The organism is Lacicoccus alkaliphilus DSM 16010 (genome assembly GCF_900142805.1).
GTDB lineage: Bacteria > Bacillota > Bacilli > Staphylococcales > Salinicoccaceae > Lacicoccus > Lacicoccus alkaliphilus.
This window is the reverse complement of the sequence record NZ_FRCF01000004.1, coordinates 1-209,292: the sequence shown is the minus strand read 5'-3', so window position 1 is coordinate 209,292 and position 209,292 is coordinate 1. Positions and strand designations below refer to the sequence as shown.

Sequence of the window (209,292 nt, the reverse complement as noted above, 5' to 3'; positions counted from 1 at the left end):
TCCGCGTTTTCGATTTGAACGGCCGTTTCCCTCTCTCCAAATCGATTTCAATCCGCGTTTTCGATTTGAACGGCGTCCCCTCCCTCTACAAATCGAAAAAAACACACTCCCCTCTCCCAATAGCAAAAGACCCCGGGTTCCCCCGGGGTCTGCCTTTTATTTATTCATATTGGCTCTGTATTTTTTGTTTTTCCTTGCTGCAAAGAAGATGAAGAATGCAAATCCACCGAATATGAGGAGGCTTGCAATGATATAGCCATTGTTGAAGCCGCTCTCCTCTATGACCGCATAAAGTTCCGTCTCTTCACGGTCGAGCACCACGATGTACTCGCCAGGCGCTGAAGCTCTGATCATATCGCCGATCAGCATGCCGCTCAGCACCTTCCCTTCCCCGACATCACCGAGGTCAAGGTTCACGCCGTTTGTTTCACTCGTATCATTGATGTTCAAAATGAAGTCCACATCGTTCGTATGGTAACGTGTAATATAATGGCCGTCGCCCTGATGCAGTGTCTCAAGATTTCCGGTGAATGCATTTTTGTGGTCGCTGTAGACCCTGTTGATATGTTCCATGTACTCTACAATTTCCTGATCGGTCCACAGATCCATTTGCGGATGGATCTCCGGAATCGTCTCCGCATTGAATGCCACTTCCGTACCGTACAGCATGCTGATCGGGCCGGTATGGCTGTAGAGGTACGTCATCAACTGTTTGACACGTGTACCGGGGAACATGTTCTCTTCCACTGCATGCGAGGTGAACCGTTCACTGAACCAATGATCCGCGAGCAGCATGTGTTCCGATTCAGGCAGTTCCGGCACCTCCCGGTCCACCGTCGCGTATGATTCAGACAGTGCCTGCCGCATCGTTTCACTCGTCATATGGTCAAAGCCGGTTGCCGAGACCTCTTCCGTGGTCCGGAAGCCGTAGGTCTTGACCCCCACGGGCAATATTTCCTCTGCGTCGATCCCATCCTGGGCGATCATCATGGAAAGCCCGTCTATATTGAATTCATCCACGAATTCCCCGATTGTGTCCCGGTAGTCGCCCTGCACAGCCGGATCAGTCAGATCCAGCATATCCAGGTCCTTATCTTCGATATAATCACTGTATATGCTGTTGACATTCAATTCCGCCACGGTGCCCCCGCCGCCGACTGAGACCGCGGGCACATCCACGATGACTTCAAGATTCATTTCGTGCGCCGCTTCGACGAGACTGCTCAACCCTTCTGCACCACCAAGGCCCGGATCGATCGACTCATAGCTTTCGACATCATAACCGAGGTGGTCATCCTCGGCAAAATCGAACACCGGAGAGAGGTGGATGGCTGTGAATCCCATACTGCTGATGTACTCGAGATTATCTTCGATGCCGGTGAAGTCGCCCCCGAAACGCAGGTCGGAATCCTCGTCTTCGGGTACTCCCTCATCAGTTGAAGCATCGGCATTCAGGAAGCGGTCCACCACGATGCTGTAGATCCGCTCCGTATCATTCGGCGTGTGTGCATTCGCCGATATGTATGTAGATGGTGTATAAATTGACGTGCCGAGAAGCAGCACCGACATCACTAATTTAATTATTTTCATTATCTATGCCTGCCTTTAGTTTCATATCATACCCAGTATACTAGATTAGTAATTCTTTCGGTCGGTTTTCATCAAATGTTCATAAATTCGATAAAAAAACTGCAGATCACAGATGATCTGCAGTTTGATTGGTAAATTAGAACATCGCGCTCAATGGACCAAGCGGAAGATAGATGCCCACGCCGATGGTGACGACGATCAAGGCGACCGCTGCAATGGTCATGCCCTTCGGCGCTGAAGTGCTCTTGTTCGCCCTGATGAGGCTCATCTCCATGAGTCCGACTGCGGCGATGCCGAGCAGTACTTTGATGCCGTACATCATATGCCCGTCGGAAGCGCTGATGCCTTCCATATTTTGAACATATACCAGCAAGCCGCTGAATATCAGGAAGATGTAGTCTGCGCGTAAGATCATGTGGGACATCTTCCCGGCATTGTTCGGGCTGTCTTTCATGTAGAATACCAGTGCAATGACATACAAGATCACTGCGATGACGATGGTGGTCAAATGTAAGTGTATCATCTGTTCTTTCCTTTCATGTTCGATCTTGAATAATCCCTGTCAATTATAACATCGATCACTGGATCATTTTAAGGGCTATTTTTCAATATATGTCGTTAATGTGCCGATTCCGTTGATGGAAACACGGATTTCATCTCCAGGCTGCAGGAACTGCGGCGGATTCATGCCGGCGCCGACACCGCTCGGCGTACCGGTTGCGATCACGTCCCCCGGCTGTAATGTGACATATTTGGAAATTTCTGCGATGAGTTCATCCAGTTTCAATACCATATCGCTCGTCGATCCGTCCTGTCTGATCTCCCCGTTCACTTTGGTCACTATGGAAGTCGCTTCAGGATTCGGAAGCTCATCCTTTGTGACGATGAAAGGACCCATCGGTGCCGAGCCCTTCAGGTTTTTGGCAAGGAACGCCTGTGCATGCTCCCTCTGTATCTCACGTGCAGTGATATCATTCAGGATCGTGTATCCGTAAATATAATCAAGGGCCATGCTGGCGTCTATCTTCCATGCTTCCTTGCCGATGACCACGGCGAGTTCACCTTCATAGTCCAGCTCCTTCGTAATATCCTGATGGTTCGGTATCGTCGCTTCGTCACCTTCCAGGCTTGATGCCGCCTTGGTGAATACATACAGGCTTTCCACTTTGTTGTTCATCTCTTTGGCATGTGCCTTATAGTTGCGGCCCAGTGCGATGACGTTATTCGGCGGCGTGACCGGCGACAGGAACTTTATATCATTGAAAGGTGCCTTATATTTATCAGCATCAGAAGATTTCACCGCTTTTTCAACGAGCTTTCTGACGATTTCCTGGAAATCCAGTGTGTGATAAGTTGAGATCCCTTCGAGTAAAGTTTCAGGATAGTTGGCCTCTTCCCCAAAATCTGCAAACAATTTTGGCAGGATCCATGCACTTTCCTCACGTTTCACTTTCACCCCGTAGTACGTATTACCTTTATACTCAAAAGTCAAAAATTTCATGGAATTCTCTCCTTAAATTTGATTTAAATATATTATACCAAACATCATTCCTTAATTCTTTTATTTCCCAATATTCACAACACTCAATTGTTCCAGGGTCTTGATATCATATCGCTCCAAAACCGCGGCGGTGACGATCAGGGCTGCATACACCACAATGACTGTGAAGACGGTGGTCATGATGGAAACCTCCCCGAACAGGCCGAGTCCCGGCCCGTAGAATAAAAGCATCATCACAAAGTTGAATGCAACATAGACGGTGAGGCCTTTCGTCCCCGCGGCTGTGAGAACCGCACGCACCTTTTCCGGAACATGCATGCTGATCAAGAGCAGCCCCATGAAGTACCCGGCACCAAGCAGCGGACCGCCGAAATATGTGGCGAGGCCGGTTGCTGCGAACGAACCGACTGAAAGGATTTCAATCATTTTTATCATGAGCCCGCCGATAGTGAGCGCCGCTGCCACGGCGATCATCATCCCCGTGTGAGTCCTTGTGAGCCCGCGGATATCGGATTGTTGGAGCACCATGCCGAGAAAAATCCACGGCAGTATGGTCAAAGTCCACCTGAAGCCGCTGCCGAGCTGGTAGGTCATGAACACTTCAAGGTTCAAACCGATGATGGCGAAGTAATCAGAGCCGCCGAAGACACTGCTGAAGCGGTTCACCTGCTGGATGCTCGAGTAGATGATGTCACCCGGCGGCCCGGACCCGCCCCACAGAAAGATGAAGCCGTTAAAAACAAGGTGCAGGGCGAATAAGAATCCGAATGATGCCAGTATGATCTTATTATCCAGCTTCATGAAGAGGGCGGCCGCGAGGAGCATGATGATGATGCCCGGCAGCACGTCAAACCCGAAGAAGAACACCGTTGAAACCATTATGAAAAACAGCATGACGATCAGTGTCAGTATGACATTGACCGGGCGGCTTTCCCTGAACGTCATCAGCAGGGCACCGGCGGCGATGGAAATGAGCGGCACCACCGCCCCGCCGATGAAGATGTTCACGAGCTGAAAATTCGTCCGTTCCGAACCGTGGAAGTACTCATAAGGGTTGACCACGTCAATCGGCATCGCATATCTCAGGCCGTTATACAGCCCGATCAGCAATATCGCCGCTCCAATCACAAAATAAATATGTTGTCTGTTGTCAGTCTTCAATTTTTATCGCTCCATACAAAAAGAAATACAGATATACGCTCACCTTTTTGCCCAGTGCTTTTTCTGCAGAGCGGCGGTAAATTTCCATCTGCGTGTGATAACGTTCCGCGAGGTCACTCTCGTCGGCGCCCGGCGGCACCCAGTCCGTCTTATAGTCGATGATCGTGTAGTGCCCGTCTATCTCGAGCAGGCAGTCCATGATCCCCTGGACGATCTGGGATGCGTGCTCTGAATAGCCGATCGCCCGCTGATTCATGATGAAGGGGATCTCGGTGTGGATCTGCTTCTGTTCAGCAAGCAGGCCCATCATCACCGGATCGTTGAAGAACCTCGAAATGTTATCCTTGATCCTGTAAACATGGACGTCAGTGAGAAATGCCTCACGCTCGCGCAGCATTGCAATCAGCCGGTCGATATATTCTTCTGCAGCCCCTGCATCAAGTGCGGAAAACTTCTGCCAGTCGTTCAACAGATGCATCATCACTTCATGCATGACGGTCCCGAAGATCGGGGCTTCGACGCCCTGGTCGATGAAGTCGGGCTGCCTCAGATTGACTTTCCTCGTATGACGGATGATCTTCGCGTCATCGGGATGGGTGCTGTTCTTACGTTTGATTTCAGTGACGGATTCCTTGTGGACCACATCGGTCAGACCCGGGCTGTGGTAGTTGTAGTTGAACTTTGTGTACAGTGACGGCGACCCGCCCACCTTCATATTTTCGAGCATTTCAGGAGAGACGTGATGGACCGGCGCTTCCGTTTCCGGTGATATGACCGCCACTTCGGTGATTTCCAGAAAATCACACCCTTTGCCGTCCAGATATTTCAGCACCGGAAATATCAGCTCCTGTACGCTGTTGATGTTCAGCCTGTGATCTGCGAGCACCATGCCGCCCCTGTACAGATATTTTTCCTTTTGTCCTTTTTTGAAGACGACGGGGATGATCAGCTGCTCCACCGCACGTGTCATCGCCACATAGATCAGGCGCATCTCCTCTGAGATCGTCTCTTTCCTTATATACTCCTGCATGACGGTCGAGTGGATGCTCGGCAGGATCGTATTGTCCGCACTGTTGAAACGCCTGAAACCGATGCCGTAATCTGCATGCACGATGACCCTTGCCTGCAGATCCCTGAAATTCAGGTTCCGGTGGATGCCGGCATAGATCACATATTCGAACTCGAGCCCCTTCGAGGCATGGATGGTCATCACACGCAGGATGTCATCCTCCGGCGAGACTGTATTCTCCTCGCCGAAATCCTGTCCGTCGGCAATCATCCTCGAAATCGTCGTGATGAACTGATAGAGGGAAATATGCGACATCTCCTCGAATTCCATCGCCTTTTCGACGAGGCCGTTCAGATTCGCACGCCTGTTCTGGCCCCCCGGCAGCCCCGAGAAGTACTCCAGTAGATTGAACTGGTAATATATTTCATCGATCAGTTCAGGCACACTCAAATATCTTGCCTGTGTGCGCAGCTCATCGAGCACGATGAAGAATTCCCCGAGCCTGTTCCGGAGCGCGTCATCTTCTGCGTACCCGAGTGCCGCTTCGTAGAAATAAACGGCATCGGACGAGGAACGGATGCGGGCGATTTCCTCCTCGCTGAAATGGAACTGCGGGAGCCGCATGGTGCCGACGAAATGATCATCCTGCAGCGGATTGTCGATGATGGACAATATGCTGAGCAGGGAGCGCACTTCCAGCGTATCGAGGTAACCTGTCCGGTTGTTGACATAGACCGGCAGGTCCGCTTCACTCAGCATCCTCCGGTAATCTTCATTGTCACGTGTATTGCGCGTCAGTATGACGATGTCCTTGTAACGCACACCCTGCCGGACCTTCTCTTTGATGACATCGATGATATGGCTGATTTCGGCATTGCCCCGGAAATCCTCCGCCTCTTCCAGCACGTGCACTTCCTGTCTGACAGGCGGCGCATCCAGGTAATTACCCTGCACCAGCTTCTGGGTCTCATCATATTCGATCTCCCCGACCGTCTCATCCATCACCCGCTCAAAGACGCTGTTGGTCATCTCGAGCACTTCGCCCTTCGACCTGAAGTTATGGTTCAGGTTGATGATCCTGCCGCTGCCGGGTGAGGCGAAGCGGTTCGCCTTTTCGATGAACAGCGACGGATCGGCCTGCCTGAACTTATAGATGGACTGTTTGACGTCGCCCACCATGAAGAGGTTGCCGTCCGCTTCGCCCCCTGATTTTATGAGTGAAATGATCGCTTCCTGCACCCGGTTGATATCCTGGTACTCATCGATCATGATCTCCTTGAACTGGCTGCGGTAGATTCCGGCCACTTCATTGTCGTCGGCATTCAGTATGGCCAGGGCGTAATGTTCATAATCGGAAAAATCCATCTCGTTCCGGAGCTGTTTCTGATGCCTGAATTTCTCAAGCACGTCCATCACGATGTGGATCAGGACATTGTTCATTTCATTCATCGGCGATAGCTCGCGCACCGCATCATCCAAAGTGTATGCCGGCAGCGCAAGCAGTTCTGTATATGATTTCTTCACCTTGTTCTGCATATCCGTGATATGGGCCTTTTCTTCCGGATCGGCGATTTTTTTGAAGAATGCCGTCCGGCCGTCTTTCAGGCTGAATGGCGGCAGTGATACCGCCCTGCCCTGCAGATTGTCCTCCCGTGCGAATTCCACAGCCCTCATGAGGTCCGTCAGTGCATCGAATGCATCACGCTTCTGCGTCTCCTTGATGTCTTCGTGATGCACAGTCAAGTATTCCTGATGAAGGTCATGGAGTGATGCCTCGATTGCAATCAGTTTATGCCTTACCATTTCATTGAATGCTTCCAAAATCCCTTCAAGATGTGCATCATTTTCATACTGGTCGAGCTGACGCCTCAAGTAATCGAGCGGTTCGGGACTCGCGACGGCGGTGAAATACATGCTTTTGATGATATCCCGCAGGCCGCTGTTGCTTTTATCGGAGGCCGTCATGAAAGTCAGATCCGTAAACGCCCCGGTGCTTTCCTTATAATAGTCTTCAAGCACTCTGTCGATGACGCCGTCCAGCCTGATCTGCCCTTCGATATCCGAGAGGGTCCGCATGTCCGGCGATACGCCTATGACATTATAATGCATCCTGATCAGATAAAGGCAGAAACTGTGCAGGGTGGAAATATGCGCTTCATTCAGCTTCAATATTTCATCACTCAGCCGTGGATCGTTCGTTTCCATATATTTTTTTCGCAGCTCTTTTTCGATCTTCTCCTTCATATCCCGGGCGCTCATGTTCGTGAAAGTGGACACGAGCAGTTCATCGACCGAATACCGGCCGTGGACGATATTCCGGATGATCCGCTCCACGAGCACCGTCGTCTTCCCGCTGCCTGCTGCAGCCGAAATCAATATATCGGAGCCGCTGTAGTGGATCGCTTCATATTGTTCATCCGTCCAGTTCACCATCATCGGCCACCCCGCTTTCAAATTGCTCAATCTCTGTATCTTCCATCTTATTCTCCCTCATATCACGTGCATTCATCAGGTAGTCCACCCGGCATGCGAACTTGAAGTCACAGAAGCTGCACGGCAGCACATCATTCACAGCCATAGGATTCACGGCATCCGCCCCGGCATAGATCTCATCCGTGGCCTTCCTGTAAAGTTCAAGCACATACTCCGCATAACGGCTGAAGAGCATCGGACTGAAGTAACGCCCTTTCGTCCTTGCATTGATCTTGCCCTTCGCACTCACCGTGATCGGGTAGAATTCACTGTACGCGGTATAATCTTCAAGGGTCGACAGGAGGCCGGTCAGACCGATTGATGATTCATCCATATATCCATCATAATCGCGATGCTCATTGACGAATGCGCCGTCGGGCTTGAGCTGTTTATTCTGCTCCTTCAAAACTTCCGCCGGGTCCATCTCCTCCTTCAGGGTCAGGACCGGGTCCTTCACCGGGAAGAACAGCATGCTGTTCGGACGCACTTCACCCTCGAACAGGTGCGCCCCCTTCTTCGTCAGCACATACATGTAGGTGATCATCTGCAGCTCAAGGCCGTTCAGTATGCCGGCTCGTGTAATGCGCCTTGTGCTCGATTTGTAATCGAGCAGATTGACGTAGGAGTTTCCACCGCTTTCATACACGTCGATGCGGTCGATCTTGCCCCTCAGTGAGATCTTTCTGCCTGCATTGCTTTCAAGGACCACTTCACCCAGGCTGTCCCATTCTTTGCCGAAGCCCATTTCTACGGCGGCAATCCTGTAATCCCCGAGCTTCTCGATATCCCGCATGAAATAAAGCAGCCGCGTCAGCGCATCTTTCGCCCGGCGCTTCAAAGAAGCATTGTAGAATGATTCATTGAAGATGCCATGCTGGATCGCCGCAGCTTCCTCATCGATGGCCGTCTCGGTCACCGATTCCATGAAGGCATCATCGTGCTGGAATGTATAGCCGAGCTTCTTCGTCACGTTTTCAAGGACATGGTGGTACAGGTTGCCGAGGTCGAGCGGTGCCACTTTGAAGGGCTGCCTGACATTCAGTTTCAGCCCGTAGTTCGCAAAGTGCTGGAACTGGCACCGGTTGAACGACTCGAACCTGGACACACTCGCCATCATCGACTCTCCATAGAGCGCCTCGGCGGTTGCGGCTGTGATCGGAGCGGCACGGTTATCGTCGGTCAGGCTGCTGTTGAGCCGTTTATACATGCCGGTGGTGTCATGTTTTTTGATCATCTGATAGAGCTGGATCCATGTCCGGTATTCGGGATACTCCGCCAGTTCATCAAGCGGTGCACTCCTGATGCCGAGGAGCGCCCTCAGCTTGAGATGCACCAGTGCCTCCATGCTGCGTGCCGATGACACCAGCTTTTCGGGTTCGAACTTTTCATACAGGGACGTGCGCCGGTACACCATGTCCCGCTGGTAGTCATGCTCCGGGATGATCTCTTCGACGAACGGGCTGATCTTTGCTGCCTCGCCGCCCTGCAGTGTATTCGAGAAACTGATGTGGAGGCCTTCCACTGCATGGGTCACGCCATGGTAGAATACGAACCTTTCATCCTGTGCAAGCGTTTTGGCATCCGGGGAGAGGATGATGTCGTGCGCCTGGAACAGTTCCTTCTCCTCTTCCCTGATGATCGCATTGGTGCGTGTCTCCTTCGGCATGACGTTGCGGTTCATGCCGATGATGAAGACGTGTTTTTTATTCTCCACTTTCGCTAGGTCCAGGTTGCCGACGATGACCTGGTCGATCGTCGAGGGCAGCAGGTTGAACTCCGCGTTCAACAGGCCGTCCTTGAATGTTTCATGGAAGATTTCAAATGTGACCGGCTCATCCCTGAAGACGATATAGGCATCATCAAGCATTTTTATGAATTCATTGAAGGCCTGCTCCGTCTCATCGCGTTTGACGATGTCACCCGCCTCTTCGAGGGCACCGGTTTCTGCTTCGATCTTATCGATGATACCCTCTTCATTGATGAAATCGTAGATGATGGAAATGTATTCCGTCACCTTGTCCGCTTCGTCGAACCGGTTGAACAGGTCCGACAGCCGCGAGAGCAAATCATTTTTGAAATTGAGGAGGCCTTCCACTTCCTCACTCACATCGATCTCGGTGATCTCACCCGCCGCATTCCTGACTTTCCTGACCGAGAACAGTTCATCTTTGAACAGGCCGCTGCCCGTCAGTCCCCGCTCAAGGGCGAAGTTTTCAAACTGGAAGATGAAGTCCCTCTCTTCCGGCCGGGTCAGGTATTCCGTCTTCAGGACATCCATCAGTGCGGTGAAATCGAATTTCCGCACATAGCATTCCAGCACTGCAATGATGAACTGGACGAACGGATGGGAGTACATCGGGACCTTGCGGTCCAGATGGTAGGAGATGCCGAACCTGCGGAATATGGATTCGATATGCTGCAGGTAGCCCTGATCCCGGTAGAGTATACCGATATCGCTGTAGTGCACTGCAGGATCTTCGGTCAGCCGTTCGATTTCCCGTGCGACATTCCTCACTTCGTCGATGATGTTGGGCGACTCGGTGATGCGTATGCCCTCGTACAGCGTCATGGGCTTCCCTTTTGAAAAGTATTCTTCAAGCTGTATCAGCCCCATCTTATCCGACCTGCGGAAAGTGTCTTCGAAATGAATGATTTCTACCGCGCTGCCGAGCAGCTCCTGGAAGCGCGTGATGGTGGCATCCGTCTTCCTGAAAAGGGTTTTATTTTCACCTTTATGGGTGAGGAGCACATTGACCGTCTTCACCCTTCCCGCCAGGGCGGCGATCATCCGGAACTCGCTTTCAGTGAAGTTGTGGAAGCCATCGATATAAATCACCGCGTCTTTCAGCGCTTTGATGTCCGGATTCACATCGAGTGCCTTCATGAATGAATTGATGATGTTCAAGTCCTCAATATTAAGGTGCTCGACCTCTTCGAGCCAGTTTTTATAAATGTGGGTCAGATCATACAGTTTGTCCTGGTAACGCTCTTTCTCGGACCGGACGCTCCCGATATCGTCGACGCTCACCTGATATGTCCTGAACTCCTTCAGCATATCGAGCACCTGCTTCGAGAATTTGATGTACTGTCCTGAATCCTGATAGTATTTGAAGCCGTCCTTCATATCATTCATCATTTTATGCAGCAGCATCACCTGGCCGCTCTCACTCAGCGTTTCACGGCTGCCGCCGCCGATTTCGTTGAATACATGCCATATGAACCTCTGAAAACTGAAGACACCGGTCCTCAGGCTGCCGGTGATGCCTTCGTTCGTCTCCCCGGTGATGATGCGTTCATATTGCAGTGTGTTCTGGGTCGGCGTGATGATGTAGATGTTGGGTCCGAGCGGTGCATCCTGGGTCATCGCCTCGATTTCCCTGAACATCTGCTCCGTCTTACCCGTACCGCTGACACCCGTCCAAATGTTGACGCGCATGGTCTCACTCCTCTATAAGTAAATAAAAGACACCCTGGGAGGTGTCTTCATATGATTTAAAAACTGATTGCGATTTCATTCAACGGCCAGAACCTCAGCTGGACTTCGCCGACGATGCTGTCTTCATGGATCAGTCCGAAGTCGCGCCCGTCCCTCGAGACCGGGCGGTTGTCACCGAGGACCAGATAGTGGTCTTCCGGAATCACGTCCCCTTCCACCCCGAGATCACCCAGTGTGAAATTGTCCATGTACGAATCCTCAGTATGTACGACATATTCCTCCTCGATCGCTTCACCGTTGATATAGACCTGCTTATCATCCATTTCAACATTGTCCCCCGGTGCACCGATCACGCGCTTGACATAGGCGGGGCCCATCTCCGAATCGAAGACGATGACATCTTCGTACTCATAATCGGTGAAGTGGTCCATGAACTTATTGACGACGACACGGTCGCCGTGATCCAGGGTGGGCTCCATGCTGAGACCGTCGACTGTATAAGTGACAAAGAAGAAAGCCCTTATCACCATGATTAATACTATGGCAACAGCAATCGCCATCACCCATTCCAAAATTTCCTTCTTCAATGGGATGCACCTCTATTTTTTCAATTTCTTGTTCAAATATCTCTGATACCATTTGGAGAAAAGATATAATACCACCAGCAGCACACTGGAGAAGATCAGACGCAGCGGCGAATTGAAGAACTCCGTGATGTCATAGCCGACCAGGGCCATCGATCCGATCATGATCACTTTGGCTGCGATCAGTATGAACAGGTACACTTTACTCTTCATATTGGACAGCGCCGCAATCACATTCACGACGGAGGTCGGTGTGAAGGGCAGTGCCAGCAGGACGAAGGCGAAGGTGAATCCACGCTCATCCACAAAACGGAGCATCCGTTCAAGCTTTTCTTTGCTGTGTATATACCTTTGGGCGGTGTCCCTGAATAAAAACCTCACAACAAGGAACACCAGGTAGCTTCCCGTCACCGATGCCGTATAACTGATCAGGAATCCAAGGATGAACCCGTAGGAATTGATGTTCAGGATGACGATCGCAAACAACGGCAGTACAGGGACGAAAGATTCCAGTATGACCAGGAAAAAACCTGCGAATATGCCGAATTGCTCAAACCGCTCAAAGATCGACTGTATGCCTTCCTCAGTTGTGAATAATTGAATGATATCCTCCAATAAAATGACCCCGCAAAAAAGATTGAAGGCTATATTTAAAAAATATAGCCTATTCGAATATTACGTTCAATTATATAATTTTTATGTGAGTCTGTCATTCAATTCCTTCTGCAACGCTTCAAATCCCGGTTTTCCGAGCAGAGCGAACATATTTTCCTTATAAGCCTCCACGCCGGGCTGATCAAAGGGGTTCACCCCAAGTAAATACCCGCTCATCGCACAGGACAGTTCAAAAAAGTATACCAGATGGCCGAATGTCCGGGGCGAGAGGTCCGGGACGGTGATCAGGATGTTCGGCACGCCGCCGTCCACATGGGCTAAGACCGTGCCCTCGACCGCCTTCTTATTGACCGCATCGACCGACATGCCGGCCAGGTAGTTCAGACCGTCCAGGTCATCCGCTTCAGATTCGATCACAATATCACTGAGCGGCGTCTCCACAGCCAGGACCGTTTCGAATAAACCCCGGCGGCCGTCCTGGATATACTGGCCGAGGGAATGCAGGTCCGTCGTGAAGTTCGCACTGTGCGGCATGATGCCCTTGCCATCCTTACCCTCACTTTCACCGAACAGCTGCTTCCACCACTCGGAGAAGTATTTCAGGCGCTCATCATAGTTGGCAAAAAGTTCTGTATGATAGCCTTTCCTATATAATATGTTCCTCATCGCAGCATATCTGTATGCTGGATTTCCAGAGGCATCTTTTCCCGAAAGCGCTTCTTTTGCTTCCCCGGCACCTGCCATCACTGCATCGATATCGATGCCGGAAGCGGCCATCGGGAGAAGCCCGACCGCGGTCAGGACCGAATATCTGCCGCCGATGTCGTCGGGCACCGTGAACGTGGCGTACCCTTCCGTATCCGCGAGTTTTTTGAGTGCACCTTTGCTGCGGTCGGTCGTGATGTAGATCCGGTCCGTGGTGTTTTCATACTTCTCTTCCAGAAGCTGCTTGAAAATGCGGAAGGCGATGGCAGGTTCCGTCGTCGTCCCTGATTTACTGATGACGTTTATGGAGAAATCCTTATCTTTAAGGTGGCCTTTCAGTTCATTCATATAATGGGCCGACAGGTGATGCCCGGCGAAAATCACTTCGGTCCCGACATTTTCAAAAGATGGCTTCAGCATTTCAAGCGCCGCTTTCGCACCGAGGTAAGAGCCGCCGATGCCGATGACGACCAGGACATCCGAATGGGCATTGATGGCCGACGATGCTTCCTTGATGCGTTTGAACTCTTCTTCATCATACGTCTCAGGCAGATCCGCCCATCCGAGGAATTCACTGCCTGCACCCGCCTTATCAGCAATGGCCTCATGCACGGAGTCTATATACGGCTTCAGCATTTCCATTTCATGATCGCCTGTAAACTTCCGGGTATGCTCAAAATTCAGCCGGATATAATTCTCATTCATCAAACCATCCCTTTATCAATGTCTTTTGCTTAATTGTAGAAATGTACAGACAGGAAATCAAATGATACATCTTTGTGGCAGGGCGAAGTCATGTCACACACTACCTGCGATAAACACTCATCGGCACGCCCCTCCCTAAACTCCACCCAAATCAAAACCGACCGGCAGGGATATCCATGCCGGCCGGCCGTGAAGTTTATTTTACAGCGCTGCTCTTTTCAGGAATGAGGTTCTTGATGCCCTCCGCCTCACCCTGATGCAGCATTTCGACGATCTTACTGCCGACGATGACGCCATCACAGTGATCGCCGAGCGCTTCGGCCATCTCCCGGTTGGAGACGCCGAACCCTGCGCACACGGGGACATCGGCGATGCCCTTGATTTTCCTGAGCAGCTCATAAGTATCCTCGCCGAAAGATGTGCGGCCGCCGGTCGTCCCTTTGACCGTGACCGCATACAGGAAGCCCTCCGCCCCTTCGCAGAGTTCGCGGATGCGCCCCTCATCACTGGTCAGCGTCACGAGCCTGACGAGCGCGATGTCATTATCACCGAGATGCGTGCTGATCTCGTCCTCTTCCTCGAACGGCACATCCGGGAGGATCACGCCTGAGACTCCGGAGTTGCGGGCATCTTCTGCGAATGCCTGATAGCCGATGTTCAGAACCGGGTTGATGTAGGTCATCAGCACAATCGGCACGTTGATGTCATCTTTTATCTTCTTCAGCTCATCCAGAATCTTCCGGAGCGAAACCCCCGCATCGAGCGCACGGATTCCCGCCTGCTGGATCACCGGGCCGTCAGCGACCGGGTCCGAGAATGGAATGCCGAGTTCGATGATATCCACCCCGGCTGCTTCAAGCGTCTTGATCTGATGCTTCAGACCATCGAGTCCGCCGTCGCCGGCCATGATGTATGAAATGAACGCCTTGTCCCCGCTCTCTTTCAATTTTTCAAAAACTTGATCGATTTGTGCTTTACTCATTTTCTCCACCCCTCAACAGACGTTTGACTTCGCTGACATCCTTGTCCCCGCGCCCCGAAAGGCAGATGACGACGACCTCATCGGAACGTCTACCTTTGGCGGCTTCAATGGCCTCCGCCACGGCATGGGCACTCTCGAGCGCCGGTATGATGCCCTCTTTACGGCTCAGCAGCTCAAAGGCTGCGAGAGCTTCCATATCATTCCGGGAGACATAGTTCACCCGGCCGGTCGTATGGAGGTGGCTGTGTTCCGGTCCGATGCCCGGATAATCCAGCCCTGCAGACACCGAGTACGCCTCTTGGATCTGGCCGGCATCATCCTGCAGCAGATGCATCTTCGCGCCGTGCAGTACACCCACGCGCCCTTTCGAGATGGATGCTGCATACTCATCGGTGTCGAGCCCCTTGCCTGCGGATTCGACGCCTATCAAATCAACGCCCTCATCCTCGATGAATGGATAGAACATGCCCATCGCGTTGCTGCCGCCGCCGATGCATGCAACGACGCTGTCCGGCAGCCGGCCTTCCTTCTCCATGACCTGTTCCCTCGTCTCGCTTCCGATCACACTCTGGAAGTCACGCACGATCTGCGGGAACGGGTGCGGTCCGAGCACGGAACCGAGGATGTAGTGCGTGTCATCCACATTCGCCACCCAGTGGCGAAGCGTGGCGTTGACCGCATCCTTCAAGGTGCCGCGCCCTGCATCGACGCTGACGACTTCAGCCCCGAGCAGTTCCATCCTGAAGACGTTCAGCTCCTGGCGCCTCACATCCTCCTTACCCATGAAGATGATGCACTCCAGGCCGAGGTTGGCACAGATGGTCGCCGTTGCGACGCCATGCTGTCCGGCACCGGTTTCTGCGATGATCTTCTTTTTGCCCATGCGTTTGGCGAGCAGTCCCTGGCCGACCGTGTTGTTGATCTTATGCGCACCGGTATGGTTCAGATCTTCCCGCTTCAGATAAATCTTCGCCCCGCCGATGTGGTCGCTTAAATTCTTCGCATGATAGAGAGGTGTTTCCCGCCCGACGAATTCCGTCAAATATTCATCGAGTTCTTGCAGAAACCCTTCATCCTGGAGGGCTTTATTGTACTCCGCTTCCAGCTCATTCAATGCACCGATCAACGTTTCGGGCACGTACCTGCCCCCGAATCCGCCGTACTTGCCCTTGCTGTCCGGAAATTCATATGATAATACCATTCATGACACCTCTTTGACATTTTTTATGAATCGGCTGACCTTTTCCGGGTCTTTCTTACCGTCCGATTCGACGCCGCTTGAAACATCCACGAGCGCCGGTTTGAATATAGAGATCGCTTCCCCGATATTTTCCGGCTTCAGTCCGCCTGCAAGCGCAAAGCGTGACGGCTCCAGGCCTTCCTGGTCGAATGCTTCCCAGTCGAACTGTGAACCCGAGCCGCCGTAGTATTCCTTCCTCGGACTGTCGATCAGGATGAAATTCGAAGGATATTCAAATTTCTCTGAATTGCCCAACTCCGAATTGCTCGGAAAGGCCTTGATTGCATGATCTTTGAAATCTTCGACGAATGCCGGGGCTTCATCACCGTGGAACTGTATATAGTCGAGCCCCGTCTCCAATGCTTCTTCCGCTTCTTCCCTGGAAGGGTTGACCATCACTCCGACGGTGCCCGCATTCTTCGTATCAAGCTTTTCCAAAATACCTCTCATCTCATCGATCGTGAGCTGCCTTTTGCTCGGTGCAAGGACGAATCCAATGAAGTCCGCCCCGGCATCGATTGCGTACTGCGCATCTTCAATCGTCTGCATGCCGCAAATCTTCACTTTCGTCATATTCCCACCTTCAATTCCCCGATGACCTCCACCGGATGCTTCGCCCGCATCAGCGTTTCGCCGACCAACAGGCACCGGGCTTTCCCACCAGCCATCTTCTGTGCATCCGCGCGGGTCTCCATGCCGCTTTCGGCGATGAATAAAATAGCTTCATCATAATACTTATCAATCAGCTTCACTGTGTTGTCGAGATCCACGAGGAAAGTCTTCAAGTCCCGGTTGTTGATGCCGATGATTTCAGGGTCAAGCTTCAACGCCCGCTTCATCTCCTCTTCATCATGCACCTCCACGATCACTTCCATTCCGAGGTCGCGCGCCGTATTGTGAAAACGTGCGAGCGTCTCATCATCCAGTATCGTCACGATCAAAAGGATGATGTCCGCACCGTGGTTGTATGCATCCACTATCTGCCGTTCATCGATGATGAAGTCCTTGTTCAGTATCGGCACATCCACCACTCCGCGCACATCGGCGAGATCGGTCATGGAGCCTTTGAAGAAGTCGCTTTCGGTCAGCACGCTGATTGCATTCGTGCCGCCTTCCACATACAACAAAGCCTGATCCGCCGGGGTGAAACCTGTGTTGATATCACCCTTTGAAGGGGATGCCCGTTTGATTTCACTGATGATGCCGAGTGTGTCCCCGGCCTCCACCCGCGCTTTGAAAGGTATGGGCTGCCTGTCGGATGCACGTTCCACGACTTCAGGATATTCTTTCAATGTCTCTTTTTTTTCTGCAACGATCTTGTCCAATATGGTCATTTGACACCCTCATTTGTATATTTGATCAATTCCTGCAGCTTGCCGGCTGCATTGCCCGATTCGATGCTCTCTCTCGCCACTTCGATGCCCGCTTTGATCGACTCTGCTTTCTCAGCCGTGAAAATGCCGATTCCCGCATTCAGCAGCACTGTGTCCCTTTGTGCATCGGTCGCTTCATCCTGAAGGACGTCCGTAAGGATTTCCCTGTTCACATGTCCATCCCCGCCCCTCAGTTCCGTCATCTCATAAGCAGGCAGGCCGACATCCTCCGGTTTCAGTATATGGGTCGTGACTTTGCCGTCCCTCAGAATTGCAATCCTGTTTTCGCCTGAAAGGTTCGCTTCATCCATTGCATGTGCGCCGTTGACGACGACGGCACGTTTCCTGCCGAGTGACTTCAGCACATGTGCCATGGTCTCCACCTGATCCCGCTTATAAATGCCGAGGTACTGGTAATCCAAGTCCACCGGGTTGATGAGCGGCCCGATCATGTTGAAGATCGTCGGTACTTTCAGGTCATTCCTGACTTTCATGATCTGTTTGATCTTTGGATGGACGAACGGGGCGAATAAAAATGCGATCCCCGCATCATCAAGCTGAGCGGCCACTTTTCCCGGGAAATAATCCAGTTTCAGCCCGAGTGCGGATAAAACATCGGAACTGCCTGTCAGGCTCGTGATGCTCTTATTGCCGTGCTTTGCGATTTTGACGCCCGCTCCTGCGATGACGAATGCTGAAGTCGTTGATATGTTGAAACTGTTCGAGCCGTCACCGCCGGTGCCGCAATTGTCGATGACTCCCGGAACATGGCGGGGAAGTTTCGATGCATGATCTTTCAGCACCGTGACCAGGGCGGTGATTTCATCGATCGTTTCACCCTTCTCCTTCAGCGCCATCAGCAGTGACGCGACTTCGCCGTCAGAGGCACTGCCGTTCAAAACAGCATCGAACGCATCATACATTTCATCGAAAGTGAGATCTTCCCTGCGTGATAATTTTAGAATATATGGATAAACCGAAATCGTCGCTTCAGTGATTTGTAAAGCTGAGTGTGTCATGATAAAACCCCTCCAAATGATTATTGTTTGAATGCAAAAAGTCCCCCACCGGTCGTTTGACCAATGGAGGACGGATTACCGCGGTGCCACCTCAGTTAAGCATTTGCTTCTCTCAATGCCTGTAACGCAGACAATGCGTGATATTTTACGATCAGGCCCATTCCACCAATACAGCCGGTTGCCCTCTCACCACCGGGCAGCTCTCTGTCTCAAACCATACTGGTATACTTACTCTGATCAATATCTGATATTCAATTTAAAAAAGGCTCCCCGAATCCTATACATAAAAGGACGGGGAGCCGTGGTGCCACCTTAATTGACTGCTTGACGCAGTCCACTTTATATACAGCATGACGAATCATGCCGAAAGCCCTGATAACGCTGGTTAGACGCCAATACATTAAGGTATTGGTTCATGTTGAAAGTCCATTCACAAAATTGCTGTCCCGGTTTGCACCGACCACCGGTTCTCTGTAACGAGCAAGACTGCTACTCTTCTTTCAAAATCGATTATTTTTACTGTTGAGATTCATCTTAAAACAAATATCTGATAATTGCAAGTATAAAATTGATTTTTATGCCCAGTTGCGGTATCTGACTGCTTCAGCCGTCTTCCTGATGCCCACCACATAAGCAGCGAGGCGCATATCCACCTGTCTGACTTCATGGAACTCATAGATGTCATCAAAGGACTTGCTCATCTTGTCTTCAAGCAGTTCATGTATCTCGTCTTCTTCCCAGTAATAGCCGGTCTTGTTCTGCACCCACTCGAAGTAGGATACCGTCACACCGCCCGCTGATGCCAGCACATCCGGTACGATCAGCTTGCCGCGTTCAGTCAGCATTGCCGTAGCCTCTTCCGTCGTCGGGCCATTTGCCGCCTCCACGATGATATCGGCCTTGATGTTCTCTGCATTATCCACTGTGATCTGGTTTGCTATCGCTGCAGGGATGAGGATATCGCAGTCGACCTCCAGCAATTCATCGTTCGTGAGCACTTGCAAATCCAATTCTTCAGCGATGTTGCCCTTATCCTTATTTTCGATGACATAGTCGATGTCGATGCCTTTTTCATCATAAAGCGCACGTGTCGACCTTGAGATGCCGACGATCTTGGCACCTTCATCATAAAGTATTTTTGATATGAAGCTGCCTGCGTTTCCGAAGCCCTGTACGGCCACACGGGCATCTTCAATCTTGATGCCCCTTTTTTCCAGTCCTTTTTTGACACAGATGACGGCACCCATTGCAGTGGCGGTATTCCTGCCTTTTGAACCGCCGAGCGACAATGGCTTCCCTGTGATGAACTCCAGCGGGTTGTCATTATGCTTCATGCTGTATTCATCAAGCATCCAGGACATCACCTGCGCATTCGTGTACACATCCGGCGCGGGAATATCTTTGAGCGGACCGACAAACTGCGAGATCGCCCTGATGTAACCGCGGGCGATGCCCTCGATTTCCCTTTGGCTCAATTCTTTAGGATTGCAGACCACGCCGCCTTTACCGCCGCCGTACGGCAGATTCACGATACCCGCTTTTATGGTCATCCACATGGAAAGCGCGATCACTTCATCACGGTCGACATCCGGATGGAACCTGATGCCGCCCTTTGTCGGGCCCGCAGCATCATTATGCTGGGCACGGTAGCCTGTGAAGACTTTTACAGAACCGTCATCCATCCGCACCGGAATACGTACGGTCAGCACCCTTGACGGTTCTTTGATCAAATCGTACATGCCTTCATCATATCCGAGCATGTCCAACGCTTTATGTAATACTGTCTGTGTTGATTTTATAAGGTTTGAAGTTTCAGCCATTAAAGAAGTCCCCCTGGTTATAATTGTGAATAAACATACATATTAAAATATAACTCTACTATAAACCGGCTTCTTTTTCAATGCATTTATTATATTTTTCTAATAATTGGAATAATAAAAAGCCGGGGGCTCCGACCCCCGGCTTCCGTAATGATTATGCCCAGCCTCTGTACCTTGCAGCTTCAGCCGTGCGTTTGAGTCCGACGATATATGCAGCAAGGCGCATATCGATCTGGCGCTTCTCATGCAATTCATAAATCGTGTCGAATGACTTTTTAAGTTTGATTTCGAGTTTTTGCTGGACTTCATCTTCATCCCAGTAATAGCCCTGGTTGTTCTGTACCCATTCGAAGTATGACACGGTCACGCCTCCGGCAGATGCCAGAACATCCGGCACTATCAGTTTTCCTGCCCCGTGAAGGATTTTTGTCGCTTCCGACGTCGTCGGCCCGTTTGCAGCTTCACAGATGATATCCGCTTTGACGTTGAGTGCGTTATCTTCAGTGATCTGGTTTGCAATCGCTGCAGGAATAAGTACATCGCAATCGAGTTCAAGCAGTTCTTCATTCGTGAGTACATCATCAAACAAATTCGTCACCATGCCGAAGCTGTCACGGCGGTCCAGCAGATAATCGATATCCAGGCCTTCCGGATCGTGCAGCGCCCCGTTGGCATCTGAAATGCCCACGATTTTTGCCCCGTAATCATACAGTATCTTCGAGAGGAAGCTGCCTGCATTACCGAAGCCCTGAATCGCGATCTTCACGTCTTCAAAAGTCTTGCCGCGTTTTTCAAGTGCATAGCCGAGGCAAAGCACGACGCCCATGGCCGTGGCGCGGTCGCGGCCCTGGGAGCCGCCGAGCACGATCGGTTTACCGGTGATGAATCCGGGTGAATTGAAAGCATCAAGCATACTGTACTCATCCATCATCCATGCCATGATCTGAGAGTTCGTGAATACGTCAGGTGCCGGAATATCCTTGGCAGGCCCGACAAACTGTGAAATCGCACGTACATATCCGCGTGACAGCCGTTCGACCTCTTCTATGCTCATTTCACGAGGGTCGCAGATGATGCCGCCTTTACCGCCGCCATACGGCAGATCCACGATGCCCGCCTTCAAAGTCATCCACATTGACAGAGCGACGACTTCCTCTTCGGTGACATTCGGGTGGAACCTGACGCCGCCTTTGGTCGGCCCGACCGCGTCATTGTGTTGGGCGCGGAATCCCGTGAACACTTTCACCGAACCGTCGTCCATGCGCACAGGTATGCGCACCCTCAAGACTCTCAACGGTTCCTTGATCAAATCATACATGCCTTCATCAAAGCCTAATTTCTCCAGTGCCTCGCCGATGATGGCCTGTGTGGAAGTAACTAAATTCGTATTCTCTGACATTAATTATTCGCCTCTTTTATGAAACTGTTTTCAGTATTATTGTAACACACAAAGCACTTTTTAAAAGTCTATCCGGCCAATACAGCCTTAACTTTTTCGAGTGCAGTATCCAAATCTTTCTGCTCGATGATCAGGGGCGGTGCGAAACGGATGACCGTCTCATGCGTCTCTTTGCACAGGATGCCCTCCTCCTTCAAAGCTTCACAATAGGGACGTGCCGATTCAGTCAGTTCAAGTCCGATGAACAACCCGCGTCCGCGGACATCTTTGATTTTGTCATTATCGATCTTAAGCAGTTCCGCTTTGAAATACTCGCCCAGTTCATGGGATTTTTCAATCAGGTTCTCATCGATCATAACATCCAGCGCCGCTTCCGATACCGCACAAGCAAGAGGGTTCCCTCCGAATGTGGAGCCGTGTGATCCGGCGTTGAATACGCCCAGCACTTCACTGTCGGAAAGTACGCATGAAATCGGGAATACCCCGCCGCCGAGTGCTTTCCCGAGTATATACATATCCGGCACCACATCATCCCAGTCCGTTGCAAAGAGCTTGCCTGAACGGCCGAGGCCCGACTGTATCTCATCGGCGATGAACAATACATTATGCTCATCACATACTTCCCTCACCTGTTTGAGGAAACCTTCCGGAGGTATGTTGATGCCGGCTTCACCCTGGATCGGCTCAAGGATCACCGCAGCCGTGTTTTCAGTGATCGCTTCTTTGATCTGACCGATGTCGCCGAAGTCCACAAGTTTGAACCCTTCGACGAGCGGACCGTATCCGCGTCTGTTATCCGGCTCCGATGACATGGATACAGGCACCAGTGTGCGTCCGTGGAAGCTCTGGTTCATCGCAATGATTTCCGCTTTGTCATCTTCGACGCCTTTGACGTCGTATGCCCAGCGGCGTGCCGCTTTGACTGCCGTTTCCACAGCTTCGGCACCTGTGTTCATAGGCAGTGCCATTTCTTTGTTTGCAAGCTTGCAGATCTTTTCATACCATGGTCCGAGCCTGTCCGAGTGGAAAGCCCTTGAAGTCAGGGTGACTCTGTCCGCCTGATCTTTAAGTGCCTGTATGATTCTAGGGTGTCTGTGCCCCTGGTTGACCGCAGAGTATGCACTGAGCATATCTATATATTCATTGCCTTCGGGATCCTTCACCCATATACCTTCGGCTTCGGATATGACGATCGGAAGCGGGTTGTAGTTTGGTGCACCATACTTGTTCGTAACTTCAATGATTTCGTTTGATTTTGACAATAGACTCATCCCTTCATTTTAAGGCGCAACAGGTGCTGTGCCCTGCTGCCCTTCATTGTATACTTGAAAAACTGTCATGGATCGCCGCCGGACTTTCCCGGCGGGCGGTTCCATCCAAAACTCATATGTTTGAAGTGCCTTTGAAATGCCTCCCTGAAAACAAAACTCCTACCCACTATAATGACAATTCCAGGCGCCTTTTTCAAGTTTAAATATTCAGTCAGAAGGTGCTGTGCTGCTTTTGGTCCATCTTCATCCATCACCGGATGCCTCCCCCCTGATGATCAGCCCCCGTCACACGTGCAATCCATCACATCATATGGAAATCAGATGTGTCATATATGAGATGATCCATCCAAAAAAAATCTACAGCCTGTGCTGTAGATTTTTGATATTAAGATCACTTTCACTTATCCTGCATCCGCATTTTAGCTTCCTGTATCCATTGCGGCATCTTTTGTCGAAGGGACTCGAATCCATATTCCTCTGAAGCTCTGATTTGTTCTATGATAGAACGCTTATCCTTCTTCTTTTCTTCGTTCTTGAAGTATTCGTTCTCTTTCAATGTCAGATTCAATTTTCCGTCCGGGCCGACGCTGATGACTTTCGCTTTGACGACCTGGCCCTTCGATAAATACTGGCTGACATTATGAACGTAATCATTCATCACTTCGGATATATGAATGAGTCCTTCTTGATTATCAGGGGTTCTGACAAAAGCACCGTAAGGCTGGATACCAGTAACTTTCACTTTCACAAACTGGTTTTTGCGGTATTTTTTTGTCACATTCATTACCCCGCTAACATAAGCTCTATCCACTTGTCATTTTACCATATCAGATATATATAATCTAATGGAAAAGGATTTTGTTTTAATATCCGCTCCCGGTGCACGCGCACAGCCCGTTTTACAAATCCGTGCGCTTGATGCCTGCGGCCACATGAAAGAACACCCCGGGGGGCCCGGGGTGTTCCGTTCAGCTTTTGTAAATATCTATGATATGGTGAGCGTTTTCTACCATGGGATGAATATCTTTCAGCGGAACCCGCACCGAGAAAGCAAATTCAAATATACTCTGCACTCCGAGGGCCGCATCCTCTTTGGACGGATGATCATACAATATAGCGATGATATCGTATATTTCAGCATCGTAATCCATATCCTCATCCTCTTTCATAGGATTCCAGTTCTCGATCACTCTGTATAACTCGACATTACCTTCCGGATTCATTCGTTTCCTCTTGTTCCAGCTTCCTCATCACTTCTTCTTCAAAGTGCTTCATCTTTTCTTCCTGGTCTCTGGAATAAGCTTTGATGATCCTGTACACAGCATATGCGACCAGAAAGCAGATCAGCATGGCTATGGCTGCAGGAATATATTCAATCGGATCATCCGGGAAATATAGGAAATCCATCATTTTACATCACTCACCTTTTCCAAGCCATTATAACAAATCCATTTTCACGGTAAACATCTGATAAGTGACCATTTTGTGAGAACTCATCATTTAGGGCCTTCGCCCAAAGTGGAACCGGCCCCTCTCGGGACCGGTTCCGGTAAATATCACAGAAGAAGTGTTACTCCGTGACTTGGATCGTTTCTATTTTCACTTCATCCACCGGACGGTCCTGTGCACCTGTCTTGACTTCGGCTATATTTTCCACGATGTCCATACCGGCGATGACGTGGCCGAATACCGTATGCCTCTGATCAAGCCAAGGTGTGCCGCCGCGGGTTTTATAAGCTTCAATGATTTCTTCCGGGTAGCCCGCACCTTCAAGCTGGGAAAGCATCTGGGAAGGCACTTCCTTCAGCTGGACAATGAAGAACTGGCTGCCGTTCGTGCCCGGTCCGGCATTTGCCATCGACAGTGCCCCGTAAAGGTTGAAGGCTTCCGTGGAGAATTCATCTTCGAATGTTCCGCCCCATATGCTTTCACCGCCCATTCCGGTGCCCGTCGGGTCGCCGCCCTGGACCATGAAGTCCTTGATCACGCGGTGGAAGATCTGACCGTCATAGTATCCGTTTTTAGCATGGGTGGTGAAGTTTTCAACGGTTTTCGGTGCAATTTCCTTAAATAATTTTACAGTCACATCACCGTGATTTGTTTTTATTACCGCCTGTACCTCATTATCCCCCAATGAATCAGTTAACTGTGGGTAAGTCATAAATAGCCTCCTAGGATTTCAAAAATTTCAAATCCACGTTGAGATTCCGTGAATTTTTAAAGACAAAAAGTTAATCTCTCAATATATATTACTACAAAAAGTTCATTTCTTTCAAACTGTATACATTTATTTGGAAGTATCATTAATGTATAATGATTTATAATGCAAAAAAATCGTTAAGGAGGAGAACAAGTGACGCTGATACACTTCGCCATTCTACTGCCTGTCATTGCCGCAGCCGGTATCGGCATCTTATACAGGTATTACAAAAAAATTCATCTTGGCTGGTTTGTACTGCCCATCCCGACCGTAATCACCATTTACTTATTCACTTTGATGCCAGCGGTCAGCAACAATCAGGTGGTGCATGAAACGCTCGATTTCATGCCGAGGGTCGGCATGAATTTCGACGTGTACATAGATGGTTTGAGTTTACTCTTCGCAATATTGATTTCCGGCATCGGGGCGCTGGTCGTCCTCTACTCGATCGGCTACCTCTCACAAAAGGAAAAGCTCGGCAACTTCTACGTATACCTTTTGATCTTCATGACGGCCATGCTTGGTGTGGTCCTTAATGATAATGTCCTCATGCTCTATTTATTCTGGGAGCTCACCTCAATCTCGAGTTTCCTACTCATCGCCTACTGGTTCAACAGGGAGCGTTCCATTTACGGCGCTCAAAAATCACTGCTGATCACGATGTTCGGCGGGTTCCTGATGCTTGGGGGCTTCATCGCCCTTGGTCAGATCACGGATACATACAGTATCAGGGGGATGATGGCGCAGATTCCGGCGGTTCAGGAAAGTGCGCTTGCACCGCTCGCCATCATATTGATCCTTATCGGTGCATTCACCAAATCGGCCCAATTTCCTTTCTACATCTGGCTGCCTGATGCCATGGAAGCACCGACGCCCGTCAGCGCATACCTGCATTCGGCAACGATGGTCAAAGCCGGGCTTTATCTGGTTGCAAGGTTCACCCCGCTGTTTGCATTTGCCGAACTGTGGGTCTGGAGCATCATCGCTGCCGGTCTCGTCACACTCGTATGGGCTGCATTCAATGCGATCAAGCAGGACGACCTGAAAGCCGTGCTCGCCTTTTCAACAGTATCGCAGCTCGGACTGATCATGTCGCTCCTCGGCATCGGTGCACTCGCCGTACAGACCGGCGCGGCGGAGCAGGTCTTCACGATCGCCACCGTCGCAGCCGTCTTCCATCTGATCAATCATGCGACATTCAAAGGCGCGCTGTTCATGATCATCGGCATCGTCGACCATGAAACAGGCACACGGAGTCTGAAGAAGCTCGGCGGTCTGGTCACCATCATGCCGATCTCATTCACCATGACCTTGATCGCTTCGTTGTCCATGGCCGGCATACCACCGTTCAACGGCTTCCTGTCCAAAGAGATGTTCTTGGAAGCGATGTTCGCCATCGGTCAGGCCGATTTCAGCGTACTCGCCGACGCAGCTGTGCTTTTCCCGCTGCTTGCCATAATCGGCAGCATTTTCACATTCATCTATTCGATCATGTTGATCAGAGGCATTTTCCTCGGTAAAAAGATGCCGGCGACGCCTAAAACGCCTAAAGAAGCACCTGCACTCATGTTGATCGCACCTGCGTTTCTGACGCTTCTGGTTGTGGTGTTCGGCCTGTTCCCGAACGTATTATCGGGTTCGATCATCGATCCGGCGGCGATGAGCATATTGAACATATCAGAACCCCTTAACACGGAGATTCACCACTGGCACGGCTGGGACAGTCCTGCGCTGTGGGCGACCGTTGCAATCATAGCCATCGGTACGCTGATGTATATTTTCAGGGATGCCTGGCGGCCGGTCTACCGCCTCGGAAGCGATGCATTCACCCTCAACCATTTATATGATCAGGGACTGATATACAGCCGGCTCGGTGCAGAGAAAATCACCGACGGATACATGTCCGGATATATACGGTCCTATTTGATCTATATATTCGGGGCGTTCGTCATATTTTCACTGATCACCCTGATCAATACTGATATTTCATTCGACTGGGGGACCACTGCGCCGATCGCACTGCCTGACCTGCTGATCGTCCTGATCATCCTTGCAGCCGTGGCGGCAATTTTGATCACCCGTTCAAGGATGGTGTCAATCATCATGTTCAGTACGATCGGGTTTGCATTGTCATTGTTATTCGTGTTCTTCAGGTCGGTGGACCTGGCCCTGACCCAGCTCGCAGTGGAAGCGATCACCACCGCCCTGTTCCTGCTGGCATTCTTCCACCTCCCGAAACGGAGTGGCAACGCTGAGCCCAGGGGTTTCAAACTCAACAATCTGATGATTTCTGCTGCTGTCGGCATCATCGCCACCGTGATTGGTCTCGCAGCGTATTCAAATCGCCTGTTCGATTCAATCAGCCAGTTCTATATTGACAATGTGTATGACCTTGCTGCAGGTGGAAATATGGTCAACGTCATCCTCGTCGACTTCCGCAGCCTTGATACATTGTTTGAAACACTTGTGTTCGCCATCGCAGGCCTCGGCGTTTTCGTATTATTGAAACTCAGAGTCAACAAGGAAGGAGAGAATAAATTTGAAGAGCACCCTTAAAAAACTTGGTTATAACAGAGTCCATAAGCAGATGAATGATGTGTTCCTGAAATATACCGCCAAAGTGGTATTTCTGGTGATCATCACTTTCTCGATCAATTTATTCTTCTCCGGCCACTATACCCCGGGCGGCGGCTTCGTCGGCGGGCTGCTGGCCGCAGGTGCGATCATCCTTCTGCTGCTGGCATATGATTTGAAGACTTTGAACAGGATGATCCGGATCGACAATAAGAGGATGATCACGGCCGGCCTGGCAGCATGTCTGATCGTCCCCATCCTATTGATGTTCTTCGGCAATCCTTTTTTTACGCATCAGCATATGTATCTGCAGCTGCCTGTATTCGGGGAAGTGCCGCTTCATACAGCCGTGCTTTTTGATGTCGGGGTCTACATCATTGTGGCCGCGACCACACTGCTGATCATCACTCTGCTCGCTTCCGAGCAGTTCATGTCCGACAGTGAAGGGGCGGATAGGGAATAATGGAAATCTTAATCATTATAGTCGCCGGCATCATGATCGGCGCCTCCGTCTACCTCATGCTGTCCAAAAGCCTTATACGGATCATCATCGGCACGGGCATCCTGAGCCACGGCATACTTTTGATGCTGCTGACGATGGGCGGCCTTAAGCGCGGCGGCATACCCGTACTGGATGATTCCGTGCAGCAATACAGCGACCCCCTCCCTCAGGCGATGCTCCTTACAGTCATCGTCATCACTTTCGCTTTGACAGCCTACATGCTCGTCATTGCCATACGTGTCTACAGGGAGCTTGGAACCGACAATGTCGAAGAGTTGAAAGGAGTGCCCAGAGAAGATGACTGATATCCTACCTATACTGCCCATGCTGGTCCCTTTCATCGCCGGCATCATTCTGCTTGCGATCGGCAGGACGAACGTATTCCTGCACAGGGTCGTGGCGTCACTGACGGGGCTCCTCCTGATCATCATATCCTTCTTCATCGTGGCCTACGTTGCACGTTACGGCATGGTCGTGACCCATGTCGGTAACTGGGAAGCGCCTTTCGGCATCAGTGTCGTCATCGACATGCTCGCAGCATTGCTCGTGCTCGCGACCGCTATCGTCACTTTAGCCGTCGTCGTTTATTCATTCCAGTCCATCGGGGCCGCAAGGGAGAAATTCTTTTACTATCCCATGATCATGTTCATGATATCGGGGATCAACGGGGCCTTCACCACCGGCGATATATTCAACATGTTCGTATTCTTCGAAGTATTCCTGCTGTCTTCTTATGTGCTGATCACTCTCGGTGGCACAAAGATCCAGCTGCAGGAAGGGTTCAAGTATTTCCTGGTGAACATCATCGCCTCGAACTTCTTCGTCCTGGCAGTCGCTTACTTATATTCCGCTGTCGGTTCATTGAACATGGCGGACATCCACAATAAGCTTGCGGCTTTTGACGGGGATGCTTCCATCATGTCGCTGATTGCCGTGGTCATGCTGTTCGTATTCGCAACCAAAGCCGGATTATTCCCGTTCTACTTCTGGCTGCCCGGTTCATATTTTGCACCGCCCATGCCCATCATGACGATATTCGGCGCATTGCTCACCAAAGTCGGTGTGTATGCCATAGCACGGGTCTACTCGTTGTTCTTCATGGACAATACAGGACTCACGCACCAGATGCTCATGCTGCTTGCGGTATTGACCATCATCATGGGGTCGATCGGGGCGATCGCCTACTCCGATATGAAGAAGATCATCATTTATAACATACTGATCGCCATCGGCATCATCATTGCAGGTATTGCGATGATGGATGAGATGGGCACCATCGGTGCCACCTACTACCTGATACATGATATCTTCATAAAAGCGGGGCTCTTCTTCCTGATTGGTTTCATCATCTACAGGACAGGCGAAAGTGATATCACCAAGCTTGGCGGATTGATCAAAATCCACCCCGTCACCGGATGGATGTTCCTCATTGCGGCGTTCGGCCTTGCGGGCGTGCCCCCGCTTCCCGGTTTTTACGGCAAACTGTTCATCGTGACATCACTGTTTGAAAATGGTCATATGATTTCAGGCATCATCGTACTTCTTTCCAGTCTGGTCGTACTCTACTCGGTCATACGGATATTCATCTCCGTCTTCTGGGGGGAGAGCATGGACTTCACCAAATTGAAGCCGATCAGTTATGACAAGCTCTTATTCTCGTCATTCCTGATGGTGATCATCATGGTCGCTTTCGGTTTCGGGGCTGACTTCCTATATCCGCTTTTCGACAGTGCGGCACAATCGCTGTATGATCCGGCATCCTACTCTGTTTATCTGCTGGGGGTGGAATAATTGGCATTACAGATATTGATTAACATAACACTTGCATTCATATGGGTGCTGATCGTCTCGGACCTGTCCCTCGGCTCTTTATTCGCCGGGTACCTCATCGGCATCATCCCGGTCTTTGTCCTCAGGAGATTTCTGCCGGGCAGGTTCTATATGGTCAGGGTGTATTACTCCATAAAGCTGATTGCAGTATTCACAATTGAGCTGATCAAAGCCAACTATGAACTTTCAAAAATCATCATCAGTCCGAAAATCGACATTCATCCCGGCTTCTTCGCCTATCCGTGCGATCTTGAGGAAGAATGGGAGATCACACTCCTCTCGGGGTTGATCTCCCTGACGCCGGGCACGGTGATCGTGGCGATTTCAGATGACTATTCCACAATCTATATCCACGGGCTGAACGCCCTGGATGTCGATGCCGAGATTTCCCTCATCAAGAACCGTTTTGAGAAACTGATTGCAGAGGTGAGTAAGCCATGACATCATTCCTGGAAGTTGTAATCCTCATCAGCGGCATCATCCTTGCATTATCGCTTGTCGGCATTGCATACCGGATCATCGTCGGTCCGACGCTGCATGACAAGATTGTTGCACTGGATGCATTCGGCGTGATGCTCATGGGGATGATCGCCTTGACTGCAATCACTTTGGGCTCGGTCCATTATGTCCCGATCATATTGCTCATCGGCACACTGGCATTCCTCTCCACCATCACTTTTGCCAAATATCTCGAAAGGAATGTGATTATCGATGATGATAGAGATAATGATGAATAGCCTGATCGCATTCTTCCTGATCGGCGGGACGCTCATGTCAGCCCTTGCAGTTTTAGGGATCATCAGGCTCCCGGATATGTACTCGAGGCTGCATGCGACGACCAAAAGTACGACGCTCGGCGTCATCATGATCATGACCGGTGCTTTCCTTTACTTCTGGTATGTGGACGGCCTGATCGAAACCAATCTCCTGCTCGGTGCCTTCTTCATCCTGCTGACGGCACCGGTCTCCAGCCACCTGCTGTCGAGAAGTGCTTTCCACTCAGATGTCAAACCCTACAAGCTGACGGTCCTGAATGACCTGAAAAGGGATGAATCCCTCCCGGATGACACCGATGAGCCCGACCGTCCATAAATATCGACCCAACAAAAAAACAATTGATGCCCTTGCCGGGCATCAATTGTTTTTTTATTTCTTATTCAGATTTTCCATTGCTTCCTTTTCCCTTTCCATATCCATCGCATCTCCAAGTTCATCGATGGAAGTTTCATCGGTCATCGGTACATTCGTCCTGTATGCTGATCGATTCACGGCAAGGGCGGCAAGAGGTGCTGTCATGAAGACGAATATGATCGTCAGCATCAGATTCAGATTAAAGTTCCCCTCGGTGACCCAGAAGAACAGGACGACACCCGTCATGATGCTCATCACCCCAAGGGTGGAACTCTTACCACCCGCGTGCGTCCTGCTGTATACATCCCTCAGCCTCAATATGCCGATTGAGCTGACGAAGATGAAGAATGATCCCACTATGACAAAAAAGCTTACGATCAACTCAGTCATCGTCAATGACAACACCCCTCTCCAAAAACTTCGCCATCGCTATGGTGCCGACGAACCCGATGATGGCGACGACCAATGCAATATCAGCATAGACGACAGTCTCCTGGAGCATCATCACCAGACCGATGATTCCTATCAGCATCATCCCGAGCGTATCCAATGCCAGTATCCGGTCGCTTGTGGACGGGCCGATGATCGTCCTGATCAAAACAAGGATCAGGGAAAACGAAGTGAGTACCAAAGAAATTTGCAGCACGATATCGAACATTACTTCGTCACCTCCTTGATTGCTTTCTCAAACGAGTTCTTGATTTCTGCAACCATTTGATCTCTGTCATCGACGTTCAATTTATGAACATAGATGGTTTTGCTGTCTGCAGAGAAATCCATCGAAACGGTGCCCGGGGTCAAAGTGATCAGGGCGGCGAGTGTCGCCCTTTCAAAATCAGTTTCAAGACTTGTGTCCACCGCGATGATCCCCGGCTTGTTTTCAAGCTTCGGCCGGAGCACGACCCTCACCACATCGATGTTGGCCTTGACCAGTTCAAATAAGAACAGCAGCACAAGTCTTACAAAGGCAATGACTTTTATGAAATAAAAATCAAACTCCATAAATCTTCTAAGGGTAAATAATATCAACAGACCAATGATGAAGCCGAAAAGAAAAGAGGGCATGCCATAGCTGTCCTGTAAAAACATCCAAACGATTGCTATCAATATATTAATCACAAACTGAATTGCCATATCATCTACTCCTTAAGTACCGCATTCACATAATTTGACGGCTCCAATATCTGCTCTGCAATGTGCAATGAATAGGTGAAGATCGGCTCGGCTGCAAATCCAAGTATTATCGAGAACGCAACCAGTGGTGCTATCGGAATCAAAAGATTGGTCACTGACATGTTGTTTTGCCGCTCTGTGAGTTTGTTCTCCCCCCAGAATACATACCCGAATATCTTCATCATGGATATCAGCGTGAGCAGGCCGACGAGCAGTGCCACTGCTGATATGACCCACTGACCTTCCTGGAAACCGGCCAGGATTATAGGGAATTTACTGAAGAATCCACTGAGCGGTGGAATGCCTGCAAGTGATATTGCGGCGATGAAGAACGACCATGTCAGTACAGGCTGACTTTTTATCAATCCGCCCATCGCTTTAATATCCGTCGTCCCGGTTATCTTCTCGGTGGCGCCGGCAAGCAGGAACAATGCCGTTTTGACGAACATATGGTGGACGATGTAGTATATCGCACCAGCGACAGCCAGTGGTGTGAATATACCCAGCCCCATCACCATGTAACCGACCTGTGAGATGATGTGATACGAAAGTATACGTTTAAAGTCGAACTGTGACACTGCTCCAAGTACTCCGAGGAGCATCGTGAACCCAGCTGCCGTCACGATGATCCCTTTATGTGTGAACAAGGGCTCGTGGTAGAAGACCAGCGTGAACATGCGAATGATCGCATAGATGCCGACCTTGGTCAACAACCCACCGAACAATGCCGCCAGGGCTGCCGGCGGTCCGTAGTATGACTTCGGCAGCCAGAAATATAATGGAAACAGTGCGCCCTTCGCACCGAACACTATGAAGAACATCACTGCTATGACCGTGACGATCCCCGGCTGGTTGATTTCCGCCACCCGTTCGGAAAGGTGCGCCATATTTACAGTACCCGTGACTGAATAAATCCAGGCAATCGCCATGATGAACAAAGCCGATCCGAAAATATTCAGGATGACATACTTGAATGATTCCCTCAGCTGATACTTCGAGCCGCCGTTGACGATCAATACATAGGAAGCCAGGAGCATCACTTCGAAGAATACGAAGAGGTTGAATATGTCTCCTGTCAAAAATGCACCGTTCACTCCGACGATCAGGAAGAAATAGAACGGGTAGAAATAATACTTCTCCCTTTTCTTAGAAATCGTCCCGAATGCAAAGAACAGACATGACGCAGCAAGTATCGATGTGATCAGCACCATCAGTGCTGCAAGGTTATCAAGTACAAGGATAATCCCGTATGGCGCAACCCAGTCACCGGATTCGAGTATTACGGTGTCCTGCTGAAAAGCAAGTACTGCCAGGTAAGCAGAAATGCCGACCATCAACAGTGCACTGATCCCACTTATAATTCTCTGAGCTCTGGAGCTTTTTGAGAAGAATATAAGTACAGCTCCAATGATGAATGGAAATATTATGGGTAAAATAATCAGATTACTCATCTTTAGCTCCTCTCAAATCGTATAAATCCGCAGTCTTATGTTCCTTATATGTGCGGTAAACAAGGACGGACACGAATGCTGTCACACCGAAGTTGATCACAATCGCGGTCAGTATCAATGCCTGGGGCAAAGGATCACTGTATGCCCCGGCTTCCAGGAATAAGAGCGGCGGAGCACCCCGTTGGAGGCCGGACATCGTCAGCAATATCAGGTGGACACTGTGGGAGAGCATCAAAGTCCCGATAAGCACCCTGATGATATTCCTGGACAGCATCAGATATATGGCTACGGCAAAGATTAAACCGATGACTGCCGACATAACTATCTCCATTAAGAATCATCCTCCACTATCGATAATATGAAAGTCATTGCTGAACCGACCACCAGCAGGTAAACACCCAGGTCGAATATCAATGCAGTGGTCAGCTCCACCTCTCCAAATATCGGTATTTGGAAATAATCGAAAAACTGCTTCAAGTAAGGGTAGCCGAATGCCACTGATATTATGCCTGTGCCTGCCGCAACCAATAAACCGATGCTCATCATATAAGGGTAATTGAACGGCAGCGCGGCGTTCATGGTCTTTGTACCGAATACCAGGTACATCACCAATATTGCTATGGCAGTCATCAGACCGCCGATGAAACCACCTCCCGGGGCATTGTGCCCCGAGAAGAACAGATAGATTGAAAAAGTGACGACAATGATGGCAATCAGCCGTATAAACACACGGAACATCATATCATTCGGTTGATTTATCATACGTCATCATCCTCCTTCACTTTCAATTTGATCATTGATATGGCACCCAAAGCCGCAATGCCGAGCACCAGCAATTCAAGCATGGTATCCAGACCACGGAAGTCCACCAGCACGACGTTGACCATGTTGTAGCCGCCGGCGAGTTCTACTGAGTTTTCTATGAAGTATTCCGAAATGGCATCGAACGGTGTCGTCTGTCCGTATGTGAATGCACTCATCGATACCAGCGCGACCATCAATCCCGCCGATCCTGCCACGACAATATTGATCGCTTTCGTCAAAGGCGCGATATTATCTTTAGTCAGATTTGGCAGGTGGTAGAAGACCGCCATGAAGAGTATCACTGATACGGTCTCCACCATCAGCTGTGTCAGTGCCAGATCCGGCGCCCTGAAGACCGTGAAGATGAAGGCCACAAGAAAACCGACGAAACCAGCCAGGATGATTGCAGTCATACGGTTATTCACCCTTGGAAGGAGCATGATCGTGATGACCAGTGCAGCAAGTATGAGATACATGAATATGCCTATTTCGCTTGCATTTTCCATACTGATTTGGAAGCCTTCAAATCGGAACATCGTATAGAACATGATGAGTACTATGAATATCACCATATAAACGATGTAATCCCTGAGCATTCCCGTCATCTGAATGCGTGTAAGCACCTGGGAACCTTTGATGAGTGCATCATAACCATTATCGTAAACCGTGGTCATGATGTCCTGTTCATTCTGGTAGATGCCGAGCTTCGACCATTTGTTCATCGTCACGTAGATGATCGTACCGATGATCACCGCACCGAGCGTCATCATCAGTTCCAGATTGATGCCGTGCCAATGGTAGATATCCACGTAAAAATTGGACCCTTCACCCAATATCCCCGGCAAAATCGACATCATTGCAGGTTCTATTATGCTGTAGGCCAGGATATTCGGGAAAAAGCTGATCATCAACACTGCGGCAACCAGTACGATCGGACTGATCAACAGGCCTGCAGGCGCTTCATGCACCTCTTTGACCGGCAGCATATCCGGCTTGAATTTTCCTCTGAATGTCCTGAAGAAGATGATCGCACTGTAAGCGAAAGTGAAAATGCTTGCGATCCAGGCGATGACCGGCAGCAGCATGCCGATGGTGTCCCCATTCCACATATCATACTGGGCAACGTTCGTGATGCCCGTAAAGAACAGCTCCTTGCTCAGGAAACCGTTGAATGGAGGCAGGCCAGCCATAGCCGCAAGTCCAATGACGGAAATCGTCGCAGTGATCGGCATGATGGTCATCAGGCCGCCAAGCTTCCTGATATCCCTCGTGCCCGTCTCGTGATCGATGATGCCTGCCACCATGAAGAGGCTGCCTTTGAATGTCGCATGGTTGATCAGATGGAAGACGGCTGCAAGTATCGCCGTCGTGTACAGCGCATTATCCCCGTCCATATAGTAGAACGCGGCTGAGCCGGCCCCGAGCAGGCTCATGATCATACCAAGCTGACTGACTGTTGAAAAGGCGAGTATCGCTTTCAGGTCCTTCTGCCTCACAGCTGAGATGGCACCCCACGCCATGGTGAAGATACCGGCAGCTGTAATGATCCAGAACCATTCGGCCCCGCCGGCGAATACCGGCGTCAGGCGCGCGACGAGATAAATGCCCGCTTTGACCATCGTTGCCGAATGGAGGTATGCACTGACAGGGGTCGGTGCCTCCATCGCATCCGGAAGCCATATATGGAACGGGAACTGTGCGGATTTTGTAAATGCACCGAGCAGCACAAGAATCATTGCCGCTAAAAATAAGTCATGATTTAAAATGAGGTCGGCATTGCCGATCATTTCCCTGATGCTGAACGTTTCAGCCATCACGTAGAGCAGCGAGAAGCCCCCGAGCATCGAGAGTCCGCCGAACACTGTGATATACATGGATTTCTGTGCACCATAGACTGATGCTTTCTTTGCATACCAATAACTAATCAACAATGAGGAGGAAATACTTGTGATCTCCCAGAATACATACAGCACGATGATATTATCCGAGAGGACGACACCAAGCATTGCCCCCATGAACAGCATTATGTACACGTAAAAGTGATTCAGCCTCTCTTCTTTACCTGCAAGATAAAAAATGGAGTAAAGTATGACGAGTGTACCGATTCCGGTGATCAGCAGTGCGAATAAAAGGCTCAGCCCATCGACATAGAGATCAAAGTTTATGCCGAGCGACGGCACCCATTCCATCCGCTGCATCACCGCCTGCCCGTCAGATGTCACAGATATGTATGACAGGAAGTAGATAAACAGTATCAGTGGTACAAATAAAACGAACCACCCGGTATGGACCTTTCTAAAGTACTTGAATAAAAACGGCACCAGTATTGCAAATAAGAAGGGTGCAAGTACTGCCAAATGTAAAATAGTCATCTCTGTTCCCCCAACATTTCTGATAATGATAATTTCTTTTGACCTTTATTGACCATTCCAAATAAAAAAGGAGCCCGCGTCAAAAAAGACATAGTTATGCCTTGGTGACAGACTCCTCCGGATTTCACTATAAATTCCCAATATGGATGTCATTACGAATTTTCAGTTATCATCACGAAAAACGCGATGATAAATTTTCTACAAAAACAATCATAACAAAAACAGCTGTGATTTGTACACCGGAAGCTCAAATATTAGTGTATTACCACACTTTGTATGTCCGATTTTCTTTTAATAAGCAGCATGACCCAATCATCTTTTCTTTTTGACGGCCATCGTACACCTTGAAACGCATGTCAGGTTATCATCCTCATCTGTGATATCTATTTCCCAGACCTGCGTACTTTTACCCCTGTGGCGCATCCTCGCCTTCGCATAAATCATGCCGTCACTCACTGTCCTGAGATGATTCGCATTGATTTCCATACCGAAGGTGATTTCATCTTCTCCTATCAGCCTTGACGCGCCGACGGAAGCTGCTGTTTCCGCCAGCACCACATTTGCCCCGCCGTGTATGAAACCTTTCGTCTGGTGGACTTTGGGAGTGATCGGCATGGACATCACCATATGCCCCGGGGACGCCTCAACCACTTCAATGTCCAAGAATTCCAACAGGTTCGAAGGTGCTTTACCGGTCATATCAGATCACGCTCCACAGCTTTGACCACAGATCGGATGAGGACGCCGGTCGCCCCTTTCGGCCCATATTCATTCCCTTTCGAGCGGGTCGCGGTGCCGGCTATATCAAAGTGGATCCATGGGCTGCCATTCGCGAACTGCCTGATGAAGCAGGCCGCAAATGAGGCCCGCCCCGGTTTTTCGACATGGTTGGTCAAGTCTGCAACCGTCGACGATTTCACCTTGCGCTCTTCTATATCATCGAGAGGGAGCCTCCAGAGCCGCTCACCCACTTCTGCCGCCAAGTTTATGATCGGTGCCGTAATATCCTCTTCCTTATTCGTGAACACGCCTGTGCGTTCATCGCCGATCGCTGCAATCACAGCCCCTGTCAGGGTGGCGAAATCCATAATGACACGCGGCGAGTACTGGGAGGCATGAAATACTGCATCACCGAGGACCAGCCTGCCTTCTGCATCAGTGTTCTTCACTTCCACGGTCTGGCCGCTGAGTGAAGTGAAGACATCGTCCGGTTTCATGGCATCGCCATTGATCATATTTTCCGCAAGCGCAATGGTCGCCACGACATGCACAGGCAGTTCAAGTGCCACGATGCCGTGCATCATCCCCGTGACGTTGGCCGCACCGCTCAAATCATATTTCATCCCGGGCATGCCCGTCTTTCCCTTTATGGAATAGCCTCCGGAATCATAAGTGATGCCTTTTCCGACAAGCGCCACAGGCTTGACGTCATAAGCATCCGGATGGCGGTACTCTATCGTGACGAGACGCGGCTTATTGACGGATCCCTTGCCGACGGCGGTGATCAGGCCATAACCTTCATCATCTAAATCAAATTCGTCTTTAATATCGATATTGACATGCTTTTTTCCTTTGAAGGCCGCAGAAATCTCTTCTGTCATGATTTCCGGTGTCATGTAATTCGGAGGCGTCTCCGAAAACCGCCTTGCAAAATTCACGCTTTCCCCAATCCTGCGCCCGTATATGACATGTTCCTCGATCGGTTTTTTGGATATGATGGTCAGGGCAAAGTCTGAGAGAAACGGATTTTCTTCCTGCTGTTTCTTCCCCGTGTATTCAAATACGCTGACATTGGACATGTAGCCGAGCGCTTCGGCTGCCGTCCCGATATCATGATTGAACGTTTCAAACATCAGCGAAGCGGCCGTTGCTTCTTGATCTTTCAAATGCTGGAAGAGACTGCCGAAGGCCTTATGTATCCGGTCGCCCGTGAGCTTCCCGGTGTCTCCGAGACCGATCGCAATCACTTTCTTCACTTCCCTCTGGATCGTCACGCCTGTAGAGGTGATTTCCCCGAACTTTGCAGACAAAACCCTTTCATCAACAAGTTCGAGAAACACGCCGTTCAATAAAGAATCGACTTCATCGAAATTGGGCAGAGCCTCCGGATGTTCCGGCAACCCTATTATGATCGGCTCCTTTGAAGCCTCATACTTTTCCTGAAACCTGATATTCATTACATTTCTCCCCTTAGAACATTTTATAACCGGCATTCCTCAAATAACGTATCGTCACTCCTGCCAGCACCACTCCGGCAAAGCCGCTTCCGAGCATCAGTACATCCGGTAAAGAGAGTCCTGCCAGGCCGTCGTAAGCTGCCTGGAACGATTCGCCCGGCCGGGTGAAATACTGGAAGGTTGATATGCCGTCCATCATCAGGATGATGATCACGGGATATACGAAGACCATCAGCCAGGTCACTTTCAATATCATATTGATTATAAAGCTGATGCCGTAGAACAGCACGAAGAATAAAATCATGGAAATGACCAGTTGTATTATAGTTGCCACTAGTTTTGAACCTCCAAAAAACAGGCATGGGCAAGAAACTCGCCCATGCCTGTTCGTCACTTTTTATAGAAATTTACCTTTAGAGTAAGCTAAGAACGGACCGCCGACTTTGAATACGGCTCTCGTATCGATGACGCGCTTTAGGAATGCCGCCCGTCTGCCTTTGACTTCACGGCCGAATACCACACCGATGCCTTCTTCAGACCCGAGTGAACAAACGGTCCCTTTATCGTCAAAAGTGAATGCACGCATCTTATCGCCATTCAATTTATTCTTGATGCTTTCTGCAACATGATCACCCAGCTGCATGGCAATTTGTGCAGTCGTCGGATAAGGTCTAGCGTCTTCGCCCTCCCCATTCATGACCGCTGCCACATCACCAATGACAAAAATGTTGTCGTAGCCTTCTATGGTCAAATCAGGTTTGGTGATGATGCGACCGCGTTTGACGCCTTCAAACGACTCTTCCATCAGGCTGTTGCCGCGGACGCCCGCAGTCCAGATGACACTGGCCGCTTCAAGCTGGGTTTCCTCATCGTTCTCCTTCACTACAAAACCTTTTTCATTTGCAGCGACAATCGGTGTGCCGATTTTAAACTCGACACCTTTGCTTTCAAGGAAATCAACCGCATACTGGGTCAATTCGTCGCTGAACATCGGCAGCATGGACGGTGCCGCTTCAACACAAGTGATTTTAACATCGTCATAATCAATATTGTACTGTTTTGCGAGATCCGGGATACTTTCGATCAGCTCACCCAGGAACTCGACACCGGTGAACCCGGCACCACCCACCAGGATTGAAATGTCGCGCTGATCGCCGGATGTTTTGTAGTTGGCAAAGTTCCGTTCGATTTCCTGCCTTGCAGCCAGGGAAGTCTGCGGGTCTGTGATTGTGTGGGCATAACGATCCATGCCTTCGATTCCGAAAGATTCACTTTCGAAGCCGAGTGCAACGACAAGAATATCATACTCAAATTCGCCCTGATTCGTTTCAACACGCTGCGCGTCGCGGTGGATTGCCGTCACTTCAGCAGGAACAAACCTGACCTTCTGGGTATTGACCACTTTAGTGATGGGATATGTAGCTTCTTCCCAGTGAATCGTCCCCGCTGCGACCTGATGCAGCCATGTCGATTCGTAATGGTACTCATTCTTATTGATCAGTGTGATGTCTGCATCCTGAAAGCCAAGTTTTTTCTGTAATCCGGTCACAGTCGTCAATCCGGCATACCCGGCGCCGAGCACAAGAATCTTCTTTCTCTCGAAACTCATAATAATAGTCACCTTTTCCTCTTAAATTGAATAACAATGAATTTCCTTTATATAAATAAGACCGCCAATATCAATATCATCATTAATATTAGCGATTCAGTTGAAATATTTCAAGGCTTTTTGATAATTCTTTAACAATCTTCCGGGGCACCCGCATTGGTCTTCGTCCGGAACGAAGCACCACAGCCGCATGACAGGGAGGCATTCGGATTATCTATAGTGAATCCGCCGCCCATGAGGGACTGTTTGAAATCGATGACCGTCCCGTTGATCACCGGTGCATCATACTTGTCCACCAGCACTTTGACGCCGTGGAATTCATATATTTCATCACGGTCCGATTTTTCAAATTCCGCAGCCATACCGTAGGTCAGGCCCGTACAGCCGCCGCCTTCCACTTTGAACCTCAGGTAACCATCAGGCATGTCGTTTTTCTCCAGCATATCCTTGACTTCGTATGCTGCACTTTCCGTAAGTTCGATCTGAGTCATATTATCATCCTCCGTCTTCTCCATTATATAAGAAGATATTTTATACCTCAAACTTTCCGACTTTACAAAATATCCCATTCGTCCTGCACCTGTCCCTGCCGCTCGACCTGCTTATGAATCTTATCCAGAAGTGCCGGAGCAGACTGTGCGCCGACAAGCTGGCCGTTGACGATCGCAAACATGGCCTTTGAGCATATGCCGCAATTATTCGTGCATTCATAATCCAGCACATCGATATCGTTATCTTCATCAAGCTTTTCATAGACTTCCTTTGAGCCTTTTTGCATATTCGCACTGCAAAACTCCACCAGATTCATCGGGTACATCGCTGCTCCCCCTTCCTCCAAAATAAAAAACCGTTGGAACTCCAAGTCCCAACGATCAGTTTAAAATACTTGTTCGACTTCAACAAATCCTGGCACTTCTTCGAGCATCGCTCTTTCAATACCCGCTTTTAGTGTAATTGTTGAACTCGGGCATGTACCGCATGCACCGAGCAGGCGCAGCTTGACGATACCGTCCTCGACATCCACCAATTCACAGTCGCCGCCGTCCCTCAGCAGGAAAGGGCGTAACTTCTCTATAACCACTTCGACTTGTTCATACATCGTATCTTGTGTTGTTGCCATTGGTCATTTCCTCCAATCATCTGATACAGATTTCTTTATACATGTATTATAATAGATTTCACTGTAAAAATCCATCATCTTAAAGGAGGATGTTTGTATGAAATTTGTCATCAATGTCTATGACCATGACACCAGCGGAGTGGACCCGACTGATGCCGGTGACATGTGCCGCCGTCTGCAAAAGTCCCTGAACAGCAGGTTCCCGAACGATGCGTTCCACTTCAACCATATAGATGCCGCATGCTCTGAAAATCTCACCGATCACGATGATAACCTTATAGAACAGCTTGACCAGGGCGATCTGCATTTCCCGCTCATCACGGTGAATGATGAAATCGCGGCTGATGGCACATTGGACCCGGAACGGGTCGTCATATGGCTTGAACAGCGCATGTGACCAGCTCCGTCCGTTCAATGTGCAATCCGCAGGATCCCCCGGTTTTTCAGGACACGCGCAAACATCACGGTCAACGTACCGACGACGAGGTCCTTGATGACAAATGGCACGACAGTCACCATCAGTGCTTCGACGACCCCCACAGGGGTGCCGATGACGACATTCATGATGAAGACGAAGTATAAGATGCCGAAGATGAATGTGACGATCAGGGCCAAATATGTATTGACCAATGACTGATACAAAGGCTGCCCCTCCCTGACCCCGATTCCGGCAACGTATGCAGCAGGTATGAAGCCGAGGACGAAACCGAAGCTCGGTGACAGAAGTGCTCCGATCCCCCCGCTCCCTGCAAATACCGGTACACCGATCAGGCCCACAAGCATGTAGACCAAAGTGGATAGTGCACCGAGCTTTGAGCCCAGCACAAGCGCCGTCAGCAGTACCATGGGCATCTGAAGGGTGAATGGCACAGGACCCACCGGCACACGGATTTGGGCACCGACTGCAATCAGTGCAGCAAACAGGGCGACGAATACAAGATGTTTGGTTTTCAATGAAATTCCTCCTTGATGTTTTTTTATATCATAGCATGAAAAAGCCCCATTGTTAACCCAAAATATATTTAGGTTAACAATGGGGTCTGGAATCTTATCCGTTCAGCCTGTTCATCGTGACATATATGGAAGTCCTGTCATCACCATTCTTGAAGCCGATGGTCTCATCCGCTTCGAGATGAACCACGCCCCCTGCGGAGACTTCAACGATCCTGTCATCAATCGTGAGCGCCCCGTGACCTTCCAAAACATGCAGATACAATTCTTTCCCGGGGTGGCCGTGGGGCTTCATCGCCTGGCCGGGATTGAAATTGAGCATGAACATCGAACTGTTTCTGCTTTTGAAGATATCCATTTTCGTAAATCTTTCTTCGCTGAAAGTCTGTGCCGGTCCGATTGTACTCTTTTCCATGATCATCTCTCCCTCAAAAAATTCATTTCACCTGGGTGAGCGGGGCTTTGCCTTCGAGTACGTGAGTGATGTTGTCCACACACAGCTGCACCATGTCGTCGCGGGTGGCGACGGATGCGCTGCCGATATGCGGGAGGAGCGTCATATTGTCCATGCCGATGAACGGATGGTCTTTTGAAATCGGCTCACCGTCATATACATCGAGGGCAGCGGCGGCGATGTCACCCGTCTCCACCGCTTTTTTCAAATCCGTTTCGACGACGTGTGCCCCACGGCCGATATTGATGAAGTGCGCATGATCCTGCATTTTGCCGAATGCTTCCTGATCGAACTTGTACTTCGTCTCTTCAGTGAGCGGTGCGGCGCACAGGACGAAATCCGACTGTTCCAGCAGTTCGTCGAATGAGACCAGTTTTGCATCCAGGTCGGCTGCATACTTCGATTCACTCCGGTTGTGGTAGATGACGCGGCAGTCAAAACCTTTCAGGCGCCTTGCGAATGCTGCGCCGATTGCGCCCATACCGAAAATCCCGACCGTCTTGCCGTATACATCCGTGCCTGCCATATGGTACGGGCTCCAGCCCGTCCAGTCCCCGCTTTCCAACTCGCGGTTCGCTTCGATGATTCGGCGCGCGGAAGTCAGCATCAGTGTAAAAGCGAGTTCCGCCGTCGTTTCCGTCAGGACGTCCGGGGTGTTTGCGATGATGACGTCATTTTTTTCTGCAGCTTCAAGATCGATATTATCGAAGCCGACGGCAAGGTTTGAGACGACCTTCAGCTCCTTTGCCGCTTCGAATACTTCCGCATCCACTTTTTCACTGAGCATGGTGAGGGCAGCATCGGCATCTTCCATCTCTTCCAGAAACCTCTTCTTCGGCATCGGGTCGCCTGCACTGTCCCACATGAATACTTCATATTTTTCTTTAAGCTGATTTAAATGTTCATCTTTAATCTGTCTTGTGACCACCACTTTTTTTGCCATATCAAACGCTCCATTCTGATAAATTATCTATAGTATGTGTTGGTGAAGCCTCTTTTTTCATCACTTCTTCGACCGGGCTCACGCCGGTATTCACATGAATGGTATCGACGCCGCCATTGATCCCGGTCATTATATCCGTGTCGTAATTGTCACCTATCAGCGCGACTTCGCTCTTTTTGAGGCCCAGCTGCCCCATGGCCCCGTCCAGTATGGACGCATTCGGCTTCCCGATGATGAGGGGCCTCACCCCGGTCGTCTCGATCAGCACCTGCTGAAGTGCGCCGCTGCCGGGGATGATGCCTTCTTCCGTCGGGAATCGTTTATCGGGATTCGTCGCGATGAATCCCGCACCGTTGCCGATCAGCAGCGCTGCACGCTTGAGTTTTCCGTAGTCGACCTCAGGGTCGAGTCCCATGATGACGAGATCTGCATTTTTCTCCGTCAGTGTGATGCCGGCATTTTCCAGGATCTTCTTCAAAGAGGGCGTGCCGATCACATATGCGGATGCGCCCCGGTGGTTTTCCCGGATGTAGGATGCCGTCGCCATTGCAGATGTGTACATATTTTCAAGGGATGTCTTCACGCCCATGTCGAGCAGTTTCTGCACCGCTTCCTCCTGCGACTTCGTGGCATTGTTCGTCAGGAACACATACGGGATGCCCTTTCTTTCCAGTTCCGAGACGAAATCCCGTGCCGTTTCAATCAGTTCACTTCCGTTATACATCGTACCGTCAAGGTCTATCAGATAACCGTTGTACCCCATATCATTCACACTTGAATGCGGTCACTGCCTGACCGTCATTTTCCGCGAAGGCATATATCCTGGACTTATATTGTCTATAGGCGTCCAGATGGTTTTTGAACTCCGCCTTCATACTTCCATGATCAAGATCCGTGTACTCGCGGACCAGTTTGTTCCTCCACCCGAAAGTCACTTTGAAATCATTCTGATCCGCTTCCGGGATCGCCCCTTCAGTCTTGAGTATTTCAATCACATCCAGATAGCTGCCCGGATCCCGTAAAATGAAACCATCGATGATCATATTGCCGACATCCACTGTGGATTCGATCAGCATATGGCAGATGCGCTCCAGTGCAAAACCTTCGGCGCCTTCAAGCTCCGTTGTGAGCTTCTCAATATAATCCAGTCTTTCGTCAAGCAGGTTGCGATCTACAAAATACAAATCCTACACTCCTCTACATTCTTTGTGGTCATGATAATATTATGATAGCATAATTTGCAAAGTACAGTGGAAGCGGAGGAAATAATGATGATCGACTTTTTCTTATATGATGATACCGAGGATACTTATTCCAGGTATGTCGGTTTTGCAGGGGACCACGGGCGTTATGACCTTGCGATCATCCATACGGGCAGGTTTTTCGGAAAAGCACTCGTCCTGAATACCCAGAGCAGCCGTTTCGGCATCATCGGTACGGACGATTTGAACGAAGAAGGTTACGTCGCCCACATTCTCGGACTCACGCCCGAACAGGGCGGAGAAGTCGAGGAGTTTTTGAAGGATGTCATCGTAACGGATATGGGGGATATGGAGTAGGATTCCGGTGACGGCAAAAGAGGAGGACCGCTGCGGCCCTCCTCTTTTTCACCCCTTCTTTTTCAGGGCGGCATATGTTTTATCCTTCGCCCGATTTTCATCTTTTTCCCCGCCGCGAGCTTCCTGAGGGGCTCCGGATTCCGGCTGCAGCGTCGATTCCCCGTCATCTACAGCGTCCTCTTCCTTTTCAATCTCCCGCTCCTTAAGCTCCTCTTTCGTCACTTTACGGAGTACGAAATATGGGCATCCGAAGTTGCAGTATTCACTCAAGTAGTCCTGGATGGCACTGAATTTCTTGTCGCGTTCGACTTTCCTCTTATTATCCCTGTGGAAACCTGTGAGCCTCAATTTTTCATAACCGATGTCCCCGACGATGTAATCATATTTGTTCAATACCTCACTGTACTTCCCCACAAATTGTTCTTCGTCAAAAGCATCCCTGTAATTTTCAATCAGTTCAAAGTTCATATGGTCGATCGTAATCATGATCCTCATTCACCTTCCCATCATTCATCAGCCTTCACCGGTGCCCGCTTCAATAATTTCATATTATCATGAAATTCAGAGCCATGTATATATCGATGCAAAAAGCCCCTTCATGCAGAAGGGGCTTCATGTGATCAGACCGCTTTTTCTATCGGCTTGTAGATCAATTTTGAAAACACTACGACGGCGCCAAGCAGTACCAGGATGACCAGCAGTGACATCCATACACTCGATGTGATGCCCAGGACGACATAACCGGCCAGCGCAATCGCAGCTGAAAGAACGGCATACGGCAGCTGTGTGAGGACGTGTGTGATATGGTTGCTGCCCGCGCCTGTGGACGACAGTATCGTCGAGTCGGAAATCGGTGAACAATGGTCCCCGAAAACAGCGCCTGCAAGGACTGCAGCAAGAGAAGGAAGCAGAAGTTCCGTTTCACCAAGTGAAATCATGATCTCACCGGTCACCGGAATCAAAATGCCGAATGAACCCCAGCTCGTCCCCGTCGCCAGGGCCATGATGCAGGCCACGACGAAGACGACAGCGAGCAGCATGCCCGCCGGCAGGTTCGATTCCTCCACCATTGCACCGAGGACCGCACCTGTGCCCAGTTGACTGATGAGACTTCCGATCATCCATGCGAGTGTCAGCACGATCATTGCCGGAAGCATCGCCTTGAACCCGCTCTTCACGCCGAGCCAGATATGACTTGAGCCGAATCTGTCATTGCCTTTTGTGAAGGTGAAATAGTAATACAGGCTGAGTCCGAGACCCACGATGCCTCCGACGATCAGGCTGTGCGTCACCAGTGTGTTCTCGAGGATGGAGAATAAATCCCATGAGCCCGCTTCAAGCCCGCCCGTGATGAACATCATCACGATGACGGTCACTGCAAGCCCGATCATCGGTACAAGCAGCGCCTGGGCAGAACTGTCATTTGCAGACGGCAGGTCCTCATCGATGTTCCCGGGGACCTCCCTGCCGTGATCGATGACTTCACCGTCGATGATTGCACGTTTCTCCTGTGTCCTCATCGGTCCGATATCAAAACGTGTCAGGATGACGATGAACATCATGGCAAGTGCCGTGATGACATAAAAGTTCATCGGAATCATGTATAGGAACGCCTGGAACGGGGAGATCGACGTCAGGCCCGCTGCAAGCAGCAGTGGCGCGACAAGTCCCATGATCCCCGCGCCCCAGCTTGAAATCGGCGCAATCACGGACACCGGGGAAGCAGTGGTGTCCACATAATATGCGAGCTTCGCACGTGAAATATTGTACTTATCCGTCAGGGGCCTTGACACCTGTCCGGTGATCAGGGCACTGAAATAATCATCTATGAAGATGATGATGCCGAGGAAGCCGGTTGCAATCCCGGCGCTTCTCCTCGTCCTGAATTTTTCAAGCGCCCATCCTGTAAAGGCCTTTGCACCGCCGGACATGTTCATGAAGGCGGTCATGATGCCGAGCATCGTCAAAAAGATGAGGATGAATGCCTCCCATGTATTGATGCTGCCTTCATCTATAAAGATGCCGATGAACGCCTCCCATAGCAGCCCGAGTGTTTCCATGATGCTGCCGCCTGCGACCACGAATGCAGACGTGATGATGCCCGTCCCCAGACTGATGCCGACCCTGCGGGTCAGCACCACGAGGAGCAGCGTCAGCAATGGCGGGATCAGCGGCATATATTCCCATGATAAAAAGCTTTCCATTAATTTTTCCTCCTAAAATATAAAAAAGTCACGTGAGGCCGTAATGCGCCACGTGACAGTATATATTCGTGTGTAGCGCATCATCATAATGACAGTACCGGGCCTCTTAAACCCGGTCCCAGGAAGTCTTCCGCCAAAAACCCCCTTCGGCCACCATTCCTTTCAAAATGACTCGGACGCATGCCTGCTCGTCATCCATACTGATAATGGTCGCAACCTCTACTTTTCTATTCAATTAACATTAATATTATAGCATAAAAAAACTGAACGGCAAGTTACAGATCATCACTGTAGCGCCTGACGATGTCCCTCAGGAAATCGGGCATCATATAAACTTTCCTGGATGATTTGAAATGCGGGAATATACGGCCGAATGTATACATGTCAAGGGTGCCGATCGTATAACTCCCCTCATCCCTGATCAACGCTCCACCGACATAATACTCACGCTTCGAGTGGATGTAGCCGATGTTATCCGTCACGAATCCCCCGAAGATATCACCCCTGAAGCCCATGCCCCTGACCACTTCATCCCTGAACTCATTGCGCATGGACTGCTTGAATATGTCCTTCAATTCACGGCCGGTGACCTTTATCCTGACTGCGTTGATCGGATGGGGCAGCACTTTATGGAGCTCATAATCCGTCAGTGTCCCGCCTTCGAAACTTTTGGCGATCAGACCTGTATGGACGATGCTGACATCGGCATCCGTGAATTTCCTTATCATCCCGGCAAGACGCGAGATGAAGCGGCTCGTATGGAATAAATGCCTCGGGATCGGTCCGGCGTTCCATCTTATGACATTCTGCCTCATCAGTTCCCTGCCGTATTCATAATAGGGGTCGTCTATGTGTGCCAGCATGTCCGTCTCGATCAGGCGCGCGGATTTATGCACCAGTTCCCTCCCTTCGAAAGTGAGGCTGACCTCCCCGATATAATCCCCGAACCTGCCGGCTGCACCGATGAGCACCGGGCCGACCTGTTCGCCCCTCTCAAAATGATGATGGGTGTGGGCCCCGAGGATGACATCAATCTCCGGGAACCGGATCGCGATCGTTTCATCATCGTATTTGCCGAGGTGACTCATCAGCACAATGCAGTCCACCTGCCCGGACAGTTGATCGACACTCTTTTCCACCCATTCGAATGCATCGGAAACCTTCCATCCCAGTGCTTTGTAAAAAGGGGTGAATTCCACAGTCAATCCGATGAATCCGAATTTTACACCGTTCATCTCTTTTATCACATACGGCTTGAAGTAGGGTGCCCGGGCGCCGCTTTCCAGCAGATTTGCACAGACCACCTCAAACTCCGCCCCGTCATACAATGATTTCAGGTCATTGATTTCGAGTGTGATCCCCTCATTATTTCCGAGCGTCGCTATATCGCACCCCGCCTGATTCAAAAGATCCACATTGCCTCTCCCGAGGGTCGCTTCCGTATAGGGATGGGAGCGGTCGACATGATCTCCAAGGTCCACATACAGCATGCTCCCTCCGTACCTTTTTTTCTGATGGAGCAGATAGTTTTTTATTTTTAAGTAATTATAAAGATGACTGTGGATATCATTGGTATGAAAGAGTTTGATTTCCATGGGGTCACTCTCCTATAGAAAAGATTGGATGATCATATATATACCGAGCAGTAACAGCACCGTTCTAAGGACAGCCACCACTGTATCAGAGTCGAATTTCTGATTGAGGAAGACACCGATCTTTGCGCCGACGAATGCAGAGGGCACAAGGAAAAGCGCATGAAGGAAGTTGACATTGTTCTGCAGCAGGTGGCCTGTTGCAGAAGACAGGGCGCCAAAAAAGACAAGCAGCATGCTCGTGCCGATCGCGATGGATGCCGGCATGCGGAACAGTATGAGCATCATCGGTGTCATGATGGCGCCACCGCCGATGCCGAAGAGACCTGCCGTCATACCGGCCACGAAGCTGCCGATGATGGCGATATACGGCGGGAAACCATAATGGTATACATTACCCATATTGTCCACGTGAGGGCGTACATACCGCTCATCCTGAAATAAGCTGAGGGGCTTGATCCGGTCCCTCACGATCAGGATCAGACTCAGCAGTATGAGGAACAGGCCGAAATACAGCTTGAAGCTGTCAGTGGTGAACAGGCTGCTCAAGTATGCACCTGCAAGGGCGCCGGGAATGATGCCCATCATGAATAAAAAGCCGTTCTTGCGGTCCACCTGGTTGCTCCGCCCGTAGGACATCAAAGCGGACAGGCCGATGAATATCAGCACCATGCTGGAAGTCCCGACGGCGGACTGGGGGGTGACATTGGAAATGAAGTCGTTATCTATACCAAAAAATATCAACAGGGGCACTATGATGACGCCTCCGCCGATACCGACCAGTGAACCTAAGGCTGCTGCAAACAGGCCGATCAATATCAATATAAGATACTCCATATGCACCACCCCTTAAAATAATTTCAATTGTTTCGGTGCCAGCCCCGTATACTTAATCCCCATCATCCCGATGAATGACTGGGCGTTGCCGCTTGCGTGGCCTCCGGAGTTGTTATTGAAGACGATGTAGATGTCCTTGGTCTTATGTTTGAGGATTTCGACCTGCCGCTTCAGCCAATCAAGCTCTTCTTTGCTGTAATCATATAAATACCGCACATTCCGCCACTCCTCCTGGGACAGATCCTTCTGCGTCCACCCATGTACGTTGCGGCCGTGAAGACGGATGAAGGCAGTATCATCGGTCACCCGGTTGACGAATGGTATGCTTCCCATGCCTGCCTGCGGTTCATCGCATATGCTGTGTATGATGTCATTATCATATAAGAAGCCCAGGGTCTCTTCCTTGAATTCATCGCTGAACCACGTCTGATTCCTGAACTCGACCGAAACCTTATAAGGCTCGAGCATCGTCTTTGCGTACTTTACATAACGTATGTTTTCACCCGTGCAGTCGAACCATGGCGGAAACTGCAACAGGACGAATCCGAGTTTGTTTTGTTGGGCCATTGGGTGTAACATATCCTTGAATGCCTTGAAAACTTCCTTGATCGAAGAATAATCAGACCTGTAATCACTGTGCCCCGTCATATACTGATGCGCTTTGACGATGAATTTAAACTCTTTCGGCGTCTCGCTGCACCACTTGTTGATGACGGAAGTGTGCTGAATCGCGTAGTAGGTCGCATCAAGCTCCACTATGGGGAAATGACTTGCATATGTAGTCAATTTATCTTTTTTGTTCGTCAGGCTGGTATACAGATCATCATGGTCTCCCCAGCCTGTCAATCCTATATATATCATCGAAATCACCTTACTGGTATATTACCATATATTTAAAGGGGGAAACTCATAATGCCCATTATAGAATTTAAGAATGTGAGTCACAATGGCATACTGCATAATATTTCCGGTTCTTTCCGGGAGAGCAGGATCACCACCTTCGTTGGACCGAGCGGCGCCGGGAAAACGACCTGTCTCAAGATGATCAACGGCCTGCTTTCACCCGATGCCGGGGAAGTGCTGTACAGGGGGAGGGACATTTTCGACTATGATATCGGCAAACTCAGAAAAACCATCAGCATGGCATTCCAGAGTTCACCGATGATACACGGCACCGTTTACGACAATTTGAACCTGCCGTGTGAAGTCCACGGCGAAGTGCTTTCTGAAGAACGTGCTGCAGAGCTTCTCGAAATGGTCGATATGGACGCATCTTTCCTGAAACGTCCTGTCCGTGAGATCTCGGGCGGGGAACGGAGCAGGGTGGCTCTTGCCCGGACATTCGTCCACAGGCCGGAAGTGCTCCTTCTGGATGAGATCACTTCAAGCCTGGACTATGTCCTTGTCAGGGATATTGAAAGGCTTGTGATGCGGCTCCAGTCTGAAAAGAGGGTCACCGTCATCTGGATCACCCATGACCTCGAGCAGGCAAGGCGTGTCAGCCATGACATGTGGTTTTTAAGAAAAGGGGAACTCCTCGAATACGGGCCGGCTGAATTCATAGACCAATCTGATCATCCTGAAATCCGCGCATTTTCAAAGGGGGAACACTGATGTCGTTTCTACAGCTCTCACTGTCATTGATTTTTGTGGCCATTCCTCTGGCGCTGACTTTATTTTTAAAGCTCGGGCTTGAAAAAGACATCATGATCGCTACGGTCAGATCCATCATCCAGCTCCTGATCATCGGGTACATACTGACGTTCGTCTTTGAAAGTGACTCAGTGATCTTCATCATTCTGATGATTCTCCTGATGATCGCTGCAGCAAGCCAGAACATCATCAGGAAAGGGGGCGGCATCCCCGGCATCACGGCAATCATCATTTTCACGCTGTTTGTCGTGGAAGCCGTTTCCATGGGGCTGCTGCTCGGCTTCAGCATCATCCCGGCAGAGCCTGAACAGATCATACCGATCAGCGGCATGGTGATCGGCAACTGTATGGTATTGTCCCTTTTATTCCTGAACAAATTCAAAGATGAGCTGGAAAACAGCGAAGAAGTGATCGAACTGATACTCTCATTCGGCGGCGCGCCCAATGAGGCAATTTCAAGAAGTTTGAAATCCTCAATCAGGACCAGCATGATACCCACCGTCGAATCGATGAAGACGATGGGCCTGGTACAGCTGCCCGGCATGATGAGCGGACTCATCATCGGCGGGGCCGATCCGCTCGAAGCGGTGATGTACCAGCTTCTGATCTTATTCCTCATATTGACCACCGCTGCAATGTCTTCCGTCATGGTCGGCTATCTGTCCTACCCGAAATTATTCAACCAGCGGATGCAGTACATCGGGTTGAGGGACTGAGAGGGCGGATGGACCACTGCTTTTCCCCGGAACATAAAATCGGGGAGTGGGACAGGATTTTATATGAAAAAAATAAATCCGTACGTTTGCTTACCTGGGGCATCGCGCAAGCCTGTAGTCTTGCGCAGATGCTGTTCCCCTGGGAGTCAAACGTACGGATTTTTCGTCTCTTCCATTCAATGAATACTTTTTAAGGACTGATGTCCCAGCCCCGATTTCTTATATGGCCGTCCTGATCGTCTTTTTCATATCCTGATAGATGGATTGCCACAGATCTTCATTGCCTGCAAACGTCTCTGAAAGTTCCCGGACTTTCACTTTGAACATCTCCTCGTATTCGGCAGAACCTTTTTCCGGCATGTCCCTTAAAATCTCATTTTGGATTTCAGTCGTCTCGGGTGCACGCGGTCCCCACTTCGCGACTTCCACCCCATCTTCGTTGATCAGTATGATGATCGGAATGACCCGTTTGCCGTCCGTTTCGTAGGCGTCCATCAGCTCTGGATGAGTGTCCCTCAAGGAGATTCTTGTATCAATCCCACTTTTTTCTGCCAGTTTCCTGAAAATCGGCATGTTCATCATGCAGTGTCCGCACCACGGTTCTGCAATGATGATCGCCCGGAGGCTGCTCCCGGCGGCCTGCCTGAAAAATGCCTCATCAGCCGGCAATGTGAAGTGCTCATCAATCTTTTTATAGTTCCGTTCATGATCAGTCAGTTCTTTTTCGTACTCATCAAAGGTCATACCCTTTTCAAACCACTCGTTCAAATCCACATTCATTCCTCCTCTGCTCATTTCACCTACGATTTTATCATATCACTGTCCGATGCCCAGTCATTTGCCCGCCGCCTCACGGGACAGTGCGCCCATCGCTTCCTCGACCTTCTTCGCCCAGTCTTTCCGGCGATTGACCACGAATTGGTACTCTTCGCCCTGTGCAGTCGTGACCCTGAGGCCGTTCGGGATGGGGATTTTTCCGAACATATTATTGACCGGCCGGACCTTCTCCACATCTTCAAGCATGATTTCCGTCCGTGTTTTCTTGACCTGCATCATCCCCGGTTCATGGATCAGGCGTGTCGCAGTCAAAAATAATTTGCCTTTGACGGAATGGATGCCATACCATAAATTTGCGGTGCCTTTTTTGACAATGGTTTCTGACATAAAGAACCCCTTCCAATAAATGATTATTTAATTGGTATTATAGCATAAGGCAGGTAACATATATTTACATATATCCGGCTCGAACATTACACTGGAATTACAATTGGATTTCATCCTGTAAAATATCCTTGTCTCCAATGATCACTATGTTACGGTGGAAAAGTAACGAAATTGTGAAAGGGGACATTTTTTTGCAACATTCAATCAAGAGGTATTCACAAATTTTAGTCGGTTTCGCACTGCTTGTCACACTGTCTTTTACATACGACGGGGAAGCCGAAGCCGCTGGAACACAAGGTATTTATTACGGATTGCATCCTGATGTCGTGCAAAAAGCAGAGCTCGTCAGACAGATTGCCGCCGAACAGGGCATATTGATCAGATATACCGACGGTTACCGTTCCTTCGAGCAGCAGGATGCCCTCTACAATCAGGGGCGTATAACTGAGGGGCCGGTGGTGACGAATGCCCGCGGAGGCCAGTCATACCACAATTATGGTCTTGCCATCGATTTCGTGCTGACGGATCACTACGGCAACGCGCACTGGGAACTCGATCGTGACATCAACGGCAACGGCGTTTCCGACTGGGTGGACGTCGGTAATATAGCGAAAAGCGTCGGCTTCACATGGGGCGGCGATTGGGCGTCATTCCCCGATTACCCGCACTTGCAGCTTGACTACGGCATGAGCCTTGCGGACCTTCAGTATTGGTACAACCAGGGCTATTACCAATTTGCATATTAATTCAGGGAAGAGGTCTGGACAGTGTGTCCGGACCTCTTTAAATTCCTCATGCTCCGCCGCTCACACTGTCCTGCTTTTCATGCCGTGTGCAAAATGATACACCACGATGCCGAGGAGTATGACGAAAACGAGTGAAAAATACATGCCCCTGTAACCGAGCATCGGCACGATGAAGCCGAGCACGAGCGGACCGAAGCCGAGGCCGAGATCCAATGCAATGAAGTAGGTCGTATTGGCAAGGCCCATGCGGTGCCTCGGCGTCGCTTGTATCGCAAGCGCCTGGGAAATCGACTGGAAATTGCCATACCCCAGTCCGATCAGGAGGGCAGCAAGCAGCAGCATCCATCCGGCATCCGCCTGGCTGATCGTCAGCATGCCGGCCGCAAAAAGGATGAGTGCAGGATAAACGACGATATTGGCCCCTTTCCTGTCCATCAATGGACCGGTCACCGGTCTCGACAGAAGCACCGAAATACCGTATACAAGGAAGAAGAAACTTCCGGCCTCGACCAGGTCGATCTCACCTGAGTAACCTGTCACGAATGAAAGGATGCTTGAATAAGCAAATGCCAGAACGAACATCACTGAGGAAATCGGCAGGGCCCGGGCTTCAAAATAATCCGACAGGCTGAAACGTTTATAGCTGGACACTTCCGGCACTTCCACCTCCGGCGGCCTCACCCTCAGGCTGAGCAGAAGACTGATGACCGCCATGACCAGTGAAAATATGAAGATACTGGTGAATCCATACTGGTTCAGGAGCACAACGCCGATCAGAGGCCCGACTGCTGTCGCCATCACCACACTCATGCTGAAATAACCGATGCCCTCCCCGCTTCTTGAACGCGGGATGATCTGGGCAACGATCGTCCCTGTCGCAGTGGCGGCCAGACCGAGCGCCACTCCGTGCAGAAAGCGCAGACCCATGAGCGGATAAATCCCCATCGGTACAAAATACAGCGCCGTCGAAACCAGTACAGCTGCCGAACCGAACAGCAGCATTTTCCTGTTGCCGATCCGCGCTATATTTTTGCCGCCGTACAGACGACCAAAGAGTGTACCGATGATGAATACGCTGGAGACGAAACCGGCCATGCTGACTGAAGCATCGTATGTTTCAATCGCATACACAGCCATCGTGACAAGCAGAAGATACAGCGACAATGTCAGCATCATATTGACGACGGATGTCAGTATGAAACCTTTCGTCCACAGCTTTTCCTGTTTCCTATCCTCCATTAACAAATCAGCTTCCTTCAAAGTTTTTTAATTGGTGTGAATACTCATTAATTGTACAGATTTTCGACACAACCTGCCACGGTCATGCCTGCTTCAAAGGCGAGGGTGATGCCAAATCCATGGTGTTACTGATATAATGTAATATGGACGATTTCCAATATTATCATTCAATGCTTGAGAGGGAATAAATTTGAATAAAGATCAATCACCATCCGGACGCCACGGATTTCTCACTAATATCAAATACCTTCTGAAGGGTAAAGTGCTTGTGGCCAATGTGCTGCCCGTCTTCACCGCCTTCTGGCTCGCTCTTCACTTCAGCGGGGAGCATTTCAACAATCATATCGGCACTTTTCTTCTGACGATGCTCGGGAGCACACTCGTCATCGCCGGTGCTTTGATGTTCAACAATTGGTATGAGGCGGACCTCGATAAGAAGATGGACAGGACCCGGAACCGCCCGACGGTCACCGGGGCATTCACACTGCGGGCAGTTTTCCGTTCCGCAGTGGTCACTTCCGTCCTGGGCCTCGCCATCATGCTCCTGACAACACCGGAAGCTGCCCTTTATGCTTTCCTCGGCTGGTTTTTCTACGTCGTCCTCTACACTTTCTGGTCCAAACGGAAATATACGATTAACACGATCATCGGCAGCATATCGGGAGCCTTCACACCGTTGATCGGATGGGCCGCCATCGCACCTGCAGGCCACATCGTTCCGATCATGCTGTTCTATCTGTTGTTCATATGGCAGGTGCCCCATACACTCGCCATTGCCATAAAGAGGCTCAGTGATTATACCCGGGCAGGCGTCCCGATGCTGCCCGTCGTCTCAGGTGTTGACATCACCATACGTCAGATGATCATCTATGTCATGGCACTGCTGCCCCTGCCGTTCATACTGCTGCCGGCCATGGGTGGAATATTTTTCATCGTGACGGTCATACTGACGGTCGGCTGGATCATTCTCGCCTTCACCGGACTTAAAAGCACGGAAATCAGAAAATGGGCACAGATCAACCTCAAATACTCCCTGCTTTACTTGATCATCATCCTGGTCATCATGATCATCGTGACCATATAGGAAAAGCCCCTTACCGGATCCGGTAAGGGGCTTTTAAAATTGCATCTGTTAACCGATTGAACCTTCCATCTCAAAGGAGATCAGGCGGTTCATCTCAACCGCATATTCCATCGGAAGTTCTTTTGTGAATGGCTCGATGAAGCCCATGACGATCATTTCCGTCGCTTCGATCTCACCGATTCCACGGCTCATCAGATAGAATAACTGCTCTTCAGACACTTTCGAAACTTTCGCTTCGTGTTCCAGTGAAATGTTATCATTCAGGATTTCATTATAAGGAATCGTATCCGAAGTGGATTCGTTATCCATGATCAGCGTATCACATTCGATATTCGATCTTGCATTCTCAGCTTTTCTGCCGAAGTGGACCTGTCCGCGGTAGGAAACTTTACCGCCGCCTTTGGCGATTGATTTGGAAACGATGGTGGAAGATGTGTTAGGTGCCAGGTGGATCATCTTCGCACCCGCATCCTGCAGCTGTCCTTTACCTGCCAGGGCGATTGACAATGTCATACCACGTGCGCCTTCCCCTTTAAGGAAGATTGAAGGGTATTTCATCGTGATCTTGGAACCTAAGTTACCGTCAACCCATTCCATCGTTCCGTTTTCATCAACGAAAGTACGCTTGGTCACAAGGTTATAGACGTTATTAGCCCAGTTCTGGATCGTCGTGTAACGGCAGTAAGCATCTTTCTTGACCACGATTTCAACCACTGCAGAGTGCAGGGAGTTCGTCGTATAGACAGGTGCTGTACAACCTTCAACATAATGGACGCTTGAACCTTCGTCACAGATGATCAGCGTCCGCTCGAACTGACCCATGTTCTCGGAGTTGATGCGGAAGTAAGCCTGCAGCGGCGAATCGACCGTCACTCCCGGAGGGCAGTAGATGAATGATCCGCCGGACCATACAGCTGAGTTCAATGCCGAAAATTTGTTGTCCGTCGCCGGCACTACAGTGCCAAAGTACTCCTTGAACAGCTCTTCGTTTTCACGAAGCGCAGAATCCGTATCTTTGAAGATTACGCCTTTCTCTTCCAGCGCTTCTTCCATGTTGTGGTAGACCACTTCTGATTCATACTGCGCAGAGACACCTGCAAGGTATTTCTGCTCCGCTTCCGGGATGCCGAGTTTATCAAATGTCAATTTGATTTCTTCCGGCACTTCATCCCACGAACGCTCACTTCTCTCGGACGGTTTGACGTAGTAGGTGATTTCATCAAAGTTCAGCTCTGATAAATCCCCGCCCCACATCGGCATTGGTCTGTCGTAGAAGTGCTGCAGTGACTTCAGACGGTAATCCAGCATCCACTGCGGTTCTTCTTTCATTTTTGAAATCTCTTTTACGATTTCCGGTGTCAGACCGCGGTCCGAACGGAAAATTGATACATCTTCATCATGGAAACCATATTTATAATCTTCGATCTCAGGTACATTTTTAGCCATGACAATCACTCCTTCTATATATTACTGTCCGGATTCTTTAACACCTTTTTCAAGTGCTTTCCAGGTTAGCGTCGCACATTTGATACGTGCAGGGAACTGGCTCACTCCGGACAATGCCTCTATATCCCCATACTCTTCAGGAATCTCATAATCTTCACCAAGCATCATCTTGCTGAATTCTTCGCTCATGCCAAGCGCATGTTCAATGGAGTTGCCCTTGATTGCCTCCGTCATCATAGAAGCGCTTGATAACGAGATGGAACACCCCTCGCCATCGAATTTCGCATCTTTGACGATTCCATCCTGGACGTCCAAAGTCAGACGGATTGCATCACCACATGTAGGGTTGTTCATATCGACGGTCATCGTGCCCTCTTCAATCACACCTTTGTTTCTCGGGTTCTTGTAGTGGTCCATGATGACTGAGCGATACAGCTGATTCAAATTATTAAAATTCATGCGTGAAAAACTCCTTTGTGCGTTCCAAAGAATCGATGAAGTAATCAATTTCATCTTTAGTGTTGTATAGATAAAAGCTCGCTCTGGCTGTGGATGATACTTCAAGGAATTTCATCAATGGCTGGGCACAATGATGCCCCGCCCTGACTGCAACGCCGTCTGTATCCAATGCTGTAGCCAGATCATGCGGGTGCACACCCTCAAGGTTGAAAGTGATCAGACCTGCACGCTCTTCTTTAGGCCCGTACATTTCCATGCCTTCGATCTGTGCCATCTTATCATATGCGTATTTGACCAATTCCTGTTCATAACGGAGAATTTCATCGGCACCGACCTGATTGATATAGTCGATCGCAGCCGACAGCCCAATCGCTTCAGCGATCATCGGCGTGCCCGCTTCGAACTTCACAGGCAGATCAGTCCATGTGGATTCTCTCAAATCCACAAAGTCGATCATATCTCCACCATATTCGATGGGTTCCATTTTATCAAGTAATTCCGCCTTGCCGTATAACACACCTATACCTGTGGGCCCCAGCATCTTATGGCCGCTGAATGCATAGAAGTCGACATCCATTGCCTGGACATCCACACTCATATGGGGCACCGCCTGTGCGCCGTCGACAGCGATATATGCGCCGTGTCTGTGCGCGATTTCCGCGATGCTGCCAATATCGTTGATCGTTCCAAGTACATTGGAAACATGGGTGATTGCGACAATTTTGGTCCTGTCAGTCATGACCGCTTCGACATTTTCCAATTTGATCGTTCCGTCTGCTTCAAGCGGAATGAACACAAGGTTGGCATTTTTGCGCTTCGCAAGTTCCTGCCAGGGTACAATGTTTGCATGATGCTCCATTTCAGTGACGACGATGTCATCGCCTTCCGACACGTTCTCTTCGCCGAAGCTCCGGGCGACCAGGTTGATCGCCGAAGTCGTTCCGCGTGTGAAGACTATTTCTTCATAGCGCTGTGCGTTTATGAAACCTCTGACTTTCATCCGTGCCTGCTCATAAGCATCCGTCGCCTTCGTGCCGAGTGTATGCACGCCTCTATGGACGTTGGAGTTGTAGTCCTTGTAATAATCATTCATAGCGTCGATCACCTGGGATGGTGACTGGCTCGTCGCTGAAGTATCCAGGTAAATCAAAGGGTTACCATTGACTTCTTGATTCAGTATTGGAAAATCTGTGCGGATGGTATTTATATCCATATGGGAAAAACCCCTTTAACGCTTATTTCGATAATACTTTCAACTCTATGATTTCCTTAAGCTGCTTCTTGACCGATTCAATCGGCAGTGCTCTCACCACAGGATCCAGGAAACCGTGGATCACGAGCCTTTCTGCTTCTTTACGGGAGATGCCGCGGCTCATCAGATAGAACAGCTGGAGCGGGTCGACACGGCCGACTGAAGCTGCGTGGCCGGCAGTGACGTCATCTTCATCAATGAGGAGAATCGGGTTCGCATCACCCCGCGCGCGCTCGCTCAGCATCAGGATGCGTGATTCCTGCTGTGCATCACTGCGTGTGCCGCCGTGTTTGATATAGCCGACACCGTTGAAGATCGTCGTCGCCCTGTCTTTCATGACGCCGTGCTTCAGGATATGCCCATTGGAATCTTTACCGTAATGGATGATCTGCGTCGTCACGTTCTGGTTCTGTTCACCGCGTCCGATCGTGACCGTCTTCATATCCGAGTTCGAACGGTCGCCCATCAGATAAGTCGTATTGTCGTTGATGAGGTTCGAATCGCTCATCAGGCCGAGTGCCCAGTCGATTCTTGCATCATTTGCAGCGACACCGCGTCTGTTGATATAACCCGTCATGCCTTCAGCAAGCACATCCACCGCACCGTAAGTGATTTTCGCATTGTCCAGTGCAAGGACTTCCGAGACGATGTTGATCTGTTCGTTGGTCTGTTCAACATTGGACAGGTAGTTTTCCACATAAGTGACTTCCGACCCTTTGTCGGCAACGACGAGGACGTGATTGACGAGGGATGCCTTTTCATCATCGTGAAGTACGACCATCTGTACAGGATCTTCAATCTTCACATCTTCAGGTACATATACGAACAGCCCGCCGTTCAGCATCGCCGTGTGGAAAGCCGTCAGTTTATGCTCATCCACTTTCACACCGTCCGTCATGAAGTATTTTGCAACAAGTTCAGGGTGGTTGTGGGTCGCTTCGACGATGTTCTCTATGACCACACCTTTATCCTGTAACTTTTCATCCACTTGAAGATAAGCAGGTGTATTATTGTGCTGTACATATATATTTTTGGTGTTTTCGATATCGAGAAGCCCTTTGACAGTTTCAGGCAGTTCATCAAGGCTGTTGTAGACACTGCTGTCGACAACCGGTTCAGCCATTGTGAAGAAATCCCATCTTTTGATGTTCGTTTTGTCAGGCTTCGGCATCTCGAGGTTTTCAATGATTTCGAGTGCTTCTTTCTTTTTATTGATAAGGAAGTCGGATTCACCGCGTTCACCTGCGCGCTGAATGACTTCATCTGCATTTATAATATATTCATTGGATACAGTAGCCATTATGATCCTCCTGTCTTATTTAACGTCAGATTCCACAGTTACGTCATCAATGCCCAATTCTTCTTTGATCCAGTCATAACCTTCCGTCTCAAGACGCTCTGAAAGTTCTTTGCCGCCGGATTTTACGATCTTGCCCCTCATCATGACATGTACAAAGTCAGGCTCGATGTAATTGAGAAGTCTTTGGTAGTGAGTGATGATCAGTGAACCGAACTTTTCACCGCGCAGTTTATTGATGCCCTTTGAGACAACTGCAAGTGCGTCGATATCAAGACCGGAGTCGATTTCATCGAGGATGCCGAATTTCGGTTCGAGCATCATCAACTGGAGGATTTCATTCCTCTTCTTCTCACCGCCGGAGAAACCTTCGTTCAGGTAACGTGTAGCCATGTCCTGGTCGATTTCCAGGTGCTCCATGTTCTTATCCAATTTCTTGATGAACTGCATCAGGTTGATTTCGTCGCCTTCCTCGCGGTGCGAGTTGATTGCGGAACGCAGGAAGTCGGACGTCGTCACGCCCGTGATTTCAGATGGATACTGCATACCGAGGAAAAGTCCGGCCTGTGCACGCTCATCCACTTCCATCTCCAATACATCTTCGCCGTCAAGAAGGATTTCACCCTGAGTCACTTCATAACGCGGGTGTCCCATGATCGCCTGAGCCAATGTGGATTTACCGGTGCCGTTCGGGCCCATGACCGCATGAATTTCACCTTGCTTGAGTGTCAGGTCGACACCTTTTAATATTTCTTTACCGTCTATTTCGACATGTAAGTTTTTGATTTCCAGTACAGAAGTCATTTACTTATCCTCCATTTAGATCATATTATTCTCATACCCCACTAGTTTATAATAATTCTAATTTATAGTCAAAGAAATGGGGTATGATTCACACTGTAATATTATACCTTAAAAACCAAACATATTAAAGGGGTGTGCCTCGTCCAAAAGTATGATTCGCGGGGGAAAACGCTTTAAACGCCTTGAGAATGAGGAAACCCAAATGATTCCGGCATCATTCAGGTTTTTGTGTTCTGACATTCAAATGTTGTAATCCTACTTTGGATCCCCCGTCTCCATAGGCAGGGACTCATCAGCCGCCCATTCGGACAATGAACCGTCATAGACAGCCACATCATCCTGACCGAGTTTGTTCAGCAGATACTGCGTCCAAGTTGCCGCAATGGCACTGCCGCAGTATGTGATGACCTTCTTATCCTCATCCAGTGCGCCCACCGCTTCAAATCTCTCTTTCAATTTCTCATCATCGTAGACTTCCCCTGTCTCGGGATCCGCCAGGTCACCGAAGAAGACGTTGACTGCGCCTTTGATGCGGCCCGGGCGGGCATAAGTGTCAGACTCCCCGGCATAATTAGAAGGATCCAGGCTGTCCAGGATGATGACATCATCGTCATCGATCGCTTTTAGAACTTCCTCTTTGCCCGCATAAAGTTCTGGACGGCGTTCGATGTTCAATTCGCCCTTTTCCGGAGCAACCGTCTCACTGGTGACAGGACGCCCTTCACGTTTCCACTTATTATAGCCGCCGTCCAGTATCGCAACATTGTCGAAACCTTCAAACTTCAACTGCCATGCCAGACGTGATGCCCAGTCGGCCGCTTCAAAATCAGCATCCACCATCGCACCTCGGTCGTAAATTACGACAAAGGAGCCATCAGAAATACCGAGGTCGGAAATCTTCTCCACGAATTCATCATGAGGAATGACCGCAAAGTTATACGAAACATCCGGGTCGGAAAAATCATTTTTCAAGTCTGCGAACACCGCGCCGGGTATATGCGCCTCCTCATAGTCTTCCCTGCCGCTCCATACTTTGTAATAGCCGCCGTCTTCCGGTAACTGTAAATATGTCGTCGCATCTATGATCTTCAAATCCTCATCTTCAAGATGGTCTTCAAGCCATTCCGTCGAAACGAACTTTGAATGATTAACTGCCATTTAGTGCACTCTCCCTTAAATCATATTACTTAACTATGATTTAATCATAACATATTTTAATATCCATTTGAAAATAAAACAGCCGGACGATGAAGTTTCAAATCCGGCTGTTGTTTTTCATATTCACTTGATGATATCCAATGTAAACGGCGGTTTGTACGCTTCACCATTCGCAGTTTTGATGATGCCGATGATGATGAAGACGATTGTTGCGACCTGCACGATCGGCCCGAGTACGAAACCGATCAAAACGACGGTCGTCGCCCATGCAATCAGGGCATAGATGGTGTAGGAAATCCCGAAGTTTGCCACGGTCCTCAATGCTTCTGCAGTTGCAGGATCATCATCTTTCTTCAGGGCCCATATGATGAGGGGGCCGATGAGCAGTGTGAATATCGCTAAAATGTAAGAAACGAGGACGAGGGACGAATCATAACCGGCTTGGGTATTCTGTGTCATTCCAATCTCCCCTTTTTATGATGCTTTCATTATTTCAATTTTACCATTAATAAACAAATTACACAATCGGATTCCTCTTTACAGGAAGGAGGGCTGAGGGTATCGATTAAGTTGTTGAAATCATCAAAGTTAATCGAATCCGCTCCGCACACGCCATCGCCGCCCACAAAAAAACCGGGAGATCATCCGATCTCCCGGTTCGTAATAATTTATTCCGCCGGGATGACTGCGCCCCCGTAAGAGTCTTCCATGAACTGTGCAATCTCCTCGCTTTGAAGCACTGCCATCAACGCCTGAACGTCTTCCCTTTCAGCGTCGCCTGAACGCACTGCAACAAGGTTCGCATACGGTGATTCAGAATCCTCCAGGGCAATTGCATCCACAACAGGGTTCAGATCACCCTCGATTGCGAAGTTTGAGTTGATGATCACTGCCGGGGCTTCGTTGTTATTATACATTTCAACGAGCAGTTCCGGTGCCGTCTGGTTATTGAATTCAAAGTCATTCGGGTTTTCAGTGATGTCATCGAACGTCGCATTTTCAATCTCGATGCCGTCTTCAATCTCGATCAATCCGGCGTCCACGAAGAATGACAGGAAGCGTCCTTCTTCAGCCGGGTTGTTGGAAACAAGGATGGTCGAGCCTTCCGGCAAGTCCTCCAGCGAATCATGGTCCTGTGAATAAACGCCCATCGGCTCGATATGCACGTTGCCTGCCGACTCCAGATCATAACCGTGTGATTCCACTTCACCTTCCAGATAAGGCGTATGCTGGAAGAAGTTTGTATCCACTTCTTCATCATCAAGCAGACGGTTAGGCGTAGTATAGTCGTTGACAATGGTTATATCCAGTTCAATGCCTTCCTCGTCCTCCAGAATCACTGCCGCTTCTTCCAAAATTTCAGCGTGTGGTGCCGGGGAGGCTGCAATTGATAATGTACCGCCCGCTTCATCTGAAGATTCTTCGGAGGAACCGTCTCCGTTTTCAGCGGCTTCTTCCGTGCCGGTGCCATCATCCGCACTTTCTTCCGCACCCTCTTCTTCCCCGTTGCCGCATGCTGCCAGTACGGCTGCAAAAACACTTAAGACCATGAATAGAAAAAATTTCTTCATAAATTATCCTGTCCTCTCCAACCTAATATTTTTATAATTGATGATCATCGCTTATCAACCGCTTTAGCAAGGAAGTCCCCTGCAAACTGGATGATGAATACGATGATCAGTATTACTATCGTCGCGACCAGAGTGACATCACTCTGGTTCCGTGTGAACCCGACCATATATGCCAGGTTTCCGAGTCCGCCGGCGCCGATGACCCCCGCAATGGCGGTCGAGCCGACCAGCATGATCGCCGTCACCGTGATGCCGGATATCAAAGCGGGCATCGATTCAGGTATCAGCACTTTCCATATGATGGTCCAGGTGCCCGCCCCCATCGACTGCGCCGCTTCTATCACGCCTTTATCTATTTCCTTAAGGCCGATTTCCACCAGCCGCGCATAGAACGGGGATGCCCCGATGATCAGTGCCGGCAGCGCGCCCTGCACGCCCATGATCGTGCCCATGAGCGCTTTTGTGAAAGGGATGAGCAGGATGATCAGGATGATGAAGGGGATCGCCCTGAACAGGTTGACAAGAAAAGCGGTGGCACCGTATAGCGGCTGGCTCAATGTATTATCGCTCTTATCGGAAAGGAAAAGAATGATTCCGAGAACCAATCCGATGATCAATGTAAAGAAGGTGGCGATGCCCGTCATATAAATGGTGTCGACCGTGGCTTCCCACACGACATCCCAACGGACATTCTCAAAGCTGAACATTTCCCTGAAAGCCTGGAGGAATTCATCCATTATTTCTCCACCTCCACTGTAATATCATCATTGGCCAGTTCATCGATCACTTTTTGCAGTGTGGTGTCATCGATGTCCATCGCCACATACAGATGACCATATGACTCGTTGTTCGTCTGTTTGATATTACCCGACAATATGTTCATATCCAGATCGAATTGTTTGATCACACTGGAAACGACGGGGGTCTTGGATTTGGTGCCGACGAATCCGATCTTGAGTATTCTTGAATCCGGGAACAGTTCCCTCACCTCATCCAGGGCAAGCGCCGTTTCCTCATCGTTGATATCATCCCTGACGAAACGCTTCGTCACACTGTGCACAGGGTTCTGAAACAGCTGCAGGACTTTGCCGGTTTCGACCACCCTGCCCCCCTGCATCACTGCAGCCCGGTCACAAATTTTCCTGATGACATGCATCTCATGGGTGATCAGCACGATCGTCAAATTCATTTCATCCCTGATTTCCTGCAGCAGATCGAGCACCTCATCGGTCGTCTCCGGATCGAGGGCGCTTGTCGCCTCGTCACAGAGCAGGACCGTCGGTTCATTCGATAAGGCCCTCGCAATGCCGACGCGCTGTTTCTGCCCGCCGGACAACTCACTCGGGTAGTTCTTCTCACGCCCTGCAAGACCAACAAGTTCAATCAATTCACGCGACCGCTTTTTACGTTCTTTTTTCGGCACGCCTGCGATTTCAAGCGGGAAGCTGATGTTCTCTTCCACAGTCCTGGACCACAGCAGGTTGAAATGCTGGAAAATCATTGATACTTTCTGCCTTTTTTTCCTCAGCTCTTTTTTGGACAGCGTGTTGATCGTGTCCTCCCCGATGATGATATCACCCGACGTCGGCTCCTCAAGGCCATTCAGAAGGCGGATCAACGTGGATTTTCCGGCTCCGGAGTATCCGATGACACCGAATATCTCCCCACCTTCAATCCTCAGGCTGACATCATCCACCGCTGTGATATCCGCCGACTTGGTACTGTAATTTTTATTGATGTTTAAAATATCTATCATTCATCATCTTCCAAACTATAATAAATTAAAAAACCCACTCATTTGGTATAAAATGAGTAGGCGTCTGTATCATTCAGCCTCTCATCTTCGAATCGATCGATTCAGTGACTTGGCACCTTGTCGTAAGACGGTTGCCGTGGTATCAAAGGGCACTTCCCTCCACCACTCTGGATAAGAGTTGTTATTCGATTGTGAATCATATTATCATCAGTCCCGCATTTCGTCAATGGTGACGCTCCATTATATTCAGTAAATTTGTGACTGATTCAAAACGGTAGACGCTTTCCTGCAGTTCACCGTCTTCGAAGATCAGAAGCGACGGGGCTGAGGTGATTTTATAATCATTGATGATTTCCGTATGGTAATTCAGGTCGATTGCCGTATATTCAAAATCCATGAGTTCCTGCGTCAGCTTGAGCATGCGCTCCGCAATCCGGCAGTTCGCACAGATCGGTGCATAACCGTATAGAATGAATGTTCCTTCAGAGTGAATAAGATTGTATATATCCTGTGTCTCCAACTGCTCTTTCATCATAAAACTTACCTTTCATAATCAAGCTTGTATCAACGTAAAAACCGTGCCGCATCAAAAGATTCGCGAGATAGTCCCTCGGACATCTGCCGACTTCCCCGAATTTTGGGTCGATATATATGTGGGTGCTCTCACTGAGGTGTTTTTTGAACCATTTACGGATTTTCCGGCCTTCCTTATCAGCATCCGACAAAATATAAATCTCAGAACCGTCAAGCTGTTCCAAAATCTCGTCAAGTTTCGAGACCCCCATTGTACCAAATGTGCAGATGATCTGCACAGGTTCTACAAGCACTTCCTCAATACGGCGTTTGTCGGTTTTACCTTCAACAATGAGCACTTTATCAGAAAGATACATTTTCATCACCCTTGGAGTATCATATTTTAAAAAAACTCTAGACAATGTCTAGAGTTGATGAAAAATTATGCGTCGATGACTTTTTGGTATGCGTCTGCATCCAGCAGCTCATCTAATTGTGATGTGTCCGCAACTTCGAGCTTAACCATCCACGCTTCTTCATAAGGGGACTCATTGACGAGCTCAGGGCTGTCTTCCAGCTCCTCATTCACTGCAGTGATGGTGCCGTTCAAAGGTGCATATAATTCAGAAACAGTCTTGACTGATTCAACGCTGCCGAAAGATTCACCTTTCACCATTTCGTCGCCTTCTTCTGGAAGCTCGACGAAAACGATGTCTCCGAGCTCACCTTGTGCGAAATCAGTGATTCCAAGTGTTACTGTATTTCCATCAGCTTTTACCCACTCATGATCTTCTGAATATTTCAAGTCGTTTGGCAATGCCATAATAAAAAACCTCCTCAATGATCTATACATTTATATAATGACATATTTCACAAAGTTTCTCAAGTAAATTCCTCAAAGCAATTTTTCTTTGTACTCGGACTCCTTGAATCCAAGCAGGACATCATCGCCCGCATCAACCAGAGGGCGTTTGATCAGCAGTCCGTCCGTCGCCAGCAGCTCTATCTTTTCATCATCGCTCATCTCCGGCAGCCTGTTCTTCAAATCCAGCTCTTTGTACTTCCTGCCTCTCGAATTGAAGAATTTTCCGATGTCCTGATCAGATTTTTCCACGATTTTTTTAAGCGTCTCCTTTGAGGGCGGCGTCTTCACCATGTCATGTGCCTCAAATTCTATGCCGTGTTCGTCCAGGAACTTTTTTCCTTTCCTGCAGGTGGTACACCTTGTATATTCGTAAAAAGTGATCATGCCGTACCTCCGTGATATTTTTTATTATTATACCCCGTTCATAAAACTTTTACTCATGCTTTCATTTTACAACATTTAAGTGATAAAATGAAAGTGATTAAAAATTGGCGGGGAGTGTACCTGATGAATGCTTTGAGGACTTACGATGATTACAGAAAAGCGTTGAAGGGTGATGATAGGATCATCATCAAATTTTATGCGGACTGGTGCCCGGATTGCAGCATTTTCAATGACTTCATGCCATCCATCCTGGAAGAATACAGGTATGCGGAATGGTTTGAACTGAACCGGGATGAAGTCCCTTCCGCCGCAGAGGAAAATGGTGTCGACGGCATCCCGGACCTTTTGATCTTCAAAAAGGGCAACCCGGTCGCCCGGCTCGGTCCCCACAATGCAGTCTCATATGAGCGTGTCAGGAATTTCTTAAAACAAAACCTCTGATGATGGACAAGGTGCAGTGCCCCGGGGCATTGCACCTTCTTTCATTTTTCGTAAGCTCTCAAGGCATCCTTGATCCTCGAGGCATGCACCTGTCCGGGGGCGGTGTTTTTTGTGATATAGCCGTACGTCAGGCACGAACCGAATTCCCCGCCGGTCAGGCGGGACACTTTGCCGCTCTCGCCCATCGAGATTCCGACGACTTTGTTGCCGATGGCATCTTTGGCCATCTTCACGACCTTGAGCATATTGACCACGTCATCATCACCCTGCGGTGCATAGGCTATCTTCAGTATGTCCCCGCCGGCGCTGTGCATACGGTAAAGCAGCTTCTGCATCTCCTCCACCTTCGGTGTCCCTTTGAAATCATGCTGACTCAGAAGGACCGTCTTCCCGTATCCTTTCGCACATTCCACCATTTCATTCAGGAACTGACCTGCCGTCACGTATTCAATATCGATGATGTCGACGTCGCACTTCACGATGACATCCATCAGGAGATCTTTGTATTCTGCATAAGATCTCGCCCCGCTGCCGCCCTCATGGGACGTTCTGTATGTATAGATGACCGGTGTATCCGTCAGTCCGGCGGCGACTTCATTGACCAGCTGCAAGTGCTCGGACCGGCTCATGTTATCGAACCCGTCACTGCGCAATTCGACGATATCCAGTGCACCCCGGTTCTCTTTGACATGAAGCAGTTCGGACTTCAGTTCCTGCTGTGATGTGCCGTTGATGGATACCACCACTTTCGGCAGTCCTTCATACATTTCAATGTTTTTAATGTTCATGATATCCCTCGTCAATTAATGTTGTGTTTCATTTAATTGTACACATACTTCCGTAAAAATAAAACCACCCAAAATCCCAGGGGAAGGATTTTGGGTAAGGGGACTTGACCAAGGGGAATGGTCAAATTAATGTCTGTAAGTACTGTATACCCATTAAATATCAAGTTAATGTCAAGAAGACATATTTCTTTCAATTGAAATATTACTCTTTACCATAAGCTTTGCTTATGATGGAAACATCAGGATAATGAAAAGCACGGAACCATGATGGCCCGTGCATGGATCGAACTATTCAACTGTCACATTCAATTCCACGTCGATGTTGCCGCGTGTCGCTTTCGAATAAGGGCAGAACTGGTGCGCCTGCTCCAAGTACTTCTCTGCATCTTCCTGTGATATATTCTTTACTTTCGCATTGATTTTGACACCGAGTTTCGGGCCTTCATTTTCTTCATCGTCGAGCAGCTGGACCGTCAAATCCACCACCGGTTCGGCATTTTTCACGCCGCCCTGTTTCAACATCAGATCGAATGCACCATTGAAGCATGATGCGTAGCCTGCTGCAAAGAGCTGTTCAGGATTGTAGCCCTCGCCATCCTGATCCGGCGGCAGCACCGGGGAATCGATCACTTTATCGTCTGTGTGGACATGGCCTTTACGGCCGCCTGTGTTGGTTGCTGTGATTTCATACTTGAGTGACATTAATTACAACCTCCTAAATAGTGATTACATACTTCTTTACCCTTTTTATTATATAATAATCTTTCAGAAAATAAAAACACCGCCCGGCCGGGCGGTGCCTCCTACAGGATCACGGCAGCCATTGTGCCAAATATGATCAGAGGGATATTATAATGTAAAAATGTCGGCACGACCGTATCCCATATATGGTCATGCTGCCCGTCGGCGGCAAGGCCGGCCGTCGGGCCGAGTGTACTGTCGGATGCAGGCGAACCCGCATCGCCCAGCGCCGCTGCCGTACCGATCAGGGAGGCGGTTGCCAGCGGACTGAAGCCGAGCGACATGCACAATGGCACGAAAACGGCCGCGATGATCGGAATCGTCCCGAATGACGTACCGATGCCCATCGTGATGACCAGGCCGACAAGCAGCAGCATGACTGCGGCCACCGCATGGGGTATGCCTTCAAACCAGACTGCAACCGTATTGATCAGATCATCGACCGCATCCGTTTCTGTCAGTACGGATGCGTATCCGGAAGCGATGAGCATGATGAAGGCGATCGCCCCCATCATCAGCACCCCTTCCCTCACTGCCGCCTCGCTCCTGCCGATTTGGATGACCTGGCTGAGGAGCATGATCGCAATGCCCCCGAGCGCGCCGATGATCATCGAGTCGAATGTCAGCTGCAGGACGAACGCGGCGATGATTGCGATGACCGTGATCAGATGATTCACTTTCTCCCGCTTTTCCGTGAGGCCTTCCGTAACGACGCTTTCATCAGAGACGGTTTCGATATCCTCATATTCCCTATGTTTCCTGTAAGTGATGAAAACGGCGGTCAGCAGTCCGACAGTCATCCCGAGGACCGGGATGGCCATTGCCGCAGGGATGTCGGACAGTCCTATATCCAGGCCGTTTTCCTGCATCTCGGTCACGAGGATGCCGTGGAAGATCAGACCATAGCCCACCGGGAGGAGTATGTATGGTGCTTTAAGGCCGTATGTCAATGCACTGGCCACTGCCCGCCTGTCGATCTTCAGCTTGTTGAACAGCATCAGCAGCGGCGGCACCAGTATCGGTATGAAAGCGATATGCACGGGCACGACCGTCTGCGACAGCACACCGATGCCTGCAAAAATGAATATGAGCAGATACTTGCGCTTTCCGATCACTTTCAGCAAATAACTCAGCAGCACCCGGACGATGCCGGACATGGCAATCATCGAGGCGAAGATTCCGAGCAGCAGATAACTGAGCGCCGTCTCGGATTGACCGCCCATACCTTCCACAAGCACGGTCACGGTTTCACCGAGGGGCAGCCCTGCAAGCAGCCCTGCTGAAATCGCAGCAAGCATCAAAGCAAAGATGACATGAATCTTCATCAGACTCAAAATGATCAAGACCAGAACCGAAATGACAACGGGATTGAATAATACGTCCATTCCTAATACTTCCTCTTCTATTTTTTAAATGTGTTTGGAACAATACCCTCATTCTACCAGAGAAATATACACGTGGGTACATGATATTGCCCCTTCACTTTATATGTATGGAGATTTGCATTTGAAATAAAAAAAGGAACGGCCGCAGCCGTTCCTTCAAAGTTTTATATTAATTATAGATTAGACAGCCGTAACGTTAGTCGCCTGTGGACCACGCTGACCTTCTTCTACATCAAAGTTCACTTTTTGACCTTCTTCAAGAGTTTTGTAACCGTCAGCCTGGATTGCTGAGAAATGTACGAATACATCGTCACCCTGCTCCTGTGTGATGAAACCGAATCCTTTTTCGCCGTTAAACCATTTTACTGTTCCTTCATTCATAGAAAAAACCTCCCAGTGCTTTTGCACTCAATATTTGTTCGTTGTAAATTAATTTTTTTAAGAGTTTTTCAGATGAATGAAAAATTTAAAATTTGTTAATTTAAACTACTCTTAGTATATTACACCATGATCTTTAATAAGTCAAGGGGTTGATCAAAACAAATTAAAAAGGACGGCCATGGGCCGTCCCCTAAAGTTTTATTTTAAATGTAGATTAGACAGGTGTAACGTTGGTCGCCTGTGGACCACGCTGACCTTCTTCTACTTCAAATGTCACTTTTTGACCTTCTTCAAGAGTTTTGTAACCGTCAGCCTGGATTGCTGAGAAATGTACGAATACATCGTCACCCTGCTCCTGTGTGATGAAACCGAATCCTTTTTCGCCGTTAAACCATTTTACTGTTCCTTCATTCATAGAAAAAAACCTCCCAGTGCTTTTGCACTCAATATTTGTTCGTGTAAATTAATTTCTTTTAAGAGTTTTTCAGGTGAATGAAAAAATTAAAATTTGTTAATTTAAACTACTCTTAGTATACTACAGCATCATCTTTAAAATGTCAAGCCTGTGCGGGCATGATACAAAATAAAAAAACGGACGCAGCCGATCGCATCCGTTTCATGTATGGAGACGGCGGGAGTTGAACCCGCGTCCAGAGACTTTGACACATTTCTTTCTACGTGTGTAGTTCATTTTTCAATTTCGCATGGATAAAGGTAATGAACAGACCTTGACATCCATGCTAGTCTTATTGGTTTCCGCATTGGGTCTTAAGACGGCAGACCCAGTGCGTATCCCGCTAAGGTTGAATCATCGTCATGGGCCGCAGGAATGCCCATGGGATGATGCAGAGTGCTCTTAGGCAGCTACTGCGAAATTGTTTTGTTTGCCAGTTATTAAACTGAGTATCGTTTATGACGGAGCCGAAACCTCCGACACGCTTAAAATGCTCAAACAGCCCCTGTCGAATCCGGAACGTCCCCGGATTAAAAGGCCCCGATATTTTCGAGTGAAGTACATTATAGCAAAAACTCACCAGGGGTGCAAGTGCGGAGGGTGAGCCCCCGCCGTTACCTCATGCGGTCTTTCATCGCACGGTCAGCTTCCAGCTTCATCTGCCTGCGCTTCGAATCCTCACGTTTGTCATACTTCTTCTTACCTTTCGCCACGCCGAGCAGCACTTTACAGACCCCGTTCTTGATGTAGAGCTTGAGCGGCACGAGTGCGTTGCCCGTCTCCTGTATGTGCCCCATCAGTTTGTCGATCTCTTTTTTATGAAGGAGCAGCTTTCTCGTACGGAGGGGATCATGGTTGAAACGGTTCCCCTCTTCATATGGCGCAATATGCATGTTGTACACATACATCTCGCCCTTGTACGTCTTCGCATAGGCATCGGTCAGGTTGGCAGAGCCCCGCCTGATCGACTTGATCTCCGTGCCTTTCAACGCTATGCCCGCTTCAACGGTCTCTTCGATCGTATAGTCATGTCTTGCCTTCCTGTTCTGTGCCAGTGGTTTCGTATGTTGTTTTTTCATAATGCATTACTTCTTCCTTTGTCCTTTTTTGGCCGGTGCTTTATAGAAAGGTTTCTTACCGCCCCTCTTATCACCCTTCTTCTTATTATCCGAAGGTTTCTGCTTGGCCCGGATCTCCACCGGTCTCGAGCGGCGTTCCGATTTCTGCCTTTCCGGCATGCCGATGACTTTGAAGTCTATCAGCCTTTCCTCGATATTCACATCCAGCACTTCGATTTCCACCGGATCACCGATCCTGAACACTTTGCCTGTCCGGTCACCGATCAACGACATGCTGCGCTCATGGAACTGGTAATGGTCGTCCGTCATATTCGACATATGCACGAGACCTTCTATGGTGTTCGGCAGCCCGACGAACATGCCGAAGTTCATCACACCGGTGATCACACCTTCAAATGTTTCCCCGATATACTGTTTCATGTACTCCGCCTTCTTCAGGTCGTCCGTGTCGCGCTCGGCATCCTGGGCGCGCCGTTCCCTTTCTGAAGTGTGCTCCGCCGCTTCCGGCAGCCATGAATTGACTGTGTTGATCGTCTTATGATCCGTCCTGCCCTCGATCAGGTATTTGCGGATCAGCCTGTGGACGATCAGGTCCGGATAACGGCGGATCGGCGAGGTGAAGTGGGTATAGAACTCCGTCGCCAAACCGAAGTGACCGAGACTTTCAGGCGAATATTTCGCCTGCTGCATGGAACGCAGCATCAGTGTACTGATGACGAGTTCTTCCGGGCGGCCTTCTATTTCCTCCAAGATGTCCTGAAGGGCATTCGGGTGGATTTCATTGCTCTTGCCCCTCACCACGATTCCGAATGTCGAGATGAAGTCGAAGAATTTCTTCAGCTTCTCCTCTTTTGGATCTTCGTGGATACGGTAGAGGAAAGGCACATCCATCCAATGGAAATGTTCCGCCACCGTTTCATTGGCAAGGAGCATGAATTCCTCGATCAGTTTTTCTCCCACGCCGCGCTCACGTATCATTACATCTTCAGGGATGCCTCCCGGTCCGACGAGGACCTGCGCCTCTTTGAAATCGAAATCGATCGCACCGCGACGGTCCCTTTTAACCCTCAGTAGTTCCGCCAGGTCGCCTGCATCCTTGATCATCGGGTAGACATCACTGTACTCACTCATCAATGCCTGATCTTCGTCCTCAAGCATTCCATTCACCGCAGTGTACGTCATACGGCGGTTGGAATGGATCACACTCGGGAAGATTTCATGAGCGACAACATTACCTTCAAGGTTCACTTCCATGCGGCAGCTCATCGTCAGACGGTCCACGTCCGGATTCAATGAACAGATGCCGTTTGAGAGCCTGTGCGGAATCATCGGTATGACGCGGTCGACCAGATATACACTCGTCGCGCGGTCGTAGGCTTCCTTATCCATTTCGGAATTTTCCCGGATGTAGTAGCTCACGTCCGCAATGCTGACCGTGAGTTCATAGTTGCCGTTTGAGAGCCGTTTCACAGCAATCGCATCGTCAAGGTCCTTCGCGTCTGCACCATCTATGGTGATGGTGTTCTCCTCCCTTAAGTCGCGGCGTCCTTCAAGTTCGTCCGGATGGATGCTTTCAGGAACATCTTCAGCCTCACCGAGCACAGCTTCCGGAAATTCGATGTCGATGCCGTGATTATAGATGATGGAAAGTATATCGACGCCAGGGTCATTTTTATGGCCCAGGATCTGGACCACATGTCCTTCCGGACTTTCAAACTTCCCATCCGGATACTTGGTGATTTCAACGAGCACTTTGTGCCCTTCCACCGCGCCGAGGTTCTGGCCTTTAGGTATGAAAAGGTCCGTCTTGAAAGTTTTGGAATCCGGCAGGACGAAGCCGAATGATTTGTTGTCCTTGTATTCACCCACGACCTTTGTGATGCCGCGTGTGAGGATGCTCGTCACATTGCCTTCCATATTGTCCCCGGTCGTCCCGTTCGATGTCTCGACCAGTACGGTGTCGCCGTCAAGCGCACCGTTGACGCCCGTCGGCGGGATGAAGATATCATCCACTTCGGCTTCTTCCGGACGCAGGAAGCCGAATCCCCTCTTATGCATGGACAGATTCCCCTTTACGAGGTTCGTCTCCTCCACCTTCATATACTTGTCTTTCTTCGTGCGGATAATGATGCCTTCTTCCTCAAGAGCAACCATCACTTTGACCACTTCTTTGAAATCCTCTGAATCCCGGGCGTCAAACGCTTCTATAAAGTAGTCGATCGGCATCGGTTTATAATCTTCTTTGTTTATGATGCTCAAAATCTTCTTCCTGTAGTTACTCATTGAGTCATACCTCCATTAATTTATCTCTTCCATAAATTCATATATATCATCGAATAATTCTTTCTTATCTTCATCTATCGTCAGCACATGCCCCGATCTTTCATAAAATTTCAGCCTTTTTTCGGATGCTTCGGTTGCGATCTCGGCATGGATGACATTGGCAGACTCCGGGTCGATGACCTCATCGAGTGCACCCTGTGCTGTGAAGACCGGATCGGATACATATTCCAGTGCATCCTTCGCCCTCTCGATCATCACGTTGACGTCGGCGAGCGTATCCCGGGCGTCGCCTAGACTTGCATCGATCTCGGCATCGATTGATGCCCGGTCTTTATTTTCGAAACGGCTTTTGAAATTTCGTGCATAAGCTTTATAACTTTCTAATAGCTCTTTCACGGATTTTGTAAACATCGGACTGCATATCGTCGCTGCACCCATCGGCTCACGGTCCTGTGTGAGGCGGAGTGCGAAGACGCCGCCGAGCGATACGCCGGCGACGAATATCCTGCTGTAGCCTTCCGCTTTCAGGAAGTCGTATGCCTCGACCGTCTGACGGTACCATGTATGGGGTGAAGATTTCAAAATGTTTTCAGGCTGTTCGGCGTGCCCCTCATAATTGAAGGCATATGATGTGATGCCTTTTTTCTGAAGGTGGCGGCCGAGCTGTCTGACATCCGATGTATTGCCTGTGAATCCGTGCAGTAGCAGGACCGCATAATCGGAGCCTTCATCAAAATAAAATGATCCAGGTAATTTTACATTCATATCCACCATTCCCACTCCAGTGTCATCTCAATTGTACGTTAAAGTTCCTCCAAACAAAAGAAAAAGAAAACCCTGCAGTATGGCGGGTTTTTTTTTGACTTTTTTCATTTGATTAGCTGACGTATGTCAGTAAAAGCATGATTAAGAAAAATAGTACAGATAGAATCACAGTTGCCCTGTGCAGCACGAGATCCATTCCGCGTGCCTTCTGTTTACCGAATAATTGCTCTGCCCCGCCACTGATTGCACCCGAAAGGCCGGCGCTTTTTCCTGACTGAAGCAATACCACTGCAATTAAAGATATACAAACGATTATTAACAATACGATCAAAGCTGTTTGCATGTGGTAGTCCCTCCAATAAATATTAACATTAGGAATCATAACAAAATCGGTGTATAAAAGCAAGTTGGGTGGGTGTTTATTAAATTGCAGATTTTGTATTTTGGAAAGGACTTCCGGCGTTTTGACGAGTTTTGATGACGGATGTCGTATTTCTGTTGAAAAATCAAATCATCGTGATTTGACAATCATTCCATGCGGTCTTAGATTTGATTGGAAAGGAGGGGATTGTCATACAGAGGGAAAAGCCGTTGAAACTCGAGCAGCTGCAAATACTGAAATGCCGTACGGTGGGGGACGGTGCCGATGTGAATGAGCTCGCCAACCTGAAGCTTGGATGGGAGGGGGAAATCCAGATGGATATGATGATCGATTGTGCGATCCGCGGCCGGAACTGCATCCATATGAAGGACTACAGATTTGCGGTCAACGGTGAAGTCCAAATCGATAATGTTTTGATTGCCGGGGACAGGATCTTCACTTTCGAAGTGAAGAAATATAATTTCGATTTGATTTATAGTGATGAGGTGTGGACGTTCACGAATGGCGAGAAGTTCAAAAAATCTGATGCAGCAGGTGTCACGGCAGAATGATACCTTCCGCCATCTGCTGAAAAAGTCGGGGTCCGGGATTGACGTCTACAGCTGCCTGGTGTTCATCAACCCGGCCCAGATGATCTACAGTCTGCCTTACGGGAGGAATATACTGACTGCCAGTTCGCTCGGCAAATTCCTGGATCGTGTTATACGGGACAACCGGCACTCATACGGGGATCTCAAGGCATTCTTGGAGTCGCGCCGGCTGGCGAAGTCGATGTATGACGGCGCAGTCACCGTTGGATTGGATGAGCTGCGGGGCGGGGTGTTTTGTGAAGATTGTTACGGAGAGATGAAGCGTGTCAACAGGAAACAATTCGCCTGCACGGATTGTGACGCAGTGCTCGATTTGCTCGGGGCCGCACAAAGGCTGGTGAATGAACTACGCATGTTGAATGACAGCTGGCCGATTGATTCTGGCGTAATTTCCAACTACAGCGGACGCCAGATTTCAAGCTCTTACATACGCAGACAAAAGCAACTGGGTCACCTCCATTATTGAGGGATGCTTTCTTGATATGATCCGGGCTGCTGTGCCATGGGATAGTCGGAAACCGACAGTTCATGGCGTGAAGCTTATTCTGGTGCCACGAAGCAATTAATATGTAGCAACCCATGGCATGGAATGCGTCTCCGTGCCACGAAATCCATGAAAGTCCTCAGTTCGTGTCACTGACACTTCCTCCGGCTCCCGGCTCCAACAAAAAAACCCCGCTTCATCAGAAGCAGGGGGCTTTATTTTAAACTTCTTCCAGGTTGAAGAAGGAGTCGAGTCCGTCGTATTTGGCTGTTTCGTATAATTCGTCCTCGATGCGGAGCAGCTGGTTGTATTTGGCGACGCGGTCCGTACGGGACGGTGCGCCTGTCTTGATCTGACCGGCGTTCACTGCGACTGCGATGTCTGCAATCGTCGTATCTTCCGTTTCACCTGAGCGGTGGGAGATCACGGATGTATAGCCTGCGCGCTTCGCCATCTCGATGGCTTCAAACGTTTCGGTCAGAGTGCCGATCTGATTCACTTTGATCAGTATGGAGTTGCCCACGCCTTCTTCGATGCCCCGTGCCAGTTTCTCGGTGTTCGTTACAAATAAATCATCCCCGACAAGCTGCACACGGTCTCCGAGGCGGTCTGTCAGCAGCTTATGGCCATCCCAGTCATTCTCATCCAAACCGTCTTCGATGGAAATGATCGGATATTTATCCACCATGTCCGCATACCAGTCGACCATCTCCTGGGAAGTGAAGGTCTTGCCTTCCCCGGACAATACGTAGACACCTTTTTCCGTGTCATAAAACTCGGAGGAGGCGGCATCCATAGCAAGCCGGATTTCCGTACCCGGCTCATACCCTGCTTTTTCGATCGCTTCAATGATCGTGGCCAGCGCCTCTTCATTGGACCCGAGGTCAGGTGCAAACCCGCCTTCGTCGCCGACTGCGGTGTTCAGGCCTTTTTCGCTCAGCACTTTTTTCAGGTTATGGAATATTTCAGCGCCCATGCGGAGGCCTTCTTTAAAGCTTTCCGCACCTACAGGCATGATCATGAATTCCTGGATATCCACGTTGTTGTCCGCATGCTCACCGCCGTTGATGATGTTCATCATCGGGACCGGCAGCTGCACGGCATTGAATCCGCCCAAATATTTATACAATGGCTGTCCAAGGAATTCTGCAGCAGCTTTCGCCACAGCTATGGATACGCCGAGGATTGCATTCGCACCGAGTTTCGCTTTGTTCCCGGTGCCGTCGAGTGCAATCATCATTTTATCGATGGAAACCTGCTCCAGAACGCTGAACTCCCCTTCGATCAGTTCAACGGCAATTACTTCATTGACGTTTTCTACAGCTTTTTCCACGCCTTTGCCCAAAAAGCGTGTATCGTCTGCATCACGCAGTTCAACGGCTTCGTATTCGCCCGTCGAGGCGCCGGATGGCACAAGTGCACGGCCGAATGCACCGCTTTCAGTCAGTACTTCCACTTCAACTGTAGGGTTTCCGCGTGAGTCGATCACTTCGCGGGCATAAACATCTGTAATTATTGGCATATCGATATCTCCTTAAATGTATTTGTTCCCTTCCATTATCTGAGAATGAAAGAATAATTTCAACGATAATAAAAATCCCCGCCTATTCCTGAATCAGGCTGCGGCCGGTCATCTCCCGAGGCTGGCTGATCTCCATGAGATCGAGCAGAGTCGGTGCGAGGTCCGCCAGGATGCCGCCGTCCCTCACTGCCACACCTTCCCTGGTCACGATGACCGGTACAGGGTTGGTCGTATGGGCAGTCATCGGCTTCCCTTCGAGCGTAGTCACTTCATCCGAGTTGCCGTGGTCCGCGGTGATGACGGCATGGCCGCCCTGTGCAAGAACTTCATCCACGATTGGCCCGAGGCATTCATCCACCGCTTCGATCGCCTTCACCGTCGGCTCAAACATGCCGCTGTGCCCGACCATATCCGGATTCGCAAAATTCAGCACCACGAGGTCCAGATTTTTTTCACCCAGTTCTTTCATGCAGGCATCCCGCACTTCATAGGCACTCATCTCGGGCTGCAGGTCGTAAGTCGCGACTTTCGGAGAATCGATGAGCACGCGCCGTTCGCCTTCGAATTCCCGGTGGCGTCCGCCGCTGAAGAAATAAGTGACATGCGGGAATTTTTCAGTTTCCGCGATCCGGAGCTGTCTGCCTCCGGCATCCGCGACGACTTCGCCGAGGGTGTTCACGAGGACTTCCTTTTCAAAAACCACATCCGAAACGATGTCATCACTGTATCTCGTGAAAGTCACGAATTTAAGATTCGTATACTTCCGGTCCATTTCAAATTCCATGAAATCTTCATTCGTATAGATTTCGGAAAGCTGGGCGGCACGGTCCGGGCGGAAATTATAGAAGATCACGGCGTCATCATCCTCCACGCCCGTCCCCTCCTTATCATCGTAGCCTTTTACGACGAAGGGCACGATGAATTCATCGTGGATTTCCGCATCATAGCTTGCCTGGACACCTTCAGCAGCACTGCTGAACACCGGTCCGCGGCCGTTGGAGATTGCATGATAGGCCTTCTCCCCGCGGTCCCAGCGTTTGTCGCGGTCCATCGCATAGTAACGGCCGGATACCGTGGCGAACTCGCCGATGCCGATCGCCCTGAAGCGGCGTTCCGCCTCTTCGATGAACCCGAGCGCAGAGCTCTGCCCCACATCCCGGCCGTCAAGGAAGGCGTGGACGTATACGCGCTCGAGCCCTTTATCTTTTGCGAGCTGCAATAATGCGAATAAATGCTCATAGTGCGAGTGGACCCCGCCGTCACTGAGCAGCCCCATCAGATGGAGTTCGCTGTCTTCTTTTTTTACGTGATCCATCGCATCAACCAACACTTCATTTTCAAAGAAGTCGCCGTCCTCGATCGCCTTGTTGATCCGCGTGAGGCTCTGGTAGACGATCCGGCCGGCACCGATGTTCAAGTGCCCGACCTCGGAGTTGCCCATCTGCCCTTCCGGCAGACCGACGTCGAGGCCCGTCGCTGACAGTTCATTGTGCGGATACTGATTGAAGAAGCGGTCGAAATTCGGTTTGTGTGCCGCTCTCACAGCATTGCCCTTGTCTTCATCCCGGTTCGCAAAGCCGTCCAGGATGATCAAAGCTGTCGGTCCTGTCATCGCTTAGCACCTTCCAGCAGTGCCATGAAATCTTCCGGCTCCAGTGACGCACCGCCGACAAGTGCACCGTCGATGTGTTCCTGCCCCATATATTCCCCGATGTTTGCAGGTTTGACGCTGCCGCCATACTGGATGCGCACAGCTGCCGCCGTTTCATTCCCGTATAGTGAGGCGACCTTTTTGCGTATGACGCCGCACATTTCATTGGCATCTTCGCTTGTCGCGGATTTGCCCGTACCGATTGCCCAGATCGGCTCATATGCCACGACAACCTTCCCCGCTGATTCAGCAGGTATGCCGTCAAATGCCTTTTCAATCTGGCTTTCAACGACGGAAGCATGATCCCCCGCCTCCCGCTCTGCATCCGATTCGCCGACGCAGACGATCGGTATCATGTTTTTATCCAAAACGGCATGGGTCTTTTTATTGACCGTCCCGTCCGTCTCGTTGAAGTGTTCGCGCCGCTCCGAGTGGCCGATGATGACGTAATCCACGCCGAGGTCCCCGAGCATGGCCGCCGAGACCTCCCCAGTGAAAGCCCCGCTGTCTTCGTAATGGGCATTTTCAGCGCCGATTCCGAGGTTGAGGTGCTGCGCCTTTTCGAGCAGTGAAGGCAGATGGATGAACGGTGCACATATTGCGCTTTCCACTTCATCCTCCGCCGGCAGGTCGCCCAGACTGTCGATAAACTGCTCCCCTTCGGAGATCGTCTTGTTCATCTTCCAATTTCCTGCGATAAATGGTGTTCTCATGGTAATCCTCCTATGTTTTTACTTGTCATTGATCGCCGCCAGTCCAGGCAGCTCCTTACCTTCGAGGTACTCAAGGGATGCGCCGCCGCCCGTCGAGATATGCGAAAAGTCATCTTCATAACCGAGCGAGGCTGCCGCTGCGGCCGAGTCGCCGCCGCCAATGATCGTAATGGCACCATCGAGGCCCGCAAGCGCTTTGCATACACCGATCGTGCCCTGTGCAAAGTTCTCAAATTCGAATACACCCATCGGTCCGTTCCAGACCACCGTTTTGGCATCCTTCAGGTGGGATTCGAATGCTTTGACCGTTTCCCCGCCGATATCAAGACCCATCATATCTTCAGGAATTTCATCGACTGGCACCGTCCTGTGATCTGCATCTTCAGCGAATCTGTCGGCGACTACGGCGTCAACCGGGAGGACGAGTTTGGCCCCGCCTGCTTCAAGAAGTGACTGCGCAAGGTCCACCTTGTCCTCTTCCAGGAGGGAAGTGCCGATTTCCTTACCCTGTGCCTTGAAGAATGTATAAGCCATACCGCCGCCGATCAGTACTTTGTCCGCCTTCTCAAGCAGGTTTTCGATCACACCGATCTTATCGGACACTTTGGCACCGCCGAGAATCGCCACGAAAGGTTTCTTCGGCTCATCGACTGCACCGCCGATGAAGTCGATTTCCTTCTGCATCAGATAGCCTGAGACCGTCTCGATATTCGAGGCGATGCCGAAGTTCGAGGCATGCTCACGATGGGCCGTGCCGAATGCATCATTGACGAAGACGTCGCCGAGCCCCGCCCAGTAACGGCCGAGTCCGGGGTCATTGCCGGATTCTTTTTTGCCGTCCAGGTCTTCAAAACGCGTATTTTCAAACAATAAAATTTCACCGTCAGAAAGCCCGTCCACGGCCTCTTCCAGCTCACTCCCCTTTGTTTCGGGGATGAATCTCACCGTCTGGTCGAGCAGTCCGCTCAACTTTTCGGCAACCGGCCTCAAAGTCTTATCTTTCTTATCATCTTCTGTCTTCACTTTGCCGAGATGGGAGAACAAAATGACCCGGCCGCCCTGTTCCAGTACATACCTGATGGTCGGCAGGGCCTGGACGATACGGTTGTCATCCGTGATTTCCCCATCTTCCATCGGTACATTCAAGTCGGCCCTGAGCAGCACCTTTTTGCCTTTCAACTCTATATCTTCAACAGTCCTTTTCATGACAAGCCTCCTAAATTGTTCATTGTTTCCATTATACCCAATTTAACGCCGTTAAAAAATAAAAAGACGGATGGAAAATCTCCATCCGCCTGAATACATGATTATTGTGACACCATATGGTTTAATGTGCGGACAAGCTGTGCAGTATATGACATTTCGTTATCATACCAAGCAACGGCTCTGACGAGCTGCCTGCCGTCCACCTCAACGACGCGCGTCTGGGTCGCATCAAACAATGAACCTTCTTTGATGCCGATGATATCTGATGAGACGATCGGGTCCTCAGTGTAGCCGAATGAAGGGTTCGATGCATTTTTCATGGCGCTGTTCACTTCGTCCTCCGTAACATTCTTTTCGAGTGATACCGTCACTTCGGTGAGTGAACCTGTCGCAACCGGCACGCGCTGTGCGCCGCCGTCAAGCTTGCCTTCCAGCTCGGGCAGCACCAGGCCGATCGCTTTCGCCGCCCCTGTGGAGTTCGGCACGATGTTCTCAGCTGCTGCACGTGCACGGCGGTAGTCACCTTTCCTGTGCGGTGCATCCAATGTGTTCTGATCGCCCGTATACGCATGTATCGTCGTCATCAGTCCTCTTTCGATGCCAAATTCATCATTCAGCACTTTCACGACCGGTGCCAGACAGTTCGTTGTACATGATGCTGCAGAGACGATTTCTTCATCGCCTTCAAGCGCATCTTCGTTCACGCCGTAGACGACCGTTTTCATATCCCCTTTGCCGGGCGCTGATATCAGCACCTTTTTCGCTCCGGCTTCAAGATGCTTCCTTGCACCTTCTTCCTCTGTGAAGAAACCTGTACATTCCAAAACGATATCTATATCGAGATCGCCCCATGGCAGATTCGAAGGATCTTCCTCGGTGTACGACTTCACTTCCTGGCCGTTGATTTTAAAGCTGTTTTCAAGGACTTCTATATCGCCTTCAAAACGGCCCTGGGTCGAATCATATTTGAATAAGTGGGCCAAAAATTCATCATCCGTCAAATCGTTGACCGCCACAACTTCCATGTCATCGTAATTCTGAATCTCCCTTGCTGCAAGTCTGCCAATTCTTCCAAATCCGTTGATTGCTACTCTAACCATAAAATATGGCCTCCTTCTATTTTTATGCCAGCAGATGCCTGGCAATGACTTCATCAATGATCAAGATCGTATTCTCCGGTGCCAGTTTCAAATAAGCTTTGACCGCTTCTTTCTTGCTTTCACCGCCCGCCACTGCAAAAATGGATTCCTTTTTATCCAGGTCCCCGAGTTGCAGGCCGATGGTCTTCACTTTATGCACCAATTCCCCATCAGCATTGAAGTAAAACCCGAACGTCTCCCCCACAGCTTCTCCTTCGGTCAATATCCGGAGCGTTTCTTCATCCACCTTCCTGCGGCGCGCCATTTCGAGGGCGTCGCCGATGCCGTGGATGAGGAAGGCCGAGCGCCTATTCAAATCGATGATCTCCCTGACCATCGGTTCCGCCTTCAGCGATTCCAGTGACGCTTCACTGATGCTGTCCGGGGCGTATAATATACGGTGCTGACCTTCCGCCGCTTCCGCCAGGTTGGCCACGATGTCGTTTGACTGATATGCCGGCTCTTCTCCGAGGCCACCCCTTGCAGGTACAAAAAGCAGGTTGTCGTGCTTCGGCCTCAGAAATTTACTGACGAGCGCCATCGTCGAACCGCCTGCCACGGAAACGACCGTCCCCGGGGAAAGTGCCTCAGTCAATTCCTCTGCCATCAGCCTGGCGAGTTCTTCTTTGACGAAAGCATTCTCTTCAGCATCACCCCGGACGACGAAAATATCTTTTAAAGGATAATTATTTTTCAGTTGAAGGGCCAGGTCATCACGACTTTCAATCAGAGTGAGGAATGGCTGCACTTCACCCAGAACTTCCCTGCCGCCGGCTGATAGTGCGATACCTTTCGCATCCACCTTGATCAGGTTCATTTCTGCCAGTTCCTCGACTTCCCTCCTTAAAACTCTTTCCGTCATTCCCAGCTGCTTCGACAATGTCCTTCTGCCGATGGGCTGCTCTTCTTCGATGGCGCTTAATATATCAAGGCGTTTCAGCATGTGAGACAAAATGTCGGGCACTACACTTTTCTGGATGTCGATCAGTCTCTTCCACATTCCGTTAGCCACCTTTCACCAAGGTGAGACATTTAACGTCCCACCAGGGACAAAAAAATTACATCATTAATATATCAAAGAAATATACAACAATGCAATCTTTTCGTATCGCTCCATACTCATTTACCCTTTATGGCTTTTATATAATCATAAATCTGTACGAAATCGAGGATGCCTTCCTGGATGACTTCGGAATCATGCTTCAGTACAGGCACCCTGACCATGTACTCTTCCTGAAGTTCGTCATCAAGATCGATGTCGATCTTATTGACCTTCACATCCATCTCCCTCAGCTCGGATAAAGCCACCTTGATCTGCAGCAGACCCTCATCGCATAATCCGCACCGGTCTCTAGTATAATAATCCAACATCAACACACTTACTCACCTGTCTTTAATTTTGATAAAATTGCATTCACCAGCGAATGGATCATCTCTGATGTAATGATCCCCAGTGCAATGGCACTGGCGATCAGCGCCGCTTCAATTCCAAATGAAATCGCAAGCTGATAATTTTCCAGCACCACATTGCGCATCGCCTGGTAGGCGATGCCCCCGGGCACGAGCGGTATGATCCCGCACGTAATGAAAATCACCACCGGCATCTTCAAGTACCTTGCATTGTAGATCGATACAGCTGTCAGCATTATCCCCCCCGCAAAACTGGAAACAATCTGGTTCACTTCTGCATTCATGAAAGTGAAATATACAAGCCACCCTGCAGCCCCGGTCAGCCCGCAGCTGATCAGTGCCCGTCTCGGCGCATTGAAGAGTATGCCGAAGCCCATGGAGGCGAAAAAGCTTAGTACAAACTGATATGCGAACACCAACATCCAACCGCCTCCTTATATGAGCATGAACATGAGTGCCACGCCGGCACCGATGGCAAATGCAGTCAAAGTCGCTTCCGCACCTTTCATGATGCCTGCAAGCAGGTGCCCCCTGATCATTTCACGTATCGCATTCGTGATCAGCACACCGGGCACAAGCGGCATCACTGAAGCTATGATGATCGTTTCCATGTGCATTCCCGGGCCGTATACGGCATAGAGGTAAGCCGTCACTGCGATGAACAGCGAGGCGAAGAATTCCGTAAAGAATTTCACTCTTGTCACGCGCAGGATGCCTTCCATGATGAATACGCCGAGGGCACCGCCGAACGCCGCCGCCGGCAGATCGATCAGTGCGCCGTCGAACAGCAGCAGGAACATGAAACCGACCATACCGCCGGTCAGGACCATCAGCCAGAGCGGGAAGACAATTGATTCGTGGATCCTCTCAATTCTTCTGATCGCTGTTTTAAGCGGCATGCCACCGGATATTTCCCGGGAGAGGTTGTTGATGACGTCCACCATGCCGAGGTCATTGGTCCGTTCATCGATGCGCACCGTCTGGGTCAGTGAATGCTCATTCATGGAGAATATGATTACAGTGGGGGTCACAAACACCTGGGGATTGCTGACCCCGTAACTATTTGAAATGCGCATCATCGTATCTTCAATGCGATATGTTTCAGCACCGCTCTCAAGCAGCAGCTTGCCGCAGTTCAATGCCACGAAAAAGACGTCGCGGACATAACTTTCCTTCAAATCATCATTGGGCTCATCGATAATTTCCATATCGTTCAGCACATCACATCACCTGCTTCTCACAGTGAATAATAACAGCACCCTGCAATCCCTTTACAAAAGCCGTTCGTATCAGAGTCTATCACAACTCCCTCTGCCGCCGACGGCTGATTTGTGTCGAATTTGTTTTCAGCCACAAGTATACAGCGGATCATCCGGTTTTTGAAGAGATTGACCTTCATTCAAAAGTGCGGCCCTCCCGTACATGTCCTTCGGGCATTTGAAAAATGCCATCATTCTCCATAAAAAAACAGCCATACCCTTCAGGATTATGGCTGTATCGTTTCGTCCACCGTTTTTCAAAGCGCCCCCAAAGAGAATCGAACTCCTATCTTAAGAACCGGAATCTTACGTGTTATCCATTACACCATGGGGGCTGCATCAATATTGGAACTGCTATGTATTTTGGACAATATTCATTATAACAACAAATACGAAAAAATAAAAGCTGATTTTATCTTTTGACCTTATTTGACTAATATGATATAAATAAATCAGCATTAATTATAATACTAAAACACGGAGGGAAAAACATGAATTTAATACCTACAGTGATCGAACAAACGAATCGCGGAGAGCGCGCTTATGACATTTACAGTAGATTATTAAAAGATAGAATCATCATGATCGGAACCGGCATCGACGATAACGTCGCGAACTCGGTTGTGAGCCAGCTTTTATTCCTGCAGGCCCAGGATCCTGAAAAAGACATCTACCTTTATATCAACTCACCGGGCGGCAGTGTGACGGCCGGCATGGCGATCTACGATACGATCCAGCATATCAAACCGGATGTGCAGACGATCTGCCTAGGCATGGCTGCATCCATGGGCTCATTCCTGCTTGCAGCGGGTGCCAAAGGCAAGCGTTTTGCGCTGCCTAATGCTGAAGTGATGATCCATCAGCCACTCGGCGGTGCACAGGGTCAGGCAACTGAAATTGAGATTGCCGCCAAGCACATTTTAAGGACCCGTGAAAAGTTGAATAACATCCTGGCTGAAAGAACAGGCCAGTCCCTTGAAAAAATCGAACAGGATACAGACCGCGACTTCTTCATGTCAGCAGAAGAAGCAAAGGAATACGGCCTGATCGACGAAGTGATGGAGCCGGAAAAAGTTCAGGGATGATTTTTTCAGTGTCATATGCCAAAACGGCATATGGCACTTTTATTTTGTCCTCTTTTCGGGTATGAGTCTATAAAGTACATGATTCTAAGGAGGCACCCCATCAATGAACATATTAATGACCGGAGGCACAGGGCTGGTCGGTTCCCACCTGTCAGAAGCCCTGGTGGAAGACAGGCACCACGTATATATATTAAGCCGGGGGAAGCATACAAGCGACCACCCCTTCATCCATTACATCCAATACGACCCGGATGACCCGTATGATTTGAGTTTTACCGACGCCCTGCCTATGAATATCGATGCAGTCTATAATTTTGCAGGGGCATCAATCAACAAAAGATGGACGGACGATCATAAAGAAGCGATTTTGCACTCGAGGATCAATGTCACAAAACTGCTCTATAACTGGGCTGAAAAAGCGGACATCAAACCCGGCGTGCTGATCAATGCGAGTGGTGTGGACTACTATCCTAAAAGCGAATCCGTGACCTATACGGAAGAAGACGTATTCGCGCCGTCAAATTTCCTATCTTCCGTGGTGGATGCATGGGAAAGACAGGCGCGCATGTTCGAGTCACTCGGGACGCGGGTCGTTCTCGGCAGATTCGGCCTCGTGCTCGACAAAGAAGAAGGCGTGCTCCCACTCATGGCACTGCCGTTCAAATTTGGGGCGGGAGGCAAAATAGGTTCAGGAAACCAATATTACAGCTGGATACACGTGGATGACCTGGTCAACGCACTGCTCTACGCCATGGCGGATGCGGAGCTCACCGGCCCGGTCAACATGACCGCACCGGTACCGCTCAGACAGGCCCACTTCGCCAAATATCTCGGCATGGCCCTCGGTCGTCCGACATTCATCGATATGCCGGGCTTCATCTTCAAAAAGGCCCTCGGGGAGCAGTCGATGCTGATCGTCAGGGGCCAGAAAGTCATACCCGAAAAACTGTTGGCCAGGGAATTCAAGTTCCATTATCCGACACTCGACGGTGCCCTGGATGCTATATACGGGAATTAGAAAACCGCCGGAGCTCTGTGAGCCCGGCGGTTTTCATTTTGCTCCTGTGTGATGGCACCGGGGGAGCCCCCGTACGCCGATGAGGCAACGGTTAAATATGCACCGTCACATCTGCTTCTTCACGCAGTTCATCTATCAGTGTTTGCTGCATCTCAGCTTCCTTTTCCCTGATCAGATGCTCTTCGATCTGAGGCTTGACCTCTTCATATTCCGGCGCTTCAGTCTCTTCACCGGCTTCGCTTTCAGCTTCTTCGCGTGCTGCAATCTGCTCGTCATAAGCTTCCTGCATCTCTTCCTCGGTCGGTTCAATGTCCCCGGCTTCCTCGGAAATCAGCTGCTGGACTTTCACTTCTTTCATGAGTTCATTCCTCACATCTTCTTCACTCATACCGCTGCTCACATTCATGGCATCGAGAAACTCCTGTTCCGATTCCATGCCGTTCGCTTCAGTGAGCTGGGCGATCAACTGGTCCACATCTTCCTCGGATGCTTCTATATCCCTGTCATCCGCTTCCTGCAGCAGCAATTCATTGGAAACCATACCTTCCACAACTTCCTGCTTCAATGCGTCCTCGTCGACTGCCTCACCCGACATCTGCTGCATCATCGCCGCCTGCTCAAAGTGGGAGGTATACACCTGTTCAAATTCATCTTTGGTGATCTCCTCACCTTCCACTTCAGCAACGACATCCGGTACACCTTCAAGATCCGGCTCAGGCATCTCTTCTGCCTGCCCGCCTGCAGCTTCTTCCCCTGCAGCTTCTTCCTGTGCCTCTTCTGCGTCGTCATCGCCGCATGCAGCGACAAGCGACATCGTTGCTGCAACTGTTATCATCATCAACCATTTCTTCATAATTACTTCCTACCTCCAAATCGTTATCGTACGCCATTTTACCACAGCAGATCTGCATTTCAATTTAAAAGATGTATGATCGGGATTTTCCCATTCAAAATATGTACATCCGATGACGAAACAAAAATCCCGGACTCATCATTCATCCGGGAAAATCAAAACCATCCGTTATTAGAAATCCATCGCTTCGCCGCTCCTGATCTTCTCGGCGATGGCGTCGAGTTTCCTCAACCTGTGATTGACGCCGGACTTTGAAATCGCACCTGTTGACATCATTTCACCGAGTTCCTTCAAGGACACGTCCTGATGTTCAACCCTCAATCTTGCGATCTCCTGGAGCCTCACAGGCAGTTCATCTATGCCGATTTCCTCGTCGATCAGCTGAATGTTTTCCACCTGCCGCATGGCCGCACTGATGGTTTTATTCAGATTGGCGGTTTCACAGTTGACGAGCCTGTTCACCGAGTTCCTCATGTCCCGGACGATGCGCACATCCTCAAACTTCAAAAGTGCCTGATAGCCGCCAATCAGGCTCAGGAATTCCGCAATTTTTTCAGCGCCTTTCAAATAAGTGATGTAGCCGCGTTTCCGCTCTATATACTTCGCATTCAGATCATAGCCGTTCATCAGCCCGGTCAGGGCAGCGGCGTGATCTTCATAGAGTGAAGCGATTTCCAGGTGGTAGGCGGACGTCTCCGGGTTGTTGACCGAACCGCCGGCGAGGAATGCCCCCCTTAAATAACTGCGGATGCAGCAGTCGCTTTTTGTGATATCATCACCGATGGTGTTGGTGATCATGCCCCCATCAAGGATGTTCAAATCCGTGAGCACTCTATGCGCGTCTTTCTTCACCCTGCTGATATAGACATTATTCTTTTTCAATTTCATCTTTTTACGTACGAGCAACTGTATATCCACACCGTAAATATTTTTGATCAGGGAAAAGATGCGCCTTGCGATGGCCGCATTTTCAGTCTGCACATTGATGATCCATTCACCGTCAAAAAAGCTGAGTGCACCGTTCATCTTGATGAGTGCGGAAAGTTCACTCTTCCGGCAGCATGTATCCACATCAATACGCGTGAGTTCATTTTTCATATCTGATGCAAATGACATTTCATCCATCCTAACTTTGTTCTTTATTGATACGATACTGCAGCGTACTGATTTCGCTCAGGGCAATATCGTAAATCATCTCTGCAATCACGTCGTTGTTGTGCCGGACTGCCCCGCCGCCATCGACACTGACCAGGCTTTCATGTGTGAGCACGGAAACACCCATGTCTTCAAGCGCCTTTTTGTCACTCGTCACCACCGACATCCCCTTCTCTTTATAATAGCCTGAGAGATTGGGGATCATACTTTTTTCATTTTGTATAATATAGTCGAATATATTCCGGCCCATATGCCTGTTGATCGCCTGCAGGTGATCGGAGGCCGTGTAATCGATCGTCTCGCCGGCCTGCGTCATGATGTTGGAAACATAGACCTTCGTGCCTTCCGAGCCGATGAGGGCTTCTTTCATCCCCGAAGGCAGCAGGTTCGGAATGATGCTCGTATAGAGGCTCCCCGGCCCGAGGACGATGATGTCCGCCTCTTCTATCGCCTGGACCGCTTCAGGTGTCGCAATCGTATCTTTCGGCAGTAGAAACACTTCCGAAATCTTCTGATGGACTGACGGTATGTAACTTTCCCCGATGATGATCGAATCATCCTCCATCCGTGCAGCGAGTTTCGGGCTGAAATTGGTGGAAGGGATGACAGTGCCGCGTACATTCAGGATGACACTGAGCTCTTCGACCGCCAGTGCAAAATCCCCCGTCATATCGTACATGGCTGCCAGCATCAGGTTGCCGAGTGCATGGCCGCTGATCTCCTCTTTTTTGAACCTGTAGTTGAACAAGCTTTCAAGTTTTGATTCCACGTCGGATAGTGCGGACATCACATTCCTGATGTCCCCCGGTGCAGGCATATCGATCTGGTCACGTATGATGCCCGTGGAACCGCCGTCATCCGCCACGGAGACGATTGCCGAGACTTCCACCGGATACTGCCTCAAACCACGCGCTAAAACGCTTAATCCGGTGCCCCCGCCGACAAGGGTGACTTTAATTTTGTTCATTTCTGACGCCTTCAATCAGAGCATCCCGGTGTTCCGTCACTATTTTGAAATCATAGTACTCCCGGAGCTCATCCGTCAGCCGTTCCGCTAGCGCTACAGAACGATGCTGACCGCCTGTACAGCCGATGCCGATGACCAGCTGTGATTTCCCTTCCTTCAAATATTGGGGAAGGAGATACCGGATCATATCAAGCAGCTTCGTGTAGAATATATTCGTCTCCTTGAAGCCCATCACATACTTGTAAACCGGCTCATCAAGCCCGGTATAAGGCTGGAGCTCATCTATATAATGCGGGTTGGGTAGGAACCGCACATCGAACATGAGGTCTGCGTCTATGGGCACACCATGCTTGAATCCAAAACTTAAAATGTTCACACTGAAGCCTCCGTCGCCGTCGCCGGTGATTTCCTCGAACATCTCGGCACGCAGTTCTTTCGGCTTCAATTCCGTAGTATCGATGATCACATCCGCCCTGTGCTTCAGTTCATCGAGCAGTTCCCTCTCTTTTTGGATCGCCTGAAGTACATTCATATCGTGGTCCAATGGATGGGACCGCCTTGTCTCCTTATAACGGGTCACAAGTTTTTCGTTTGTAGTATCGAGGAAAATGATTTTGAGGTCGATATGGTGATTGCACTGCACCTTTTCAAGTTCCGAGATGAGTGTATCGAATAATTCCTTGCCTCTTAAATCGATGCCGAGTCCGACATTATCCATTCCGCCTTCGGTGGTCTCCATCAGATCGACGATTTTGGGAATCAGAAGCGGCGGCAGATTATCGATGCAGAAGATATTCATATCTTCCAGTGCTCCCAGCGCAACCGACTTTCCGGATCCGCTCATACCTGTGAGAATGATCAAGTTCTTCATTGGCTCCACATCCTGTTCTTAGTCTGACTTCATTTTAACTCATTAAACATCCGAACTAAAGAATACAGCCGGTACATCATGATACTGGATTTGATTACTTTTTACAATCATGCTGTTCAGGACATCAAATCAAAAAGAAGGCAAAAATATCAATTTTTGCCTTCCCACACGGTCAGTCCGCCAGTGTTTCGATATATTTCTGGGCATTTTCTGCAGCTATGCTGCCGTCACCTGTTGCTGTGACGATCTGACGGAGTGTCTTATCGATGACGTCCCCTGCAGCAAAGATCCCCGGAATGCTCGTCTCCATTTCGGAATTGGTCTCGATATAATTCAACTCATTCAGAATACCGAGGTTTTCAAACGGCTGGGTCAGCGGCTTCATGCCGATATAGACGAAGACGCCGTCTGCATCATAGTCATATGTGTTTCCGGTGTTTTTATCCAGGAGTGTGACGCTTTTGACTTTGTCGTCCCCATTGATCGTCTGAAGCTCGGTATCCCATACGAATTCGATTTTTTCATTTTTGAACGCACGGTCCTGAAGTATCTTTTGGGCACGCAATTCGTTGCGTCTGTGAACGATCGTCACTTTGCTTGCGAACTTCGTCAGGTACACGCCTTCTTCCACAGCCGAGTCTCCGCCGCCGATCACGACGAGTTCACGCTCCTTGAAGAATGCACCGTCACATACGGCACAATAGCTCACACCGCGGCCGGCAAGGGTGTCTTCCCCCGGTACGCCGATTTTCTTATACTCGGCACCCGTCGCGATGATGACCGTTTTGGCCTTGATCTCTTCGGAAGACGTGATGAGTGTCTTATACTCCCCGTGGTCTTCCACTGATTTGAGGTCGCCGTATTTGTAATGTGCCCCGAATTTCTGTGCATGCTCAAACATCTTGGATGACAGTTCCGGCCCGGTGATGAAATCGAACCCCGGATAGTTTTCAACATCTTCCGTATTCGCCATCTGTCCGCCAGGCACACCTCTCTCAAGCATCACCGTATCGAGGTTCGCCCTCGATGCATAGACGGCAGCTGTCATCCCCGCCGGCCCGGCACCGATTATTACCACATCATGTATTTTCTCTTCCGCCATTTCAAATCTCCTTACTTTTTCAGTGATTGTTTCTTCATTTTCATACCACCAATATTATAGACGTTTTTCAAATCACTTTCATCATATCTGCCTGATTATATCTATCGCCTTGTTCAGCCTGTATGCGGTGATGCCGAATTCTTCCGTCATACGCTTTTTTGTGATTTTCCTTCCCTGCGGATACAGGTACATCGTCGCCGCGACCAGTGAGGAAATATCTTCGAAATCCTTGATCTTATCGTACAACAGGTGAAATGTATCCATCCACTGCAGCAGGTCTTCATCACTCCCATAGCCCGCAGACCGCAATATCTCGAGGCCATTATGCATCTTGCCGAGCCTGACGAGTTTGACACCCTGGAAGAGGAAAGTGACGTATAATTTCTCATAGTCATCCATCGCCTCGATGGTTTCCCAAACCGGATGCCCGAGTATCGTCTCCCTCGGCCTGATCAGATGGAGCTTGTATAGACCGAGCAGCCTGAGGTGCACATCATCTTCATGAAGGTGGGTTTCGGCCGTGACGGTGATCAGTTCAGCGGCCTTCTCCTTTTCCCAGGGGCTGAAGGCATCACTCACTTTGTGGAAGTTCTGCATCTTCTCCCAGAACATACGGGCCTCCTCGATCCTGTCCGTATGGTAGCTTGCAAAGCTCAGTGCATGCAGAAGCTGGAAGCTGACGAACTGCTGGCCTTTATAGAGCGGGTACAATAATTCATAGGACCTGGGGTACTGTTTGAGGAAGTTCAGTACGAGACCGACTTTGAATCTGGAGTCATCATCAAGCGGTTCGACGACTTCCAGCTTCTTTAAATTTGATTCGAATTCCTCCTGCTGGCCTGTATGGTAGTAGAGCAGCGTAAGATGGCTGAGGGCGTGCATATCGGTCTTGTCCTCCATATGCAGCTGTTGCAGCAATTCATAGGCTTCGTCGAACTTGTTCAAAAACAGGTAAGCCATCGCCTTCAAGTTCCTGAAGGTGCGTTCCTCCTGAAGCCCCGGGGGCAGTGTTGATAAATACTCCAGTGATTCATCTATGCGGGCATTCATGAACAGATGCTGGAAGATATGATGACTGACGAAACGCTCCGCCTCTTTCTCAACTTCATCCTCGTCTTCGATTGCCAGATCGAACATGTTCTCAAGCTCTTCATGATAACCCGCTTCCGGAAAATGCTTCGCGTACTCCACCCCGAACAGGAAAGACTTGTTCGGATCATTCGATATGACAAAGAGCTGGCTGAGTATAAAATAAAATTCAGCATCATAGTGATGCTGAATGAATTTGTTGATCAGTAGATATTCAGCTTCAGCATGCCTTCCGTTTTCTGCGAGCAGATATACATACTGTGACAAGTAGGCAAGGTTATCCTCATCTGTATTATACGCCCTCTCAAAGTTTTTCAGAGCATCTTTTTTTTTCTGTTGGTCTATCTTCTTTAATCCTTGATTGAAATAAAATGAACCACTTTGAGTGAAGGGGATTATTTTTCTATCATTCATCAGTTTTTCTCCTTATCACTAGTGGATTCCCATAGCAGATTGAATGATCCGGGATGTCCTTCGATACGACAGCGCCCGCACCGACACTCACGTTGCTGCCGATGGTGACGCCCGGCAGAACGGTCACATTGGCGCCGATCATCGTGTTGTCACCGATCCGGACATCTCCAAGCCTGTATTCATCCACTAAATATTCATGGGTCAATATTACAGTATTATAACCGATTATACTGTTGTTGCCAATGTGGATCTTCTCCGGATGCATGAGGTCCGGCATCGCCTTGTAGGCGAATGAGACCCTCTCCCCGAGTTTCATGTTCAAAAACCGGCGGTACAGCCGGTACTTCAGTTTCGTGGACGGACAATACCGTCCGGTTTCAATGACGATAAAATTCCTGACGACTTTAAAGAATGAAACCGTCCGGTATAGATTCCATAACGGATTATACTTCCCCACTTTATACCGTTTTGTATTCCTCATATCAATTCTTCCTTTTATGCTTCTTATTTACAACCTGCCCTTTCGACCTGGAACGCTTCTTTCTGCGCTTACCATCAGGGTCGTACACGCCCTGTACCGCGCCGTATTTTGGAAGGTCGTATTTCTTGTTCCGGTAAATCCATATGACGATGGCTGCGATGACCGTGATGATCGAGACCACCTGTGCAGTCCTGAGCACATCCCCGATCATCAGGCTGTCGGTGCGCATCCCCTCGATGAAGAAGCGGCCGGCTGAATAATAGATCAGATAGAGGAGCGTCGTCTGGCCGATCCTGAGCTTCGGTCTGAGCAGGAGCAGAATTACGAAACCGATGATGTTCCAGACTGATTCATAAAGGAATGTCGGATGATAATAGCTGCCGTCTATGTACATCTGATTGATGATGAATTCCGGCAGCATCAGTGACTCCAGAAAACCTCTCGTCACTTCGCCCCCGTGGGCCTCCTGATTCATGAAATTGCCCCATCTGCCGATCGCCTGTCCGAGGATCAGGCTCGGCGCCGCAATGTCAGCGACCTGAAAGAAGCTCAGGTTCTTACGTCTGCAGTATACAAGACCTGCAAGTATACCCCCGATGAGTCCGCCGTGGATTGCCATCCCGCCTTCATTGACCATCACTATCGATATCGGGTCCTGCATGTAGTAATCCAGATTGAAGAGGACATAATACAATCTTGCCCCGATCAGTGAGAATAGGATTATATAAAACATCAAGTCCACAAACATGCCCTCAGGCATGTTCTTTTTGTTCGCTTCCCGGTTTGCGATGAGAAATCCGAGCAGCATGCCGAATGCTATGATGACCCCGTACCATCTGAGGTCCAGCGGCCCCAGGGAAACGATGACCGGGTCGAGCGGCTGTATATTAAATATCATTTTCCAGTCCTCCGTTGACTTTGATCTGTTTATTCAGTCTTTCATTGAATTCCACTGCCGCGTCATACCCCATGTTCTGGAGACGGTAATTCATGGCGGCCACTTCTATGATGCCGGCGAGGCTCCGGCCGGGGCGTATCGGTATCGTACGCATTTCGATTTCAGAGTTCAATATCGACAGCTTCCTGCGGTCGAGGCCCACCCTGTCATAATCCCTTCCTTTTTCCCACGTTTCAAGGTTGACGTTCAGCATGATCCTTTTTTCTGCGAGTATACAGCCCGCCCCGAAGAGGGTCATCACATTGATGATCCCGAGACCGCGTATTTCAAGCAGGTTTTGGATGAGTTTCGGCGCACTGCCCATCAGCACATTATCCGAGACCTCCTTGATTTCAACATTATCATCCGCGACCAGGCGGTGTCCGTTCTTGACCAGTTCAAGTGCGGTTTCACTCTTTCCGACACCGCTCTCCCCGGTGATCAACACCCCGATGCCGTAGACATCCACGAGTACACCGTGCATATTGGTCTCCGGCGCCAGCGCCTTTTCGAGATATCCCGACAGCCTCGAATAAAAGGTCGTCGTGTTCGCATCCGTGACCAGCAGGGGTGTGTTGCTCGCATTACATGCTTCGATCAGCTCCAGAGGCGGCGGCAGCTGCCTTGCCAGTACGATGCAGGGCGTTTCCTTGCGGCAGAGGCGCTTCGAACGGTCTTCCCGCTCTTTATCGGTCAGCATCCTTTCAAAGAAGGAAATTTCCGTCATTCCGAGGATCTGTACCCGGTCCGATGAGTAATGGGAGAAGTAACCCCCGATCTCCAGTGCCGGACGTGAAATATCATAGTTTTTGATTTCGTTGGTCAGCCCCTCATCACCCGCCACCACCTTCAATGTGAACTGATCGATCAGTTCATGTACCCTCAACATGCAACCACCTCTGAATTCCTTATGTTATGTATTATCTTAACTCATAAATGAGGCCAGCAAAATAAAAAAGACCGGAAGCTTCCGGTCTTTTTAATAATTCGTCAGGTTCTGTGCAAAGTTACACTGCCGAACTTGGTGCTGACTTCTATGAACAGTCCCGGTTCATCCGAATCATTCACGAGCATCAGTTCCTTCAGTCCGAAATCCTGATGCTTCATGAATCTGGCATCGACTTCAGGCGGATAGTTCAACTGTCCGACCACGGTCGAAAGTCTGCCTTCCAGCGGACGGCCCTGCGGTATGCTCAAATTGACACTGCCCATGTTGGTGTTTATCGTAGCGGAATCCGTCGTGCTCTGGAGTGTCATGTTGACGGATCCATTGGCGGAAACCGTGATGTCTTTTGCGTTGAACTGGTCCGTATTGATCGTTCCGACCATCGATATCAGCTCCACATCACCGTAAGCGCCTTTTTCGACGGAGATGTTCCCTTTTGAAGTCCTGACGAATGCATGATCCGTCACTGTATCTTCAAGTTTGACATGGCCGTTCAAAACGTCGATCGTCAAATCCTTGATGTCCTGGTCCTTTAGGGAGACATTTCCGTTCGAACCTGTAATGATCAGCCGTCTTATGGTTTCGGGATTCAAATTGAGCTCGACGTTCACTTTTGCGGCGCGGATATCCGACACGATGACCAGTTCTTCGTTCTTCACTTCACAGATGATATCCTGGAAATAGTTCCTTTTGTCATCCAGTTTCCTGTAAAAAGGTGTCACTTCGAATTTTGCTGTCTGTACACGATCCGTCGGCACGATTTTGATGTCCCCGTTCGTGATATCGAGGGATATCGACGAGTAACTCTCATCGATCGTTTCAATCAGACGGTTTTTCGCACCCCCTGAAAACACTGAATCGAAGTTGGTGTTCTTGACGGAGTCGAAGGCACGCTCCACAGATTTGAACACCTGGGAGGCCTGCTGGTTGCTGTCGAATTTCGTCCTGACATCCTGATAAGTCCTATTGGCCCTCTGATTGACATCTTTGTATGTTTTGTTGAGCTTATCAGGATTCACGTATTTGTTGACCTCGCCCATGAACTGCTGGAACAGGTCGTTGACCATCCCGCCGTCCCAGTATCCATCATCGTCCTTCTTCTTTTCTCCGGCATCATCCGCAGAAGCCGAATGGTCCTGACCCTCTTTCTTATCCATGGTCTCCATGAGGCGTATGGCTTCTTCGGAAGTGATCTTGCCTTCTTCTAACATCTTCAAAATACGTTCTTTACTGTCCATGATTAACCTCCTGATGGTTTCTGTTCAACCATTTTTTTAAGTGATGCCCCGTGTGGCTGGCCGGTTCCTTTATGACATCTTCAATTGTACCATCAACAACAATTGTTCCGCCACCGACACCACCCTCCGGGCCCAGGTCGATGATATTGTCCGCCACCTTGATCACATCAAGGTTATGTTCGATGATGATGACGGTATCCCCGTTATCCACCAGTCTCTGAAGTACTTTGATGAGCTTCGCGATGTCTTCGGAGTGCAGACCGGTCGTCGGTTCATCCAATATATAGAGCGAACGGCCGTTGGAACGCTTGTGGAGTTCCGATGCGAGTTTCACACGCTGTGCTTCACCGCCCGAAAGCGTCGTGGCCGGCTGCCCGAGCCTCACATAGCCGAGTCCTACGTCCACGAGTGTTTTGATCTTACGTTTGATCTTGGGAAGGTTCTCAAAGAAGTAGAATGCTTCTTCCACCGTCATTTCAAGTATGTCGGAAATGCTCTTATCCTTGTACTTGACTTCTAACGTTTCACGATTGTAGCGTTTACCCCCGCACACTTCACACGGGACGAACACATCCGGGAGGAAGTGCATTTCAATCTTGATGATCCCGTCCCCCCTGCAGGCTTCACAGCGTCCGCCCTTGACGTTGAAGCTGAAGCGGCCCTTCTGGTAACCGCGGACTTTCGCCTCGTTCGTCTGGGCGAAGACATCCCTTATATCATCGAAGACACCGGTGTACGTCGCAGGGTTGCTCCGGGGCGTCCGGCCGATCGGCGACTGGTTGATGTCGATGATCTTTTCAAGCTGGTCGGAGATGTCGATGCTGTCATGCTCTCCAGGAACCTGTTTGGATTTATACAGATCCTGATGCAGGGCCTTGTAGACGATTTCGTTGATGAGTGTACTCTTGCCGGACCCCGAAACGCCCGTCACGAGGTTGAGCACACCCATCGGTATGTCAACATCGATGTTCTTCAGGTTGTTCTCACGTGCCCCCCTGACTTTGATCATCCTCTTCGGCTCGATGTCACGGTAATCCCCCGGGAGGGGGATCTGGCGTTTCCCGCTCAGGTAGAGGCCGGTGATCGAGTTGTCATCATGCATGACTTCCTCGGGCGTGCCGGCAGCCATGATCTCCCCGCCGTGCTCACCGGCACCGGGCCCGATATCGATCAGATAATCACTTGCGAGCATCGTGTCTTCATCGTGCTCGACGACGATCAGGGTGTTGCCGAGGTCCCGCATATCCTTCAGCGTATTGATCAGACGTTCGTTGTCCCTCTGATGGAGCCCGATCGAAGGCTCATCCAGGATGTACAGCACACCGCTGAGCCTCGATCCGATTTGGGTGGCGAGACGGATGCGCTGTGCCTCGCCGCCGGACAATGTGCCGCTTCTGCGGTTCAGCGTCAGATAATCCAGACCCACATTGCGCAGGAACAGGAGGCGTTCATTGATCTCCTTCAATATCGGCGATGCGATGGAACGGTTCTGCTCGGAGAGGGTCAGATCACTGAAAAATGTGAGTGCATCATTCACAGGCTGGTCGACGCTCTCGCTGATATGCCGGCCGTCGACCTTGACCGCCAGTGCTTCGTCACTGAGACGGTAGCCCTTGCACGACGGACAGGCCGTCTCCCGCATGTAACGGCTCATGACTTCACGTGTATATTCGGAAGGGCTCTCACGGTACCTGCGTTCAATATTGTTGACGATGCCTTCGAAAGGCATCTTCCTCGTCCGCTCGACGCCGTTTTCCTGCCTGAACCTGTATGTGACCACTTCACCCTTGGAACCGTAGAGTAAAAGGTTGCGCTCCTTCTTATCAAGCTCTTTGAAAGGTGTATGCATGTCTATATGGAAGTGCTCGCATGTCTGCTTCAAAAGCTGCGGGTAATAGCCCGAAGATATCGGTTCCCAGGGCACAAGTGCACCTTCTTCGAGGCTCAGGCCGTCATCCGGGATCACCAGATTTTCATTGACCGCCATCTTCATGCCGAGGCCGTCACATTCTTTGCATGCCCCGTATGGCGCGTTGAAGGAAAACAGTCTCGGTTCCATCTCCGGCACTGTGAAACCGCAGATCGGACAGGCGTAGTTTTCGGAAAAGTGAAGGTCTTCCCCGTCGATGACATTGATCACGATATTCCCTTCGCCTTTTTCCAGTGCGGTCTGGAGTGAGTCCCCGAGGCGCGGCTCCACACCCTCGCGCACGACAAGACGGTCGATGACAAGTTCGATGTTGTGTTTCTGATTTTTATTGAGCTCGGGCACTGCTTCGATGTCATATATTTCACCGTCGACGAACACCCTTGCGAAACCTTCCTTGCCGAGGTCTTCCAGCAATTTCTTATGCTGCCCCTTCCTGCCGTGGATGATCGGCGCAAACACCTGGATCTTCGAGCGTTCCGGCAGTTCCATCACCCGGTCCACCATTTCCTGTACCGTCTGTGAACTGATTTCAACACCGTGCTTCGGACAGTACGGCGTGCCTGCCCGTGCGTACAAAAGCCTCAAATAATCATAGATTTCCGTGATGGTCGATACCGTTGAACGCGGATTGTTGCTCGTCGTCTTCTGGTCGATTGCGATGGCCGGGGAGAGGCCTTCAATCGAATCGACATCCGGTTTTTCCATCTGACCGAGAAACTGGCGCGCATATGCACTCAACGATTCGACATAGCGCCGCTGGCCTTCCGCATAAATCGTATCGAAAGCGAGCGACGACTTCCCGGACCCGGAAAGTCCCGTCATGACGACGAGCTGGTCTCGGGGGATATCGACATCGATCCCCTTCAGGTTGTGCTGCCTTGCACCTTTGATGCTTATATTTTTATTTTTCATTGAATTCACCCTTCTGCCTGGAGTTCAAACATTGCATCCCTCAGCTCAGAAGCCGTTTCGAAGTCCAGATCTTTGGCTGCCTGCTTCATATCGCTCTCGAGCTGTTCCAGGGTTTTTTCCCTTTCTTTCTTCGTCATCTTCTTCATCCTGCCTGAAGATTTCACCTTGTCTGCCTTGATGTCCACTTCTGCACTGATGGAGTCCCTGACGTCTTTTTGGATGGTCGTCGGTGTGAGTCCGTGCTTTTCATTAAAGGCCTCCTGTATTTCACGGCGCCGTGCAGTTTCATCCAGTGCGTACTGCATGGAATCGGTGATTTTGTCCGCATACATGATGACATGCCCCCCGCTGTTCCGCGCGGCACGTCCGCTGATCTGTATCAGTGAGCGGTTGGAGCGCAGAAACCCTTCCTTATCCGCATCGAGTATCGCGACAAGCGAAACTTCGGGTATATCCAGCCCCTCACGAAGCAGGTTGATGCCGACGAGCACATCATAGGTGCCGAGTCGGAGCTCACGGATGATTTCGATACGTTCCAGGGTCTTCACTTCCGAATGCAGATACTGTACTTTTACGCCCGCTTCCTTCAGATAAGTGGTCAAATCCTCCGACATCTTCTTGGTCAGGGTCGTGATGAGAACACGTTCATTGCGCTCGGTCCGCCTGACGATTTCCTCAAGCAGGTCATCGATCTGGTGTTCGGTCGGCCGTACATCGATGGTCGGATCGAGAAGGCCCGTCGGCCGGATGATCTGCTCGACCATCTTCTCTGTATGCTCCAGTTCATACGGCCCCGGAGTCGCCGAGACATACAGGAGCTGACTCGCCTTCTCCTCGAATTCGCTGAATTGGAGCGGACGGTTGTCCATCGCGCTCGGCAGCCTGAATCCATGGTCCACCAGCACCTGTTTACGTGCCTTGTCACCGTTGAACATGCCCCTGATCTGAGGTAGTGTCACGTGCGATTCATCAATCATTATGAGGAAATCATCGAAATAATCCAGCAGCGTATACGGCGTCGATCCCATGGGCCTCAAGGTCAGATGCACCGAATAGTTTTCAATGCCGGAACAGAATCCCATCTCACGCATCATTTCAAGGTCGTAGTTCGTCCGTTGTTCAAGCCTTTGGGCTTCAAGCAGTTTATTGTCGTCACGGAGCGCCTTCAGCCGTTCTTCCAGCTCCTTTTCGATGCGTCCGATCGCCACGCGCATCTTTTCTTCACGCGTAACGAAGTGGGAGGCCGGGAAGATGGCGAAATGCTCCCTTTCGTGGAGCACTTCCCCCGTCAGATAGTTGATTTCCCTGATGCGGTCGATTTCATCGCCGAAAAACTCGACACGGATGCACTGTTCATCACGCGAGGCAGGGAACACTTCAACGATATCGCCGCGCACCCGGAAGGCGCCCCTCTGGAAATCTATATCGTTCCTTGAATACTGGATGTCAACGAGCTTCCTCAGGAACTCATTGCGGTCCATCTCCATACCGACACGCACACTCACGACCATGTCGCGGTATTCATCCGGATTACCGAGGCCGTATATGCAGCTGACCGAAGCGATGATGATGACATCATCCCTTTCGAATAAAGCACTCGTGGCACTGTGCCGGAGCTTGTCGATTTCATCGTTGATGGATGCATCCTTTTCAATGAACGTATCCGTATGCGGCACGTACGCTTCCGGCTGGTAATAATCATAATAACTTACAAAGTACTCTACCCTGTTATTCGGAAAAAATTCTTTGAATTCACCGTAAAGCTGCCCTGCCAGGGTTTTGTTGTGGGCGATGATCAGTGTGGGTTTGCCCACTTCTTTGATGACCTGGCTCATCGTATATGTTTTGCCGGTACCCGTCGCACCGAGCAATGTCTGGTGCCGCTGGCCCGATTCGATCTGTTCAGTCAGCTCTGCGATCGCCTTGGGCTGGTCGCCTGCCGGCTCAAATTTGGAAACCAATTCAAAATTAGCCATAAATACGCCTCCGAAATATTTTCATGTATCTTATTTTAACAAAAAATGAGCATCAACGACAAACATTTGTTCGGTCATCTCTACTCATCTTCCACTTCATCTATATTGTATAATTCAACGAGCATATAGCCGATCACAATCGAGATTGCATCCAGGTATATGACCCACTCCGAGTGGTAGAACCCCCGGTATATCGACACGGCAAAGAGGATGAATGTCAGTATGACGGCCCCATACTTGTTCCGCATCAGCCTTGCAAGGACAACCACCGTGACAGCGGGGGCCACAAGGGCCATCATATACCAGAATAAATCCATGGATCATAACTCCTTATTCAGAATCGACTCCGTGATATCCAGGAGCTCCGTCTTCGGTATGAACGGTTCCTTCAGCATTTCGGTCAGGATGTTGTTGATGAAGTCCTGCACACATGCAAGGTGTGAGAACTGCTTGATGGTGATCAGGGAATTCTCATACATTTCGAAGAAGAGCTTCTCCGGATTCCTCTTCTGGATTTCCCCGAACGATTCATAGAGCAGGTCGACTTTATCCGCCACCGACAGTATCTGCCCTTCTATGGAATCATCCTTGCCCTCCTTCAGGCGCCTCTTGTATTCTTTCTGGTAGTCCCCGGGAAATTCCTCTTCTATGAATTTGACGGTCATCGTTTCCTCCACTTCACGGAAGAGGGTGTTCAATTCACTTGAGGCGTACTTCACCGGTGTTTTGATGTCTCCTGTGAAGATTTCCGGGTAGTCATGGTTCAATGCTTTCTCATACAGGCTTTTCCAGTCGATCTCAGTGCCGCTGTGCTCTTCCACCGTTCCGAGATACTGTGCAATCTTCGTCACTTTGAAAGAGTGGGCAGCCACATTGTGTTCCTGATATTTGAACTTGCCCGGACAGCGTATCAACTTCTCCAAATCATTCAAGCTCTTAAAATACTGATGCACACCCATCAGGATGCCTCCTTAACAAAATTGATATAGTTCGTCACAAGTTCCGGCGACACTTCGCCGATATATGCGCGGATGATCTCGCCGTCCCCGTCGACGAAGAAAGTCGTCGGCATCAGACGGATCTGGTAGTCATCAAGCGCCTGATCCTCATCCTCAAATTCAAAGACGGGATACTCCACCTCGAATTCGGTCAGGAATTGATCCCTGTTGGCTTTGCTGTCACTGATGTTGACACCGATGATATCGATCGGCTCCCCGAGATGATCGAGGTGATATTCATTGAGCGCAGGTGTTTCACGTCTGCACGGATCACACCACGAGGCAAAGAAATTCACGACTGTGACTTCGTTATTCCCTATAATATCATTAAATGGCACATTTGCATTAATTACCCCCGCCAGCTCATTTTCCATGATATTTTCACCGACGGCATGATGATTGTCCCTGCCCTCCGTGGACTGCAGGGTCTCAAGTGCCTGGTTGTCAAACTGGTCTTCCGAGTAATTCAGTACAGCACCGATGGCCGCCCCCACAAGCAGGGAAGCGGCGGCGATGGCGATGATGATGAGCAAACGTTTTTTATTCATTTCAAAACTTCCCCAGTATAGTTATTGCAGTTATTTTAACATAACATCACCGGCCGGACACGGCGCAACCGTTGAATATTTGTGGACATTAAAAAAGACCGGGACATGTGTCCCGATCCCGGTCTGCTGTATAGCAGATTTTAGTGGATGAAGTTGTGGTTTGCTGCTTGTCCCGCAGAAAGTGTTCTGAATGTTTTTCCGCCGAGGCCGCCGCTCCAGTTCATTTCTGAAATCGTGATGGAGCCGTCGCCGTTCACTGATTCTACAACACCAACATGGCCCATTCCGTATGCACCGTTCGAGTATGCAGGTGTTTGGATGATTGCGCCCACTGAAGGCGAGTTGTTTACAGTGAGGCCTTGTGCGCTTGCCTGGCCTGCCCAGTTACTGGCATTTCCCCAGCTGCCGCTGACAGCTTTACCAAGCTCGGCACGGCGTTCGAAAGCATACCATGTACACTCGCCGCCCGGGTAGAAGTTAGTTCCGCCTGAAAAAGATGAACTGCTGGCTGCTGCCGGAGTTTCAACTACTGCCGGTGCCTGGACATCCTGGGATGTCTGTGACTGAGTCACTGCCGGTGCCTGGACGTCCTGTGCAGGCGCTTCGCTCACTGCAGGTGCAGGTGTGGACTGCTGGGACTGTGCTGCAGGCGCCTGTGTTTGAGCCTGTCCTGTGTTTGAACCGTACTCATTGGCATACTGGCTGCCGTCGGTGTTGCCGTAATACCAGTAGTAGGAATAGCTGTCGCCGTTTGTTTCATAATTATAAGTATAATCCTGATTCTGCTGTACCTCTGCCGGTACGTATTCGTTTGCTGATATATTTGATGAAGCAATGCCTGTCAATGCTGTAACAGTTGCTATAGATACTATTGTTTTCTTCATAATAAAAATTTCCTCCTACAGAAATATCCTAAGTTATTGTAAAACAAGTGGTTCTGTACGGTAACTGATGGGCCGTACCCGTCTTGTTAAATCCATGTGTAGTACTATAGCACAGAAATTTTAATTTGTGGGCAATGTAAAGGGATTGTAAAACAAACGAAACCTGAAATGGACAAATGTAATATAAGGGGCTGTTTATTACAGCATAAAACATTGATTTAAAGGCATTCGCACCTTTCACATGACATGAATGTTACAAAGGGAAACCAATATTTTTTTAAAGGAATATTGACGTAAAATAACCCTTCCCACAAGAAAAACTTTTCATTCTGAGGTCGGACACCTCCACCGGACATGAGTCTGATGTTAACATAAATACATTAAATGTAATGTCATGTTAATGACATGTATTCAAAGCTTCCGGGTCCAAAAAAAGCACCCCCGCAGGGGTGCCTGATCACGCTATTATATGTTCTGTCTTAAATATGCCTCAATGAACGGGTTCAGATCGCCGTCCATCACTTTGTCCGTATTGCCGACTTCGTGATTCGTCCGGTGGTCCTTGATCATTGAATAAGGATGGAAGATGTACGAGCGGATCTGGGAGCCCCAGCCGATCTCTTTCTGGTCGCCTTTGATCGCATCTATCTCTGCCTGCTGGGCTTCCAGTTCCCTCTGATACAATTTCGATTTCAGCATCTTCATGGCCTGGTCCCGGTTTTTCAGCTGGGACCTTTCATTCTGGCACGTGACGACGATGCCTGTCTCATGGTGGGTGATGCGCACAGCCGAGTCGGAGGTGTTGACGTGCTGGCCGCCGGCCCCGCTGGAACGGTAGGTGTCGACGCTGATGTCTTCACTTCTCACTTCGATTTCGATGTCCTCATGATTGAACTGCGGCGTGACTTCGCATGAGACGAATGATGTGTGTCTTCTGCCGGATGAGTCGAACGGTGAAATCCTCACGAGCCGGTGGACGCCCTTCTCCGCTTTCAGCAGGCCGTAGGCATTCGGCCCCTTGACCGACAGGGTCACACTTTTGACCCCGGCCTCGTCACCTGCCTGGTAATCGATCGTCTCCACTTTGAAACCCTGCTGGTCAGCATATCTCTGATACATCCTGAGCAGCATCTCCGCCCAGTCCTGACTTTCCGTACCGCCGGCCCCGGGGTGGAGTTCAATCAGGGCGTCCAGATAATCATGCTCATCACTCAAAAGGATGTTCAGCTCATATTCATTGAACTTCTCTTCTGCTGTCTTCACATCCTCATCAAGCTGAGCTTTCATATCTTCGGCATATTCTTCTTTAAGCAGTTCGTGCGTCACTTCTATATCATCGATCAGTTCCACAAGTTCATTGAAACCGTCTGCAATCTTCTTGATGTGATTGTTCTCATCAATCAGCTTCTGCGCTTCCCCCGGATCGTTCCAAAATTCGGGCTGAAGCATCTCCTCTTCATTTTCCCTGATCTGGGTCTCCTTCTCTTCTAAGTCAAAGAGACCCCCTGAAGTCTTTTAGTTTTTCATTCTTCGCTTCTATAAAATTTTTGATTTCTGACAGTTCCATAATATTCTCCTTTATATGCCGTGGCAGTTTTTATATTTTTTCCCTGACCCGCACGGGCACGGGTCGTTGCGTCCGACCTTCACTTCCCGTTTCTTCGGCGCTTTCTTCACTTTCGGTTTGCCGTCCCCGGTCTTCATATCACTCTTCGATACGACCTGCTCCCGCTTCAGTTCCTCATCGGACCTCACCTGTGTCTTCAATACATACTTCGCGATATCATCTTCAATCGCCACAAGCATGTCTTCAAACATCTGCAGTCCTTCATTCTGATATTCGCGGAGCGGATTGATCTGGCCGTAGGAGCGCAGATGGATGCCCGTCCGCAGCTGGTCCATGGCATCGATGTGCTCGGTCCACTTCCTGTCCATCGTCCGGAGCATCATCATGCGTTCAAAAAGACGCATCTTCTCTTCGCCGAGCTTCTCTTCCTTCACTTCCAGTTCATGCCCGATTTTTTCCATCAACATCTCGAAAATCTCATCGGATTCCTTATACTTCAGTTCATCTTCAGTCACTGTCTCTTCGCGGAAATAAAGATCATTCAATGTGTTCACAAACTGCTCATAGTCGATGTTTTCCTCATCTTCCAGATTATAAAAGCTGATCGTGCGTTCCACGGATGATTCCACCATACCCATCAGCAGATCACGGACATCCTCGTTATCAATGATCTCATTACGCTCCTGGTAGATGATCTCCCTCTGGCGCCTCAGTACGTCATCATACTGCAGCAGCCTTTTACGGGCATCGAAGTTGTTCCCTTCCACACGTTTCTGGGAAGATTCAACCGCCCTTGAGATCATCTTGGATGTCAATTCTTCACCGGACATGCCGAGACGGTTCATCGCGCCCTGGATGCGTTCCGATCCGAAACGCTTCATCAAATCATCTTCCAGTGAAAGATAAAATGTACTGATGCCGACATCTCCCTGACGGCCGGCACGGCCGCGCAGCTGATCGTCGATACGGCGGGATTCATGACGCTCCGTACCAATGACCGCAAGACCGCCGGCTTCCCTTACGCCTTCGCCAAGCTTGATGTCCGTACCGCGGCCCGCCATGTTCGTCGCAATGGTGACCGCACCCTTCCTGCCTGCATTCTGTATGATTTCGGCTTCGCGTTCATGGTTCTTTGCATTCAGCACATTGTGGCGGATGCCCTTTTTGCGCAGCATTTCTGAAATCAGTTCACTCGTTTCCACCGCAACCGTACCGATCAGTATCGGCTGGCCTTTGCGGTGCCTTTCGATGACTTCGTTGAGCACCGCATTGAATTTGAACTCCTTGTTTGAGAATATCTTATCTGTGCGGTCCTCGCGGGCGATCGGCTGATTCGTCGGAACCTGTGTGACTTTCATATTATAGATGTTGATGAATTCTTCCTCTTCCGTCTTCGCAGTACCCGTCATGCCTGAAAGTTTCCTGAACTGCCTGAAAAAGTTCTGAAAAGTGATCGAGGCCATCGTCCTTGATTCATTTTGAATATCGACGCCTTCTTTGGCTTCAATCGCCTGATGCAGTCCATCCGAAAAACGCCGTCCTTTCATCGTACGGCCGGTGAACTGGTCGACGATGACGACTTTCTCTTCCTCCACCACATAATCCACATCCCTCTCCATCGAGAAGTGCGCCTTGAGCGCCTGGTTGATGTGGTGCAGGAGATTCACATGTTTTACGTCGAACAGGTTGTCCACCTTGAACCATTTCTCCGACTTCTGGATGCCCGACTCGGTAAGCTGGATGCCTTTCGTCTTGACATCATACGTGAAGTCTTCATCCATCTTCAGCATTTTGACGAAAGCATTCGCCTGCATGTACTGTGTCTCGGACTGCTCTGCCTTGCCCGAGATGATCAGCGGCGTCCGCGCTTCATCGATCAGGATCGAGTCGACTTCATCGATGATCGCATAGTTCAGTTCGCGCAGCACGCGGTCTTTCCTGTAGGTCACCATGTTATCCCTCAAATAATCGAAACCGAGTTCATTATTCGTCGTATAGGTGACATCCTGTGCAAAAGCATGGCGCTTCTCTTCACTGTTTTTCTGGTTCAGGTTCAGTCCTACGGTGAGCCCGAGGAAGTTGTACAATACCGACATTTCCTCCATCTGTGTTGCCGAGAGGTATTCGTTTACGGTGATTACATGCACGCCCCGGCCCGTCAGCGCGTTCAGATACACCGGCATGGTCGCGGTCAGCGTCTTACCTTCACCGGTCTTCATCTCTGCTATGTCACCTTTATGAAGAGCGATGCCGCCCATGATCTGGACAAGGAACGGTTCAAGTCCCAGCGTCCTCCGTGAAGCTTCCCGCGCCACTGCGAATGCTTCCGGTAACATCTCATCCAACAGCTTCTCTTCTCTTTTGTCATCATCTTCAACATCTTTCAATCGCTCTTTGAATTCATCTGTTTTAGCCTGAAGTTCTGCATCACTCAGTTCCATCATTCCGGAACGGTAAGCATCCACTTTTTCAGCCTGCTTGCGCAATGATTTGACTTCAAACCGGTTACCATCAAATAATTTATTCAGTACGCCCAAGGTCGCTCTCTCCTCATTCTTTTACACATGTCGTTATACATCACATAATTTTACCATTTTTTCCGTGAAAATAAAAACAGGACGATTCCCTCCGCATTAGAAGGGGAATCGCCCTGTCCATTCAAATATTTGATGTCCACTTTTAAAGTTCAGGCAATCTAGTTCGTTTCAATCACTGCATACTTTCCGTCCCTGCGTCTGTATACAATGCTTGTGCCTTCAGTTTCACGGTCGTTGAATACGAAGAAGTCGTGACCGAGCATGTTCATCTGCAATACCGCTTCCTCGGAGTCCATAGGCTTCAGTGTGAACTCTTTCGTACGAACGATTTCAATGCCGTCATCACTTTGCTCCGGGCTGTCACCGTTGTCGTTCTCGACCGCTCTGAACAGCTCAAGTTCCGTTTCCGGATCCTTCTCCCTGAACTTGCGGTTGATTTTGGTTTTATGCTTGCGGATCTGCCTTTCCAGCTTATCAACAATCAGATCCACCGCCGCATAGAGATCATCATGTCTTTCCTCCGCACGTAATGTGAGGCCCTTCATGGGAATCGTTATTTCAACTTTCCCCTGGCTGTTGTTATAAGTCTTGATGTTTACATGCGCATGAGTATTCGGTACATCATTGAAGTAACGCTCAAGTTTACCGACCTTTTCCTCAATATGCGATCTGATCGCATCCGTCACCTCAATATTTTCTCCTCTTATCTCACATCTTATCATGATGCACGCCTCCTTGAATTGCTTTTTCTATTCATCATCATTGTATCATATTCCATCACGCTTTTGAAAACGTTAACACATCGACGACCTCTGTTTCATGGTGTAATAAAACCTCCGCTGCATGATGGACTGTGATGCCGGTCGTGTATATATCGTCCACTACAAGAATCCTTGTGCCCTGCAGTCTAACATCTTCATATGCCCGGTTGAAAGTGAAGGGGTTCGAACTGTTCATGCGCTCAAGTTTCGAGAGCTCCGATTGATGTTTGATCTTCTCCGTCTCAAGCATATCGGAATGGACGACGCCCGCACGGTCCAGCACTTCGGTGACCTGATTGAAACCGCGTCTTTGAAAACGCTGCTCCGAGACCGGTATCGGGACGACATGGTCGTACTCCGTCTGTCTGAACGTGATGAAATATGACAGCACCTCTGCGAGTGCCACGTCCCTGACGAATTTATATCGGTGCATGAGCATCTTCACTTCTTCATTATAATCGAGCATGCACATGATCTTCCCGACAGGCCGGAAACGGCTGCTGATGAACAGGCAGTCCCTGCACTCCGCTTCCCTGTCGTCCATCAGGCGATGGCACCTTCCGCAGCGCTTCCCCCGCCGCCATTCCCTGATTTTGATTTCACATTCACCACACAGGCTGCGCGGGACGGCGAACAGCGTCAGCAGGTTCATCTCCACGTCCGCCCTGCCATGGCAGTACAGGCACCTCATAATACAGCACGTCCTTTGTTGAAAGCCTTTATCTTCCTGATCGCGGCCTGTATATGGCGGGTGTTGTAAAGTGTTAGAAGATGGATGCTGCCCGACGGATCCTGCGGCTTCCTCCCGACCCGCCCGCATATCTGTATCAGTGTATCGGAAGGGAAATATTCCGTGTGGACGACGATCACGTCCAAGTCTTTGAACGTCACGCCGCGCTCCAGGATGGTCGTGGTGAGGAGGATCCGGATACCACCTTCCCTCATGCGCTCGACTTTCCCGTACCGCCCCGCATCCCCGCTGTGGACCGTCTCCACACCATCGAAACTCTCCGTCATCAACCCATGGACCTGATGCATCATTTTGATGTCCGGGAAAAAGACCAGCACTTTCCTGTCATTCATTATGATCGCTTCAAGCAGACGCTTCAGTTTCGCATCAAGCCGCCCTTTCTTTATCCCTTTCCGGATATCGGCATAGTGGACGGCCGGTATCGTGAGGTCATGGCCGTGGTACCTTCTCGCAATCCGGAATACATTACCATCGGTCATTTTGAGCATCCGCCTCGTCGGCGTCGCCGTCATGATGATGAGAATGCCGGCCTCCGTCATGGCTTTGGCAATCGCCCCCTGGAGATTCCAGTCACCCGCCAGTGGAAAAGCATCAAATTCGTCGACGATGATGCAGTCGAAATGCCCGATGAAGTTGTAGAGCTGATGGACGGTGCAGACGGTGAAATGGTGGTCGAACTTCACTTTGACACCCGCAAACATCAGATCGATCCGGCTCTTCTTGAATGCCCCGCCCAGCCTCAGATGCAATTCCTTCACCACGTCGATCCTCGGGCTCACCACAGCCACATTGAGGCCGTTTTCCCTTGCGTACCTGATCCCTTCGAAGATGATCTCCGTCTTCCCTGCACCCGTCACTGCATGCAACAGGAGGTTTTCCCCCTCCCTGATCGCTTTCACGACCCTGCCGGAAGCCTCTTTTTGAATTTCCGTCAGCTCGAAATGCAGACTGTACCCACACTTCTCTTTTCTGGCAGTGGATTCCAGTGCCATCAGCGGTGTGGCGGAATCCGAGCGTCCAAGGCCGATGCAGTTCAGGCAATACTTCACCTTCTTTTGATGCAGGCGTGAATAAAATTCATAAAACAATGTCTTATCTTTATTCAGGCAACGGTGACAGCAGTTTCTGACACTGTCGACGCCCGATGCCTTATAAAATATGTCCCCTGTGCTGTCGAAGTACATGATATCCTCCATAAAAAAAGGCGCAGCGAAATAAGCTGCGCCTTTAATATTTGATTTGACCCTCCGTTCAGTCGATCCTCACATCATAATTGGTATAGCCGAGGCCAAGTGCCCCTTCACCAAGATGCGTCGCGATGACCGGTCCGAAATAGCTGAGTGTGAACTTCACATGCGGGAATTTCTCCTGCAGTTCGTTCATCCACCCGCGCCCTTCCTCTTCCGCATTGCTGTGGATGACCACGGCTGTAATGTTTTTATCCTCCTGATGTTTGAGCTCTTCTGCAAAAATATCTTCAATTTTCTTTTTGGCTTTCTTTTTCGTCCTGACTTTCTCATAGGGGATGATTTTCCCGTCCTGGAATTCCAGGATCGGCTTCACCTTGAGCAGACTGCCGACAAGTGCCTGGGCGTTGGACAGACGCCCGCCTTTTTGAAGGTTCGTCAAAGTGTCGACGAGGAGATAGGCGTTCATGTTTTCCCGCTTCTTCATCTCTTCCATATCTGCAATCAATGCTTCCAGGGACATATCGTCCTTATTCTGTGCCGCATAGAGGGGCATGAAGCCCTGGACGAAGCATGCGATCTGACTGTCTATGACGTGCACATTGATCCCTTCGACGCTTCTGCCCGCCGCGACCGCATTCTGGTATGTCCCGCTGAGTTCCGCCGACAGATGGAAGCTGAGCACGTCTGTATAACCGTCACGGTACAACGATTCCAACAGCAGGATGTAATCACCTATCGAGGGCTGGCTCGTGCTCGGCAGCTCCTCCATCTGCGCCATCTTTTCAAAGAACTCTTCTGTGGTGATATCCACATTCTCCCTGTATGTTTCACCTTCCATCACGACACTGAGCGGTATCGTGTGTATATCATATTTCTGAAGCAGCTCTTCGGGTATATAGGCCGTCGAGTCTGTAACTATTGCAATCTTCATTTAAGGTCCTCCATTCAAACCACTCACACTCATGAACATTTTACTAAATCCACCTGTCAAAGTCTATGTGTTAATATAATTTAAGAGGTGATATACGATGGAACAGAAATATATGAACCGGCGTACGGATAATACAGAAACGGTCATCAATAAATCCAGGTTCATCGGATATATAAAAAGGACCGAAACGGAAGAGGAAGCAAAAGCGTTCATTGCAGAAATCAAATCCAGACATAAGGATGCCGCGCACAACTGCAGTGCCTACATCATCGGTGCAAGCGCCCTCATCCAGAAAGCCGATGACGACGGTGAGCCTTCCGGCACTGCCGGGGTGCCGATCCTTGAAGTCCTGAAAAGGGAGCTCATGTATAATGTCACCGTCGTCGTCACAAGATACTTCGGCGGCATCAAGCTCGGCGCCGGCGGACTGATACGGGCATATTCCGGGGCGGCAAGTGAAGTCGTCAAAAGTGCGGGCAAAGTGTATGAAGTGGAGATGATTCCGGTCACGGTCACGATGGACTACACTTATACAAGCAAGTTCGAACATATGATTGAACACAGCCCGCACATCATCAAGGATACCGCCTACACAGACAGGGTCACGTATATCGTCCACACACGGACGGAAGATGCCGGGAGCCTCTACGGAATGCTCGACGAAATCACGCAGGGGACACACCTCTCGGAATCCGGGGAACCGCTGAACGCTGAAAACGTGCTGACATGACTTCGTGGAGGTGGGATCATGAGCATCTGGTTTTTACTGAACGGCGCACTGGTGATATGGGCGGCCTGGAATGTCGTCCAGAGCCTGGCGGTGCACTCCGTTCATCATCATATACTGCTCGGCTTTGCGGGTTTTTTATTATTCATTTTCAACTGGACGAGAAACGCCGTCTTCGCAACCATCAGGAAAGTCGATGACAGGGCCGTAAAGATTAAACTGGCCCGCTTTTCAAAAAAAATAATGCCCTACCACCGCTGGATAGGTACATTATCATTCGTCCTCATTGCATTGCATGCTCTCACAGTCATTCATCTTTACGGCTTCAACCCCGGCAGTATGAAGATCCTCACCGGACTGCTGGCATCGGTGAACCTGTTCATCCTTGTGCTGTCCGGCTGGTACAGTCAGTTGATACGCCACAATCTGAAGAGCAGGCGAGTGCACATCGGCCTTGGCATCTCCATGTTCATCCTGACCGCCCTGCACCTTTACTTCTAATTGACGGAGACGATTTTATGGACCAGCCTCCGCAGGAAGTTCAACACCGGTTTTTTATCATTGCCGATCAGATTCGTCGCTTCGACGATGATCACCGTTGTGAGTATCACCAATGTGGTGATGATCAAAGCACCGGGTACGGTCGACAGAAACAGGATGATGCTTGCTCCGGCATACATCATCGCCATGAAGTAGATCAGGATGACGCTCTCGACGTGCGAATAGCCGAGCGTGCGGAGCCTGTGATGGATATGGCTTTTATCCGCACTGACGATCGAGACTTTGTTCCTGTAGCGCCTGAACATCGCAAAAAGCATATCCACAATCGGGACCCCGAGTATGATGATCGGGAAGAATAAAGAAATCAATGTGATGTTCTTGAACCCCATCAATGAGATGACGCTGATTACGAATCCGAGGAGCATCGAACCATTGTCGCCGAGAAAGATCCTGGCCGGGTGGAAATTGTAGACCAAAAATCCGAGGCATGAGCCGATCAGGATGACGCAGATCATCATGACGAAGATGTTGCCCTGGAGGATCGTTATGAATGCGATGCTTGAAAGTGCGATGATGGCCACACCGGTCGCAAGGCCGTCCAGACCATCGATCAGATTGATCGCATTGATGATCGCTATCATCCAGATTATGGTGATGGGCACCGCAAATATGCCGAACTCGATTTCGATGCCGAACGGTGTGATCCGGTCGATGACGATGCCGTAATATATCGGCACAAGGGTGATCAGTATCTGGCCGGCCAGTTTGACGATGGGCTTCATATCGTACTTGTCGTCTATCAGACCCAGCAGTACGATCAGCGCGCCGCCGATGATGATCGGCTGAAATTCGATTTCGATCGGCCGTGAGACCAGTACACCGACGACGAATGAGATGAGTATCGCAACCCCGCCAAGATGCGGGATCGGTTTCAGGTGGATCTTGCGGCCGCTGGGATGATCCACAAAGCCTGTCTTCCTGGCAATCCATATAAATATAGGGGTTAAAATCAACGATATCATGAATGACATCGTGAGAAGAAAAATTGTATACATACCCATCACCGTTCATAATGTTTTCAATTTAATATATCATATCCAAAATGTGAAATCGAATTGATATTTAAATTATAATCTTTTCATTGTATAATTATAATCAATCAAACTAAGGAGTTAAAGTTATGAGACAAAACAGACGAAGCGGGATGCATCCCGTCTTCAAGGTGCTCATCGCACTGCTACTAACATTCATAGTCATTGTAGGCGGTTTAATCGCATATGTATACTTTCAGATCAGAGGCACGGCAAACGTGATGTATGACGCGGAATTCGAAGGCTCCCAGTCCAATCTGCGGGAAGCCCAGGTGGAAATCAGAGAGGGCGAGCCGGTTTCGGTCGTCCTGTTCGGCACCGACGACGATGAAGCGCGCAATGAAGTCCTCTCGGGCCAGCGTTCGGACACCATCATGGTGGTCACCTTGAATCCGGATACCGGTGACGGCAGGATTGTAAGCATACCGAGGGATACCAGAACGGAGATCATCGGCCGTGACACGGTCGAAAAAATCAACCATGCCCATGCCTACGGGGGGCCCCTGATGGCCAAGGATACTGTGGAAAACTTTCTGGAGGTTCCGATCGATTACTTCGTCTCCATCAATATGGATGGTTTCACAAACATCATTGATGAAGTCGACGGCATAACGGTCACGAGTGACGACACGTTCGACCAGTCGGGCTACTCCTTCGTCTCAGGCGAGACTTATGAAATGGACGGCGAGATGGCACTCGCTTTCTCAAGGGCAAGATATGACCCGGGCTCAGGCGGGGATGCAGGGCGCCAGCAGCGGCAGCAGCAAATCGTACAGGCCATTGCTGATGAGCTCCTCAGTATACAGACAGTGACGAACTTCAACGATATTTTGAACGTGCTCGGGGAAAACGTCCGGACAAACATCCAGTTCAATGAAATGAACGCGCTGCGCTCGACATATCAGGAACCGGCCCGTAATCTGGAGCAGCTGCTGCTCGACGGTTACGATGAACGTTCACAGGAGGACGGACTGTATTACTTCTACCCGGATGATGAATCCTATGAGGAAGTGACGGATGAGCTCAAGGAAAATCTGGAGCTGGATTGACTTTATTAAATGGACGGGGGGATGATTCATGTTGATGGATTTTGTATTGAACATTTCAATAACGATAAGCATGATTTATCTCTTCCACCGTATCCAGTACAATGAGGATTCGGCCAAGCTGACATCGGACACCTTTCAGGCGACGCTGATGGTATCATTGGCCATCCTCCTTTTATTTGTGCCGATCGAGTACAGGGGCTACAGTTTCAGCCTGTTCTTTGTTCCGCTGCTTTTGATTCGGAGCAGGCTTTACATCAAACTGATCGCGCTCTTCATCCTCGCGGCTGCACATCATTTCCTGACCGGCGGGAGCCATGTGGAGGTATTGATCGTCAGTGTGCTTTACATCATCACCATCCTGATCATACCTTTTTTCAGGTCGATCACCACACAGCAGATGACCTGGGTCAATCTGGCATTTACCGTCCTGCTGTTGACCGGCATCCACCTCTTCATAGAACCGCTCGGATGGATGCAGTTCATCCTCATCATTTTCATGAGTTCCGCCGTGATGTTCACGGCCAGCATCATGCATGCGGATATCCATTCGATCATCCATGTGCTCGACCGCCTGAACAGGGAGGAATACACCGACCATCTGACCCAGCTCGGCAACATCAAGGCCCTTGATAACGAAGTCAACCGTCTCAGCCAGCGCTCGGAAACGCTCAGCCTGCTGCTGATCGACATCGATAATTTCAAAATGATCAACGATGCCTACGGTTATAAAGCAGGGGATGCCGTGATCAAACAGATCACCGGACTGCTTAAAAACTATGTGCCGTCCGGCGGCTCCGTTTACAGGAACAGCGGCGAAGAATTTTCAATCGTGCTTGCGGATGTCTCTTTTGACAGGACGGTGCGACTCGGTGAAGCTGTGAGGAATGCGGTGGAGCACACCAATTTCCATGTCGGCAAAAGCGAAGTGATCAGGCTGACCGTCTCGGTCGGCATCGGTTTCAGGGATACCGGGGGTACAAGAAGGAAGCTGTTCAAAGATGCCGACGATATGCTGCATGCGGCCAAGAAGATGGGACAGAATCAGGTGATGTTCCTGCCCGTAATAAAATAAACCCAAACAATGGCGTTTGGGTTCATCATTCAGTCTTCGACCGATGCAAGTTTTGATAAAGTGATCTTGTCATGTGAAGCATGCCATTTGGCCTCACCCTTATCAAAATAGAATGCCTGCGGTGACTCATGTTTAATATTGAATTTTTCACTGATGTAGTTTGACAGCTCCCTGTGATCCTGAACAATCAGGTAAAAGCCGTCTATGTCTCTCTCATAATGGAATTTTTTGAATTCCTCAAAAGCTCCTGATGATATCGGGCATGTGTTCGAATGTTTAAGGAAGAAAAAGAATTCATTTTTATCGAGAAGCGCTTCAAATGAATCAATATTTGTCACTTTGGTTAACATTTCATCACCCTCTTTATAAACTTAGTATAATTTATCATTAAATCTAATATATAGCAAATACAATTTTTGATCTATGTTATAATATCCCTTGATTGGAGGTAGTACAATGAACAAACCGATTAAGCGGTGGAACCTGCTGGACACGGTGAACCTCGCCCTGTTCATAGTTGTCCTGCTGTTCTTCCTGGACTTCAACAATAACGCAACAATATCCTTCCTGTTGCTTGGTGTCTTTCTATTATGGGTCATCACACTCGTCTTCCGCAATATTTTCATCAATAAGATCGAGAAAGACCCGAACCACCCGATGCACGAAACACAGCTTCAGGGTAAGAAAAAAATATAGAGGCGGGGATTCATTCCCCGTCTTTCAATTCTTCCATCCTTTCCCAATATTCCTCATCCATCTTCTGATAGCTTTCCTGCAGCGATAATATGTTCTGCAGCTGTATATTTTGAAGTTTTTCATTGTAGAGCATCGTATTTTTACGTTCTTCATAATACGCCTGGTAACCATAATACATTTCCAGGCTGACACTCCTCACCCTGTTCGCCTGCTGAGTGGATAAATTGACCATATTCAACGATTCCACATGTTCTTCTAGCATTGGCAGCAGTACTTCATCAATCTGCTCCTGCTTATTCCCCATGGATATGTCATCTTCCAGTACATCGGAAGCCGCGTCCAGTTCCTCACTGTTTTCATTGAGCTGTTCTATCAGCATATCGATTTCACGGACCACTTCTTCGTCCCCGGCATTCTCGATCAGGTCATCTCTCTCGCCCTGATTTTCCATGAATGACTGGCTCAGTGCAATCAACCTTTCACTTGCCGCCAACGAGTCCTGATAAGTGATCAGGTAATCACTCAGCTGCTTTGTAAAATCGTGCTTGGTCTCTGCACTTTCAATGAAACCCTCATGCATCTCCTGGATTTCCTCCTCACTGATTTCGACTGCTTCAGCTTCTTCTTTCAGTGTTTCCGCCAGGGGCAGGGCCTCCCCTTCCAGTTCAGCTGCCGTATTGTCGAATTCATCCTCTCCGGAAGCAGAATCCATGCTTGAAACCTGATTTATGATTTCTTCGCTGTCGATGTCATCGAGGTGACCGGTCACTTCTTCATTTATATCATGGAGATCATCCATCTGCTCCTGATAATTTTCCATTTCCTGTACCATGGGATCACTGCATGCACTTAAAATGGAGATGCCCGACAACAATAGGGTGAAAGTCATTTTAGATCCTGCTTTCACATACTTCACATCCTTATATATATATGAAACATTTGAGGCAAAATTATAGTAGAAATATAACATACCCGGCACCTGTATACAAACTTCTCCAAATCCCAGTTTCAAAATCCGTCCATTTCATTTATAATGATGAATAGTATAATTGAATCGTATATTTGAGATGAATAGTATAATTGAATCGTATATTTGAAGGGAATTATTAGTGTGGATAAGACTCAGATCGAGAAAGATTTAAAGACGAAATTAACCAACTCGACGATAAAAATCGATGAACCGTTAAAAAATTACACCTATACAGAAACAGGCGGGCCCGCTGATTTTTATGTGACCCCAAAGGACTTTGAGGATGTCAGCACTTTGCTCAAGTACTGTCATGACAATCATATCCCGGTGACTTACCTCGGGAATGGATCAAACATCATCATCCGGGATGGCGGTATCCGCGGTATCGTATTGAACCTGCTGGAGCTGACCCATCTGACTCTGGCTGATGACGTCATCAGCGTCGGCAGTGGCCGGGCGATCATCGAAGTTTCCCGGTTTGCTCGGGACAATAAGCTGAGCGGACTGGAATTCGCATGCGGTATACCCGGCAGTGTCGGTGGCGCAGTCTACATGAATGCCGGTGCATACGGCGGTGAAGTGAAGGACTGCCTTCTTGAAGCTACGGTTGCGACGGAAAAAGGTGAACTCCTGACTTTGACCAACGAAGAGCTGGAGCTCGGATATCGCAGGAGCAACATTCAGGAGAACCACTATGTGATCCTGGAAGCGAAATTCAGACTGGCCGAAGGTGATATTGAAGATATCAATGCGATGATGAATGATCTGACTGAACGCAGGGAGAGCAAACAGCCTCTTGAACATCCTTCATGCGGCAGTGTATTTCAAAGGCCGCCGGGCAACTTTGCAGGAAAACTGATTCAGGATGCCGGACTTCAGGGCCACAGGATCGGCGGGGTGGAAGTATCCAAAAAACACGCCGGTTTCATGGTGAATGTGGATAACGGCACCGCCGGGGACTATGAAGAGTTGATCAACTTCGTACAATCTTCCGTGAAGGAGAAGTATGGCATTGAGCTGGACACTGAAGTGAGGGTCATCGGCGAACCTGTTTATAAGCGGGCCGACAGGCATAAGTGATGTATGATATTGTATATCTTCATTAGAGATTAAAAAAGGATGCGGTCACAGTGACCGCATCCTTTTCGTTTTTATTCTGCTGTGAAATTATCCACCGCTTCTTCCACTTCCTCAATCTGTGCCATTGCAGTATCATAACCACCGGCATTCAAATACCATACATATGGATCCAGCTCAAAGATATTTTCATTTTGAACTGCACTTGCAGATTCTGTAGTGGAGTTGATCAGTGTATCCACAGGTGTAGATTCTCCACCGCCTGCCACTGCGCCCCTGTCCATGACGAACATGATTGCAGGATCTGCATTGGCGATGAATTCATAGTTCACCTGTGAACCATGATTGTCTGTCTCTTCGTCGTACTCATCGGCTGAACTGAAGCCGAATGTATCGTAAAGGTAACTGAACCTTCCACCCTGTCCGTGGAATGAAACGCCTCTCTCTCCGTTTGTCTGAAGATAAAGGATTGAATCATCTTCCAGTTCGGCAACTTTCGCATTTACATCATCAATCCTTGTTTCCATATCCTCGACAAGCTGATCGGCTTCCTCTTCTTTTTCGTATAATTCACCGATTTTCTTCGTCATTTCCGCAATATCCTCAAAGTATGCAGCGCTGTCCGCACCCACATAAACGATTTCTGCATCAGGTGCCACCCTTTCAAACTCGGTCAGGTTATTCTCAGTCGCCTGACGTCCGCTGATCAGAATCAGGTCCGGCTGCATTCTTGCCATTTCTTCGAAGTCCGGAGATTTCAGTCCTCCGAGATTTGCGTACTCATCAGAATCGAACTCTGATAATTCATCCGATAAAGACGTGTCACCTTCACCTTTAGGTAAGCCTGCAATATTTTCCTGTACATCGAGTGCCTGGAATGTGGAAGCGACACCAAGGTCGAAGATCGCCACTTTTTCCGGATTTTTGGTCACTTCAACCGTTTCTGAAACTTCTTCACCTTCAGCTGAACTGTCTTCGCCGTCGCCAGGGGAGACCTGGAACGTATTGTCGAACGTCACCGTATCCGTGCTGCCTTCGGATTCTGCGCCTTCATCCGTTTCTGAACCTTCAGAAGCAGCGCTTTCCTCTCCGGCGTCTCCGCAGGCACCAAGCACCAGTACAAGTGCCATTGCCAACATCATATATAAACTTCTTAACTTCATAACTCTTACCTCTTTCCGAATAATAGTATTTTTCAGCCCCCACTAAAAACTACTACTATATTACATTCGATATTCAGTCCACCACCTCCTTAAAGTATGGGAGATCAAATCTGTGCCTGTTCCTTGACGAAATCATCCACTGTGGCATCGGCATGTTCATCGAAGTAAATGCAGATCTGATGCCCCATGATGCATTCGATGTTGATGTCCATTTCATATATATCTTCAAGGATCTCTTTCTTGATCACTTCGTTTTTAGTTCCGCTGACTGCGACTTCGCCATCTTTGAGCGCCACGATATTGTCCGAATAACAGGATGCAAAGTTGATGTCATGGATGACGATGATGATCGTCTTGTTCCTCTCCCTGACGAGCCTTCTTAAAATCTGCATGATCTGCACCGAGTGCTTCATATCCAGGTTATTAAGCGGTTCATCCAGGAAGATGTACTCCGTATCCTGGGCGATCGTCATTGCGATGTATGCGCGCTGCCTCTGCCCGCCTGAAAGTTCATCTATGAACCTGTCTTCAAATTCTCCGAGTTCCATATATCTGATGGCTTCATCTATGAGCGCATTGTCCGTCTCGGTCAACCGCCCTTTTGAATAGGGATAACGTCCAAATGCAATCAGCTCACGGACGGTGATCTTCAGTTCAAGGTGATTGGACTGCTTCAAAGTGGATATCTTTTTTGCAAGTTCACTGTTGGGCTGTGTGAAGATGTTCTCACCTTCCAGCAGCACATCCCCCGAATCATTATCCAGCAGCCGTGTAATCATGGACAGGACTGTACTTTTCCCTGCCCCGTTCGGACCGATCAACGAAGTGATCTTCCCTTTGGCGATCGATAATGACACATCATCCACCACTTTTTTGTCACCGTACAGCTTTGTGATTCCTTTGACGCTAATCATTTGCGTCCCCTCCTAAGCATTAGATAAATAAAGTAAACGCCGCCGACCAAGTTTATTATAACACTGATTTCCACGCTGTTCTGGAAAACGAATTGAACGATCATCTGCCCGATGATGAGCGCGATTATGCTGATCAATGATGTCCCTATCAAAAGGTATACATGTTTATATGTTTTGAAAAGTTCATGGGCGATGTTCACGACGAGCAGACCCAGGAACATGATCGGGCCGACAAGGGCTGTCGATACCGAAACGAGTATTGCAATGATGACGAGCAGCTGTGAAACTTTCCTGTCGTAATTGACACCGAGGTTGATCGCTGCATCCCTGCCGAGTGCGAGGACATCGAGGGAATGGAAATCCATGAATACAATGATGAGCATGATCACCAGTATGACGGCCGTCAGGACCATCAGGTTCTCATTGACCGCATTGAAAGATGCAAACAAGGCATTCTGCAGCACCAGGAAGTCATCCGGGCTGATCAGCTGCTGCATGAATGTCGACAAGTTCCCAAAAAACGTCCCAAGGATGATGCCGATCAGCAACAGGATGAATATGTTGTTCCTCGTCAGCCTGAACAGGTACCTGAACACGAAAAGTGTGAACAGTGTGAGCAGGGTCAGACTGAGGAAGTAGTTCAGGTGGGAGTTCAAAAGCAGAGGAGAACCCACACCCGCCAGGAACACGATCGTCGTCTGAATGAATACGTAGACGGAATCAAGCCCCATTATCGAAGGTGTCAAAATCCTGTTTTTTACGATGGTCTGGAAAATGACCGTCGAAACCGCTATGGCGACACCGACTATGATGATTGCCAGTATACGCCGGATGCGCGATGGTGCCTGATAGAAAAATATATCCATGTCGATCTGGTACAGCATGTAAAAGCCTGTGACGAGGAGCGCCGCAATGGCCAGCCCCAGAAGGAGCTTGTTTTTATAGTCTTTAAGCATTCGTCTTCACCCTCCTGTATATCATCCACAAGAAGATGAAGCTGCCGAATATCGCGATCATCAGACCGACCGATATTTCATAAGGATAAATAAGTACCCTGCCTAAAATGTCACAGAACATGACGAAGATTGCACCGAGCACTGCAGTGGGGTATATCGTCTTCTGAAGGTGATCACCTTTGAACATCGATACGATGTTCGGGATGATCAGCCCGAGGAAAGGCAGCATGCCCACAGTGACCACGACAAGTGCCGTAATCGCCGCTGTGATGAAAAGTCCGGTGTACAGGATCCTCGTGTAGTTCATGCCAAGGTTTTTCGAGAAATCTTCACCCATACCAGCAACGGTGAACTGATTTGCAAATAAAACCGCAATGATGAGCAATGGAATACTTATGTATAGAATTTCGTACCTGCCGGATATGACGGTGGAAAAACTGCCGTGCATCCATCCGGAGATGGCCTGCAATGAATTCGTCCTGAGCGCAATGAAAGTCGCTATACTCGAAACCACACCGCCGAGCATCAGGCCGATCAGTGGAACGAAAATCACATCTTTGAGCTTTATCCTTGTGATGATCTGCATGAATAGCAGCGTTCCGAACATCGCAAGCACCAGCGCGAAAGCCAGCCTGCCGAATAAATTGATCGCCGGAAATGAGATGATCCCGAGCAGTATGCCAAGCTGTGCCCAGTCCATCGTCCCAGCTGTCGTAGGTGATACGAATTTGTTGCGGGTCAGCTGCTGCATGATCAAGCCGCTGACGGCCAGTGATGCACCCGCAATGATGATGGAAACCGTTCTCGGAAACCTGCTGTTGGCCAGTATGTTCTGCTGTTGTTCCGATAAACTGAAAATTTCGTTAATTGATAGTGGGATGACTCCTATGAACATTGAAATTATGGATAGGATTATAAGTATGATAATCAATACATCAAGACGAAATAATTTCTGTGCCATTTCCACCATCCTTAACTGATAATGATTATCAGTACAATCATAATTAGTATTATACACCGTATATTGCGATTTTCAAGCTGTAAGATTGACGATCCCAAGAAAAAACTACCTTGGGTAAGGTAGTTTTAATTGATGATTATCGTCTCACCGGTGGGCTGGTCGTCACTGCCCGATAAAATATCCATCAATGTATCTATGGCCTGGGGATTGGCCCTCTCCAGTGAATCTTCCATGGATTCCTTATATGAAGGCCTGTAACTGAGTGCGTAGACATCGATGTCTTCCTTGCTGAGTTCGATTGCGGTGGAATGCGTCAGTGCTTCGATGGCCCCGGTCACGGTATAATACAAGTTGCGCTCATAGACTTCTTCGAAAGAAGGTTCGATCACGTTGATGATCTTTGCTTCACTTTCATCTTTCAACAGCGGGCGCAGCACTCTTGTGCCGAGATAAGTGCCCCAGACGTGTTCATAAACCACTTCGTTGAATTCTTCGAACGTCAGATCATATATGGATTTGCTTTCACTGTGTATCGTATGGATCAGGATGATGCCGTTCAGGCTATCGAAGTCCTGCTCTATTTCAGACAGCACGTTCAGCCAGTCGATCTCCTTGGATTGCTGCAGCATCACTGTACTGTGCTGCCCATGTGAATCTTCCTGTATTTCTTCCAATAGCTGATCCAATGCAACATGGTCCAAGCCTGTCAGAATCAAATTTGCACCGACACCCGCCAGGTGCCTGGATAGATCAGAACCAAGAGGCGACGTCGCATTGGCTATGATATAAGTTTTGTTATGCAGTTCCATTTTGACCTCCTGCTACTATGATACCAATATTATACCCATTCAAACATCCGTTTACACAGATTTATGTTTCCAGGACTATTCGACAATAACTTCCGAGTCGGGCATCGTGTGCAGTGAGTATGCATCCACATGTGATATGACTGTGTACGTACCCGGCTCCTCGAATGTGTACTCCACGGTGTACTCTCCGTTACCTGAATGATCTGCCTCGATCTCTTCCACCGTGTCGCCTCCCTCGTCCTGAATTTCAAACATCACATGGTCGGCATCGGTGACATCCTCATCATTCGACGTGACATAGGCTGTCAACACTTCGGTGTCGCCGGCCATAATATGGTCAGGCGTGGCAAGTTCGACTTCCAGGGTCCTCATTTCATCGGACTCGGGCGCATCATGATCCATTTCTCCAAGCCCGGTAGATTCTTCACCATTCCCGCATCCCACAAGTATGATACTTGCAAATGCCCCCAATAATAAAGTCTTTATCTGCATTTAAAGCACTCCTTTCTTCACAACTATAGCATCTTGTGAAATGGACCGCACCTTAAGTTTATAGCCATTTTATGACTTTATTTCTTTAAGCAGGTTCGCCGTTTCGATCGCTGCACCGGCAGCGTCCGCTCCCTTGTTCCCGAGTTTCGTCCCTGCGCGCTCTATCGCCTGCTCGATCGTTTCAGTCGTGATGACACCGAAGATCACCGGCACATCCGTCGAGAGACCGGCTTCCATGATGCCGGATGCTGTCTGGCTGCATACATAATCGTAGTGGGTGGTGCTGCCCCGGATGACACAGCCGAGGCCGATGACCGCGTCATATTTGCCTGATCCGGCCAGATTCCTCGCAACGAGTGGGATTTCAAATGCACCCGGCACGTAGGCGAGGTCGATGTCCCCACCCTCCACACCATGGGCGGTCAGTGTACCTTCCGCACCTGCAATCAGCCTGTCCGTAATAAAATCATTGAACCTTCCTGCAACGATGGCGATCTTTAATCCTTCACCTGTCATGCCTGTCTGAATGATATTCATTTCAATTCCTCCTATAACTGATGGCCGAGCTTCTTTTCCTTGATATTCAAGTAGTCGGCGTTATTGACGTTCGCTTCGATGATATGACTGCGCCTGGTGACCTGTATCCCCTCATTTTCAAGCCCGGACACTTTGGCGGGGTTGTTGCTCAGCAGGGTGACATGATGAAGTCCGAGTGCCTTCAGCATGCCGGCTGCCGCTTCGTAAGTCCTGAGGTCTGCATCAAACCCAAGGTGGGCATTAGCCGTCACCGTGTCATATCCCTGCTCGATCAGTTCGTAAGCTTTCAACTTGTTCAACAGTCCGATGCCCCTGCCTTCCTGACGCATATACAGGATGACACCATCTTCTTCGCTTGTGATCTTCATCGCCAGGTCCAGCTGTTCCCCGCAATCACATCTTTCACTGTGGAAAACATCACCTGTCAGGCATTCCGAATGGATCCTCACATTCATATTCGGATGCACTTTCCCATGCAGCAGCGCGATATGCTCCTCCCCGGTCACCCTGTCTTTGAAACCGAACATTTTATATCGCCCGTATTTCGTCGGCATATTGACTGTGCTGTCCAGCATCATCCGGTGGTATGAGGATATATACGCCTTCAAATCTTCTATCGTGATCATCTTCAGCCCGTGTTTTTCCTTGTATGTCTTCAAGTCATCCACCCTGGCCATCGTTCCGTCGTCATTCATGATTTCACAGATGACACCTGCAGCCTTCGCACCGGCCAGCCTGCTCAGGTCGACCGCCGCCTCGGTATGCCCCATCCTTTCCAGGACACCGCCGTCCTTTGCAACGAGCGGGAATATATGACCGGGTGTGTTGAAGTCGGCCGCCCGGGTGTCATCATCGATCAATGCCTGTATCGTGTCGAAACGCTCAAAAGCACTGATGCCTGTGGTCGTCGAAGTATGGTCGATGGATACTGTGAATGCAGTGCCGTGGGGGTCACTGTTGTTTTCGGCCATGGGAGCCAGTTCCAGTTTTTCCGCTATTGCTTTCGTGATCGGTGCACAGATCAGGCCGCGCCCGTGGGTCGCCATGAAATTGATTGCTTCAGGCCCCATATATTCCGCAATGCCGACGAGATCGCCTTCGTTTTCCCTGTCTTCATCATCGACGACGATGACAAGGCCGCCCCGTTTAAGATCCTCGAGCGCTGATTTAATGGAGTCAAACATTCAGACCACCTGCTTTCAATAAATCTGCATCGCCATTCTTAAGTAGATGCTCCACATATTTTACGATTTGATCCGCTTCAATGTTCACTTTATCGCCAATGACCTTATCCGATAATATCGTACGTTCAAGCGTTTCAGGGATGAGGTTCAGCGTGATGACCGACGATCCTCGATCGACTTCGAATAATGTGAGGCTCGTACCATCGATCGTCACCGAACCTTGATCTGTCATATATTTCATCAGACGTTTCGGGCATTCCACCTTCATGACCAAAGCATTGCCGTCATGCGTCAGCGATGTGACTTCCCCGGTGCCGTCGACATGGCCGCTGACCAGATGGCCGCCGAGACGGTCCGACAACCTCACTGCCCTCTCCAGGTTCACCGCGTCACCGGCCTGTATGCCGTCAAGGCTCGTGATTCGTTTCGTTTCATTGATCATCGTCACCTTGAATGACCCCGGACTGATATCATATGCCGTGAGGCAAGCACCGTTAACGGCGATCGAATCACCTTCTTTGATGTCATCGAGCGTCATGTGTGTGATTTTCATTTCCGTATCTTCCTCTGAACTTCTGATTTCTTCCATTCTTCCTTTTTCTTCAATCAAACCTGTAAACATCTAATTCCTCCTGTAAGTCAATTTTAAATCCGACCGGAGTTTTTCGACGTCTGCAAGCTCCAGCTCAATCGTTTCTCCCATGCCGCTGAGGGCATCTTGAAACAACTCATGCCGTGACCTGCCAAATAATTTCGGGGCAATGTATAAAATCATCTGGTCGTAAAGTCCTCTGCTGATGAGGGCAGTATGTATCCGGCTCCCGCCTTCAACCAGCACACTGCCGATATCGTAATCAATGTATAATTTCTTCAATATTTCCTCGTATGAAAAATTGCCGTATTCAACATCGTAAATATTATCGAATTTAAGGTTCTCCTCATTCGATGTAAAGATGAGCGGCTTCTCCGGATGCTTCTCAAGGTTCAATCCCTCTGTAAGCACCCGCTCTCCAAGCAGGATGATGGGTTTCGGTTGATTCCCCCCACCCTCGATCCTTGCAGTCAACCTCGGATCATCACGCATCAGCGTGCCGCCGCCGATGAGTATCGCATCATGTGAATGACGCAGGTGCTGCACGTCTTCACGTGCGGACCCGCCGGTGATCCATTTGCTTGTGCCGTCATCGAGCGCCATCTTGCCGTCGAGGCTCATTGCACCCTTCAAAGTGACCATCGGCCGCCCGGCCGACAGGTGGGTGAAGAACATCTCGTAAAGTGCGTCCGCTTCATGATGCGGCTGATGTTCTGCATGGATACCGTCCGCCTCCAGCACTTCATGTCCGGAGACTTTCGGGTTTTCATCCTGCACCGCATAAAACACTCTTTTGAGCCCGGCTTTTTTGATGGCATCCGTGCACGGCGGCGTCCTGCCGTGATGCGAACACGGCTCCAGCGTGACGTAGATGTCCGCGCCCGCGGGGTCGGTGATGCATGATTTGATTGCACGCACTTCCGCATGATCCGTCCCCATCGCGAGATGGCTGCCCGCCCCGATCACCATACCGTCTTTTACGATGACGGCACCGACCGGCGGATTGCGGCGCGTCTGGCCATCTGGGATTTTTGCCATTGCGATCGCTTTTTCCATGTAAATACCCAAGTCTTCCCTCCTGAAATAAAAAAGCCCTGATGAAAAATATTCATCAGGACTTAAAAATTGTATGCTAATTAATGCGGTGCATGAAAGCAACACAAACTAAACGTATAGTATAAAATACGTCTGCATCATTCTCTCTCCCATCCAGACTCTGACTGTCGGCTTCAGATTTGCACTGAATCAGCCGTACGCGATAAAATCGCGTACAGGTCGCGGGCTTTAACCGCCGGTTGGGAATTTCACCCTGCCCCGAAAGAATTATATTCAGTTGAAAAACTCTAACCTAATCATATAGGAATAATAGGGATTGTCAACAAAAGAATCCTATATATGTTTTATTATTCTGTAAATTGCGATTATCCTTCTAATCTCAGGCTGACTTAATCGATTAAAGAGATGGATTTCGATTATCTCCCTGACTTCAGGCTTGACTTAATCGATTAACAGGATGGATTTCGATTATCTCCCTGACTTCAGCTTGACTTAATCGATTAACCGGACGGATTTCGATTATCTCCTTGACTTCAGCTTGACTTAATCGATTAACGGGACGGATTTCGATTATCTCCTTGACTTCAGCTTGACTTAATCGATTAACGGGACGGATTTCGATTATCAACATGACTTCAGCCTGACTTAATCGAATCCAGAATCCGATTTCGATCATCCCCAGTATGCCAGAGCCGTTTCATCGACTTTTGAAGTTGCCGCCTCCTGCCATCACAAAAAAGCCCCACGGAAACAAGCAGTTTTCCATGGGCCCCATCAATATATCTTAAGTTTCAAATACGAAATCTTCGTCCTGAAGTGGCTCGACGTTCAACGCCAGTACGTAACCGTCTCCTTTTACGCTGAAGAAGTCGTGGTTCTTCGTGGTCGTGTCCAGTGCGTTTTCAATGATCGGATTGAAGCCTTTTTCTTCATAATAAGGTTCGAACCCGAGGTTTGCGAGTGCTTTATTCGCATTGTAAGTGACATAGTTCATGACATCGTCCGTCAGGCCGATTTTATCATAAAGCTCTTTTGTATATTCAGCTTCGTTTGCATACAGTGCCTTCAGCAGTTCATACATCTCCGTGTCCGCACGCTGCTGCTCTTCCTGTGACATCTCTGCTCTCAGGCTCTGGGCATCCAGACCGACGAACACGCCGTGGATGGATTCATCCAGCAGGATCTTTCTGATGATCTCCCCGCTTGTCGTCATGCGGCCCTGACCCGCCAGATAAAGCGGGTAGTAGAATCCCGAATAGAACAGGAATGATTCAAGGAACACGGACGCTACACGCGCCATATACTGATCATATACCGAGGCGTTCCTGTCGAACAGTTTATGGTAGCGGCTGACGATTTTATCGGATTTGAATTTAAGGTGTTCATTATTCAATACCCACTCGTCCAGCAGCTGGTTCGTCTCCTTTGAAGAGATCAGTGTCGAGAATATATGCGAATAGGATTTCGCATGCACCTGTTCCATCATCCCCATGAAAGAGTAGACTGCTTTTTTACGCAGGTCTTCCGTATGCAGGAGGATGAGCGGCATGCCGTCATCCGCCTGATGTGTGTCGAGGCCCGTCAGACCTGCAAGCACTTTTTTGAAAGTGTCTTTCTCATCATCAGACATCCCCGACCAGGAACTTAAGTCTTTTGATACTTTGAATTCCGACTCCACCCACATCTGTGAGATGTTCTGACGCCAGAATATATTGGTCATGTCATCTTCTTTATTCCAGTTTACTGCTATCATTTATATGGCTCCTTCATCTATTAAACTGAACAGCTTGTGCATTCTTCAACGCTGAGTAATTTGTTTCTTGTATAATACAGGGATTTAAGACCTTTATGATGTGCATAAATATAGAGTCTTGATAGTTCACGCGTTGAAATTTCCGAGTTTACGTAAAGGATTGTACTGATGCCCTGATCGATGTGCTCCTGGATTGTCGCGATGAGGTCGATCAGCTTCATCTGATCGACATTGAACGCACTCTTGTAGAACCACATGTTCTCCTTCGACAGGAACGGCATCGGATAGAACGTTTCCGAGTTGCCGTAAGTTCTGCGTTCGATCGTATCGACGATCGGCATGACTGAACTCGTCGCATTCTGGACATAGGAAATACTCTGTGTCGGCGCGATCGCCAGACGGTAAGCGTGGTAAAGGCCGTTTCCCTTCACCTGGTCACGCAATTCCGCCCAGTCTTCCTTCGTCGGGACGTGGATGCCTTCGAATAAAGGTTTCACTTTCTCCGTCTGCGGTTCATACGAATGATTCACATACTTCTCGAAGTACTCGCCGGTCGCATAGTCCGAACGTTCGAAATCCTTGAATGTTTCACCGCGCTCGGTTGCAATCATCATTGATTTTTCCAATGAGTGGTAGTTGAGCATCATGAAGAAGACATTGGCAAAATCTTTCGCTTCTTCCGATTCATAAGCGATTTTGTTCTTAGTCAGATAACCGTGCAGGTTCATCGCACCCAGGCCGACCGAATGCAATTCATCGTTCGCTTTTTTGACACCCGGGGCATTTGCGATTGCAGTGTCATCACTTACGACCGTCAACGCTTCGATGCCGTCGTGGACGGATTCGCGGACTTTCTTCGAATCCATGACATTCGCAATGTTCAGTGAGCCCAGATTACATGAGATATCCCTTCTGATCTCATCTTCGACACCATAGTCGTTGATTGTGGAAGTTTCCTGCAGCTGGAAGATTTCAGTACAGAGGTTCGAAATTTTGATGTTCCCGATGTCTTTCAACGGGTGCACCTTATTCGCATTATCCTTGAACATGATATAAGGGTAGCCGGACTGCAGCTGTGTCTGTGCAATCGTGTTCAGCATATCCCGCGCATCGAATTTACGCTTTTTGACGTTGTCGTTGGCAACGAGTTCATCATACATTTCATCAATATCCATATCATCCAGTGTGACGCCATACTCCCTCTCCACCGTATGCGGGGCAAACAGATAGAACGGCTCATTGTGGTGTGCAAGATCGAAGAACTTCGACGGTATGACGAGGCCTGTGGATATTGTCGCAAGACGCAGGTCTTCATCTGCGTTCACTTTCTTTGTATCAAGGAATTCAGGCAGGTCGTAATGGAAGATGTTCAGATATACTGCCCCTGCCCCGGGACGCTGCCCGAGCTGGTCGGCATAACCGAATCCGTTTTCCAGTGCTTTGGCCACCGGAAGGACCCCTTTTGCCACGCCTTCGATGCCCTTGATCGCCTCGCCGCGTGCGCGCAGTTTGGATAAGTTGATTGCGACGCCGCCGCCGATTTTCGACAGCTGCTTTGCAGTCGAGTCGATGTAGTTGATGGAGTTCAGGCTGTCGTCCGTTTCGAGGAGGAAACATGACACCATCTCACCGCGTCGTGCACGGCCCGCATTCAGAAAAGTCGGGGTCGCAGGCTGGTAACGCTGTTCGACCATTGAATTGATCAGGCGCTTTGCCTGGTCCGTATCACCTTTGGAGAGGTAGAGGGCGACAATCACGACGTGCTGCTTGTAGTCTTCCAGATAATGTTTCTTATCATTCGTTTTCATGGTGTAATCTTTGAAGAATTTACTCGCCGCCATATAGCTCTTGAATTGGAATGGCAGTGAGTCTGCATAATCCACAATCTCGGTGACCTGTGCTTCAGTGTATTCCTTGAACAGATCATAATAAAAATCATTGTCCACCAAATAGCGCAGCCTCTCAAGCTCACTGTCGAAATGGATTGTTTTATCCTGAACTTCCTGCATGAAGACCTCCAGTGCTTCCAGATCCTTGTGGAGCTGATAGAAACCTGATTCATCCCTCTTCGTCACTTCATTATTAAGTTCAATATGATTGTACTTCTTCTCGTCCAATACTTTCATGAAAACTCCCTACCTTCTCTTTAAATGATTCTCTGTCTTTGTCCGTGCCGTGTAATTCGAACTTCATCAGCAGCGGAACGCGGTACTGCTCCTGTATATGTTCGCCCGCTTTGGCAAAATTGCTGCCCCAGTTGCGGTTGCCGCTCGATGCAACAGCCACCAGGCCGGTATGGTTCACTTCCAGAAAACTTTCGACGGCACCCGGCACTCCACCGAAACCGTAAGTACTCGTGACAAGTACAAAAGGTCCTGGAAACTTATCATTTTTGTTTGCTTCCGTTATCTCGTATAATTCATACTGTGTTTCCAGTCTGGAACCTTTTATGAACCGTCTGACGTTGCCCGTCATGGAGTAGAATGCAATGCGCACATCGTCCATCCCCCTTCATAAATCATATTACCCTGAAAACAAATAAAACGAACATGCGTTCGAGTGTTTTTTTACCATTTGTCTGTTTAAGTCAGACAGCACGTCATTACTGTATACCACAATATATGGTAGTCCCAAACGTTTAAACATACTATATATTGATTCGTTAGTTTCATCTTGCCATAAAGAAATTTATTTATCAATGGAAAAATTTCCTTATTTCATTAAGTTTCACGCTGCATTCCACACCCGGAATTCGGCTAAGCATTGAGGTGACTATGATATACTGTATCAAGAAATAGTATATATTTTTTTTGGAAGTTTTAATTCCTCATTTTTTTATTGAAATTTAATGCAAACTTGAAATAAGGAGTCCTGATCTGTCATGAGTAACACTACAAAAGGCATCATTGCGCTGCTCATATCTTCACTGGGTTTCAGTCTGATGGCTTTCTTCGTGAAGTACAGCGGCGATCTGCCGACTGTGCAGAAAACCTTCTTCAGAAATTTCATCTCGATGGCGATCGCCCTAATTTTCGTCATTTACTATAAGGAAAAGCTTTTTGGACACAAGGAGAACCAGGGGCTGCTCCTGCTGCGCTCCGCCCTCGGTCTCGGCGGTGTTCTGCTGAACTTCTATGTGATTGACCGCATGGTGCTCAGCGACGCCGAAATCCTGAATAAGATGAGCCCGTTCTTCACGATTCTCCTATGCGCACTTTTCCTGAAGGAATACATAAGGAGATATCAGATGATTTCCATCGTCATCGCACTCGCCGGTGCCATCTTCATCATCAAGCCCTCCATGTCGAGCGACACGGTCTATGCGCTGCTCGGACTGCTCGGTGCTTTGATGGCCGCCGGTGCATATACGGTCTTGAGGGTGCTCGGCAGCCGTGAGAAGTTCTACACTGTAGTGTTTTATTTCTCGGCATTTTCAACAGCGGCGCTGCTGCCGTTCTTCATCTATCAGTATGAACCGATGACTTTTGAACAATGGATCATGCTGATACTTGCAGGCATATTTGCAGCCTTCGGCCAGTTTGGCCTGACGATCGCCTACAGCTTCGCCCCGGCCAGGGAAATATCCATATTCTTTTACTCGACCATCATATTCACAGCGCTGCTCAGCATTTTCATACTGGGCGAGGTGCCCGACATCCTGTCCGTCATCGGCTACTTCATCATATTCGGGGCAAGTTATTATATGTATATGAAAAACCGTAAACCGAAAGAAAGTTTATAAGTGGCTGCATCCATTAAAATAACGATCAATTTCTGTGAATTGATCGTTATTTTTGTTTTTCAAGTCGGAATCTCTTTTTTTTCGCCCATCCTGCGGGCGTCAGGATTTTCCTTATGCTGCCTGATGATTTTTAAAAAGTGCGGACAGTAGTGTTTCAGTTTGTAATTGCCGACACCTTCGATTTTGATCATCTCCTGCTTGGAGAGGGGCATTTTTTTGGCAAAGTCTTTCAATGTCGCATCCGTGAATATGCTGCCCGGTTCCAGCCCCCGCTTTTTTGCAAGGGCCGCCCTTTTTGCCTCCAGCTTCTGATACAGCATTTCGTTCGGGGAAGAAGCGGTGGAGATGCTGACTTTCTCTTTGAACTGTTTTCGGAAGGGTACAGTGTATATATCACGCTTCTCTTCAAGCACCTCACAGCTTTTATCCACCAGATGGAGCTGCTGTTCTTGATGATGGATATGACCGTTCAAAATCAGTTCGTCAAGAATATGATGGATCTCCCCGGTCAGATAACTGGACATGCTCCCGAAATGAGGGGATTCATGGAGCCGGTTCAATACGATGTTTTCGGTGCGCTCCCCCCGCAGCACCTGGATGATATGCTCTTTAGTGAGCGTGGTGCCTGTGTGCCGCATCAGTTCCAGCACCGCCGCTGCTTCCTCTTTCATGTTGTAGGTGCGTTCTCCGCTCAGGCAGTTGCCGCAATGGCCGCATGCGGTCACATATTCATCCGCGTCAAAATATTTGACCATGAAGCTCATCAGGCATTTCGAGGTGCGGTTATACTGGATCATCCTGTCCAGTTTACTGCGCATGTGATCCTTATGCTGCTCGGAACCGTTTGACCTGTCGATGAAAAATTGATGCAGGTTCACATCACGCTGACTGGACAGGAGTATGCACTCGCTGACCTTCCCGTCCCGGCCCGCACGCCCGATTTCCTGATAATAACTTTCGAGGTCCCCGGGCAGATTATGGTGGATGATGAACCGGATATCCGGTTTGTTGATCCCCATGCCGAAAGCATTCGTCGCTATGACGACCGGCACCCCGCCGGTCAGGAACGCATGCTGGTTGCTGTCCCGTTCCTTTTTACTGAGGCCGCCGTGATAAATCACATTATTTATATCATGATCGGCAAGATAAGCGGATATCTTTTCGACTTCGGCCCTGGTGGCCGCATAGATTATCCCTGAAGCATCTTCACGTTCCTGGATATAGGACAGGATGAACTGATCCCGCTGATATGTCTTATTCACCGATAAATGCAGATTGTCCCTCTTGATGCTGGAAAGCACCACATTTTCATCCTTGATGTCCAGCAGTTCCTGTATGTTTTCCTGCACCTCTTCGGTCGCCGTCGCCGTCAGGGCGACGAATGCCGCATCCGGTATCAGGGCATTGATCGTCGGGATGACATCCTGATAGCTCGGCCTGAAATCATGTCCCCATTTCGAAATACAGTGTGCTTCATCAAAAGCGACAAGCGGTATATCCAGTTTCCGGACAAACTCCCGGAATGTTTCGTTGTTGAAACGTTCGGGTGCCACGTATAAAAACTTGTAGCGGCCTTCAAGACCCTCCCGCATGATGCGTGCCTCATCTTTTTTCTTCAATGTGGAATTCAAAAACTCCGCAGCGACCCCAGTCTGCTTAAGGTTCTCCACCTGGTCCTTCATCAAAGAAATCAACGGCGATATGACCAGGGTCACGCCTCTGGCCTGAAGGCCGGGAATCTGGAAGCATAATGATTTACCCGAGCCGGTCGGTAAAACGCCAAGGGTGTTGGCCCCGCTGTTCACAGCCTCGATGATCTGACGCTGTTTCGGCCTGAATGTCCTGAATCCAAAATATTTTTGTAATGTCAACTCTATCATAACTTCATCCCACCGTTTAAAGCCTGATTATCTCTATAATTAATGATATATATTATACATTATATCCGTGGTCTTTTGTTGATTTAAATATCAATTAAAAATAAAAACATCTGGAAATACTCCAGATGTTTCACTTTACATTTTTTCTTTGACGAGTTCTTTTGATAATTTATAATCAATCGCTTTGAACAGGCTCTTCACCCACAGGTCCTGGGCATACAGGTTTGCATGGGAATCCTCACAATCGATCACTTTGAATTTCAGTCTGGAACCCGTGCGTTTTTGCGACAATTTGTGCATATGGTAGGAAGGTATCGTGCCGATGTGTTCGGCCGTAGTGGATTGATTGAAATCATTCAATGCCAGTATAGGCGCCCCGCCTGCCAGATACACCCCGCCTTTGAGGCCCGGGTGCATGATGTTTGAGGGGGCCGGCGCAATTTTCTTCCCGGTCAGATGCAGCGACACCCTGTTCTGCTCTTTCAAGACTTTGAATTCCGCACTTTCCAGCATTTCATAAACTTCATCGCTCACATCCGGACGTCTGACGATATGGAACAGATCAGAAATGTAGATTTCAACAAGAGAATAGGTGTCTACACCCCAGTTCACCATATTCTTATTGCGGAGCATGTTGAACAGCTCATCATGCCGGCTTGTATAGTCCCGGCACATCATCACTTCATCACCCGGCTTCAGGATATTTGGCCCTTCAACCTTGAGGCCTCCTGCCACCGCAAGATAAATCCTGTTGCCTCTTGGTGTATCCACGAATTTCAGGACATCGCCGCGGTCGAACAGATAGATCCTGTTCGGGTGCACCGGCTGATTATTGCAGGTGCCGAAAAATTCTGCGCCGGAATATGCGATGATCGTCGGCTCCGTGAATTTGATCGTGGCGGGTCTCACCGTCATCTCGATGGTCAGCGCATCCGGATCATTTCCGACAAGCTGATTCGCCAGCTGATGTGCAAGCCTGTCACATGCACCGTTATACTCCCCTCCGCTTGAGGAAGGTCTTTTATGCAGGCTCTGAACGATTGAAAACAGACCGCTGTCCTGAATGATTAAACTCACTTTAAAAACCCCTTCTCAACTAGAAAATTACGCGCTTCCTCCACCACGATACCATAAGGTTCGATCGTATTGTGGGCCTCCATGATCTTCACCGGCTCATAAATGAAAGTCAGTGTATGTTCCGTTGTGATCATGTCGGTCAAATATACGTGTGCCGTCTTATTGAATGCATTTTTCAAACGTTCGAGCACTGCTGCGTCAATCACTTCACTCTGCTGATATGTAACAGCACGGTCACCATTGGCAAAAAACATCTTCTTCCCTCCAGAAATCAGTTATTATAGAAAAATTCCAGCTCACCGGCAACGAAGCCGGTGATGTTGGTGATGATGAAATACGTGATGATCACCGCTGTGATCAGACCGACAAAGCCGACCAGTACGCCAATTATCTTAAGATTATTTTCCATTAAATAAGTTACAACGAAATGCGTGAATAATACGATACCGATCAGCAGCAGTATCAGCAAAAATGTTAACATCGTTTCACCTCTGTATTGTTAGTCTGATCTTCACCCAACCACGGACACTGTTGATTAAATAGACGGTGATCCGGCCCGATTCATGCTTTTCAATAAAATCATCCAGCATGTAGTCTTTCTCGGTGATTTTTCTCTCGTCGATCAAAGACTGCCTCATCACGCCGTTCAAAATCCCGGCCCCCGCGGACGGCGTAAAGTAATCGCCATCCTCCATAATGACAAGATTTCCTATATTGAATTCCGTCAGCTGTTGGTCCTCATTATAATATAAAATGATTTTGAAGTCATTGTTTGGTATTTTGTAATGATATCTCACCGTCGTCTTATTCTCAATGAACTCCGGCACTCCATACATCGGTTTCCGGTGCAGCAGTGCACCGGCCGCCTCTTCATCCTCGATGGGAGAATGGGAAATGGCCACTTCACCGTGTTCGTCCTGCGTCGCCCGGAGTTTGTATATGCCGTGCTTCAGCCCATAAAACTCCACATGCTGAAGGACCGCCGCCCTGAGATCCGATGGCTTGAAATTGAAATGATCGGCCGAGGCCGCCATGCGTGCAGCATGGCGGTCGAGACGCCGCACCATGCCGTCTTCGAGACGCATGGACTCAATCAACCTGAAGTGGGCATTTTTCAAAAAAGCTGTTTTAGCAACGATTTCGTCATACTCCGAAGCCGGGATCGAATCATAGGTGATGCCGCCGCCGGCACCGTAAATATAATTTTCCCCATCAATATATAAAGTCCTGATCGGTACATTGAATACACTTTCCCCACCTGGATACATCATGCCGAGTGTACCACAGTAATACTTCCTGTCGGTGGCCTCCAGTGCATTGATGATGTTCATCGTCGACATCTTCGGTGCCCCGGTGATGGAGCCGCACGGGAACAACCCTGCCATGATATCGTTTATGCCTGTATCCTCTCTGAGATCCGCTTCGACGGTGGAAGTCATCTGAAAGACGGTCGCATATTCTTCTATTGTGAAAAGTGCCGGCACATTGACACTGTTTTTTGCCGCCACTTTTGAAATGTCATTTCTGAGCAGGTCCACGATCATCACATTTTCCGCCCTGTCCTTTTTCGATGCTTTCAGGAATTCATGGTTCCTCTCATCCTCGGCCGGCGTTTCGCCCCTTGGCGCCGTGCCTTTCATCGGGCGTGTCCTGATTTTTCTGCCCGCATCAACCTCAAAGAACAGCTCCGGAGAGCAGCTGACGATCTGTTCGTCCCCGTATTCGATGTACATTGCATAGTCACCGTTATTTGATGACATCAATGTCTCGAATAAAGTGTGCCCGTCCCCGCGGAACCTGCCTTTCAGCCTCGTCGTGTAATTGACCTGGTAAGTGTGGCCGTCACGGATGTAATCCCGCACCTGTTCGATATTTTTAATGATTTCATCCCTGGACTGCGTGAATTCCGGCCGCGTCATTTCATAAGCGCCGGGTTGTCTGGTGCTTATGAAAGTCTCATGATCGGTCGCTTCGTCAAAAACCCCGATGATGAACTGCTCACCCTCAGGGCTGAATGATTCATATGTGATTGCATTGACCACATAATAACCGTCGTTCATATATGATTCCGCGATGGCCAGTGCCTCCTTCAGACTGTGGCTTTTTTCGGTCATCGTCAAAACAGGATTGATGAAATATAAATCCTCAACTTTGGCATTTCTTTTGAATTTTGAATGTACGTGCACGGTCAGGCCTCCAATGCGATCTTGATAAAGTTGAATAATTGCTTCCTGCCATCCGTAGATAAAATGGCTTCAGGGTGGTATTGGACACCGTAAATCGGATACTTTACATGCTGGATTGCCATGTTCACACCATCATCGGATTCTGCAGTGATTTCAAACTCACGGCTCGCTCCGGCGCAGACCAGTGAATGATAACGTGTCACCGTCAACGGCATGCCCACACCCTCAAATAAACCCCTGCCGTCATGGGAAATGTCGTAGGTATGACCGTGAATCGGGCGTGCGCCCCTGATGACCGGACCGCCGCCCATATGCCACAACATCTGATGGCCGAGGCATATGCCGAGGATCGGTACATGACCCCAGTGCCGCGACACAAAATCGATGACATCCTGCCGGTCCGCAGGATGTGAGGGCCCGGGTGAGATGACGATGCCGATGATGCCCTCCGCCTCCAGTGAAACACCGTGCAGAAGGTCAGGCATCCTCACCATGATTTCCACACCATACGGATTGGACTCCATATAGTGCACAAGATTATATGTGAATGAGTCATAATTATCTATCATGAGAATTTTCATAAGTTTTCAGTATTTCCTTTAGTTTTTCTACATTTTAGCATATGTATGACGCTTTTATCCGGTGAAACAGGGATTTAGTTATTTTCAGAATTATTTTAAATGTAATAATCACGATTAAAAATTCCTGTACAGGGTATCTTACTTTTAGACAAGATAATAGAAACAGTATTCCATAATCATTCTAAGGAGGCTTTTAAAATGGGTTGGATTATAACACTTATTGTCGGCGGACTGATCGGCTGGGCAGCAGGAGCGATTTTAGGTAAGGATGTTCCATTCGGCATCATCGGCAACATCATCGCCGGACTGATCGGTGCGTCCATCGGTAACGCCCTCGGACTCGGCATAGGACCGGAAGTCGGCGGTGTGAGCATCATCGGCGGACTGCTTGGTGCCATCATTCTTATTTTGGTCATTTCATTCATAATGAAAGCATTCAGTAAGAACAATACGGCGAATAAATAATTTAAACGCGGTAAAACCTGAGGATATAAACCCTCAGGTTTTATTTTGTTTCTTTTATCAGCCAGCGCTTTTGGGCATTTTCATTTGCGCTCAATCGTCTTGATGCTTTGATTTCTTCAAGTTCTTTGCGCATATCCTCATTTTCCAATAAATAATTCTCCTGCCGGATTTCTTCAAGTTTTCTTTCTTCAATCATCATCTGAAGCCGCAACCTCTCTTTTTCCTGGTTGTAGTCTCTCCGTATGACGTTAAAAGCGACACCTGCCAGGCTGATGATCCCGAGGCCGCCGAGTGCGATGAACCCAATGATGACATCAAAAAAGCCCATTTTTAAAACACCTACATTTCTTTATCTTCACTATCCTGAATCAGCCATTTGCCTTCTTTCCGTCTGTTCTCTTCCTTCAGCGACCTCTGTTCCCTGATCTGATCCAACTCAAGGCGCATCTGCTTGTTTTCAAGCAGATAGTTTTCCTGTTTCAGCATTTCCAATTCTTTCTCTTCTTTCAGCTGTTTGATCCTCAACTTCTCGTCTTTCTGATCCGAACCTCTTTTAATCGCATAGAGCGGAATGGAGAAAAAAAGTATCACCGGTACCGTTGCAATCAAAAATTCAAAAAAACCCATGGCTTCACCCCTCATGTACGATTTTATCATTACTCCGGCAGAAAATGAGCATGAAAAGCCGCTGAAGATGATTTTCAGCGGCTCTCAGGAATAGGAATATGTCATTGTCAGTCTTCCGATGCCCCGAACTGCGGGGTGTTGTAACCTTTCATCAGGGCAACCAGCTTGATTGTGTGGTTGTCGGTTTCCAGAACAATCCATTTATCCTTTTCAGTATCAATGTAATCATCCACCCCGATATCAGCATTGATGCTCTGCATCCACCCTCCGATGGTATCGATGTCTTCGCTGTTCTCGAATTCAATACCGAAGTCATTCCGGATGTCGTCAATCAATACACGCCCGTTGATATGGTAGATGTCGTCCTCCACTTTAACGATATCCGGTTCTTCATCTTCATCAAATTCATCCCTGATTTCGCCGACGATTTCTTCAAGTATATCTTCCATGGTGATCATCCCGGCGGTACCGCCGTATTCATCGATGATCAACGCGATATGCACCCGTTCACGCTGCATTTTGATCAATGCATCACTGATTCTTGAGACTTCGGTGATGAGCGGGATTTCATGTATATAGTTTTCAGGCTCAAGATTGCTGTTCGACACGTGATTTGTCAAAAATTCACGCACGTTTATGAAACCGATGATCTGATCCTTGTCCCCGCTGTCATCCGTGATCGGATATCTCGTATAGTTATGCTCTTTCACGGCAGCAAGTACATCATCTATTACCACTGGTTCCGTCAGCGTGATCATCTGTGTCCTCGGCACCATTATATCTTTTGCGAGCCGTTCGTCGAATGAAAATATGTTCTGCATATATGCAAGTTCAGTCTGGTTGATTTCACCGCTCTGATAACTGTTTGTCATGATGATCTTCAACTCTTCTTCAGAGTGCGCCTGTTCCGTCGGCATATCCTTGAAGCCGACGAGCCTGAGTAAAAACCTGGAAGTGCCGTTCATCGACCAGATCAGTGGCTTCATGATCATTCCGAAGAAATACATCGGCCTCGAAAATGCCATTGCCATCTGTTCGGCATACTGTATCGCCACGGTTTTCGGGGCGAGTTCACCTACGACCACATGTATGAATGTGACGATGGCAAAGGCCGCTGCCACAACGAACGGTGTGGTCAGGTCTTCAGGTATGCCAAGAAAGGTGAAGAGCGGATGGAGTATGACTTCAAACGTCGATTCACCGATCCATCCAAGCCCGAGTGCCGTCACGGTGATTCCGAGCTGACAGGCTGAAAGGTAATAATCCAGCTTCTGTGTCATCGATTTGACCAGTGCGGCTTTCTTATTCCCTTCATCTATAAGATTATCCAGACGCGATTGCCTTGATTTCACCAGTGAAAATTCAGAGCCGACAAACAGCATCGTCAATAATATCAATAAAACGAATAAAGCTAAGTTTAGAAAGGTTGATATGTCCAAAATGTTCCCTAAAAGGGATTCACCTCCGGTAATTTTTGACCACGATTGTGCAATCTTGATTTTTGCGACGGACATAATCATCACTTAACAACGTAAATAATAAGCTAATTTTCAAAATTGCCTTCCCAATTGCAGTCACCTCCACCGAAAGTTGATAATTAAGAGTATTTTATCATATAAGACGGGAAAAATACCAAGAAATCACCTGTGATTTCCCACATATTCCATATGCCTGCAGAATTATATTGAAAATGCATATACATATATCATATAATAAAACAGCAGACATTAAAAAGGCGTTAAGGTGGTGTTATGATGGAAGGTTCCAATCTAGATGAGAGACTGTGCTTTAATCTATACAATATTCAGCGTCAGGTGAACCGCTTCTACTCTGACCATGTCCTGCATGATACTGATTTGACATATACACAATACCTCGTTTTGACACTCCTCTGGCAGCATGAGAAACTCAACTTGAAATCCATTGCGGAATTACTGCAGCTGGACAATGCAACCATCTCCCCGATGGTCAAAAGAATTGAAGCGGCAGGGTATGTAAAACGTGAGAAGGACATCTATGATCAAAGGCATGTGTATATCACGGCGACTGAGGCTGGAAAAGAGCTGAAAGAAAAGATCGGCATGAGGCATTCCATGTTTACAGACCAGCTGTCTTTGGGTGACGATAAGATAGATGCGCTTTTGGATGTATTGAAGCGTATCGACTCGGACTTGAATCAAACAAAAATAACTCAGCACTGATGCTGAGTTATTTTTTCATCTGCCTTTGACCAGACCGAAGCCGATCGTGCCATGTCCTACATGAACGCCTGCCACTGTGACAAGGGGTTCGGATACAATTTTCAAGTCCGGGAAGTTTTCACGGATCAGACCCTGCCATTCGTCGGCCAGGGATTCATGACCTGCATAAACGACTGACAGCGTTTTAAGCCCGTCCTCCCTCACATGGTGCTCTATCGTCTGCAGTATATGCGAGACCATTTTCCTTTTCGTCCTCACCTTATGCCCCACGACGACTTTACCGTCCTCAAACTCGAGCATGAGCTGTACTCTGAGCAAAGAAGCCAGCACAGACTGGGAAGCTGAAACACGGCCGCTTTTCTTCAGCTGGGAAAAGCTGTACGGCATCAGGTATAATTGTGATTGACTGCTGATTTCAGATATTTCCGCTTCAACTGCTTCAAGGGCCTCTCCATTCTTCCGGCCTTCAACCGCCCTCACAATCATCTGCCTCATCGGGTAACTCCCGATTTTGGAATCGATGACCGTGACCGGCTTGTCAACCTCTTCCGAGACGCTGCGCGCACTCTGATAAGTGCCTGTCAATTCACTGGAGGCATGGATTGAAATGATGGAATCATACTTCCCGTCCTCTTCTATCTCATTGAAGACATCCATGAATTCACCGATTGTCGGCTGTGAAGTCTTCGCGCCTTCTCCACTCTCTTCCAATAGTTCATATATTTCAGCTACGGTCTTATCGACGCCTTCCTTATAAGCAATCCCTTCCACGATCACAGACATCGGCAGAACCTTGATGTCATGTTCATCGATGAAGGACTGTGTGAGACCGGCTGCTGAATCCGTCACGATAGCATAATTTTTCATTGTCACCCTCCTTTTAATATTGCTAAGTGTAGCATGCCAGACACCGCCCTACAAATATTCCGTATAGCGCTTCACAGCTTCTGCCGCAGCGCCCTCCCGCGCCATGAGTGCCTCGTAACTGCCGCTTTCGATGATCTGTCCCGCCTCCATGAAGTGGATGACATCAAAATGGTGCAGATGCGATAAATCATGTGTGCTGACGATCACCGTGTCCGTTTCAAATATTTTCCGCCACACTTTCTCCTGCAAAGACTGATTCAGCTTGGCTGAAGGCTCATCCAGCAGCCACCAGTCTTTATCCTCAAGCATCATCCGGACCAGATGCAGCCTTTTCTTCTCTCCCCCGGACAACTGTCCGGTGAAGTAAACATAATCATCCAGTTTGAAATGATCGAGCTCAAATTCTGCCAGCAGATGCTCAATCTCTTCATCTGCTGCCCGGAAATGACCGAACATCGTCAAGTTCTCCCTGATCGTCGCATTGTAGAAGTCCAGATGCTGGGGCATTACAGCCATTTCCCTCTCACCGATGATCTGATTGAGCAAAGTGGTTTTGCCCGAACCGCTGCTGCCGATGATGGCATGCCGTTCTCCAGCATCAACATTCATCGTCACCTTTGACAACGCATCGTAAGCACCCGCAGGGTATTTATAGGAAACGGCTTCAAGCCTGATGCTGCCGCCTGAGGATATTTCACCGTCCCCCGTTTCCCCGGCCGGACGTTCGATTTCCCCGACTTTCTGATGTGTGTTGAAGAAACGGCTCGTCGGTTCGACGACGAGTGCCAGCACTTCGAAATAGCTGATGACGAGGAGGATGAGCATCGGTATGAGGAAGATGTCCCCCCCCTGCATCAGCAGGATGATGAGTACGATCGTTCCAATCTGTGCGGACCCCGTAATCAGCTCGATGACGGCTTCTTTAAGGCTGTCTTTATTCTTATTGCGCCGGATGGCATCCAGCTGGCCGGAAATCTCATTTTGGACCGCTTTGTCCTTATTGTCGACGAATAAATCGGTGAAGCCGTGGATGAACTGGTAAGTCTTCAAAAATGCATTCTCGTCAAGCACCCTGTACTCCGCATCGATTCTGCCGTTCCAAATGCTGAATACGAACGGCAGGAGGACGAGCATGATGAGGGCAAGCACGAGCGCTGTGACCACCAGTGCCGGATTGATCAGGGCGGACAGTAAAATGACTGCGATGGACAGCAGCACTGCCACGACATACGGGTAGATGATCGTGATGTAATAATCTTCGATGTCTTCGAAATATCTGCTCAATGTCTGGATGAACCTGACACTGTGCATATCTTTACCGCTGTTCAGGGACGATTCGAAATACTGCGTCCGCACCCTCGATATGAGCTTGAATGTGGAGTTATGGGAGAGCAGCCTCTCCAAATATTTCAATCCGCCCTTCATCATGCCGAACAGCTTGATCACCGCAATGATCAGCAGGATGACGAATATCGGCGGTTCAAAGAAACTGAGGCTGATCATATAACCGCTCATTGCGAAGATCGAAATGCCGATCAGACTGCCGACCACTCCGAGAATGATGCTGTAAACGATATGTTTTCTTTCATTTCTGAGGTATTCCATCAAGCATCACCTCTTCTGATCTGTTTATTTTCGAGATGATAATGTGTGTCACTGATGCCGAGCAGTCTCCGTCTGTGTACAACCGCAATGATGGTCGAGAATGCTTTGAATCCTTCCAGATATTCCAGGATGATGTTTTCGGTCTCAGCATCCAGGAACTCCGTCGGTTCGTCCATCACGATGATTTCAGGCTGCTTCAGGAGCACCCGGGCGATTTTCAGCCGTACGATCTCACCGCCTGAAAACGGCACATTGTTGTTGATGATCGGCGTATTGATGCCCTCCCTGAGCCGGCTGACGCTTCCCGTCAACTTCAAATCTTCCAGTATGCCGATCACTTCCTCTTCCGACGCGGCTCCGTCTGCAAGATAATCATATAAAGTGCTGTCATTGAAATAAATATCATCCGAAATATAGCCGATGTCATCAGAGACCAGCCGGACCTCTCCCGAGACCGGAGGCATCAGGCCGACGATCGAACGGAGCAGAGTCGTCTTGCCGCCGCCCGAAGGCCCTGTGATGGCATTGATGGTATGCGGCTCGAAACCTATATTGATGTCACGGACCAGGGTATTGTCCGGGAAGCCGATCTTCACATCTCTCAATGCCACAGCATGGGGATCCGTTTTGGAAATCGTCCTGTATTCCGCTGCCTGCCCGGGATGATCAAGCCATTCGTCGATTTTATCCTTATGCCCCCTCGCGAGCTGGCCATTGTGGAATTCGACGCCGAGCACTTTCAGTGCATTGTAGAATTCCGGCGCAAGCAGCAGGGTGAAGAAGGCTGCATAGAATGTGATATTTTCAAAAATTATGATCTGCAGACCCATTTCAAGGGCGACCAGCCCGATGCCGAGTATCGTTATGAATTCGAGCATGAGTGAAGACTGGAAGGCATACTTTAAAATTTTCATGGTCTGTGAGACAAAATCTTCATTGTTGTCCTCAAGCTTCCTTCTGACCGTGCCGCCGGACCCGGTGTGTCTGACCGTATCCTTCCCCCTCACCAGGTTCAGGAAGAGTGTACCCATATCATCGAACCGGGAGGCCTGCCTGTACGACTCGTCCCTGGTCTGGAGACCGACGAGCACGTAGTACAGCGGCACGAAAGGTGCCGTCACCAATAATATGAGTGCAGCATTCATATGCACAAAAAACAAGGCGATGATGATGACGACCAGTTTCACCATCGTATTCACGATCGTCGGTATGAAGACACTTTCAAACGGCCGATACTTCTCCATATGGATGAACAGTGCGTTCAAAAAGGATTCGGACTGTTTATCAGTCGTATCATCCACTTTCCTGAGCAGGCGGTCCCCAAGTACTTTCATGCGCGAATTGGCAACAGATGATGTGAGATATTTATATAAAGCCCGCAATGAAACGAATGCTGCAAAAAATATCAGCATCCAAATGAGGTGACCGGCCTGCAATGTCTGGTCACCCACTATGAAATCAGACAGGATCAATGACAGGTGATGTCCGAAAAGAATATAAAATGCAACCATGATTAAGGATATGAGTGCAAATGCAATCAACCATTTCCTTGGAAATTCCAACTTCATCTATAACGCTTCCCAATAATAAATTTGAAAAAAACGTGAAGGTGCCTTCACGTTTTATCCGCCTATATAACTCATATTGATTTTTTTACGTGCCTGTCTCCGCTCTTCCGTGATTTCCGTCCTGATTTCTGAATAGCGGTCGTCACGTTCATTCCAGACGCCGGTGAGGATCTCTTTCAACTCATCATCTTCAATGCCTTCACGCATCAATGTTTTGACGTCAAAGCCGTCAACTGCGAAAAGGCAGCCGTAAAACTTGCCGTCTGATGACAGTCTTGCACGTGTGCATGTCGAACAGAAACTCTCGGATACGCTCGTTATGAAACCGATATGGGAGTCCGCATCCTTATGGCGGTAGACTTTGGCCACTTCACCGTAATATTTCGGGTTAAGCGGTTCAAGATCGAACTCCCCCTCGGCTTCAAGCATTTCCATGATTTCTTTTTTGGTGATCACTTTATCGAAGTTCCAACCGTTGTCATTGCCGACGTCCATGAACTCGATGAAGCGCAGCGTGATGCCGTCCAGGTCTTTGAAATATCTTGTCATCGGTACGATTTCATGGTCATTCAGTCCTTTCTGGACCACCATGTTGATCTTGATCTCAAAACCGATCGACTGGGCATATTTGATCTGCTCCAGTATTCTGGAGGTGCCGATGCCGCGGTCGTTGATTTGTCCGAACAATTCGTCGTCCAGTGCATCCAGGCTGATGTTCAGCCTGCGCAGCCCGGCGTCGTATAATTTCTGACCGTGCTTTTTGAGCAGCAGGCCGTTCGTCGTGAGGCCGATATCCTCAATGCCTTCGATATTGTTCAGCGCTGCGATCAATTCGTGCAGGTCCTTGCGCAGGAGTGGTTCACCGCCGGTGATGCGCAATTTCTTGACGCCCATGCCTGCATATATTTTAGCGATCCTCTCAAGCTCTTCGAAGGACAGCAGCTCATCCCTTTTCATGAACTCGAAGTCATCGCCGAAAATCTCCTTGGGCATGCAGTAACGACACCTGAAATTACATCTGTCAGTCACGGAAATACGTAAATCCCTGATCGGTCTTCCAAACTTGTCTGTAATTTGCTGAGTCATAGCATCCCTCCTTATTCTATATCTTCTTTATAATTTATATTCCTGAATATCTCCGGGTCTTCGTCCATCTCCCGGATGTCCAGCTCGATCACTTCCCGGTTTTCAAAAAAAGCCCTGAAGCTCAGCCTTTTCGATTCGAGCTGACGCCGAAGGTCTTCCTTGAGCCCTGCACCCTGGTATACGCCAATCGTCGGATGCAGCTTCCCGTCTTCCGCCGAGATGACGATATGTTCCGGCCGGGCCGCTGCTGTGCTGTGCAGTGCCTGCAGCCATTCCTGCGATACGAATGGTGTGTCGCAGGATACGACCATGAGCCTGTCGGCCGGATATGCTCTTTTGACCGCATAGAGTCCACCGAGCGGTCCGTGGTCTTCATAGCGTTCATCATCGATGATGGTCCTGCAGCCGAAATGCGGCGCGAGCACCTTGTTGGTGTTGACGACGATTTCATCGCACAGGCCGGAAGCTGCGAGGCGGTCATAAACGTGTTCATACATCTTCCTGCCGTCGAACTCATATAAGCTTTTCTGCTCGCCGAACCGGGTGGACTTCCCCCCGGCCAGGACGACGCCGATCGTCTTCATCAGCCGCCGCTCACAGGCGGGATCAGTGCGATGGCATCCCCGCTCGTCAAAGTATGATCGTCCTTGACGAACGATTCATTACTCGCCACCTGGAACACTTCGCCTTCAAGTGACGGGTAATCCGCATAAATCCGAGCTTTAAGATCCGACACTTTCATCGAGCCGTCCGTTTCAAGCTCGATCACCTGATTGCCGACCTTTTCTTTCAGTCCGGCAAAAAGCATCACTTTCATGATTCATTCTCCTTTACACTGGAATGATAGTGGCGTGAATCTCCAATCCACTCTTCACCGTCAGACCATATTTCTTTTTTCCAGATCGGAACGATTTCCTTCAGGCGTTCGACTGCGTACTCGTTCGCCCTGTAACTATCGGCCCTGTGCGGTGAACTCGTTGCGATGACCACCGCGATATCTGAGATGTCGAGCTTCCCGATGCGGTGTCCGATGGAGGTCAATACACCCGGCCAGCGCTCGGAGATCTCATCCCCGATCTGGGCGAGCATTTTTTCAGCCATCGGAATATATGCTTCATATTCCAAATATATGGTTTGGGTGCCTTTCGTCCATTCCCTGACGTGTCCGGTGAATGTACATATCGCACCCTGCTTTTCGTTTAAGACGAACTCGTGGTAAGCCGTGGGTTCGAGTGGTACCTCCACTACTTCAAACTGTTTCATTCATCCTTACTCCATTCTTTGAACCAAGTCATGATATACTCCTCATCATAACGTATATCAAATGATTTTAATACATTCCGAAGACCGATATTAGTTAACTTTGTGTGACCACTTTTAAAGGAATATTCCATGAAGATCTTAGGAAAATCCTCCTCTTTGTAGCCTTCAATCAAAATAAAGTCGACCTGCCCGGAGAATCGATCGATCTGTGCGTGCAGATCCGGGGGGGTATTCTCAACGGTCATCACCGTCCCCGGTGTATTGAGTACGGTGAAATCCGCACCGCTCCTGATGAACTTCCCCGTGTCTGTCGCCTCGTCATGCACTGCGTCGCGGTGATGATGTTTGATGACCGCGACAGTGTGCCCCTGTGATTTCAAGTATCCGACCATACGGTCGACCGTAGTCGTCTTGCCGCTGTTCTTGAAGCCGGTGACCTGCAGTATCTTCATCTATTCCACTCCAAATTCATCCGCACCCGAAGTCACATCCGTCATCATCACTTTGACCGCATCGCCTTTTTCAAATCCGCGCGTGCCGCCGGGCAGCACGATGACGCCGTTGCTCTTCGCAATGGAAGTGACGGCGTTGGATTTATTGAAGCCCGAAGGCTTCGCATACACTTTCCCGCCGTCATATTCGATTTCCGCGCGTATGAAGCGGGTGAACGGATTCGGTTTGGTGAAATCTTCGTCCAGTTCAGCATCGATGAATGGCGCATGGACTTTCTCTGAAGACATCATCGCCTGGATTGCCGGACGGACGAACAATTCGAACCCCGAGTAGCAGGCGGACGGGTTGCCGCTCAGACCGAACAGCATCTTATCGCCGAGCCTGCTTACGGTCGTCACACTGCCCGGGCGCATGGCGACTTTATTGAACAGCACCTCGGCACCGAGCTTGTCGTATATTTTAGGGAGCAGATCATAATCACCGACGGAAACACCGCCCGTCGTGATGATGATATCCACTTCTTCCAGCATGCTCTTGATATTCTCATACAGTGTATCCAGGTCGTCACTCTGCAGATGATACTTTTTGCCTTCGATGCCAGCACGCTTCAGCTGGGCAAGGATCATCGGAGTGTTCGAATTTCTTATTTTACCACGAACGAGAGGGTCATTTACATCAAGAAGCTCACTGCCGGTCGACAGGACGCCGACTTCAGGTTTTTTGAAAACTTCGACCTCACTGTAACCGAATGTGGCGAGCACCGCCACAGTCCCCGGGTTGATCAGTGCACCCTTTTCCAGGATGATGTCCCCTTTTTCAGACTCTTCCCCCTGCATCGCGATGTTGTCGCCCGGTGTGAAGGTTTTACGCACTGTGAAACCCTCCCCGGTCTCCTTCGCCTGCTCGAACATGACGACCGTATCCGCACTCTCCGGAATCTCGGCGCCGGTCATGATGCGGAAAGCTTCGTTCGGCTGCAGCTCATAATCACTTGTGGCTCCCGCAGGCACCTCTTCGACCACTTTGAAAGGGATGCGGTTGTCCCCGCCCGCCCCTTCCGAATCACGCGCCCTTATGGCGAAACCGTCCATCGCGGACTTCGTGAATAAAGGTACATCGTGTGTCGCGACCAGGTCATTTGCGAGAATGCGGCCGTGTGCGTCCAGATAAGATACTACCTCTGTGCCTGTTAAAGTTATATTTTCAAGAACTGATGCCACTGCATCGTTCACAGGTATTGGTTTTCTATTCAAAGACATTGGCTCTCCTACTTTCCTAAAACTTTTTCTGTTATACTCTATTGTACTAGAAAGGATGGTTGGAATGGCAGAATTTACTCATTTTAACGAAGAAGGACGTGCCAAAATGGTCGACGTCTCGGATAAAGAAGTGTCGGTCAGGATCGCCAGGGCGATGAGCTCGGTCGAAGTGACCGAAGAAATCTACACTGCGATCACTGAAGGACAGATCAAGAAGGGCGATGTGCTTTCCGTTGCCCAGATTGCAGGCATCATGGCTGCAAAAAACACCCACCAGATCATCCCGATGTGCCACCCCCTGTCGCTGTCCGGTGTGGATATTTCATTCAGCTGGGACACGGAGGGAGGATTTCTCCTGAATATCGTCACGGAAGTGAAGACCAAGGGCCGGACCGGCGTCGAAATGGAAGCTTTGACCGCCGCAAGCGCCGCAGCCCTCACAGTCTATGATATGTGCAAGGCACTTGATAAGGGCATGATCATACATGAGACGAAACTCGTCTCGAAATCCGGAGGCAAATCCGGCGACTATGTTGTGGAATAAGGATATTGTATGATTGTCTGCTCATTCGTCGTTTAAAAATATGATGGGTGAGCAGATTTTTATTTCGGCTGCTCATTCAACGATGATTCCGATGCTGAGTGAGCAGATTTTCGCGCAGCCTGCTCATTCAACGATGATTCCGATGATGAATGAGCAGTTTTTCGCGCCGCCTGCTCATTCAATGATGATTTCGATGCTGAGTGAGCAGATTTTCGCGCCGCCTGCTCATTCAACGATGATTCCGATGCTGAGTGAGCAGATTTTTGCGCCGGCTGCTCATTCGTCATCGAAAAATATGATGAGTGAGCAGTTTTTTATTTGGGCTGCTCATTCAACGATGATTCCGATGCTGAGTGAGCAGATTTTCGCGCCGCCTGCTCATTCAATGATGAGTTTCATCTCCAAATAAGCAGCTCCCCACCTGTACCCACCCACAAAAAAATCCCGCCCACGGATGCAGGCGGAATTATCCAATCAGTTTTCCTTCGTCACTTCAAACACAAGGTGGTTCAGCTCGGGCACGACGAGTTTTTCCATCGCGAGCTTCACCGCACCGCTGGAGCCCGGCATCGATATGATGACCTGGCTGCCGTGCGTCCCGGCCACCGCCCTCGAAAGGATGCTTCTCGAACCGATGTCCTCCGTATAGCTCAACATCCGGAAAATCTCCCCGAATCCTTCAATCTCTTTATCAAAAAACGTGCGCACTGCCTCAATCGTCACGTCTCTCGCCGCAATGCCTGTGCCTCCTGTAGTGATGACGGCATCGACGCCGTCATCCAGCATGCCGGACACCGCTTCTTTGATCGAAGCCTCGTCATCTTTGACGATTGTATAATGCTCTTCCTTCACCACTGTATTAATCTCCGCCAAGTATTCCTGCACCAGCTTGCCGCCTTTATCGGTCTCCACCGTCCTTGTGTCACTCACGGTGATCACAGCGACATCGATATCACGGTCGATCCTCTCCACTATGCTCATGTCAACTCTCCTATCCGAATAATTGATTCACGATCGTCCGGGCTTTATTCGTCTGGTCTGCACCATGGATCAATAAACGCCCGTTGTTGAAACTGACGATGCGGTAATCATCATATCTGAATTCCACGAAATAAGGTGTTTCATGCATCGGTATGTTCCGGTCATTCAACGCCCCGACGACGATATCCTGCGTCAGCCGTTCATCGATGTACTGGACCGTATCCCGTCCGCACAATCTCATCGACATGCTTGAGGCATCATTGATCTCGAGTTCCGGATACTCATGCGTGCCGCATGTCGCACATTCATCTTCCTTCATACCGTCGATCCTGAACTTCATATGGTCCATATCCCACACGTTGCCCATGCGCATATGGAACGGTGCACTGAACTGATCTGTCATGATCTTGAACGCCGTCGTCACCTGTTCCGACACTGCCATATGGACCGCCGGGGAAATCACCCCCACAGTGTCGCATGTCAGGGTGGTCGTCGGCAGCACCGGCACCAGGCATCTGTAGCACGGCGTCACACCCGGCACAAATCCGCAGCTCGAGTATGAAGCTTCGACACATGCGGCATACACCCACGGCGTGCCGGTCTTGAAGGCCACATCATTGATGAGCATACGCGTATCGAAATTATCCGTGCCGTCCAGGATGAGGTCCGCTTCTTTGGCAAGGGATTCCAGCAGCAGTGCATCCGCATGGGCGATATGCGTATCGACCTCGATATCGCTCCGGATGTCCTTCAGCCGCTCGGCACCGGCGATGACTTTTGGAATTTTTCCGTTGGCATCATCTTCGGTGAACAGCGTCTGCCGCTGCAGATTCGACAGTTCCACATAATCGCGGTCCACGAGTATGAGTTTGCCGACCCCGGCCCGCGCCAGCATTTCGCTTGAAAGCGAACCAAGCGCCCCCACCCCGACGATGAGGACTGTCCGGGAGTGGATGAGGCGCTGGCCTGCATTGCCTATTTTATTGAATAAAGTCTGCCTTGAATATCTGTTCATCATTTTCACTCTCTAAATTCTATTTGCCTTAACTCTACTACGCAAGTATAACATTGTAAACAAGGCAATCACACAGGCACCCGTCAAAAGGTGGAACGCGAGCATATATGTGCCCGTCGCTTCATAAGTCGCCTGCATGACCAGTGGCGGGAAGAATCCGCCGAGGCCGCCCATCATCGCGACGAAGCCGTTTGCGATGCCGGCCTGGCTGGAGAAGTACATCGGTACGAATTTAAACACCAGACCGTTGCCGATGCCCGCAAAGACCGATGTCGCAAGACAGCCGATCGTGAACAGCAGGAGGCTCTCGTAAGTGAATGACAGCAGCAGCCCTGAGAACGTCAGCCCGATGAACGAGACGATGACCATCGTGATCGGGTCGTACTTGTCCCCAAGCCAGCCGCCGACAGGTCTCAGGAGTGTGGCAATCACTATGAAACCGGCGGTCCTGAAACCGGCGTCCGCTGTGGAAAGGCCGAAGTATGTGACCAGGAAGTTCGGCAGGAAGATGCCGAACGCAACGAATACACCGAAAGTGATGAAGTACCAGTAATTCAGGAGATAGAAGCGGTAATCCGTTATCGCTTCCCTGAACTGCTTGCCGAGAGGCAGGTTGACTTTCTTTTCCTCCCTGTCCCCGATGAAGAACTGCAGAAGTGCAAACAGTGCCAGTACGATCAGGTAAGTCTGTACAGCCGCCTGCCAGCCGCCGAATAAACCGGCGAGGACCGGGGCGCCGAAGCTTGTCACGGCTGTTCCGATGTTACCCATGCCGTAGACGCCGTTGACGAAACCGTGCTTGTTCTTATCATAATATTTCGGAAGGGCCGTGACGCCGATGCTGAATGTCGCGCCGCCGATCCCGAGGAACACTGCGGCTATGATCAGGTCCGTCGTCGTCGTCGCCATACTGAGATAAAAGACTGGAATCAGCAGGAAGATGAAACTCGCTAAAAATACTAATCTTGCTCCGATCTTATTCGTCATGATACTGAACGGAATTCTGAGCAACGAACCGAGGACCGTCGGCAACGCGACGATCAATGCCTGATGAGCCGCCGCTTCCGGGATATCCTTCACGATTTCCGGGAATAACGGTGCGAGCAGCGTCCACACCATGAATCCGACCAATAAGCTGAATGTCTGAAGTAATAACTGTTTTTTCCCCATGGTTTCTGACATGCAATCAACCTCACTAATTTGTGAATTTATTTACATATTCATTATAAGTCGTCATGGCAGGTGTGGAAAGAGGGAAATCCCTGAATTTCATTCAATCCACTATCAAAGTATTGACCTGCTCGAGCAATACTTCTTCATCTATCTTCTTCAACATTTTTTCAGCCATATCAAATAAAACGGCCTCTTCCTTGACCATATGTACCATCAGGACTTCATAGGCTTCCATCACGTCTTTCACCATATCATGCATCGCAGTGATGTCCATCTCCGTCGAAACCTGCTCTGAATGGTGCAGGAAATGATCGATGTAAGCATCGATCTCCCCGTGTTCCTCCTCTATCGACAATATCGGCCCCTGTTCATAACCAATATAGACTCCGAGCATCGGAAAAAAGTATTTCTCCTCCTTTTCCTGATGCTTTTTCAGAGGCGTCCGGAACGCCTTCAGCTTTTCCCTGATTTCCTTTATCACCATCATGCCTTCCAGACGGCTGTAGACATCCCCGTTTTCAAATTTCAATACATACTGAAACCACTCATTCATCATATAACGGATGTAATGGTGTTCATTCTCCAATACGCGGAGTGCCTTGATTTTGTACTTGAATTCATTTGCCTGCATATCTCATCACCTACCATCAAATATCGAAAAGCTTTTTTCTGACCGCATATTCCACGAGCTCCGGCCTGGAGCCCAGACCGAGCTTATCCATGATCCTGGATTTATGTGCTTCAACGGTCTTGACCGATATGAACAGCATTTCTGCAATATCCTTGTTGCCGTACCCTTTGGCGACCAGCGGCAATATTTCCAGTTCGCGCTGCGTCAATATGTTGAACGGCTCTTTGTCATGCTCCGGTATCTCGTCAGTGACCAGAAACTTTTCGAATGACGCATTCATCAGCACCGGATCGATATACCGTTCACCCTTTGCAACGGTCCTGATCGCTTTGATCAATTCATCATCCGGGGAGTTCTTCAAAATATATCCGAGCGCCCCGCTTTTGAAAGTATGTGTGATGTATTCCTCATCGTCATACATCGTGAGGATCAGGATCTTCACTTCAGGGAACATATCGTGTATCTTACTCGCTGCAAATAGTCCTGATTCTCCCGGCGGCATACTTAAATCCAGCAGCAGCACATCCGGGGAAAGCTCCTTCACTTTCTCGAATGCCTGTCTGCCGTCGGCGGCCGTCCCTACCACTTCCATGCCTTCCTGATAATTCAGGAGCATTGAAAATCCCGTCCTTACGACTGCATGATCATCTGCAATAACAAGTTTCATAATACTCTCTCCTCGACAGGGATATATCCCTCCACTTTGGTACCGACCCCCGGCTCGCTGTTTATATTCAGCACGCCGTCCACGCTGTTGATCCGTTCGTGCATCCCGAAGAGGCCCAGGCCTGAACCCCGGGGTCCGTCCTCCATGAGGAAACCTGCCCCTTCATCCTTAATTTCAAGATAGAGCTGCATGCCGGAATGAGATGCGGATTCCTGTAGATTCACCATGATTTCATCAATGCCTGAGTATTTGACGGCATTGAATACAGCCTCCTGGATGACGCGGTAGACGACCGTCTCCACTTCAGCCCGGTAGCGCTTCTTGTTCAGGTTCGTCCTGAAGTCGACCAGAATGCCGTACTGTCTCTGCATCCATTTGAAATGTGTCCTGAGGGCAGCTTCGATGCCAAGGTCATCCAGACTCGCAGGCCTCAGCTCCACAGAAATGTTCCTGACATAATCCAGGAGGTGGCTGAGCGTCTCTTCGGAGTCCTTTATCTTCCTGTCCAGTTCGGTCCTGTCCGTGGAATACTTGTACAGTCTCATCTCGAGCAGCACATTCAGCAGCTCCTGCGTCACACCGTCGTGCAGGTCCCTCGATATCCTCTTCCGCTCGTCCTCCTGAGCCTGTATGATCCTCTGTGTGAGCAGCTTCTGATGTTCGAACTCCTGTTGTTTCATCAGCTCGGAGAGCGGATTCAGCGTGAAGACGCTGATATGGTTTTTCGGGTCGATCTGCTGGAAGTTGGCGATATATGCCGCCTTCTCACCGGAACGTGTACGCAAATATACTTGGAATGTCATTTTTTCCCTGCTCATCAAAAAGCAGTTTGTACAGTCAGGGTCATCACCATCAGCCATACCCAAACAATGACCGCAGATGTTAACGAACTGATCGCGGTCATAGTCACTTAAATCCAATGTTTTTTCAGCCTGGGCATTCAGATGGATGATTTCACCTTTTTGATCGACGAATAATATCATCTCTTTCGACCGGTGGAACATCGCTTCGAGGAGCGCAGTCAAATCATGTGTTTTCATAAAGCATCACTTCTTTTAAAAATTCCGGCCGCAGACGCGCTTCAACATCCACCTTGATGGCCGCATACTCTTCTTCGCTGATGGTCCTCGGCTGCTTGTCGCCGAAGACCACAAGACCCGCAACCGCCTCTTCGTTGTTCCAGATCGGCATCGCTATGAAGCCGCGGATTTTTTCAAAATAGAGGATCGGGAGACGGAAAAGCTCTTCCTGACTGTATATTTTAAGTACATCCTGGACCACCAGGGATTTCCCGGTCTTCAGGACGACCCCCGTCAGCCCGCTGCCTTTCCTGAGTTCCATCCTTTTCCAGCGCTGACTGTCACTGCCGAGGACATACTTCCATTTGAATGTCCCCCTGGCGTTGTTCATCTCAGTCAACGCACCGATATCAAAACCGTATTTCTCCTTCAATTCCTGTAACTCATCTTTAACTGTCCGGTTCATAAAACCCCACCTCACCCCGATCTCTCTACTTCTTGTGCTTACGGTATACTATATAGCTTCTTCCGACATAGTTGAACGGCAGGCTCCATGCATGCACGAGCCGGGTGGCAGGCCACAGCGCGAATATCAGGAAGGCTGAAAGTACATGGATCTGGAAAGTAAGCGGCACATCAGTCATCAGTGATGCATCCGGGGAAAATGTGACAAGTCCCCTCGTCCATACTGAAATCGACTGACGATAATCGAAATCGGTCACGATATTATTTGTGACAAGTGTAGCATAAATGCCGATGAAAGTTATGAACAACAACAGGAAATTGACCACCATATCCGAAGCCGAACTCAGCTTGCGGACTGATTTATTGTTGATTCTCCTGAAAGTCAGCAGGAACATGCCGACAAACATGACTATTCCGAAAAATCCGCCGACATATACGGCACCGAGATGATAAATGTGCTCATTGACGCCGATGGCGCTCATCCAGTGGGCCGGGATGAACAGGCCGACGATGTGGCCGAGGAACACCGGTATCACGGCGAAGTGGAACAGTATGCTGCCCACCATCAATTGCTTCTTCTCGATGAACTCACTTGACTTCGCCGTCCAGCCGAATTGGTCGATCCTGTATCGCCAAATGTGGCCGACGATGAAAATAGCAACACACAGATAAGGGAAGATCACCCATAAAAATTGATCAAGCATTTTGTTCGCCCTCTTTCGTCGACGCGTTCACACACGCTTTGAAGGTTTCCCGTAATCCTTTGATCAGGTTGAAGTACGGGCTTTTATTGCGTTCCAGAGCCTGGATCATATGATATGTACCGTCTTCCAGGACCATGATCAATAAAGTCAGGCTTTCCTCTGCACGTTCGTCCCCCCGCCAGTCTGCAGCATAGAGGAACTCGAGCATGAGAGGCAGATAGTCGCTCAACTCATTGTCAGGCATCTTCAGACCGAACATTTCATACAGCACTTTCAATTTGGCCAGCATCTGGCCGCGCTCTTTCTGATCTTCAAACTTAAAATACGTCATATACAGGTTGGTTTCCCTGTCAAAATCAAAAGTCTGGGTATAGACCTGCTGGATGTCATCCAGACTGATGTCATGCATGTCCTCCCAGTATTGACTGATATAAGGGTAGGCAGGATGGGACGGATCAAACGCCCCATCGAACTCCCTTGGATGAAAATCAATTTTGGTCGGGAAGGTCAGCTGATTCGAGAAGAACCCGAACGACTGCTTGTATTTGTATAATTCATCCAGATTAATCACGCCAGATTCCCCCATAGAAATTCTGCTCGTAAACCTCTTTGCCTGTCTGGTTGCTGGTCGTCGAAGCCATCACCGGACCACAGCCGTCACAGTCGTCGCCACCGAATCCGTACCCTGTCGAGCCCTGCGCCCTGTAAGGATCCGTATACTGTTCCCGGTGGGTTGTAGGGATCACGAAGCGGTCTTCATATTTCGCTATCGCGAGCAGACGGTACATCATCTTCGTTTCGTTCGCCGTCATGCCGACACGCTCAAGTCTTGATTCGTCGAAGTCCTTGCCGCTTGAAATGGCCCTCATGTACTGTCTCATCATCGCCATTTTCTGCAGTGCGCCCTTGACCGGTTCCACATCCCCTGCCGTCAGCATGTTTGCAAGATACTGGAGCGGAATCCTCATTTCCTCAATCGCCGGGAATATGGCATCCGGGTTCTTGATCGAGTCCTTGCCTTCGAAGTAGTTCATGATCGGGCTGAGCGGCGGGCAGTACCACACCATCGGCATCGTACGGTATTCAGGGTGGAGCGGGAATGCAAGCTTGTATTCGACTGCCAGTTTATAGACCGGAGAGTTCTGCGCCGCTTCGATCCAGTCGCTGGAGATGCCGTCACGTTCCGCCTGTGCGATCACTTCAGGATCGTTCGGATCAAGGAACAGGTCGAGCTGCGCTTCATAGAGGTCTTTTTCATTTTCGGTTGCAGCCGCTTCAAGTACACGGTCAGCATCATACAGGAGTACACCCAGGTAACGCATTCTCCCTGTGCATGTCTCTGAACAGACGGTCGGAAGTCCGGCCTCGACACGCGGGAAGCAGAATGTGCATTTTTCAGCTTTGTTCGTCTTCCAGTTGAAGTAGACCTTTTTATAAGGACAGCCGGTCATGCAGTATCTCCAGCCGCGGCATGCTTCCTGGTCGACCAGCACGATGCCGTCCTCGTCACGTTTGTACATCGCACCTGAGGGACAGCTTGCCACACAGCTCGGGTTCAGGCAGTGCTCGCAGAGCCTCGGCAGGTACATCATGAAGGTCTTTTCAAAATTGAATTTGATCTCTTCCTCGATCTGCTGGATATTCGGGTCCTGCGGGCCTGTGATATGGCCACCGGCCAGATCATCTTCCCAGTTCGGCCCCCATTCAAGGTCCATCTTCTCACCCGAGACGACAGACCGCGCCGTCGCCACAGGACTGTGTTCACTTTCCTCTTTCGTGATCAGGTCCTGGTAGTTGTATGTCCAGGGCTCATAGTATTCCTTCATTTCCGGCATGTCCGGGTTGTAGAATATCTTACCCAGGGCGATCTTTGATAATTTCGTTCCGCTTTTCAGTTCCAGTCGGCCATTCTTGAGCTTCCAGCCGCCTTTATAATGCTCCTGGTCTTCCCAGCGTTTCGGGTAACCGATGCCGGGTTTCGTTTCAACGTTGTTGAACCACATATATTCTGCGCCCGGCCTGTTCGTCCAGGTGCTTTTACATGTCACACTGCACGTGTGACAACCGATACACTTGTCCAAGTTCATCACCATTGCAATTTGCGCTTTAATCTTCAAGCCAATTGACCTCCTTCATTTTTCTTACTGCCACATAAACATCCCTCTGGTTGCCGATCGGACCATAGTAGTTGAAACCGTAACTGATCTGGGCGTAACCCCCGGCCATCTGCGTCGGCTTCATGTGGATCCGCGTCGGTGCGTTATGGCTTCCGCCGCGCGTATCCGTGATTTCCGAGCCGGGCACTTCGATATGCTTATCCTGTGCGTGGTACATGAACATCGTACCTTTCGGCATTCTATGTGAAACGACAGCCCTTGCTGCCACAACACCATTCCTGTTGTAAACTTCCAGCCACTCATTATCTGCGATGTCATGCTCCTCTGCATCCTCATTGGAGAGCCAGACCGTCGGTCCGCCCCTGAAGAGCGTCAGCATGTGCAGGTTGTCCTGATAAGTCGAATGGATGTTCCATTTACCGTGCGGAGTCAGATATCTCAGGACGAGCGCATCCACCCCGCCTTTGATTTTCTTGTCTTTCGAGCCGAATACCATCGGCGGCAAGGTCGGCTTGTAGACCGGCAGCCCTTCCCCGAACTGCAGGAACATATTGTGGTCGATGTAGAAGGACTGGCGTCCTGTCAGCGTCCTGAACGGCACGTTCCGTTCCACGTTCGTGGTGAATGGATTGTAGCGCCTGCCCTGCTTGTTCGAACCCGGGAACACGGCGGTCGGAATCACTTCCCTCGGCTGCGCCGTGATGTTGTTGAATGTGATCTTTTCATTTTCACGTGCACTTGAAATGTCCCTGAGCTCCATGCCCGTCTGGTTTTCAAGATCGGCATACGATTTCTGCGAGACTGTACCGTTGGCACATGATGAAACATGCAGCACCACATCCGCAGCCCGCCTTGCCGTATCCATCCTCGGCAGCCCGTCTTTGATCGTGCCGTCGGTGTAGACGCCGTTCATCGACTTGAGCTCCTCATGCTGCTCCGTCACATCAAAGGAAACACCGTGAGCACCGATTTTGCCCCTGAATCCGGGACCGGCAGTGATGAACTTGTCATATACCTGCGCATAGTCCCTCTCGACGATTTTAAATGAGGGCATGGTCTTGCCCGGAATCGCTTCGATCTCACCTTTCGACCAGTCTTTGACCAGTCCGAGCGGCTGTGCCATCTCCTGGTTCGTATCGTGCGCGAGTGGTGCGCTGACGAGGTCTTTATAAGTTCCCGGCAGCTGGATCTTCGCCATTTCCGTGAATCCTTTCGCCAGGTCGCGGAAGATGTTCCAGTCGGATTTCGATTCCCATAATGGATCCACGGCCGGGTTGAACGGGTGGATGAACGGGTGCATGTCGGTACTTGAAATATCATGTTTTTCGTACCAGGTCGCCGCCGGCAGGACGACATCCGCATAAATCGGGGTCGCAGTCATCCGGAAATCGATGGCAACCATCAAATCGAGTTTCCCTTCGATGTCTTCGCCCCATTCGATCTCTTCAGGCTTGAAGTCCGCATTCGGCGATGCGAGCAGTCCGCTCTTCGTGCCGAGCAAGTGCTTCATGAAATATTCCTGCCCTTTTGCTGATGAAGATATCAGGTTCGAACGCCAAACGAAGAGCGTCTTCGGATGGTTCTGCTTTGCACCGGGATCTTCGACCGCAAACTTCGTTTCCTTGTTTTTCAGCTGCTCCACAGCCAGGTCGATCACCGCTTCGTCCGAGTCATCCCCTTTGGCTTTAGCCTCTTCGTAGAATGACAGGCTGCTCTTGTCGAACTGTGGGTAGGACGGCAGCCAGCCAAGCCTCGCAGCAAGGACGTTGTAGTCTGCAGGATGTTTATAGTCAATCTCTTCAGCAGTTGGGGACTGCAGGGTGTCCGCGCCCGCTTCTTCATATTTCCACTGCTCCGTTGCGAAATAGAACCAGCTCGTCGCATTCTGCTGGCGCGGCGGTGCCTGCCAGTCCTTTGCGAATGCGACATGGCCCCAGCCCTCATACGGACGCACTTTCTCCTGTCCGACATAATGCGCCCAGCCGCCACCGTTCTTGCCGACACAGCCGCACAGCATCACAAGGTTCAATATCGACCTGTAGATCGTGTCCGAGTTGAACCAGTGGTTGATGCCTGCACCCATGATGATCATGGAGCGTCCATCCGTATCCACAGCGTTCTGTGCGAATTCACGGGCAATCTGAACAACGACCGACTGCTTGACCGAGGTCACCTTTTCCTGCCACGCAGGTGTATATACCGAATTCTCATCATCGTAACCTTTGGCTTCGAACTCCGAGCCGAAACGCTGCACACCATATTGTGAAAGCATCAGGTCATAGATTGTGGCCGCATACTTTTCAGTACCATCCTCAAGGGTGACTTTCTTCGCCATGATCGGGCGGGTGAACGTGCTGTTTCCTGCGTTGTCGAAGTACGGGAATTCTATATTGATTTCCCGGCCTCCGAACTTCCCGACCGACATCGCCGGTTCGATCTCCGTGCCGTCATCGCGCTTCAGTTCCAGGTTCCATTTCTTCCCTTCTTCCCATCTCTGGCCGACAGTGCCGTTCGGCGCCACCAGGTCACCGGTGTTCTCATCCAGTATGACCGGCTTCCAATCCGCGTTTGCGCTGTCCATTCCGAGGTCGCTTTCCCTCAGGAAACGGCCGGCTTTGAGGGTGTCCTTAAAATCATCGAGCAGGATCAGGAATGGCAGATCCGTGAAACGTTTTGCATAATCGATGAACATCGGTTCCTGCCGCTGGTGATAGAATTCATCGAGGATGACATGTGTCATCGCCTGAGCCAGGGCTGCATCCGTGCCCGGGTTGGGCGCCAGCCAGTTATCTGCAAACTTGACGTTTTCTGCATAGTCCGGAGCGACGGAGACGATCTTGGTCCCTTTGTACCTCACTTCAGTCATGAAGTGTGCATCCGGTGTGCGTGTCAGCGGAACATTCGAGCCCCACATCATCAAGTAATTCGAGTTGTACCAATCGGCCGATTCGGGTACGTCCGTCTGGTCCCCCCAGATTTGTGGCGATGCATTCGGCAGGTCTGCATACCAGTCATAGAAACTGAGCATCTCGCCGCCCAGCAGGGTGATGAATCTTGAACCCGCCGCATAGCTGAGCATGCTCATCGCGGGAATCGGGGTGAAGCCTGCAATCCTGTCCGGTCCATACTTTTTGATCGTATAGATCAACTGGGCAGCAATCAGCTGCGTCACATCCCGCCAGTTCACACGCACATGTCCACCCATGCCGCGTGCCTGCTTGTACGACTTCGCCTTCTCAGGATCTTCTACGATGCTTGCCCATGCCTCCACCGGATCCTCCAATTCTTTCATGGCATCCTGCCACAGGCGCCAGAGCTTTCCGCGCATATACGGAAACTTGATGCGCATCGGGCTGTATTCGTACCATGAGAATGAGGCGCCTCGGGGACATCCTCTCGGCTCATACTCGGGCATGTCGGGTCCGCAGCTCGGATAATCCGTCTGCTGGTTTTCCCATGTGATGATCCCGTTCTTCACAAACACTTTCCACGAGCATGAACCCGTACAGTTCACACCGTGGGTCGTCCTGACGACTTTATCGTGGCTCCACCTTTGACGGTACATTTTTTCCCATTCGCGGCTCTTCTCTTCCATTATTGACCAGTTGCCGTTAAACTTCTCAGTCGGTTTAAAGAAATGAAGACCAAAGAGTTTGTCCATTAGCGTTCTCCTCCAAATACGATTCTCTCAAGATATTTACATTATCTGTTTTTATTGGTGAAAATAATATTAGGGAAAGTCCTAATCATTGAAGATTGAATTGTTAAGGAGATGTAAAGAACGTCAATACGACACCCCATTATGGTAGAATATAAGCGTTACAGGATGTGTAAATTCGAAAGGAGCCGCTGATATGCGCACTATTCTCGTTGTCGACGATGAACCCTCCATCGTCACTTTACTTAAATTCAATCTGGAGCAGGCGGGTTACAATGTTTTAACTGCAGAGGACGGCCGGACAGGGCTCGAGGCCGCGATGAATGAAAAACCAGATCTGATGGTCCTCGACCTCATGCTCCCCGGCATGGACGGCATGGAGGTATGCAAGACGCTGCGTCAGGAAAAGGTGAACCTGCCGATCCTGATGCTGACGGCGAAAGATGATGAGTTCGATAAAATACTCGGACTTGAACTCGGGGCGGATGATTACCTGACAAAGCCTTTCAGTCCGCGTGAAGTCGTCGCCCGGGTCAAGGCCATCCTCAGGCGCTCGCAGATCGAGGGCGCCGAAAAAACGGAGCAGACCCTGAAAATCGGCGAGATGGAAATCCACCTCGACCGTTTTGATGTATATTTCAAAGGCAGGCAGCTCATCCTGACCCCGAAGGAATTCGAATTGCTCCTTTATCTTGCCAATCACAAAGGGAAAGTGCTCAGCAGGGACCAGCTGCTGAACGGGGTATGGGACTTCCGGTATGACGGGGATACAAGAATCGTCGATGTCCACATCAGCCACCTGCGTGAAAAAATCGAGGAAGATACGAAGCAGCCGGTGTATATCAAGACCATCCGCGGATTCGGCTACAAACTGGAAGGTCCTGCCGAATGAATCGGCTGTGGTTCCGGATTACGCTCTCCTTCTCTTTACTGACACTCACCCTGCTGGTCTTCTTATGGTTCTTCATAACAAGCGTCAGTGAGAATTCGTTCAAACAGATGACGAGTGAGCATCTGTTTGAGAATGCCCAGCTGGTCGCCCAGCTCGTTGAGACCAGCGATCTTGAAGGCGGGACGGAAGCACTGCAGGAGAGGATTGAGCTGTTCAGGGAGCCTGTCGGCATGCGCTTCACCATCATCGATACAGACGGTGAAGTATTGGCAGACTCGGAGAGCGCACCTGAAACGATGGAAAACCACAGTGACCGGCCGGAAGTGCAGGAAGTGATCGAAAACGAGCAGGAAGCCGGGGAAGCCATCCGGTTCAGCGAAACCGAAGAAATCGAAATGATGTATGTCGCCAGCCCGATCTACAACGAAGAAGGTGTCATCAGGGGCATCATCAGGACTTCGTATCCACTCGACAGCATCGAAGATACCATGATCGTATTCTGGCGCGGGCTCGCAGTCTTCCTCGCCATCATCCTGGTGATTGCGGCGGTTGCGGCAAGCATACTTGCAAGGAACATCACCCGGCCCCTCAGCGATATCACCGCGGTGACGAAGCGGCTGAGCGGGAAAGATTACAGCAGCAGGGTCCATACTGAAGTTTCCGGAGAAATCGGGGAACTGGCCGGTTCGGTGAACGATCTTGCCATGAACCTTCAAAACCAGATGCGCGCCCTCCATGAAAACGAGCAGCAGTTGTCCACCATCCTATCCAATATGGTGAGCGGGGTCATGCTCATCAACCAGGAAGGCAGGATACTGATGATCAACTCGGCCATGGAGAAGTTCCTCGGCCAGCATAATCAGCATATCTTGGGGCATGACTACAGGGATTTCGATGACAGCCTCGGGCTGAGGGATGGCATAGCGAAAGTCTTCGAAGAAAATGAAAAGATCCAAAAAGAGGTGGCTGCCGGTCAGGTGACAAAAAAAGTGTTCGACGCCCATTTCGGGCCATACTACGGCAACGGCTGGAAGCAGCGCGGTGTCATCATCGTGCTCCATGACATCACCGATATAAAACGTCTTGAGAATATGAGGAGTGACTTTGTGGCCAATGTTTCCCACGAGCTCAAGACGCCGGTCACTTCGCTCAAAGGTTTCTCTGAAACACTGCTCAGCGGAGAAGTGACTGATGAAGAGACCGCGCGCTCATTCCTCCAGATCATCCATGATGAAAGTGAGCGCATAGACCGGCTCATCCGGGATCTGCTCCATCTGTCGCACATCGAAAATAAAGTCTCCCCGCTGAATATTGGGGAGGTGGCCCTGGTGAGGCTGACTCATGGCATCACGCACACGCTGTCCAAGGCGATTTCGGACAAGGGGCTTGAAATCATACTTCCACCGCCTGCGGAAGAGGTCTTCATAGAAGGGGACCAGGACCGGCTGAATCAGATCCTTACGAATTTGATTGCAAATGCGATCACTTACACGGGAGAGGGCGGAAAAATCGACATTTCAATCGAGGAGACCCCTTTTGATGTCAGAATCTCGGTCAGTGATACAGGTATCGGCATACCTGCGGAAAATATCCCCAGAGTTTTTGAAAGGTTCTACAGGGTGGATAAGGCACGTTCCAGAAATTCCGGCGGCACGGGACTCGGACTCGCCATCGTGAAGCACCTTGTCGAGTCGCATAAAGGGAAGATAGAATTGACGAGTGTCGAAGGCGAAGGCACCACATTCACAGTCATCCTTCCAATTTCACAATAAAAGAGCCTCCGGCCTGGTTTCCCGTCACGCCGGGGGCTCTTTCAATCTTATAACGCCGCATCCTTTTTTTCGTATACTGCATCAAACAACAGGTCCCCCTCGAGGAACAGATGGTTGAATGTATCTTTTTCAAGTTTTTCGAGCCGCTGGAAGACCAGCCTGAGGTCACCGGTCGCGTTGCTGTGGGGGGTGTAGTCATTCGTCAGTGCACGCACTTCATAAAATCTCTGCGTGAATGTCTCATGTTCCCCTTTCAGACTGGTCAGGTAAGGTTTGAGTGCCTCAAAAAGGTGGGGATTCGGATTATCGATATAGTTCTCCAGCATTTTAAATGCGGTCCTCTCTTCCTGATCGATATGCTCGAGGACTTCCGCCTTCACCTTTTTGAAGAGTTCTTCCACTTCTTCCAACTCAGGCTGATCCTTCTTATTCTGTTTGACCGCTTTTTCCAGGTACGTCTCAAGGACAGGCAGTTCATCCTTCAAATCCTCATGATATTTTCTCTCTATATATTTTAAAATGCTTTTCTCATCCATATATTTGATATCGATGCCATCTTCATTGACAGGCTCCATCCCGTTGATTTCATACAGCAGGTTGTCTTCACTCAATCCTTTCTCCTCTGCAACGTCCCGCAGAACCTTATCACCGTTGAGCACAAAATCCACTCTCAGCTCACGGAACATGTCCCCCGAGCGCGGCACTTCCTTCACTATTTCCTTCAGCGTCATATCGGGTGTAATTGATTTCATAAAAGGCGCCTCCTTCTCTGGTTACTAGTATTATTACCGCATATATGAATTTGAAACCTTTTATGTACAGTTTAGTGAAAGATGACTCAGGGTATTATATAATTATTAATAAAAGACACGGAGGTCGACTCATGAACAAGAATATTAAAACATTGCTCAATGTTCTTCCAATCATATTAGTGCCGCTGTTCACGGAAAGGAACCGCATCAAGGAACACCCCGAAATGGAAAAGCTCGGGAGTTTTTCCAGCACGGCCTATCATAACGTCAAAGATAAAGGCGAAGGCGCCTATAAGTCGGTCAAGGACACCAGCTCCACCATCTACCATACAGGCAAATCCGCTGCAGGCACGGTCGGCAGTAAAATCAGCGATAAGAGGCAGGCACTTGCTTACAATAAGGATATAAAGTCTTATCAGCAGAGTGTCAAGAAGGAGGAGAAGCTGCTTGCCCAGTTCAAGAAGGACAAAGAGAAACACCGTCGGAAAAGGCTCCAGCAGAACCTCACCAAAGACACCGTCGTCCCTAAAATAATGCAGTCGAACCAGGGGATGTCGAACGAAGATAAAATTTCAGGCATGACCGTGACTCCGGAACTGATTTCTGAGGGGCCTGCCATCGATTCCCGGACCGGATCGGCGCTGGTGACGAACCGGGAAAACCAGGATATTGCACTGATGTATGACGAGGACCGCCCGCCAAGCCGTGCCTCTCTAAGTGAAAAAGATGAAAAGCGGCTGAACATCCATAAACAGGAGAAACAGGATGAAAAACATGATAAGATGGAAATCGATGGTACAGATCAATTAAATGACGAGGAGAATGACATGACTACTGATGTACAGCAGCAATATTTCGAAAAAGTGGACGACCACGAAGCAAACATTTCTGATTTCGATCCGGGAGAACTGTTCAAAAAACACCATGAAAAGCTGGATCCGACAGTCAGTTACGACAGGAAGGGCCCAAAAGGCGCGACGGGCACAGCCATCAGCCAGGACTCGTTGTTCGGACAGCACCGTGCAGCAGCCGAAGATCATTATACAACACATGGCCGCAAAACCGGCATCAAAAACAGCATGACCAAAAACAAAAAGCAGAAAAAGCTTGAAAACAAGATCAACAAAAAAAGACAAAAATTTTAAATCAAATTGGGTGAACAGCGATGGAGATAAAGAGAATAACCGTGTATTGCGGTGCGACATCAGGCAGACTGCCTGAATATGAAGAAGCGGCATACCAGCTGGGCAGGGATATTGCCGAAGCCGGTTATGAACTTGTTTATGGCGGCGGTTCAGCAGGAATGATGGGCGCTGTGGCCAACGGAGCTGTGGATGCCGGCGGCGAAGTGATCGGGGTCATCCCCCAATTCCTGGTCGAACGTGAACTGGCCCACCACCGCGTTCAAAATTTGGAAGTGGTGCAGACGATGCATGAGAGAAAAGCCATGATGGAAGAGCTGGGGGATGCCATCATCACCCTTCCGGGCGGCGCAGGCACACTTGAAGAATTTTTTGAAATGTATACATGGGGACAGATCGGGCTGCATCAGAAGCCCCTTGGCATCATTAATACGAACAATTATTTTGACGGGCTGATCGCCATGTTCGATAAGATGATTGATGATGAGTTTTTGGAGGGCCGATACATGGACCAGGTATCCGTCGGCGAAGACCTGGACTCCCTCCTTCCTCAATTCATGTCCCATAAACCGGTGGCAGTCAGAACATATAAAGACCTGCAAAAAGGGCATCGCTCATAATTTGAAGCGATGCCTCTTTTTTATGTCCATCTTATAGACGACATGTTTCTTAAGCGAGTGGCCATCGATGATTGAAGGGTGTTCGAACGTGTGGACCTTTTTCATACCCAGTTTCAGCATGATATTGATCGACGGATAGTTTATGCTGGCCGTATATGCATAAATCTCCCTGATATCAGTGTTACGTTCTGCAAATTTAACGACTCCCCTTGCCGCTTCCGTTGCAAAGCCCTGATTCCAGTACCTTTTCGCAAAACGCCAGCCAATTTCAATGGAAGGTAGGAAGTGCAGCTTCAGAGGGCCGTCTTCTTCCCACACCTGAATGCCCGTGAAGCCGATGAACTCTTTTGTATGCCTGTTTTCGACGGCAAATAAACCGAAGCCCCTCGCATCGATATCGCGCTGGGCATTCAGTATGAATGCCTTCGATTCCTCCGGTGTCGCGACATCGGGGAAATAACGCCGGACGTCCCTGTCCCTGTTCAATTCGATGAATTTTGGTATGTCGCTCTCTTTCCAATCCCTTAAAATCAACCGCTTCGTTTTAATATATTTCATATCAACCCTCTACTAGCGTCCCATGATAATGATCATTCGCTGACATGTCCACTTTCGTTGCCCTTCGGGGCCTCCTGCCGGATATAACTGACAAGACGGACTTTAAATTCCTCTTTGTTGAAATCATATTCTTCGATATTTTCTTTTTTTTCGGTTGTCGCAACGACATCCACAAAATCAGGCAGGTCCTCAAGATCGAATTTGATTGTAAATGTCTCGAAACCCTGTTCAGGGCTGGGCTTTTGAGCAACGACCCTGCGTTTCACCCCTGTCAGGTCCACCAGTTTTGAACCGACGATTTCTTCAATTTCCTTGCCGAGCTGGTCAATGGTGAATGTTTCACCCTCTATCAATGAAAATTTCTTCTCGTGCATAACCTCATTCTCCTTTCTAATCTTCATGCGACGCGTCTTCCGACGCTTCATCAGATTCTTCTTCATCTTCAGCGCCGGTCTCCTCCGGGAGCATTTCCTCAAGCTCTCGTTCTTTGTTCGCAATATCACTTTCAACCGCTTCGTTTTCACTCCGCACCTGTTGAATTTCACTTTGAAGCTCACCGATATCCTTGTTGACTTCTTCCAGGTCTTTTTCCGCCTGAGTCGGCGCATCGCTGCATGCCGTCAAAAACACTGCCGTAAAGACTGCCAATATTAATCTTTTCAATACAGACTCCCCTTTTCATCAATGCTGTCATTATAGCACTTTCAAAGGAAATATTCTTTATCCGGATAAAAAAATATAGGTGATGCCTTCGACATCACCTATACCTCTTTTTCATTATTCTGAAACAGTCGTCTCTCTGAGCTGATAGATGCCAAGCGCATCGATCACAAAGTTATCGACGTTCGTATTAACGCCTGTAACAAAATCCTGGTGGTGGATGTAGATCATCGGTGCAATCTCCACCAGTTCTTCCTGAAGCTCACTGTAGATTTCTTCACGCTCATCAGGGTCCGTTTCAGTACGTCCTGCTTCCAGCAACTCATCCACTGTCTCATCAGCCAGGAATGAACGGTTGCCCGGGTCACCATGCATTGATGAATGCAGCAGTGCATACAGGCCGTAATCGGCGTCACCTGTTACAGTGGACCATCCCAGTACGAACATATCATGGTCTCCGTTTGCTGTAGTTTCAAGGTATGCACCCCACTCAAGCTGCTGTACAGACACATCAATGTTGAGTTCCTCCAGTGCTTCCTGCATATAGACTGTAGTATCCACACGCTGCGGCTGGTCATTGGTGAGGATTTCAAGTTCAAAACCATCTTCGTGACCTGCTTCTTCCATCAGTTCTTGTGCACGATCAAGATCGTAGGTGATGCCTTCCACACTGTCATCGTGACCGAATACGCCCGGCGCAAGCGGCCCTTCAGCAGGTGTGCCGACACCTTCGTAAATGCCTTCGATGATCGCTTCACGGTCGATGGCATAAGAGATCGCCTGACGCACGAGAGGATCATCCAATGGTTCCTGCTCGACGTTGAAGCCGACATATGACAGGCCGAGTGACGGCGTCAAATCGACTTCTGTAGAATCATGTGATTCAAGACGATCGATGTTGGACGGTTCCGCAGCACCGGCAATGTGACTTGAACCTGTTTCGATTTCAGCAAGACGCGCACCTGTTTCAGGTACGACTTTGAAAGTCACCGTATCAAGCTGTGCAGCATTTTCTTCGTCATGGTAATCTGCATTGTTCGCAAGTACGACGTTTTCACCTGCGGCACGTGATTCAAGTTCAAACGGACCTGTACCCACCGGATTGTCGGCAATATGATTGCCCGCTTCTTCGGTGATCGCATCCGCAATTTCTTCGTGTTCTTCTCCGCCTTCTTCACGGAGTTCATAATATTCTTCGACCGACATGTCTTCGCCCGCTTCTGAAAGCGCAGCTTCATAGTCGGCATCAATGACTTCCTTACTGATCATGCCGCCCGCATCATGTGCGAGGTGTGCAAGTATCGGTGCAAACGGGTATTCCAGGTTGATCTGGACAGTGTAGTCGTCGACCACATCCACACCCGTCACCATTTCATATAGGAACATACGTGGTGAAGCGACTGCAGGATCAAGAATGCGTTCCAGGTTTGCTTCCACCACTTCTGCGTTGAATTCTGTGCCGTCATGGAAAGTCACGCCTTCTTTCAAAGTGAATTCCCAAGTCGTGTCGTCCACTTCTTCCCACTCTGTGGCAAGCCTTGGCTGCACTTCCATGTCTTCATCAAGGTATGTAAGTGATTCATAGATGTTGTTACGAACATTACTTGAAGGCACATCGTTGTTGCCGTGTGGATCAAGGCTCACGATATCCGATGCTTCCGAAATGATGAGATCTCCACCACCGGACCCTTCGTCTGCAGCACCTTCTGTGTCTTCTTCTGTGCCTTCTTCGGTGTCTGCCTCGGGATCGACATCACTGTCATCCGCACAGGCGACGAGTACGACAGAAAGCGCTGTAATCATTGCCATCATCAGCAATAATCTGAAATTCTTCATACACCTTACCTCCTAATATTAAAATCAAATGAAATTCCTGACCTTTTTTAAATATACCTCAATACTTTTTTTATTTCAACGAAACTTTTGAAATATCTTACAATTGAAATCCAGGGCAAACAAAAAAAGGAGGACAACCCCTCCTTTTTCATAAAATTATTCTGCAAATGTCACTTCCCTGAAATCAAAGATGTTGTAACTGTCGATATAGATACCTTCGACATTGTTGTTGTAAGCATTCAAGTTTTCACCATGACGGACGAAGATTGCCGGTGCTTCGTCGACCAGGATCTGCTGTGCCTCTTCGTAAATCTCCTGACGTTCGTCATCTTCGGTCACCTGTGCCCCTTCATCAAGCAGTGCATCCAGTTCGTCGTTGGCAAAGAAGGAACGGTTGCCGGTATCTCCCATATTATCGGAGTGGAACAGCGGCGATATACCGTTATCCGGGTCACCGGTCGAGTTCGACCAGCCCAGGATGAACATATCATGCTCTCCGGCTGCCGTGGCATCCAGATACGCGCCCCACTCGACCTGCTCCACATTGACATTGATATCCAGGTCGGAAAGGGATTCCTGCAGGAATACAGCCATATCCACCCGCTCGGGGTTATCATCATTGACCATCAGGTTGATGTCGAAGCCGTCCCCGTGTCCTGCTTCTTCCAACAGCTCCTGTGCCCTGTCCAGATCATATTCGAGTCCTTCAAGATCTTCCGAATATCCGAGCACGTCCGGTGCAAGCGGTGCCACTGCCGGTCTTCCGGAATCATTGTAGACGCCTGACAATACCGCTTCTTTATCGAATGCATGTGTGATCGCCTGGCGGACAAGCGGATCGTCGAGCGGTTCACTTTCAGTGTTGAAGCCGATATAGTCGATCGACACCGATTCATTTCGGCTGAGCGTCACGTCATCATTATCCTCCACCCGGTCGATATTGCTGGATTGGACCGCCAGTATGAAGTCGGAAGATCCTGTTTCAAGTTCGGCGATGCGTGAACCGGTTTCGGTCACAACTTTGTAAGTCACGCTGTCTATCGTCGCAGGTCCGTCCCGGTAGTCTTCATACTTTGTAAGCACAGTGTTTTCACCTGGATTCCTTGATTCGAACTGCATATAGTTCGTGCCGACAGGCTCCTGTTCAATCAGGCTGCTGATGTCCCCGGCAATTGCGTTTGCAACTTCTTCGTGGTCATCACCGCCTTCATCGCGGAGTTCATAATACTCTTCGACCGACATATCTTCTCCCGCTTCGGATAATGCATTTTCGTAATCCGCATCGATCAGGTCTTTACTTATGAACTTACCCGCACCATGCGACAGGTTATTCAAAAGCGGAGAATATGCATATTCAAGTTCCAACTGGACTGTATAGTCATCGACGACATTGACATTTTCAACCATGTCCAGAAGGAAGGCCCTCGGTGAAGCCACAGCAGGGTCAAGCAGACGCTCAATGTTCGCTTTGACCACTTCTGCATTGAATTCACTGCCGTCATGGAAAACGACACCTTCCTGTAAAGTGAATTCCATGGTCGTTTCATCTATTTCTTCCCAGTCTTCAGCAAGCAATGGAACGATCTCCAGGTCTTCATCTTGGGTGACCAGCCCTTCATATATCTCATCACGTACCTGCTCCGACGGCACATCATTGCTGCCGTGCGGATCCATTGATACTGCATCACTTGGAATGGCGATCGTGAGATCACCGCCGTCGGCAGTTTCTGTCTGTTCGTCAGAACCGTCCCCTTCCGCCGCTTCTTCATCGACACCGTCATCATCAGTACATGCTGCGAGTACAAGCACCATGACACTGACTAAAAATAACCTCCAAAAGCTTTTCATATACATCCCCCTCGTTTCCCTAAGTTATAAACATGATACTTCAATCTGTTAATTCAATCAATAGAAAATTTTCAGAAATTTTATACCACTTCCGCCCGCTGATGGATAATCAAATCGTGAACACCACCTCGCACATGGCCTGGAAGTTCAATAAAATGCAGCTCCGCTTTTCAGAATGTTTCAATTTTTCCTGGTTGGGGAATTAAATATGAAAATATCATGTAAAGGATGTGTCTATTTTGCAGGCGGTAACTGTACAAGGGAAAAACAAAGTTAAAGTCAAAAAGATGAAAGCACCTGAGATACAGGAAGGCACGGATATGATCATACGGGTGACCTCTACCGCGATATGCGGCTCTGATCTGCATCTGTACCGTAAAACCATGCCGATCACCAACGACTACATCATCGGCCATGAACCCATGGGTATCGTAGAAGAAGTCGGACCGGGGGTCAAAAACAGAAAGGTCGGCGACCGCGTCGTCATTCCTTTCAACATCAGCTGCGGGGAATGCCACTTCTGCCAGAACCAGATGGAGAGCCAGTGCGACAATTCCAATCCTCATCTCGATACAGGCGCTTACTTTGGATTTTCAGAACTCTTCGGTAATTATCCGGGCGGGCAGGCGGAATATTTGCGTGTGCCTTATGCAGACTTCACTTCCTTCCTCGTGCCTGAGGACAGTGAACTGGAGGATGAGAGCCTGCTCTTTCTGTCGGACGTCATGCCGACAGCCTACTGGAGTGTCGACCACAGCGGTGTGAAAGACGGGGACACGGTCGTCATCCTGGGCTCCGGGCCGGTCGGACTCATGACCCAGAAATTCGCATGGATGAAAGGCGCGAGCCGTGTCATCGCAATCGACCATGACCAGGTGAGGCTGAATCATGCGAAACGCACCAACAGTGTGGAAGCATACAATTATAAGGAAATCGCCAACATCGGGGATTACGTACATGAAATGACTAAAGGCGGTGCTGAAGTCGTCATCGACTGTGTCGGCATGGATGGTGAAATCACCAAAAAAGACCGCATCAAAACATTGGGAGGACAGATCGGCACCATCGATCCGATCATACTGGCAGCAAGGATGGTCAGAAAGTTCGGCACCATCCAGCTGACCGGAATATACGGCGCACCGGCTGCAGGGTATCCGATGCACCGTATATTCTCACGCAACGTCACTGTCAAAGCCGGGCAGGCACCCGTGATCCATTACATGCCGGAGCTTTACCAGATGGTGAAGGACGGGAAAATCGATCCGACCGACATCATCACCCATAATGTGCCGCTCAAGAAAGCTGAAAAGATGTATCAGATCTTCGATGCCCATGATGACGACTGCATCAAAGTCGTCATGAAGCCGTAAATCATGGAACCAAAAGACCCGTGCGGGGTTCCCCGCACGGGTCTTTTCAGTTATTCGCCTATGGTCACATTCCTGAAATCAGGTTTGATGAAGTCATCAATATATAAACCTTCCACTTCACTTCTGTAAGCATTCATGCTGACACCCTCATTAAAATAAATCGCCGGTGCATCTTCGACAAGTACTGCCTGTGCTTCTTCGTATATTTCCGCACGTGCTTCTTCGTCCTTTTCCTCGCGTCCCGCTTCAAGCAGCGCATCCAGTTCCGGATTGTCATAAAATGTACGGTTGCCCTGGGCACCATGCATGCTGGAATGGAACAGAGGCCAGAGTGCCTGGTCGGGGTCCCCGGTGAAGTTCGGCCATCCAAGGAGGAAGACGTCATGTTCCCCTGAGGAGGCCTCTTCAAGGTAAGTGCCCCACTCGATCTGCTCCACAGTTGCAATGATATTGAGTTCAGCGAGTGCTTCCTGCAGATAAATCGCCGTGTCCACCCTTTCCGGTGCATCGTTAGTAATGATGCTGAGTTCAAAGCCGTCTTCGTGACCTGCTTCTCCCATCAGCCGCCCGGCTTCTTCAAGGTCGTATTCAAATCCCTCGATATCCCCGGTGTCCCCGGCCATACCTTCGATGAGCGGCCCGTTCGGAACTTCACCAATACCATTAAAAATACCTTCTATAATTTCATGCCGGTCCACTGCATGGGAAATCGCCTGCCTGACCCGCACATCGTCGAGCGGTGCCTTTTGAGTGTTGAATCCGATGAAATTAATTGAGACATTGGAATTATTATATGCCTCCGTCTCCGGGTGGTTTTCAATCCTTTCGATATTGCTCGAGTCATACCCGAACATGATATGTGATGTGCCCGTCTCAAGTTCGGCCATCCTTGCCCCTGTTTCAGCCACAATTTTGAATGTGATGCTGTCGAGGTTCATCGGATCCTGCCAGTAGTCTTCATTTTTGTTGAGGACGATGTTCTCCCCCGGTGATCTTGATTCAAACATTGCATAATTCGTGCCGACAGGGTTCTGATCGACGACAGATCCGATTCCACCTGAAATCTCATCGGCCGCTTCTTCAAACGATTCCCCGCCCGCTTCACGCAGTTCATAATATTCATCGACCGAATATCCGGCACCTGAGTTTTCAATCGCCTGTCTGTAGTCTTCATCAATGACTGCTTTACTGATCATGCCGCCACCGTCATGTGTCAGATGACTGAGCAGCGGGGCAAACGGATACTCCGTGGTGATTTCCACCGTGTGTTCATCGATGACCTCAACCGACGAGATCATTTCAAAAAGACTCAGTCTCGGGGAAGCGACTGCAGGATCAACCAACCTGTCCAGATTGGCTTTGACGACTTCGGCATTGAATGCACTGCCGTCATGGAATTCCACATCTTCCCTCAACTCGAAACGCCATGTCAGATCATCCAACTGTTCCCATTCTTCGGCGAGCAGCGGCTCGATCTCAAAATTTTCGTCCTGTGTCACCAGACCTTCGTATATCGTGTTCCTCACCTGGTCCGAGTACAATTCATTACTGGCATGCGGATCAAGCGACACAATGTCATTTCCGGTCGATATCACCAGATTGCCGCCGTCAATATCTGCACTCTCCTCGTTGCCCGACACCGAATTCCCACCATCACCATCATTCGTACAAGCTGTGAGCACTAAAACAGACAAAACCAATAAAGATAACCTATGTATGTATTCCATATATGGACCTCCCCTTCTAATACCCTATTGACTTACTAGGAATTATTTCCTATTGTATCACTATGAATTTGATTTTGTAAAGGGGATGATACTCCCCCAGCATATGTAAACCCTTACATTTTCATTCGATAAGCCGGGCTTTGTGATATTATTCCCCTTTTTTACCATTGCTATTATGCATTTGAAAATGTATTATTATTTAATAGCTATATTATAAGTATAGTTTTCACACTATTGCTAAATTTCAATGATAGGGGGTCTCTTAAATGGCGGTCGCTTCTAAAGAGAGGGTTCGGGATACTAAGCCCGTTAACCCGCGTATCAAGAGTTTTAAAGAGTTTTTCAAACGGCTTAGAAAGAACAAGTCGGCCCTGGTCGGGTTTTATGTGCTGGCATTTTTATTTCTTGTGTCGATTTTCGGTGCAATAGATGCCAACTACAATCTACTTGGTGTCAACTCGAATGCCACAAGTCTGACGGAGAAATTGGAGGGTCCTTCAGCCGCACACTGGTTTGGAACTGATCATCTCGGCAGGGATATCTTCTTCCGTATACTGCATGGTATGTACATAACACTCGGGGTCGGTTTTGCAGCCACATTCATGGGTGCACTTGTCGGTGTCCCACTTGGTATCCTTGCAGGTTATTACGGTGGATGGCTTGATACCATCATCATGCGTATAATGGATGTTCTGCTTGCGTTCCCGGGCATCCTGCTTGCACTTGCTATCGTTTCTGTCCTTGGCGGCAGTACAATCAACGTCACTATCGCAATTGCAATCGGCTCACTGCCGCAATTCGCCCGTATCGTTCGGGGTTCCACCCTGACTACGAAAAAGCTCGAGTATGTCGATGCCATCCGGGCACTCGGTGCCAGGGACGGCAAGATCATATTCCAGCACATTTTGCCGAACATCATGTCGCCGATCATCGTCAACACGACACTATTCATCGCTTCTGCAATTCTTTCTGCAGCAGGACTTTCGTTCCTGGGTCTCGGTGTTCAGCCACCGACGCCTGAATGGGGTGCGATGTTGAATGACGGGCGTAACTACATGTATCAGGCAGGGCACATCACTTTCTTCCCGGGTATGATGATTGTGATCGTAGTACTTGCATTCAACTTATTTGGAGATGGATTGAGAGATGCAATTGATCCTAAACAAAAAAATTAGGAGGTAAATCATGACAACATTTATTATTAGACGTATTCTGCAGCTTATACCTGTGCTGCTCGGGGTTTCGATACTTGTGTTCAGTCTGATGCACCTCACTCCAGGTAACCCTGCAGTCATCATGGCCGGCGAAAGTGCGCCTGAAGCAACCGTACGTGCCATTGAACAGCGTTTAGGATTGAACGATCCACTTTATGTACAGTATTGGAACTTTTTGACAAGTGCCCTGCAGCTCGATTTTGGCACATCCATCCGGGACAACATTCCGGTGATGAATCATATACAGGCAAGGTTCTTCATCACTTTGGAACTTGCAATCTACTCGACGATATTCAGTCTTGTTCTAGGTTTGCTGGCAGGCATCGTTTCTGCAGTCAGACGTTACTCTTTTTCTGATGTTGCACTTATGATCGTTACTCTGTTCGGCCTTTCAATGCCAAACTTCTGGCTCGGTTTGATGCTGATCCAGTGGTTCTCGATCGAACTCGGCTGGTTTGCACCGACCGGATGGGGTAATCTTGACCAGATCGTACTGCCGGTCATAGCTCTCGGTACAGCCGGGGCAGCGATCATCGCACGTATGACACGGAGTTCGATGCTCGATGTCATCAACCAGGATTATATACGTACTGCACGTGCCAAAGGTGTGAAAGAACGTGTCGTAATTTTCCGTCATGCACTTAAAAATGCATTGATTCCAGTCGTAACCGTTGTTGGTCTGCAGTTCGGTTACTTGCTTGCTGGTTCAGTACTGACAGAAAGTGTATTCGCGATCAACGGCCTTGGCCGGCTGATCATCGACTCGATCCTGCAAAGGGACTTCCCTGTCGTCCAGGGTGCTGTCCTAGTGATCGCCGTCACTTTCGTATTCGTCAACCTGCTGGTTGATATTTCATACAGGATGCTGAACAAGCGTGTGGACCTAAACTAGGTAGGGAGTGACAAAAATGTCAGATAACATACTTGATGTGAATAATTTAAAAACTTCCTTCTTTGTGGAAGGAAATGAGATAAAAGCGGTCGACGGTGTTACTTTTAACGTGCCCAGAGGAAAGACGCTCGGCATCGTCGGCGAATCAGGTTCAGGTAAAAGTATCACCGCCCTGTCGATTTTAAAGCTGATTGATGATCCGGGTAAGATTGTGGACGGCAGCATCAGCTTCAAAGGCGAGGAAATCACCACTGCCAAAGAATCACGGATGAGACAGATCCGGGGCAACGAAATATCCATGATCTTCCAGGAACCGATGACTTCCCTGAACCCGGTGTACACCGTCGGACAGCAGCTGAGGGAATCCTTCAAAATCCACCAGGGGCTGGATAAGAAGGCCGGAACGAAGCGTTCGATAGAAATGCTTGAGCTTGTCGGCATACCTTCACCGGATAAACGTGTGGATCAATATCCATACGAGCTTTCCGGCGGCATGAGGCAGCGCGTGATGATTGCGATGGCCCTCGCCTGTAAGCCTGAATTGCTGATCGCGGATGAGCCGACGACAGCACTTGATGTGACCATCCAGGCACAGATACTCGAACTGATCAAGGAATTGCAGGAAGAAATAGGCATGAGTGTGGTGATGATCACCCATGACCTCGGTGTCGTCGCTGAAACATGTGACTATGTTGCAGTCATGTATTGTGGCAAGGTGGTTGAATTTGCGGATGTCGAGACTTTATTTGAAAACCCGCGCCACCCTTATACAGTCGGCCTGTTGAATTCACTGCCGCGTCACGATCTGGATCAGGACGAACTGATTCCAATCAAAGGCAACGTGCCTTCACCGGATGAAATGCCATCCGGCTGCCGTTTTGCACCACGATGCCCATACGCCAGCGACATCTGTTCGTCGCTTCCTGCCCTTGAGACACAGGAGGACGGCAATGACGTCAGATGCTGGATCTACACTGATGAATGGGACGGAGAGGAGGTAAAAGTATATGACAAAGAACGTTCTTCTTAAAGTCGAGGGGCTCAAACAGTACTTCCCCATCAAAGGCGGCTTCCTCGGACGCACCGTGAATCATGTCAAAGCCGTCGATGATGTCAGCTTCCATATCAATGAAGGTGAAACGGTCTCCGTCGTCGGGGAATCCGGCTGCGGTAAATCGACTACGGGCCGGGCGATACTGCGCCTCGATGAACCGACTGAAGGCGAGGTTCATTTCCAGGGCAAGGATATCCTTTCACTGAGCAAATCGGAGATGCGGAAGATGCGGAGTGAGATGCAGATCATTTTCCAGGATCCATATGCATCATTGAACCCGAGGAAAACCGTTAAAATGACTTTGATTGAAGCGATGGAGATACAGAACATCGGAAAACCTAAAGACAGGGAACAGCGCGCACTTGATATCATGGAAACGGTCGGACTTCAAAAACACCAGATCGACCGCTTCCCCCATGAATTCTCAGGCGGCCAGCGTCAGCGCATCGGTATTGCACGCGCCCTTGCCGTGGACCCGAAGCTGATCATCGCCGACGAGGCGGTCAGCGCCCTTGACGTATCCATTCAGGCACAGGTGCTGAATCTGCTGCAGAGGCTGCAGCGGGAGATGGGACTCACTTATTTATTCATCGCACACGACCTTGGTGTCGTGAGGCACATCTCTGACAGGATCATAGTGATGTATCTTGGTAAGATCGTAGAGATGGGGGACACGAAGAGCATCTTCGACAACCCTCAGCACCCTTACACGAAAGCCCTGCTCTCGGCCATCCCGGTACCGGATCCGAAGAATAAAAGTGAGCGCATCTTCCTCCGCGGGGATGTGCCTTCACCGATCGATCCGCCGACGGGCTGCAGGTTCCATACGAGATGTCCTTTTGCTACAGATAAATGCCGTACGGAGATCCCGGTCCTTGAGCATAAGGATGAGACATATGCCGGCCAGCATGATGTCGCATGCCACTACGCAATCGACATCCAGGAAGGCAGGCACAAGCCGACCCACGAAATGAAAGATGTCCGCAAAGTACTCGACGAAGAAAGTCGCGACACTGCAGAAGCAAAGGAAAAAATGAATCAATAATCAAAAAAAAGGTGATTACAAATTGAATTTGTAATCACCTTTTTCCTTTAAAATACGAATGCATCCAGCAGGAACCAGATGATCAGCAGTATATATATCACCAGATTGAATGCCGAACTCGCAAAAAATGCGAGCAATGAACCCAACGCTGCCCTGAAAGCTGCATTGATGTCCCGCGTGTTTATAAATTCAAGTGCAAGCACAAAAACGAAAGGCACGAAAATGATACCGAACGGCGGATAGACGAACATCCCTACGATGACGCCGACAATCGCTGCGGCTTCACTCTTTTTCGAACCGCCGTATTTCTTGACGAAATAGCTGTTTGCGACCAGGTCACTGACGAACACGAGTGCAGTCAAAACTGCAGCGACGAGCCAGAACATCCAGGTCAATGTTTCACTGTTGATCAAAAAGTGGTAAATTAAAAAGCCCACCCAGAACATCACCACTGAAGGGATGACCGGTGCAATGACTCCTACGAAACCGAGGACAAAACTGATTATGACAAGCAGCCACCATAAAATCTCCATCAAACGACTCCTTCTTAAATTCGAGAATGCGTACTTTCATAGATACTTAATCCTAACAACATACGGCAAGCATTTGCAAGCTGCAGTGCCCCCTCACATTTCAAAATTCCTGATATAACTTTTCACGACCTGGATGAATGCCCTGACCTGCGGGAGTTCCATCACATTCTTATCATATGAGATGTAGGTGTCCCGTGTGATCGGCTCATCATCGACCACGACTTCTTCAATTTTAAACTGGTTTTCTTCAAAATCTTTGACGACAATTTCAGGCAGCACCGTGACCCCCACGCCCTCAATCAATAATGCACGGCATGTCGCTATTTGATCGACACTGAACTGGGGTTCATATTTACGGTTGAACCTCGCTTCAAAGTACTTTTCGATCATCCTGATGTAAATCGGCTCGGAGAAGAATTCAATCACAGGCGGATCCTCCTGGTTGAGGAGGCTCTTCGGCGTGACAAGATAATGTCTGTCTGTGAAAAGCAGTTTATTTTCCTTGTTGAGGATCTGTCTGCCCCGGGTAATCGATACGTGGTAATCTTTTGCATCGTTGGTGATCTGCGGAGATGAGCCGACCTGGATATTGATGTTCACATCAGGATACATCTCTGTGTACTCCCTCAACAGTCCGGAGAGGATTGTACTGCCGATCAATGAAGAGACCCCGAGGTTCAAATTCCCCTCCACTGCACCTTCATGCGCGACAAGGTATTCTTTCAATATGCTTTCGCTTTCCACGACCTTCCGGGCATGGTGGATGATCCGTTCACCCGGGCCGGTCACGAACAACTCCCTTTTTGTCCGTATGAAAATCTCTACCCCCCACTCTTCCTCGATCGATTTCAACCTTTGACTGACTGCCGGCTGGGAGATGTAGAGCCTCTCCGCCGCCTGCCTCAATGTCTTCGCTTCATGCAGAGTGACGAGTAATTTATAGTCATCAACCTTCATTTAATCACCTTTTCTTAATATATAAGAAAATCTTATCATAAATAGACACTTTGAGTAACTCCCTTTGATTCGGGTATATGTAATTTACATTTGAACGGGAGGGATTCCATGAATAATGAAAAGGAATATGAGAAAGTCAATGAACAGGTCGAAGGCTACACACAGGACGGGCAGCCGGGCATAGAAAAGGAAATGAACCCGAAGCCGATATTCATTGCTGATGACTACAAAGGCAGTGAAAAGCTGAAAGGTAAGATTGCCCTGATCACCGGCGGGGATTCGGGGATCGGACGTTCGGTCGCCGTCCATTTCGCCAGAGAAGGTGCGGACATCGCACTGTTATACCTTGAAGAGGAAGAAGAAGACGCCCGTCATGTAAAAGCGCTCGCTGAAAAAGAAAACGTCAGATGCCTGCTTTACAGTGGGGACATAAAGGAAGCAGAAGTGAGGAAGAACGTGGTCCGGGAGGTCGTTGATCAGCTCGGCACGATCAACATCCTCGTCAATAACGCAGGTGTACAGTACCCGCGAAAAGATTTCCTCGAAGTCACCGAAGAAAATTTAAGGGAAACATTCGAGACCAATATCATCAGCATGATACTCCTGACACAGGAAGTGTATCCTCATCTCGAAGAAGGGGATGCCATCATCAATTCGACAAGTGTGACTGCCTATAAGGGCTCTCCGATCTTCATCGATTACTCTTCGACAAAGGGTGCCATCACAGCATTCACACGCTCGCTGGCCCAGAATCTCGCACCTGAGAAGATACGTGTGAACGCGGTGGCGCCGGGCCCGATCTATACACCGCTCATACCGGCGACATTCGATGCCGGCCATGTGGATGAACACGGGGAAGACACCCCGATGGAAAGACGCGGTCAACCGGCGGAACTCGGCCCCTCTTATGTATTCCTCGCGGCACATGATTCAAGTTATATGACCGGTGAAGTACTCCATGTAAACGGCGGCGACTTCACCTCCACTTAAAGCTGTATGTTAAAGGGCAGTCCGTTTACGGATTGCCCTTAATTTTTTCCTGCAGTTCCCCAAGGCAGTGCGCTGCAAGTTCCGTGAACTGATCGAAGTCCCGGTCGACCTCGTCCATGATATGCCGGGCGACTTCATATGCAATGTTCTTATCAGCCTCGGTGATCTTATTTCTTTTCAGGGCGCGTCGTATATCTTTCTCATCCACCAATTCATATTCACCGTCCGGGAGTACAAGCACATCCAGATAAACATCTTTTCTTCTTGCATTGCCGAGCTCAAGGTAATGCGCCGTATTGACATCAAAATAGTACTGCAGCACCTTCCAATTTTCATCATACATCACCGTCATGCTGTACTTTCTGTCCTTCGGCAGTATTTGCAGCCATTTATAATCTTTATCGACGACTTTCACTGATTTGTTGACGACCGGAACGACGAGAGGTGAACGTATTTTCTTCATGTCGATGAGGCCGACCAGAAATTCCTCGCCCTTGAAGCGGGTCAGCATTTCATCATATGTAGAGTCCAATACACGGCGCCATCCGCGTTTATCCAAATACTTCATTTTCATGGCTCTCATCTCCTTCATTACATTATACATAATAAGTAAAAGAAATGTGAAGAGATACCTTATGCTCCCTCACTTTATCATCCCTTGCGCATCATGATGATGTACAATGGTGGATATAATGATTGGGGTGGAATCCATGTTAAAACTGTTGAAAATCATCTTTCAAATTGGCATCCTGTATATTTTATACTGGGCCGGCGAATGGGTGGCAGAAACTTTGAACCTCTCCCTTCCGGGGAGCATCATAGGGATGGTCCTGCTGATTTTCCTACTCTTCACCCGGACGGTCAGGCTGGAATGGATCGGGGAAGGCGCAGGGTTCATGGTGAAATATCTGCCTTTCTTCTTCATCCCTTCCACCCTCGGCATCATGCAGTATTATGAAATCTTTGCAGGAAACGGATTTTTATTGATCGTCATCGTCCTCGTAAGCACGATGCTCGTGATGGGCGTCTCGGGACTGATCGGTGAGCTATACCACAGACGGGGGGAGGGGCGATGAGTACACTCACTGGTATTTTCATGATTATGCTCACTGCAGCGGTTTACCGGTTGTCACTCTACATACACAGGAAGGCGGAGAGCCCCTGGACACTGCCCATTTTGACATCCACAGTCGTCATCATCGCCTTCCTGGCCTTTTTCAAAATCCCTTATGATCAGTATATGATCGGTGGGGAGTGGATCAACGAGCTGCTCGGGCCTGCAGTCGTGGCACTCGCCTACCCGCTCTACATACACCGCAGAATACTGGTTAAACTTGCATTACCTTTGCTCGCCGGTACCGCCGCCGGTGCTTTTACAGGCGTAGTCTCCGGTGTTTCCATGGCAAAATGGGCGGGCTTCGGACCTGAAATCCTGTATGCCGTCTCAGCCAAATCGGTGACCACGCCTGTGGCCATAGTGATCACCGAATCCCTCGGCGGCATCACTTCTCTCGCAGCGGTGATGGTGATGATCGCCGGCATCGGAGGCGCGATCATACATTCATATATATTCAGGCTGTTCGGCATCCACTCGCATCTCGGACGCGGCATGGGGATGGGCAGCGCATCCCATGCGATAGGGACGGCGGAATTGATGAAGGACAACCAGATCGAAGGCTCGATCAGCACCGTCGCAATGGTGGCGAGTGCTGTCCTCGTCTCCCTGATCACCCCGCTGCTTGTATTGTGGCTGGTCTAATCATCACTCACGGCATAAGAAAAACGGAAGCGAATCCGCTTCCGTTTGACATGAAGATCCTTATAATGATGCGCTTGCGCCGCCGTCTATATTCACTGCAACGCCTGTGATGTAGGAAGCAAGCTCAGAACATAAAAATGTAATGACATTCGCCGCTTCTCTTGTTTCACCGATGCGCCCGAGCGGGATATCCTCCCGGCCGGTTGTGGCAAATTCCTCCCAGCTCATATCCGGTGCCTCTTCCATCCACACCTTCTCGATCTGGTCGCTCCGGATCAGGCCGATGCACACTGCGTTGACCCTGATGCCGTACTGGCCGAGGTCTTTGCTCATCGCTTTCGTCATAGCGAGTCCGGCACTTCTTGATACCGATGTCGGCAGGGTGCCGGCATCCGGGTTCTTGCCCGCCACCGCGGTCAGATTGAGGATGACTCCGGCCTTTTCCTTGAGGTGCGGCAGTGCAGCCTTCGACATTTTGACTGCAGAAATCAGCTTCAAGTCCAGGTCATTCTGCCAGTCACCCACATCAACATCTTCAAAAGTTTCGGCAAAAGCACCGCCTGCGTTATTGATGAGCACATCAAGGCGTCCGAACTTTTCAATGACTGCATTGACGATCCTCTCTCCGGCATCATCTCCAGTGACGTCCTGGACGACGTAATCCACCTCTCCATACCGGATGAGTTCTTCTTTCGCCGCCTGCAGGTCATCTTCACCTCTTGCCACAAGCATCACCTTCGCACCCAGTTTCAACATTTCTAGAGCAGTCTGTCTGCCGATCCCCTTGCTCGAACCGGTGATCACCACCGCCTTGCCTTCATAACCAAAATCCATCGCCCATCCTCCTCATTCCGTCTTTGCTTCAAAATACCATTAAAGTCAGATGCTTTACAGTTTTAAGATCCGAGATTCACATTATGGTGGACGTTCGATACATCCTCCAGATCCTCGAGTGCATCCACCAGCACTTCAAACTGTGCCTGCGCTTCTTCATCCAACGTCACTTCATTCCGTGCAATCATGGACTGTTCCGCCACTTCATACTCGCCGACATCCATTTCATCAAGTGCGCTTTTGATGTCATGGAAACTTTGCGGATCGCCGTAGACGACCGTAAAGTCATTTTCGACCGTGACATCGTTAACGTCCACCTCATTTTCCATCAGATGAAGCAGTACTTCTTCGCTGTCAAAGCTGCTGAATACGAAGACGGACACCGGGTCGAACATATAGCTTACGGCACCGCTGACACCCATATTGCCGCCATTTTTCCCGAATGCCGCCCGGACGTCGGAAGCCGTCCTGTTGACATTATCGGTCAGGGCATCCACGATGATCATCGAACCATCCGGTCCGAAGCCTTCATAACGTCGCTCATCAAAAGTCTCTTCGTCTCCACCCTTCGCCTTGTCGATCGCCTTATCCACGATGTGTTTCGGCACGGAGTATGTCTTCGCACGGTCCAGCACCGCCTTCAGCGCCTGATTGCTTTCCGGATCCGGTTCGCCTTTGCGTGCAGCTACATAGATTTCACGTCCAAACTTTGCATATATCCGGCTCGTATTCCGGTCTTTCTGAGCTTTCTTCTCTTTAATATTGTTCCACTTTCTGCCCATTACACTCATCTTCCTTCATTCAAATTATCATCAGCCGGGCTTCACCGCTTGTTGCCGAAACGCCGGTATAGCTGCAGGATCCTCTTTATGATCAGAAGGAGATCCATGAACAGATTGAAGCCCATGACCCGCGCATTCGAATATTTCTTATTTTTCATGCGGTTGAAGTCATACATCGTATAGCCTATATACAATAATAAACCAAAAACCGTGATTCCAAAAGCCAGCCACTCCAGCTGGATGAAAAAGTTCAGGAGGGATGAGAATATCAATACAAGCAGACCGGCGAATAAAATCCGTCCCCATGATGAGATGTCCTTTAGGAGGAAGTAACCGATGATACCGAAGAAAATAAATACTATTACTCCAATCAATACAACTTGATAGAATATTCTTTCATCAAATTCATTGATGAAACTTTCGAATGTACCATAAGAAACCAGGCCGATGAGTATTGCATATACATGACTGATGATAAGACCCGACCTGTTAAAACCTCTGACGAATAAGGATATCATAATAATTACAAATATGGCCGCAGATAAGGACGGACGCCATTCAGACGGCAGAAACTGGCCAAAATATGTGGATAAACCAAAAATTATCCAATAATAGATAAAAAATAACCAGACTTTTCCATGATCTCTAACCATCTTCTCATCTCCCTACTCATTTCATCTTTTTATACGTCTTAAGTTCCCTAATTGGTTCTTTTTACATGATAAATATAACATAAACCCCCTGAATATTTTATTTGTATTACATTTTCATTACATTCATCAATATCGATTTTAAATTTGTTATCATATGTTATATCAATTACAGCATATTAAAAGTCAGTCATATACATATAATATATTAAAACAATATTTGGAGGATCAACTCTCATGAAAAAAGTACTCACAGCTTTGACTGCAACTGCGGCCATCTCTACATATGCATTTGCACAGGATGCCGAGGCATCCACATACAGTGTGAAAAGCGGAGACACACTATGGGCAATCGCTCAAAACAATAACGTGACGGTTTCACAATTGAAATCATGGAACAACTTATCATCAGACCTGATCCTTGTGAATCAGAACTTGAAAGTTTCAAATTCAAGCAGCTCATCTTCAAGCTCAAGCAGCACTTCGAGTTCAAGCAGCACTTCAAGTTCAAGCAGCAGCTCAAGCTCGAACACTTCTTCCAGCTCAAGCAGCTCATCAACAGGCGGTACATATACGGTCAAATCAGGAGATACACTGAGCAGCATTGCACGTGCCCACGGCACGAACTACAGGACACTGATGGACATCAATAACATATCCGGACATATCATCCATCCTGGTCAGACACTGAAATTGAGTACAGGTTCAAGCAGCTCATCATCTTCAAGCAGTACTTCAAGTTCGACTGCATCATCTGATACAAGCAGTTCATCTGCTTCAAGCTCAAGCAGTTCATCCGCTTCAAGCTACAATGCACCAGCTCCAACCAATGTTTCATATGGCACGAACTGGTATTACTGGGGCGACTGCACATGGTATGCATTCGAGCGCCGCAAGCAGCTCGGCAAACCTGTCGGTAACAACTGGGGCAACGCGACCAACTGGGCAGGCCATGCAAGATCTGCAGGCTATACTGTAAACAACCGCCCTTCCGTCGGTGCAATCATCCAGGCTCATGCATGGACGAACAATGCATGGGGGATGGGACACGTCGGCGTAGTCGAAAGAGTCAATCCGGATGGTTCCATCCTCATTTCCGAAATGAACTTCGGCGGCGGCCAGGGCGTCAAGGCATTCAGGACGCTCAGTGCCTCTCAGGCTGCAAACCACAATTTCATCCATTAATCCGATATAAAAGAACCAATTTACATTTGTAAATTGGTTCTTTTTCATTGTCCTTCTCCTTGGCTGTTGATGATCATTTCAACTTGATAAATCCTGTTCACAAGGGCCTGGATCGGTGCCTGGGTGAATATGAAGAGACCCCACGGTAAATTGGGTTCGAAATCATGAAGGGCCATGATGAACTCCTCTTTGGTCCCCAGCTGCCTGAATTCAAGGCGTGCGACTTTATTCGGCTGTTTCTTCGAGAGCAGCCCACCTGTGATCTGATAAATCTCAATATCATCCACACTCTCCTCTTCATCATAAGAGGCAACCAGAATCGGCTCATCAAGATTTGAAATATAGACCCTGAACTCGTTCCCTTCCAGTACGACATTGATCAGCCCGTGCAATATCTCATCCAGCCAGTGGAAGTAGTAATTGGCCACCTGTTTCACCGACCATCCCTCCGGGAGCGGCGCCTTCTGTATACTCCGTACATTATTGTAATCGGAAGCCTTATAAGATAAATTTTTACCGTATCTTTTCACAGGGGTCTCCGTCACAACTGCTGGGGTGCCATAAGCACCAAGCACTTTGACGGTCTGCCCCGAACTGATTTCATCCGCCACGTAAATGATTTGTTCCACATCATTCAAACCCGATGCCCGCGCGATATTATCAGCAATCAGCGAATAGATATCATAAAATTTCCCCTGCGTCATCCTGTTCAACCGCATGATCGGATCTTCAAAAAAGATGACGATATCCATGCCGTGAAGCGCCTCTTCCACTTCAGGCAGTATGAACAGGTCTTTTTTGACTAAAGTGATGTCCAGATCATCATCTGACTGGTTAGGACTTGAGAAGGCAAAAAGATTATAGTCGTCCTTCAACTGCCTGTATAAATTTTTGCCGATTCTTCCGCTTATACCCATCAATAAGACATTTTTCAAAAAAACACATCCTTTACAAGGTTAGTTCCGGACAATATACCTGCCATCCAGAATGGCGATGATGATTAACATTACCATTAATATGACGCCGATAAACACGAATGGTAAATCGAAGTATGTTGTGAAGATTCCCGATAAATACGCCCCTGCCACAGAACCGAGGGAGAAGAATGAATAAAACACGCCATTGGCTTTTCCACGCTCATGCATTGCCGTATTCTGTCCGATGATCTTGTTCATTGAGGGAAAGACCAGACTGAATCCAGCCCCGTAAATGACCATGGTCAGATAGGTCAGTGATGCACCGGGTGAAAAATGAAGTAAAATCATGGACAGTCCTATGATGAAGACGCCGGTGGAAACCAGGAAGACCGGGCTGAACCTGGTGTAAATCCTATTGAGAGGTGAAGCAAATACAATGATTGCCGTAATGCCGAATACGCTCAGCATGGCCCCTGTGGTCTGATCCGATAAGCCCAGTGACGCCGTCTTGAGCGGCAGTCCGAATGCCAGGGAACCATTAGAAACCATCAGTGTAAATGCAGAGATATAGCCGACGATCAATGAAGGGCGCTTGATGATCTGCCAATAATTGGTGCTGTAATGAATGTTTCTGCTTTCATCCGTTGTACTCTCCCTGACTGCCGCCAGGATAAGGATGAATCCGGCTGTGAAAATGAAGGCCATGACCAAATAGACCATCTGATAACTTGCCTGACTGGAGATGATGCCGCCAAGTGCAGGGCCGACCACCGCCGCCACACCGATTGATACACCTGTCAGGGCCATGGAGCGTCCAATCGTCGCCTTTTTGGAAATATCAGCTACGAGACTGAACGCCGCTGGTGTCAAAAGGCCGCTGGAAAATCCATGAATCACACGTATTGCGATCAACAGGCCCACCGATGGCACCACCGTATACAAAAGGAGTATGCCAATCTGAAGGCCCATCCCGAGGAGGAGCATATTCTTCCTGCCGACCTTATCGGAGAAGAAGCCGCCAAAGACGTTTCCCACCATATTGAACAGGGAATAGATGGCTACAATGATGCCTGCCGTATATTCATCCGCCCCGAGTTCTATTGCGAAGGGGGTGATGATCGGCAGCTGTATGAACAGATCCAGAAAACAGATGACTATTACAAGATAGAGAATTTTATTCATTGAATTATCCTTTTGCAAATTTATTATCACTATTTTATATTATAAACAATTTTTTCACATGGAGGGATGATATGGCTCATGTTTTACTGGGAATATTCATTATCTTTTTCCTGGTCCAGCTCGGTGCTTTTGCAAAGCAAAAAGGCAGATTGAATGATACTCATGATTTTTCCGCAAACTGGCCGCTTTATCTTTACATATTTTCGGTCATGTTCGCACTGGTTTTCATCTTTGCCGTAATCTACTACATTGCTTCCTTCGGCTCACCGATACTTATGGAGGGGAACAGTGGAGAACTTCTGCATAATCATGATTTTGCAGAGATGATCTATTACAGTGCGGTCACCCTCCTCTCTATAGGGTACGGTGACCTGACCCCCGTCGGGCCCGTCCGCTACATTTCAGTGTTTGAAGGGTTTGTCGGCATCGTCACACCCACAGTCATTTTTATAAAGGAAATTACAAAAAACGACTGAAGGCCTGCCTTCGACAAAATACAAGCCGCTGGAAAACAAATGTTTTCCAGTGGCTTGTATTTTTATGCTTTCTTATGCAATTTTTGCTCATAGGCGTCAATGATGCCGCTCACGGCACCATCACCGGTGATGTTTGCAGCAGTGCCGAAGCTGTCCTGTGCCATGTATAAGGCAATCATGAATGCTACAGCCGCTTCATTGAATCCCAGATTGACCATGAGCACCCCGCTCGCCGCCATGATGGCACCGCCGGGCACACCCGGAGCTGCAATCATGACCACACCAAGCAGCATTATCGTGCCCAGAATTTCAAAGAATCCCGGCATGCTGTAATCCGGCAGCACCGTCATGACCGCAATCGTACAGCTGATGATCGTGATTGTGCTCCCAGCCAGATGGATATTGGCACACAGGGGCACGACGAAGTCCGCAATGCGGTTACGTATGCCATTCGCTTTGACCTGCTTCAGGGTCACAGGGATGGTTGCTGCACTGCTCATTGTACCGAGGGCCGTTAAATAGGCCGGCAGCATCGTCTTGATCATGGCAAACGGGTTTTTGCCGAGAAGCGCGCCCGCAATCGTGTACTGGATCGTAATCCATACCCAATGCAGGAAGATTGCGACCAGCAGGACCACACCGAATACCGCAAGTGTGTCGAAAACAGTGCCCGTGGCAGCCATCCCCGCAAACACGCCGGCGATGTAGAACGGCAATATGTTGATGATCACTTTCTCGATGATGTACTCCGTGATCACTTTGCCTTCGTCCACCCATTTCCTCATCGTATCCGTTTTCGTGACCGTGATCACGATGCCGAGGGCAAAAGCCAGGACGAGTGCGGATAAAATGTCAAGGACAGGCGGGATTTCAAATTCAAAAAACGGTGACAGTCCTTCGCCTTCCTCAGGCACAGCCCCGCCGTCCGTAACGAGCGGCATGATGAGGATCGCAACAAAGTATGCCAGCAGACCCGCACCGAGAGTCGATATGTATGCAACGCCGACGGTGGCTCCCACTACTTTCCCCGAGCCGCCTGTAATGCGCGAAATCCCTGATGCGATGAAGAACAGGATGATGAATGGAATCGTGAAGAATATCAACGACCCGAGAATCATCTCCAGCGTGATGAACAGCCGTACCAGCACTTCGAAAAATGCGCCTCCCACTGCATAGTAAAGCGAGCCGACAGTGATGCCGATGATGATGGCAGCAAGCAGCCTGATGATCAATTTCATAAATTCTCCCCCTTGTTTATGTTCATATATCATTATACATCATGTGAAGGCAAAATAAATATTTATCCAAAAATTTATGAAAAGGTTTTCAATCACTCGGCACTCTCATCATCAAACACTTTTTCATAGGCGACATACCAGTCGTCCAGGTTGTCATCGAGGTTCAGCTTCCCTTTGAATTCGAAGTCGTTCTTCTCGAACTGGTACTGCATCTTCCCATTTTCAAGTGATGTATCCGTATGGATGCCTTTAATGCCTTTTTCAATGAGCATCCCTTCGATTTCCCCCATCATTCTCGTTGAAATCCCGTTCCCCTGATATGCAGGATCGACTGCCATCCTGTGCAGGGCCCTGGAGTCTGCCCGCCTCAATTCCCATGGAATGTCATCATATGGATAAGGGTGGTCATCGTCCACAACCGCAAACCCCTTGACGTGCCCGCCCTCTTCAAAAACATATAATGTCCCCGTCCTCAAATCCTCTTCGAACCGCTCTAAATCAGGGTAATATTCCGACCATTGTGTATTGCCGGAGTCGATCATCAACGGCACAACGCTCTCCTTTATTTCCATCACCCGCTTGAGGTCCGACGCCGTCGCCTTTCTCAGTGTCATAATGTTCACTCCATGTTTTATGATAATCAACCTATTCATTTCAATATCCATATTGTATAATGTTATTAAGATTTATAACAGAGGGGTTTTGTAAAATGTTCAAATTTGATAAAGGCACCATGCCTTATCACATAACGAACTTGGTCTTTTACTTATTTACACTGGCAGTGCTCGGTTTCATTTACTACTATGCATTCTTACCGCCGATCCTGGAAGTGACGACAGCCGATTTCTTCGCGAATTTCGGCATCGGGGAAGCTGTGGGGATATTCTTCTTCCTGATCGTTATCATCATACCTTTGATGGTATTGTACGGTGCAATTTATCATTTATATAAAATCATCACTTTCAACAGGAAAAAGGACACAGTGGCAGAATGACAACAGAGGGATGAAAAATTAAAAGTGCTTAAAGCCAATGCTTTAAGCACTTTTCTTTTATCTGTTCGTGATCGTCTCAGGATTCATATCATGTTCCATCAACCGTCTGTCCGCCATCTCCTCATACTTCGTCCCTTTTCTGCCGTAGTTGCAGTAGGGGTCGATGGAGATTCCGCCACGCGGGGTGAATTTGCCCCACACTTCGATGTACCGCGGGTCCATCAGTCCAATCAGGTCATCCATGATCATATTGACGCTCGATTCATGGAAGCCGCCGTGGTCCCTGTAGCTGAACAGATAAAGCTTGAGTGACTTCGACTCCACCATTTTGACGTCCGGTATATATGAAATGTAGATCGTCGCAAAGTCCGGCTGGTTCGTTATTGGACAGAGCGTCGTAAACTCCGGACAATTGAATTTCACGAAGTAATCCCGGTCCGGGAATTTATTGTCGAATGTTTCCAATACTTCCGGGTCGTAGTCAAACGCATACTCCACGTCCCGATTGCCAAGCAGCGTCAAATCTTCTGTATTTTCATCAGTCATCATCATCTCACCTTTCAAAATGAAAACCATGTACCTGAGAGGGCACATGGCGTGTCTCAGTTTTTATAGAGGGTTATTTGCTAAGAACCCCTTCATTTAATTGCTTTCCAGTATTCCTTAAAGGCCTTGACGTAGCTTCCCGCACTTCTCAGGCCGGGGAGTGCGTATTCTCCATTGATCACGATGAATGGCACCCCCTGTTTTATACACCCTGTTTGTTGCTCCAAAGCAATGTATGCAGTTGCGGCAGCACCCTCACATCATTCACCCGGCTGTCCCTCATTGTTCTATCCACAAGATTTTCATAACGGTTGAGCAGTTTTTCAGTGTGATTTTCGATATCTTCACCGTCAAGGTATGGATTGCCCACCTGCAGATAAAAATCCACCTTCGCATACTTCTGGTGCATATGTACGGCATACTCGAAATCTTCTTCATCGAAGATGACCACTTTAAGGTTATAAGCCGTGCCGCTCTCATCCAATTTTGTGAAGATATAATCCAGTTTGCCGTAGTCGGTCACCATGCCGGAGCTCGGCGGCTTCGGACTGATGGTCACATCATCGATCCCCTGAAGCCAGTCCTGATACATGGTCCCCTGTGTCTCCACCGCAAGCTTGACCCCTTTCGCCTTTGCACTTTCCACGAATTCCCGTAGATTTTTAAGCAGCAGCGGGTTGCCGCCGGAAATCGTGACATGATTGTAGTTGCCTTCCGCAAGTGCGTCCAGTGATGCGAATATATCATCTGCCGTCATCATGCGGATGTTTTCCTGCTGACTGCCGTCCCACGTGAATTTCGAATCACACCAGCTGCACTGGTAGTCACAGCCCGCCGTTCTGACAAACATCGTCTTCTGTCCGATGACCGCGCCCTCGCCCTGAAAAGTCGGGCCGAAGATTTCAAGTACAGGTACTTTCATCATCTCTTCTCCTTCGGACGGTAGACGACATAGCTCGTCGGCGTCTCTTTCAATATGATCTGCAGGCACTTCACTTCATTTGGCTGTTCTGTCTTTATATAACTCTGCACCATGTCATGAATCACTTTTGCGAGCGTCTCCGACGTCGGTGGTATGTCTCTGAATGCTTCATGGTCATTCAGCAGCCTGTGGTCGAACTCATCCATTATCAGCTTCTTCAGTGCAGAAAAATTGACGAGGAAGCCGAGATCATCGAGTGCATCCCCCGCGATGGTGATGTTCACGTGATATGTGTGGCCGTGCACCCGTTCGCACTTTCCTGCGCGCGCATCGGGTATATGGTGTGCTGCGGAAAAATTCAGATCTTTATTCAGCTCGTATTCATAATCATGACTCGGAATCGGATAAATCATCATCTTCCCCCCCTTTCTTTCAAATGATCTTTGAGACCTTCATTCCTCAGCGCACACGCCGGGCATTCGCCGCAGCCGTCACCGATCACACCCTCATAGCATGTGAGCGTATTTTCCTTTATGTAGTCGAGCCGGCCGAGCATATCCGCCATTGCCCATGTCTCTTTCTTATCAAGCCACATCAAAGGCGTCTCGATCTCGAAATCAGTGTCCATTGCAAGATTTGCGGTGAGGTTCATGGACTGGATGAAATTGTTGCGGCAGTCCGGATACCCGCTGAAATCGGTCTGGGATACGCCGGTGATGATGACGCCTGCCTTGATCTGATACGCAAGTGCCGCTGCGAATGACAGGAAGATCATGTTCCTCGCCGGGACGAAAGTGTTGGGGAGACCATTGTCATCACTTTCGATGGTCATGTCATGGGAAGTGAGCGCGTTCGGGGCGAGCTGGGAGAGCAGGTTCATGTCGAGGACATGGTGCTTCAAATCATGCTCGTCCGCGATTTTACGCGCCACATTGATTTCAAGCGCGTGCCGCTGACCGTACATGAAAGTGACAAGCTCGACTTCATCATATTTTTTGAGCGCATGGAACATGCATGTGGTGGAGTCCTGACCGCCTGAAAAGACGACCAGCGCTTTTTTTCGATTCATGGTACATCCGTCCTTCTAAATTCTTCAATTATTAAATTTTAACAGTTTCCGTCAAATTTCGCCATCGGCTGAATCGGGAATCTTCATGAAATCTGCATTTATATTGCTTCCTCTTCCAATTTATCTATATACTTAATATCAGGAGTGGATTTCAAATGAAGAAAATAGCAGCATTTGCCAGGGCGGAAGGCTTTAAAGTATTCGCGAGCACCTCCCTTGCGACGATATCAAAAGACGGTGCGAAGTTCCGGATCAGCAGGCAGGCCGGTGACCGGTTCAAATTGAGCGAATCCAAAAACAGCAGAATCCAGGTCGAATCCACCTACCATGCGAGTGAAGAGGCAGTGATCGAAGAGATTAGGAGGACGCTTGCCTGAGCGGGAGTTTTAATTATGACGAAAAATATACAATCCCATCCCAAGACTTGAAATTTTATTCGAAAACGGTTATATTCATATATTGTGAGAAATAGTATCAAGATGGTATCAATTTTATTTAAAAATGAATAACCTTTGGCACCATTGCGATTGCTATGACTATCAGGTATATCCTGCAAATATAATTGATAGGTGGAATTGACAATGGAATATCGTGTATTACTTTATTACTACTATACTGACATTGCCGATCCGGAAGGATTGAGCAGAGAGCATCTCCGGATCTGTAAAGACATGAACCTGAAAGGCCGTATACTGATTGCCAATGAAGGCATCAACGGGACTGTTTCGGGAACAGTGGAAGATACCGACAAATACAAGAACTACATGGAGAAACATCCTTTATTCAAGGATATCGTGTTCAAAGTGGATGAGGCTGAAGGACATGCGTTCAAAAAGATGCATGTCAGACCGCGTCCTGAACTTGTGAATTTGAGTCTGGAGGATGACGTGAACCCGCGCGACATCACCGGGGAATACTTATCACCGGCTGAATTTTATGAGGAGATGCAGAAGGAAGACACCGTCGTCCTTGATGTCCGCAACACATATGAATATGATGTCGGCCATTTCAGGGGTGCCATCCGCCCGGAAGTCGAAACGTTCAGGGACACGCCTGACTGGGTCCGTGAGAACCGTGAACTGTTCGAAGGCAAAAAAGTGCTGACATACTGCACCGGCGGCATACGCTGCGAGAAATTCTCCGGCTGGCTGAAACGTGAAGGCTTTGAAGATGTCGGGCAGCTGCACGGCGGTATCGCCTCATACGCAAAAGATCCTGAGACCAAAGGCCAGCTTTGGGACGGCATGATGTACGTCTTCGATGAAAGGCTGACCGTGCCGATCAACCAGGTGGAGCATACAGTCGTCGGACGGGACCACTACGATGATACCCCATGTGAGAGATATATCAACTGTGCAAACCCTGAATGCAACGCTCAGATCATCGCTTCGGAAGAGAACGAAGCCTATCATCTCGGCGGATGTTCACTGGAATGTGCAGAACATGCACGCAACCGTCATATCATCGATAACGAACTCTCCAGAGATTTCGTGGAAGAGAGACTTGAGGAATTGAGGCACTCCGACTTTGCCGAATTCGAAATGATCGGCGATTCCAGAGGTAAATAAAGATGAAGAGCCCTTGCGGCTCTTTTTTGTTGGGGATATTATGATTGTGCTCACTGATTCTCAGCTGATTTTCGCAACCATTAGCGATTGGCCGCACTGAATGCGCAGCCGCAACAAAAAAACAATAGCAGACCCCTCTCCGGGGATCTGCTATTGATCCGCTACTGCCTCACGCCGCTTCTGCCGTTTCTCTTTGATCTTCACGATATAGATGCTGATTTCATAAAGGATGATCATCGGGGACACCGTGATCATATGGGTGAAGAAGTCCGGCGGTGCGATCAATGCGGTGATCACGAGCAAAGCAAAGTATACATACAGCCGCACGTTTTTCATGATATCCGAATCGAGCAGTTCGATATGATGCAGGAACAGCACGATGACCGGCAACTGGAAAATCAAGGCAAACGGCATCGTCGTCATCAGCAGGAATGACATGTACTCATCAGCCGTCACCAGGACATCAAAGTTCTGCTGGCCCATCTGGATGAGGAAATAGTAGCTGATCGGGTGCACAACAAAGTATCCGAAAGCGATGCCGACGAAAAATAAACCCATCATGATCGGAAAATAAGATTTGATGAATTTCGTTTCCTGGTCCACGAGACCCGGCCGCATGAACTGCCATAAATAGTAGCAGATGAATGGCAGGCTCAGACCGATGCCGAGGGATCCCGCAGTCCTTAAGTAAAACCGGATGACTTCAAACGGTCCCCTGACGATCAGGTCATGGCCCTTCGTCAAATACGGGAACCAGAATTGTATCGTCAAAAATATGAGTGTGAAAAATATGATGAATACAACGATGGACTTGATCAGGACACCCCTCAGGTCGTCGAGGTGTTCGACCAGCGTCGCATCCGGCTCATCGGGTGTCACCCGGCGGCGCCTTTTAGTCTTGGCTATGCCGTCATCCGTAATCTGCTGCAGCGTGTCTTTACGTTTATTATTCTCATTTTCAGCCACACATATCCACCTCACTCCGGACTCAGATCTTCAAGTCTTAAGCTTCATCGGAATCCTTGATGAAACCGACTATGAACCTTCCTCTGATTTGTCCTTTTAAAATCTTCTCCAATGTATCCGGCAATTCCTCCAAAGTGATCTCGGTCGCTATGTCTCTTGTAAGCTTTGAAGGTTTCAAATCCGTTCCGAGCCTGTGCCAGATTTTCTTCCGCCCTTCCATGGGATATTTGACGGAATCCACACCGATCCACTGGATATTCCTGGATATGAACGGCAGGACGGTCGTCTTGACGTCGACGCCCCCGACGAGGCCGCATGTCGCAACATATCCGCCGTAATCCAGGCTGCTCAGTATATATTGGGTCGTCCTGCCGCCGATCGGATCGATCGCCGCAATCCACTGCCTTTTACGGATCGGTTTATCTTCTTCATCTGTCACTTCGTCCCGGTGTATGACGCGCTTTGCACCGATGGATTTCAAATACTGCACTTCTTCCATATGTCCGGTGCTCGCTTCCACGTGATAACCCTGATCGCTCAACATGTTGACCGACAGGCTGCCGACACCGCCGCTCGCTCCGGCGACAAGGACTTTCCCCGAATCGGGCCTCAGCCCGTTCTGTTCAAGTTTATCAATGGATAAGGCAGCTGTGAAGCCGGCTGTCCCGAGTATCATGGATTCCTTCAGGGTCAGCCCTTCCGGCAGAGGTACAAGCCATTTGGCAGGGATCTTGGCATATTCACTGAATCCCCCGAAATTGCGTGTACCGATATAATAACTTGTAGCCAGCACCAGGTCTCCCGGCTGGAATCCTTCATCCACCGACTCCACCACTTCACCCGCGAGGTCGATCCCCGGCACCATCGGAAATTTTTCTGCAAACTGGCCGTTGACTGCAATCATCGCATCCTTGTAGTTCACACTGGAATAATGGACCTTGATCAGCACGTCCCCCGCCGTAAGCTGGTCCGTCGTCAGTGTCTTTATGGACATTTCCGGATTGCCATCCACTTTCTCCACAACCAAAGCTTCAAAAGATCTCATAATTGTACACCCCTTTAAAATTTTGCTTACTCTCCGCTTTCATCCGGCACTTTCGTACCCGCAATCAAATCGTGCAGTGCACGTTTATCTTTGCGTGTGATCATCATCACACAGGACAGCAATAAAAATAGTCCGAGCGTCGCACTATAGACCACCAATATGAATAATTCCCTTTTGAACATCGTCAGCCATGAGACATCAGTGCCGTCAACATGTGTGAGCCTGATGCCCATCAGCCTTTTGCCTACCGTCCGCCCGTACCATATGGCCGGCAGACAGATCATATAGGCTGTGACGATCAACAACATCAAAATATTGAATATGAAGTTGGCTCCCGGGTCTATGACGAAATCATAGCCGACAGTGAAGCTCAATATGAATACTATGGGGACACCGATGATCAACCCGTCAATGATACGGGCAAAAAAACGCTGCCACAATTTTGCTGGAAAAATCAAGTTCAATCCTCCTGTAGATTCAGGTGCATCTTTTCATTATACATCAGTTTAATCCAGCTTTTCCATGCCCACACTTTTGTTGCATGTCATCGTAACTACATCGGCTCCTTCGATGTCACAACCGTCGCCATATACAGCTTTACATAATATTACCACATCATGTCTGGTGATGGCATCAACTGGAAGGACTGCCTGCCTTCTTCATCATTATATAATAAAAATAATGTATATATCGAGGAGTGACCTGTCGGTCTGCGGAATATGAAACAAAAAAAGAGCACAACCCGCTCGTGACTTCAGGTCGTGCTCTTTCATACAAAAAACCATTGGATGTATTTCTTATAATCCCACTTTAACATCTGACCGCCACACTTCATGTGATCTTAATCACATGAAGATGGATTATTTATTTCCAATCACAAAATAACACTAGTCCGGGCCCATATAATATGAGACAAAAAAACCGCATCATACCGTAGTATGATGCGGTCATATTCATTTTACACTTCAGCTTCCCAGCGAAGTTTCGGCTTACGTGAAGCTGTTGCTTCATCAAGACGCTTCACAGTCGTTTTGTGCGGTGCACTGTGGATGACATCCTGATTATTTTCTGTTTCATCAGCAATCTGTTTCATCGTATCGATGAAGTGATCAAGTGTTTCTTTTGATTCTGTTTCAGTCGGCTCGATCATCAGCGCTTCTTCCACAATCAACGGGAAGTAAACGGTTGGCGGGTGGATATCGAAGTCCATGAGACGTTTTGCGATATCCAGCGTCTTCACGCCCTGTTTCTTCTGTCTGTTGCCTGAAAGTACGAATTCGTGCTTACAGTGCTGAGTGAACGGCAGGTCATACGAGTCTTCAAGGCTGCGCATGAGGTAGTTCGCGTTCAATACGGCACCTTCACTGACTTTCTTGACGCCTTCTGCACCCAGAGTACGGATGTACGTGTACGCACGTACGTTGATGCCGAAGTTACCGTAGTAAGTTTTGACCATACCGATGGATTGCGGGAGATCATAGTCAAAATCATACTGACCGTCTTTTTCCACCACAACCGGCTTAGGCAGGAACGGTTTCAATTCATCAGTCACACCGATTGGACCTGAGCCCGGTCCGCCGCCGCCATGTGGACCTGTAAATGTCTTATGCAGGTTGAGGTGGACAGCATCGAAGCCCATGTCGCCGGGACGTGCATAACCCATGATTGCGTTCAGGTTTGCACCGTCATAGTACATTTTACCGCCCGCTTCATGAACGATTTCAGACATCTCAAGGATTTCGGTTTCAAACAGGCCAAGAGTGTTCGGGTTCGTCAGCATAAGTGCTGCAGTGTTTTCGTTGACCACTTTCTTCAAGTCTTCAACGTCGACAAGACCTTTCTCGTTGGATTTCACTTCAACGACTTTGAATCCTGCAACTGCTGCAGATGACGGGTTGGTACCGTGTGCGGAGTCAGGTACGATGACTTCATTACGGTGTGACTCACCGTTCGCTTCGTGGAATGCTTTGAAGATCATCAGTGCAGTCCACTCACCTTGTGAACCGGCTGCCGGCTGCAAAGTGATTTCATCCATACCTGTGATTTCTTCCAGGTGTACCTGAAGGTCATACATCAACTCAAGTGCGCCCTGGATTGTTTTAGTATCCTGGTAAGGGTGGATATGACTGAAACCAGGCAGTCTGATGACATCTTCGTTGATCACCGGGTTGTATTTCATCGTACATGAACCCAGCGGGTAGAAACCTGACAGGATACCGAAGTTACGGTTGGACAGGCCTGTGTAGTGACGCATCAGCTCAAGCTCGTCAACCTCAGGGAGGTTGGCCTGGACCTTACGTACATACGCGCTGTCGAGCTCCTCTTCCAGATTCACTTCCGGCACATCAAGTGCAGGCAGGTTGTAACCGTTCCTGCCTTCTTTACTGCGTTCAAAAATTAATGGAAAGTTTTCATTAGCCATTATTGATAGCCCCCATTTCTTTAACAAATGCATCGATCTCTTCTTTGGAACGGATCTCGGTAGTAGCGATCAACATATGGTTTTCGAATTCAGGATAGACACGGCCCAGGTCGAACCCGCCGATGAATCCTTTTTCAAATAACTTTTCATTAACCTCTGATGCAGGTTTTGATAGCTTGACTACGACCTCGTTGAAGAATGATCCGTCGAATGCCGCCGGCAGGTTTGCTTCTTCCAGCTGACTTCTTGTATATCTTGCTTTCTGCATGTTCAGTTCTGACATTTCCTTCACACCATTTTTACCGAGTGCACTCATTGCAGCTGAACTTGCCACTGCGTTCAGTGCCTGGTTGGATGTGATGTTTGATGTCGCTTTTTCACGTCTGATGTGCTGCTCTCTCGTCTGGAGAACAAGTACGAATCCACGCTGACCATTTTCATCCGTCGTTTCACCAACGAAGCGGCCCGGCACTTTACGCATCAATTTCTTAGTCGTTGCGAAGTAACCACAGTGTGGTCCGCCGAACTGTGCAGGGATACCGAAGACTTGCGTATCACCGACGACGATGTCCGCACCGAATTCGCCCGGAGGTGTCAGGTAGCCGAGTGCAAGCGGGTTGCTTGAAACGACCATCATGGCTTTAGGCTGCTTATCAAGAACTTCCCTGATCTTTTCCAGTGGCTCGATTTGACCCAGGAAGTTGGGATACTGGACGATGAAGGCCGCAACATCTTCATCCAGTTCTTTCTCAAGCTGGTCGAGGTCCGTCTGGCCATCTTTGAGTCCGATTTCAACAACTTCAACGCCTTTACCTACTGAAGCTGTTTTTACGAGCTGACGGTGTTCAGGGTGGACAGCTGAGGAAATAAGAAGTTTCTTCTTCTTCGTCTGTCCGACGCTCAGGTTCATCGCCTCAACAACAGCTGTACCACCATCATATAATGATGAGTTTACAACAGGCATAGCCGTAATCTCAGAAATCATCGTTTGGAATTCAAACATGGCCTGCAGTTCACCCTGGGTCATTTCCGGCTGATATGGCGTATAGGAAGTATAGAACTCCTGCCTTGAAATGACATGGTCAACCACTGACGGGATGAAGTGGTCGTAGACACCTGCACCCAGGAACGAAGTATAGTCCAGGGTGTTGGCGTTCTTTGCCGCCATTTGAGTGAGTTCACGTTTCAGTTCATACTCACTTTTAGGTTTGGTAAGTTGTAATTCTCTGTCCAGCCTCACTTTTTCCGGAATATCGGAAAAAAGCTCGTCTGTGGATTTCACACCGATTTTTTCAAGCATTTCTGCTTTATCAGTTTCAGTAACTGGTAAATAACGAAAATCCATTAAAATTTCCTCCTTATTTATCATACGATAATATAATTTCTGAGTAGATCAGTTTATGCCATACATGAACATTATAAAGGAAATCAATGAGATTAACAATTTTTTCACAATAAAAATATAGGATAATTGTACCTTCTTGATAAATCCGTCACAAATACTGATGAGGAACGGTCCAAGGGTTGAATTTGTCTCTTCTGCGCTGGTACTGTCCGCTTAAATTGAAGACGGCTCAATCCTCAATTTTCCTCAGGAAAGACGAAGCCCCTTTCTTCTCCCAGAATATCTTCAATCTCATGGAGGACTGTTTCCACATCCGCCGAATTGGAAATCTCATACTTATCGATATCCAGATGATATACAGGGGAAATCTCCTGCTTCCGATAATCTTTTATAAATTCATTTTCATATGTGTCATACAGATCCCGGTAGTAAACATGCAGCCCGGGGTCCCTCTCCACCTGCTCATATGGCCTGCCCCGCTTCCGGATGCGCCGCATCGCTTCGTCAAAAGAACCGTGGACGAAGACTAAAAGATCCGGCGATTTTTTAAACATGATCTGCTGCTCATACAAATCGTGGAGCTCCTGCATCATGTTGTCATGCAGATCGAGATAAGTGCCGTATTCCGCTTCGTCCATGGAGCCATTATCGTACTGGAGTTTCGCGAAGACCATGGCGTCCTCATAAATCGAGCGGTCCAGCACCGTATTCGGGTGTTTCAGCGCCTCTTTCAGCGCCTTGAACCTGTGGTTCAGGAAATAGACCTGGAGATGGAAGCTGTATCTTTCCGGGAATTCATAAAATTTCGGTAGGAACGGATTACCGTCCACTTTCTCTATCAATAATTCGGTGCCGAAATGTTCGGCAATCACCGCACCCCATGCCGTCTTGCCTGCACCGATCGTACCTGCCATCGTTATCAAATTACTTCCTCCTAAATTACATGAATCATTGGATGATGAGTATCTATTATTTATTCATCCGGATTTTCTTCATTATACCCTTTTCATTCCTGGCATGGACAACCTGATGGCGACGGGGACGACTCTGCCGGCACCGATCATCTTCAGCCTGTCTTGGAGAAAGGAAGGCCCCTGCAGAAGAAAAGTTGCTTCTGCAGGAGCCTTTGTAGGCATTACATGGGAATTTACTCTACAGTCACCGATTTCGCAAGGTTCCTTGGCTTATCTACATCATTGCCGCGGTGCAATGCTGCATAATACGAAATGAGCTGATAGACGACCACTGATACGAGCGGGGTCAGCATGGTATGCACATTCGGGATGACATACGCATCATTTTCGCTTTCAAGGCCTTCCATTGCAATCGTGCAGACCTTTGCACCTCTCGCCTGGACTTCCTGGGCGTTGCCGCGGATGTTCAGATTCACTTTCTCCTGTGTCGTGAGAGCAAACACCGGCGTTCCTTCTTCGATCAGGGCGATGGTCCCGTGCTTCAATTCACCGCCGGCAAAGCCTTCGGCCTGGATGTAGGAAATCTCCTTGAGCTTAAGTGCACCTTCCACTCCGACGTAATGGTCCATGGTCCTGCCGATGAAGAATGCATTCCGTGTGGTCTCCAGATATTCGTGCACCAGCTCTTCAATCGTTTCCGCATCATCTATGACAGCAGTGATCGCCGTCGTCACTTTAGCAAGCTCCTCTGTCAGGTTGATGGTGATGTGCTTCCCGAGTTCACGCGCCGCCACCTGGGCCAGTATGGACAGTACCGCTATCTGAGCCGTGTATGCCTTCGTCGAGGCGACGGCGATTTCCGGCCCGGCAAGCAGGATGAGCGTCTGGTCCGCTTCACGTGACAGTGTCGAACCGGGTACATTGGTGATCGTCAGCGTCTTGTGCTGCAGCTTCTTCACTTCGACAAGAACGGCCCTGCTGTCCGCCGTCTCCCCGGATTGTGAAATGAAGATGAACAACGGCCTCTCTGAAAGCAGAGGGGTATTATAGACGAATTCCGAAGCCACATGAACTTCAGTCGGAAGGCCTGCCCACTTCTCAAAGTATTCCTTGCCGACGAGGCCTGCATGATAGCTCGTACCTGCCGCAATGATGTAAATGCGGTCAGCGTCATTGATCTGATCTATAATTTCCGGAGCGATCTTAAGCGCTCCATCTTCATCCTGATATTCCTGGATGATTTTGCGCATCGCAGCCGGCTGCTCATTGATTTCCTTCAGCATATAATGCTCATATGTGCCTTTCTCCGTATCACTTTCATCGATTTCTGCGATATAGGAATCCCTTTCAACCGTGTTGCCTGCTTTATCCCTGATAGTGATTCCATCTTTCTTCAGCATGACGACTTCCCCGTCCATCAGTTCGACGAATTCGTTCGTCAGATGCAGCATGGCCATCGCATCCGAAGTGATTACATTGAAGCCGTCACCTTTACCGAGCAGAAGCGGGGATTTATTTTTGGCAACAAAAATCACGTCCTTGTCTTCTCTGTCGAGGAGTCCAAGGGCATATGAACCATGCAGGACGTCCAGCGCCTCTTTGAACGCCTCCTCAGTCGTGAGGCCGTCTCTGGAAAACTTGGCGATGAGTTCCACAATGATTTCAGTGTCCGTGCTTGAGACGAACTCCATTTCAGACAGATGTTCTTTTCTGATCTGCTCATAATTCTCGATCACACCGTTATGCACAAGCGTGAATCTGCCATCCGCACTCTGGTGCGGATGTGCATTGGCGACACTCGGCTCCCCGTGGGTCGCCCAGCGCGTGTGGCCGATCCCGGTCGTCGCATGAAATCCGGAGTCCACTTTGTCCCTCAGATCCCTGATGCGTCCCGCTTCTTTGAATATCTTCAATTCCCCATCATTTCGTACACTGATGCCCGCAGAATCATAGCCGCGGTATTCCAGCTTTTCCAGGCCCTTCAATAATATTTCTTTGACATCGGCTTCTCCGATGTAACCTACTATTCCGCACATAAAGTGATTGCTCCTTTTTAATGACAATTATCGACCGGTGCTCTGTCCCCGCAATCGCTTGCGGGTTTTAACATCCGGTGTAACGAACACTTCAGTGTCCGGGACGGTATCCGCCGATGATCGATGACCGTCCTCCTCGTCAGCAGCAAAGCTGCCCGGGCGCTATTCCGATTTTTATAAGACTGCCCTCCTAAGTCCTGTGTCTTTAAAAGTGTAGTTTATTTATCATGCATTTTCAACGCTTTTTACTTTTATTTCTGGATTGGAGTGGAGCATAATAAACCATCCGCTTCCTATATTTTCATTTCCCCCGGCCTTTACATACAAAACTTCCCTTCATGACTTCAGCCGGTATGTTTAGAGGAAAAGTGAGATGGGAAACTGAGTAATGAAATATTAAGAACTACAGGGAGGGATATTCATGTCTAAGCCTGGATTGAACACCTTGAAACCGGGGCAGAACTACAAAGCACAGGAGCTTGACAGCTTTGTCACATCCACTGATGCTGTGCTGCTGTCGACGAATGAAAGCCATCTTTTCTCTGATCCCGAGCAGGAGTTCAAGGTGATCCATGAGTTTAAAGGATTTTTCGAGCATTCTACAGATGACGGCGAGAAGCACTATAGAGAGAAAAAGGCATATGTTGTAGAAAAAGCATAAAGAAATAGGCATGAATTGTATTCATGCCTATTTTTTCTGTGAAGATCATGTAGATAAAGTGCATTATGCTCATTCGCCACTGATTTCCAGGACGAATGAGCAGGTTTTCCCCTCGCCTGCTCATTCACCATCGATTTCCAGGACGAATGAGCAGATTTTCCCCTCGCCTGCTCATTCACCATCGATTTCCAGGACGAAT

General features: G+C 49.2%; 223 protein-coding genes, 1 tRNA gene, 1 other RNA gene, 3 riboswitches and 1 other annotated feature. Of the genes, 47 read left to right on the top strand and 178 right to left on the bottom strand.

What is annotated here, in order from left to right; translation table 11 throughout:
* Window positions 1–156: 156 nt before the first annotated feature.
* From BUA12_RS07345 to BUA12_RS07240, 22 genes are all read right to left on the bottom strand, one after another.
* Window positions 157–1,590, bottom strand: a complete 1,434-nt coding sequence (locus BUA12_RS07345) for an alpha-amylase family glycosyl hydrolase (RefSeq protein WP_143146107.1) — start codon at window positions 1,588–1,590, stop codon at window positions 157–159.
* 136 nt (window positions 1,591–1,726) lie between these two features.
* Window positions 1,727–2,113, bottom strand: coding sequence for a DUF1516 family protein (locus BUA12_RS07340; protein ID WP_072709878.1), 387 nt, complete (start codon window positions 2,111–2,113; stop codon window positions 1,727–1,729).
* Between the two features lie 75 nt (window positions 2,114–2,188).
* On the bottom strand, window positions 2,189–3,091 hold the full coding sequence (locus BUA12_RS07335) for a fumarylacetoacetate hydrolase family protein (RefSeq protein WP_072709876.1): 903 nt from the start codon (window positions 3,089–3,091) through the stop codon (window positions 2,189–2,191).
* Between the two features lie 60 nt (window positions 3,092–3,151).
* Window positions 3,152–4,252, bottom strand: a complete 1,101-nt coding sequence (locus BUA12_RS07330; protein WP_072709874.1) for a DUF418 domain-containing protein — start codon at window positions 4,250–4,252, stop codon at window positions 3,152–3,154.
* Window positions 4,242–7,697 carry a helicase-exonuclease AddAB subunit AddA gene (gene addA / locus BUA12_RS07325; RefSeq protein WP_245772771.1) on the bottom strand — a complete coding sequence of 1,152 codons (3,456 nt, stop codon included), beginning with the start codon at window positions 7,695–7,697 and terminating at the stop codon, window positions 4,242–4,244. Before addA ends, BUA12_RS07330 begins: the two co-directional genes overlap by 11 nt.
* Entirely contained in the window at window positions 7,675–11,169 is a 3,495-nt protein-coding gene (locus BUA12_RS07320; RefSeq protein ID WP_072709870.1) for a PD-(D/E)XK nuclease family protein, read from the bottom strand. The genes addA and BUA12_RS07320 overlap by 23 nt, the downstream gene beginning before the upstream one ends.
* A 56-nt stretch (window positions 11,170–11,225) precedes the next feature.
* Window positions 11,226–11,756, bottom strand: coding sequence for a signal peptidase I (lepB, locus tag BUA12_RS07315; RefSeq protein ID WP_072709868.1), 531 nt, complete (start codon window positions 11,754–11,756; stop codon window positions 11,226–11,228).
* A 12-nt stretch (window positions 11,757–11,768) separates the two neighbouring features.
* Window positions 11,769–12,368, bottom strand: a complete 600-nt coding sequence (locus tag BUA12_RS07310) for a TVP38/TMEM64 family protein (RefSeq protein WP_084670006.1) — start codon at window positions 12,366–12,368, stop codon at window positions 11,769–11,771.
* An 81-nt stretch (window positions 12,369–12,449) separates the two neighbouring features.
* Window positions 12,450–13,778 (bottom strand): glucose-6-phosphate isomerase, encoded by a 1,329-nt coding sequence (locus BUA12_RS07305; RefSeq protein WP_072709866.1) that lies wholly within the window; start codon window positions 13,776–13,778, stop codon window positions 12,450–12,452.
* Window positions 13,779–13,974: 196 nt separating this feature from the next.
* The gene (trpA, locus tag BUA12_RS07300) at window positions 13,975–14,760 is read right to left on the bottom strand and encodes a tryptophan synthase subunit alpha (RefSeq protein WP_072709864.1); all 786 of its coding nucleotides are present in this window, start codon (window positions 14,758–14,760) and stop codon (window positions 13,975–13,977) included.
* Complete coding sequence (gene trpB, locus BUA12_RS07295; protein WP_072709862.1) at window positions 14,753–15,961, bottom strand: tryptophan synthase subunit beta; 1,209 nt, start codon at window positions 15,959–15,961, stop codon at window positions 14,753–14,755. Before trpB ends, trpA begins: the two co-directional genes overlap by 8 nt.
* Entirely contained in the window at window positions 15,962–16,573 is a 612-nt protein-coding gene (locus BUA12_RS07290) for a phosphoribosylanthranilate isomerase (RefSeq protein ID WP_072709860.1), read from the bottom strand.
* The gene (trpC, locus tag BUA12_RS07285; RefSeq protein ID WP_072709858.1) at window positions 16,570–17,334 is read right to left on the bottom strand and encodes an indole-3-glycerol phosphate synthase TrpC; all 765 of its coding nucleotides are present in this window, start codon (window positions 17,332–17,334) and stop codon (window positions 16,570–16,572) included. The genes BUA12_RS07290 and trpC overlap by 4 nt, the downstream gene beginning before the upstream one ends.
* Window positions 17,331–18,392: an anthranilate phosphoribosyltransferase gene (gene trpD / locus BUA12_RS07280; protein ID WP_072709856.1), complete on the bottom strand. Its 1,062-nt coding sequence runs from the start codon at window positions 18,390–18,392 to the stop codon at window positions 17,331–17,333. The genes trpC and trpD overlap by 4 nt, the downstream gene beginning before the upstream one ends.
* 284 nt (window positions 18,393–18,676) lie before the next feature.
* Window positions 18,677–18,907, bottom strand: a binding site (T-box leader).
* A 60-nt stretch (window positions 18,908–18,967) separates the two neighbouring features.
* Entirely contained in the window at window positions 18,968–20,212 is a 1,245-nt protein-coding gene (locus tag BUA12_RS07275; RefSeq protein WP_072709854.1) for a Glu/Leu/Phe/Val family dehydrogenase, read from the bottom strand.
* 154 nt (window positions 20,213–20,366) lie between these two features.
* Entirely contained in the window at window positions 20,367–21,611 is a 1,245-nt protein-coding gene (locus BUA12_RS07270) for a Glu/Leu/Phe/Val family dehydrogenase (protein ID WP_072709852.1), read from the bottom strand.
* A gap of 68 nt (window positions 21,612–21,679) precedes the next feature.
* On the bottom strand, window positions 21,680–22,873 hold the full coding sequence (locus BUA12_RS07265) for an ornithine--oxo-acid transaminase (RefSeq protein ID WP_072709850.1): 1,194 nt from the start codon (window positions 22,871–22,873) through the stop codon (window positions 21,680–21,682).
* A gap of 74 nt (window positions 22,874–22,947) precedes the next feature.
* On the bottom strand, window positions 22,948–23,136 hold the full coding sequence (locus BUA12_RS07260; RefSeq protein WP_143146106.1) for a hypothetical protein: 189 nt from the start codon (window positions 23,134–23,136) through the stop codon (window positions 22,948–22,950).
* A gap of 143 nt (window positions 23,137–23,279) precedes the next feature.
* A complete protein-coding gene (ygs, locus tag BUA12_RS07255) occupies window positions 23,280–23,660 on the bottom strand; it encodes a S1 domain-containing post-transcriptional regulator Ygs (protein ID WP_084670012.1) in 381 nt (126 codons plus the stop codon).
* A 190-nt stretch (window positions 23,661–23,850) separates the two neighbouring features.
* Window positions 23,851–24,105 carry a DUF1871 family protein gene (locus tag BUA12_RS07250; RefSeq protein ID WP_072709844.1) on the bottom strand — a complete coding sequence of 85 codons (255 nt, stop codon included), beginning with the start codon at window positions 24,103–24,105 and terminating at the stop codon, window positions 23,851–23,853.
* Window positions 24,089–24,292, bottom strand: coding sequence for a hypothetical protein (locus BUA12_RS07245; RefSeq protein WP_072709842.1), 204 nt, complete (start codon window positions 24,290–24,292; stop codon window positions 24,089–24,091). Before BUA12_RS07245 ends, BUA12_RS07250 begins: the two co-directional genes overlap by 17 nt.
* A 160-nt stretch (window positions 24,293–24,452) precedes the next feature.
* Window positions 24,453–25,043, bottom strand: coding sequence for a peptidylprolyl isomerase (locus tag BUA12_RS07240; RefSeq protein ID WP_072709840.1), 591 nt, complete (start codon window positions 25,041–25,043; stop codon window positions 24,453–24,455).
* A 192-nt stretch (window positions 25,044–25,235) separates the two neighbouring features.
* Between BUA12_RS07240 and BUA12_RS07235 the strand changes: the two genes are divergently transcribed.
* From BUA12_RS07235 to mnhG (BUA12_RS07205), 7 genes are read left to right on the top strand one after another with little or no spacing between them, the layout of a single operon-like run.
* On the top strand, window positions 25,236–27,638 hold the full coding sequence (locus BUA12_RS07235) for a Na+/H+ antiporter subunit A (RefSeq protein ID WP_072709838.1): 2,403 nt from the start codon (window positions 25,236–25,238) through the stop codon (window positions 27,636–27,638).
* The gene (locus tag BUA12_RS07230) at window positions 27,622–28,119 is read left to right on the top strand and encodes a Na(+)/H(+) antiporter subunit B (protein ID WP_084670004.1); all 498 of its coding nucleotides are present in this window, start codon (window positions 27,622–27,624) and stop codon (window positions 28,117–28,119) included. Before BUA12_RS07235 ends, BUA12_RS07230 begins: the two co-directional genes overlap by 17 nt.
* Entirely contained in the window at window positions 28,119–28,463 is a 345-nt protein-coding gene (locus BUA12_RS07225; RefSeq protein WP_072709836.1) for a Na(+)/H(+) antiporter subunit C, read from the top strand. The genes BUA12_RS07230 and BUA12_RS07225 overlap by 1 nt, the downstream gene beginning before the upstream one ends.
* Window positions 28,456–29,949, top strand: a complete 1,494-nt coding sequence (locus BUA12_RS07220; RefSeq protein ID WP_072709835.1) for a Na+/H+ antiporter subunit D — start codon at window positions 28,456–28,458, stop codon at window positions 29,947–29,949. The genes BUA12_RS07225 and BUA12_RS07220 overlap by 8 nt, the downstream gene beginning before the upstream one ends.
* Window positions 29,950–30,429, top strand: coding sequence for a Na+/H+ antiporter subunit E (locus BUA12_RS07215; RefSeq protein ID WP_072709834.1), 480 nt, complete (start codon window positions 29,950–29,952; stop codon window positions 30,427–30,429).
* Entirely contained in the window at window positions 30,426–30,725 is a 300-nt protein-coding gene (locus BUA12_RS07210) for a Na(+)/H(+) antiporter subunit F1 (protein ID WP_072709833.1), read from the top strand. The genes BUA12_RS07215 and BUA12_RS07210 overlap by 4 nt, the downstream gene beginning before the upstream one ends.
* Window positions 30,700–31,080, top strand: a complete 381-nt coding sequence (gene mnhG, locus BUA12_RS07205) for a monovalent cation/H(+) antiporter subunit G (protein ID WP_245772770.1) — start codon at window positions 30,700–30,702, stop codon at window positions 31,078–31,080. The genes BUA12_RS07210 and mnhG (BUA12_RS07205) overlap by 26 nt, the downstream gene beginning before the upstream one ends.
* Window positions 31,081–31,134: 54 nt before the next feature.
* Here mnhG (BUA12_RS07205) and mnhG (BUA12_RS07200) read toward each other — a convergent pair whose 3' ends face one another.
* The 14 genes from mnhG (BUA12_RS07200) to BUA12_RS07135 all read right to left on the bottom strand — a co-directional run bounded on the left by mnhG (BUA12_RS07200) (window position 31,135) and on the right by BUA12_RS07135 (window position 41,825).
* On the bottom strand, window positions 31,135–31,509 hold the full coding sequence (gene mnhG, locus BUA12_RS07200; RefSeq protein ID WP_072709917.1) for a monovalent cation/H(+) antiporter subunit G: 375 nt from the start codon (window positions 31,507–31,509) through the stop codon (window positions 31,135–31,137).
* Window positions 31,502–31,777, bottom strand: a complete 276-nt coding sequence (locus BUA12_RS07195; RefSeq protein ID WP_072709832.1) for a Na(+)/H(+) antiporter subunit F1 — start codon at window positions 31,775–31,777, stop codon at window positions 31,502–31,504. Before BUA12_RS07195 ends, mnhG (BUA12_RS07200) begins: the two co-directional genes overlap by 8 nt.
* Entirely contained in the window at window positions 31,777–32,253 is a 477-nt protein-coding gene (locus tag BUA12_RS07190; RefSeq protein WP_072709831.1) for a Na+/H+ antiporter subunit E, read from the bottom strand. Before BUA12_RS07190 ends, BUA12_RS07195 begins: the two co-directional genes overlap by 1 nt.
* 5 nt (window positions 32,254–32,258) lie before the next feature.
* Window positions 32,259–33,743: a Na+/H+ antiporter subunit D gene (locus tag BUA12_RS07185; RefSeq protein WP_072709830.1), complete on the bottom strand. Its 1,485-nt coding sequence runs from the start codon at window positions 33,741–33,743 to the stop codon at window positions 32,259–32,261.
* Window positions 33,736–34,074 carry a Na(+)/H(+) antiporter subunit C gene (locus BUA12_RS07180; RefSeq protein ID WP_072709829.1) on the bottom strand — a complete coding sequence of 113 codons (339 nt, stop codon included), beginning with the start codon at window positions 34,072–34,074 and terminating at the stop codon, window positions 33,736–33,738. Before BUA12_RS07180 ends, BUA12_RS07185 begins: the two co-directional genes overlap by 8 nt.
* Window positions 34,074–34,505, bottom strand: a complete 432-nt coding sequence (locus tag BUA12_RS07175) for a Na(+)/H(+) antiporter subunit B (protein ID WP_072709828.1) — start codon at window positions 34,503–34,505, stop codon at window positions 34,074–34,076. Before BUA12_RS07175 ends, BUA12_RS07180 begins: the two co-directional genes overlap by 1 nt.
* The gene (locus BUA12_RS07170; protein ID WP_072709827.1) at window positions 34,502–36,919 is read right to left on the bottom strand and encodes a Na+/H+ antiporter subunit A; all 2,418 of its coding nucleotides are present in this window, start codon (window positions 36,917–36,919) and stop codon (window positions 34,502–34,504) included. Before BUA12_RS07170 ends, BUA12_RS07175 begins: the two co-directional genes overlap by 4 nt.
* A 312-nt stretch (window positions 36,920–37,231) precedes the next feature.
* On the bottom strand, window positions 37,232–37,618 hold the full coding sequence (locus BUA12_RS07165; protein WP_072709826.1) for a PaaI family thioesterase: 387 nt from the start codon (window positions 37,616–37,618) through the stop codon (window positions 37,232–37,234).
* Window positions 37,615–39,096, bottom strand: coding sequence for a leucyl aminopeptidase family protein (locus BUA12_RS07160; RefSeq protein ID WP_072709824.1), 1,482 nt, complete (start codon window positions 39,094–39,096; stop codon window positions 37,615–37,617). Before BUA12_RS07160 ends, BUA12_RS07165 begins: the two co-directional genes overlap by 4 nt.
* A 13-nt stretch (window positions 39,097–39,109) precedes the next feature.
* Window positions 39,110–39,430 carry a YuiB family protein gene (locus tag BUA12_RS07155; protein WP_072709822.1) on the bottom strand — a complete coding sequence of 107 codons (321 nt, stop codon included), beginning with the start codon at window positions 39,428–39,430 and terminating at the stop codon, window positions 39,110–39,112.
* 63 nt (window positions 39,431–39,493) lie between these two features.
* Window positions 39,494–40,705, bottom strand: a complete 1,212-nt coding sequence (locus tag BUA12_RS07150) for an NAD(P)/FAD-dependent oxidoreductase (protein ID WP_072709820.1) — start codon at window positions 40,703–40,705, stop codon at window positions 39,494–39,496.
* Window positions 40,706–40,836: 131 nt separating this feature from the next.
* Entirely contained in the window at window positions 40,837–41,196 is a 360-nt protein-coding gene (locus BUA12_RS07145) for a HesB/IscA family protein (RefSeq protein ID WP_072709915.1), read from the bottom strand.
* Window positions 41,197–41,258: 62 nt separating this feature from the next.
* On the bottom strand, window positions 41,259–41,522 hold the full coding sequence (locus BUA12_RS07140) for a DUF1450 domain-containing protein (RefSeq protein ID WP_084670000.1): 264 nt from the start codon (window positions 41,520–41,522) through the stop codon (window positions 41,259–41,261).
* A 60-nt stretch (window positions 41,523–41,582) separates the two neighbouring features.
* Window positions 41,583–41,825 (bottom strand): NifU family protein, encoded by a 243-nt coding sequence (locus BUA12_RS07135; RefSeq protein ID WP_072709818.1) that lies wholly within the window; start codon window positions 41,823–41,825, stop codon window positions 41,583–41,585.
* A gap of 97 nt (window positions 41,826–41,922) precedes the next feature.
* Here BUA12_RS07135 and BUA12_RS07130 point away from each other — a divergent pair, with 97 nt between their 5' ends.
* The gene (locus tag BUA12_RS07130) at window positions 41,923–42,222 is read left to right on the top strand and encodes a DUF1462 family protein (RefSeq protein ID WP_072709815.1); all 300 of its coding nucleotides are present in this window, start codon (window positions 41,923–41,925) and stop codon (window positions 42,220–42,222) included.
* Between the two features lie 14 nt (window positions 42,223–42,236).
* On the opposite strand, the gene BUA12_RS07125 is transcribed toward BUA12_RS07130, so the two are convergent.
* The 5 genes from BUA12_RS07125 to BUA12_RS07105 all read right to left on the bottom strand — a co-directional run bounded on the left by BUA12_RS07125 (window position 42,237) and on the right by BUA12_RS07105 (window position 45,357).
* Window positions 42,237–42,779: a biotin transporter BioY gene (locus BUA12_RS07125; RefSeq protein ID WP_072709813.1), complete on the bottom strand. Its 543-nt coding sequence runs from the start codon at window positions 42,777–42,779 to the stop codon at window positions 42,237–42,239.
* A 94-nt stretch (window positions 42,780–42,873) separates the two neighbouring features.
* Window positions 42,874–43,191, bottom strand: coding sequence for a cupin domain-containing protein (locus BUA12_RS07120; RefSeq protein ID WP_072709811.1), 318 nt, complete (start codon window positions 43,189–43,191; stop codon window positions 42,874–42,876).
* A gap of 22 nt (window positions 43,192–43,213) precedes the next feature.
* Window positions 43,214–44,173 carry a 2-hydroxyacid dehydrogenase gene (locus BUA12_RS07115; protein WP_072709809.1) on the bottom strand — a complete coding sequence of 320 codons (960 nt, stop codon included), beginning with the start codon at window positions 44,171–44,173 and terminating at the stop codon, window positions 43,214–43,216.
* Window position 44,174: 1 nt separating this feature from the next.
* Entirely contained in the window at window positions 44,175–44,936 is a 762-nt protein-coding gene (locus BUA12_RS07110) for a TIGR01457 family HAD-type hydrolase (protein ID WP_072709807.1), read from the bottom strand.
* Window position 44,937: 1 nt separating this feature from the next.
* Entirely contained in the window at window positions 44,938–45,357 is a 420-nt protein-coding gene (locus BUA12_RS07105; RefSeq protein ID WP_072709805.1) for a DUF86 domain-containing protein, read from the bottom strand.
* 87 nt (window positions 45,358–45,444) lie between these two features.
* On the opposite strand from BUA12_RS07105, the gene BUA12_RS07100 reads away from it, so the two are divergent.
* Window positions 45,445–45,732, top strand: a complete 288-nt coding sequence (locus BUA12_RS07100; protein WP_072709803.1) for a DUF3055 domain-containing protein — start codon at window positions 45,445–45,447, stop codon at window positions 45,730–45,732.
* A gap of 48 nt (window positions 45,733–45,780) precedes the next feature.
* Here the strand turns inward: BUA12_RS07100 and BUA12_RS07095 are convergent, their stop codons facing one another.
* From BUA12_RS07095 to BUA12_RS07075, 5 genes are all read right to left on the bottom strand, one after another.
* Complete coding sequence (locus tag BUA12_RS07095) at window positions 45,781–46,218, bottom strand: YutD family protein (protein ID WP_072709911.1); 438 nt, start codon at window positions 46,216–46,218, stop codon at window positions 45,781–45,783.
* Window positions 46,219–46,352: 134 nt separating this feature from the next.
* Window positions 46,353–47,936, bottom strand: coding sequence for a Na+/H+ antiporter NhaC family protein (locus BUA12_RS07090; RefSeq protein ID WP_072709802.1), 1,584 nt, complete (start codon window positions 47,934–47,936; stop codon window positions 46,353–46,355).
* Window positions 47,937–48,001: 65 nt separating this feature from the next.
* Window positions 48,002–48,166, bottom strand: a riboswitch (Lysine riboswitch).
* 45 nt (window positions 48,167–48,211) lie between these two features.
* Window positions 48,212–49,531: a bifunctional metallophosphatase/5'-nucleotidase gene (locus BUA12_RS07085; protein ID WP_072709800.1), complete on the bottom strand. Its 1,320-nt coding sequence runs from the start codon at window positions 49,529–49,531 to the stop codon at window positions 48,212–48,214.
* A gap of 12 nt (window positions 49,532–49,543) precedes the next feature.
* Window positions 49,544–50,365 carry a sulfite exporter TauE/SafE family protein gene (locus tag BUA12_RS07080; RefSeq protein ID WP_072709798.1) on the bottom strand — a complete coding sequence of 274 codons (822 nt, stop codon included), beginning with the start codon at window positions 50,363–50,365 and terminating at the stop codon, window positions 49,544–49,546.
* 12 nt (window positions 50,366–50,377) lie between these two features.
* The gene (locus tag BUA12_RS07075) at window positions 50,378–51,226 is read right to left on the bottom strand and encodes a DUF72 domain-containing protein (RefSeq protein WP_072709796.1); all 849 of its coding nucleotides are present in this window, start codon (window positions 51,224–51,226) and stop codon (window positions 50,378–50,380) included.
* Between the two features lie 51 nt (window positions 51,227–51,277).
* On the opposite strand from BUA12_RS07075, the gene BUA12_RS07070 reads away from it, so the two are divergent.
* A complete protein-coding gene (locus BUA12_RS07070; RefSeq protein WP_072709795.1) occupies window positions 51,278–51,979 on the top strand; it encodes an ABC transporter ATP-binding protein in 702 nt (233 codons plus the stop codon).
* Window positions 51,979–52,734, top strand: coding sequence for an ABC transporter permease (locus BUA12_RS07065; protein WP_072709794.1), 756 nt, complete (start codon window positions 51,979–51,981; stop codon window positions 52,732–52,734). The genes BUA12_RS07070 and BUA12_RS07065 overlap by 1 nt, the downstream gene beginning before the upstream one ends.
* A gap of 219 nt (window positions 52,735–52,953) precedes the next feature.
* On the opposite strand, the gene BUA12_RS07060 is transcribed toward BUA12_RS07065, so the two are convergent.
* Together BUA12_RS07060 and BUA12_RS07055 are read right to left on the bottom strand one after the other, a co-directional pair.
* Window positions 52,954–53,508, bottom strand: coding sequence for a thioredoxin family protein (locus tag BUA12_RS07060; RefSeq protein ID WP_072709793.1), 555 nt, complete (start codon window positions 53,506–53,508; stop codon window positions 52,954–52,956).
* Window positions 53,509–53,568: 60 nt separating this feature from the next.
* Window positions 53,569–53,898 carry a GRAM domain-containing protein gene (locus tag BUA12_RS07055; protein WP_072709792.1) on the bottom strand — a complete coding sequence of 110 codons (330 nt, stop codon included), beginning with the start codon at window positions 53,896–53,898 and terminating at the stop codon, window positions 53,569–53,571.
* A 191-nt stretch (window positions 53,899–54,089) separates the two neighbouring features.
* Between BUA12_RS07055 and BUA12_RS07050 the strand changes: the two genes are divergently transcribed.
* Complete coding sequence (locus BUA12_RS07050) at window positions 54,090–54,644, top strand: M15 family metallopeptidase (RefSeq protein ID WP_072709791.1); 555 nt, start codon at window positions 54,090–54,092, stop codon at window positions 54,642–54,644.
* 60 nt (window positions 54,645–54,704) lie between these two features.
* Here BUA12_RS07050 and BUA12_RS07045 read toward each other — a convergent pair whose 3' ends face one another.
* On the bottom strand, window positions 54,705–55,883 hold the full coding sequence (locus tag BUA12_RS07045) for an MFS transporter (protein WP_072709790.1): 1,179 nt from the start codon (window positions 55,881–55,883) through the stop codon (window positions 54,705–54,707).
* Window positions 55,884–56,073: 190 nt separating this feature from the next.
* On the opposite strand from BUA12_RS07045, the gene cyoE reads away from it, so the two are divergent.
* Window positions 56,074–56,967: a heme o synthase gene (gene cyoE / locus BUA12_RS07040; protein ID WP_245772769.1), complete on the top strand. Its 894-nt coding sequence runs from the start codon at window positions 56,074–56,076 to the stop codon at window positions 56,965–56,967.
* Window positions 56,968–57,015: 48 nt separating this feature from the next.
* Here the strand turns inward: cyoE and sufB are convergent, their stop codons facing one another.
* From sufB to BUA12_RS06970, 14 genes are all read right to left on the bottom strand, one after another.
* Window positions 57,016–58,413, bottom strand: a complete 1,398-nt coding sequence (sufB, locus tag BUA12_RS07035) for a Fe-S cluster assembly protein SufB (protein ID WP_072709788.1) — start codon at window positions 58,411–58,413, stop codon at window positions 57,016–57,018.
* A gap of 21 nt (window positions 58,414–58,434) precedes the next feature.
* Window positions 58,435–58,872: a Fe-S cluster assembly sulfur transfer protein SufU gene (gene sufU / locus BUA12_RS07030; protein ID WP_072709787.1), complete on the bottom strand. Its 438-nt coding sequence runs from the start codon at window positions 58,870–58,872 to the stop codon at window positions 58,435–58,437.
* Complete coding sequence (locus BUA12_RS07025) at window positions 58,862–60,085, bottom strand: cysteine desulfurase (RefSeq protein ID WP_072709786.1); 1,224 nt, start codon at window positions 60,083–60,085, stop codon at window positions 58,862–58,864. Before BUA12_RS07025 ends, sufU begins: the two co-directional genes overlap by 11 nt.
* A gap of 22 nt (window positions 60,086–60,107) precedes the next feature.
* Window positions 60,108–61,424 carry a Fe-S cluster assembly protein SufD gene (gene sufD, locus BUA12_RS07020; protein ID WP_072709785.1) on the bottom strand — a complete coding sequence of 439 codons (1,317 nt, stop codon included), beginning with the start codon at window positions 61,422–61,424 and terminating at the stop codon, window positions 60,108–60,110.
* Between the two features lie 15 nt (window positions 61,425–61,439).
* Window positions 61,440–62,225, bottom strand: coding sequence for a Fe-S cluster assembly ATPase SufC (sufC, locus tag BUA12_RS07015; RefSeq protein ID WP_072709784.1), 786 nt, complete (start codon window positions 62,223–62,225; stop codon window positions 61,440–61,442).
* Between the two features lie 255 nt (window positions 62,226–62,480).
* Window positions 62,481–63,383: a sulfurtransferase gene (locus BUA12_RS07010; RefSeq protein WP_072709783.1), complete on the bottom strand. Its 903-nt coding sequence runs from the start codon at window positions 63,381–63,383 to the stop codon at window positions 62,481–62,483.
* Window positions 63,384–63,506: 123 nt separating this feature from the next.
* Window positions 63,507–63,842 (bottom strand): DUF4870 domain-containing protein, encoded by a 336-nt coding sequence (locus tag BUA12_RS07005; protein ID WP_072709782.1) that lies wholly within the window; start codon window positions 63,840–63,842, stop codon window positions 63,507–63,509.
* 209 nt (window positions 63,843–64,051) lie between these two features.
* Complete coding sequence (locus tag BUA12_RS07000; protein ID WP_072709781.1) at window positions 64,052–64,954, bottom strand: MetQ/NlpA family ABC transporter substrate-binding protein; 903 nt, start codon at window positions 64,952–64,954, stop codon at window positions 64,052–64,054.
* 44 nt (window positions 64,955–64,998) lie between these two features.
* A complete protein-coding gene (locus tag BUA12_RS06995; protein ID WP_415735782.1) occupies window positions 64,999–65,694 on the bottom strand; it encodes a methionine ABC transporter permease in 696 nt (231 codons plus the stop codon).
* Window positions 65,691–66,710, bottom strand: coding sequence for a methionine ABC transporter ATP-binding protein (locus tag BUA12_RS06990; protein ID WP_072709776.1), 1,020 nt, complete (start codon window positions 66,708–66,710; stop codon window positions 65,691–65,693). The genes BUA12_RS06995 and BUA12_RS06990 overlap by 4 nt, the downstream gene beginning before the upstream one ends.
* 78 nt (window positions 66,711–66,788) lie before the next feature.
* Window positions 66,789–66,888, bottom strand: a riboswitch (SAM riboswitch).
* A 45-nt stretch (window positions 66,889–66,933) separates the two neighbouring features.
* Window positions 66,934–67,242: a thioredoxin family protein gene (locus tag BUA12_RS06985; protein ID WP_178138242.1), complete on the bottom strand. Its 309-nt coding sequence runs from the start codon at window positions 67,240–67,242 to the stop codon at window positions 66,934–66,936.
* Window positions 67,193–67,600: a toprim domain-containing protein gene (locus BUA12_RS06980; protein WP_072709772.1), complete on the bottom strand. Its 408-nt coding sequence runs from the start codon at window positions 67,598–67,600 to the stop codon at window positions 67,193–67,195. The genes BUA12_RS06985 and BUA12_RS06980 overlap by 50 nt, the downstream gene beginning before the upstream one ends.
* Before the next feature lie 65 nt (window positions 67,601–67,665).
* A complete protein-coding gene (gcvH, locus tag BUA12_RS06975) occupies window positions 67,666–68,046 on the bottom strand; it encodes a glycine cleavage system protein GcvH (protein ID WP_072709770.1) in 381 nt (126 codons plus the stop codon).
* 72 nt (window positions 68,047–68,118) lie between these two features.
* Window positions 68,119–68,472, bottom strand: coding sequence for an arsenate reductase family protein (locus BUA12_RS06970; protein ID WP_072709768.1), 354 nt, complete (start codon window positions 68,470–68,472; stop codon window positions 68,119–68,121).
* A gap of 123 nt (window positions 68,473–68,595) precedes the next feature.
* On the opposite strand from BUA12_RS06970, the gene BUA12_RS06965 reads away from it, so the two are divergent.
* Window positions 68,596–68,913, top strand: coding sequence for a thioredoxin family protein (locus tag BUA12_RS06965; RefSeq protein ID WP_072709766.1), 318 nt, complete (start codon window positions 68,596–68,598; stop codon window positions 68,911–68,913).
* 41 nt (window positions 68,914–68,954) lie between these two features.
* Here BUA12_RS06965 and aroD read toward each other — a convergent pair whose 3' ends face one another.
* The 10 genes from aroD to secG all read right to left on the bottom strand — a co-directional run bounded on the left by aroD (window position 68,955) and on the right by secG (window position 77,132).
* Complete coding sequence (aroD, locus tag BUA12_RS06960; RefSeq protein ID WP_072709764.1) at window positions 68,955–69,701, bottom strand: type I 3-dehydroquinate dehydratase; 747 nt, start codon at window positions 69,699–69,701, stop codon at window positions 68,955–68,957.
* Between the two features lie 288 nt (window positions 69,702–69,989).
* Window positions 69,990–70,403: an organic hydroperoxide resistance protein gene (locus tag BUA12_RS06955; RefSeq protein ID WP_072709762.1), complete on the bottom strand. Its 414-nt coding sequence runs from the start codon at window positions 70,401–70,403 to the stop codon at window positions 69,990–69,992.
* A 101-nt stretch (window positions 70,404–70,504) separates the two neighbouring features.
* Window positions 70,505–71,827, bottom strand: a complete 1,323-nt coding sequence (locus BUA12_RS06950; protein WP_072709760.1) for a Na+/H+ antiporter family protein — start codon at window positions 71,825–71,827, stop codon at window positions 70,505–70,507.
* A 180-nt stretch (window positions 71,828–72,007) separates the two neighbouring features.
* Complete coding sequence (locus BUA12_RS06945) at window positions 72,008–72,208, bottom strand: cold-shock protein (protein ID WP_072709759.1); 201 nt, start codon at window positions 72,206–72,208, stop codon at window positions 72,008–72,010.
* A 214-nt stretch (window positions 72,209–72,422) separates the two neighbouring features.
* A complete protein-coding gene (locus tag BUA12_RS06940) occupies window positions 72,423–72,623 on the bottom strand; it encodes a cold-shock protein (protein ID WP_072709758.1) in 201 nt (66 codons plus the stop codon).
* Window positions 72,624–72,828: 205 nt separating this feature from the next.
* Window positions 72,829–73,189: a transfer-messenger RNA gene (gene ssrA, locus BUA12_RS06935) on the bottom strand.
* Window positions 73,190–73,276: 87 nt separating this feature from the next.
* The gene (gene smpB, locus BUA12_RS06930) at window positions 73,277–73,741 is read right to left on the bottom strand and encodes an SsrA-binding protein SmpB (protein ID WP_072709757.1); all 465 of its coding nucleotides are present in this window, start codon (window positions 73,739–73,741) and stop codon (window positions 73,277–73,279) included.
* A gap of 6 nt (window positions 73,742–73,747) precedes the next feature.
* Window positions 73,748–76,024 (bottom strand): ribonuclease R, encoded by a 2,277-nt coding sequence (gene rnr / locus BUA12_RS06925; RefSeq protein ID WP_072709756.1) that lies wholly within the window; start codon window positions 76,022–76,024, stop codon window positions 73,748–73,750.
* 15 nt (window positions 76,025–76,039) lie between these two features.
* Window positions 76,040–76,789 (bottom strand): alpha/beta hydrolase, encoded by a 750-nt coding sequence (locus BUA12_RS06920; RefSeq protein WP_072709909.1) that lies wholly within the window; start codon window positions 76,787–76,789, stop codon window positions 76,040–76,042.
* 112 nt (window positions 76,790–76,901) lie between these two features.
* On the bottom strand, window positions 76,902–77,132 hold the full coding sequence (gene secG, locus BUA12_RS06915; RefSeq protein WP_072709755.1) for a preprotein translocase subunit SecG: 231 nt from the start codon (window positions 77,130–77,132) through the stop codon (window positions 76,902–76,904).
* A gap of 206 nt (window positions 77,133–77,338) precedes the next feature.
* Here secG and BUA12_RS06910 point away from each other — a divergent pair, with 206 nt between their 5' ends.
* Together BUA12_RS06910 and BUA12_RS06905 are read left to right on the top strand one after the other, a co-directional pair.
* Window positions 77,339–77,722 (top strand): nuclease-related domain-containing protein, encoded by a 384-nt coding sequence (locus BUA12_RS06910; RefSeq protein ID WP_143146105.1) that lies wholly within the window; start codon window positions 77,339–77,341, stop codon window positions 77,720–77,722.
* Window positions 77,673–78,227 carry a hypothetical protein gene (locus BUA12_RS06905; protein WP_143146104.1) on the top strand — a complete coding sequence of 185 codons (555 nt, stop codon included), beginning with the start codon at window positions 77,673–77,675 and terminating at the stop codon, window positions 78,225–78,227. Before BUA12_RS06910 ends, BUA12_RS06905 begins: the two co-directional genes overlap by 50 nt.
* A 238-nt stretch (window positions 78,228–78,465) precedes the next feature.
* Here the strand turns inward: BUA12_RS06905 and eno are convergent, their stop codons facing one another.
* The 10 genes from eno to BUA12_RS06855 all read right to left on the bottom strand — a co-directional run bounded on the left by eno (window position 78,466) and on the right by BUA12_RS06855 (window position 87,480).
* Window positions 78,466–79,767 carry a phosphopyruvate hydratase gene (gene eno / locus BUA12_RS06900; RefSeq protein WP_072709752.1) on the bottom strand — a complete coding sequence of 434 codons (1,302 nt, stop codon included), beginning with the start codon at window positions 79,765–79,767 and terminating at the stop codon, window positions 78,466–78,468.
* 82 nt (window positions 79,768–79,849) lie between these two features.
* Entirely contained in the window at window positions 79,850–81,379 is a 1,530-nt protein-coding gene (gpmI, locus tag BUA12_RS06895; protein ID WP_072709751.1) for a 2,3-bisphosphoglycerate-independent phosphoglycerate mutase, read from the bottom strand.
* On the bottom strand, window positions 81,376–82,131 hold the full coding sequence (gene tpiA / locus BUA12_RS06890; RefSeq protein WP_072709749.1) for a triose-phosphate isomerase: 756 nt from the start codon (window positions 82,129–82,131) through the stop codon (window positions 81,376–81,378). The genes gpmI and tpiA overlap by 4 nt, the downstream gene beginning before the upstream one ends.
* An 18-nt stretch (window positions 82,132–82,149) precedes the next feature.
* The gene (locus BUA12_RS06885) at window positions 82,150–83,337 is read right to left on the bottom strand and encodes a phosphoglycerate kinase (protein ID WP_072709747.1); all 1,188 of its coding nucleotides are present in this window, start codon (window positions 83,335–83,337) and stop codon (window positions 82,150–82,152) included.
* A gap of 101 nt (window positions 83,338–83,438) precedes the next feature.
* A complete protein-coding gene (gap, locus tag BUA12_RS06880; protein ID WP_072709745.1) occupies window positions 83,439–84,437 on the bottom strand; it encodes a type I glyceraldehyde-3-phosphate dehydrogenase in 999 nt (332 codons plus the stop codon).
* Window positions 84,438–84,459: 22 nt separating this feature from the next.
* A complete protein-coding gene (locus BUA12_RS06875; protein ID WP_072709743.1) occupies window positions 84,460–85,476 on the bottom strand; it encodes a sugar-binding transcriptional regulator in 1,017 nt (338 codons plus the stop codon).
* 119 nt (window positions 85,477–85,595) lie between these two features.
* A complete protein-coding gene (locus BUA12_RS06870; RefSeq protein ID WP_245772768.1) occupies window positions 85,596–85,847 on the bottom strand; it encodes a glutaredoxin family protein in 252 nt (83 codons plus the stop codon).
* Between the two features lie 8 nt (window positions 85,848–85,855).
* Window positions 85,856–86,308, bottom strand: coding sequence for a threonine/serine exporter family protein (locus BUA12_RS06865; protein ID WP_072709739.1), 453 nt, complete (start codon window positions 86,306–86,308; stop codon window positions 85,856–85,858).
* Window positions 86,309–86,320: 12 nt separating this feature from the next.
* Complete coding sequence (locus BUA12_RS06860) at window positions 86,321–87,106, bottom strand: threonine/serine exporter family protein (RefSeq protein ID WP_084669991.1); 786 nt, start codon at window positions 87,104–87,106, stop codon at window positions 86,321–86,323.
* Window positions 87,107–87,408: 302 nt separating this feature from the next.
* Window positions 87,409–87,480: transfer RNA gene (locus tag BUA12_RS06855), tRNA-Arg, on the bottom strand.
* Window positions 87,481–87,636: 156 nt separating this feature from the next.
* Here BUA12_RS06855 and clpP point away from each other — a divergent pair.
* Window positions 87,637–88,230, top strand: a complete 594-nt coding sequence (clpP, locus tag BUA12_RS06850; RefSeq protein ID WP_072709737.1) for an ATP-dependent Clp endopeptidase proteolytic subunit ClpP — start codon at window positions 87,637–87,639, stop codon at window positions 88,228–88,230.
* A gap of 103 nt (window positions 88,231–88,333) precedes the next feature.
* A complete protein-coding gene (locus BUA12_RS06845; protein ID WP_072709735.1) occupies window positions 88,334–89,248 on the top strand; it encodes a TIGR01777 family oxidoreductase in 915 nt (304 codons plus the stop codon).
* A gap of 91 nt (window positions 89,249–89,339) precedes the next feature.
* Here BUA12_RS06845 and BUA12_RS06840 read toward each other — a convergent pair whose 3' ends face one another.
* The 22 genes from BUA12_RS06840 to BUA12_RS06735 all read right to left on the bottom strand — a co-directional run bounded on the left by BUA12_RS06840 (window position 89,340) and on the right by BUA12_RS06735 (window position 114,286).
* Window positions 89,340–90,101 (bottom strand): SurA N-terminal domain-containing protein, encoded by a 762-nt coding sequence (locus BUA12_RS06840; RefSeq protein WP_072709734.1) that lies wholly within the window; start codon window positions 90,099–90,101, stop codon window positions 89,340–89,342.
* 171 nt (window positions 90,102–90,272) lie between these two features.
* The gene (gene whiA, locus BUA12_RS06835; protein WP_072709732.1) at window positions 90,273–91,217 is read right to left on the bottom strand and encodes a DNA-binding protein WhiA; all 945 of its coding nucleotides are present in this window, start codon (window positions 91,215–91,217) and stop codon (window positions 90,273–90,275) included.
* Between the two features lie 10 nt (window positions 91,218–91,227).
* Entirely contained in the window at window positions 91,228–92,223 is a 996-nt protein-coding gene (locus tag BUA12_RS06830; RefSeq protein ID WP_072709730.1) for a gluconeogenesis factor YvcK family protein, read from the bottom strand.
* On the bottom strand, window positions 92,210–93,094 hold the full coding sequence (gene rapZ, locus BUA12_RS06825) for an RNase adapter RapZ (RefSeq protein ID WP_072709728.1): 885 nt from the start codon (window positions 93,092–93,094) through the stop codon (window positions 92,210–92,212). The genes BUA12_RS06830 and rapZ overlap by 14 nt, the downstream gene beginning before the upstream one ends.
* 172 nt (window positions 93,095–93,266) lie before the next feature.
* Window positions 93,267–94,196, bottom strand: a complete 930-nt coding sequence (gene trxB, locus BUA12_RS06820) for a thioredoxin-disulfide reductase (RefSeq protein WP_072709726.1) — start codon at window positions 94,194–94,196, stop codon at window positions 93,267–93,269.
* Between the two features lie 81 nt (window positions 94,197–94,277).
* Window positions 94,278–95,699: a tetratricopeptide repeat protein gene (locus BUA12_RS06815; RefSeq protein WP_072709724.1), complete on the bottom strand. Its 1,422-nt coding sequence runs from the start codon at window positions 95,697–95,699 to the stop codon at window positions 94,278–94,280.
* Window positions 95,692–96,180, bottom strand: coding sequence for an acyltransferase (locus tag BUA12_RS06810; RefSeq protein WP_072709722.1), 489 nt, complete (start codon window positions 96,178–96,180; stop codon window positions 95,692–95,694). Before BUA12_RS06810 ends, BUA12_RS06815 begins: the two co-directional genes overlap by 8 nt.
* 1 nt (window position 96,181) lies before the next feature.
* Entirely contained in the window at window positions 96,182–97,078 is an 897-nt protein-coding gene (gene lgt / locus BUA12_RS06805) for a prolipoprotein diacylglyceryl transferase (protein WP_072709721.1), read from the bottom strand.
* Window positions 97,068–98,006 (bottom strand): HPr(Ser) kinase/phosphatase, encoded by a 939-nt coding sequence (hprK, locus tag BUA12_RS06800; protein WP_072709719.1) that lies wholly within the window; start codon window positions 98,004–98,006, stop codon window positions 97,068–97,070. Before hprK ends, lgt begins: the two co-directional genes overlap by 11 nt.
* A 101-nt stretch (window positions 98,007–98,107) precedes the next feature.
* The gene (locus BUA12_RS06795; protein WP_072709717.1) at window positions 98,108–99,301 is read right to left on the bottom strand and encodes a DUF4097 family beta strand repeat-containing protein; all 1,194 of its coding nucleotides are present in this window, start codon (window positions 99,299–99,301) and stop codon (window positions 98,108–98,110) included.
* Window positions 99,291–102,143 (bottom strand): excinuclease ABC subunit UvrA, encoded by a 2,853-nt coding sequence (uvrA, locus tag BUA12_RS06790; RefSeq protein WP_072709715.1) that lies wholly within the window; start codon window positions 102,141–102,143, stop codon window positions 99,291–99,293. Before uvrA ends, BUA12_RS06795 begins: the two co-directional genes overlap by 11 nt.
* Before the next feature lie 5 nt (window positions 102,144–102,148).
* Window positions 102,149–104,119, bottom strand: a complete 1,971-nt coding sequence (uvrB, locus tag BUA12_RS06785; protein WP_072709713.1) for an excinuclease ABC subunit UvrB — start codon at window positions 104,117–104,119, stop codon at window positions 102,149–102,151.
* Between the two features lie 80 nt (window positions 104,120–104,199).
* The gene (locus tag BUA12_RS06780; protein WP_072709712.1) at window positions 104,200–104,436 is read right to left on the bottom strand and encodes a DUF2198 family protein; all 237 of its coding nucleotides are present in this window, start codon (window positions 104,434–104,436) and stop codon (window positions 104,200–104,202) included.
* Window positions 104,437–104,439: 3 nt separating this feature from the next.
* Window positions 104,440–105,078, bottom strand: coding sequence for a YfbR-like 5'-deoxynucleotidase (locus BUA12_RS06775; RefSeq protein ID WP_072709711.1), 639 nt, complete (start codon window positions 105,076–105,078; stop codon window positions 104,440–104,442).
* Window positions 105,078–105,665 (bottom strand): TlpA family protein disulfide reductase, encoded by a 588-nt coding sequence (locus BUA12_RS06770; protein WP_072709710.1) that lies wholly within the window; start codon window positions 105,663–105,665, stop codon window positions 105,078–105,080. Before BUA12_RS06770 ends, BUA12_RS06775 begins: the two co-directional genes overlap by 1 nt.
* Before the next feature lie 140 nt (window positions 105,666–105,805).
* The gene (locus BUA12_RS06765; RefSeq protein ID WP_072709709.1) at window positions 105,806–106,549 is read right to left on the bottom strand and encodes a CHAP domain-containing protein; all 744 of its coding nucleotides are present in this window, start codon (window positions 106,547–106,549) and stop codon (window positions 105,806–105,808) included.
* Window positions 106,550–107,014: 465 nt separating this feature from the next.
* Window positions 107,015–108,116, bottom strand: a protein-coding gene (gene prfB, locus BUA12_RS06760; RefSeq protein WP_143146103.1) for a peptide chain release factor 2 whose coding sequence is annotated in 2 segments (ribosomal slippage) — window positions 107,015–108,043 and window positions 108,045–108,116 — 1,101 coding nt in all. Because the reading frame shifts where the segments join, the coding sequence is not laid out codon by codon here.
* Between the two features lie 11 nt (window positions 108,117–108,127).
* Entirely contained in the window at window positions 108,128–110,653 is a 2,526-nt protein-coding gene (gene secA, locus BUA12_RS06755) for a preprotein translocase subunit SecA (RefSeq protein WP_072709708.1), read from the bottom strand.
* Between the two features lie 158 nt (window positions 110,654–110,811).
* Complete coding sequence (hpf, locus tag BUA12_RS06750) at window positions 110,812–111,375, bottom strand: ribosome hibernation-promoting factor, HPF/YfiA family (protein WP_072709707.1); 564 nt, start codon at window positions 111,373–111,375, stop codon at window positions 110,812–110,814.
* Window positions 111,376–111,430: 55 nt separating this feature from the next.
* Window positions 111,431–112,105, bottom strand: coding sequence for a ComF family protein (locus tag BUA12_RS06745; RefSeq protein WP_178138241.1), 675 nt, complete (start codon window positions 112,103–112,105; stop codon window positions 111,431–111,433).
* Window positions 112,102–113,349: a DEAD/DEAH box helicase family protein gene (locus BUA12_RS06740; RefSeq protein WP_072709706.1), complete on the bottom strand. Its 1,248-nt coding sequence runs from the start codon at window positions 113,347–113,349 to the stop codon at window positions 112,102–112,104. The genes BUA12_RS06745 and BUA12_RS06740 overlap by 4 nt, the downstream gene beginning before the upstream one ends.
* Before the next feature lie 67 nt (window positions 113,350–113,416).
* Window positions 113,417–114,286 carry a DegV family protein gene (locus BUA12_RS06735; protein ID WP_072709705.1) on the bottom strand — a complete coding sequence of 290 codons (870 nt, stop codon included), beginning with the start codon at window positions 114,284–114,286 and terminating at the stop codon, window positions 113,417–113,419.
* Window positions 114,287–114,383: 97 nt separating this feature from the next.
* Here BUA12_RS06735 and BUA12_RS06730 point away from each other — a divergent pair, with 97 nt between their 5' ends.
* Together BUA12_RS06730 and BUA12_RS06725 are read left to right on the top strand one after the other, a co-directional pair.
* Window positions 114,384–115,016: a YigZ family protein gene (locus BUA12_RS06730; protein WP_072709704.1), complete on the top strand. Its 633-nt coding sequence runs from the start codon at window positions 114,384–114,386 to the stop codon at window positions 115,014–115,016.
* 18 nt (window positions 115,017–115,034) lie between these two features.
* Window positions 115,035–115,514: a hypothetical protein gene (locus tag BUA12_RS06725; protein WP_072709703.1), complete on the top strand. Its 480-nt coding sequence runs from the start codon at window positions 115,035–115,037 to the stop codon at window positions 115,512–115,514.
* Here BUA12_RS06725 and BUA12_RS06720 read toward each other — a convergent pair.
* A complete protein-coding gene (locus BUA12_RS06720; protein ID WP_072709702.1) occupies window positions 115,511–116,569 on the bottom strand; it encodes a glycosyltransferase family 4 protein in 1,059 nt (352 codons plus the stop codon). The two genes, BUA12_RS06725 and BUA12_RS06720, sit on opposite strands and share 4 nt — an antisense overlap.
* 125 nt (window positions 116,570–116,694) lie before the next feature.
* On the opposite strand from BUA12_RS06720, the gene BUA12_RS06715 reads away from it, so the two are divergent.
* A complete protein-coding gene (locus BUA12_RS06715) occupies window positions 116,695–117,654 on the top strand; it encodes an LCP family glycopolymer transferase (protein WP_072709701.1) in 960 nt (319 codons plus the stop codon).
* 28 nt (window positions 117,655–117,682) lie between these two features.
* Window positions 117,683–118,726, top strand: coding sequence for a GGDEF domain-containing protein (locus BUA12_RS06710; protein WP_072709699.1), 1,044 nt, complete (start codon window positions 117,683–117,685; stop codon window positions 118,724–118,726).
* 29 nt (window positions 118,727–118,755) lie between these two features.
* On the opposite strand, the gene ytxJ is transcribed toward BUA12_RS06710, so the two are convergent.
* Window positions 118,756–119,076, bottom strand: coding sequence for a bacillithiol system redox-active protein YtxJ (gene ytxJ / locus BUA12_RS06705; protein WP_072709697.1), 321 nt, complete (start codon window positions 119,074–119,076; stop codon window positions 118,756–118,758).
* Between the two features lie 106 nt (window positions 119,077–119,182).
* Here ytxJ and BUA12_RS06700 point away from each other — a divergent pair, with 106 nt between their 5' ends.
* Complete coding sequence (locus tag BUA12_RS06700; RefSeq protein ID WP_072709695.1) at window positions 119,183–119,422, top strand: hypothetical protein; 240 nt, start codon at window positions 119,183–119,185, stop codon at window positions 119,420–119,422.
* A gap of 10 nt (window positions 119,423–119,432) precedes the next feature.
* Here BUA12_RS06700 and BUA12_RS06695 read toward each other — a convergent pair whose 3' ends face one another.
* The gene (locus tag BUA12_RS06695) at window positions 119,433–120,311 is read right to left on the bottom strand and encodes an EMYY motif lipoprotein (protein WP_072709903.1); all 879 of its coding nucleotides are present in this window, start codon (window positions 120,309–120,311) and stop codon (window positions 119,433–119,435) included.
* Window positions 120,312–120,533: 222 nt separating this feature from the next.
* Between BUA12_RS06695 and murB the strand changes: the two genes are divergently transcribed.
* Window positions 120,534–121,472: a UDP-N-acetylmuramate dehydrogenase gene (gene murB, locus BUA12_RS06690; RefSeq protein WP_143146102.1), complete on the top strand. Its 939-nt coding sequence runs from the start codon at window positions 120,534–120,536 to the stop codon at window positions 121,470–121,472.
* A 71-nt stretch (window positions 121,473–121,543) separates the two neighbouring features.
* On the opposite strand, the gene BUA12_RS06685 is transcribed toward murB, so the two are convergent.
* The 13 genes from BUA12_RS06685 to nrdI form a co-directional block, all read right to left on the bottom strand.
* Window positions 121,544–122,632, bottom strand: a complete 1,089-nt coding sequence (locus BUA12_RS06685) for a siderophore ABC transporter substrate-binding protein (RefSeq protein ID WP_072709693.1) — start codon at window positions 122,630–122,632, stop codon at window positions 121,544–121,546.
* Between the two features lie 104 nt (window positions 122,633–122,736).
* Window positions 122,737–123,546 carry an iron ABC transporter ATP-binding protein gene (locus BUA12_RS06680; RefSeq protein ID WP_072709691.1) on the bottom strand — a complete coding sequence of 270 codons (810 nt, stop codon included), beginning with the start codon at window positions 123,544–123,546 and terminating at the stop codon, window positions 122,737–122,739.
* Complete coding sequence (locus BUA12_RS06675; protein ID WP_072709689.1) at window positions 123,543–124,502, bottom strand: iron chelate uptake ABC transporter family permease subunit; 960 nt, start codon at window positions 124,500–124,502, stop codon at window positions 123,543–123,545. Before BUA12_RS06675 ends, BUA12_RS06680 begins: the two co-directional genes overlap by 4 nt.
* Window positions 124,495–125,463, bottom strand: coding sequence for an ABC transporter permease (locus BUA12_RS06670; RefSeq protein WP_072709687.1), 969 nt, complete (start codon window positions 125,461–125,463; stop codon window positions 124,495–124,497). Before BUA12_RS06670 ends, BUA12_RS06675 begins: the two co-directional genes overlap by 8 nt.
* 125 nt (window positions 125,464–125,588) lie before the next feature.
* On the bottom strand, window positions 125,589–126,272 hold the full coding sequence (locus BUA12_RS06665) for an SDR family NAD(P)-dependent oxidoreductase (protein WP_072709685.1): 684 nt from the start codon (window positions 126,270–126,272) through the stop codon (window positions 125,589–125,591).
* 75 nt (window positions 126,273–126,347) lie between these two features.
* Window positions 126,348–126,764, bottom strand: a complete 417-nt coding sequence (locus BUA12_RS06660) for a FixH family protein (protein WP_072709683.1) — start codon at window positions 126,762–126,764, stop codon at window positions 126,348–126,350.
* Between the two features lie 69 nt (window positions 126,765–126,833).
* A complete protein-coding gene (gene ribH / locus BUA12_RS06655; protein ID WP_072709681.1) occupies window positions 126,834–127,301 on the bottom strand; it encodes a 6,7-dimethyl-8-ribityllumazine synthase in 468 nt (155 codons plus the stop codon).
* Between the two features lie 11 nt (window positions 127,302–127,312).
* Window positions 127,313–128,485, bottom strand: a complete 1,173-nt coding sequence (locus BUA12_RS06650) for a bifunctional 3,4-dihydroxy-2-butanone-4-phosphate synthase/GTP cyclohydrolase II (RefSeq protein ID WP_072709679.1) — start codon at window positions 128,483–128,485, stop codon at window positions 127,313–127,315.
* On the bottom strand, window positions 128,478–129,107 hold the full coding sequence (locus BUA12_RS06645; protein WP_072709677.1) for a riboflavin synthase: 630 nt from the start codon (window positions 129,105–129,107) through the stop codon (window positions 128,478–128,480). The genes BUA12_RS06650 and BUA12_RS06645 overlap by 8 nt, the downstream gene beginning before the upstream one ends.
* The gene (gene ribD, locus BUA12_RS06640; protein WP_245772767.1) at window positions 129,108–130,145 is read right to left on the bottom strand and encodes a bifunctional diaminohydroxyphosphoribosylaminopyrimidine deaminase/5-amino-6-(5-phosphoribosylamino)uracil reductase RibD; all 1,038 of its coding nucleotides are present in this window, start codon (window positions 130,143–130,145) and stop codon (window positions 129,108–129,110) included. It abuts the gene before it with no gap.
* 125 nt (window positions 130,146–130,270) lie between these two features.
* Window positions 130,271–130,403: riboswitch (FMN riboswitch) on the bottom strand.
* Window positions 130,404–130,917: 514 nt separating this feature from the next.
* On the bottom strand, window positions 130,918–131,886 hold the full coding sequence (gene nrdF, locus BUA12_RS06630; protein WP_072709673.1) for a class 1b ribonucleoside-diphosphate reductase subunit beta: 969 nt from the start codon (window positions 131,884–131,886) through the stop codon (window positions 130,918–130,920).
* Window positions 131,887–131,906: 20 nt separating this feature from the next.
* A complete protein-coding gene (gene nrdE, locus BUA12_RS06625) occupies window positions 131,907–134,012 on the bottom strand; it encodes a class 1b ribonucleoside-diphosphate reductase subunit alpha (RefSeq protein ID WP_072709671.1) in 2,106 nt (701 codons plus the stop codon).
* Window positions 133,975–134,382 (bottom strand): class Ib ribonucleoside-diphosphate reductase assembly flavoprotein NrdI, encoded by a 408-nt coding sequence (nrdI, locus tag BUA12_RS06620; RefSeq protein ID WP_072709895.1) that lies wholly within the window; start codon window positions 134,380–134,382, stop codon window positions 133,975–133,977. Before nrdI ends, nrdE begins: the two co-directional genes overlap by 38 nt.
* Window positions 134,383–134,767: 385 nt before the next feature.
* Here nrdI and BUA12_RS06615 point away from each other — a divergent pair, with 385 nt between their 5' ends.
* Window positions 134,768–135,628, top strand: coding sequence for a DMT family transporter (locus BUA12_RS06615; RefSeq protein ID WP_072709669.1), 861 nt, complete (start codon window positions 134,768–134,770; stop codon window positions 135,626–135,628).
* Between the two features lie 59 nt (window positions 135,629–135,687).
* Here BUA12_RS06615 and recQ read toward each other — a convergent pair whose 3' ends face one another.
* The 6 genes from recQ to BUA12_RS06585 all read right to left on the bottom strand — a co-directional run bounded on the left by recQ (window position 135,688) and on the right by BUA12_RS06585 (window position 141,352).
* The gene (gene recQ, locus BUA12_RS06610; RefSeq protein WP_245772766.1) at window positions 135,688–137,508 is read right to left on the bottom strand and encodes a DNA helicase RecQ; all 1,821 of its coding nucleotides are present in this window, start codon (window positions 137,506–137,508) and stop codon (window positions 135,688–135,690) included.
* Between the two features lie 135 nt (window positions 137,509–137,643).
* The gene (locus tag BUA12_RS06605) at window positions 137,644–138,585 is read right to left on the bottom strand and encodes a 5-oxoprolinase subunit C family protein (protein WP_072709667.1); all 942 of its coding nucleotides are present in this window, start codon (window positions 138,583–138,585) and stop codon (window positions 137,644–137,646) included.
* Window positions 138,582–138,839: a hypothetical protein gene (locus tag BUA12_RS06600; RefSeq protein WP_072709665.1), complete on the bottom strand. Its 258-nt coding sequence runs from the start codon at window positions 138,837–138,839 to the stop codon at window positions 138,582–138,584. The genes BUA12_RS06605 and BUA12_RS06600 overlap by 4 nt, the downstream gene beginning before the upstream one ends.
* A gap of 17 nt (window positions 138,840–138,856) precedes the next feature.
* A complete protein-coding gene (locus BUA12_RS06595) occupies window positions 138,857–139,066 on the bottom strand; it encodes a hypothetical protein (RefSeq protein ID WP_072709663.1) in 210 nt (69 codons plus the stop codon).
* Between the two features lie 4 nt (window positions 139,067–139,070).
* Entirely contained in the window at window positions 139,071–140,771 is a 1,701-nt protein-coding gene (gene pabB / locus BUA12_RS06590) for an aminodeoxychorismate synthase component I (protein WP_084669985.1), read from the bottom strand.
* Window positions 140,772–140,773: 2 nt separating this feature from the next.
* A complete protein-coding gene (locus tag BUA12_RS06585) occupies window positions 140,774–141,352 on the bottom strand; it encodes an anthranilate synthase component II (protein WP_072709659.1) in 579 nt (192 codons plus the stop codon).
* A 198-nt stretch (window positions 141,353–141,550) separates the two neighbouring features.
* Between BUA12_RS06585 and BUA12_RS06580 the strand changes: the two genes are divergently transcribed.
* A complete protein-coding gene (locus BUA12_RS06580; RefSeq protein ID WP_072709657.1) occupies window positions 141,551–141,817 on the top strand; it encodes a GlsB/YeaQ/YmgE family stress response membrane protein in 267 nt (88 codons plus the stop codon).
* Between the two features lie 40 nt (window positions 141,818–141,857).
* Here the strand turns inward: BUA12_RS06580 and BUA12_RS06575 are convergent, their stop codons facing one another.
* The 3 genes from BUA12_RS06575 to BUA12_RS06565 form a co-directional block, all read right to left on the bottom strand.
* Entirely contained in the window at window positions 141,858–142,145 is a 288-nt protein-coding gene (locus tag BUA12_RS06575; protein ID WP_072709655.1) for a hypothetical protein, read from the bottom strand.
* Between the two features lie 11 nt (window positions 142,146–142,156).
* Complete coding sequence (locus BUA12_RS06570) at window positions 142,157–142,444, bottom strand: hypothetical protein (RefSeq protein ID WP_072709653.1); 288 nt, start codon at window positions 142,442–142,444, stop codon at window positions 142,157–142,159.
* A 107-nt stretch (window positions 142,445–142,551) separates the two neighbouring features.
* A complete protein-coding gene (locus tag BUA12_RS06565; protein WP_072709891.1) occupies window positions 142,552–143,883 on the bottom strand; it encodes a hemolysin family protein in 1,332 nt (443 codons plus the stop codon).
* A 315-nt stretch (window positions 143,884–144,198) separates the two neighbouring features.
* Here BUA12_RS06565 and BUA12_RS06560 point away from each other — a divergent pair, with 315 nt between their 5' ends.
* The gene (locus BUA12_RS06560; RefSeq protein WP_178138239.1) at window positions 144,199–144,645 is read left to right on the top strand and encodes a MarR family winged helix-turn-helix transcriptional regulator; all 447 of its coding nucleotides are present in this window, start codon (window positions 144,199–144,201) and stop codon (window positions 144,643–144,645) included.
* Window positions 144,646–144,660: 15 nt separating this feature from the next.
* Here the strand turns inward: BUA12_RS06560 and BUA12_RS06555 are convergent, their stop codons facing one another.
* Genes BUA12_RS06555 through BUA12_RS06515 form a run of 9 tightly spaced genes read right to left on the bottom strand, consistent with a single transcriptional unit; the run spans window position 144,661 to window position 152,746 of the window.
* Entirely contained in the window at window positions 144,661–145,512 is an 852-nt protein-coding gene (locus tag BUA12_RS06555) for a DegV family protein (protein ID WP_072709649.1), read from the bottom strand.
* 48 nt (window positions 145,513–145,560) lie between these two features.
* Window positions 145,561–147,117 (bottom strand): amino acid ABC transporter ATP-binding/permease protein, encoded by a 1,557-nt coding sequence (locus BUA12_RS06550; protein WP_072709647.1) that lies wholly within the window; start codon window positions 147,115–147,117, stop codon window positions 145,561–145,563.
* On the bottom strand, window positions 147,117–148,685 hold the full coding sequence (locus tag BUA12_RS06545) for an ATP-binding cassette domain-containing protein (RefSeq protein WP_072709645.1): 1,569 nt from the start codon (window positions 148,683–148,685) through the stop codon (window positions 147,117–147,119). Before BUA12_RS06545 ends, BUA12_RS06550 begins: the two co-directional genes overlap by 1 nt.
* Window positions 148,686–148,739: 54 nt before the next feature.
* Window positions 148,740–149,771: a GTP 3',8-cyclase MoaA gene (moaA, locus tag BUA12_RS06540; RefSeq protein ID WP_072709643.1), complete on the bottom strand. Its 1,032-nt coding sequence runs from the start codon at window positions 149,769–149,771 to the stop codon at window positions 148,740–148,742.
* An 11-nt stretch (window positions 149,772–149,782) separates the two neighbouring features.
* A complete protein-coding gene (gene mobA, locus BUA12_RS06535; protein ID WP_072709641.1) occupies window positions 149,783–150,355 on the bottom strand; it encodes a molybdenum cofactor guanylyltransferase in 573 nt (190 codons plus the stop codon).
* A complete protein-coding gene (locus tag BUA12_RS06530; RefSeq protein WP_072709639.1) occupies window positions 150,355–150,588 on the bottom strand; it encodes a MoaD/ThiS family protein in 234 nt (77 codons plus the stop codon). Before BUA12_RS06530 ends, mobA begins: the two co-directional genes overlap by 1 nt.
* A complete protein-coding gene (locus tag BUA12_RS06525; protein WP_072709636.1) occupies window positions 150,585–151,034 on the bottom strand; it encodes a molybdenum cofactor biosynthesis protein MoaE in 450 nt (149 codons plus the stop codon). The genes BUA12_RS06530 and BUA12_RS06525 overlap by 4 nt, the downstream gene beginning before the upstream one ends.
* Complete coding sequence (gene mobB / locus BUA12_RS06520; protein WP_072709634.1) at window positions 151,031–151,486, bottom strand: molybdopterin-guanine dinucleotide biosynthesis protein B; 456 nt, start codon at window positions 151,484–151,486, stop codon at window positions 151,031–151,033. The genes BUA12_RS06525 and mobB overlap by 4 nt, the downstream gene beginning before the upstream one ends.
* On the bottom strand, window positions 151,487–152,746 hold the full coding sequence (locus tag BUA12_RS06515; RefSeq protein WP_072709632.1) for a molybdopterin molybdotransferase MoeA: 1,260 nt from the start codon (window positions 152,744–152,746) through the stop codon (window positions 151,487–151,489).
* A gap of 64 nt (window positions 152,747–152,810) precedes the next feature.
* Between BUA12_RS06515 and moaC the strand changes: the two genes are divergently transcribed.
* Window positions 152,811–153,290 (top strand): cyclic pyranopterin monophosphate synthase MoaC, encoded by a 480-nt coding sequence (gene moaC / locus BUA12_RS06510; RefSeq protein WP_072709630.1) that lies wholly within the window; start codon window positions 152,811–152,813, stop codon window positions 153,288–153,290.
* A 40-nt stretch (window positions 153,291–153,330) separates the two neighbouring features.
* Window positions 153,331–153,699, top strand: coding sequence for a hypothetical protein (locus BUA12_RS06505; protein WP_143146101.1), 369 nt, complete (start codon window positions 153,331–153,333; stop codon window positions 153,697–153,699).
* A gap of 65 nt (window positions 153,700–153,764) precedes the next feature.
* Here BUA12_RS06505 and BUA12_RS06500 read toward each other — a convergent pair whose 3' ends face one another.
* The 11 genes from BUA12_RS06500 to BUA12_RS06450 all read right to left on the bottom strand — a co-directional run bounded on the left by BUA12_RS06500 (window position 153,765) and on the right by BUA12_RS06450 (window position 165,723).
* Entirely contained in the window at window positions 153,765–154,271 is a 507-nt protein-coding gene (locus BUA12_RS06500; RefSeq protein ID WP_072709626.1) for a MogA/MoaB family molybdenum cofactor biosynthesis protein, read from the bottom strand.
* A gap of 10 nt (window positions 154,272–154,281) precedes the next feature.
* Window positions 154,282–155,286 carry a ThiF family adenylyltransferase gene (locus tag BUA12_RS06495; protein WP_245772765.1) on the bottom strand — a complete coding sequence of 335 codons (1,005 nt, stop codon included), beginning with the start codon at window positions 155,284–155,286 and terminating at the stop codon, window positions 154,282–154,284.
* Window positions 155,287–155,298: 12 nt separating this feature from the next.
* Window positions 155,299–156,468, bottom strand: a complete 1,170-nt coding sequence (locus tag BUA12_RS06490) for a nitrate/nitrite transporter (protein ID WP_143146100.1) — start codon at window positions 156,466–156,468, stop codon at window positions 155,299–155,301.
* Window positions 156,469–156,559: 91 nt separating this feature from the next.
* Window positions 156,560–157,090: a hemerythrin domain-containing protein gene (locus BUA12_RS06485; protein WP_072709622.1), complete on the bottom strand. Its 531-nt coding sequence runs from the start codon at window positions 157,088–157,090 to the stop codon at window positions 156,560–156,562.
* A gap of 16 nt (window positions 157,091–157,106) precedes the next feature.
* A complete protein-coding gene (locus BUA12_RS06480) occupies window positions 157,107–157,757 on the bottom strand; it encodes a response regulator (protein ID WP_072709620.1) in 651 nt (216 codons plus the stop codon).
* Complete coding sequence (locus BUA12_RS06475) at window positions 157,754–158,797, bottom strand: sensor histidine kinase (RefSeq protein WP_072709618.1); 1,044 nt, start codon at window positions 158,795–158,797, stop codon at window positions 157,754–157,756. Before BUA12_RS06475 ends, BUA12_RS06480 begins: the two co-directional genes overlap by 4 nt.
* Complete coding sequence (locus BUA12_RS06470; RefSeq protein ID WP_072709616.1) at window positions 158,784–159,242, bottom strand: GAF domain-containing protein; 459 nt, start codon at window positions 159,240–159,242, stop codon at window positions 158,784–158,786. Before BUA12_RS06470 ends, BUA12_RS06475 begins: the two co-directional genes overlap by 14 nt.
* A 25-nt stretch (window positions 159,243–159,267) precedes the next feature.
* Complete coding sequence (narI, locus tag BUA12_RS06465) at window positions 159,268–159,945, bottom strand: respiratory nitrate reductase subunit gamma (RefSeq protein WP_072709614.1); 678 nt, start codon at window positions 159,943–159,945, stop codon at window positions 159,268–159,270.
* A complete protein-coding gene (gene narJ, locus BUA12_RS06460) occupies window positions 159,938–160,516 on the bottom strand; it encodes a nitrate reductase molybdenum cofactor assembly chaperone (RefSeq protein ID WP_072709613.1) in 579 nt (192 codons plus the stop codon). The genes narI and narJ overlap by 8 nt, the downstream gene beginning before the upstream one ends.
* Complete coding sequence (gene narH, locus BUA12_RS06455; RefSeq protein WP_072709611.1) at window positions 160,509–162,062, bottom strand: nitrate reductase subunit beta; 1,554 nt, start codon at window positions 162,060–162,062, stop codon at window positions 160,509–160,511. Before narH ends, narJ begins: the two co-directional genes overlap by 8 nt.
* On the bottom strand, window positions 162,052–165,723 hold the full coding sequence (locus tag BUA12_RS06450; protein ID WP_072709609.1) for a nitrate reductase subunit alpha: 3,672 nt from the start codon (window positions 165,721–165,723) through the stop codon (window positions 162,052–162,054). Before BUA12_RS06450 ends, narH begins: the two co-directional genes overlap by 11 nt.
* 193 nt (window positions 165,724–165,916) lie before the next feature.
* On the opposite strand from BUA12_RS06450, the gene BUA12_RS06445 reads away from it, so the two are divergent.
* Together BUA12_RS06445 and pnpS are read left to right on the top strand one after the other, a co-directional pair.
* On the top strand, window positions 165,917–166,612 hold the full coding sequence (locus BUA12_RS06445; protein WP_072709607.1) for a response regulator transcription factor: 696 nt from the start codon (window positions 165,917–165,919) through the stop codon (window positions 166,610–166,612).
* A complete protein-coding gene (gene pnpS / locus BUA12_RS06440) occupies window positions 166,609–168,384 on the top strand; it encodes a two-component system histidine kinase PnpS (RefSeq protein WP_072709605.1) in 1,776 nt (591 codons plus the stop codon). Before BUA12_RS06445 ends, pnpS begins: the two co-directional genes overlap by 4 nt.
* Window positions 168,385–168,431: 47 nt before the next feature.
* Here the strand turns inward: pnpS and BUA12_RS06435 are convergent, their stop codons facing one another.
* The gene (locus BUA12_RS06435) at window positions 168,432–169,136 is read right to left on the bottom strand and encodes a hemerythrin domain-containing protein (RefSeq protein ID WP_072709603.1); all 705 of its coding nucleotides are present in this window, start codon (window positions 169,134–169,136) and stop codon (window positions 168,432–168,434) included.
* Between the two features lie 131 nt (window positions 169,137–169,267).
* On the opposite strand from BUA12_RS06435, the gene BUA12_RS06430 reads away from it, so the two are divergent.
* Together BUA12_RS06430 and BUA12_RS06425 are read left to right on the top strand one after the other, a co-directional pair.
* Window positions 169,268–170,281, top strand: a complete 1,014-nt coding sequence (locus BUA12_RS06430) for a hypothetical protein (protein ID WP_072709602.1) — start codon at window positions 169,268–169,270, stop codon at window positions 170,279–170,281.
* Between the two features lie 20 nt (window positions 170,282–170,301).
* On the top strand, window positions 170,302–170,898 hold the full coding sequence (locus tag BUA12_RS06425; protein ID WP_178138238.1) for an LOG family protein: 597 nt from the start codon (window positions 170,302–170,304) through the stop codon (window positions 170,896–170,898).
* Here the strand turns inward: BUA12_RS06425 and BUA12_RS06420 are convergent.
* The 5 genes from BUA12_RS06420 to BUA12_RS06400 form a co-directional block, all read right to left on the bottom strand.
* The gene (locus tag BUA12_RS06420; RefSeq protein WP_072709600.1) at window positions 170,893–171,456 is read right to left on the bottom strand and encodes a GNAT family N-acetyltransferase; all 564 of its coding nucleotides are present in this window, start codon (window positions 171,454–171,456) and stop codon (window positions 170,893–170,895) included. The genes BUA12_RS06425 and BUA12_RS06420 overlap by 6 nt on opposite strands.
* A gap of 32 nt (window positions 171,457–171,488) precedes the next feature.
* On the bottom strand, window positions 171,489–171,830 hold the full coding sequence (locus BUA12_RS06415) for a hypothetical protein (protein ID WP_072709598.1): 342 nt from the start codon (window positions 171,828–171,830) through the stop codon (window positions 171,489–171,491).
* A 16-nt stretch (window positions 171,831–171,846) separates the two neighbouring features.
* Entirely contained in the window at window positions 171,847–172,119 is a 273-nt protein-coding gene (locus BUA12_RS06410; protein WP_072709596.1) for a hypothetical protein, read from the bottom strand.
* A 114-nt stretch (window positions 172,120–172,233) separates the two neighbouring features.
* A complete protein-coding gene (locus BUA12_RS06405) occupies window positions 172,234–173,952 on the bottom strand; it encodes a glutathione ABC transporter substrate-binding protein (RefSeq protein WP_072709594.1) in 1,719 nt (572 codons plus the stop codon).
* Between the two features lie 156 nt (window positions 173,953–174,108).
* Window positions 174,109–175,800 carry a glutathione ABC transporter substrate-binding protein gene (locus BUA12_RS06400; protein WP_072709592.1) on the bottom strand — a complete coding sequence of 564 codons (1,692 nt, stop codon included), beginning with the start codon at window positions 175,798–175,800 and terminating at the stop codon, window positions 174,109–174,111.
* Window positions 175,801–176,039: 239 nt separating this feature from the next.
* Between BUA12_RS06400 and BUA12_RS06395 the strand changes: the two genes are divergently transcribed.
* Window positions 176,040–177,170 (top strand): alcohol dehydrogenase catalytic domain-containing protein, encoded by a 1,131-nt coding sequence (locus tag BUA12_RS06395; protein WP_072709590.1) that lies wholly within the window; start codon window positions 176,040–176,042, stop codon window positions 177,168–177,170.
* A gap of 50 nt (window positions 177,171–177,220) precedes the next feature.
* Here the strand turns inward: BUA12_RS06395 and BUA12_RS06390 are convergent, their stop codons facing one another.
* Entirely contained in the window at window positions 177,221–178,897 is a 1,677-nt protein-coding gene (locus BUA12_RS06390) for a glutathione ABC transporter substrate-binding protein (RefSeq protein WP_072709588.1), read from the bottom strand.
* A gap of 266 nt (window positions 178,898–179,163) precedes the next feature.
* On the opposite strand from BUA12_RS06390, the gene BUA12_RS06385 reads away from it, so the two are divergent.
* Genes BUA12_RS06385 through BUA12_RS06370 form a run of 4 tightly spaced genes read left to right on the top strand, consistent with a single transcriptional unit; the run spans window position 179,164 to window position 183,102 of the window.
* Entirely contained in the window at window positions 179,164–180,072 is a 909-nt protein-coding gene (locus tag BUA12_RS06385) for an ABC transporter permease (RefSeq protein ID WP_072709587.1), read from the top strand.
* Window positions 180,073–180,082: 10 nt separating this feature from the next.
* On the top strand, window positions 180,083–181,003 hold the full coding sequence (locus BUA12_RS06380; protein ID WP_072709585.1) for an ABC transporter permease: 921 nt from the start codon (window positions 180,083–180,085) through the stop codon (window positions 181,001–181,003).
* Between the two features lie 16 nt (window positions 181,004–181,019).
* Window positions 181,020–182,033 carry an ABC transporter ATP-binding protein gene (locus BUA12_RS06375; RefSeq protein WP_072709583.1) on the top strand — a complete coding sequence of 338 codons (1,014 nt, stop codon included), beginning with the start codon at window positions 181,020–181,022 and terminating at the stop codon, window positions 182,031–182,033.
* Entirely contained in the window at window positions 182,011–183,102 is a 1,092-nt protein-coding gene (locus BUA12_RS06370) for an ABC transporter ATP-binding protein (RefSeq protein WP_072709581.1), read from the top strand. Before BUA12_RS06375 ends, BUA12_RS06370 begins: the two co-directional genes overlap by 23 nt.
* A gap of 47 nt (window positions 183,103–183,149) precedes the next feature.
* Here the strand turns inward: BUA12_RS06370 and BUA12_RS06365 are convergent, their stop codons facing one another.
* Window positions 183,150–183,635: a DUF456 domain-containing protein gene (locus BUA12_RS06365; RefSeq protein WP_072709579.1), complete on the bottom strand. Its 486-nt coding sequence runs from the start codon at window positions 183,633–183,635 to the stop codon at window positions 183,150–183,152.
* A 93-nt stretch (window positions 183,636–183,728) separates the two neighbouring features.
* Window positions 183,729–184,592 carry a LysR family transcriptional regulator gene (locus tag BUA12_RS06360; RefSeq protein ID WP_072709578.1) on the bottom strand — a complete coding sequence of 288 codons (864 nt, stop codon included), beginning with the start codon at window positions 184,590–184,592 and terminating at the stop codon, window positions 183,729–183,731.
* Between the two features lie 108 nt (window positions 184,593–184,700).
* Here BUA12_RS06360 and BUA12_RS06355 point away from each other — a divergent pair, with 108 nt between their 5' ends.
* Window positions 184,701–185,582: an SDR family oxidoreductase gene (locus BUA12_RS06355; protein ID WP_072709576.1), complete on the top strand. Its 882-nt coding sequence runs from the start codon at window positions 184,701–184,703 to the stop codon at window positions 185,580–185,582.
* A gap of 25 nt (window positions 185,583–185,607) precedes the next feature.
* Here BUA12_RS06355 and BUA12_RS06350 read toward each other — a convergent pair whose 3' ends face one another.
* Window positions 185,608–186,156: a ribonuclease FAU-1 family protein gene (locus BUA12_RS06350; protein ID WP_072709573.1), complete on the bottom strand. Its 549-nt coding sequence runs from the start codon at window positions 186,154–186,156 to the stop codon at window positions 185,608–185,610.
* A gap of 136 nt (window positions 186,157–186,292) precedes the next feature.
* Here BUA12_RS06350 and BUA12_RS06345 point away from each other — a divergent pair, with 136 nt between their 5' ends.
* Together BUA12_RS06345 and BUA12_RS06340 are read left to right on the top strand one after the other, a co-directional pair.
* Window positions 186,293–186,658 (top strand): CidA/LrgA family protein, encoded by a 366-nt coding sequence (locus BUA12_RS06345; protein ID WP_072709884.1) that lies wholly within the window; start codon window positions 186,293–186,295, stop codon window positions 186,656–186,658.
* A complete protein-coding gene (locus BUA12_RS06340) occupies window positions 186,655–187,341 on the top strand; it encodes an LrgB family protein (protein WP_072709572.1) in 687 nt (228 codons plus the stop codon). Before BUA12_RS06345 ends, BUA12_RS06340 begins: the two co-directional genes overlap by 4 nt.
* Window positions 187,342–187,401: 60 nt before the next feature.
* Here BUA12_RS06340 and BUA12_RS06335 read toward each other — a convergent pair whose 3' ends face one another.
* The 3 genes from BUA12_RS06335 to BUA12_RS06325 form a co-directional block, all read right to left on the bottom strand.
* The gene (locus tag BUA12_RS06335; protein WP_072709570.1) at window positions 187,402–188,175 is read right to left on the bottom strand and encodes an SDR family NAD(P)-dependent oxidoreductase; all 774 of its coding nucleotides are present in this window, start codon (window positions 188,173–188,175) and stop codon (window positions 187,402–187,404) included.
* A gap of 62 nt (window positions 188,176–188,237) precedes the next feature.
* Window positions 188,238–188,957, bottom strand: a complete 720-nt coding sequence (locus BUA12_RS06330; RefSeq protein WP_072709568.1) for a YebC/PmpR family DNA-binding transcriptional regulator — start codon at window positions 188,955–188,957, stop codon at window positions 188,238–188,240.
* A gap of 41 nt (window positions 188,958–188,998) precedes the next feature.
* Window positions 188,999–189,610, bottom strand: a complete 612-nt coding sequence (locus tag BUA12_RS06325) for a Bax inhibitor-1/YccA family protein (RefSeq protein ID WP_072709566.1) — start codon at window positions 189,608–189,610, stop codon at window positions 188,999–189,001.
* Window positions 189,611–189,844: 234 nt separating this feature from the next.
* On the opposite strand from BUA12_RS06325, the gene BUA12_RS06320 reads away from it, so the two are divergent.
* Window positions 189,845–190,792, top strand: a complete 948-nt coding sequence (locus tag BUA12_RS06320) for a LysM peptidoglycan-binding domain-containing protein (protein ID WP_072709564.1) — start codon at window positions 189,845–189,847, stop codon at window positions 190,790–190,792.
* Between the two features lie 44 nt (window positions 190,793–190,836).
* Here the strand turns inward: BUA12_RS06320 and BUA12_RS06315 are convergent, their stop codons facing one another.
* Together BUA12_RS06315 and BUA12_RS06310 are read right to left on the bottom strand one after the other, a co-directional pair.
* Window positions 190,837–191,727, bottom strand: a complete 891-nt coding sequence (locus BUA12_RS06315; protein WP_072709562.1) for an NAD(P)-dependent oxidoreductase — start codon at window positions 191,725–191,727, stop codon at window positions 190,837–190,839.
* A 21-nt stretch (window positions 191,728–191,748) separates the two neighbouring features.
* A complete protein-coding gene (locus tag BUA12_RS06310) occupies window positions 191,749–192,891 on the bottom strand; it encodes an MFS transporter (RefSeq protein WP_072709560.1) in 1,143 nt (380 codons plus the stop codon).
* Window positions 192,892–192,962: 71 nt separating this feature from the next.
* On the opposite strand from BUA12_RS06310, the gene BUA12_RS06305 reads away from it, so the two are divergent.
* A complete protein-coding gene (locus BUA12_RS06305) occupies window positions 192,963–193,367 on the top strand; it encodes an ion channel (protein ID WP_072709558.1) in 405 nt (134 codons plus the stop codon).
* A gap of 62 nt (window positions 193,368–193,429) precedes the next feature.
* On the opposite strand, the gene BUA12_RS06300 is transcribed toward BUA12_RS06305, so the two are convergent.
* Complete coding sequence (locus BUA12_RS06300) at window positions 193,430–194,605, bottom strand: dicarboxylate/amino acid:cation symporter (RefSeq protein WP_072709556.1); 1,176 nt, start codon at window positions 194,603–194,605, stop codon at window positions 193,430–193,432.
* A 92-nt stretch (window positions 194,606–194,697) separates the two neighbouring features.
* Window positions 194,698–195,219, bottom strand: a complete 522-nt coding sequence (locus BUA12_RS06295; RefSeq protein ID WP_072709554.1) for a GNAT family N-acetyltransferase — start codon at window positions 195,217–195,219, stop codon at window positions 194,698–194,700.
* A 95-nt stretch (window positions 195,220–195,314) separates the two neighbouring features.
* Between BUA12_RS06295 and BUA12_RS06290 the strand changes: the two genes are divergently transcribed.
* Complete coding sequence (locus BUA12_RS06290; RefSeq protein WP_072709552.1) at window positions 195,315–195,599, top strand: hypothetical protein; 285 nt, start codon at window positions 195,315–195,317, stop codon at window positions 195,597–195,599.
* 57 nt (window positions 195,600–195,656) lie between these two features.
* On the opposite strand, the gene queF is transcribed toward BUA12_RS06290, so the two are convergent.
* The 4 genes from queF to queC all read right to left on the bottom strand — a co-directional run bounded on the left by queF (window position 195,657) and on the right by queC (window position 198,136).
* Window positions 195,657–196,151: a preQ(1) synthase gene (gene queF / locus BUA12_RS06285; protein WP_435387543.1), complete on the bottom strand. Its 495-nt coding sequence runs from the start codon at window positions 196,149–196,151 to the stop codon at window positions 195,657–195,659.
* 196 nt (window positions 196,152–196,347) lie between these two features.
* A complete protein-coding gene (gene queE, locus BUA12_RS06280) occupies window positions 196,348–197,070 on the bottom strand; it encodes a 7-carboxy-7-deazaguanine synthase QueE (RefSeq protein WP_072709548.1) in 723 nt (240 codons plus the stop codon).
* Entirely contained in the window at window positions 197,067–197,483 is a 417-nt protein-coding gene (gene queD, locus BUA12_RS06275) for a 6-carboxytetrahydropterin synthase QueD (RefSeq protein ID WP_072709546.1), read from the bottom strand. The genes queE and queD overlap by 4 nt, the downstream gene beginning before the upstream one ends.
* Window positions 197,480–198,136 (bottom strand): 7-cyano-7-deazaguanine synthase QueC, encoded by a 657-nt coding sequence (gene queC, locus BUA12_RS06270; RefSeq protein WP_072709544.1) that lies wholly within the window; start codon window positions 198,134–198,136, stop codon window positions 197,480–197,482. The genes queD and queC overlap by 4 nt, the downstream gene beginning before the upstream one ends.
* Window positions 198,137–198,291: 155 nt before the next feature.
* Between queC and BUA12_RS06265 the strand changes: the two genes are divergently transcribed.
* Together BUA12_RS06265 and trhO are read left to right on the top strand one after the other, a co-directional pair.
* Window positions 198,292–198,513: a hypothetical protein gene (locus tag BUA12_RS06265; protein WP_072709542.1), complete on the top strand. Its 222-nt coding sequence runs from the start codon at window positions 198,292–198,294 to the stop codon at window positions 198,511–198,513.
* A 204-nt stretch (window positions 198,514–198,717) separates the two neighbouring features.
* Window positions 198,718–199,704, top strand: a complete 987-nt coding sequence (gene trhO, locus BUA12_RS06260) for an oxygen-dependent tRNA uridine(34) hydroxylase TrhO (protein WP_072709540.1) — start codon at window positions 198,718–198,720, stop codon at window positions 199,702–199,704.
* Window positions 199,705–199,854: 150 nt separating this feature from the next.
* On the opposite strand, the gene tatC is transcribed toward trhO, so the two are convergent.
* The 7 genes from tatC to glmS form a co-directional block, all read right to left on the bottom strand.
* Complete coding sequence (gene tatC / locus BUA12_RS06255; protein ID WP_072709538.1) at window positions 199,855–200,670, bottom strand: twin-arginine translocase subunit TatC; 816 nt, start codon at window positions 200,668–200,670, stop codon at window positions 199,855–199,857.
* 37 nt (window positions 200,671–200,707) lie between these two features.
* The gene (locus BUA12_RS06250) at window positions 200,708–201,715 is read right to left on the bottom strand and encodes an acrylyl-CoA reductase family protein (protein ID WP_072709536.1); all 1,008 of its coding nucleotides are present in this window, start codon (window positions 201,713–201,715) and stop codon (window positions 200,708–200,710) included.
* A 26-nt stretch (window positions 201,716–201,741) separates the two neighbouring features.
* Window positions 201,742–202,173 carry an RDD family protein gene (locus tag BUA12_RS06245; RefSeq protein ID WP_178138237.1) on the bottom strand — a complete coding sequence of 144 codons (432 nt, stop codon included), beginning with the start codon at window positions 202,171–202,173 and terminating at the stop codon, window positions 201,742–201,744.
* Between the two features lie 500 nt (window positions 202,174–202,673).
* On the bottom strand, window positions 202,674–204,137 hold the full coding sequence (gcvPB, locus tag BUA12_RS06240; protein ID WP_072709532.1) for an aminomethyl-transferring glycine dehydrogenase subunit GcvPB: 1,464 nt from the start codon (window positions 204,135–204,137) through the stop codon (window positions 202,674–202,676).
* Window positions 204,130–205,482: an aminomethyl-transferring glycine dehydrogenase subunit GcvPA gene (gene gcvPA / locus BUA12_RS06235; RefSeq protein ID WP_072709530.1), complete on the bottom strand. Its 1,353-nt coding sequence runs from the start codon at window positions 205,480–205,482 to the stop codon at window positions 204,130–204,132. The genes gcvPB and gcvPA overlap by 8 nt, the downstream gene beginning before the upstream one ends.
* A 236-nt stretch (window positions 205,483–205,718) precedes the next feature.
* Window positions 205,719–206,396, bottom strand: a complete 678-nt coding sequence (locus BUA12_RS06230; protein ID WP_072709882.1) for a deoxynucleoside kinase — start codon at window positions 206,394–206,396, stop codon at window positions 205,719–205,721.
* A 233-nt stretch (window positions 206,397–206,629) separates the two neighbouring features.
* Window positions 206,630–208,432, bottom strand: coding sequence for a glutamine--fructose-6-phosphate transaminase (isomerizing) (glmS, locus tag BUA12_RS06225; protein WP_072709528.1), 1,803 nt, complete (start codon window positions 208,430–208,432; stop codon window positions 206,630–206,632).
* A 421-nt stretch (window positions 208,433–208,853) separates the two neighbouring features.
* Here glmS and BUA12_RS06220 point away from each other — a divergent pair, with 421 nt between their 5' ends.
* Window positions 208,854–209,093: a hypothetical protein gene (locus BUA12_RS06220; protein ID WP_072709526.1), complete on the top strand. Its 240-nt coding sequence runs from the start codon at window positions 208,854–208,856 to the stop codon at window positions 209,091–209,093.
* Window positions 209,094–209,292: the final 199 nt, after the last annotated feature.

What these genes read in the sequence shown, in the direction of transcription:
- BUA12_RS07345 (WP_143146107.1), bottom strand. Translation starts at nt 1,590, where the DNA reads ATGAAAATAATTAAATTAGTGATGTCGGTGCTGCTTCTCGGCACGTCA.
- BUA12_RS07340 (WP_072709878.1), bottom strand. Translation starts at nt 2,113, where the DNA reads ATGATACACTTACATTTGACCACCATCGTCATCGCAGTGATCTTGTAT.
- BUA12_RS07335 (WP_072709876.1), bottom strand. Translation starts at nt 3,091, where the DNA reads ATGAAATTTTTGACTTTTGAGTATAAAGGTAATACGTACTACGGGGTG.
- addA (WP_245772771.1), bottom strand. Translation starts at nt 7,697, where the DNA reads ATGATGGTGAACTGGACGGATGAACAATATGAAGCGATCCACTACAGC.
- BUA12_RS07320 (WP_072709870.1), bottom strand. Translation starts at nt 11,169, where the DNA reads ATGCGCGTCAACATTTGGACGGGTGTCAGCGGTACGGGTAAGACGGAG.
- BUA12_RS07305 (WP_072709866.1), bottom strand. Translation starts at nt 13,778, where the DNA reads ATGAATGAGAATTATATCCGGCTGAATTTTGAGCATACCCGGAAGTTT.
- trpA (WP_072709864.1), bottom strand. Translation starts at nt 14,760, where the DNA reads ATGAGTAAAGCACAAATCGATCAAGTTTTTGAAAAATTGAAAGAGAGC.
- trpB (WP_072709862.1), bottom strand. Translation starts at nt 15,961, where the DNA reads ATGGTATTATCATATGAATTTCCGGACAGCAAGGGCAAGTACGGCGGA.
- BUA12_RS07290 (WP_072709860.1), bottom strand. Translation starts at nt 16,573, where the DNA reads ATGACGAAAGTGAAGATTTGCGGCATGCAGACGATTGAAGATGCGCAG.
- trpC (WP_072709858.1), bottom strand. Translation starts at nt 17,334, where the DNA reads ATGACCATATTGGACAAGATCGTTGCAGAAAAAAAAGAGACATTGAAA.
- trpD (WP_072709856.1), bottom strand. Translation starts at nt 18,392, where the DNA reads ATGACACACTCAGCTTTACAAATCACTGAAGCGACGATTTCGGTTTAT.
- BUA12_RS07275 (WP_072709854.1), bottom strand. Translation starts at nt 20,212, where the DNA reads ATGGCTGAAACTTCAAACCTTATAAAATCAACACAGACAGTATTACAT.
- BUA12_RS07270 (WP_072709852.1), bottom strand. Translation starts at nt 21,611, where the DNA reads ATGTCAGAGAATACGAATTTAGTTACTTCCACACAGGCCATCATCGGC.
- BUA12_RS07250 (WP_072709844.1), bottom strand. Translation starts at nt 24,105, where the DNA reads ATGAATCCGGAAGGTAATGTCGAGTTATACAGAGTGATCGAGAACTGG.
- BUA12_RS07245 (WP_072709842.1), bottom strand. Translation starts at nt 24,292, where the DNA reads ATGATGGATTTCCTATATTTCCCGGATGATCCGATTGAATATATTCCT.
- BUA12_RS07240 (WP_072709840.1), bottom strand. Translation starts at nt 25,043, where the DNA reads ATGACTTACCCACAGTTAACTGATTCATTGGGGGATAATGAGGTACAG.
- BUA12_RS07225 (WP_072709836.1), top strand. Translation starts at nt 28,119, where the DNA reads ATGGAAATCTTAATCATTATAGTCGCCGGCATCATGATCGGCGCCTCC.
- BUA12_RS07220 (WP_072709835.1), top strand. Translation starts at nt 28,456, where the DNA reads ATGACTGATATCCTACCTATACTGCCCATGCTGGTCCCTTTCATCGCC.
- BUA12_RS07210 (WP_072709833.1), top strand. Translation starts at nt 30,426, where the DNA reads ATGACATCATTCCTGGAAGTTGTAATCCTCATCAGCGGCATCATCCTT.
- mnhG (WP_245772770.1), top strand. Translation starts at nt 30,700, where the DNA reads ATGATGATAGAGATAATGATGAATAGCCTGATCGCATTCTTCCTGATC.
- mnhG (WP_072709917.1), bottom strand. Translation starts at nt 31,509, where the DNA reads ATGACTGAGTTGATCGTAAGCTTTTTTGTCATAGTGGGATCATTCTTC.
- BUA12_RS07195 (WP_072709832.1), bottom strand. Translation starts at nt 31,777, where the DNA reads ATGTTCGATATCGTGCTGCAAATTTCTTTGGTACTCACTTCGTTTTCC.
- BUA12_RS07190 (WP_072709831.1), bottom strand. Translation starts at nt 32,253, where the DNA reads ATGGCAATTCAGTTTGTGATTAATATATTGATAGCAATCGTTTGGATG.
- BUA12_RS07185 (WP_072709830.1), bottom strand. Translation starts at nt 33,743, where the DNA reads ATGAGTAATCTGATTATTTTACCCATAATATTTCCATTCATCATTGGA.
- BUA12_RS07180 (WP_072709829.1), bottom strand. Translation starts at nt 34,074, where the DNA reads ATGGAGATAGTTATGTCGGCAGTCATCGGTTTAATCTTTGCCGTAGCC.
- BUA12_RS07175 (WP_072709828.1), bottom strand. Translation starts at nt 34,505, where the DNA reads ATGATAAATCAACCGAATGATATGATGTTCCGTGTGTTTATACGGCTG.
- BUA12_RS07170 (WP_072709827.1), bottom strand. Translation starts at nt 36,919, where the DNA reads ATGACTATTTTACATTTGGCAGTACTTGCACCCTTCTTATTTGCAATA.
- BUA12_RS07165 (WP_072709826.1), bottom strand. Translation starts at nt 37,618, where the DNA reads ATGACCGGTAAAGCACCTTCGAACCTGTTGGAATTCTTGGACATTGAA.
- BUA12_RS07160 (WP_072709824.1), bottom strand. Translation starts at nt 39,096, where the DNA reads ATGAATATCAGGTTTCAGGAAAAGTATGAGGCTTCAAAGGAGCCGATC.
- BUA12_RS07150 (WP_072709820.1), bottom strand. Translation starts at nt 40,705, where the DNA reads ATGAGTTTCGAGAGAAAGAAGATTCTTGTGCTCGGCGCCGGGTATGCC.
- BUA12_RS07145 (WP_072709915.1), bottom strand. Translation starts at nt 41,196, where the DNA reads ATGACTCAGATCGAACTTACGGAAAGTGCAGCATACGAAGTCAAGGAT.
- BUA12_RS07140 (WP_084670000.1), bottom strand. Translation starts at nt 41,522, where the DNA reads ATGTACCCGATGAATCTGGTGGAGTTTTGCAGTGCGAATATGCAAAAA.
- BUA12_RS07135 (WP_072709818.1), bottom strand. Translation starts at nt 41,825, where the DNA reads ATGGCAACAACACAAGATACGATGTATGAACAAGTCGAAGTGGTTATA.
- BUA12_RS07130 (WP_072709815.1), top strand. Translation starts at nt 41,923, where the DNA reads ATGAAATTTGTCATCAATGTCTATGACCATGACACCAGCGGAGTGGAC.
- BUA12_RS07120 (WP_072709811.1), bottom strand. Translation starts at nt 43,191, where the DNA reads ATGGAAAAGAGTACAATCGGACCGGCACAGACTTTCAGCGAAGAAAGA.
- BUA12_RS07115 (WP_072709809.1), bottom strand. Translation starts at nt 44,173, where the DNA reads ATGGCAAAAAAAGTGGTGGTCACAAGACAGATTAAAGATGAACATTTA.
- BUA12_RS07110 (WP_072709807.1), bottom strand. Translation starts at nt 44,936, where the DNA reads ATGGGGTACAACGGTTATCTGATAGACCTTGACGGTACGATGTATAAC.
- BUA12_RS07100 (WP_072709803.1), top strand. Translation starts at nt 45,445, where the DNA reads ATGATCGACTTTTTCTTATATGATGATACCGAGGATACTTATTCCAGG.
- BUA12_RS07095 (WP_072709911.1), bottom strand. Translation starts at nt 46,218, where the DNA reads ATGATTACGATCGACCATATGAACTTTGAACTGATTGAAAATTACAGG.
- BUA12_RS07090 (WP_072709802.1), bottom strand. Translation starts at nt 47,936, where the DNA reads ATGGAAAGCTTTTTATCATGGGAATATATGCCGCTGATCCCGCCATTG.
- BUA12_RS07085 (WP_072709800.1), bottom strand. Translation starts at nt 49,531, where the DNA reads ATGGAAATCAAACTCTTTCATACCAATGATATCCACAGTCATCTTTAT.
- BUA12_RS07080 (WP_072709798.1), bottom strand. Translation starts at nt 50,365, where the DNA reads ATGGAGTATCTTATATTGATATTGATCGGCCTGTTTGCAGCAGCCTTA.
- BUA12_RS07075 (WP_072709796.1), bottom strand. Translation starts at nt 51,226, where the DNA reads ATGATATATATAGGATTGACAGGCTGGGGAGACCATGATGATCTGTAT.
- BUA12_RS07070 (WP_072709795.1), top strand. Translation starts at nt 51,278, where the DNA reads ATGCCCATTATAGAATTTAAGAATGTGAGTCACAATGGCATACTGCAT.
- BUA12_RS07065 (WP_072709794.1), top strand. Translation starts at nt 51,979, where the DNA reads ATGTCGTTTCTACAGCTCTCACTGTCATTGATTTTTGTGGCCATTCCT.
- BUA12_RS07055 (WP_072709792.1), bottom strand. Translation starts at nt 53,898, where the DNA reads ATGTCAGAAACCATTGTCAAAAAAGGCACCGCAAATTTATGGTATGGC.
- BUA12_RS07045 (WP_072709790.1), bottom strand. Translation starts at nt 55,883, where the DNA reads ATGGAGGATAGGAAACAGGAAAAGCTGTGGACGAAAGGTTTCATACTG.
- sufB (WP_072709788.1), bottom strand. Translation starts at nt 58,413, where the DNA reads ATGGCTAAAAATGTACCTGAGATCGAAGATTATAAATATGGTTTCCAT.
- sufU (WP_072709787.1), bottom strand. Translation starts at nt 58,872, where the DNA reads ATGAATTTTAATAATTTGAATCAGCTGTATCGCTCAGTCATCATGGAC.
- BUA12_RS07025 (WP_072709786.1), bottom strand. Translation starts at nt 60,085, where the DNA reads ATGGATATAAATACCATCCGCACAGATTTTCCAATACTGAATCAAGAA.
- sufD (WP_072709785.1), bottom strand. Translation starts at nt 61,424, where the DNA reads ATGGCTACTGTATCCAATGAATATATTATAAATGCAGATGAAGTCATT.
- sufC (WP_072709784.1), bottom strand. Translation starts at nt 62,225, where the DNA reads ATGACTTCTGTACTGGAAATCAAAAACTTACATGTCGAAATAGACGGT.
- BUA12_RS07010 (WP_072709783.1), bottom strand. Translation starts at nt 63,383, where the DNA reads ATGGCAGTTAATCATTCAAAGTTCGTTTCGACGGAATGGCTTGAAGAC.
- BUA12_RS07005 (WP_072709782.1), bottom strand. Translation starts at nt 63,842, where the DNA reads ATGACACAGAATACCCAAGCCGGTTATGATTCGTCCCTCGTCCTCGTT.
- BUA12_RS07000 (WP_072709781.1), bottom strand. Translation starts at nt 64,954, where the DNA reads ATGAAGAAATTTTTTCTATTCATGGTCTTAAGTGTTTTTGCAGCCGTA.
- BUA12_RS06990 (WP_072709776.1), bottom strand. Translation starts at nt 66,710, where the DNA reads ATGATAGATATTTTAAACATCAATAAAAATTACAGTACCAAGTCGGCG.
- BUA12_RS06985 (WP_178138242.1), bottom strand. Translation starts at nt 67,242, where the DNA reads ATGAAAGAGCAGTTGGAGACACAGGATATATACAATCTTATTCACTCT.
- BUA12_RS06980 (WP_072709772.1), bottom strand. Translation starts at nt 67,600, where the DNA reads ATGTATCTTTCTGATAAAGTGCTCATTGTTGAAGGTAAAACCGACAAA.
- gcvH (WP_072709770.1), bottom strand. Translation starts at nt 68,046, where the DNA reads ATGGCATTGCCAAACGACTTGAAATATTCAGAAGATCATGAGTGGGTA.
- BUA12_RS06970 (WP_072709768.1), bottom strand. Translation starts at nt 68,472, where the DNA reads ATGATCACTTTTTACGAATATACAAGGTGTACCACCTGCAGGAAAGGA.
- BUA12_RS06965 (WP_072709766.1), top strand. Translation starts at nt 68,596, where the DNA reads ATGAATGCTTTGAGGACTTACGATGATTACAGAAAAGCGTTGAAGGGT.
- aroD (WP_072709764.1), bottom strand. Translation starts at nt 69,701, where the DNA reads ATGAACATTAAAAACATTGAAATGTATGAAGGACTGCCGAAAGTGGTG.
- BUA12_RS06955 (WP_072709762.1), bottom strand. Translation starts at nt 70,403, where the DNA reads ATGTCACTCAAGTATGAAATCACAGCAACCAACACAGGCGGCCGTAAA.
- BUA12_RS06950 (WP_072709760.1), bottom strand. Translation starts at nt 71,827, where the DNA reads ATGGACGTATTATTCAATCCCGTTGTCATTTCGGTTCTGGTCTTGATC.
- BUA12_RS06945 (WP_072709759.1), bottom strand. Translation starts at nt 72,208, where the DNA reads ATGAATGAAGGAACAGTAAAATGGTTTAACGGCGAAAAAGGATTCGGT.
- BUA12_RS06940 (WP_072709758.1), bottom strand. Translation starts at nt 72,623, where the DNA reads ATGAATGAAGGAACAGTAAAATGGTTTAACGGCGAAAAAGGATTCGGT.
- smpB (WP_072709757.1), bottom strand. Translation starts at nt 73,741, where the DNA reads ATGAAAAAACAACATACGAAACCACTGGCACAGAACAGGAAGGCAAGA.
- rnr (WP_072709756.1), bottom strand. Translation starts at nt 76,024, where the DNA reads ATGAGTAACTACAGGAAGAAGATTTTGAGCATCATAAACAAAGAAGAT.
- BUA12_RS06920 (WP_072709909.1), bottom strand. Translation starts at nt 76,789, where the DNA reads ATGAATGTAAAATTACCTGGATCATTTTATTTTGATGAAGGCTCCGAT.
- secG (WP_072709755.1), bottom strand. Translation starts at nt 77,132, where the DNA reads ATGCAAACAGCTTTGATCGTATTGTTAATAATCGTTTGTATATCTTTA.
- BUA12_RS06905 (WP_143146104.1), top strand. Translation starts at nt 77,673, where the DNA reads ATGGCGAGAAGTTCAAAAAATCTGATGCAGCAGGTGTCACGGCAGAAT.
- eno (WP_072709752.1), bottom strand. Translation starts at nt 79,767, where the DNA reads ATGCCAATAATTACAGATGTTTATGCCCGCGAAGTGATCGACTCACGC.
- gpmI (WP_072709751.1), bottom strand. Translation starts at nt 81,379, where the DNA reads ATGACAGGACCGACAGCTTTGATCATCCTGGACGGCTTTGCGAACCGG.
- tpiA (WP_072709749.1), bottom strand. Translation starts at nt 82,131, where the DNA reads ATGAGAACACCATTTATCGCAGGAAATTGGAAGATGAACAAGACGATC.
- BUA12_RS06885 (WP_072709747.1), bottom strand. Translation starts at nt 83,337, where the DNA reads ATGAAAAGGACTGTTGAAGATATAGAGTTGAAAGGCAAAAAGGTGCTG.
- gap (WP_072709745.1), bottom strand. Translation starts at nt 84,437, where the DNA reads ATGGTTAGAGTAGCAATCAACGGATTTGGAAGAATTGGCAGACTTGCA.
- BUA12_RS06875 (WP_072709743.1), bottom strand. Translation starts at nt 85,476, where the DNA reads ATGTGGAAGAGACTGATCGACATCCAGAAAAGTGTAGTGCCCGACATT.
- BUA12_RS06870 (WP_245772768.1), bottom strand. Translation starts at nt 85,847, where the DNA reads ATGTTGGATTATTATACTAGAGACCGGTGCGGATTATGCGATGAGGGT.
- BUA12_RS06865 (WP_072709739.1), bottom strand. Translation starts at nt 86,308, where the DNA reads ATGTTGGTGTTCGCATATCAGTTTGTACTAAGCTTTTTCGCCTCCATG.
- clpP (WP_072709737.1), top strand. Translation starts at nt 87,637, where the DNA reads ATGAATTTAATACCTACAGTGATCGAACAAACGAATCGCGGAGAGCGC.
- BUA12_RS06845 (WP_072709735.1), top strand. Translation starts at nt 88,334, where the DNA reads ATGAACATATTAATGACCGGAGGCACAGGGCTGGTCGGTTCCCACCTG.
- BUA12_RS06840 (WP_072709734.1), bottom strand. Translation starts at nt 90,101, where the DNA reads ATGAAGAAATGGTTGATGATGATAACAGTTGCAGCAACGATGTCGCTT.
- whiA (WP_072709732.1), bottom strand. Translation starts at nt 91,217, where the DNA reads ATGTCATTTGCATCAGATATGAAAAATGAACTCACGCGTATTGATGTG.
- BUA12_RS06830 (WP_072709730.1), bottom strand. Translation starts at nt 92,223, where the DNA reads ATGAACAAAATTAAAGTCACCCTTGTCGGCGGGGGCACCGGATTAAGC.
- rapZ (WP_072709728.1), bottom strand. Translation starts at nt 93,094, where the DNA reads ATGAAGAACTTGATCATTCTCACAGGTATGAGCGGATCCGGAAAGTCG.
- trxB (WP_072709726.1), bottom strand. Translation starts at nt 94,196, where the DNA reads ATGGCGGAAGAGAAAATACATGATGTGGTAATAATCGGTGCCGGGCCG.
- BUA12_RS06815 (WP_072709724.1), bottom strand. Translation starts at nt 95,699, where the DNA reads ATGAATGATAGAAAAATAATCCCCTTCACTCAAAGTGGTTCATTTTAT.
- BUA12_RS06810 (WP_072709722.1), bottom strand. Translation starts at nt 96,180, where the DNA reads ATGAGGAATACAAAACGGTATAAAGTGGGGAAGTATAATCCGTTATGG.
- lgt (WP_072709721.1), bottom strand. Translation starts at nt 97,078, where the DNA reads ATGATATTTAATATACAGCCGCTCGACCCGGTCATCGTTTCCCTGGGG.
- hprK (WP_072709719.1), bottom strand. Translation starts at nt 98,006, where the DNA reads ATGTTGAGGGTACATGAACTGATCGATCAGTTCACATTGAAGGTGGTG.
- BUA12_RS06795 (WP_072709717.1), bottom strand. Translation starts at nt 99,301, where the DNA reads ATGGACAGTAAAGAACGTATTTTGAAGATGTTAGAAGAAGGCAAGATC.
- uvrA (WP_072709715.1), bottom strand. Translation starts at nt 102,143, where the DNA reads ATGAAAAATAAAAATATAAGCATCAAAGGTGCAAGGCAGCACAACCTG.
- uvrB (WP_072709713.1), bottom strand. Translation starts at nt 104,119, where the DNA reads ATGGCTAATTTTGAATTGGTTTCCAAATTTGAGCCGGCAGGCGACCAG.
- BUA12_RS06780 (WP_072709712.1), bottom strand. Translation starts at nt 104,436, where the DNA reads ATGGATTTATTCTGGTATATGATGGCCCTTGTGGCCCCCGCTGTCACG.
- BUA12_RS06775 (WP_072709711.1), bottom strand. Translation starts at nt 105,078, where the DNA reads ATGGGTGTGCATCAGTATTTTAAGAGCTTGAATGATTTGGAGAAGTTG.
- BUA12_RS06770 (WP_072709710.1), bottom strand. Translation starts at nt 105,665, where the DNA reads ATGAATAAAAAACGTTTGCTCATCATCATCGCCATCGCCGCCGCTTCC.
- BUA12_RS06765 (WP_072709709.1), bottom strand. Translation starts at nt 106,549, where the DNA reads ATGAAGAAAACAATAGTATCTATAGCAACTGTTACAGCATTGACAGGC.
- hpf (WP_072709707.1), bottom strand. Translation starts at nt 111,375, where the DNA reads ATGATAAGATGTGAGATAAGAGGAGAAAATATTGAGGTGACGGATGCG.
- BUA12_RS06745 (WP_178138241.1), bottom strand. Translation starts at nt 112,105, where the DNA reads ATGAGGTGCCTGTACTGCCATGGCAGGGCGGACGTGGAGATGAACCTG.
- BUA12_RS06740 (WP_072709706.1), bottom strand. Translation starts at nt 113,349, where the DNA reads ATGTACTTCGACAGCACAGGGGACATATTTTATAAGGCATCGGGCGTC.
- BUA12_RS06735 (WP_072709705.1), bottom strand. Translation starts at nt 114,286, where the DNA reads ATGAAGATTGCAATAGTTACAGACTCGACGGCCTATATACCCGAAGAG.
- BUA12_RS06730 (WP_072709704.1), top strand. Translation starts at nt 114,384, where the DNA reads ATGGAACAGAAATATATGAACCGGCGTACGGATAATACAGAAACGGTC.
- BUA12_RS06725 (WP_072709703.1), top strand. Translation starts at nt 115,035, where the DNA reads ATGAGCATCTGGTTTTTACTGAACGGCGCACTGGTGATATGGGCGGCC.
- BUA12_RS06720 (WP_072709702.1), bottom strand. Translation starts at nt 116,569, where the DNA reads ATGTATACAATTTTTCTTCTCACGATGTCATTCATGATATCGTTGATT.
- BUA12_RS06715 (WP_072709701.1), top strand. Translation starts at nt 116,695, where the DNA reads ATGAGACAAAACAGACGAAGCGGGATGCATCCCGTCTTCAAGGTGCTC.
- BUA12_RS06710 (WP_072709699.1), top strand. Translation starts at nt 117,683, where the DNA reads ATGTTGATGGATTTTGTATTGAACATTTCAATAACGATAAGCATGATT.
- ytxJ (WP_072709697.1), bottom strand. Translation starts at nt 119,076, where the DNA reads ATGTTAACCAAAGTGACAAATATTGATTCATTTGAAGCGCTTCTCGAT.
- BUA12_RS06700 (WP_072709695.1), top strand. Translation starts at nt 119,183, where the DNA reads ATGAACAAACCGATTAAGCGGTGGAACCTGCTGGACACGGTGAACCTC.
- BUA12_RS06695 (WP_072709903.1), bottom strand. Translation starts at nt 120,311, where the DNA reads ATGACTTTCACCCTATTGTTGTCGGGCATCTCCATTTTAAGTGCATGC.
- BUA12_RS06685 (WP_072709693.1), bottom strand. Translation starts at nt 122,632, where the DNA reads ATGAAGTTAAGAAGTTTATATATGATGTTGGCAATGGCACTTGTACTG.
- BUA12_RS06680 (WP_072709691.1), bottom strand. Translation starts at nt 123,546, where the DNA reads ATGATTAGCGTCAAAGGAATCACAAAGCTGTACGGTGACAAAAAAGTG.
- BUA12_RS06675 (WP_072709689.1), bottom strand. Translation starts at nt 124,502, where the DNA reads ATGCTTAAAGACTATAAAAACAAGCTCCTTCTGGGGCTGGCCATTGCG.
- BUA12_RS06670 (WP_072709687.1), bottom strand. Translation starts at nt 125,463, where the DNA reads ATGGCACAGAAATTATTTCGTCTTGATGTATTGATTATCATACTTATA.
- BUA12_RS06665 (WP_072709685.1), bottom strand. Translation starts at nt 126,272, where the DNA reads ATGGAACTGCATAACAAAACTTATATCATAGCCAATGCGACGTCGCCT.
- BUA12_RS06660 (WP_072709683.1), bottom strand. Translation starts at nt 126,764, where the DNA reads ATGCAGATAAAGACTTTATTATTGGGGGCATTTGCAAGTATCATACTT.
- ribH (WP_072709681.1), bottom strand. Translation starts at nt 127,301, where the DNA reads ATGAATATCATTCAGACAGGCATGACAGGTGAAGGATTAAAGATCGCC.
- BUA12_RS06650 (WP_072709679.1), bottom strand. Translation starts at nt 128,485, where the DNA reads ATGTTTGACTCCATTAAATCAGCGCTCGAGGATCTTAAACGGGGCGGC.
- BUA12_RS06645 (WP_072709677.1), bottom strand. Translation starts at nt 129,107, where the DNA reads ATGTTTACAGGTTTGATTGAAGAAAAAGGAAGAATGGAAGAAATCAGA.
- nrdF (WP_072709673.1), bottom strand. Translation starts at nt 131,886, where the DNA reads ATGATAGCAGTAAACTGGAATAAAGAAGATGACATGACCAATATATTC.
- nrdE (WP_072709671.1), bottom strand. Translation starts at nt 134,012, where the DNA reads ATGAAAGTATTGGACGAGAAGAAGTACAATCATATTGAACTTAATAAT.
- BUA12_RS06615 (WP_072709669.1), top strand. Translation starts at nt 134,768, where the DNA reads ATGAGTAACACTACAAAAGGCATCATTGCGCTGCTCATATCTTCACTG.
- recQ (WP_245772766.1), bottom strand. Translation starts at nt 137,508, where the DNA reads ATGATAGAGTTGACATTACAAAAATATTTTGGATTCAGGACATTCAGG.
- BUA12_RS06600 (WP_072709665.1), bottom strand. Translation starts at nt 138,839, where the DNA reads ATGTTTTTTGCCAATGGTGACCGTGCTGTTACATATCAGCAGAGTGAA.
- BUA12_RS06595 (WP_072709663.1), bottom strand. Translation starts at nt 139,066, where the DNA reads ATGTTAACATTTTTGCTGATACTGCTGCTGATCGGTATCGTATTATTC.
- BUA12_RS06585 (WP_072709659.1), bottom strand. Translation starts at nt 141,352, where the DNA reads ATGAAAATTCTCATGATAGATAATTATGACTCATTCACATATAATCTT.
- BUA12_RS06580 (WP_072709657.1), top strand. Translation starts at nt 141,551, where the DNA reads ATGGGTTGGATTATAACACTTATTGTCGGCGGACTGATCGGCTGGGCA.
- BUA12_RS06575 (WP_072709655.1), bottom strand. Translation starts at nt 142,145, where the DNA reads ATGGGCTTTTTTGATGTCATCATTGGGTTCATCGCACTCGGCGGCCTC.
- BUA12_RS06570 (WP_072709653.1), bottom strand. Translation starts at nt 142,444, where the DNA reads ATGGGTTTTTTTGAATTTTTGATTGCAACGGTACCGGTGATACTTTTT.
- BUA12_RS06560 (WP_178138239.1), top strand. Translation starts at nt 144,199, where the DNA reads ATGGAAGGTTCCAATCTAGATGAGAGACTGTGCTTTAATCTATACAAT.
- BUA12_RS06555 (WP_072709649.1), bottom strand. Translation starts at nt 145,512, where the DNA reads ATGAAAAATTATGCTATCGTGACGGATTCAGCAGCCGGTCTCACACAG.
- BUA12_RS06550 (WP_072709647.1), bottom strand. Translation starts at nt 147,117, where the DNA reads ATGGAATACCTCAGAAATGAAAGAAAACATATCGTTTACAGCATCATT.
- BUA12_RS06545 (WP_072709645.1), bottom strand. Translation starts at nt 148,685, where the DNA reads ATGAAGTTGGAATTTCCAAGGAAATGGTTGATTGCATTTGCACTCATA.
- moaA (WP_072709643.1), bottom strand. Translation starts at nt 149,771, where the DNA reads ATGACTCAGCAAATTACAGACAAGTTTGGAAGACCGATCAGGGATTTA.
- mobA (WP_072709641.1), bottom strand. Translation starts at nt 150,355, where the DNA reads ATGAAGACGATCGGCGTCGTCCTGGCCGGGGGGAAGTCCACCCGGTTC.
- BUA12_RS06530 (WP_072709639.1), bottom strand. Translation starts at nt 150,588, where the DNA reads ATGAAAGTGATGCTTTTTGCCGGACTGAAAGAAAAGGTCGGCAATCAG.
- BUA12_RS06525 (WP_072709636.1), bottom strand. Translation starts at nt 151,034, where the DNA reads ATGAAACAGTTTGAAGTAGTGGAGGTACCACTCGAACCCACGGCTTAC.
- mobB (WP_072709634.1), bottom strand. Translation starts at nt 151,486, where the DNA reads ATGAAGATACTGCAGGTCACCGGCTTCAAGAACAGCGGCAAGACGACT.
- BUA12_RS06515 (WP_072709632.1), bottom strand. Translation starts at nt 152,746, where the DNA reads ATGTCTTTGAATAGAAAACCAATACCTGTGAACGATGCAGTGGCATCA.
- moaC (WP_072709630.1), top strand. Translation starts at nt 152,811, where the DNA reads ATGGCAGAATTTACTCATTTTAACGAAGAAGGACGTGCCAAAATGGTC.
- BUA12_RS06505 (WP_143146101.1), top strand. Translation starts at nt 153,331, where the DNA reads ATGATGGGTGAGCAGATTTTTATTTCGGCTGCTCATTCAACGATGATT.
- BUA12_RS06500 (WP_072709626.1), bottom strand. Translation starts at nt 154,271, where the DNA reads ATGAGCATAGTGGAGAGGATCGACCGTGATATCGATGTCGCTGTGATC.
- BUA12_RS06495 (WP_245772765.1), bottom strand. Translation starts at nt 155,286, where the DNA reads ATGAACAGATATTCAAGGCAGACTTTATTCAATAAAATAGGCAATGCA.
- BUA12_RS06490 (WP_143146100.1), bottom strand. Translation starts at nt 156,468, where the DNA reads ATGTCAGAAACCATGGGGAAAAAACAGTTATTACTTCAGACATTCAGC.
- BUA12_RS06485 (WP_072709622.1), bottom strand. Translation starts at nt 157,090, where the DNA reads ATGCAGGCAAATGAATTCAAGTACAAAATCAAGGCACTCCGCGTATTG.
- BUA12_RS06480 (WP_072709620.1), bottom strand. Translation starts at nt 157,757, where the DNA reads ATGAAACTTGTTATTGCAGATGATCATGCAGTCGTAAGGACGGGATTT.
- BUA12_RS06475 (WP_072709618.1), bottom strand. Translation starts at nt 158,797, where the DNA reads ATGAAAACACATGATTTGACTGCGCTCCTCGAAGCGATGTTCCACCGG.
- BUA12_RS06470 (WP_072709616.1), bottom strand. Translation starts at nt 159,242, where the DNA reads ATGAACCGGACAGTTAAAGATGAGTTACAGGAATTGAAGGAGAAATAC.
- narI (WP_072709614.1), bottom strand. Translation starts at nt 159,945, where the DNA reads ATGCTTGATCAATTTTTATGGGTGATCTTCCCTTATCTGTGTGTTGCT.
- BUA12_RS06450 (WP_072709609.1), bottom strand. Translation starts at nt 165,723, where the DNA reads ATGGACAAACTCTTTGGTCTTCATTTCTTTAAACCGACTGAGAAGTTT.
- BUA12_RS06445 (WP_072709607.1), top strand. Translation starts at nt 165,917, where the DNA reads ATGCGCACTATTCTCGTTGTCGACGATGAACCCTCCATCGTCACTTTA.
- pnpS (WP_072709605.1), top strand. Translation starts at nt 166,609, where the DNA reads ATGAATCGGCTGTGGTTCCGGATTACGCTCTCCTTCTCTTTACTGACA.
- BUA12_RS06435 (WP_072709603.1), bottom strand. Translation starts at nt 169,136, where the DNA reads ATGAAATCAATTACACCCGATATGACGCTGAAGGAAATAGTGAAGGAA.
- BUA12_RS06430 (WP_072709602.1), top strand. Translation starts at nt 169,268, where the DNA reads ATGAACAAGAATATTAAAACATTGCTCAATGTTCTTCCAATCATATTA.
- BUA12_RS06425 (WP_178138238.1), top strand. Translation starts at nt 170,302, where the DNA reads ATGGAGATAAAGAGAATAACCGTGTATTGCGGTGCGACATCAGGCAGA.
- BUA12_RS06420 (WP_072709600.1), bottom strand. Translation starts at nt 171,456, where the DNA reads ATGAAATATATTAAAACGAAGCGGTTGATTTTAAGGGATTGGAAAGAG.
- BUA12_RS06415 (WP_072709598.1), bottom strand. Translation starts at nt 171,830, where the DNA reads ATGCACGAGAAGAAATTTTCATTGATAGAGGGTGAAACATTCACCATT.
- BUA12_RS06405 (WP_072709594.1), bottom strand. Translation starts at nt 173,952, where the DNA reads ATGAAGAATTTCAGATTATTGCTGATGATGGCAATGATTACAGCGCTT.
- BUA12_RS06400 (WP_072709592.1), bottom strand. Translation starts at nt 175,800, where the DNA reads ATGAAAAGCTTTTGGAGGTTATTTTTAGTCAGTGTCATGGTGCTTGTA.
- BUA12_RS06390 (WP_072709588.1), bottom strand. Translation starts at nt 178,897, where the DNA reads ATGGAATACATACATAGGTTATCTTTATTGGTTTTGTCTGTTTTAGTG.
- BUA12_RS06385 (WP_072709587.1), top strand. Translation starts at nt 179,164, where the DNA reads ATGGCGGTCGCTTCTAAAGAGAGGGTTCGGGATACTAAGCCCGTTAAC.
- BUA12_RS06380 (WP_072709585.1), top strand. Translation starts at nt 180,083, where the DNA reads ATGACAACATTTATTATTAGACGTATTCTGCAGCTTATACCTGTGCTG.
- BUA12_RS06375 (WP_072709583.1), top strand. Translation starts at nt 181,020, where the DNA reads ATGTCAGATAACATACTTGATGTGAATAATTTAAAAACTTCCTTCTTT.
- BUA12_RS06370 (WP_072709581.1), top strand. Translation starts at nt 182,011, where the DNA reads ATGACAAAGAACGTTCTTCTTAAAGTCGAGGGGCTCAAACAGTACTTC.
- BUA12_RS06365 (WP_072709579.1), bottom strand. Translation starts at nt 183,635, where the DNA reads ATGGAGATTTTATGGTGGCTGCTTGTCATAATCAGTTTTGTCCTCGGT.
- BUA12_RS06360 (WP_072709578.1), bottom strand. Translation starts at nt 184,592, where the DNA reads ATGAAGGTTGATGACTATAAATTACTCGTCACTCTGCATGAAGCGAAG.
- BUA12_RS06355 (WP_072709576.1), top strand. Translation starts at nt 184,701, where the DNA reads ATGAATAATGAAAAGGAATATGAGAAAGTCAATGAACAGGTCGAAGGC.
- BUA12_RS06350 (WP_072709573.1), bottom strand. Translation starts at nt 186,156, where the DNA reads ATGAAAATGAAGTATTTGGATAAACGCGGATGGCGCCGTGTATTGGAC.
- BUA12_RS06345 (WP_072709884.1), top strand. Translation starts at nt 186,293, where the DNA reads ATGTTAAAACTGTTGAAAATCATCTTTCAAATTGGCATCCTGTATATT.
- BUA12_RS06340 (WP_072709572.1), top strand. Translation starts at nt 186,655, where the DNA reads ATGAGTACACTCACTGGTATTTTCATGATTATGCTCACTGCAGCGGTT.
- BUA12_RS06335 (WP_072709570.1), bottom strand. Translation starts at nt 188,175, where the DNA reads ATGGATTTTGGTTATGAAGGCAAGGCGGTGGTGATCACCGGTTCGAGC.
- BUA12_RS06330 (WP_072709568.1), bottom strand. Translation starts at nt 188,957, where the DNA reads ATGGGCAGAAAGTGGAACAATATTAAAGAGAAGAAAGCTCAGAAAGAC.
- BUA12_RS06325 (WP_072709566.1), bottom strand. Translation starts at nt 189,610, where the DNA reads ATGGTTAGAGATCATGGAAAAGTCTGGTTATTTTTTATCTATTATTGG.
- BUA12_RS06320 (WP_072709564.1), top strand. Translation starts at nt 189,845, where the DNA reads ATGAAAAAAGTACTCACAGCTTTGACTGCAACTGCGGCCATCTCTACA.
- BUA12_RS06310 (WP_072709560.1), bottom strand. Translation starts at nt 192,891, where the DNA reads ATGAATAAAATTCTCTATCTTGTAATAGTCATCTGTTTTCTGGATCTG.
- BUA12_RS06305 (WP_072709558.1), top strand. Translation starts at nt 192,963, where the DNA reads ATGGCTCATGTTTTACTGGGAATATTCATTATCTTTTTCCTGGTCCAG.
- BUA12_RS06300 (WP_072709556.1), bottom strand. Translation starts at nt 194,605, where the DNA reads ATGAAATTGATCATCAGGCTGCTTGCTGCCATCATCATCGGCATCACT.
- BUA12_RS06295 (WP_072709554.1), bottom strand. Translation starts at nt 195,219, where the DNA reads ATGACACTGAGAAAGGCGACGGCGTCGGACCTCAAGCGGGTGATGGAA.
- BUA12_RS06290 (WP_072709552.1), top strand. Translation starts at nt 195,315, where the DNA reads ATGTTCAAATTTGATAAAGGCACCATGCCTTATCACATAACGAACTTG.
- queF (WP_435387543.1), bottom strand. Translation starts at nt 196,151, where the DNA reads ATGATGATGACTGATGAAAATACAGAAGATTTGACGCTGCTTGGCAAT.
- queE (WP_072709548.1), bottom strand. Translation starts at nt 197,070, where the DNA reads ATGATGAAAGTACCTGTACTTGAAATCTTCGGCCCGACTTTTCAGGGC.
- queD (WP_072709546.1), bottom strand. Translation starts at nt 197,483, where the DNA reads ATGATGATTTATCCGATTCCGAGTCATGATTATGAATACGAGCTGAAT.
- queC (WP_072709544.1), bottom strand. Translation starts at nt 198,136, where the DNA reads ATGAATCGAAAAAAAGCGCTGGTCGTCTTTTCAGGCGGTCAGGACTCC.
- BUA12_RS06265 (WP_072709542.1), top strand. Translation starts at nt 198,292, where the DNA reads ATGAAGAAAATAGCAGCATTTGCCAGGGCGGAAGGCTTTAAAGTATTC.
- trhO (WP_072709540.1), top strand. Translation starts at nt 198,718, where the DNA reads ATGGAATATCGTGTATTACTTTATTACTACTATACTGACATTGCCGAT.
- BUA12_RS06250 (WP_072709536.1), bottom strand. Translation starts at nt 201,715, where the DNA reads ATGAGATCTTTTGAAGCTTTGGTTGTGGAGAAAGTGGATGGCAATCCG.
- gcvPB (WP_072709532.1), bottom strand. Translation starts at nt 204,137, where the DNA reads ATGGCTAATGAAAACTTTCCATTAATTTTTGAACGCAGTAAAGAAGGC.
- gcvPA (WP_072709530.1), bottom strand. Translation starts at nt 205,482, where the DNA reads ATGGATTTTCGTTATTTACCAGTTACTGAAACTGATAAAGCAGAAATG.
- BUA12_RS06230 (WP_072709882.1), bottom strand. Translation starts at nt 206,396, where the DNA reads ATGGCAGGTACGATCGGTGCAGGCAAGACGGCATGGGGTGCGGTGATT.
- glmS (WP_072709528.1), bottom strand. Translation starts at nt 208,432, where the DNA reads ATGTGCGGAATAGTAGGTTACATCGGAGAAGCCGATGTCAAAGAAATA.
- BUA12_RS06220 (WP_072709526.1), top strand. Translation starts at nt 208,854, where the DNA reads ATGTCTAAGCCTGGATTGAACACCTTGAAACCGGGGCAGAACTACAAA.